We start from the raw sequence: 230,686 nt of genomic DNA, 5'->3' as shown, positions 1-230,686 counted from the left end.
ATGGAAACTGGACAAGCAACGGCAACCCAGAACATTTACGCGAAACAATTCGAGTTAGCTTTGAGGCGTTAGGTGGTGCTAAACCCATTGATGTTTGGCAATATCATTCGCCGGATACTAAGTACACAATCGAAGAATCCCTTGCACCTGTGAAAGAAGCAGTCGAGGCAGGTTTAATTCGATTTGTGGGAGTTTCTAACTTTTCCGTTGAACAGATTAAACGGGCGCGAGATGTCGTGGATATTGTTTCGGTGCAGAATCAATACAGCCCTTGGCAACGACAGCCAGAAAATGACGGCGTGTTGAAGTATTGCGAAGAACAAGGGTTGACGTTTTTGCCTTGGAGTCCCTTTGGTGGTAGGCGTCGTCATCAGGATTTACAAGATATCCCTGCGATCGCTAACTTAGCTAAAGAAAAAGGTGTTTCAGTATATAATATCGTCTTGGCGTGGTTGCGTTCCAAGTCGCCTGCTATTTTACCAATTCCTGGTGCTAGCAAGGTTTCTAGCATTGAAGACTCAGCACAAGCTATCAATGTGAAACTATCTGATGATGAAGTGCAAAAAATTGATCGGGCAACTTAATCATTGCAAGCGATTTTCACTTCGGTGTAATACAGTCTAAACCTCATCCCCAACCCTGATGTATCGAGATGTTTAGTCTCATCCAATACTTTGGGGTTGAATATTATAGTGAGGAAAAGCGATCGCTCTCTACATCGACTCCAACGGCGGAACCTCAAATTCATTAAACGAGCAAATATTGTAAGATGAACCTGCTAGAGCTTTCACCAGCTTGCCGTCGAAAGTCAGCAAACTAGCACATGCCTGATGTGAAAGTGCGACATACGAGCCATCGTAGGCGGAGATTCCATAATTTAATGCGATCATAACTGCATCCGCCATCAAATCAGCCGTTGAGACAACACCCAAGGGAAAAGCTTTGAGAGTAGCTAAATCTGCCTGAACCTCAGCACCAGTGTACATCCTTGCACGGACATACTTCCATAAGGCGTTAGCACACTCAATGTAAAAAAGGTCTGGAACAAACATTTCTGTCTGTGGATTGGCAAGGTGATCAAAAAGTTGGTTAACTTTGGGGGTTAGTGGATCAGAGATAAAATATTTGATGCACACACTGGTATCCACCACGCATTTAAGAGGAATGCTCATCTGTTGCGGTCTTCTCGAATCATTTCAGTACTATCAGGCAATGCGAAGTCTGCTGGATTCAGACGGCGACGCTGGCGACTTTCTTCTAGGACTTTAAGTACATTCTGTCGTTTCTGGTCTTCTGCTTGCTGTGCTTCAGTCTTCAAAGCTTGCTCTAACAGAGTGATAACTTGGGCGTTAATGGAACGGTGTTCAGATGCCGCTAACTCTTGCAGCTTTGCATACAAATCATCAGGTAAATTTCTCACATAAAGGGTAGCCATCGCTTTACCTCAAAGTAGGATTTATCCTGATGCTAGCACGATGCAAGCATGGAGAGGAGGAGCGATCGCTGGCTGCCAATTATCTACTTTTTTTTGATTTTCCTCTGGGTTGATAGTCAACGTCTCGCAGAAAGTTACCTAAATCTGAATTCCTGCTAATATCGTAGTTATTTTCGCCAAATTCCTGCTTTAATTCTTGTTTATATTTATCAATTTCTTGTGGGACAGAACTGTTAGATTTAATATATGCTTTTGCAATAAAACTTAATGATGGTTCAGACTGTTTCAATAATTTTTTAAAATATGTATGTGTGGATATAACTTGCTTTGTAGCGGTTTTCACATCACTACCTTTTAATTCTACAAAGCAGATTATTCTTTTACTCTCTTTTGCATAAAAGACAATTAAATCACAGATTTTCATACCTTCTTGCTCTAATCCTAATAGTTGACGAAATTTACAATTAGGATTTGACTGATTATCTATAAGAAAAAAAAGAATTGTTTCACCGCTAGATGGTTTTATATTTATCTCTACTCCGTTTTCTGTATAACTTGTTTTTCCTGGTAGCAAACAACTCGATAACAATAAATTATTTAAAGGCATTTTTAAATCACTCCTTAGCTTAAGAGTGACTATGGGAATATATGGGAAATATCATCAGATACATCACCAAATGTACCCCAATCTATACGCCCTTCTTCATTTAAAATATTTTTAGTTATACCATCTTCAAACAGATATACAGAGACTTTCTCTTGAGGAATAAAAGCTTCTATCCGTTCTAAATAAAATTTATTTTTTAGACTTTCTTTATCTTTATATTTAGCAGCTTTCATCAAATTCGATAGATGATCCAAAATATAAGGACTATGAGTTGTAATTAATACTTTTAGACCAGCTTGGACTAACATTGCTAAAAATTCAGTAATTGCTATTTGTGCTGATGGGTGTAAATTCATTTCTGGTTCATCAATAATCAGCAACTCATCCGGTTCAGCCAGATAGCGTAAGCAAAGAACTAAAGGTGCTAGCTCTTTAACCATAGATGAAACAATTGTCATTTCCAATTTGATTTTTTCTGAGGGCTGAAAAAGTATTTCATTTTCTAATCCAGGCTCATTAAAATCTATTTTACCTTGCAAAATTTGTTTTTCTAATAATTCTGCTAATTCAGCATAAATGGCAATTTCTGGTCTTTTCTGAATTTCTTCTTGTCTTTTATCTGTTGTATTTATATATGCATTTGCTAATATTTCTATTAAACTTTGTACTGGCTCACTTGGTTTTTTGCTTTTTGGTTGATCAAAACGTTCAGATATTATTGTTTTTATATCATCAACATTAGAGGTTTCATCAAAATTATCAAAATCTAAGTTTTCGAGTTTTATTATTTCTTTCTTAATAGAAAAAGGAAAAGTTATAAAAGTAGTTCTCTCTGTAGGAAATATATAAACATACGAATAAAAAGACCTATGAAGTATTTGAAAAACCTCTTGAAGTAGAAGTTCTTTAAATAACCTTATAGGAATTTCTTTCAAAATGCTACCTTCGGAAATTATGTTAAAATAAATATTATTTTCACCAACTTCCTTTAATATATTTAAATAGTTTTTACCTTGTGAGCCAAAAGAAATTTGCCTTTCTAAACTATATTTTTTAATATTTTCAAGTATTTCTTGTTTTACCGTAGCTAAATCAAAGCTTATCTTCATTGATTTAAAATCACTACGTTCAGTACTCAAAAATCTTTTCATCCAACTAGGAGATGACTTAGCAACATCATTAATATATGCCTCGGCATACTCTTCAGCAAACTTAATTAAGTCAATATGAACATTTCCTTCTTGCAAAAATTGCTCAATAGCATTATCTATAACCCGATATTTCTGCAGAGTTTTGCCATTTATGTAACTTTTCCAATACCTATCAAATCCATGTTTACCCAATATAGATGCTAAAGTATATGCGGCCCAAGTTTTTCCAGTGCCATTTCTTCCAATAAAAACAGTAAGAGGTTTTAAGTCAATTTCAAGTTCTTCGATAACACCTAAGTTATGAATTTCTACTTTCATGGCACCATTTTATTTTAATTACTTAAGGTTAATTTTTTCTATATATACTCAAATAAAGCTACCACGCTTTGTAAATTCAGCAAATCATAATTTGTTGCTGAATGACATATCTGAATCCTAATACCTTGAATGATAATAGCGCTATCTTTAGCTTTACTGTTATATGCAATATAAATTTGATTCACTCTCATAAACTGGAATCTCTTAGTCAGAGAGTTTATCTGTAATGCATCATACATAAATCTTTCAACGGAGAGGGGGAGATTCGAACTCCCGGAGGTTTTAGCCTCATCCGATTTCAAGTCGGACGCAATCGACCACTCTGCCACCTCTCCAGTAAATCTGTCAAACTTGTGCATATCCTACTTTCAGACGCTATTCAGGCGCTTTTGTTGGTTAGCACTAAACTTGACAGATAATACTATACCCTATTATCTACGCAGATTGCACTACTGGATGCGAATGTCTACGATACAATACGCGATCGCTCATACAAAATTTCCCCCTTAGCGACCTGAAAGTCATTCCCCACCCAAACTAGGGAAACTTGCGAAACCACACCTGCCTCTAGGGTGACAATGGAAAAGTTACGCAGCTTCTCGCCATCATTTTCCACAATCCTGGGGACACTAGCCGCATTTAAGTAAATTGTCCCCTCTGGACTTCTAAAGATGGGCTTGCGCTGCACCTTCTTGGTATGGCGTAAATCTCGGTGCATGTGACCAAATGTTACCAGAGGAATGGTTTTACCAGCAGTCAAGGCTTGAGAAATCGCCTCGCCCAAATCTGGATCGCCAAAGTCGCCGCCAATTGGGTGCCAGTCTTTGCCGCAGGGGTCTTCGGGGCGATCGCCTAACCCACTAGGGCCGTTGTGACCCAAAAATATAATCGTCTCGTAAGCGGCGCTTTTAACTGCTTTCACGATGCGATCGGCGGATTCTTCCAAACTCGTCACACCGTAACGTTCTTTACAGATTTCCGCGAATTTCCACTCCGGGCCACCCCAGGTAAAGGGACGACCCCCCACTACAGTTAAATTCCAAGCGGGAAAATCCAACTTACCGTAACCAACATGGGACGAACCTAATAAATCGAGTTGTTCCTGTACCCAGTCTTCCTTAGAGCGATCATAAGGAGCCTTTTTACGTCCCCATTCGGTGGCGGTGTACCAGGCATCGTGGTTGCCCATCACGGCTGCTTTGGGAATATCGAGAGATGCGATCGCTCTGACCACTTCCACCGATTCATTGCCAAAATCCCCGACAAACAGCACTAAGTCAACACCCAAATGCTTGAGTGCAACGCCATCTTCCACTTCCCATTGGTCGTGAATATCTCCAACTACAGCAATTTTGAGGTTTATCGATTGAGTTTCTTGACTGGTCATGCCACTTTCCTTGCCGTCTATCTCCAGGATATGAAACTCAGCCCGATTTGGACACAACCCCAAAATATCAACCGTCCACTATTTTTGGTAAAAACTACTATAATTGAATCCACAGGACATACATTTGCAACATAAAGCACCCCTAAACTGTGTTTACCACTGCACTAGCTCAACGAGAAAACACCCAACTGGGTGAACTACCACTAGATTTGTTTGCCGCGATTCAGAGTCTCAAAAAAGAACTCAACGCCGTTATCCTGGCGCATTATTATCAAGAGCCAGATATTCAGGATATTGCAGACTTTATTGGGGATTCATTACAACTAGCAAGAGCCGCCGAAAAAACCAATGCGGATGTGATTGTCTTTGCTGGTGTTCACTTCATGGCAGAAACAGCAAAGATACTTAATCCCGATAAATTAGTACTTTTACCAGATTTGGCTGCTGGTTGTTCTTTAGCAGACAGTTGTCCACCAGAGGAGTTTGCAGCTTTTAAAGCAGCACATCCAGATCATTTGGTGGTATCTTACATCAACTGCTCTGCTGATATCAAGGCGATGAGCGATATTATTTGTACTAGCTCCAACGCTGTGAAAATTGTCCAGCAGATACCAAAGGAACAGCCGATTATTTTTGCCCCAGATCGGAATTTGGGGCGGTATGTGATGGAACAGACGGGACGAGATTTGGTGCTATGGCAAGGTAGCTGTGTTGTCCATGAAACCTTCTCAGAAAAGAAAATTGTCCAGTTAAAAATTGCCTATCCCGAAGCAGAGGCGATCGCACATCCAGAATGTGAAAGTAGTGTATTACGCCACGCCAGTTTTATTGGCTCCACAGCCGCCTTACTCAAGTATTGTCAAAACAGCCCCACCAAAGAATTTATCGTTGCGACAGAGGCGGGAATCATTCACCAAATGCAAAAACTAGCTCCTGACAAGCATTTTATTCCTGCACCGCCGATGAATAACTGCGCTTGTAACGAATGTCCATTTATGCGGTTAAATACCCTAGAAAAGCTCTACTGGGCAATGAAAAATCGTACTCCCGAAATTACCATGTCAGAGGATATTCGCCTTGCTGCACTGCGACCAATGCAACGAATGCTGGAGATGAGCGTGTAACCAGTATTTTTTCTCAGATGGTAGAGACGCAGTTTTGTTGCGATCTCTACCCGCAAGTTGTTTTTTCTAATAACTTGCAATTTCTAAAATATGGTGCTAAGATTTTAAATCGTGAGACAAATCGGGTCGGTGTCCGAGTGGTTAATGGAGACGGACTGTAAATCCGTTGGCTAGCGCCTACGCTGGTTCAAATCCAGCCCGGCCCACCACTTACGAAGTTATAAGTTATAATGACTGGGTTAAGAGCAAAGCTCCCAGCATTGTAACTTACAACTAAAAAAACAAAGTTATATTTGCCCGTGTGGCTCAGTGGTAGAGCACACCCTTGGTAAGGGTGAGGTCACGAGTTCAATCCTCGTCACGGGCTTTTTAAATTTGCAAAAAAATAATCAACGTAAAACTAACGCTTTTAACCTTCTGAAGTAATTCAAATATTGAAAAGCTAAGTTTTTTACCTGTATTTGTAGCTATTCTGACTATGATTTGGCTATCATGACAGAATTGTTAGGTATCAGCTTGTTTTTTGGCTATCATCATGAATTGTTAACTGCCCTTCTACTTTTCCATAAGCCTTCTTCACCCAATACCCTCTAGGTGGCTTTTCTACCCCATAAACCTTACACCATTTTTCTACAGCCTTATCAGACACGCCAAAATCTCTGCCAATTTGTGCAGTTGGCTTTTCCCAAACTAGTTTTTCTAGTTCTTCTTTCAATGGTCTTTCTACTTTTCTAGTATGAATTCTAGAGTCTGGATTAACCTTTCTGGTTGTTAAATCAACGCCGAACTCCTTGTACGTTCGCTTAAATGCTACTTCAGTTAAATCTGTAAAATCTTCCCACCAGTAGAAAGGATTGGGTGATTTAGGCGGCGTTGTCCTGATACCGCAACCGCCAAACTTGATTGATGGATACACTACTTTGTTTATATCTGGCAAATAAAGACCATAGAAATCAAAGTCATCAGATTTGTACTTTTTCTCATGACAACCATTCTTGTCTGCCCAATTGCTTTTATTTTTCAGTGTGCCATCACAACTGTATTTAGCTTGAATTCTGTAACATTTGCCATCTTTGTAGGCAATCAAATCAAAGGGTGCATGTTCAGTTACTACTGGTACAAAAACCGAATATTCTTTCTCGACTAAATCTGCTATCACTTTAGCAGCTGCTAGATCGCCCTTATCTTTTGTATGGTGCATTTATATGAACTCTTAAGCCTATTTGATAAATTACCATAAAAAGACTTCTTTAAGGTTCGTATTAAGTTAAAACGAGCGCGGCAGGGTTCGAACCTGCGACCAACGGATTAGAAATCCGTGGCTCTATCCACTGAGCTACGCGCCCAAAACAAAATTATGGCTCCCAAAAGAGTCATCTAAACCATTATATCGTTTCGACGTAACAAGAAGCAATCGAAAATTGCAGATTTACCATTAGCAAGGCTAAGATGCTAGTCGCTAGTTAGTTAATCTACACCGAAAACGAAACAGATGGAGTATTGGTTTAGATATATTAAGTTGTCAAAGGGTTATTTGCCTGTTAACGCCACCGTCCTCTGGGCGGCTACCTTCGGGAAGGAAGTGGCGATCACTAGGCTCATTTCCACAGTATGCTAGGTAATTTCAGCCTTGGCGATGCTGCCAAATGCCATTATATATTCCATATTAAGAGTGCCCCTGTGAGGAGTTATTTGCTAGTGCCATGTTTATTCTCAAACGGCAGGATGTTGAAATATCAAGCATTCAGCACCCAAAAAAGGATCAGCAGGTGCCGATTCTCAGTTATCAAGGGCAGACTTTTCGCTTGATTAGCGTATTCAAAGCTAGTCAAGAGGAAGAAGCTAGAGCCTTATGGAGAGAATTAACGGATAACCGAGGTAAAGCCTGTGTTTTACTGGAAGAACCCGAACGCTTTAGTGTTTGGGGTAAAATCCGTTTAGAGCAACTGGATGGTGACACAGGTAGTCATGGCAAAACGGCGATTTTAATCCAAGCCAGTATTTTGCTGTTGCAGGGTGTTTCTATCGACATTGAAGAGTTTTTAGGTGCTAGGCAAGCTGCATTATTTGAAAAAGATATTGCCGAAGTGTTCAAGCAGAAACAATTTCCCCAAGTATCTTCTTTAGAAGCAGTTAAATATTTGGTATCTACTAATCCGTTACCGACAGCCAAAATACCTGATTGGCAAGAAAATCATGTAGTGATTTTGTTACAAGAACTGCATCGATTAGGAAAGGGCTATTTTGGCAACGCTAATTTTACCAAACAAGTCATTTATAAGCTAGAAGATATGCCGGAAGCCGAGCGATCGCTGTTTCTCAGTTGGCTAAATCAATCCCCACTGGGTAAACTATGGCAGTAACAAAATTCTTACCAATGGCACTTGCTTTTGGTGTCCGATTGTGCGTTGTTTAGCAGACACATTGCTAGATATACAGTCCTTTAACTCAAAATACTGCCAGAGTTCATCTACATAGTCAAGTTTTATGAATAACTCTTACGAGAATTCGTTCCTTTCTAAATCAATTTTCACCACTCAGAACATTGTCTTAGCTAATATTGGCTGGGCCGTACTGGCACTGCTATACTTTTTGTTGTTTAGTGCCAAAGTTCCGGGAGCAAATGGCATAGAAAGCCGAGCCGAGTGGTATGTGATTGGCACAAATATTTTTGAAGCTTTAGCTTATTTGGCTGCCGGTATCTTATGCTTGAGGAACTGGCTGAGTCCGCAAATCGTCAGTGGTCGAAATGTTTGGCTCTTGATTGGCTTAGGTATGCTTTCCTATTTCGTCGGGGGGATAATTTTCGGCTATACGGAAATAGTTTTAAAAGATGAACCGGATGTGTCTGTAGGCGATATATTTTTTGTACTGACTTATCTATTACTTGGCGCAGGCATGATTTTAGCTGTGGCTTCCAGGCGAATCAATCTGGAAAAATGGCAGTGGCTAATTGTGTTAGCAATTGCAGTTTTCGGTAGTTTGTTAGCATGGTGGATTTCTATGCAACAGGAAAAACCCTCAGAACTACTAGTCGCTATTTTGAATTGGTTTTACGTAGTTAGCGATGTGGTTCTGTTAATTATTGCTACCACTCTGTTACTAGCCTTTTGGGGGGGAAGAGTTTCCCAATCTTGGCGAATGATTGCAGCTGCGGCCTTTTCGCTTTACATTGCAGATATGTGGTTTAAATATGCCCAAGGCCCCAATTATCAAAGTGGAGAGATATTAGAAGTGTTTTGGGTTTTTAGTGGAGTGTTATTTGGTATGGGCGCTGTCTTAGAATATGACGCATCACTAAGACGAACGCGCCGTACCAGTGGACGAAAACGAGCTTAGTAAAGATTTTGGTATCTACCGTGAGAAAATTAACAGATTCTGACAAACAAGAAATTCTTAAGTTATATCGAGAGACTGCCGAAACAACCTCAACTTTGGCAGACCGCTATGGTGTGAGCAATTCGACAATTAGTCGCCTGCTCAAAAGCACTTTGCCAGAAGATGAGTATGAATACTTAGTCTCCCTAAAGCGGGCTGCGAGAACTCCTGAGGGTAGGGCGCAGGTAAACTACGAGCAGTTACCTCTGCTGACTCAACCAGAGCCGGAAATAGAAGTTCCACCCATCGAAACCCCACCTGTGGAAGTGCCAAAGGTTGAGCCGCAGCCACGTCGGGTAATTCATGTAGAGCAGGAACTTTACTCTGAGGAAACGGCTGAGTCACTCGCTGCTAGTAGACGGGTGCGGCGACGCCCCTCGGCGACGGAAAAACCAAAGCTCCGAGTTACAGAGAAATTAGAAACTCCAGAACCAAAGCCGCCGGAAATAGTCAGCATTCCCATCCCACCGCTAAAGAATGAGCATCCAGGAGCGGCTGTCATCGCGCAGATGCTGGGCGAAGATTTGCTAGACGAATCAGAGGATTTGGATGATTTAGATGATGATGATTTAGATGATGATGACTTTGAGGAAGAAGACTTTGATGATGATGACCTGGATGACCAAAGACCGTTAGTCACAAAACGAAGACCAGGTGAAGCATCAGTTCAAGTTTTACCTCTGTCGATAGCCAATTTGCCAAAAACTTGCTATTTAGTAATTGACCGTTCTTCGGAATTAATTACTCGACCTCTTAAAGACTTTGGTGATTTGGGGCAAATTCCCAGCCTGGAAACCCAGCAAAGAACTCTGCCAGTGTTTGATAACCATCGCGTCGCCAAGCGTTTTTCTACGAAACGCGATCGCGTGATTAAAGTTCCTGATAGTAAAATGCTCCATAAGACTCGGACTCATTTGCAAGCTAAGGGCATCACCCGACTACTGATTGATGGTCAGGTCTACTCGTTGTCTACGACGGTTTAGAGGTCATGGAGACACCTGCTGGCTATGGTGTGGTATTGGTGACAGCTGGCAACATGCAGGAGGCAGAAGCAATTGCAAATGCCCTTGTGGAGGCTAAACTTGCTGCTTGTGTAAGTCTGTTACCAATCCACTCAATTTACACCTGGCAAGGAGAACTGCATAAAGAGCAAGAATGGCAATTAGTAATTAAAACTGATTTGGCGCAATTTTCGGCAATAGAAGCCAAAATTAAGGAATTGCACTCTTATGAAGTCCCAGAAATTATTGCTTTACCAATTGTTGCCGGTTCTCAAGCCTACTTACAGTGGATTTTTCAGCAAGTTAAAAGTAAAGAGTGAGGAGTGAGGATTTTCATAACTCCTCACTCTTTGTATAATTTAAAATTACAAACTAGTGGTCTATCAAGCCAACAATGTTTGGTAAATCAAATTTTTATTTCTCTCTTTCCCGTCTTCCTTTGCGTCCTTTGTGGTTCGTTCCTTTACTCTTCAAACTTCGCTTGACAGAGTACTAACTGTAAACAGCCCTTGCAAAACGCTCTGCCAAGTAAATAATGTCTTGTCTACGAGCAATTTGATTTATCCATTGTTTAGGAATATTTTCCACACCGTAGTAAATTCCCGCTAATCCACCAGTGACGGCGGCAGTAGTATCGGTATCTCCGCCTAAGTTGACAGCTTTCAGTACCGCTTCAGAATAAGACGAGCTATTTAATAAACACCACAGGGATGATTCTAAGGTATCAATCACATAGCCACCAGAATTAATCTCTTCTACTGGTACCTTGGCAATCTCACCACTCAAAACTCTGCCAAAATGCGGCTTCTCTAATAAAAATTCTCGGACAGAATAAATTGGTTGGATATCTTGCAATCCTTGTAGATAAGCTGTCTGGAGGTCAGCCCCTTCCAAGAGTGCCACTGCAATACTAATATAAATGCCACAGGCCATTTGCGATCGCGCATGAGCATGGGTAATCGCCGAAACATCATGCACCCGCGCTAGCAATTCGCCTAAAGTAAAGTTTCTGTGACAATAAGCCATCGGCAAGATTCTCATCAGCGAACCATTGCCATTACTATTTTCAACCTTACCACCCGCCTGATGGGGAACAACTCCCTGCTTCAGGCGCATAATTGCTGTGTGAGTAGTTTGACCAATATCAAAGACATCGCCACGGGGAGTCCAGTAAGCCTCTTTGTACCAACGCCAAAAGGAATTGGCTATAGCATCCAACGAATACCCCCTACAAAGGCATTCTGCCAAGCAAAAGCTTAATGAACTATCATCTGACCAAGTTCCTAGTGGTTGATTCCATGTGCCATAGCCCTGCATCGTTGTCACTGGAGATTTTACTCGTTCAGCGCGGCTAGTAAACTCCACCGGCACACCCAACGCATCACCGACACATAAACCCATCAAACCAGACAACGTTTTTGTAGCGGTTAGCATTATTCAATCTCCACAATAATTGCTCAAAATTAACTTTATAGATTCCCTCTATTGCTTGTTGCAACGGATGCTACAGCCTATTTTCTATTATCTGTGAAAAGCTCGGCAAAAAATTGTTAATTAGGTATTTTATTTACCATTTCCCGACTTAGTTTTAGTTCCAAATATTGTGCCAGTTTTAAAAGCGTCTGTTTTTGGAACAAAGGAGCCAAATGAAAAGACATTGAATGTAATTATAACAGCTTATTTATAATTTTTAAGGATGGTTAACCTGGAAAATTTATAAATAAATGGCAACATTGATCTAATAAAAACTAGAAAACATTTGGAACATTTTTACACAGCTTTCGACTTGGAATATACAAGTAAAAAATACAAAATTTGGTAAAAATTATGAGGCGCTTACTAAAGTCTTTCATGACAATTTCTGCATTATCTTCTTTAATAATTTCTCCTCTTGTTCTCTCAGCTGGTCAAGCTTCTGCTGAAACCAAAAAAGGTACTGATGCTAGTTATATTGGTGCTGGTGTTGCAGCTGGTGTTACTAGTGGTGGACAAGGTATTAACGATGATGCGACATTTGGTGGTAATGTCACAGGTCGCGTGAAATTAGGAACTACGCCATTTTCTGCACGCGGTAATGTCCTTTGGAGTGATAAGACAAGTGCTATTATTCCAGAACTTTCTGTGGATGTGCCTATCGCTAATAGAACTAATGCCTATTTAACTGGTGGTTATTCTTTTGTAGAAAAAGATGGCTCACCAACTCCTATAGGTAACAAAGATTCCGTTGTGGTAGGTGCTGGTGTTGAATCGGAAGTTGCTAACAATTTCCTCGTCTACACTAACGCCAAAGTAGGAATTGGTGCTTATCAAAATAGTGATACTCCTGCTGTTAGCATTAATGGTGGTCTTGGTTATCGCTTCAAATAAAAGATTATTGAGTCCTCAGTCAGTTTATACTGTACTTAAGTACTCAGGACTCAGCACTTAAAACTCACTACTTCAAAAAGCTGGTTTTGTTAAGTGTTACATCACTGACAAAGCCTGCTTTTGCCGTGGTAAAATTAGAATATTCCTCATTATCCCGGCCGGATTACCGGGGATAAAATAGCCGAAGGGTGCTGATTCGGCGTCTACTAATGCTTTATTGAGAATACTATACAAGTCTAATGGTTAAATCTGCTCCTTCCCCTATCGCAACACGTAAACCTTCCAAAGTAGAAGGAATCAAGGAAAATAGTAATTTTTTGCGTGAACCTATAGCAACTGAGATTCTTCAAGACACTACCCATTTTACTGAAAATGCGGTGCAGCTTTTGAAGTTTCATGGTTCTTATCAACAGGATAACCGTGACAACCGCACCAAGGGACAGGAAAAAGATTACCAGTTTATGTTGCGGACAAAAAATCCGGGTGGTTTAGTACCGCCGCAGCTGTATCTGGCTTTAGATAAAATAGCTGATGAGTATGGCAACCATACGTTACGAGCAACTACCCGTCAAGGTTTCCAACTGCACGGAATTTTAAAGAAGAATCTTAAATCAGCGATCGCCACCATTGTCAAGAACCTGGGTTCTACTTTGGGAGCTTGCGGCGACATTAATCGAAATGTGATGGCACCACCAGCCCCATTTAAGAATCGCCCAGAGTATCAGTATGCTTGGGAGTATGCCCAGAATATTGCTGACTTGCTGACAGCGCAAACAGGCGCTTATTACGAAATTTGGTTAGATGGGGAAAAAGCAATTAGTGCTGAAGAAGCCCCAGAAGTGAAGGCAGCCCGACAGCGCAATGGAAATGGGACAATTATCCATGACAACGAAGAACCGATTTATGGCACGTACTATATGCCTCGCAAGTTTAAAATTTGCGTGACGGTGCCAGGGGATAATTCAATTGATTTATATTCTCAAGACCTGACGTTGGTAGTGATTACCAATAAGAAGAAGCAATTAGAAGGATTTAATATTTTTGCGGGTGGTGGTTTAGGTAGAACTCACGGTAAAGAAGAAACTTTTGCTAGGTTAGCAGATCCTATTGGTTATGTGGCGAAGGATGACGTTTACGACATAGTGAAAGCGATTGTTGCTACCCAGAGAGATTATGGCGATCGCACCGATCGTCGTCATGCCAGATTAAAATATTTAATCAATGAATGGGGCGTAGATAAATTCCGTGCCCAAGTTGAAGAATATTTCGGTAAACCAGTCGAAGCCTTCAAACCACTGCCAGATTTTAAATATTACGACTTCCTCGGCTGGAATGAACAAGGTGATGGCAAACTATTCTTAGGAATTTCCATTGACAATGGTCGAATCAAAGATGAAGGTTCGTTTCAACTGAAAACCGCTTTGCGGGAAATTGTCGAGCAGTTTAACTTACACATCCGTCTGAGTGCCAACCACAACCTGATTTTTTACGATATCGAACCAGATAGTAAGGAAGCGATTCAAGACATTCTCAGCCGTTACGGTGTCGGAGACGACCCTAGTAAAATCGAACCTTTAGTGCGGTATGCAATGGCTTGTCCTGCTTTGCCCACTTGCGGCTTGGCAATTACAGAATCGGAACGGGCAATACCGGGTATTTTGGAAAGAGTTCGCGCCCTTTTGGATAAAGTTGGTTTACAAAAAGAACATTTTGTGATAAGAATGACAGGATGCCCCAACGGTTGCGCTCGTCCCTACTTAGCAGAATTGGGATTTGTCGGTAGCGCTCCAGAATCTTACCAATTATGGTTAGGGGGTTCGCCAAATCAGACTCGACTGGCACAACCTTACACAGAGAAACTGCACCACAATGACTTAGAAATCTTCTTAGAGCCAATTTTTGTTTACTTTAAGAAATCTCGGAAATCGAAGGAAAAGTTTGGTGATTTTTGCGATCGCGTTGGTTTTGATGCCATCCGCGAGTTTGCTGCTAGCTACGATCCTAACAGTGCTAATGGTGCAAACAAATCACGTCACCGGGTGAATTTGAAAGAAGAGGTTTATAGCAAGTTGAAGGAAGTAGCCGAAAGCCAAGGTAAGCCGATGACTCAGTTGGTGACTGAAGCACTAGAGACTTACTTCCAGAATCTTTCGTAAGCCGAAAAATTGAAGATAATGAAATAAAAGAGAGACACAGATAAATCCATCTGTGTCTTTCTCGCGTAAATCCTAATACAGTTAGGTAATACCAATTCTCCAAAAGGAGGCAACAGATGTAAATCAGGAAAGTCTTGCTGCATCTAAGTTTCTTGATTGCGTTAGCGTAGCGGAGCGAGCCTGCGAGCGTCATTGCGAATTACGAATTGCGAATTGTTATAACACATCCACAGGAAGACTCAACTATGGTAACGACAGCAAAATTCGCAGAAACTAGGGATGTGCTGCAAAACATTAGCTGGCAGACATTCAAAGCTATGCTGGCAGATATGGGATCTGAGCGAAATAAAAGGCTAGCTTATGACAACGGAATAGTAGAAATTATGACTCCGCTAATGCCGCATGAGAACTCAAACCGTCTCATCGAAGGTTTTGTTCTTGTGCTGTGTGAAGAATTTGGTTTAGAAGTTAAAAGCGCTGGCTCGTTGACTATGACGCGGGATGATTTGGAGCAAGGAGGTGAGCCGGACAGTAGTTACTATATCCAAAATGAATTGTTAGTCCGCAACAAAGAAAATATTGACCTAAATACAGATCCACCACCAGACATAGTACTGGAAGTAGAATATTCCAGATCCAAGATAGACAAGTTAAGCCTTTATGCTTCAATGGGAGTCCCAGAGTTCTGGCGATATAACGGAAATGTCTTGAGAATCTACGCCCTTAATAATGGGCAATACTCACAGAGCGATCGCAGTCCAACTTTTACACCTGTGCTGCTAACAGAGATTCCCCGATTTATCCAAGAAAGCAAGAAACTTGGACAAATAGCAGCAACTCGTGCTTTCCGTACCTGGGTGAGACAACAGATATCTACAGCAGGGCAATAATTTATTAAGAAAAATGTCTCAACTGCAAAGAATTGCGATCGCACCCTTCCAATTCCAACAAAGGCAAATTTTGCTCACAAAAGAACAACAGCATTATTTGGGGCGTGTGTTGCGCTTGCGTGAAGGCGATCGCTTTATTGCAATGGATGGTAAAGGAAAATGGTGGTTGGCGCAGCTAGCAGGGGAACAAGCACGGGTTTTAGAAGCGCTTTTGGTAGAAACAGAATTACCTGTATCAATTACGCTGATAGTGGCGTTGCCTAAAGGCAATGGATTTGATGAAGTTGTGCGGTGTTGTACAGAGTTAGGAGTAACTTGTATTGCACCAGTATTAAGCGATCGCACTTTGCTTCATCCTAGTCCTCAAAAGCTCGAACGTTGGCGGCGCATCGCTGCGGAAGCCGCCGAACAATCAGAGCGATCGTTTGTACCAACAATTTTAGAGCCTGTTGTTTTTGACACTGCTATAACAGCTAATCAGACAAGTCACCGTTATATTTGTGAGGCTCGCGGTGAGTATCCCCATTTAAACAAGGTGCTGAGTGACATTTCTGACGAGATTGTCATTGCTACTGGCCCAGAGGGAGGATGGACAACACAAGAAATTGAAAATGCGATTACATTTGGATTTCAACCTGTTTCTCTTGGTCGTCGCATCCTCAGAGCAGTTACAGCCCCAGTAGTAGCATTATCCTTGATTACCGCAGCTTGTGAAGTATAAATGATTTATAGCTCATGCAAAAGTGATTTTGCGCGAGACATTGATCCAGTGGATTGAAACATGATTGAGCAAGTTGCGATCGCCTTTGAGCATAAAGATTATCAAACAGCTGCTAAATTACTCAAACAGCTGTTAGTAGAATCGCCAGAACATCCTTGGGTACAATTTTATCTCGGTCGGCTGCATGAAGTATCTGGAAAGCTCCAGGATGCGGAAAAAGTCTATCGGCAACTGCTGCGAGATACGAGGAATAGTAGAATAGTGACCCTCGCGCGTGAAGGTTTGCGGCGGCTACAAGAAATTGAACTAGAAGAAAGACAAAGAGCTATTTCCCAAGCAACAGCCGAAGGGAATAACAGCGAACTTGGGGTACTAGTTTTAGAGCCACTCAGTAACGAACTCAAAACAGAAGCTTCTCGAAAATTTGCCCAAATTATGCAGCTAGACCCTTACACTGCAAGGCTGTTACTGCCAAGTCGTGGCTGGAGGTTGTACCGCACTGGTCAAGTAGGAGAACTAAAATTTTACGGTAAACAGTTACAGCAGGCTGGCATTCCTTGCTTTTGGGCAACAATAGCTCAAATTCAACAAATTCAAGTTTATCAAGTCAAATATTTCCAAGAATCTACTCCACAAGCTACTGTTATTTGCCGTAATGATCAAAATCAACTTGGTTCTCTCACCTTTAATTGGTCAGAAATCACAGCAAGAGTAGTAGGACTGTTGCCCATTTTTGAGGAAGTAGTAGATCGTGATGTACGCGGTAAACTAGAACGGAAAACTCAAACACAAGACTATGCTCAGTTTTGTGATTTACACATACCTGGTAGACGTTCCATTCTCCGACTTTATGATAATGGCTATGAATTTCAACAAGGATTAAAAATTATTTCTCAAGCTAGCCAAAATACAATCAGAATTAATTGGAATAGTTTATCAAGTTGGATTGAACAGCAATTACCTCAAGTCAAAATCTGGTCAGATTTCACGTCTTTTGCAGATACAACATTAGATCAAACAGAAATATTAAGTCATATCAAGTCTCACATCGATCTGTTTCGTAGAGAACAGACTAATTGGGATTCAGCTTTTCATTTGTATAGTGGACTGGTATTTGTTAAATAATTCGTAATACTCGCCTCCGGCGAAAAGCAAGCTACGTAATTTGTATTATCTACCTGAAGAACTCAGTTCATAAATAAAATTGGAGTGTTATATCAAATTTATGAATACAGTAAGTGATAAAAATCAACAAATAGGGAGTTTGTATGTCCAGTCTCCTCAAGGGGAGCAACTAGTTTTTCCGCTCAAGCATACAGAAGTTTTAGCAAAAATTGCAGGTAACTTATCACGAGTTGAGGTGATTCAAAGCTTTGAAAATCCCTTTACACAGCCTTTAGAAGCAGTGTATATCTTTCCGTTACCTGATGAAGCGGCGGTGGATGATATGGAAATCAAAATAGGCGATGCCTTCGGCAACCCCTCCGGTGTACACAGCATCAAAGGTAATATTAAAAAACGAACGTGTAGAAGCAGTTACAGAAACGGCCTTAACTTATCAACTGCTTTCTCAATACACCACTTTTGTTGCTGTCAGCGATGATGTGCGAGTTGAACCAGGAAGCGAATATGTATCTATGCAAGTGCCAGTGGAAATGCCTGAAGGAGTTAGTTACGAAGGAGTGTTTGGCAGTCCTCCGGGTGGTGCTGTTCTAAAGCAAATAGCATATTCAGTAGAACGAACTCCAGCAGAAGCTCCAGATTTTCTCCTGCAAAGGCGGTCGTTAAAGCAAAAAAAATCAGCCCTGCCTTCGCCAAAATTAGCAGCGCCCATCTCTCAGCAGTTAGAAGTTATCAGCGTAACTGGCTTGGATAAAACAGGAATTGCTGACTTAACCCAACACCTTCAACAACTAAACTTTCCTTCAGGCTTCACTGGTGAAATCGTTTTTGAGTTCACTGTCAACAATAGTCGCATAGCAGCGATAATGTTAGACGAGGAAGCCTCAACCCAAAAAGATGCAGTTGTAGTGGAGAAAATTAAGCGATCGCTCCTACTTTGGAGAGTTCCCCCATCTACAACTGGTAAAATTGTCTTAATATTGCGTATTCACACTTAACTTATTAAGTATAGAGACGCGAAATTTCGCGTCTCTATAATTTAACCAGGGGTTTTAACCTGACGTGCCATGTCTAAGTAAGCGCTCATATTCGCCCCTGGACGCCGACGACCATTAGAGCTAGTTGCTGAAGGAGCGAGATATTTAGGCGCAAAGGTAGTTTCCTTTGGCTCCTCTTTGAGGACTTTGGCTGCTGCGGCTTTTTCCTTTTTGCCAGGTTCAACTTTAAGACCCTCAGCAGTCTGAACAAGCGTAACATCGGCTGGTTTAGGATTTTTAGCTGGTTTTTCCTTAGTTTTAGCTGCGGCAGCTTTTGTTCCGTTCAATGAAGCTGGCTTGGATGCTTCTGGTGCTTCTGGTGCTTTTGGTGCTTCTGATATAACTGTCTCTGTTACTTTTTTAGCACTCGATACAACTGTCTCTGCTACTTTCTTTACGTTCGATGCTACTTCTTGAGCAGCATCTTTAGCAGCATCTTTGGCTTCGTCCAATTCCAAGAAGTAGCCGTTGCTTTTCTTCTTTCCTCGTAACAGCCCAGTAAAGAAATCCAAAATACCTGAAATTAACTTTTTGATAAAATCCATTACAATTACTCCTGCCTTTTACCTTTTATATTTGAAACTTGACCGTAATTGTTAAAAATTACGACAAAATGTTACATTTTCTACTTTGGGCCACCCCATTGTGGTGATAACCCTTATAGGTTTGTGTTTAATCAGCATTGTAGTAAAACTATAGGGCAAATCTTCTTTTGCAAGCACTTGCAACCTGTATATACCAAGAACTAATTATTAAATTTTACTGTAACTAAGAGCAAGATTGTGAAAGCAGGCTTTACAAAAATTAACATTTATTTGTTTGAAATTACTGATTGGAGAAAACAGCCAGAGGGGGGAGTGTCATAGCCTGTTGCCAAATAGCGCTGGCTATAAGTTAAATTTTATACGAACTATCTTTGGAAGCATTTCAGTTTTGCAAAAATGTCTTTTAAAGCATCCGAAAAGTAACAGCTTCAGTTTTTAGAGCAGTATGTACCTACAAAAGTGAAATATACCCCTTAATTTAGCCAGATTTTGTCAATGAACATTGAAAATCAACAACGCAATCCCGTTTTGTTAATACATGGGATTGACGATACGAGGGCAGTTTTCCAGAAAATGGCGGTTCACTTAGTATTACAGGGTTGGTCTGTACATTCCCTGGATCTCGTACCTAATAATGGTGATGTCGGTCTTGATGAGTTGGCAAAGCAGGTAGCAGATTATGTTACAGCCACCTTTGCGCCAGAACAAAGCCTAGATTTAGTAGGCTTCAGCATGGGAGGAATTGTCAGCCGTTACTATGTCCAGCGACTGGGAGGAATTAACCGCGTTCAGCGATTTATCACAATCTCTTCGCCCCATAATGGAACCGTGGTTGCTTATGGTTCCCGGCGTCCTGGTTGCGTACAAATGCGCCCCGACAGCATTTTTCTTAAAGATTTAAATTCTGATGCTGTAATGTTGGGGCAGCTAGATTTTACATCTATCTGGACACCTTATGATTTGATGATTGTCCCAGCAAATAGTTCACAAATGTCCGTAGGAAGCGAAGTCATAGTACCAGTTCCTCTACACCCTTGGATGCTGACAGACCCCAGGAGTTTAGCAGTAGTTAAAGCAGCTTTAGCAGAAGATATTAAGCTGCCCTTACTTAAAAAAGCATCTAGTCAGTAGCTAGAATGCTTGCCACCCTGGATTCATCTTTAATTACGAATTTTTCAAGCCCTATCGCCAATTTGCGTATGTTCGTAACTTCCAAAAATCGCCTCTGGGTGACGATAATACTTGAACTCCATAAGATTATAAAAAGGATCTTCTAAAAAGAAAGTGCGATGCTCAAGAGGAGAGCCAACAAAGCGGTTTTTGGTTTCCTCACGAAAAAGTAGCTGTTTTTGTTGTGCCTTTGTTAGTAAATCTTGCCAGTCACGTTCTTGGGTAAAAATTAGCCCAAAGTGTCTAGGATATATACTGTGTTGCGGTGTCAAGGATTCTTTGGTAACGTGAGCCACTAATTGATGACCGTAGAGATTAAGAATCAGGGCGTGATGGTTTTCACGACCAGGAATGCAACCCAACCCATCCACGTAATATGCTTTTGTTTGGGCAATGTCGGTTACAGGGAAAGCAAGATGGAATACAGTTTGCCTCATAGCTTGTGTGGAAAAGACTAGTAGTTAATGCTATCTATAATTTATGCTGTTAATCTTGATTGTGGTCAACTTGAACACAGTTTTAATTGGCATTAACTTATATCCTTTATCCTTATGAATAAGATTGGGGACTGAGTACCATTTCAGCCTAGAAATTGCTTTGAGTGTGTTACGCACTCGAAGAGTCTACTCAACTAAACAGAAGTTTTGCATTTTGTTTAATGCATGTTCTTTAGTCAATATTCCAGTGTCTATCTAAGACATTGTTTATCTTTTTACACTCAGCTTTCAGGGTAATGCCTACGAAATTTAGTTAATAATACAAACATATTACTTTAGCTGCGGAGGTGTCAAAAATTAAGCACTAGTAAGTCACAGCGTAAATAGAGCAACCATTTAAAATCTCTAAAGAGCTTATTCCATAATACTTTTGACTTTTGACTTCCGACTAGCGGTACTAGGGGTAACAAATTAGTTATTCTGTTGATATTCAGACAAAATTACTCATTGATTAATTGCTGATGTCATCCTTAATTGATTCTGTTAATCCCTGGTTGGTGGCGATAGGATTAAACACAATTCTATTGGGTTTAGCTTGGATTGCTCCGAAAAAGCTGCTTACTCCTGCTGGATTATTCCACGCCTGGTTTCTGGCGATCCTAATTTGGGTAACTCTAGGCTGGCAAGGATATGCAGTAGTAATGTTCTATTTTCTTGTTGGTTCTGGCGTTACCCGCATCGGAATGGCGCAGAAGGAGGCTGAAGGAATTGCCGAAAAGCGTTCTGGGGCAAGAGGCCCAGAAAATGTTTGGGGTTCGGCTTTGACTGGGGCGCTGTGTGCTTTGGGAGTAGGGATAATAAATTCGGGATTTATTGTACCTAGTTCCCCTCTAGTCCCCAATCCCCAGTCCCTATTATTGTTAGCCTATGTAGCGAGTTTCAGTACCAAGCTGGCTGACACTACTGCTAGTGAAGTCGGTAAAGCCTATGGTAAAAGCACCTTTCTAATTACCACACTCCAACCAGTGCCTCGTGGTACAGAAGGAGCAGTAAGCTTGGAAGGGACTTTAGCTGGGATTGTGGCTTCTGTAGCGATCGCATTTGTTGGTTGGGGAGTTGGTTTAATTGATCTATTCGGAGTAGCTTGGTGTGTACTGGCAGCATTTATTGCCACTAACTTAGAAAGTGTGATTGGGGCAACATTGCAATCTAAGTATACCTGGCTGACCAATGAGGTGGTAAACATTTTTAATACATTAATCGGTGCGATCGCGGCTGTGATACTCGCCTGGACATGGATAAGCATAATTAAGTAGACAGGTAAGAATAAACGATTACTTGTTAATGTTCCGCATAGCAAAGGTTTTCCATGTTAGTTGCTACTTTAGTCATATCAGCAATGCAGTCACTCGACTTGTAGCAACTGGCATAGAAAACTGCAAGAAACTATTCTTGATATGTTTTGCTTTATTTTCGCCTATCTACTTACCTGATTATTTCTCTGAATTTATAAAGATTTGGTTACACAACTGATTTTGCCTTATAACTGATATTTTAAATCCTGTTTTGTCCGCACTAGACCGTAAAAGTAATCATGGGAAATTATTTTATTTACTAGTTATATAATTTTTTGACCATTTAGATGTAATTAATTCATAAAATCTTTATCATATTTAATCATTAATGACCAGATGATTTTTATATGATTTAATTTAAAATTCGTATAAATGCTTAACCATTTTCACATAGTTAGTTCATGGAATCTTCATCATTTTTGACAATCAATGACAAAATAATTTCTATTGAGGAGGCAGTAAAGTACCTGCAAGCCTCTGGAAAATTGGGACAGTTCATTGGAGATATTCTCCGCCAGTACGTAATTGAAGAAGAAATCCGAACCCGAGACGATATTGAGATTGGTACAGCAATAACTGAACAGGCAATTATTGACTTTAGACTGAAAAACCAACTGATTGACCCCCAAAGTTTTCAAGAATGGTTAAAAGCCAACAACACAGACTACACTACCTTTCATACATCAGTAGCTTTTGGTTACAAGTTAGAAAAGCTAAAAACTGTAGTGACCCAAGCAAAAATCCCAGAATATTTTATTGAACGCAAGATTTTTTTAGATCGAGTGGTACTTTCTCGGATCGTTGTTGATAATCGAGAATTGGCAGACGAACTACACACCCAAATTGAAGAAGGAGGTAGTTTTGAGCAACTAGCTAAAGAGTATTCCCTTTCAGATGACCGAATTGTGAACGGCATGATGGGAATAGTCAGCCGAGGAAGTATGCCAGATATATTACGGGCAGCTATTGATGTGGCCAGTCCTGGACAATTGATCGGCCCAATAGAAATCGTTGGCAAAGACTCTCCCCAAGGAGAAGGGCCTTATGGTTTGTTTCGAGTAGAACAATTTCTGCCAGCGTCTTTAGAAGATACTCAACTAAATCTTGCACTACAAAATGAGTTGTTTGAGAAATGGCTAGCAGAGAAAATTCAAAAACTGACAGTCAAATTACAAGTGAGTTAAATATTCTGGATAATGAATCTTTACGATTAAAAGTGCTAGCTTCTTTGCCTTGGAATCAGCCACCGTTATGTTGGCTGACTCCCGAACAACAATCCCGATTGGAAAAGGAGTCTCAAACTCGTCAGTATCGTCTTGGAGAGAAAATCTGGTCAAACGATGTTGGCGGTTATCAATTCTTAATTGTGGCTGGGAAAGTCCGCTTACGAGAAGAAGGCGTTGGTAAACCTTTAGCAGCCCTAGATGTGGGGGACTGGTTTGGTGACTTCCAAAAGCTATCTGGGGATTTTAAAGCTGTAGCTGCTAGTAAAGAAGTAGTAGTAGTGTGTTGGCATACAGCACTGTGGGCAGAATTTTCTAACCCACAAATTCAAGAATTCTGGCAAGTGTTACCAGTGAATGTGGAGAGAGAGAAAGACACATTTTCCTTTTCTTCTACTCCTTCACTAGCACCAGCCTCAGAGGGAACTTCTAGCCCCCATAGCCTCCAACCCCAAAGAGGACTTCCATCTGCAAATCTGATCGTCTCAAGTTATCCTTTCGTTGCTAGTTGGAATACTGCTGCTGCCTGTTTAACAATGGTGGCGCAACAGTTAGAAAATTCTGTGCAACTGGAATGGGTGCAGCGCCAACTCAGAGGACAACGCCCAAAACAGGTTGTGGAAGCAGGAGAAAAGTTAGGGTTAGTGTTGCGGCGGTTACAAGTGAGTTGGGGTGAGTTGCGACAGTTATCATTTCCAGCTTTACTGCTGTGGAATTCTGATTCACCCCAGAGTCCATCTTGGGTGGTGGCTTATGGAATTAAAGGCGATCGCTTAATTATCGCTAACCCTCTAAATCCCGATCGCATTTGTGAAAGCTTACCGCAGTCGATAGTTGAAGCGTCTTGGGATGGACGATTGTGGCAAGTAGAACTTATATCCCAGCAAGAAAAATTTAACCTTAGTTGGTTCACCCCAGCAGTTTGGAAGTATAAGGGATTGCTCACAGAAGTATTGTTAGCATCTTTTACCTTGCAGCTTTTGGGGTTAACAACACCACTAATTACGCAAGTCGTCATTGATAAAGTGATGGTGCAGGAGAGTTTGCCGACTCTCGATGTAATGGCGATCGCACTTTTGTTCGTAGCCATATTTGAGTCCGTACTTGGCATTCTGCGCTTATTCATCTTTACCCATACAGCTCGTCGTCTGGATTTGAGTTTATCTGCACAGCTATTTCGCCATCTGATGCGTCTACCATTAGCTTATTTTGAGTCGCGGCGCGTTGGAGACACAGTAGCACGAGTCCAGGAACTCGAACAAATTCGTCAGTTTCTCACAGGTACAGCATTAACTGTGATTCTGGATAGCATCTTTGCTGTGGTGTACCTAGCATTGATGTTTTACTATAATATCCCACTCACTTTTGTAGCTTTAGCAGTACTGCCACTATTTGCCACATTAACGATAGTTGCAACACCAATTCTGCGTAACTGGCTCAACGAAACTTTTAACCGGAGTGCCGATAGTCAATCCTTTCTAGTAGAGACAATCACCGGAATTCACTCCGTTAAAGCCCATGCAGCCGAACCAGTAGCCCGCGATCGCTGGGAAGGCTTATTTGCTCGCTTCATTCGCACAGGTTTTAAAGCTTCTACTACCTCCAATATCAGCAGCAATATTGGTGACTTCCTCACCAATTTTTCCACCCTGCTGATTCTCTGGTTTGGCGCGAAGTTAGTCATCGAACAAAAACTTACAGTTGGACAACTAGTTGCCTTTCAAATGCTCTCTGGTAGAGTCACAGGCCCACTTTTGCGCTTAGTACAGTTGTGGCAAACCCTCCAACAAGTGCTACTTTCTGTAGATCGCATTGGTGATATTCTCAACGTCTCTCCAGAAGCTGAACTGGGAACTGGTCTAGTTTTACCACCCCTAAAAGGTCAAGTCACCTTTGAGCAAGTATTTTTCCGCTACCGGCCAAACTTTGATGCCATTCTGCGGGGAATATCTTTCAATGCCGAACCAGGGCAATTTGTTGGTATTGTCGGACGTAGCGGTTCTGGTAAAAGTACTCTGTCTAAACTATTGCAACGCCTTTATCAAATTGAATCAGGACGTATCCTTATTGATGGTTTTGATATAAAAAGTGCCGATTTAGCATCACTGCGGCAACAAGTTAGTGTAGTTCTCCAAGAAGACTTTTTATTTAACGGTTCCATTTTGGAAAATATCACTCTCGGTAGTCCCGACATTACCGCAGAGCAAGTAGTAGAGGCGGCAAGACTAGCAGTAGCCCACGACTTCATCAGTCAATTACCCTACGGTTACGAAACTAATGTTGGCGAACGCGGTACCGCTTTATCTGGTGGACAGAGACAACGTATTGCCCTCGCAAGGCTATTTCTTTCTCAAGCGCCAATTTTAGTTTTGGATGAAGCTACCAGCGCTTTGGATAGTGAAACTGAACAACAAGTACTGCAAAACCTGCAAAAAATTTCTGCTAATCGTACCGTGTTTTTAATTGCTCACCGCTTTGCCCCTCTCAAACGTGCTGATTTGATTTTGGTGTTGGAGCAAGGCGTGATCGCCGAACGTGGTACACATTCACATTTATTGCAACAAAAGGGTTTGTATTGGTCACTATATCAACGGCAGCAAGCAAACATTTAACTAATTTAAAGCTTGTGGCTACATAAAAGATAAACGTTTGAAAAGCGTCTTAAAGATAGCCTTTGGCGAATGGAGCATAACTCCATTCGCCATTTTAATTTTGATGGTTTTGATAATTACCCTCGCTCCAGCCTGAGTGGTGTAAATAATTTTATAGGCAGCGATCGCAGTCGTTTTAAAAGTAGTAACAGTTATAACTTTTTCTTCTTATTGTACTAGTGTACATTAATACATTTCAAAAATTTAAGATTTACTTGAGCAATTAACTTTTAACAAAAGCCATAGTTTTAAGAACATTTTTTGGTAATAAAATTAGCATTTTCTTATAGAATTTCATAGTAATTATGACAATAGAGCTTATTCACATATTGAGTTTTTCTGAGCAAGATTTTAAAGCTTAAAACTGTCAAAAACCGATTGCTATCTTTGAGAAAAAATACTTATGCTCACTGATGATGTTAAGAACAATGTGTTGGCAACTCAACAGCTAAATGCCACTTCGATTTCCTCATTAGATAGCTTTAATACGAAAAATAGCCACAGCCTCAACTTCAGCAGTAGTAGCTATAACTCGACCGATGCTGATGTACACTTGCTAAATAATGGTGACTCCGAAAATAGCAGTAACGCTACTAATAATGGTTTTAGCGCTCAAAGTTATAACTCCACCAATGGCTATGGCTTGATTAATGGAGCAGCAGCAGTGGCTAGAGCTATTGGTCAGAATACCTTTGCTGATGTTCCTGATCTTGGTGGCAATAATTGGGGAGCAGACCTTGTGAAAGCACCAGAAGTCTGGGCGCATGGATACACAGGGCAAGGTGTTGTTGTTGCCGTTGTAGATACTGGAGTTGACTATAACCACGAAGATTTAAAAAATAATATCTGGACGAATACCAAGGAAATTGCGGGTAACGGTATAGATGATGATGGCAATGGCTATGTTGATGATAATTACGGTTGGAACTTTGCCGATAAAAACAACAACACCTTAGATAACAACGGTCATGGTACTCATGTTTCTGGCACGATCGCAGGAGAAAATAATAATTACGGTGTCACTGGTATTGCATACAATGCCAAAATTATGCCCGTCAAAGTTTTAGATAGCTCTGGCTCTGGTTCCTATAGTTCCATATCTAAAGGTATTCGCTACGCTGTGGATAATGGAGCTAATGTGATTAACCTCAGTTTAGGAGGTGCTTATTCCAATCCTACTTTAGAGTCAGCCATTGACTATGCCAGCAGCAAAGGAGTGATTGTTGTCATGGCAGCAGGTAATGATGGCGACTCATCACCTGACTATCCCGCCCGCTATGCATCCAAGTCCGGAATTGCTGTTGGGGCTGTGGATAAAAATAATAATCTAGCCGACTTCTCTAACCGTTCTGGAACAAATGAAATTGCTTACGTCACAGCCCCAGGAGTCAAGGTTTATTCATCAGTTCCGAATAATCAATATGCCACTTATAGCGGCACGTCTATGGCTGCTCCCCATGTTGCTGGTATAGTTGCCCTGATGCTTAGTGCTAACCACAACTTGACTGATGCTCAAGTCCGTCAGATTGTCACAGAAACCGCAGGAAATAGTACACAAAGTACAAGCTCTAATTTGAATATTTCTAATGTCAGTTCTCTGTCAAGTCAGCCAATTACAGAAACAGGAGAATATCTCACAGCAAAAAGTATGTTTGGTTTCAATAATTTCGATTTTGGTTCTGGGATCAATCAGGTAATTACACAAGGCGCAAAATATCTGACGCCAGAGACTATTTATAGTTTGAATAATTTCGATATTGCTTCTGTAATTGGTCAAACAATTACACAAAGTGCAATATATTTGACACCAGAGACTATTTATAGTTTGAATAATTCCGATGTTGTTTCTGTAACTAGTCAGGGAATTACAAAAACCACAAAATATCTAACCTCATCTGAAGGTAATGATACATTAGTTAATCCAGAATTATGGTCTCTATCTCTAGACTATAATAAAATATTCAGCGACATCAATATCAATAGTAATGAGAATAATGTTGATTATGGTAACCTAATTGAGCAAATGCAAAAACAATTAAAACAATTAGAACAGGTTAGAAAATACTTGGGTCTTGGTTGAAGATTATAGGGGTTTAGCATTGCTAAACCCTTAATACAAAACTAATACTATTTTAGATTTTGGATACTTCGACTTACCTCGGCTCCGGTTCCATCGAGCAAAGTCGAGATGCTCGGCACGAGTCGCGGTTCCTGAGCGTAGTCGAAGGGCAGTACAAGTTTTAGATTTTGGATTGGAAACCGCTTAGTATATCTGGGTTTTCTCTGTCCATCTGTCGCAATCATTTTTTAAATTGGTATAAGCTGATGCGCGAAAAGAATTGTATATTTTGACTAATTGACTTAGGACAGTCAATTAGTCATTTGTCCTTCCTTTGAAATACAAATAACTAATGACAAATGACAAATGACAATCCTCACCAGTAAATATACAACTTAAATACGTAACAGCTTACCTGACTGAAAATGCCTCACTGAAGCGTCGCGTCACAGGCTCAGTAATGAATGTCAAAATTGACTTTTTCCGAGTGACAATTTCACCTGAAGCAGACATACCTGGTGTAAATTCTACTTCTTGACCCCGGACGTTAACTGAGTGTTTATTTAGCCTAATTCTGGTGGGAAAAACTAAGCCTAATTCTTTATCAACAATTGCATTCGGACTGACTTGCACAACTTCTCCATTCACAGTGCCAAATTCCTGGAAAGGGAAAGTCGCCATTTTTACTTTTGCCTTCATTCCTTGACGAATAAAGCCAATATCGCGGTTGAGAACTTTCACCTCTAGGAGCATTTCTTCGCCTTCTGGCAAAATTGATAGCAATTCTTCACCTGATTGCACTGGCCCTTTGGTGGCTTTAACTCTGTAAATTGTACCGGCAACAGGAGCTTCAATGGTTTCTAAAGCTTGCTGCTTTCTCGCTTGTTCTAATTGACCTTGAACAGTTGTCAGTTCTTCTTTACGCTTGTTGTACTGGGTCAAAATTTCACTTTGGCGTTCTGATGCTACACGTTGGGCTTGACTGCGTGCAGCATTGTAAGCTTGTTCTGCTTGGCGAATTTCTTGGACTTGAGCAGCAATATCTTGTTCTAACGATGTGACTTTATCTTGAGCCTCTGTGATTTTATTCTGGGCGTTAGTCACTTCATCTTGCGATCTAGTAATTTCTGTCTTTGCACGAGTTAATCTTTCTTGAGCATCTAAGTAATCGACACGAGGTACAGCCCCAGGAGTCATTAAGCTACGTAGGCTTTTTTCTCTTTCTTCGGCAAGTGCCAAATTACTTTCAATTTTAATTCGGATGCTGTCTGCGTTGGCAAGGTTAGTTTTGGCATTGGCAACGCTGCTTTTAGCATTAACTAAGTTGTCTTGCAACCGAGTCAAACGGACTTTGGCTTGATCTATAAGTGATTTTTGGCGATTTGCTTCTGCTTCCGCCCCTGCTTGCCGCGCTTGGAAGTCTTGCAGGCGAGAACTTAAAAGTTCATTTTGCAGTTTTGTCCCAGTAGTTTTGCTTCCGGTGCGTTCTGCATCCAAACGTTGCAAATCTTCCTGAATCAATCTACTAGATTTTGCTAGGCGGGAAACATCAGTTATTTGCAAGTCTGGATCTTTTTGAATTAGAACTTGATTTTTAGTAACGCGATCGCCTTCTTTGACTTTAACAGCAACAATTGACCCCCCACCCAAGGATGTCACCGGTCTTACCTGCGTGGAAGCAATTAATTCCCCTGGTGCTGTTGCTACTTCATCTATTTGCGAGAAGTACGCCCAGGCGATCGTTCCAAATACGATGACGCTCATCGTTCCCGCTAATAATCTTGTGTACAGGGGTGGCAATTCTTGTACCGCCTTCCCCAACTCATAAGTAAGTTGTTCCTCTGGTTGGGCGAATCGCTCTTTTGTCTGACGTGCTTGAGCAGCATTTACAGTTAGGGAAGATTTCATAGAATTTTAGATTTTAAGAATGGGGAGTGGGGAATGGGGAATGGGGAATGGGGGAATGATTTATCATTTATAGTGTTTTTCTTCACCCTACTCGCTACTCCCTACTCCCCATTCCCCATTTAAACTGCTAGATAACGCCGCAAAAAACTTTCTAATGTCTCTAACTTGAAGTTATAAATCGCCTCCAAATTGGCAATTTCATCTTTTGTACAAAAAAATTCATTTGCTAGCAATGTGCGATAAGTTCCTAAAGTTTTTTGGATTTGGGGATTAATTAAACCCAATGCACTCTGTAACCCATCAATGGCAAATAGTGGTGAGTTAATTATTACTGGCTGTTTGTTGAAGATCCGACCAAAAATCCGGGGAATATCTTCTCGTAATAAAATCTCCGGCCCTCCCACTGGTAAAATCTGGTTGCGAGCGCCTTCAACTGTCACAGAATCCACCACTATCTTTGCTAAATCATCGGTACTAACAATTGAAGTACGGTTTTTGCGATCGCCAATTAGCAGATATAATCCCGTTTCCCGAAATTGTTCTACTAATGGCAGCAAGTTAGATGCTAATCCAGATGGGCGTAAAATAGTGTAATTTAAGCCACTAGCTGACAAATATCGCTCTACTGCTCGTTTGGCTTTAAATACAGGAGCGTCTTCATATCCGCGATCGGCTCCTAGTACAGAAATAAAGACAAAATGCTCTACACCATTGGCTTTTGCTTGGTCTATTAGTTCAATATTGGCGCGGTAATCTAAAGATAAGGCATCGCTATCAGAACCGTGGGCGCTGATAACATACTTGACACCCCGACTAGCTTTCTGGATATCTCTTTCTTCTAGCAAGTCACCGATAAAGATTTCTGCACCCCGGTGTTCTAACTCGCTATAGCGCGAGGTCAGGCGGACAAATCCCCTTACAGACTGTTCTCGTTGTCGGAGAAGTCGCACAACTCTGCGACCAATTCCTCCCGTTGCTCCAGTTATTAGAAACATATAAATACCTAAATTGAATAGTTACAAGGTTTATATAGGGGTTCGCTCGTTTGTATGCAATACACTTTGACCTCACTTTCATTCCTCTCTTTTTTTAGGACTACGGTGTACACACAAGTTATCGAATCACTACCAGTCCTTGAATTACCCCACCCTAACCCTCCCCTTATAAAGGGGAGGGAACAAGAATCTCTTTTTTCCCCCCTTTACAAGGGGGGATTAAGGGGGGTAATTCGGCTTGTGTATACACAGTAGCCTCGTAGGAGAGGGTTAGGAGTTAGGTCTTTATTAGCCAATAAGTCATACCTTATTTATCTTAATCTCAAAAAATTATCCCCCACATCTTTGTAGATGCAGAGGATGGGGTAATGGGATTAATTTTACTGGCTCAACAAGTCAACAGCTTGTTCAAGCGACATCTTAGCTTTGTGCAAATTCAGCAGGTTCTCCTGGTCGTATCGGTCAGGATAGCTCATTTTCCTGCCTTCTAAAGTTATCCGAATTAGTGCTGCTTGCTCATCTGTGGGTGAATTCATCTCTTCTATAGCAGAACTGATTATCTGGATAGCGTTAAAGTTAGGGAATTTTAACCCTTTACCTTGCTTCATTTGTTGCAGGGCTAAAAATGGAAATGCCATCAGAGTTACGATGTACGAAGTTTTGTATCCTGCATTGCCAGTTGGTTTGATGCCGTATCTACGACACAAGTCGCGTAATTCTTTAATAGTCTTGATTTCAAGTTCGGAACGCGTGAACATAAAATAGTAGTGTCCATTTTTGAAATTGGATATTGGTGGTTGTACTTCCGGCAAGTTGTAGCAACCACCAAAAAACAATCTATTGTTTTGGCACCAAGTAAATCAAGCCTTGTTCATATTTCTCAATAATGCCTAATCCTAAAGGGAATCCACAAAATTTACAACCAATTAAATCAAATAGAGAAGAATCATTAACAGAGAGAATTAACCTACGCATTACCAAAACTATGAAAGAAGAACTATCTACCAAGGATGATCCTCCAGAATTTTGTCGTCGTGCAATCCAGGAAGCATTGGATAAGGATAGAGAAAAGTAATCTCAAAGGGATAGTTGTTACAAGTGCGTGGATTACTGAAATGAGTCAGTAATTAAGCATGTTGAAAAAGCAATATGCTTGATTGCTTGCTGAAAATACTGAAATTAGTAAATAAAAGCTCCTTATGAGAAAGTCAAAGCTTCTTTTGAGTAAGTCAAAGCTGATTTTGCTTGCGGAAAACACCAAAATAAGAAAGTCAAAGCTTCTTTTGAGTAAGTCAAAGCTGATTTTGCTTGCGGAAAACACCGAAATGAGAAAGCAAACTGGGGTTTGAGAAAGTCAAAGCTCTTTTTGAGAAAGTAAAAGCTTCTTTTGAGTAAGTCAAATGTCATTTTGCTTATTAAATTCGACGTAACTTAAGTAATTACGTTAAGAAGATTTGTAGGTTGGGTTGAACGGAGTGAAACCCAAAAAAGCCATGAAAATGTTGGGTTTCGTTCCTCAACCAAACCTACATTAGAGTTATTTTTTAGGCAAAACCTCGCAGTATTTGGCTGAGTTAGAATCGTTTAAGAAGAATTTAAAGCAGTAAGTATAATGCATTGGCAATTAATGCCAGTATAAAGAAGTGGATGTAAGGAGACTTATAGATGAGTGACGAAGATCAGTTTGATGTCTTCCTTTGCCACAATAGCAAAGACAAACCTGAAGTTATAGAAATTGCTTATGAATTAACAAGACAAGGAATTAAACCTTGGCTAGATAAGTGGGAACTTCGTCCTGGTTTAGCATGGCAGGTTTTATTAGAAGAACAAATAGAAAATATTAAATCAGCAGCCGTTTTTGTAGGTAGCAGTGGACTTGGCCCCTGGCAAAGTCAAGAAATAAGAGCTTTTTTAAATGAATTTGTCGAGAGAAACTGTCCCGTGATTCCTGTTTTGCTTGGGAATACACCACAGCAGCCTAAACTCCCAATTTTTCTTAAGGGTCATACGTGGGTTGACTTTCGTACAGATACTGAGGCTATGGAGAATCTAATTTGGGGTATTACTGGAAAACCACCAGAGCAAAAACCAAAGCAACCAGTGATTCAACAGGAATTGGAGGAATGGAAAGAAGAATATGCAAAAGAGATGGAATTGGAGGAGGAATGGAAAGAAGAATATGCAAGAGAGATGAATAGAGAGATGGAATTGGAGAAATGGAAAGAAGAATATGCAAGAGAGATGGAAAATAGATAACATTTCAGAGATCCGATATCTGGCACTAGCGGTTGATAGCAATTAGCTTGAATAAAGTTTTCTGCTAGCTCCTACGCTTCAGTACTTTCTGGCACCCTCTTCTTGTGCCAAGGTAAACTCACTGTCCCGGTGACTTTAGCGAAAGTTATCTAAAGCTGACTGAAATTCTTGTTTTACCCGCATTTCCCGCCAGAGGCAAGAAAAGAGTCTGTGAAAAGTTTTTCCAATTTAAAATCCCCCCACATCTTTGTAGATACAGGGGGAATATTAACAATTCAAAATTGTTTCACATGGGTATTTAAACGCTTTGTGCAAACAGCCCACTTCAAAACTATTCAGCAGCTTTGTTATTAGCTCTATTAGCCCGCGCCTCAGCCGAAGCCATCACCTCATCCATATTCTCTAACACTTCACCAGGGAAGTTTTCCAAAACTCTGGTAGAAAGAGCAACCCGCCCTTTACCTTCATCCAAGTCAATAATTACAGCTTTAATTTGCTGACCAACTTGAAATACCTTTTCTAATGAGTCGATGAATTTTTGGCTTACCTGCTTGATATGAAGCAAAGCCCCCATACCATTTAAATCGACAAACACACCAAAAGGTTTGATGCCAGTAACTTTACCTTCCACCAGTTGACCTAGTTCTAATAAGCTGAAGTTGCTAGAACGAGTTGCTAATCGCTGAGAAAGGATGAGTTTGTTGGTGTTTTTATTGATTTCCAAAAAGCCCACAGTCAGATTTTGACCTTTGAGTGCTTCTAAATTATCACGCTCTGCCAAGTGCGATCGCGGAATAAATCCCCGCAAAGAGAGAATATCGACGGTGACACCACCTTTATTCACACCCATAACCTTTACTTGCACAGTCTGAGCATTTTCCTGCATTTCGGCCAATCGTTCCCAGATGTGCTGAATTTCCAACTGCTTTCGAGAAAGGGTGACTTGACCTTCTGCATCCTGATCTCGGATAATCAAAAACTGCATTTCCTCTTGCAATGGCAGCACTTCTGATAAATCGGTAACAGCTCTCAAAGAAGCCTCATCGCGCGGCAGAAAAGCTGACGACTTGCCACCAATATCGACATAAGCTCCATCATGGTCAAGTTGGAACACTTTGCCATGTACAATCTGTCCCTTTTGAAACTGGTAGTCGTGTTTTTCTAGTGCTTTGGCAAAATCGTCCATTGTAAACGACGAATTGGCTGTTTGAGAAAGTTTCGATTCGGAATTCATGACTTTTGAAGATTAATTGTTATTTGATATGGTGCAACTGGAGTTTAGATTGTCATTAGTCACTTGTCATTTGTCATTTGTCCTTTGCTAATGATTAATGACTAATGACTAATTCAGTTGACTAAAGAGTTGTTGGACTTGCTCCCAAGCATCAGTAGCAGCTTTAGGATTATAACTGCCACGACGGTCACAGAAAAATCCGTGATCAGCTCCATCGTAGCGAAACACACGATAAGGAATTTTATATTTTTCTAACTCTGCTTCAATCTGATCTACTTGTTCGGGTGGGATACTTGCATCTTCTTTACCAAAGAAACCGTAGAGAGTGCCAGGAATTTCTTTGGTGCGGGTGACAGTGGGAGCTACACCTCCTGGTGTGCGAGTCGTAATTCCAGCACCGTAGAAGGAAGCCGTAGCTTTAATATCTGGTAAGGTAGCTGCAAGATATGCGACATGACCGCCAAAGCAGAAGCCAATACAACCAAAACTATCTTTTTTGACTTGAGGCAGAGTTTTGAGGTAGTCAATTGCTACTTGAATATCGCTCAATAACTCTGAGGCTTTAGTTTGCATCGCGTAGCCTCTACCTGTTTGAATATCTTCGGGTGTGTATCCGGTTTCAAAACCAGGAGCAGTCCGTTGAAAAAGTGCAGGTGCGATCGCTACATACCCAAGTTTGGCAATTCGTTCTGTAACATCCCGAATGTGAACGTTGACACCAAAAATCTCTTGTAATACCACTACTCCTGGGTAAGATCCAGCTTCTTTTGGCTCTGCTAAATAAGCAGATATTTGAATATTATCTTGCAAAAGATTAACTGTTGTGGTAATTATTGCTTGCTCTGTCATAATAATTTTTACCAGTGCTGTATGATTAGCCGTGTGTTTATTTGATATAACTATGCCAGTATGCCCAGGTCATTTCTATTTAAATTATCAATTACCAGTAGGAGCGCATTAGAAATTTGTACCAGAAAAACTTCATGTGTAAATAAAATATTTGACATGTAGCAAATGCAGCTGGTCACTAAAGGAGGGCTGAGTTAAAAGTGCTGTGTGCTGAGTAGTAAATCAACACTCCCCACTCCCCATTCCCCACTCCCCACTCCCCACTCAGTATTCAGGAGGTTTGCTGATGATTCAATTCCGTATTCAGCCAGACAGCGAAATTCCCGCATCAACCCAGCTGTTTAATCAAATCCGGTTTGCGATCGCTTCTCGGCAATATCCCCCTGCTTACAAATTGCCAAGCACAAGGGCATTAGCAATGCAAACTGGGTTACACCGTAATACCATTAGCAAAGTTTACCGTCAACTAGAAGAAGACGGATTTGTTGAAAGTATGGCTGGTTCAGGGATTTATGTTCGTCCCCAAGGTCATGAGGGCGGTAGTAGACTGCAATCACCTATACTTAAACAAAATCCTGATGCATATCAAGTTGTCCAGAAAGCACTAGATGATTTGCTCACCCAAGGATGTTCACTCAATCAAGCCAGAGAGCTATTTTTGGCGGAAATTGACTGGCGCTTGCGTTGTAGTGCGCGAGTGCTGGTTGCAGTTCCATCTTATGATATGGGTGCTGGTGAGTTGATGGTGTATGAATTAGAGCGAGCTTTAAAAATCCCAGTCCAGTTGGTAGCAATGGAAGAATTAACAGCTGTGCTAGATAAAACTACCTCTGCGACAGTGGTTACAAGTCGGTATTTTATCAGTAATGTGGAAGCGATCGCAGCTCCTAAAGCTGCACGGGTAATTCCTCTGGATATCTACGACTACAGCAAAGAACTCAGCCTCTTGAAAACCTTACCAAAAGAAAACTGTGTTGGCATAGTTAGCCTCAGTTCCGGGATTGCACGAGCCGCAGAAGTCATCCTCCACGGTTTGCGGGGAGATGAACTATTAGTGATGACTGCACAACCAAAAGATGCCTATAAACTTCAGGCAATGGTTAAACGCGCTGAAGTAATCATAAGTGATCAAGCCAGTTTTGTGGCAGTCCAAGCAGCCGTGCAAGCATCTGATGAAGATATTATTCGTCCACCGAAGCTGATTAAGGTTGAAAATTATATCGGTACTAACTCAATTAACTTGCTAAAACGAGAACTAGGTTTGAGTTAATTAAAACTTACGCCTATCTCTCAAACTCTCATTTTCTATACCCTCTGCGCCTCTGTGGTTCTCTATTCCGTAATTAATATCAAGATAATTCAACCAACATCTTTGAGAGCAACTGATACAGGAGGGATAAAGTAGTGCAAATTGTGATTGTGGGCGCAGGCCCAACAGGCGTAACACTTGCCCTGCTCCTTGTAAAACGTGGCATTGCTGTAACGTTAATTGAAGCAGCAAAAGACTTTCATCGTGTTTTTCGTGGCGAAGGATTAATGCCCAGTGGGTTAGATGCCCTAGAGCAAATGGGTTTATCACCGTTGTTAGAGCATATTCCCCATCGACAACTCGACGCATGGGAATTTATTCTGGGTGAAAAGCAGTTGTTTCGAGTTGATGAACCAATGGGAGCAACCCAACCCTGTACACTGGTTTCACAACCACCGCTACTCAAAGCACTAATTTCAGAAGCTCAAACTAATGATGGGTTTGAATTTATCCAAGGTGTTCCAGTCAAAGATTTACGCTGGAGTAATCAACGTGTCGCAGGTGTAGTATTAAGCGATGGGAGAGAACTAACTGCTGACTTAGTGATTGGGGCAGATGGTCGAAATTCTCTTGTGCGACAACGTATAGGATTGGAATTGGTACGCCAGCCCAAAAATATTGATATTCTCTGGTTTAAGCTTGCCGCCAGCCCTGAGTTTGCAGCCGATAATGTATTTCGTACTATTGTAAATGGCGATCGCGTATTTACCATTTTTCATGGAGCAGAATCAGGTAAACTGCATCTGGCTTGGGTAATGTCCGCAACCGAAAACACTGACTCCAAGCAAGCCAACTGGGCAGAGATTTTTGCCTCACTATCACCCTCATGGCTAGCAGAGCATTTCCGTAATCATGCAGACACTATCGAATCCCCTATTCGGCTTTCTGTTGTGGTTGGTTATTGTCCAGAATGGCACGCATCAGGGGTACTGCTTCTGGGTGACGCTGCACACCCAATGTCTCCTGTGCGCGCTCAAGGAATTAATCTAGCATTCCGTGATGTGATTGTTGCTGCTAATCATCTTGTGCCACTATTGCACAGAGAAGCTGGACACCAGGATATTGATATGGCACTATCGTACATCCAAGCGGAACGTGAGCCAGAAATTATCCGCGCCCAGCAACTCCAGTTAGAGGAAGCGAAACAAGGGGAACTACTGCGAAAAAATGCACTGCTGCGATCGCTGTTGATTCAACTTGCTCCCTTACTCCGTAAAATAATTAAAAAGTCTTGGTTAAGGCGACAATATAAAATGCGTCAAGGTATCACACAGGTACACCTAACTGTCTAAAAAACCGTCAGCAGTTATCCGACTTGTGGTTGTGCAGTGTTAATTCGCAAAAACTTTTGTACCGTTTGCAAATAAGTTGGCGCATCTTCCAACATTGGGAAATGCGCTGTGTTACGAATCATCACAAATTCCACTTTGTCACTAAGTGCGGCTGCTTGACGCCCCATCTCGGCTGGAATAATCTTGTCGTATTCTCCCGCCACGAGTAGAGTCGGCACTGTCAGCTTGGCAAACTCTTGTGGCATCACTTCAGATTGAGCCTTACTGACTGAAGTAAAAATTGTTCCTAAAGCCGCATCGTAATCTGCTTCGAGAAAATCTTCCAAAAAAGCTTGCCGCTCAGAATGTGGAATGGAACTATGCAGAAATCTGGCCATAAACATCCGGTCAACAAATGGAATTTTGCTTAACCACTTGGGACGGAATTTCACTACATAGCCACCAAATTTATGAAAAGCACTAAAGGATTTTTCGTCGTACTCAAAAACGCCGCTACAAGTTAAAATTCCTCGTTCTACTCGTTCGGGGTAGCGGTTAAAAAATAAAGTAGCAACAGACGCGCCCATTGAATGAGCATTGATATAAACACCTTGAAGATGCAACCCATCTAACAAAGCTGCCAAATCATCAGCGTATTCTTCTAATTCATAAGTTAACTCTCTGATTGCCTGTGATTCTTCCTGCGGGGATTCCGATTCGGCAACAGCTTCACTTGCTTCGGCTATAGTTGGCTTCCCACCAGAACGGCCAAACCCCCGCATATCGTAGAGTAAACAATCAAATTGCTCCGATAGAGCATTCGCGGTATTTTGCCAATATCTAGCCGAACCAGCCCAACCGTGGATGAAAACCATCACTGGTTTTACCAAAGAACCAGATGGTTTTTTCACCCATTCATAGTAATGCTCAACGCCACGAACATTAATATAAGGCATTAGTCATTTGTCCTTTATCAGTTGTCATTAGTCATTTGTCCTTGGTACATAGTAATTATTCCTTAGTTTTTGCCCAATGACTAATGACCAATGATTATTAGGCTGATTCCGGTTTCGGCAGTGAAGATGGATGTATTATCAGTTCGGCAGTTGATCGCTTCTCAACCATCTCCCGTGTTACTGTACAACGTGTCACATCCTTACGGGATGGTAACTCGTACATTACATCCAACATTAATTCTTCCACAATGCCCCGTAGCGCTCTAGCACCAGTTTTACGACGGTAGGCTTCTTGAGCGATCGCTCGTAAAGCATCTGGTTTAAAATCTAACTGGACATTATCCATCTTCAGCAGTTTTTGGTACTGCTTCACTAAGGCGCTGCGTGGTTGGGTGAGAATCGCCATCAACGCTTCTTCATCTAGCGGATCTACTACTGCTACCATTGGCACACGCCCAATAAATTCGGGAATCATGCCAAATTTTACTAGATCGTCTGGTGCTAGATGGCGGAGAGTATCTGCTGCCCGTTTTTCTTTCGATTGGCCTTCTCCAGGTTGCACAAAGCCTATTGCTTTTTTACCAACTCTCTGATCCACAACCTTCTCTAAGCCTACGAAAGCACCACCACAGACGAACAAAATATTACTTGTATCAATCTGGATGCAGTCCTGATAGGGATGCTTACGCCCTCCTTGGGGTGGTACATTGGCGATCGTTCCCTCTAACATTTTCAGCAAGGCTTGCTGCACGCCTTCGCCAGAAACATCGCGGGTAATTGACGGGTTCTCACTCTTGCGAGCAATTTTGTCAATTTCATCAATGTAAATAATTCCTCGTTGCGCTTCTTCTATATCTAAATCTGCCACCTGCAACAGTCGCAGCAAGATATTTTCCACGTCTTCTCCCACATACCCGGCTTCTGTCAGCGTCGTAGCATCGGCGACGGCAAAGGGTACATCCAGGATTTTCGCTAGGGTTTGCGCTAAGAGAGTTTTGCCGCAACCAGTCGGGCCAATTAACAAAATGTTAGACTTTTGCAATTCTACAGCATCATCTACCGCAGCTTTGCCACTGGTTTTAGACTGAATCACTGCCAACCGCTTGTAGTGATTGTAAACAGCTACTGACAGGACTTTTTTGGCTTCGTCTTGACCAATAACGTGTTCGTCTAGATATTTTTTAATCTCTCTTGGCTTGGGTATTTGATTAAACGAAATACTAGAAGATTGAGTACGCCGTTTTTGAGGTGGTTCTGCTCTTGGTGCGGGTTGTGCAGCCGCCCCATTGGTATCGAGTAACTCCTCGTCTAGTATTTCATTACACAAGTCAACGCATTCATCGCAGATGTAGACTCCCGGCCCCGCGATTAATTTACGCACCTGCTCTTGAGACTTGCCGCAAAATGAACATTTTAAATGGGAGTCGTACTTAGACATACCAGCCTCTTATTTCAGAATGGTGACGTTTTCCCCTGCTGTGGGAAGATTTTGCCTGGAAATGACCTGATCAATCAAACCGTAGTTTTTGGCTTCTTCTGCCGACATGAAAAAGTCGCGCTCAGTATCTGCTTCAATTCTTTCTATGGGTTGACCAGTATGATGAGCCATTAACTGATTCAACTTAGCCTTAATGTAAAGAATTTCTCTGGCTTGAATTTCAATGTCAATGGCTTGACCTTGAGCGCCACCAAGTGGTTGGTGAATCATAATTCGGGAGTCGGGCAGAGACATTCGCTTACCGGCAGCCCCTGCTGTCAACAAAAATGCCCCCATGCTCGCGGCTAATCCAAAACAGATGGTAACAACATCAGGGCGAATTTGTTGTATTGTATCATAGATTGCCATCCCTGCGTAGACTGAGCCGCCGGGAGAATTAATATACAGTTGGATGTCTTTTTCTGAGTCTTCGGCGTCTAGAAATAACAACTGAGCCACGATTGAGTTGGCTACAGTATCATCTATTGGCGTTCCCAAAAAGATAATCCGCTCTCGCAGCAGGCGGGAGTAGATGTCGAAAGCCCTTTCTCCCATGCCAGATTGTTCCACCACCATCGGCACGATGTTGCTAGGGCTGTTTAACTGGGAGTTAATGTTGATTCGACTTTGGTTGCTGATGGGGTTATTTCCCGACTGCGATACAAGCATACAAGCTTTCTTTGACGATAATTTAGGACAGGTGTTTCAGCAGCAGATGCTGCCTTTTCAACGAATAGGATTTTTATAGGTACGTGTTAACCATTATGCCTCATATAATTTCCTCTCGTGTAACACAGTATCAAGCTCAGGCGATAACATGTGTCACAATTTGCTGAAAATTCATTCATTCTTTAATTATTCTGTCTTCATACTTCTGCTCCTTCATCTCCCCCATCTCTTTTAACTTACCCATTTCACCAGTACTTTAACTCAGGACTGGTGAACTCATGGCTGTGGGATTGTTAATTATCCTTCTGTGACTTCTGTTGAAGCAACGCTTGTTTCTTCCTCTGTCTGAGGTGCATCCGCATCCGTATCCGCATCTAATTCTGCGGCTTCTGTTTCTTCTGCGGGGCTTAAGGAACCTTCGGGTACAAGTTCAACTGAGGAATGTTCTAATAGCCAATCAATGGTTTTTTCAGTTAATAGCTCGTTTTCCACGATTGAGCGCAGTCTATCTTCATCAACGTCTTGTTCTTCTGGGTACTGTTCCAAAAGTTCGGTGACTCTGGCTGCGATTTCTTCAGGTGTTACCTCGATAGATTCACGTTTAGCAACTTCTCGCAACGACAAGGAGCGTTTGATGCGTTCAATGGCCTCAGTACGCGATCGCTCCCGCAATTGAGGAATAATATCTTGAGTAAACAACTTCCTCACATCCAATCCCTGCTGAGACAGGCGCATTGCTGTTTGCGTTAGCATGGCATCCACTTCTTGCTCAATCATGGTTGCTGGTAAGTCAACTTCTACGTGCTTGAGCAGTTCCGTTAACAAAGCTTCCTGTTTATTTGTTTTTGTTTTGTCGTCTGCTTCTTTTTGATATTGCTCGACCAAAGAAGCACGTAACTCCTCTAAGGTTTCAAAATCGCTGATTTCTTGGGCGAAATCGTCATTTACTTCTGGTAATTCCTTTTCCTTTAATTCTTTGAGCGTCACTGTGAAAGTTGCCGCTTTTCCAGCTAAATCTTCATTAGCATAAGGATCTGGGAACTGGGCCGCAATTTCTCTGGTTTCTTCCGGATTCATCCCCACTATTCCCGAAATAAAGCCTGGAATAAACTTATCTTCTTGCAACTCAACTTGAAAATCAGTTGCTTCGGCTCCGGGAATCGGTTCTAGTTCAGCTGTTTCGTCTTCGCCTTCACCTATGGCGAATGAACCTTTAAAATCGACTACGGCAATATCACCGATTTGGGCTGCACGTCCTTCCACAGGAATCAATGTCGCCAATTCTTGACGTTCTTTGTCAAGGTTTGCGTCCACTCGTTCTGGGTCGAACTTGACTTCTTCAGCTTTCGCCTGCAAATCAGTGTACTGAACTAGATTCACTTCTGGTTCTACATCGACAGCAGCCGAAATCGTCAGAGGTTTTCCAGGTTCATAATTCTTAATTAAATCCTCAAAGGAGGAGCGCAATTGCGGCTGACCTATTGCCGGGATAGCTTCTTGTTTAACCGCTTGCTCAATACCGTCTTGAATTAATTCTTCCAGCGCTGCTGCCTTGATCCGAGTTGTACCCAGCCGTTGTAGCAATATCGGCCGAGGTACCTTGCCTTTACGAAACCCAGGAATATTGGCAGTACTGGCTAAGTTTTTAATGACCTGTTCGTAAGTTTGCTTGGTAATTTCTGGCGTAATCTCTATTTCCAGGCCAATTTGGCTGGCGGGAAGTTTTTCCTGGGTAACTTTCATGCTTCGTCTCTAGTTTTCTGGTATTTTATACTCTAAGTACACACAAGATGCAATAATTGTTTGCGTTTATGGCTTGATGTGTCTTAAGGGAACGGAATGCCAAAAGGCTTTATGACATCCAAGGTTGGATGTTTGTCCTGGGGCAAACATCCAGTTTACTGCCAATCACCAAGGACTTGACATTTTCTCTTCATAACAATTTAGTTAATGGGGGCATTTGGCATTAGTTCTTCTTTCTCCCCCTGCTCCCTCGGCTCCCTCGAAAACTTAGGAATTAATTATCCAATGGGCTAACGCCGTGATATCCTGGTTCTCAGCGACTAGATTAGTACTCCCAAGCTGAAGTTATAGTATTGAGTCTAGCTATTATTTAAGTTGTGATACAAGATTGCATCTATTACCTAACCGTATAGCTCAGTTTTATGCTGTGCTGGTTTTATCCATTTAGATCAATAGTATATTCATCATTTTGGTCAGCAACTTTGAAGCTAAGACGTTCGTCGCATTACAAGTGGGCTGCTTATGAAACGCCTAAGTGCAGATATCTCTAGTTTTCTATTAAATGGCTGTTTATTGTATAATAATATATAGTTGAAATCGATGGATAAATCGGATAACCATTGTTGTAGAGTGCAACATAACTTAATGTTTTAAATAATAAAAAAAAATAAATGTATTCAATAATTATTTAGAAATCAAGAGATTATAGATTAAATCAGAGAAAAATTTAAATTTATTCAAAATGCATTTAGATAGTGCGATCGCCATTTTAATGTGAGTAAATATTCAACAGTTTCAAATTGCAAATAAACCTCTTAAAGGAGGAAGTGAGTTTGTCTAAATCCTATCGTTTAGCTATTTTGGGGGCGACTGGTGCCGTTGGTACAGAGTTGCTGGAATTATTAGAAATCCGTAATTTTCCGATTGCTGACTTGAAGCTATTGGCATCAGAGCGGAGTGTTGGGCGATCGCTGCGCTTTAAAGGGGAAAATATTCCAATAGAGGCAGTGAGCGATCGCGCTTTTGAAAATGTTGATATAGTACTAGCTAGTGCGGGTGGTTCTACATCTAAAGCTTGGGCAGCAGTTGCTGTGGAAAAGGGTGCAGTGGTAATTGACAACTCCAGTGCCTTTCGGATGAACCCGGAAGTTCCCTTAGTAGTGCCAGAGGTGAATCCAGAAGCCGCAGCTAATCACCAAGGCATTATTGCCAACCCCAACTGCACGACAATTTTAATGGCAGTGGCAGTATGGCCGTTGCATAAAATCAAACCAGTGCAACGCATTGTAGCGGCAACCTACCAATCTGCAAGTGGTGCTGGTGCTAGAGCAATGGCAGAAGTCAAAAGGCAAACAAGCGCTATACTACAAGGACAGCCGCCAGTCGCTGAGGTATTACCTTACCCACTAGCATTTAATTTATTCCCGCATAACTCACCATTAAACGATTTGGGTTATTGTGAGGAAGAAATGAAAATGGTCAACGAAACCCGGAAAATATTTGGTACGCAGCAAATCAGAATCACTGCAACCTGTATACGGGTTCCCGTACTCCGGGCCCATTCAGAAGCCATTAATTTAGAATTTGAGACTCCCTTTAGTGCAAAGGAAGCCAGAGAGATTTTAAATTCCTCCCCTGGAGTGAAGCTCGTAGAAAATTGGGAAACTAACTATTTTCCGATGCCAATTGAAGCAACAGGTAAAGACGAAGTTTTAGTGGGGAGAATTCGTCAGGATATTTCTCATCCCTGTGGTTTGGAATTATGGTTGTGTGGTGACCAAATCCGCAAAGGCGCAGCATTAAATGCAGTACAAATCGCCGAATTGCTCGTAGAAAAAAATCTACTCAAACCATCAGCTAAAGCTTATGTTTCAAGCTAGTCATTAGTAAAAACAAACAACTAATGAAAAAGGACAAATGTGCAAATTACTGTTGAAAGAAATTTGCACATAGGTTATTACAATAGAAAACCACCAAAATATAAAAACATGGGTAATCAGGAGTGAAAACAGGGTGGGAGATTTTGGCAATGTTTTAACCGCTATGATTACGCCGTTTAAAGCAGACGGTAGTGTAGATTATGATGTAGCGGCAGAACTGGCAGCACATCTAGCTAACAACGGTACAGATACATTGGTGGTGTGCGGCACAACCGGAGAATCCCCTACCCTAACTTGGGATGAGGAATACCAGCTGTTTGTCGAGGTATTGAAGTCCGTGGCAGGCAAAGCCAAGGTAATCGCAGGTTGTGGTTCAAATTCTACCAAAGAAGCGATCGCAGCCACCCAAAAAGCGTATAAAATAGGAGTACATGGTTCCTTACAAGTTGTCCCTTATTACAACAAACCGCCACAAGCGGGATTGGAAGCGCACTTTCAGGCCATAGCACAAGCCTGTCCCGACTTACCTTTGTTGTTATATAATGTCCCCGGTCGTACCGGACAAAATCTTCAGCCAGAAACAGTTGCCCGGTTAGCTGAGGTTAGCAATATTGTCGGAATTAAAGAATCCACTGGTAGCATAGATCAGGCAAGCGAATTTCGTCGCTTGACGCCAAAAGAATTTGACATCTACTCTGGTGATGATTACATGACTTTACCCTTGTTAGCGATCGGGGCAAAGGGCGTGGTAAGTGTAGCTTCTCATCTGGTAGGAAACCAACTACAGCAGATGATCCAAGCTTTTAGAGCGGGAAAAATTGAGGTAGCAAGCGACATTCATCTCCAACTCTTCCCGTTGTTTAAAGCTTTATTTCTCACTTCAAATCCCATTCCAGTGAAAAAAGCACTGAAACTTCAAGGTTGGGAGGTTGGTTCAACTCGTCCGCCCCTATGTGAAGCTGATTTAGAAGTAAGTCAAAAGTTAGAAAAGGTTCTGAAAGAACTTAGTTTAATCTAGCCACCATGCGGTTAAGCGCTGTTAATCTGCCGCTTTTTAAAAATACATATAAACAATGCTCATAATTGTTCATAAGTTGCAATTAAAAATCTGTGCTACGACTGATAGACATACTATAAATTCTTCAGTATAAAGTCGATTTTATTGAATAAAAAATTGAAATCTTCAATTAAAACTTGATCGCTTTGGGACTGAATTAAAAGACAAATAATGTTGTCTTAAATACAAGTTCGTTAACTATCAACTAAATTAACCACAAGTAACAATCTAAGGAGAAAATGGCTAAAAACGAAGCTGATAATTCCGCCTTGAAAATTATTCCTTTGGGCGGTTTGCATGAAATTGGGAAAAATACCTGTCTTTTTGAGTATGACGATGAAATTATTCTCTTAGATGCAGGATTGGCTTTTCCCACAGAAGCGATGCATGGAGTAAATATTGTTCTGCCAGATACGACCTATCTGCGAGAAAATCGCCACAAAATTAAAGGGATGATCGTTACTCACGGTCATGAAGACCATATTGGCGGGATTGCTTTCCATCTTAAGCAATTTGATATCCCCGTAATTTATGGGCCCAGACTAGCAATGGCAATGCTAGAGGGTAAATTAGAAGAAGCAGGAGTGCGCGATCGCACAGAAATTAGAACAGTTCTACCACGCGATGTGGTGCGGATTGGCAAAAACTTTTTAGTTGAATATATCCGTAATACCCACTCTATTGCTGATAGTTTCACTGTTGCCATTCATACTCCCCTTGGTGTAGTCATTCACACAGGGGATTTTAAAATTGACCATACCCCAGTGGATGGTGAAAAGTTTGATTTGCAACGGTTAGCAGAACATGGTGAAAAAGGTGTTCTTTGCCTACTAAGTGATTCTACTAACGCTGAGGTACCAGGGTTTACACCTTCGGAACGTTCAGTTTATCCCAATCTTGAGAGAGTATTTAGTCAAGCTACTGGACGATTATTTGTCACTACCTTTGCTTCTAGCGTCCATCGTATTAACATGATTTTGGATATCGCTAAAAAGCAAAATCGTGTAGTGACCATTGTCGGGCGTTCCATGCTGAACTTGATTGCTCATGCCCGCAATTTAGGTTACATCAAGTGTGAAGATAATCTGCTGCAACCATTGCACGCAGTCCGCAATCTACCTGATGAAAAAGTATTAATATTAACTACAGGTTCTCAGGGTGAATCGATGGCAGCAATGACCCGCATTGCCAACAAAGAACATCCTCACATTAAAATCCGCGAAGGAGATACAGTAGTATTCTCTGCTAACCCAATTCCCGGAAATACGATCGCAGTAGTCAACACCATTGATAAATTGATGATTCAAGGTGCAAAAGTGGTCTATGGGCGAGATAAAGGGATTCACGTCTCCGGTCACGGCTGTCAGGAAGAACAAAAGCTGATGATTGCCTTAACTCGACCCAAGTTCTTTGTGCCATTTCACGGCGAACATCGGATGCTAGTGAAGCACGCAGAAACGGCTCAGAGTATGGGCATTCCCGCAGAAAACATGATCATTATTCAAAATGGTGATATTGTCGAACTGACTGAAGATGCGATTCGCGTCGCTGGTAAAGTGCCATCTGGTATCGAATTGGTGGATACTACTAGCTCGGGTATGGTAAGTGCCAAAGTGCTGCAAGAACGGCAACGCATGGCTTCAGAAGGCATTATTACGATCGCAGCTGCCATTGATTGGAATGGTAAACTGTTGGCAAAACCAGAAATTCACCTACGGGGTGTAGTTACAAGTGTAGAGCGATCGCTCCTACAAACCTGGGTAAAACAACGCATTGAAGAAATCTTAACTGTGCGCTGGACAGAATTTGCTCCTGCCGAAGGTCAAGCAGCAGATATAGACTGGGGTGGATTGCAAGGAACTTTAGAACGAGAATTGCAACGTTCCATCCGCCGCGAATTGCAATGTCAGCCATCTGTAACTTTGTTGATGCAAATTCCTGATGAGCCACCCGTGAAAGTTGCCGATGGTAGAAGACGGCGGACTCGGACTGCTGCTCAGGTAGCATCATAGAGAATTAGAGAATTTAAGATAAAAATCTCATGCAGAAGCGCAGAGACGGAGAGTTTTTCTCACGTCTTTGCGCTTTTGCGTGAAATATAGCCTTTTATTATGAGTATAGAACTCACAGTTAATAGTAATTGCCTATAGTTCTTAGAAGCGGCCACCAATTTGTACACCTGCGTCTACAGATGAACGAAAAAATACATCTGACGTATAAACTTATGTAAATAGTTAGCAGGTTTTCGGTAGGAGCGCAGTCTTAAAGCTGAATAATATCAGGTATTAACTTAACCAACACTAATTCTATTTCATAAGAGGAGAAAAGATGTACAACCGGATGAATTTTTGGGGTTCTATGTTTTCTGCCTTTCTTTTTTATACCGGACTCACCCTCAATATTCCGATAGCAAATGCACAAGTAAAGCCAAATATATTGATAAATCAATCGAAAATCATATTTTTAGTTCCGGTGAGCGAAGTGCCGTGCTCAACATTTCTACAACCATACTTTGATTGGGAAAGGGGAAGTTTTCTCAATTTTGTAACCGCCTCTGTAGTTTTTAACAGCGCAGGAAACAATCCAGTTACTTACACCACTGGAACGCTCAATCTAAATGGAAACAATCTCACAGGTGATTTTACACAACTGTTGAGTAACCGATTTATTAGTTTGCCAGGAGAGGGATCTTTTACTTTCGCTTCTCAACCTTTCTCCATAAAAGAACCAGCTTCCATAGGTATAACGCTTGCAGCCGATGGTTCAGTAACCTGGGTTCAGCGAAGCAATAATAAGACTTTTAATTACAAGGCAGTTTGTTATTCAAATGATACTGCAATCTTATTACCTTTATTCAGTGCAGACAGTTCAGCCGGAGTCATAACGTTTGGAAAGGGGACTGGGCCAAGGTAAATTATAGGACTAATGTTTGATTTCTGAAAAAGCTCGGTACAGATCGAAAAGCCTAATTCCTTATTCCCTACTCCCTACTCCCCGCCCACGTAGATAATTTCAAAAATCAGATACGATTCCTATAGAGTTAGCAACATACACTGAGATAATTTAATTTGCGTGACTCACTTTAGTAATTAGAGCGATCGCCCTCAATTACCCAGAGGTATACTAGAACTAAAGTACACACTGTTAAAGGCGCTCCAAAGCGCAGGTGTTCCCAAAAAGTTAGCTTGTAACCTAAATTAGTAGCAGCTTCTACAACTATCAAGTTGGCAACTGAACCAAACAAAGTTAAATTACCAGCTAAAGTTGATCCGGCTGCCAACAATAGCCAATACTTACTGTCACCTGAAGGAACCAGGGGATGCAGCAGAAGTACAGCAGGCACATTAGAAATTAAGTTAGATAAAACAACAGTTACACCCAAAAAACTCGCAGCAGAATTGATTGCATGGGTAAATGGCTGGAGCAAATTCAACTTTTGCGTAACTCGGGTCAGGACAAACCCCCTTGTCTCCCCTGCCTCTTTTTCAACAGACTTCTACGCCATTCAGCCACCAATAACAAGAATGGTCTTACGTGGGGAAGTGGGAATACGGGGAGGAAAGACGCCTGCTAGGGTATTACCGATATTTATACTTAGCAAAAATACTCTCAAAAATATCTAATATTAAGTTCTGTAAATGTTACAATAAAACCTATCCAATGACGGATGCCTTTATTAAAATTTAAACTACATCAAGTTATGAACAAGATCGTAATATTACACTACCGATCCCCAGAAAATTGCGATTAACTTGACGTAGTAATCAAGTAGGTTCTGACTTAAGTGGCTAATCAGGTATTACATTATATCGCAGTCAGAACGCGATTTTTCCGGGAAATTTCGTTGCCACGTTGTATATATTCATCAAAAAGATGAATAGCCTCAATAACACAGAGGATTAACCATGAAGGTATTCGACAATACCACTAAAAAGATTTTTCTGGCAAGCTGGGTATCAATCAATCAAGCAGAAACTAGTGACCATAAATTAACCCAGCTAAACCGTTCTGTTTCTAAGCCTTACCGAGATATTCTCCACCCTCTACGGCAGCGTGTAGAAAACATTCAAATCCGCGATCGCCAACTAGCTCACCGTTTGTGCAAACTGATTCCATCTCAGTGTCCCTTTGAGCGAGATGTCAAATTATTTGGGAAAACCTTGTTTCACATACCGCCCATGTGCAAGCTTAACCCCTTATATGAAGAAGTGGTTGGTTTACGTTTCCGAGCGCTGTGCTATCTAGCCGATGAATGCGGCGAAGATGTATCACAGTACTGCTAAGTCGTGAGGGAAAAATTATGAGTAAAGAGTGAGGAATTAAAACTCCAAACTCCAAACTCCCCACTCCAAACTATTTTTTTTGCCATTTTTGAATAGCATCCTGAGCATCTTCGTAAGCGCCTGTTTCCTCTGGCACTAAAGCAGCAGTCGCAATTGCGGCATTAAGTTCTCCTTCTGTGGCGCGACGCTTGGCCAAGTCTAAAATTTTCTCACTCCAGCTATTGATCGATTTTTGGGCAGTATCGAAGCCTGGTTGACCCGATGGTACTTTCTTCGCAACTTCGATCGCACGATTGTAGGTAGATGCCTGTCCAGACTTAATTAAGGCATTAGCTGCATCTAAAAGAGTTTTGTTACTTACATACTGCTTGCCCTCTAACCGCCACAGGTTAATTACTGCTTGTGCTTTGGCATAGGGGGCTTCATCTTTGGTGATTAATCGAGCGGCTGCAATCGCGCTAGCATACTGTCTTTGTTTAGCACGTCCCTCTGCTAAATCTAAAATCATTTGGCTCCAAATCTTAATATTCTCCTGAGCTTGATCGTAGAGTGGTTCACCAGGTCGAATTTTCCGGGCTGTAGCGATCGCCATGCTCAAATCACTAGCCTGAGTTTGTCTGAGCGACATCTTGGCCAAATCTAATACTGCTTGATTCCGCTTTTCTGGCTCGGAACTAGTAGTTATTTGGGCGCTAGATTGATTTTTAAGTCTAATTGGTGGAGTGCGGCTTGGTAAATTCTCGATAACCTGGCGATCGCTTGTAGCAGCATTAGGTGATGTGCTTGATATTTGCTTAATTTTAAAAGTTTCTTGATTACGGAGAAAAACTACGGCGATTAAACCTGCTACTAGCAGGCTGCCTCCACCCCATAAAATAAACTGTTTCCAAAAAGGAATGTTTGGCTGATTCGATGGCAATCGAGAGACGTAACCTTTAGAGGAATTGGGAATAAATCTTCCGCTCGGCACTCCTAAAGAAGTTTCTGCCATTGGCTGGGAAACTAAGCCAGTAGCTGACTCCTTTTCCTTTCCTTGTTTACCTTTAGATTTTTCGACCTTGAGAGCCTTCAGCTGTTGGGAAGAGTTCACAGTAGCTTCTCCCCATCTGCCCCGTTCTGCTGAAGTTTTAGGGTAATCGTCGAGAGGAGGAGCCGCACGGGCAATAGCAAAGGATTCTTCAGGATAAATCACCGGTTCTGATTGCAAGTCGCTTTCCATTGCCAATTTTGGCAAGATTACCTGCTGCCTTGATGGGATAATAGTGGCAGGGTTTTGGACAGGACGCCAGTGGTGGTGACATACTTTTGGCACAATCAGGCTTAGGTAGCTTTCTAAATCTGCCAAGTTGTTGCCATTACCAGAACGTAAAGCTTCTAACAAAACTGCTGTAAAGAATCCGTGACCTAATTCGCTACTTTCATGGGAAAATTGCTCAGGTTGACAAGAAAGAATGGTCGCGAATTGTAGTTCTTGGGCTAATTCTATTGTTTCTTCACCAACGGGAGCATCCGCTTGAGTGCCAAAAGCGCGGTTGATATCGAGTAGTAGCAATACATTTAGATCAGCAAGTTGCAGACTTTGCATTAGCGATCGCAATTCTATACCAGTCTCTTGCACTAGTTCGGGGTTGCCCTCTGCTGGCATTAAGTAATCTTTGCCTTTGTAGTTGACTCCATAACCGCTAAAAAATAACCACAAATAATCTTCTGGTTGCCAACTTGTCGCTGCCAAATCCTCAAGCAGCAGCAAAATATTCTCTTTAGTAGGATAAGTTGATCTATCCCCAATCGGCGGCGAGGTATCCGTCATTAGCAAGCAGTGTTTGGGGAGAAAACCTGCCTCTGTCACCAAAAAATCCTCTAATGCTTCAGCATCTGCTTGGGCACAACTTAAAGGTTGAAATAACTGATATTGATTGATGCCAATTGCGATCGCCCAGTAATTTGCCATCCCGCTATTTGTCAGTTATTGTTTGCTGGTCTTAAAATTGCGGTTGGCTTTGCCCAAAAAACAAAGCTAACCTATGTTTTATAATCTAGGTGATTCTGATTGAATCTTAAGTTAAAATGTAATTTTTATTACTTAGATAGACCGGAAAATACCTTTTACCTAAATTCAATAAAAGATCATTACTAAGGAGATAGAAGGTTATGAGCAAAATTCCTGCTCACCTACCATCATCGATCACTCCCTTTTCAGTTATTAGCCAAATTGCCAGAAGAATCCGGATAATTCCTTTAGTAGTTTTGCTTATATCTACTGTTCCTGCGTGGTTTTTGATGGAAGCGATCGCACCTCAGGTTGTGCGAGCTTACACCGCTAGAGTTGATCTAGCTATTGACCGCCTGCCAGATGAAAACTATGAAACCATTCTCAGAAGGGCAGAAGCAGCCGCTAGAGCAGCTGCTCAACGGAGTTTCGACCAAGATATCTTGGTGACAGATGTTTCAATCATTGTGTCCGTACAAAATAATGGCTCGATCGCACCAGTTCTGGCATTAGATGTCAGTCGTCCCGAATGGCGATCGCGTCCCGATGCTCAAAATTGGGCAACTTACTTCAAAACTGCGCGATCGCTACTTTACTTGGAAAATAGCCAGGACTTACCCAAAAAATAGCCGAAACCCTAATTTCAGTAGAGGCAATTCATTAATTGCCTTTACTGTTGTCCTTCGCGTCAGTGGATGGCCTAGAATAGTAAGGTTGTCAAGAATCGCAATATCTGCTGACATGGCTGTTCCTAAGAAGAAAACTTCAAAATCAAAACGAGATAAACGTCGAGCTACCTGGAGGCATAAAGCCGTCGTCGAAGCTCAGAAAGCCCTGTCTTTGGGCAAATCAATTTTGACTGGACGTTCTACATTTGTATATCCAGCTGCTGAAGAAGAGGAAGAAGAGTCATAATTTCCCAGTCAGGAAAAGCGTGGACAGCACGGATAGATTTGATTACCAAAGTCATCAATCAAACTTTTTAATACTGGATCAATGCTTTTTTTAGCTTTCCTGATTGCATTATGAATCTTAGGTACTCTACACAAGCTCATTAGATCGAAAAAATTGGTAGTGAGTAATTGGGAATATCCATTACCCATTACCTATCATTTACGAGTAACGATCAAGTAATCATATAAAGAATCAAACATTTGGTGCCGTTGGCAACTAAGCAAAAAAGCTTGTACACATTTTGAGAAAACTTATTTTTCTCTAACTATGCTAGGAAAATTTTTTCAGAAACCAGGGAAGGAAGAGGGTGAACGCGTCCCTCCTGGTCAACACTTAGCTAAAGGTTTCCCCGTATTAACTTACGGTGCAACTCCCCAAGTCACCATTGAGGAATGGGAATTTCGAGTTTGGGGTTTGGCAAAACCTGCTACTTTTAAGTGGTCAGACTTTATGGCGCTGCCTCAACAGGAATTTACGGCAGACTTTCACTGTGTAACGCGCTGGTCTAAACTGGATGTCAAATGGACTGGCATAAAAGTAACAGATTTCATGGGTCTGATTGAACTAGACCCTAAAGTAGCCCATATTATGGAACACTGTTACGGCGGCTACACTACCAATATTTCTATAGAAGATTTTATGCGCGAAGAAAACTTCTTTGCTTTTAAAGTCTTTGGTGAACCCCTTCCATCTGAACACGGTGGGCCGATGCGGCTAGTTGTTCCCCACCTCTATGCTTGGAAAAGTGCTAAGTGGATTAATGGTTTGGAATTTTTAGCTGCTGAAGAACTTGGTTTTTGGGAGCGCAATGGCTACCATCGCCGTGGTGAACCCTGGGCTGAGGAGCGTTACAGTAACGCTTTTGGGTTTTAATAGTTAGGAGAGACGCGATTAATCGCGTCTGTCTGTACAAGTCATAACTTTTAACCCAAAAGTTTCTTGATTAAAGGCAATTTGCCCTGATATGGCGCGTATCGCCATTTTAAATCAAGCCAGAAAGAGTTTTGCAATACACTTTTGTTATGGGAAAAGGTGTCAAAACTTGCTTTGCCGTGATAATTGCCAATACCGCTATCTCCCACCCCACCAAATGGTAAAGACGAGACACCAACCTGCATCACTGTGTCATTAATACAAACTCCACCAGAGGAAGTTTCCTGCAAAACTCGATTTTGTAGATTTTTGTTTTGAGAAAATAAGTATAACGCCAAGGGTTTAGATTTAGAGTTAATCAAGGCGATCGCTTCTGCAATGTCGGTATATTCAATAATGGGTAGAATGGGGCCAAAAATTTCTTCCTGCATTATAGAATCTTCTAACGAGACATTATCAATTACTGTGGGGGCTATATAACACTCTGAAGGTTGAGTTTCTCCACCAACGATAATTTCACCATCTTTGAGAAAGTTAACCAATCTATCAAAGTGTTTTTGACTAATAATCCTGGCATAATCAGGACTGTTTACAGGATTATCACCATAAAATTCCCTTACACATTTTTCCAGCCCATCTATTAAATCTTTTTTGATTTTTTTATTAACTAAAAGATAGTCAGGGGCGACACAAGTTTGTCCAGCATTCATAAATTTGCCCCAAGTAATTCGTCTAACAGTGTGTTCAAGATTAATATCAGTATCTACTATACAAGGGCTTTTACCACCCAATTCTAAAGTAACTGGTGTGAGATATTTTGCTGCTGCTGCCATAACGATTTTGCCGATGGCTGTACCACCAGTAAAAAAGATATGGTCAAACTTTTCTGCCAGTAGTTTTTGACTTACTTCCACGTCTCCTTCAATTACTGCAATATAAGCAGGATCGAAATGTTTAGCAATAATCTTAGCAATGACATCAGACGTATGAGAAGCAATTTCTGAAGGTTTGATAATTGTACAATTTCCGGCTGCGATCGCACCTACTAATGGTGAGATAATTAACTGAAATGGATAGTTCCAAGGGCCAATAATTAAAACAATCCCTAACGGTTCTGGATAAATTCTCGCCGAGTAGGAAAAAAAATCAAAAGAAACGGGTGCTTTTTTGGGCTTAGTCCAGTTTTTGAGGTGTTTTATGGCATAATCGATTTCTTTTTTGATGACGCCAATTTCTGTAACGTAAGTCTCCAATTCTGGTTTATGTAAATCTGCTTTTAATGCCTCGACTATTAACTGTTCATCCTCAATAATTGCTTGCTTAAGATTTTTAAGCTGCTCAATGCGAAAAGTGACATTTTTAGTTTTACCACTATTAAAAAACTCACGCTGATTCTGGATAATATTGCCAACGTTATATAATTCAGTAGTAATCATTATTTTTTCTAGGATAGACAAAACTATTTATTTAAAATAATCGTTGCTATATTAATATATTTATTCGTCTATTTTTAGAATTTGAATTTATAGCTAAAACTTCTAGTTCAATGAAATAAATTTATAAATTATGAATTATTATATGAAATAATTCATAATTTATAATTGCTAATTTTCTCCTTTTTGAGTAGGTAAAAGGACAATAAAAACACTCCCTTTGCCCAACTCAGAATTTAGCAAAATCATGCCTTGGTGTGCCTCGACAATTCGGCGAGCAAGGTAGAGTCCTAGTCCACTACCAGAACTCTTGTGGCTACCTTGACGAAATCGTTCAAATATGGTGGCTTGTTCTTCAGCAGGAATACCCGGCCCTGTATCCGCTATCTTAATACTAATATATTCAACAGAATTGGATTTCTCTGATAACTGAGATTGACTATTTTTATCAAACTGGTGTTGAGAAGTTAAACGAATAGTAACAGACCCAGAGTCGGTAAATTTGATCGCATTGCCTATAAGATTGGTAAATAGACGATGCAGTTCTAAGCGATCGCCCATTACTGTTTTTGTGCTTAATTCCTCAGTAAGGTCTAAATTTAGAGACAGTGTTTTTTCTTGAGCTAAAGGTGCTAATTCTCCAATCACCTCCTCTAACAATTGGGCCAGATTAACTGGTTGAAACGCCAAAGTTTTGCGACCTGCTTCAAAGCGATAAACTTCTAATAAGGTATTAACCATAGAAAGCAGGTTTACATTGCTACGGGCCATGATAGCGATTACTTCCTGCATTTGCGGTGATAATGTTCCCAATGCGCCTTGTTGAAATAGCATTAACATGCGATCGGCGGCTACCAAGGGAGTGCGTAAATCGTGGGTGAGGCGGGAGACAAAATCTTCTCGCTGGCGGGCAATTTCATCACGTTCATCCATACTATGCTTTAAGCGCAGGAGCGATCGCACTCGTGCCAGCAATTCATCTACTGTTACAGGTTTGCGGATAAAATCATCAGCGCCCAAGTCTAATCCGTGGGCGACGTTGGGCGCATCGTGGGCAGTAATTAGCAGTATGGGGATGTATTGTGCCAATTTCATATCTCCACGAATGTGCTTGGTGACTTCGTACCCATCCATATCTGGCATCATCAGATCCAGCAGAACCAAGTCACAAGGAGAAGCTTTCAATTCTGCCAAGGCTGAAATCCCATTTTCTGCGGTGCTAATGGTGTAACCTTCTTCTTCCAAAATAGTTTTGATCAAAAACACGTTATCAGGAGAGTCATCAACAACTAGAATTTTGTCAGAGCGAGAAGATTGTGAAGTCATATAGATGCAAGATATGAGGTAAAAGTAAATTTTTGTAAGACTAGCTGTATTTGTAACAATTTGTCTGCCAAGTTTTTTGTAAACCTCCCTACCTAAGAAGTATTTTTTACTATTAAATTATGGCTGGTAAAATTTTAGCTTTGGATGCAGCAAATGATTGAATAACTTATGGAGACTTTGATGTATCGGTTTCGGTAAGGAACTAGAGATATAATTGCATGGGCGATCGCCCAAGAGTTAAGAGTGCCTTCTGAGTTTCTTAGGGCAACATACTTCTTATGGTAGAGTGAGCTTTCCCGTATGTAGGATAAAATCTGTCCAGCATTCTGCACAATTTGTTTTCAAAATTAAAGCATAGAGGAAACCGTTGCCTTCTTCACAACTAGCCACTTGTGTCTGAATCGTTCTCTTTTGCTGGCTCCGGCAGAAATTTTAGAGATTTTTTGAGTAAAATCCAATCTAGATAGAATGCAAGAATCTGCATTTTCAGAAAGTGGTTGAGGCGTTGGAAGCTTTCATCCCTCAGTAGCCATGCCCAGATTTTTTTCAGCAGTAGTACTAGGATTATTTCAACAGATTTCTTGAGAATCAGAGTAATTAATATTTCTAACATTGCGATCGCCTCAGTTGCTTGACTGAGTTCAATGTCGCAATTTTGTTTTGTAGTTATTTATTTGACTTGTAGTGACTTAGACTGACTTATCTTGACATCTCATGACTTGCCGTAATTCCCTTGAAACGCACGCTAAACTGAACTGAAAGCCGATTTTACAATAGGTGATATGTCGTTACCAAAAGACTTCTTTACACAACTAGAGCAATACAGCGAATTGTCAAATAGAGAAAAGGCAGTTTTTGTGGAAATCTTTGGTAATAGCAAGAGCCGAGTCGAAGTGACACAAACGCTTAACATCTCTGACAGCAATCTCAGCAGTTGCCTGACGGGGATTTACAAAAAGTTTAGTATCAGTGGCAGTGGGCCTGTGAAAGAAAGCCGCTTGCGGGAATATCTCCAAAAGCGATATTCACAACAGAAATCTTCTGATAACTCAAATGCTGATATTGCAGAGGATGATATTGATGTTGTAGTTCAAGAAATCCGGGAAAAGATCAAATCCAGCATTAAAGAGAAATGTGGAAAGATGCGCGTGCTGGATATGGATCAGCCTATTAAGTTAACCGGAGAGCGAGGCATCTATACTAACGTCAACATTCTGGAGAAAACCACAAAACGCAGGCGAGTGAAAATTGGGCAACTGCTGCAAAAGTTTGATCAGGAGGACTTTGATCATTTTGGACTTCACGAACCTAGTGAGAAGCGAGTGCCAGGGCTGCAAGCAGTGCAGCATCACAATAAACTAATGGTTTTAGGTAAACCGGGCGCGGGAAAGACTACATTTTTGAAGTATTTAGCGATGCACTGCATCGAAGGGCAGTTTTTGACAAACCGAGTTCCCGTGTTTATCATCCTCAAGGACTTCGCACAAGATCCTAAACAGTTAGATATTCTCCAGTACATTACTCAACAATTATTTATCTGTGGTATTCACAATAGCAACGTGAAAACTGAGCAACTGTTGAGACAGAGTAAAGTTTTGCTTTTATTGGATGGTCTGGATGAAGTTAGGGAAGAGGATACAAAGCGTGTTTTATGGCAAACTCGGAAGATTTACGAACAATTCCACACCAATCAATTTGTTATAACCTGTAGGATAGCTGCCAAAGAATGCACCTTTGAACAGTTTACGGAAGTGGAAGTGGCAGATTTTGACAAAGAACAGATTGCTATTTTTGCTCACAACTGGTTTCGTCTAAACTGCCAAGTCAAAGCTGAAAAATTTGTTGAAAAACTACAAGCTAACAAACGTATTTTTGAACTGGCAACTAATCCACTATTGCTAACCTTACTGTGTCTGGTATTTGAGGAAAACGAAGATTTTCCAGCAAACCGTTCAGAACTTTATAAAGAAGGGTTAGATATATTGCTTAAGAAATGGGATGCTAAACGTAACATTGAGCGCAATCAAGTTTATAAAAATTTATCGTTGTACTGTAAAGAAGATTTACTAAGCGAAATTGCTTTTACTACCTTTGAGCATAAAGACTATTTCTTTAAACAAAAAACTGTAGAGTCATATATCGCCGAGTTTCTCAGTAATTTAAAAATTGCTAATTTAAAACCAGAGGTTTTGAGACTTGATAGCGAAGCAATTTTGAAATCTATTGAAGCCCAGCATGGGTTACTGGTGGAAAGAGCAAAAGGAATTTATTCTTTTTCACATTTAACTTTTCAAGAGTATTTTTGTGCTAGAAAAATTGTCGCTATTTTAGCGTATGAAAATTTAGTAAAGCATATAAATGAAAAACGCTGGCAGGAAGTCTTTTTACTAACAGCTGGACTTATGCAAAATGCAGATACTTTAGTATTAGCAATGAAGCAAAACATTGATGGATTAGCTGCTTCAGATGAGGAAGTACAGCATTTCTTAGAATGGCTTGATTGTAAATCTAGTTCATTTGGATATTTTTACAAGCCGTCGGCTATCAGAGCATTGTATTTTAAAATGACTTTAGATGGTGAACAAAATAAATTAGATAATACTCTTGGATTGGATTCAGAAAATATATATGATTTAGATAATGCTCTTGGATGGGATTCAGAAGATACTTTAGATGATGTAGAGATAGATTGGTTACTCAATGAGGCTCTCACAAATACTCTTGTTCTTAGTGATGACTTAGATAACGCTTTTTTTCAAGGTCTTGATGCTAGTGATATTCTTGATGAAACTATTGATAAATCATCCCGTGGAAAAGCGTTAGTTGCTCGGGATGATGCTTGGTGTAATATATCTGATATTGACGATTATCTTGGTAATGCTATTAGTTTAGCTGCTTCTTTTCAATCAAAATTGAAAACGGAGTTGGAGTTACTAAGAGATAAACTCAATGAGGCAATACCAGAATGGGAAAACCTATTTGAAGAACTAGAAGTATTTGGAGAATGGTGGCACGAAAATAGTCAAGCCTGGACTGAGCAACTAACAGCTTTGATGATTGAACATCGCAATATTGGTCATAACTGGCAGTTCAATTATAGACAAGCGAAACTACTACAGCAGTATTATAATAGTAACAAGCTCCTGGTAAACTGCTTAAACAGCGATTGTAATATTAGTGAGAAAGTTAAACAGCAAATTGAGCATAACTTGCTATTACCAATAAGTAAATTAGAAACATAAAATAACACAAATATTTTCTAATTTCAAATTTTAAACTTTTATTTTAACAAACTCGATAATTGAGTTTGGCACTTCTGCAAATCACGTCTCTAGGAGTTTCGAGAATCTATTCTTGGTAACTTCTCAATTCCGGAGATTAGTTTGTGATGAATTAGAACAAAAAGTACCTCTGTGCCATTGGTAAAACTGTCGCCGGTTCGCAAATCAGCAACTCACCATCTGCCCTAACTTGGTATGTTTCTGGATCAACTTCAATGTGAGGTAATGCATCATTCAGCTTCATATCCCGCTTGCTTAATTGGCGTGTCCCAGAAACTGCAACTGCTGACTTTTGTAAACCTAGCTGGCTGGGAATTTCTTTCTCTAAAGCTGCTTGGGAAACAAAAGTTAATGATGTGGCATGACGCGCCCTTGCAAAACTACCAAACATCGGTCGCATATACACTGGTTGCGGTGTGGGAATACTGGCGTTAGCATCGCCCATTTGCGCCCATGCAATCATTCCGCCTTTAATCACTATCTCTGGTTTCACGCCAAAAAATGCCGGACGCCACAAACACAAATCTGCTAATTTTCCCTCTTCTACTGAACCCACATATTCAGCAATTCCGTGAGCGATCGCAGGGTTAATTGTATACTTAGCAACATACCTTCTTGCTCTAAAGTTGTCTGCTTTTTGCTCAGTTCCTTGTAGGTTAAGAGTTCCCCGTTGTACCTTCATTTTGTGAGATGTCTGCCAGGTGCGAATTATCACCTCGCCCACTCTTCCCATCGCCTGGGAGTCGGAAGAAATCATGCTAAATGCGCCTAAGTCGTGCAAAATATCTTCAGCAGCAATGGTTTCCCGACGGATGCGAGATTCGGCAAAAGCGACATCTTCAGCGATCGCTGGGTCAAGGTGATGGCATACCATCAACATATCCAGGTGTTCGTCTAAGGTGTTTATAGTATAAGGACGTGTGGGATTAGTGGAAGATGGCAGGACATTGGCTTGGCTACAAACTTTGATGATATCTGGTGCGTGTCCGCCGCCTGCGCCTTCGGTATGGTACGTGTGGATGACACGATTCTTGAAAGCGGCGATCGTATCTTCGACAAATCCGGCTTCGTTCAGAGTATCAGTATGAATCGCTACTTGCACATCATAAGCATCAGCAACGCTGAGACAAGTATCAATTGCTGCGGGTGTGGTTCCCCAGTCTTCATGAAGTTTTAACCCCATTACACCGGCGGCTACTTGTTCTACAAGTCCTTGGGGTTGACTGGCGTTACCTTTGCCCAAAAATCCTAAGTTGACGGGAAAAGCATCAGCAGCTTGCAGCATTCGGTAAATATTCCAAGGGCCGGGGGTGCAGGTAGTGGCATTTGTACCCGTAGCTGGGCCAGTACCACCGCCGATCATGGTGGTAATACCGGAAGCGATCGCTACTTCAATTTGTTGGGGACAAATAAAATGAATATGGGCATCAATACCGCCAGCAGTGAGAATCATTCCTTCACCAGCTAAGGCTTCGGTTCCAGGGCCGATAATAATATCTACATTATCTTGAATATAAGGATTTCCGGCTTTACCAATTTTGAAAATCTTGCCATCTTTAATGCCGATATCTGCTTTGACAATACCCCACCAATCGAGAATTAAGGCATTAGTAATTACTAAATCTACAGCACCATCGGCGTTAGAAATTGGGGATTGTCCCATTCCGTCTCTGATAACTTTTCCGCCGCCAAATTTCACTTCATCGCCGTAGGTGGTGAAATCTTGTTCAACTTCAATAAATAATTCTGTGTCTGCAAGTCGGATGCGATCGCCTACTGTTGGGCCGTAGGTTTCGGCGTAGGCGCGGCGATCCATTCTGTAAGGCATATAAAATCCTTTTTTTTAACGCAAAGGTACGCGGAGGGAAGCGCAGAGGTACGCAGAGGGTTTTTAGAGGTTTCCGTTAATTTTGGCGTTGAAGCCGTAGACTTGGCGAGTACCAACGAGGGGGATTAGAGTTATTTCTTTTTTGTCGCCTGGTTCAAAGCGGACTGCTGTTCCGGCGGGGATATCGAGGCGCATTCCTCGCGCTTGTTCTCTGTCAAAGTTTAAGGCGGTGTTGACTTCATAAAAGTGATAATGGGAACCGACTTGTATGGGGCGATCGCCTGTATTTGAAACTTGCAATTTTATAGTAGGACGACCAACATTTAGTTCTATTTCACCTGCTGGTGTGATAATTTCCCCAGGAATCATAATAAATTCAAAAATTAACGAATTGGATTATGTACTGTAACTAACTTTGTGCCATCAGGAAAAGTTGCTTCTACCTGTACGTCATGCACCATTTCAGGTATCCCTTCCATGACATCATTTCGCGTCAATAGAGTTGTACCATAACTCATTAATTCAGCCACAGTTTGCCCATCCCTTGCACCTTCTAAAATAGCAGCAGAAATATAAGCGATCGCTTCGGGATAATTCAGTTTTAAACCCCTTGCTTTACGTCTTTCTGCTAATAAAGCAGCAGTAAAAATTAATAGCTTATCTTTTTCCTGCGGCGTAAGTTGCATTCTTGCCTTTTCCTTCGCGTCCTTCGCGCCTTCGTGGTTCGTTTAAAGCTGCCACACTCTTGGTATACAATTACCACGATTCAAAAAAGAAACTCGTAGCAATTGCCAAACATTAATAAACCAGTTTCTCACCTCAGATGTAGAAGCACCGCGATATCGACACAATAATCCATGTTGTAACCGACTAACACCCGCTTCTCCTTCCCCATCCCATAAATTTCGCGTTTTTTCGACAATTTCTGATGAAACTGCACCACCAACCCAAACTAGACTACCTACAATTGGTTTTCCAGCCAAACCGTGGGGACTATGAAAAGTTTCTTCGCTACCCCCTAACCATTGCCGATCAATCCATAAAGGAATACCTTCTTGCCAAATTTCCGTGTGCGATCGCCATTCTCCTTGCAAGAATTTTTCTCCTCTAGCACTGCGACCAAATCGGGTAATTTCCCAACCTAACCAACTGCCCCCGGTTGCTAATTCTACCCGCAAATCTTGCCGATAAATCGCACCGTTAAATAAAATTGTCTCTTGCGGCAACCACTCTAAACAAGCGCCAGCGTCAACTTGCATTTGGATGGTTTGTCTAGCTTGCAAGCCATTACTGCGATATATCTTACTTGCAGCAGCTGTAGTAATTAAGGCTTGGGTTTGGGGTTGGAGGTGGATATTAGAGGATAAGCGATCGCCTCCCACCATTCCCCCAGCCGTGTGTAAAATGACGCTATGACAAATTTCCCCTTCTGGATAAAATGGGCGTTGTACCTTCAGGGGCGCTTGTTGGTGATTGTAAATTAATTGGGTTTTACCCTGGCGATCGGCATAAACTAAATTAAGTTTGCCATGCCAACCTTCTGCTATTTCTGAGTTGCAGATCATTTATAAATTTTTATTTTTAAATTACTTCACCAAGGTGTACGCTAGTACGATAGACCATATAGACAAAACCATTTTTATCACGAAAGCGCTGATATAACTCTTGAAAATTATCAATAAGCTGTTCGTATACCGACCCTTCACGCGGTAAATAAGAAACACTCATTGCTCGTCCAATAAATCCAGTTAAATCTAACTGTTGTCTATAAGTAAAATTATATTCACGGATGTTGATAAAATGAGGAGTTACTAATAGTGGCTCTACCGACTGCATTCGAGATTCTGCTGGATGATTATCAGATGCTTCGCGGACTATTCGGCTATATTCTGTAGTTAAGGCATCTTCTTGATCGCGATTATTCCACACCACAGCCAAGCGTGCTGATGGTTTTAAAATGCGGTGGAATTCCAATAAAGTTGGTTCGGGATTGAACCAGTGGAAAGCTTGAAAACAAGTAACTAAATCAACTGAATTATCAGGTAGTTGGGTAAGTTCTGCTGTTCCATCACGAAACTCTATCAAAGGATGTGCCTGGGCAGCTTCTCGCATCGCCGCGTTTGGTTCTATAGCTATGACATTAACTCCCCGTTCAGCTAACAGTCTTGAAGCAATTCCTGTACCTGCACCAATATCTGCTGCTACGAGTTGTGAATTTTCACCTAATCCTTCCAAGATAATATCAACTGCATTTGCGGGGTAACTTGGTCGATATTTTACATAATCCTCTGCTCTGTCAGAAAATCGGTTGAGTGGGTTTAAGGTATGTAAGGGCGTTGTTTCAGGATTAATTTGGCTCATAGGTCTTTATGGAAAAGTAGAAGTGCTTAGGCGTAGCCCATTGTAGAGATCGCTGTTGTTCAGAAAAGCGATATCATAAAAATTAAAGCGCTCTAAACAGTAACATCTACACACAATAATGGAAAGATTGCTAAACATCCACGTTGAGAAATTACCTGAAGGCGTTTATTTAGCAACATCTGATGAGCTTCAAGGTTTAGTAGCTCAAGGACGGACTGTTTCTGAAACTTTAGAAATTGCTCGTGATGTAGCGCGTAAGTTATTAGAAGCACAATCTCAGGATCAAGAACTAGATTATTTGCAACCAATAGCTGAACAATTTAACTATCCTTTAGTTGTAGGTCAGTAGTCAATTCATGGGACGGCTAGCTGGCTTTAGCTACAGACAGATTATCAAAATCTTAAAAACCTTTGGCTTTGTTTTTCATCGTCAAGCCGCAGGGAGTCATGAAATCTGGTTTAATCCTGAAACTAATCTTTACACTACTATTCCCAATCATTCTGGTGATATGCCAGAAGGAACATTACGTGCGATTTTAAAGCAAGCTGGTATTGAACCTGAAGATTTTATTAACTGCTCTTAATAATAAAGGGCGTTTGTATTCATTTTAATTAAGCTTGTTTTTACTATTCTAACCAAGCTACCAAATCAGCAACTTCCGAAAAATCAAGCAACTCTTCGCCCAACTCCTCTAACTGTTCGGCAGATAGATTCCGAACCTGCTCAACTAACAATCCATCAATCTCACCAAAGCGTCGTTTAAGCTGACGACTAATCAATTTAAACGCTTCTTTTTGAACGATATCTTGATAAATTACAGACTCTTTCATAATATCCTCCCGCAAAAATTGCCGAACTAAATCCTTTTCAAACCGCAAACCCGCCAGAATTTCTACACAACCCGCGATATTTTGTCGCTCCTCCCCATCTGGAAGCGGCTTGTTCAGGCACTTATGGCAGTAAAATTTGTGAAGAGTCACTTCGCGTCTGCTAAAGATAACAGCGTTGGATTAACTAAAAATAGTGTTGAATGTTGCTACCAGACACGAAGCACGCCAAGAAAATTATTTGAGTTTAGAAAAATTACAAAAAGTGGCTAGTTTTTGAGAAAAGTAGCTGCTTTTACGAAATAAAAAATATTAATAGATAAGCTATTTAAACGTATAAAAAATGATTGCACAAAAATAAGGTATTAATATCCAATAATCTTGCCCAATGTTGGATAGATATATCTAACAATCCTATTCTTTTTTCCACTTCGGAATGTATATAAGGACTTATTGACAATTGCTGTCTAAACTTACTTGTAATAGATGTTAATTCACAAGCATCAGCATATCTTAAAAAAACAAGCTGATCTTTTATATCTGGACTTAAGCTTTTATCATTATCAACTGCATCAATAAAATTTTCTAGTCTTTGCTCAATATTTTTCCTGGCATAACTTGCTTGTGTTTCTATATAATTCATGGTTAATGTCATTAAATATTCATATTATAACTGCTATTTTTATACTGTTCATTCATTAGCAGAATATTTGTACTACTATTTTTGCGCCCTTAGCCTCCGGCAACAGCTTCATCAAAGACAGTTCAAACAAAAAAACAGCCGCCTCCATAAAGGAAGCAGCTGTTTTACAAATTATCTAACTACGTATTAGTAATCGAAGTCGCCGCCGCCAGCACCAGCGCCAGCAGGAGCGGCATCTTTAGGCTCAGGCTTGTCAACGATAATACATTCGGTTGTCAACACCATACCAGCGATGGAAGCAGCGTTTTGCAGAGCAGAACGAGTCACTTTAGCAGGGTCAACAATACCAGCAGCTAACAAATCGACGAATTCATTGGTTGCAGCATTGTAGCCAATGTTGAAATCCTTCTCTTTAACGCGTTCAGCAATCACAGCACCATTCTGACCAGCGTTTTCAGCAATCCGCTTCAGAGGTGCGGGTAAGGCGCGAACCACGATCAAAGCACCAATCAACTCTTCATCCTTAAGGTTGCTCTTTGCCCAGTCTTCCAAGTCGGGAGCCAGGTGAGCCAGAGTTGTACCACCACCAGGAACGATACCTTCTTCTACAGCAGCTTTGGTGGCGTTGATAGCGTCTTCTAGGCGCAACTTCTTGTCTTTCATTTCGGTTTCGGTCGCTGCACCCACTTTCACCACAGCAACACCACCGGAGAGTTTAGCAAGACGCTCTTGCAGTTTTTCTTTGTCGTAAGAAGATTCGGTTTCATCGATTTGACGACGAATCTGTTCGACACGAGCTTTAACAGCAGCTTCGTTACCTTCGGCAACAATTGTGGTGTTGTCCTTAGTAATGGTGATCCGGCGAGCTTTACCCAGGCTATCCAGCTTGGTGTTATCTAGCTTCAAACCAGCATCTTCAGTGATTAGTTGACCACCGGTTAAAACGGCGATATCTTCTAGCATAGCTTTGCGGCGATCGCCAAAGCCAGGAGCCTTAACAGCAGCCACGTTGAGTACACCGCGCAAACGGTTTACTACCAAGGTTGCCAAAGCTTCTTTTTCAATATCTTCGGCGATAATCACCAAAGGACGACCAGCACGAGCTACTTGCTCTAATACTGGTACAAGGTCTTGTACCAAAGCGATTTTCTTATCAGTCAACAGTAGGAAAGGTTCATCAAAAACCGCTTCCATCCGTTCAGCATCGGTAGCGAAATAGGGAGAGATGTAGCCTTTATCAAAGCGCATCCCTTCAGTGATTTCCAACTCGGTGAACATAGATTTCCCTTCTTCTAGGGAAATTACGCCTTCCTTGCCCACCTTGTCCATTGCTTGGGCAATCATTTGACCAACTTCTTCGTCATTACCAGCCGAGATGGCACCAACTTGGGCAATGGCTTTGGAATCTTCCACTGGACGGGCGTGTTGAGCAATTTTTTCTACCAAGAAGCTGGCAGCTTTGTCAATACCGCGCTTCAGTGAAATTGCATTAGCACCAGCTGCAACGTTCCGCAATCCTTCTTTGACGATCGCATGAGCTAAAACGGTAGCAGTGGTGGTACCATCACCCGCAGCATCATTGGTCTTAGAAGCAGCTTGACGAATCAGAGCTACACCAGTGTTTTCAATATGGTCTTCTAATTCGATTTCTTTGGCGATCGTTACACCGTCATTAACAATTTGCGGTGCGCCAAATTTCTTTTCTAGGACTACGTTACGACCTTTGGGGCCAAGGGTAACAGCTACAGCCTCAGCCAGTATGTCAATGCCTCGTTCCAAGGCGCGACGGGCGTTTTCGTTGTAGATAATGCGCTTTGCCATAGGTGTCTAAATTCCAGGAGTAAGTCAATTTTTTTGTTGAATTAGGCATTGGGTATTGGGCATTGGGCATCAGGAAAACTCTTTCCTCTTCCCCATTCCCTACTCCCTATTAGATAACGACTGCTAAAATATCTTTTTCAGAAAGCAGTACATATTCTTCGGTACCGAGTTTGATGTCAGTGCCGGCGTACTTCGAGTACAGCACCTTATCGCCGACCTTGATTTCCAATTCCTGACGGTTTCCGTCGTCATTACGCTTGCCAGGGCCAAGAGCCACTACTTCCCCTACTTGGGGCTTTTCCTTGGCGGTATCGGGCAAATACAAACCACCTGCGGTCTTTTCCTCAGAGGCGTTCACTTTTACGAAAACGCGATCGCCTAAAGGTTTAACTGTAGAAACGCTTAGAGATAAAGCTGCCATATTATTTCTTTCCTTTAGAGATTAGCACTCTCAACTCCTGAGTGCTAATCTACCGAAAAGTAGCGTCCAATGGCAAGAATTCTTTGAGTACGGGTTCCCGAACTAAAGGCTCAGAGATGTACTTAAGTATAAATGCCTAATTGTTTCTACCTTTCGGGTTTTGTTCTGTAAGTTACGAAGAGAGTAGGGAGCGGAGAGTTAGGAATTAGCGCTGACCAGACAATTGTTAGCTGCTGCTCAAAACGAGCTAGTCTGGAATCATGGGAATACTTAAAAAAGCGACTTTAAAGAGTTAAAATTTGATGAGCCGCAACAGAGTCATACTATTTGCGTCTATAGAACTAAAACCCAACTGCTTGCGCGTTTTTTGTTCTGGACTCATAATGGTGGTTTACACTGATGGTGTCTGATATCGCCAAGCAAGCTTGGAAGTTATTGAGCGGATTATCCAAGAACACTTAAATAGGCAATAAGGTGGTAGAAGAATATGCATTTTTAACCCATCCTTTGCCAGAAACTTCCCTAGTTTCTTGTAAACACCTCATAGAGGCTTAACAATCAAAGGATATGGTACAGCAGTAAGCTTTAAGAAAGTGCGCGATGGTTTTGAGGTAGGGTCATCTTTAAGCCAATACTTACTTGTGAGTCAGAAGGATTATTATTTAATCAGTGTTTTTTCGCCTGCCACTTTCAATGCGATATATAATAGCGCATTATAGATACTACTGCTATACGTATCCTTGCTGGACTTTTGCTATCGAGCTACTAGTCTCTTGAAAGTGCTCGGCATTTTTGAGGTTTCGAGACAGCAAAGGCAACTTAAGTAGGAAAAAGGACAACATCTCGAAATAACCCACGATAGAGGATAAATATTCAAGACTTTGATGGACCGAAGCGCGACAAGTGCCACTGCTATGAAAGAGCCCAGCATGAAAGATCACAAACGACTTCTATTGATTGATGATGACCCTAACCTCATCTTGCTGGTGAAGGATTACTTAGAATTCCGGGGATACGAAGTCATCACCGCCGAAAATGGACGTGAAGCTCTGGAAATTTTAGAGCAAGATGTCCCAGACATGATTATCTGCGACGTGATGATGCCGGAAATGGACGGATATACTTTTGTAGAACAAGTCCGGCAAAACGAACGCACCAGTTGGATTCCGGTTCTTTTCCTTTCAGCTAAGGGACAAAGTGCAGACCGAGTTAAGGGTCTGAATAAAGGTGCTGATGTTTATATGGTCAAACCCTTTGAACCAGAAGAACTCGTAGCGCAAGTTGAATCCTCGCTGAAACAAACTATCCGTTGGAAAGAACACCAAGCTAAAGGAGGCGAAAACGGTTCCCGCATCCAGGTTCCCTTCGATGTGCAATTAACCCCAACTGAACTGAAAGTAGTCCAGTTTGTCGCTAGGGGTTTAGCTAACCGGGAAATTGCTGAAGAACTAAATGTTAGTCAGCGCACAGTTGAAAGTCATGTGTCCAATATGTTGGGCAAAACCAATCTCCACAACCGCACTGAACTAGCGCGGTGGGCGATTGAAAATCAAATGGCTTAAACAAAGTTAAGAGTTAAAAGTTAGGAGTTACGAATTATGAATTTTTTAACTTTTAACTCCTAACTCCTAACTAAGATTTACCACCCATCTTCTTCAGGGCTGGATTGGTGCAAAACTTCTAAATCTAGTTCATCCAGGTAAGTTAGGGCGTTTTCAATCTGAGAAACAGTACCTCGCAGTTCCAGATCAAAGCAGCTATATTGTGGCAAGTTTGCGCTTACCTGAGCATCAGCAATAATCACTGTGATGCCATAGTGAGAAACCAGTCGTGAAATGACTGGTTCCTCATGCAAGTCTTTAGGAATGCGAACTTGGATACGAGTTTGGGTGCGTCTATTATCTAAAATATCTGTATTAGATTTTACTTGTTTATTTGGAATTGCCATTCTAGCTTCCTACTCGACTTCTGGGATAAAGATTTTACTTTGCACAATTCTTTTAACACTAGGTCACTTATCCCACGCAGGCAAGAAAGAAAGTATTTGCCAAGGCAAACCATTAATCTAGATGTAATGAATGTGAATAATTGCTCATAATTTGGCAGTTATGAGTTTAATTGTCGTTTTATGACGGTTTTTCAGCAGATCGAATATAGCCAATCTGTAGGGTTACAACAATTGTTGTAACCCTAATTTATTGTGTATGAGATTTAATACTGAAGTGATAACTCTGTTACAAGCTCGGTATCGGGTACTCAAACAATTAGGACAAGATGTTGGTAATACTTTTGAAGTTGACGAGTGTGGCAAAACTAAAGTCTTAAAAGTGCTGACTGAGAATAACCTAAAGCTACTAGGTTATAAATTAATAAAATATTTTATTGTGGTAGATTGATTGTTTTTTGTATTTTCTAGGAAAAATCTGGAGACTACTTAGCTTGTAGTGTTTACGAGATGATTTCTGAAAAGCCCACAGATAACAGTAACGTGATGAGAGAACACGACCTATCCCGATTACCTTATGAATACTGTTCAAACCGCTCCCCATTGCTTGGCTGTTTAGAAAATTAATTTATTTTCTAGAAATCCCTAATAAGTCCAGTTTTGCTTGGTCTGCAAACTATAGGTTCCATCTTTCACATTCACCCGCTCAGGAATCAGATTTAAATCTCTAAATATATTTGCCTGATGCTGTAGAGCATCGAGCGATTGGTCATCAATCGGAATGATGGCGCGTTCGCCGCTATGTTTCTGTAAAATTTCTACGATGGATGGATCAATTTCATGGTGTTTAGCCAATCGTTGAACGGCTTCTAATTCCTGTTTCTTAGCCCAAGTTCCAGCTTCGTTTACCTCTTCTAAAATCACCTTAAGCAAGTCGGGATAGTCGCGTACCAGTTCTGGAATCGCGTAGTAATAAGTGGGAACTTCCACGGAGGTTTTGTCACCAAATATACTCTCTAGGTCTGTAATTGATCGCCCTGGGTAAGCGTTTCGGGCTTGAGTCGCTGTGTAGGGAACCCAAATCACCCAAGCATCGATTTCACCCCGGCAAAATTTGGGCAGCGCCTCCGGTTGTGTCAGATAAACTGGCTCGATGTCACTAAAATCTAGACCGACTTTTGCCAGCGCTCGTACAAGTATATAATGTGCGCTTGAGCCTTTGTCAAAAGCGATCTTTTTGCTCTTCAAGTCTGCTAGTGTCTGAATCGGCGAATCTTCTGGCACTAAAATCGCTTGACCTTTGGGAGCGGTATATTTTTCTTTCGCCACCCGCATAAATACATGATCCGCCGCTTGAGAGAAGATGCTGGCTGTGCCACCACCGCCGCAGAAGTCAATTGTCCCGTTGCTAAGTGCTTCTATCAGAGAAGAGGCTGATAAAAAGCTTGTCCAGGTGACAATCAGCCCATAAGGTCGCAAACGTGTTTCCAGCAAGCCTTGAGTCCGGAGAACTTCCAGATTTGTCATTCCCTCTGGATATCCAATTTTGAGTTGCTTCAGCCGTCGCGCTTGCTCTGCTAAAGGCGTGTTGCTAGATTGAGCAGAACGCTGAGAAAACCAGCGATCCAAAATTACACAGAAAATTATCCCCCCCATAAACAGTCCCACAGTTTCCAGTAACTGGATTGTGGATCTTTTGGATAGTTGGAACTGATTACCAGATTCAGAAGTAGCAACAGCATGACCGTCAAATACTAGAGGCAAGACCAAAACCAAGACAAGTCCGATGCAAAATCGAACTGCAAACCTGTAGGTAGCCGATCTACGAGTGGCTGATCTGAGCGACCGTAAGATATTTTGACCTGTGCATCTAGGCAGAAGGTCAATCAAACGGCTAATCATAATGACTCCTTTGATAAATTAGGTGATGCAAATTGCCGGATGAATTGGAGATGGGGGATAAAGTCAAAGCACCGCTTGACATGTATAAACTACCAAACTTGCTCCCTTGTTACACTCAATATGCGATACTCACATTATCATATCGATATTATGGTAATTCTCTACAAAGGTTGAGCGATCGCTAGTTTTGGTCATCAGATAGGTGTTGAGTGAGGAATGGTGATGGATTGGTTAATTGCAACAATTAAAATTGGGCTAGCTACGGCTGTGGCAACAACATTTGATGACAATATTTATCTGACTGCCTTCTTCAGTGAGGTTAATCGGACTTTTCGACCTCAACATGTTGTAGTTGGTGAGATTCTAGGGTTCACGACATTACTGACAGTAAGTTTGCTTGGGTTCTTAGTGGGTCTAGCAATTCCCTCAACTTGGACTGGTTTATTGGGGATTCTGCCGATACTCATTGGCTTGAACAATTTGCTCAACCTGAATAAGGATGACTCAGCCGAAGATAAGTCAGCCAATCTGAAAAGAAACTCTAAATTTCACGGATTTGATTCCAGAAAGCGATCGCTCTGGGACGTAATCCGCGATCCCCAGACCTATCGCGTCTCCTCGGTTACAATTGCTAACGGTGGCAACAATCTTGGCATCTATATCCCCCTGTTTGCCACTAGCTCAATCCAAAATCTCACTGTGATCGTACCAGTTTGCTATTTCATTGTTTTTTGCTGGCTGTTTATGTCCTATAATCTGACTCGTTTACCTGGTATAGCTTTGATACTCAGCCGTTATGCTAGTAAGATTTTCCCCTTCGTTCTGATGTGGCTGGGTTTCCGAATTCTGGTAGACAGCGAATCTTATCGTATTTTTCTCCCCAAAACTTGACGGATTTTAAGGTGGTAAATTTTCATGCAAGAAGCATGTAGCTCTACAAAAGTTAATGCAAGAGTTTAAAAGCCCAATCAGCCGATTCAAGTTTTACAAGAGGAGATTCAACATTCTTAATTTTAATTAATCGCTTTATAAAATACGCGCCTATACAAGCAAAACCCGCTAATGCGGGTTTCAAAGTTTTTATAAGTCCGTGCAGACGTGATTTCTAATCGCCTGATTGAAATTCTCCAACTAAAACTCAGCACTTTGTGGTGTACGCGGAAAGGGAATCACATCACGAATATTTCCCATACCAGTCATAAATTGCACGAGTCGTTCAAAACCTAGTCCAAAACCAGCGTGGGGGACAGTACCATAACGCCGCAAATCAAGATACCACCATAAGTCTTCTGGGTTTAATCCTTGCGCTAACACCCGGCGTTCTAATACTTCTAAACGTTCTTCGCGCTGAGAACCGCCAACAATTTCACCAATTTTGGGTGCGAGAATATCCATTGCACGAACGGTTTTTTCATCGTCGTTCAAGCGCATATAAAATGCTTTGATTTGTGCTGGATAATCTGTAACGATCGCAGGCTTTTTAAATAATTGTTCAGCCAAGTATCGTTCGTGTTCTGATTGTAAATCTAAACCCCAACTCACTGGATATTCAAATTTAACATCAGCTTTTTCTAAAAGTTTGATGGCTTCTGTATAAGTTAACCGTTCAAACTGATTATTAATAATGTTTTCGGCTGTCGCTAACACAGATTTATCAATGCGTTCATTGAAAAATTCCATATCTTCTGGGCAAGTTTCTAACACATATTTAAAAATGTGTTTGAGAAACGCCTCAGCTAAATCCATATCGCCTTCTAAGTCACAAAAAGCCATTTCTGGCTCAACCATCCAAAATTCTGCTAGGTGGCGGGAGGTGTTAGAATTTTCTGCACGGAAGGTAGGGCCAAAGGTGTAGACGTTGCTAAACGCCATCGCCATCACTTCCGCTTCCAACTGGCCGCTAACTGTTAAGTATGTGGGTTTAGCAAAAAAGTCTTGGCTGTAATCTACTGCTTGATTTTCTGTGCGGGGAATATTCTTTAAATCTAAACTGGTAACGCTAAACAGTTCACCCGCGCCTTCGCAATCGCTAGCGGTGATGATGGGTGTGTGTACCCACAAAAAGCCTCTTTGTTGGAAAAATTGGTGAATTGCTGTCGAACAAGCATTTCTAACGCGAAAAACTGCACCAAAGGAATTAGTACGCGATCGCAAATGTCCAATGGTTCGCAGAAACTCAAAGGAATGGCGTTTCTTTTGCAGGGGATATGTATCAGGATCAGCTTCTCCGTAAACTTTCACAGACTCGGCTTTCAACTCAATTCGCTGTCCTTTACCCAGAGAAGCCACTAGTACCCCTGTCGTTTCGACAGCAGCACCCGTATTCAGTTTTTTCAATATAGCTTCATAATCTGGCAAATCCTGATTAATGACGACTTGCAAATTAGCTAGTGATGAGCCGTCATTGACTTCAATAAAAGCAAACCCTTTGGACTCGCGTTTCGTCCGCACCCAGCCTTGAACTAGGAAAGACTCATCAGGTTGACCACTTCGCAATATTTCTGCAATCCGTCGATTTGCCATATCTTACAACTTATATTTCGTCAACTTATTAAGGAAAAATATTAAAAAATCTTAACTATTTAACCCAATCCAAAATCTAAAATCGGACTTATCCAGCATAAGACTTTAATATCCAGCCTATGATAACGCCCATTCCACCAAAGCGGACGACTTGCCAGAAAGGTTTTTTGAGGCTACGCCAAGAAAATAACTGGCTTTCTAAGTTTAGTTCTAGCCTTTCCAACTGCTGTTGAATGCGCCCTAACTCTGCTTTGATTTCTGGTGTCTGAGATTTATTGTGCTTTAGTTGATCCCGACGCTGTTGCCATTGTGCCTGTTGTTGGCGATCGCGTTGCACTTGATTGTAACGTTCTTTTAAGGATAGGAGCGATCGCTCTACTTCCTCTAGTTCTTGTTCAAAATCTGGTTCGGGATTTTCTGCTGACGGTTGTGATTGTTTAGGCGGCTTCATTTACAAGTAGTAAAGTAGAAGTAAATGCAAATGTGCCAATAGTTATGTCCCAATCTACCCAGCTGCCGAAAACCAGTCAACTGAATGAACTTAGTACTCTAGAACTTGCTCAAGCCCTCATGGAAAGACTGAGCATTTCTCCTAACGATTGGCATCGCCTCAAGTCTAACCGCAATTCCCGCGCTAATGAACAAGTGGCAGCAGCTATTGTGTATCTTTTAAAGAATCAGCCACAAGAAGCTCAAGCTAGATTAGAACAGGCAATTGGTTGGTTAGATCGCTCCATTTCTGCTCCTCCCTGTCCAACTCACGGGAAGTAGGGAGTAGGCAGTAGGGAGTAAAAAAATCAAAAAAATAAGAACTTTTCCCACTCTCCACTCACCATTTCCCACTCCCCCTTATCGCCGCAGAGATAATCCCCGGCGATTTTCCATTTGTTTACAAAGCCTCAATTCTGTGCCTTTGCGGTTCCACTCTACCTGATCAAAGATTTGATGCAGAAGACACAAACCACGACCATTTTCTGATTCATCTGGTGGCAGGTAGTCTGTTGGTTCTTCTTCATTTGTAGATGAAGGAGTAAAGCCGCTACCCTGGTCTGATATTATCCACCAATATTGATTATCTATTAAGGAAAAACGGACTACGACTGTTTTACTTGGATCGAGATTATTGCCATGTTTAGCTGCGTTTACTAGGGCTTCTTGAAGTCCTAGCCGTAGTTCAGCTTGTAATTTAGCTGGAATTTCTGCCAACAATAAATCTAAGATTGGACAAAGGTAGAGAGTTGAGGCAAAGCTAATAGTGCCCCAATAACGTGCAACTGGACGGAGTGAAATTGTAATCACAAGAGAAACCCCATAGCTTTCAGTTAGCTAGACATCAGTTTGCTATTACAGGCACCCTGATAAAACTTGAGGTGGTCATGCTGCCTTCAAACTTGCGTCTTTAAAACTAAATTTTGAAAATGCTAGGGAGCATTGGCTTTATAGTATGAGTTTGGATTGTTTAGATAGATAACGGCAGTAATAGTTTTGATAATGAATTCAGCAACTTAAAAAGATGCTAGTAATTTGACAGAGTATTGGCATACTCTAGTTAATTGCCGATTCGTCATTTATACAATCCAATTCATATTTCTAAGAACCTATGCAGCTTGAATTTATTTAAACAAAATGGATTTTTATTTTTGCCTTAATTCAATTTTAGCATCTTTAGTATGCACTAAACTAAAAATTTCAAATTTCAGTTTTTGCAAAGGAATTACTATCCTTGTCCAAATGTGATAGCACAAGAAAGGCGGCAGCTTCAACATGAGCAGTTTGAGGAAAAAAATCAGCAGGTTGTACCCGTGTGATAGTATATTGCCCATCTTGACAAAGCAATTTCAGGTCGCGGGCGAGGGTGGCTACTTTACAACTGACGTAAACGATCCGAGATGGTTTCAATTGCCGTAAAGTATCGATGACTGCCCGATCGCACCCCTTACGTGGCGGATCGAGTACTACGACTTCTGGTATTGTGCCCATTTTGGGAAGCAATTTCTCTACTGCCCCGACTTGGAATGTCACATTATCAATTCCGTTGCGGTGGGCATTCAAAATAGCTTGTTCCACTGCTGCTGTTTGCACTTCTAATCCTGTAGCCTGACGTACTTTTTTGGCGAGAGGTAAAGTTAAAGTCCCAATACCACAGTAGGCATCAACTAGCAACTCATGACCTTGAAGATTGAGTTCTGATTCAATCACCTGCAATAGTGCCTCTGCTGTTTCTGTATACACTTGGAAAAATGTATCTGGGCGCACTTGAAATTCCAGTCCAGCAAAATTTTCACGCAGGTGTGGGACTCCAGCGATGCAACGGGTTTCTGATCCAAAGATAGCATTTGTGCGATCGCTATTGCGGTTGAGTGACACTCCTACTAACTGCGGATAACGCTTTAACCATTCCTGCGCTTGGGTTTCAATTCCTGATAAATTCCAGTCCTTTACCACCAAAGTCAGCAACATCTCTCCAGTGTGTCGGCCAATGCGTAAACCAAGATGGCGAATTTGTCCTTGATGACGTTGTTCGTCATAGATTCGCCAACCTTGTTGTTGGATATCCTGCTTAACTTCGGCAAGTAAGGGATTTAATCGTGAATCTTGGACTGGACATTGATTTAAATTAATTAATTGGTGACTACCTTTTTGGTAGTAACCAGCTTGTACCTGTCCCGTTGCCGATATACCTAAAGGATATGTAGATTTATTACGGTAGCCTAAAGCAGAAGTGGCGGCGAGTACCGGATCTACCGGTGGCTGGATAAAACCGCCAATACGTTCTAAAGCTTGGATAACTTGGTTTTGCTTGGCTACTAGCTGGTAATCATAATTAATGTGCTGCCACTGGCAACCACCGCACTTATCCGCCACAATACAACTAGGTCTGATCCGGTGGAGAGATGGTTCTAATAGCTCTTGGAGCTTCCCGTGGCCGTATTTTGGTTTAACATGAACCAAGCGGACAATAGCGCGATCGCCTGGTACAGTATCTGGGACAAACACTACACGCTCATCAGCGCGTCCCACACCATCACCTGTATCACTCAGGTTAGCGATCTTTACTTCAATTAATTCACCCTGTTGCCAAATTATTTTAGTCATTAGTCATTAGTCATTTATTATTAATTCTTCTTTCTCCCCCTGCTCCCCCTACTTCCCCTACTCCCCATTCCCCACTCCCCATTCCCCACTCCCCACTCCCTAAATAGATGAATTCAATACATAACTAGCTCGTATCCCTTCACTTGTGTACCTCCAACTCGCTAAACTAACAGATAATATTTCAGGTGATTTCAATAATCATGACTGTAATTAGCCAAGTTATTCTCAAAGCCGACGACGAACTGCGTTATCCCAGCAGTGGCGAACTTAAAAACATCAAAGACTTTTTGGAAACCGGCGTACAACGGACGCGGATTGCGGCTACCTTAGCCGAAAACGAAAAAAAGATAGTTCAAGAAGCAACCAAACAACTTTGGCAGAAGCGTCCTGACTTTATCTCCCCCGGAGGTAATGCTTACGGTGAACGCCAACGCTCTCTTTGTATCCGCGATTTTGGCTGGTACTTACGTCTAATTACTTATGGTGTGCTTGCCGGTGATAAAGAGCCAATTGAAAAAATTGGTTTGATTGGTGTGCGGGAAATGTACAATTCATTGGGCGTTCCCGTGCCTGGAATGGTAGAAGCGATCAATTCCCTCAAAACAGCTTCCCTTGGCTTACTGAGTGCAGAAGACGCTGCTGAAGCAGGGCCCTACTTTGATTACATCATTCAAGCGATGTCTTAATACAAAGTGTGTGCTGGTTCTAGGAGTATACTTCCGGTCTACTAGAGTGAGTGCAATAAGCGCTCGATAGGCATAAGATACCCAATTTGATCATACCTTCCCCACATTTGGTAGTGGCTATGGCTAAATCTCTGTCAAGTTACTAACCAGTTGTGGGGAAATTTATTTAAGTATAACTATGGGGCATTTCTCAAAGGATGAAGGACATACGGACAGAAAAAACCGACAGTCCTTGATAAAGGCTGTCGGATATTAAGTGTGTTCCCTATTAATGACTCGGCTAGAGTTCAGTTGTCATTAATTATGCCTAGCTAGCGATCGCAAAGAGACGATCCTAATCATAGATATGTGTGATTCTCGTCACACGATTGTTACAACTAAACTGCATATACCCGAATAATTTCTGAATACCAGTAGATATCCGCAAGTTATAGTGTCAAAAATTGCACAAACCTTATTTAGTTAAGTTATCTTTAAATATCGTGCTTAAATTTACACATAAGTATAAATGCGTAGATTGCCGCCGTAGGCATCGCGTTTTGCAACATCAATTAATTAGCATCCCAAAATATTTTTAACGCCATTTACCAACACAGCTACTAATTCTAATGATGCGGTGGTTGCACCAATTGTATTAAACAATGCTCCTCCTGCTGCTGATATGGCCTCCATACTAGCTCCTGCTACAAGCATTGTTATTACTGTACTTGCAATAGAAACAATCCCAGTAGCAGCTATACCGAACCAACTGAGATTGCGCCGACTATAGCAATAATAATAGTCCATTCCAATGGATTAGGACTGTGACAAACCTGAATAAAGATTCTAGGAAAATTTATTTTACTACTTCAATAATGTTGCATTTAGTTAATCTTAATTTTACAAACAAGCCTTTATTTGTAAAAATAGTAAAATTACTCAAATTATCAATCTTCAGCTTAATTGGCTAAAAAATTAAGTATTTTTGAAGTTGCCTTCATTGAGTAAATCACAATAGCGCGATAAGCTAGAGTTAGCAGCAAAACCGATTCACCACTGGCAACGAACCTAGCTTGGGGTAACGATGGCAACAGAACAAAAGCACAGCACTTATTTATCAGAAGCCGAAAGCCGTTTGCGTCAACTTTCTATTGAAAAGTTGCGATTAGCAGTTGCGTTTCTGGCTTATTTGCAAAAAACAGAAGAAAACGAAGTTACTGAAAAAGCATTATTAAATATTCCTGATTTTGCCGAATTTTTCCACGATATTGAACAAAATAAAGACAAGTTAGAAAATACTGCCTCAAATCAGATTGCCTCAGATGAAGAAGTATGGCAAGCTTACTTAGCAGTTGAAAAAAAATGGGAAGAGGTTTTCCGCCGCCTTGCAGACTCCTAAATTTTTGACAATTTCTCAAGTCTTGGATATTCACCAACGGCAAATTCAAAGATTTGGTGGAACATCAGGTGTTAGAGACGAAGGTTTACTAAATTCAGCACTGGCACAACCTCAAGTTACTTTTGGCGGTGAACTTCTCCATCCAACAATTCACGAGCAAGCAGCAGCGTACCTGTACCATTTAACAATGAACCATCCGTTTATTGATGGCAACAAGCGCACTGCTTTCGCTGTTATGCTTACTTTTTTGAACTTAAATGGCTTCACTTTCAACCTATTTCAAGAGCAAGCTTACAATTTGGTAATTCAAGTAGTTCAAAAACAAATATCCAAAGAAGAATTATCTGCATTTTTAGAACTGCATCTACAAAGTAAGTAAATCGATAAAATAATTCTCTATCCCCCAAAATGCATTTTCATGATTGATTATTGCCCTTGAAGTTCAGTAAAATGATTAGCTTTATACTTCAACTTTCTCTAAAAGTTAAAACAGGAAATAGAGGACTTAACAAACCTATGCCCCGTTTGCTAAACTGCTGTAGTAGAAAGAGCTATCTGCAAAGATAAATTTCTCAAAGCCTGTCGTAGACAAGCTAATGGAGTTTCCATTGCTATTGAAAGTGATATTGGCATTAAAAATATTGCCTGAAGTAACCCCAGAGACAAAGAGTTCAGAGCGATTGAAAGCCGTGAGATCGAGGGTGTCAAAACCATCTCCGCCATCAACAGTTGCAGCACCAAATCCTTTTAAGTAGTCATTCCCAGCGCCTAGAGCAATGTTGATTCCGCCACCGATAGTGACTTTCTGTTGAACTCCATCTAGGGTACTGGTGGCGATAATTTGGTCATTGCCGTTGCCAGTCTTGATGATTCCTTCTCCGTAAATACCGTATGCAGTACCACCAATTGTTGCTGTCGCCTGTCCGGTAAGCTTGTCAGAACCATTGCCAGTATCAATTATTCCATCGTTGAAGATGCCATAGGCGGTGGAGTTTGTTCCAGAACTGTTGCCATAACCCGTAATCGTGTCGTTGCCCCACCCTGTAGTGATGGTGCCGTCTTTTGTGTTCTGGATGCCGGTTCCAGCACCGACATCGCCGATCCCAGCAACAGCGATGCCGCCTTTGCCGCCAATGCCAGTACCGATAATTGTGTCTCCTCCGTTTTCGGTATCCAGTTTGCCAGTATTGGCAATCCCAATTCCAGTACCGCCTTTGCCACCGACGTTATCAGTAGAGCCATCGATGCTAGCTCCGCCATTACCACCAGTACCAGTGCCAGTGATAGTGTCGTTTTCGTTACCTGCACTCAGACTACCACTATTAGCGATGCCTGTTCCAGTACCGCCCTTACCGAAAAAAAACTTTTCGCCGCCCATACCGCCAGTACCGATACCAGTAATAGTGTCTTTTCCGTTCCCTCCATTCAAACTACCAGTATTAACGATGCCGGTTGCAGTACCGCCGTCGCCAGCATTAGGAAAGCCCTCCGCCCCGATGCCGCCAGTACCTGTGCCAGTGATCGTGTCTTCTCCGTCTCCGCTATTTAGACTACCACTGTTAGCAATACCGATTCCAATACCGCCGTCGCCAGAGGAGGGACCGCCGGTGCCGCCGATGTCACCAGCACCTGTACCAACGATCATGTCGTTTCCGTTCCCTGTATTTAGACTGCCACTGTTAGCAATACCGGTTCCATTACTGCCATTAGTACTGCCTAAGCCTCTGCTGCCCTTGCTGCCAGTACTTGTACCGACGATCATGTCTTCTCCGTCCCCGGTGTGCAGTTCGCCGCTGTTGCTAATGCCAGTCCCATCCCCGCTAATGCCGGCTTCGCGGCCATTGCCGGCATTGCCGCCAGTTCCTGTACCTCTGATCGTATCTTTTCCGTTCCCTGTATTAATACTGCCACTGTTAGCGATACCTGTCCCCGTTCCGCCGTTGCCACCCCTCCCAGCTTTACTTACTCCATCTGCGCCGTTACCGCCAGTACTAGTGCCGATAATCGTGTCATTTCCATCTCCTGCATTAATATTGCTAATATTGCTGATACCAGTCCCAGTTCCGCCGTTGCCACCGGAGAAGTCTCCGAAGCCACCGTTGCCGCCAGTTCCTGTACCTTTGATCGTGTCATCTCCGTTCCCTGCATTAATCTTGCTAATATTGCTAATGCCAGTCCCAGTTCCGCCGTTGCCGTTACTGGTGCTAGTGTCGATGTTGCCGTTGCCGCCGTTACCGCCAGTAGCTGTACCTGCGATCGCATCTTCTTCACCGCCTGCATTTAGACTGCCACTATTGGCAATACCTGTCCCAGTACCGCCGTTGCTGCTACCTTCGAGGTCACTTGTGCCTGTAGCGATGCCAGTAATCGTGTCTTTTCCTGAGCGCGTACAAATAAAACCTCCAGTTAAAATATCAATGCCAATTGCCACGGATACATTTAACTGTTCTCCGATTAAAGTGTCGGAACCAGTGGTGCCAATAAAATTTGGTGGAAAGGTTAGTCTAGGCATAATCAAAATCCTCTGAATTAGGTTTAAATATTTATATTTATCTATGAGCGTAGGCGTAGTTTGCTACAGGCATCGCATCCTATGAATTGTTTCTGCATTCAGAATAATGTCTTATCTGACAGGCTGATAAGCTAATGAGCATTTAAGTTGCATAAATCCAGGGTTGAAGCCCTTACCACGAGCGAGTCAGTCTGGAAAAATGAATGACGATTAGCTTAGCCATTTCTATAGCCTGAAAATTACCTATGCATATAACAAAAAAATAAAATTTTATTACTTCATACTCAATATAATTACTACTATTTTAAGATGTAATACAATTTATCTTTAAACGTATTACGAATATTTTATTGAGTAAATCTATTTATTTAGTTAATCTTTGGCATTTAGCCATGAACCATCGTAGAACTGCACCTACAGGGCAAGTAAATCGATAGAATAATGCTCTGTACAATTGGTGCATTAATTTCCATGACCGCCACATCTCCTGCTTTCTCCCCTCAAGAAATCGCTGCTGAAGGTCTTAAACCAGAAGAATACGCAGAAATTGTCCGTCGGTTAGGGCGTCATCCTAACAAAGCTGAACTAGGAATGTTTGGCGTGATGTGGTCAGAGCATTGCTGTTACAAAAATTCTCGACCTCTACTCAAACAATTTCCCACTGAAGGCCCCCGCATCCTCGTGGGGCCTGGTGAAAATGCTGGTGTTGTAGATTTGGGCGACGGACTTCAACTAGCTTTTAAGATTGAATCCCACAACCACCCATCAGCTGTAGAACCATTTCAAGGTGCAGCAACGGGAGTAGGCGGTATTCTCAGAGATATTTTTACAATGGGTGCGCGTCCTATTGCTCTATTAAATTCCCTGCGCTTCGGTTCCTTAGAAGATGCCAAAACTCAAAGGCTGTTCCAAGGGGTAGTGGCGGGAATTTCACATTATGGTAATTGCGTTGGAGTACCCACCATTGGTGGTGAAGTGTACTTTGACCTGGCTTATTCTGGTAATCCCCTAGTGAACGTTATGGCACTAGGATTAATGGAAACATCAGAAATCGTCAAATCTGGAGCAGCTGGCTTAGGCAATCCCGTGCTTTATGTTGGTTCTACTACTGGGCGCGATGGGATGGGAGGCGCAAGTTTTGCCAGTGCAGAATTGAGCGATCAGTCAATAGACGATCGCCCTGCTGTGCAAGTGGGCGATCCATTTTTGGAAAAGTCGTTAATTGAAGCTTGTCTGGAAGCGTTTAAGACAGGCGCAGTTGTCGCCGCCCAGGATATGGGAGCAGCCGGTATCACCTGTTCTACTTCAGAGATGGCAGCAAAAGGCGGTGTGGGAATTGAACTCGATTTAGATAAAATTCCCGCAAGAGAAAGGGGAATGGTTCCTTATGAATATCTGCTTTCGGAATCTCAAGAACGAATGCTGTTCGTTGCCCACAAGGAGCGTGAGCAGGAATTAATCGACATTTTCCACCGTTGGGGACTTCAAGCCGTTGTAGCTGGTACTGTCATCGCTGAACCCATCGTGCGGATTCTCTTTGAAGGTAAAGTAGCAGCAGAAATTCCCGCCGAGGCTTTGGCGGAGAATACCCCACTATATAACCGGGAGTTGTTGACAGAACCGCCAGAATATGCGTGTCTAGCTTGGGAATGGACACCTGATTCCTTACCTCCTTGCACAATTGCTGGAATAGAACTCCAAGGAGGCGTGCAAAGTTGGAATGATATTCTGTTAACTTTGCTCGATACACCCACGATCGCATCTAAAAACTGGGTATATCGTCAATATGACCATCAAGTACAAAATAATACAGTAATACTGCCAGGTGGTGCAGATGCGGCTGTTATCCGTTTGCGCCCCCTAGAACAAATCCCCAATCTAAAATCCCAAATCCAAAATCTAAAATTAGGAGTGGCGGCAACAGTAGATTGCAATCCTCGTTATGTTTATCTTGACCCTTACGAGGGAGCTAAGGCAGTGGTGGCAGAAGCTGCACGCAATCTTAGTTGTGTGGGTGCAGAACCTCTGGCGGTAACGGATAACCTAAATTTTGGCTCTCCAGAAAAACCGATTGGTTACTGGCAATTAGCAGAAGCTTGTCGCGGTTTAGCAGAAGGTTGTCGAGAATTAGCAACACCCGTCACAGGCGGAAATGTCTCTTTGTACAATGAAACTCTTGATGCTCAAGGTATTCCACAACCCATTTATCCCACCCCAGTAGTGGGGATGGTGGGCTTGATTCCCGATATTACCAAAATTTGTGGTCAAGGTTGGCAAGCAGTCGGCGATGTGATTTATCTTCTCGGATTGCCTCTGGCATCCAAAATCAGTTTGGGAGCATCGGAGTATTTAGCCACTATCCACGGTACTGTTGCCGGAAAACCACCACAAGTAGATTTTGACTTAGAACGTCGTGTCCAGAAAGTTTGCCGTGGAGGAATTCGTAATGGTTGGGTACGTTCAGCCCATGATTCTGCTGAGGGGGGATTAGCGATCGCAATAGCAGAATGTTGTATTTCTGGCAATCTTGGTGCCGAAATCAATTTAGAAATAGCACCAACCCAGTTAAATCGTCTAGACGAGGTGTTGTTTGCCGAAGGTGGTGCCAGGATTTTTGTTTCTGTGGCATCAGAACAACAAGAAATTTGGGAATCATATTTACAAGAACATCTGGGTCAAGAGTGGCAAAAACTGGGTAAGGTTGTTAATTTCGAGACGGGTTTGGGGGTTTTCACCACTGATAACCAAGCCTTAATCAAAGTTAGGATCGAAGATATGAACGATCGCTATTTCCACGCGATCGCTAGGCGTCTTACCATCCATACCACTAACCCCAGTTAAATAAATGAGGAGTTAGGAATAAAAACTATAACAGACGCGATTAATCGCGTCTGTACTTCTAACTCCTAACTCTTTTAGTAGCGTCTCTGATCATAATTACGGTACTGTTTTAATAGATGGTTAAAGATTTATTAAGAAAGCTGCAACTATCTATATACATAATCCCAGTGACTTGACCCCCCCCACCAGGAGCAAAGCTAGCATGATTTCTATTCATTCTGTCACTTCGGATGAATACCCCGACCAGACCAACAACCCAATCAATAGTCATGAAAATCAGCCTGACAAGCCAGAAGAAGCTTGTGGTGTTTTTGGCATCTACGCACCAGGAGAAAACGTTGCTAAACTGACCTACTTTGGATTGTATGCCCTCCAGCATCGGGGTCAAGAATCAGCTGGTATTGCCACCTTTGAGGGGACACAAGTACATCTCCACAAAGATATGGGCTTGGTATCTCAAGTTTTCAATGAATCCATCTTGGATCAATTGCCCGGTAGCCTTGCTGTTGGTCACACTCGTTATTCCACCACAGGTTCTAGCCGCAAAGTTAATGCTCAACCCGCAGTCCTAGAAACTCGCTTAGGTTCAATCGCTCTAGCACATAATGGCAATTTAGTCAATACGGTGCAACTACGTCAAGAGTTGCTTGAGAAAAAATGTAACTTAGTCACGACAACAGACTCAGAAATGATCGTTTTTGCGATCGCAGAAGCGATCAACGCTGGTGCAGATTGGCTAGAAGGTTCAATTGAGGCATTTCATCGCTGCCAAGGAGCCTTTAGTTTAGTTATTGGCACTCCTAACGGCGTTATGGGTGTCCGGGACACCAATGGCATTCGTCCTCTAGTAATTGGCACTTTGCCTGGTAATCCAGTCCGTTACGTTTTGGCTTCAGAGACTTGTGGTTTAGACATCATTGGAGCTGAATACCTGCGAGATGTAGAACCAGGCGAATTAGTTTGGATTACTGAAGAAGGTTTGGCTTCCTATCATTGGAGCCAAAAGCCCCAGAGGAAATTGTGTATCTTTGAAATGATTTACTTTGCTCGTCCTGATAGCGTCATGCACAACGAGAGTTTGTACAGCTATCGGATGCGCTTAGGACATCAACTAGCTAAAGAATCTTTTGTAGATGCCGATATTGTCTTTGGTGTTCCTGATTCAGGTATCCCAGCTGCGATCGGGTTTTCTCAAGCTTCTGGTGTAGCTTATGCTGAAGGACTGATTAAAAATCGCTATGTTGGACGAACCTTTATTCAGCCAACACAAACCATGCGTGAGTCAGGTATTCGGATGAAACTCAATCCGCTCAAAGATGTGCTGGCGGGTAAACGAGTAATTATTGTTGATGACTCAATTGTACGGGGTACTACTAGCCGTAAATTGGTTAAGACTTTGCGTGAAGCGGGTGCAGTAGAAGTACACATGCGAATTTCTTCTCCACCAGTAACTCATCCCTGCTTCTATGGCATCGATACCGATTCTCAGGATCAGTTAATTGCTGCTACCAAGTCAGTAGCAGAAATTGCCAAACAACTGGAAGTAGACAGCCTCGCCTATCTCAGTTGGGAAGGAATGCTAGAAGCAACACGAGAAGACACCAATAGTTTCTGCTCTGCCTGTTTTACTGGAGATTATCCCGTAGCGATTCCTGAGCAAGTGAAGCGTTCTAAGCTCAGTTTAGAAAAAGTAGTGGTGTAGGAAGTAGGGAATAGCGAGTGGGGAGTGGGGAGATGAGAGGGAGAATCAAAAATTAACTCTTTCCCCTCTGCTCCCTGTTCCCTGCTCCTCTGCCTCTTCCCCAATCCGTCTAAAATAGGTAAATCCCCTAACAAAGATGGTTTATGAACCAGCCGATATCTGAGAGAGTGCGCTGGACTACCGCCGATTTAGAGTTGTTTCCAGATAACGGAAACCGCTATGAAATTATTGACGGAGAATTGTTTGTGACCAGAGCGCCCCACTGGAATCATCAAAAAAGTTGTGTCAGAATTAGCACTTCTTTGGATAACTGGTCACAGACTACTGGTTTGGGAGAAGCTGTGACTGCTCCAGGAATAATTTTTGGGGATAATGATAATGTGATTCCTGATGTCGTCTGGGCTAGCAATGAGAGATTACCCCTGCTTCTGGACGAGGCGGGGCATTTGACTGGTGCGCCAGAACTGGTAGTAGAGGTTCTGTCTGCTGGTATTGAAAATGAAAAGCGAGATAGAGAACTTAAACTAAAGCTTTACTCAGCAAGAGGTGTCAGAGAATATTGGATTGTGGATTGGCGTAAGCAACAGGTGGAAGTTTATCGACGCGAACAAGCGAGTTTAAAGTTAGTTGGTACGTTGTTCAATGGTGATGAGTTGAACTCACCCATATTGCCTGATTTCAGTTGTGCGATCGCATCCTTATTTACTTAACACAAATCCACATAATTAGCTTAACTGTGCTGTAAAAACTCGACTTTGGGCAATAATGGGTCAGTAACAATACCCACACCGCTAAAACCCCAACGTTTGAGCAAGTTTCCCAACTGTGTACGCGGAATAGATTCCACAGAAAAGCGATTGGCTACTTCTGCTGCGTGGGTGTTGAGATAGCTTAAGGCATCAAAGCTTTCCTGAAACAGCAATAAATAACCTGATGTTTCGGTGTCAGGACGAGCTATGAGATAATTACCGTCAGTTTTTGAGCGCACCAAGTAATAGACTTCGGACAGCATGGAGATGGGGATGGTGAGAGTGGGGTTAAACCAATGACAAATGACAAATGACCAATGACAAATGACTAATTGAGATTTTCTAGGCGAATGCGTGGATCGGCGGCTTTTAACATTAAGTCGGCGATTAAATTACCAGCAATCAGCAAGACTGCGCCCATTACCAAGCTTGCCATTAACAAATATAAATCTTGAGCTTGTAAAGCTTGTAAGGTCAACCTCCCTAAACCAGGCCAGTTGAAGAAAAACTCGGCAATGAAGGCACCGTTTAATAAACCAGCTAATTCAAAACCCAATAAGGTAATCAAGGGATTTATCGCATTGCGGAGTGCATGAACGTAAATGACGCGATTTTCTGGCAGACCTTTAGCACGAGCCGTTTGGATGTAATCTTGACGAAGCACATCCAATAATTCGCCGCGAGTGATGCGTTGTAAACCAGCAAAACTAGTAATTGAGAGGGCGATCGTGGGTAAAATCATGTGCCAGCCGATATCTAAGATTCTGCCAAACCACGTTAGTTCCGAGTGATCAATGCTAGTCATGCTACCCACTGGGAAGAAGGGTGAGGTGATTTGGGCGAAAACTAGCAGCGCTAAGGCAGTAATGAAACTGGGAAAGCCTTGTCCAGCGTAGCTAATTACCTGTAAAACCCGGTCTGATAACTTATTTTGGTTAACAGCAGCGAAGATACCAAGAGGGATAGCGATCGCCCATGTGACAATTAAAGATGCGATCGCTAATAGCAAAGTCGCTGGTACTCGTTCCCACAACAGCGATGCTACTGAACGTTGATAAATAAAACTCGTGCCAAAATCCCCTTTTGTTAAGATTCGCCATAGCCACAGCCCAAATTGTTCTGGCCAAGACTTATCCAAACCAAACTGCCGCTTGATTTCTTCAATTCTTTCAGGCGATATCTTCGGGTTTTGCCGCAGCGTATCTACGTAATCTCCTGGAGCAAGTTGAATAATGAAAAACGATAACGCTGACGCCAACAACAAAGTAAGTAGTGCCTGCAATACCCGCTTTCCCACATAAACAAAAGTTTCACTCGTGACTAGCGTTATTAGCCAATCCCGACCTGTCTCCAATGAAATTCTCGTAGATGTCATTTGTCCTTTGTCCTTTGTCCTTTGTCCTTTGTCATCTGTCTTTTGCTAATGACCAATGACAAATAACTAATATTCAATTAGAGAGATAATCGGTACGTCTGGCAGATATTTGCGCCCTTCTAAATCCCGTAGCTCGATAATAAACCCAAATCCTACTAGTTCGCAGCCGATCTTCTGCACTAACTTTGCTGTTGCACTTGCAGTTCCACCTGTGGCAATCAAATCGTCCACAATCAAGATTCGGCTACCTTGGTGTAAACCGTCTTGATGCACTTCTAGGCAGTCCATACCATACTCTAGTTCATATTCAATTGAATGAACGGCTGCTGGTAACTTACCTTTTTTGCGGACGGGAATAAAACCAGTTCCTAATTTATAAGCCAGAGGTGAACCAAAAATAAATCCCCTCGACTCTATACCAATGACGTAATCCGCCGTTATCCCAGCTTCATTGCATTTTTGTGCTAGAAAGTCAATAGTGTAGCGCAGTCCCTTTGGATCGCGCAGCAGGGTAGTAATATCCCGAAATAAAATTCCGGGTTTAGGGAAATCTGGGATGTCACGAACAAGAGACTTCAAATCCATAAAATGGGGAGTAGGGAGTGGGGAATGGGGAGCAGAGGAGGCAGGGGAAGCAGAGGAGACAAGGCTACTTAAATCAGAACTTGCAACAAGTGTTTCCCCTTGTCCCCAATTCTCCTTGTCCCCAAGTCCTCTTTCCGATGCCCAATGCATAATTTCAGATACCTGAAAAATCGTACACTATAATGTCATACGCTGGGGATCGAGGCTGAAGTTTCGCCCTTGATTGACGATAATTAGAATCTAAATCAAGCTATAAGAGGTATTGCACTAAATAAATGAGGTGAATTAAGTTATGTTTTAAAATTTTGATTTCAATATAGGGAAAACTTTGAATAGAAAGAGTTAAGTAATGTATATATCAGGTGGTCATGCTACTTCTACAAGTCTAATGTTCAAGTCTTGGCTACCGATCTTAAATTTGTTTTATCTAGTCTGTTGGAGCCGCATAAGGTATTTATAGGATGAATGTGTCAGCAAGTTTAACGCCGTTCAACAGTCCAACTCAAGATTCACTGCCGATGGTTCTGGACACTTTGCCAGATCCTGCGATCGCTTCTAAAACGTGTCCTCGCAGAACCCGGGTGCAAATTGACCTGATTTTACTGGCAATTGAAGCTTTAGAGCTTGGTGGTTCGGAAGCAATCCTGACTTTTGCTCAAGAGTTGGATCTAAAAGGAATTGTTAAAGACAGGGTGAATTTATGGCGGATGCGTAGCTCTAATCCGCTACGGAGAGCGCACATGCGCCGTCCCTTAAGTATCATGGAAGCAAAAGCTCTGGTGGTGATTGCTTGCTATATAGCACGGCGTTTAACTGTTGTGATTCGCCAGTTACTAATGATCTGTCAACAAATGGAAGAAAAGCAGATTCCATTAGAACAGAATTTGCGCCTATCTAATTACCTAGAGAGGTTTAGAGCGCATTTTAAGAGCCGGATGAATGCTCGACGTTCTGGTGTCCTGGCATTAACTTCTGATGCAAAATTAGATGAGCTAGCGATAAATTTGTTAGGACAATTACTATTTTGTACTGGTACAACTGGAATGCAGCGATTCTGGATTAGTCTTTTTGACGGTGAAGTGGAATGAACATTCAACGTAAGTACAGTTTGCCTAATTGTACACTGCTTTTAGAAGGGTTAAGTGATGTCAGTAGGGCTGCACACTTTCAGGAAATGCGCCCAGAATTATCAATATTGGTTAATGCAGAATGTTATTTATCTGGTTACAACCAACCCCTAACCGGAGGGCGGGAATTTTTTGAAAGTTTGGTGAGGGCTGTTAGTGGCTATGCCCAAGAATTTTTAAGTAGTGTCCCTAATCCGCAGGCACACAACCAAGAATCGGAGATAGTAGAGTTTCGGAAAATTGACAGCAACCGACATAGGTTAATTATATATTCAGAAGGCGCTCCAGAGGGGTTCGATCACTCTAACAATTCCAAACGCCCGCCTATCGAAATAGATTTGAATACGGTGCAGTTGTTTGATTTAGTGGAAGCAGTGGATCAGTTTTTTGCTGATACCCAAACTTTACCTGAACTTTCCTTACAACTACAACCTGTTACCAGACGCTATGGCGGTGCTAGTCAGGCTGTAATCAGACAGGCTGTTCCTGCTGCTGTGGGTGTGTCAAGTTTAGCAGTAGCAGCGATCGCCTTTAACTTGATTCCACCTCCCCAAATGCGTCCACCGCAGCCTAAACCAAATGAGCAAACTAGCTCTCCAACCAACAATATCGCTGCTCCAGCCTCAGCTGCTGCAACGCCTACACGAACACCCACAGCTAATACAAAGCCGCCAGTTAAAGATTTAGAAGCACTTTTAAATACAGTTCAAGAAATTACCGATCCATCCCAGTTGCGTGCATTAAATCGTCAAGTTTACAACCAAATTCATCCAGCTTGGACTAATCGCTCAGGATTGCAACAGAATTTGATCTATCGTCTGGGTGTAGCTGCGGATGGAGCGATCATTGGTTATAAAGCGGTGAATAAAGAGGCAAATATAGAAGTAGGACAAACTCCTTTGCCTAACGTACTTTACAATCCGGCTAGCCGCCCTTCCATTTCTAAAGAACCGATCGCCCAATTTCGAGTAGTATTTAATACAAATGGTGTGTTAGAAGTTAGCCCTTGGCGGGGGTATGCTAGGACACCAGGGGTAGTAGGCGCAAAAATTACTGACTCTAATATAGTCAAAGGTTTAAACCAAAAGCTTTATACTACAGTTCGCCAAAGCTGGAGTGGTACCCCCACCTTTACGCGAGATTTAAAATATCGGGTAGCAGTTAACAAAGATGGTGTAATTGCTGACTATGAACCACTCAACCAAGTAGCCTTTGACTATTCCCGCGAAACACCCCTTCCTAAGATGCTCAATGCGGTCTACGGCTCCAATGTAGCAGCTCCTAACAATAAAGAACCTCTTGCCCACTTCAAAGTAATATTTAAGCCTAGCGGCACACTGGAAGTTACTCCTTGGCAAGGATATTAATAATAAATTGGGGAGTGGTAAAATTCCCTACTCCCCATTCTTTACCTCGTAATCCGCCGCATATAATTCCCCCACAACTGAGCTGCTTGAGCGCTGCTACCAGATGTTGGGGAATTATTGTCGTTTCCCAACCAGACACCAGTTACAAGCCGCCGACTGGGGATAAAGCCGATGAACCATAAGTCAACGTTTTTATCCGTCGTGCCTGTTTTCCCAGCTTCTCCTAATCCAATTGCAGCACTACGACCAGTCCCTCTGGCGACTACACCACGCATCAAACTAGTCATCTCATCAGCTACACCTTTTGAGAGAACTCTTTTGTTGGCATCTGGATCTTGGTCGAAGGAGTAGATTACACGGCAGGTTTTGATATCATTGCGATCGCGGCAATCACCACTATCTAAAATTCGGTTAATCGCATGGGGAGGATTGCGTACACCACCATTACCAATAGCGCCAAAAGCACCAGTCATTTCCAAAACATTGACTACACTTTGACCTAGTACCAAGCCAGGAACTGGATCAAGGGTTGACTTGATTCCCAAATTCTGCGCCATTGCCACGACTTTATTTAGCCCGATTTCTCTGGCAACTCGTAGAGCGATAGGATTTTCTGAAAGAGCCAGCCCCGTGGCAATATCTAAAGTAGCACCAGCACCAGCACGACATGGCTTATAAGTAAAGCCTTGCCAAGTTAAAGGAGCGCAAGAATAACTTTTTGATTCTGAAAATCCCTGTTGAATAGCAGCTGTGTAAGCAAAGATTTTGAAGGTGGAACCTGGTTGTCTTTTGGCTTGAACAGCACGATTGAACTGACTTTTTCTGTAATCAGTTCCGCCCACCATTGCCAAGATACTGCCTGTACTAGAGTCAAGAGTGACTATTGCCCCTTGGGAAAAATTAAAATTCCTACCGCCGTTGTTCACTGAATTATTTAACGCCGCTTCTGCTTGGCTTTGTATCGCTGGATCGAGCTTGGTTTCAATGATATAATTACCTTCTCTTGCAGCTCCCTCCCCCAAGATTGATTCAAGTTCGGAGAAGACGTAATTGTAAAAGTAAGGAGCGATCGTCTTAGCTTGCTGTTCGCAGACTTTAGGACTAATTTGGACAGTGGAGCGTCTAGCTCGGTTCGCATCCTCAGGTTTAATTTTGCCCATCTCCAGCAACCGCTTAATCACGCGATTTCGGTATTCAGCTGCTTCTAGCTTATTTGGACTATCCCCACAAAAATCGAAAGCGTTGGGAGCAGGTAAAATTCCTACCAATGTTGCTGCTTCTGCCAAAGTTAATTCTTTAGCGGGCTTCTCAAAATAATACCGGGCTGCATCCTCAAAGCCAGAGGTATCTCCCCCCAAAAAAACCCGATTTAAATACATCAGCAAAATATCATCTTTGCTGTAAAAGGTTTCGAGCTTCAAGGCAACAACTGCTTCTCGCAATTTGCGTCCAAGGGTATCTTGTCTGCCTACATACTCGCGGAACAAACTGCGGGCAACTTGCTGGGTAACAGTGCTGGCTCCTTGTTGCACATCTCCACTACGGCTATTAATCAATACGGCTCGTAAAATTCCTACAGGATCAACCCCAAAGTGCCAGTAATAACGACTATCCTCTGAAGCCACCACCGCAGCAGGTAAATAAGGGCCAAATTCGTCTAATCGCTTCATGTCTACGTGGGAGGTAGTCCGAGGCTCTCTCAGGGGAGTGGCTCCATCACGAGCGTAAACAACTACTGGGGCGCGTGTAGCTGTGGGTAGGGGTTTAACTTGAAATTTTAGCCATTCGACGCCAATCACTAACGCTAACAGGGCACTAGCACCGCCGACACCACAAGCTGTCCAACTTGCAGCTTTCACATACCAGGCCGGAGGATCGACGTACTGCAACCGCACAGAAGCGGCAAGTTCTGGAGGCCCTAAAGTAAGAATATCGCCGTGACGCAGTTCTAGAGAATTGACACGACGTTTGCCACGATAAATGCCATTAGTGGAGTTTTCGTCTTTGATGACGAAAACTGGCGTGCGTTGGCTAGAATTCCGCGATAGCGACAAATGAATTTGGCTGACAACAGGGTTACGGATGACGATATCGCTGGATTTGGAGCTACGACCTAGAATATAACGATCGCCCAACAGTGGATATACCTCTGCTTTATCCGCCCCCGCATCCTGCACCCAGAGTTCCGGTACTTTGGCATTAGGCTTGAGCGCCAATTTAGAAAAATCGACCCTAGCTTGGATAGTATGTACCGCTTGAGTCAGTTGACCAAGTAAAGTTTGTGGCTTTTGAGGGGGTTGGGGAGAACTCATCGGCTATTTACATTACACTTTTTAGTGAAGAATCGGGCGAATTACAATCAATTTTAGATGTTAGTCTTTCATCATTTTACTCATAAGCCAAAGCATAAATTATCTATACGGTATTTTTTGACTTAATTTATACTCTATATTATATTTCTACTAAATTTTGTTTGTAGTTTTTGTTGCCTCTGTATGTAAGTACAAAAAAATATTCATTCTTAAAGGCTTACTTTATCAATGTGGTTTGTTATATAACTACGAACATGGTTTTAAGCTATGTATTTTTATACACAAACCATCAATAGACAACAGATTTAATTTTTACCAATTTTACATATCCACATATTCTGATACAAACTTAAATATATTCATTTAGGAAGATTTTCTAAATCCTATTGTCTGTTTTAATGGGCCGAGTGTTCCGTTGAGGTTAATTACAAGTAATGATGGGAAAATCTCTGACTCTGATTGGTGCAGCTTTATCTTTAGCATTCACAGCTAATATTGCTGTAGCCGAATCTAGTAAATCCTCTATAGCCCAGTCCAGTAGTGGCTCAACTAGTGCACCAGCAGAAATTAAGATGTCGCCAGAAGGAATGAAAATTCTGTGCGAGTATTTTCCGCTCAACTCCCGTTGTCCTGGCGGCACAGCACTCACCCCTACTAGCGCTCCTGGTAGCACTACGGCACCCGCAGAAACCACGCCTAGTGGCACCACCACACCTAGTGGCACCACCACACCAGATAGCACAACTGCACCAGGTAGTACAACTGAACCTGGAGCTGGATCTGCCACTCCCGAAAGTACTCCAGCACCAGGAGCCGTTACCCCATCTGATCCTAGCGCTCCTACCAAGTTAACTCCATCAGCACCAGGAAGCGTTACCCCGCCTGATTCTGGCACTCCTGGCAACTTAACTCCACCAGGAAGCGTTACCCCAGTTCAACCTGGCACTCCTGGCACTCCTGGCAGCAGTACCGAACCAAGTAGCCCAACTACACCTGAGTCTGGCGCTCCTGGCAGCATTACCGTACCAGGAAACCCAACTACACCTGAGTCTGGTACTACTGATAGCAATCCCGAACCAAGTACTGGTTCTCCCACCAATAATACTCCAGGCTCTAGTTCGCCAACTCCTAGTCGGTAATTAAATTAAAAGCTGAGGCATAATCTGAATAATAGTTTGCCATCAGCGATCGCCAGTGCATCTTGACCTCTTACACCAGTTATGCAAACTGGTGTAAAATAACAACTCGAAATCGCTCAATCTAATGAGCAAGTTTTCGCATACAAAAGTGAGCTTAATGGCCTGGGATGATTAATCACCCCAGGCTTAATAGTTTAATGCGACCTGTCAGTTGAAGTCGGTGTTTTTTGAAAGGAAGCAATTAATAGGCAAACAATACCGATACTAATAAATGAATCTGCCACATTAAATACAGCAAAGTTAATCAGCCGAAAATCAAGAAAATCAACGACATACCCTAAAACAAAGCGATCAATACCGTTGCCTATAGCTCCACCTAAAATCAAGCCATAGCCCAACTGATCCCATAAATTTAATGTCGGGCCAAACAAGGCCAAGGCTATCAATACTAAACTCACCCCAAAAGATAACCAGCGTAACCATTCTACTTTCCCACTTAACAGACTAAAAGCCGCACCAGTATTAGTGACATAGGTGAAGTGAAATATTCCAGGTAAGAGTGGTAGTGTTTGCCCCAAGCTAAAGGTTTGCACTACCCAGTATTTTGTTATTTGATCTAAGAAAAAAGCTATGAAGGCAGCTATCCAGAAAAGGCGATTTTTTAAACGCATGAAACTAGGGGCTAGGATTAGGGACTAGGGACTAAGGACTAAGGATTAGAAGAATTTGAATTTCTAGCCCCTAGTCTCTAGCCCCTTCATGACTAATAAAACATTAAGTGACGCAATATATATGCTATTACAGTAACGGCACAGACCACATTTAGTTGCCCTGGTAGTGCAAACCAGGAGTATCTAAGGATTGCTTGCATCAAGGGGAGATTTTCTGTGCCTTTCCATTGAAAAATATAGCTAATAATCAAATAAGTAATACCGCATAGGTGGATAGTTAACAAGCCACAAATGCAACTAAAGGCCAGAGTTTCTATTCTAGGTCTAGCTTTAAAAGCGAACAACCCACAAATCCAAGCTCCAGGAATAAAGCCTAATAAATAGCCAAATTGAGATAACTTAACATAACCAATACCGCCTCCATCCGCAAATACAGGTAATAAGGTCAACCCCATGACTAAATAGGCAATTTGTGAGAGCGCACCAGCATTTTTGCCTCCTAAACAACCTACCAACAATACTGCGCCAACTTGAAAAGTGACACCTAATGAAATTGTCTGAATTCCGTGCTTACTCCAATTCCAAGGTAAGGTGATGCCATAAACTTCTAGGAAAGTGCCACCCATTGTTAGGAGTAAGCCAATCATTGACCATAGTAATTGATTGGAAGCAGCAAACATTTATTCAGTCAACCAGGGAAAGGCAAAAGGGAAAACCAACTGCAACTAGTACAACAAGGCGGAAGTCAAAAGTCAAAAGGATTATATTGCAGGCTTTTGTGCAATTGAAATGGTATGTTTATTGTTGCGCCTGTCGCACTAGTATATTCATTACTGTTAAAACGAGATTTGTGTTGACACCTCTAAGAATTAGCATGTTTTTTTTGCCTTTTTGGTATGTAACTTTTCAGTTCTGCAAATTATAGCTTAGGTGTCTATAGCTGTAATTTTATTGGCTGAAGCGGAGTGTAATTATAGTATTTGACCTAATACATGTTAATAATAGTAGTAAATAAAATATAGGATTTATAAATTTTAGATTCAATACCAGCTTTTTCTACAAAGCGTTAAAGATAGTTTATTAATTTACTCTTTTTTAGCGATCGCACTACCTACTCTCATAAAATAGGCAATTTATCGCTTTTCTTCTGTTTTCTCTCAACAATAGTTTCACTTACTGAACTTAAATTGTTTAGTTATGCTTGAAGTCTGCTTAAACTGGTAAACTAAACAAAACAATTTTCATTTTAAACGCCCAAATTTATAAAGTTTATATCTTATCATAGGCTGCCATGTTTTTATACATTTTTATCACTTGACCAATAAATTTACACTAGTACTAAAATGTTTGTAAATATTCTTTAACTAAATTTCTGTAGTATATATTTGTAAGGTGTGACTAATATAGCAGTATAAATTTTATCAAATAAAAGTAGAAACGAGTGTTTGTTCTTCATCAAAAAAAAACAAGCATTTTTTGCTTTGTTAACCTATCCTTTACCTTAATCTTCATCCTTTAGGGGTATCCTGAGAAGCGCTCACCTGAAAAGTTACCCAAACATTGATAGCGATGCCCTCAAATTTTAGTGTAACAAAAATTCATCGCCTCACAGCTTCAGTTTCAGTGTTAGCACTGACAATCAGCCTAGCTGCATGTGGCGGACAGCAAAATTCAGATAACACAGCTACCAAGGATGCTCCTTCTAGTACTGCTACAGATACCACAGCTTCTAGCACAACCAAATTAGATTTGGGTGGAAATCTCAAGTTAAGCGGGGCCGGTGCGTCTTTCCCAGCACCACTATATGATACATGGTTTACGGATTTAAATAAAAAATATCCAAATCTGCAAGTTGACTATGCCTCAGTTGGTAGCGGTGCTGGAGTTGAGCAATTTATCAAAGGGACTGTAGACTTTGGTGCTAGCGATGTTGCCATGAAGGATGAAGAAATCAAGAAGGTACCAGCCGATAAGGGCGTTATTTTACTGCCTGTAACTGCTGGTAGCATCGTGCTAGCTTACAACTTGCCAGATGTTGCAGAACTAAAGCTACCACGAGCCGTTTACGCTGATATTCTACTAGGCAAAATCACGTCTTGGGATGATCCCCAAATTGCCAAGGCTAACCCAGGTGCAAAACTTCCTAAAGAAAAAATCACAGTCGTTTATCGTTCAGATGGTAGCGGAACAACAGGTGTGTTTACAAAACACCTCAGCGCTATTAGCCCAGAATGGAAGACTAAAGTTGGTGAAGGCAAAACTGTCAACTGGCCTACGGGAGTTGGTGCGAAAGGGAATGAAGGTGTTACCGCCCAAATTCAACAAACACAAGGCTCTATTGGTTATGTCGAGTACGGCTATGCCAAACAAAATAGTCTTAAGTTTGCTGCTTTAGAAAACAAAGGCGGTAAGTTTATTGTACCTAGTGAGGAGTCAGCCTCCAAAACTTTGGCATCAGCAACTTTACCACCCGATCTTCGTGTTTTCATTTCCGATCCAGAAGGCGCTGATTCTTATCCCATCGTCACTTACACCTGGATTTTGGCTTACAAAAAATATCCCAATGCGGCGAAAGCTAAGGCAGTTGAAGCTGCGATCGAATATGCTTTAAATGATGGTCAAAAGCAGGCTGTTGCACTAGGGTATGTTCCTTTACCCCAAAACGTTATTACAAAAGTGGCTGCTGCTGCCGATCAAATCAGTCCAGATTATAAAATCGCTGTTGGTAGTGGTACTAGTGCTAGCAAATAGCTACAGTCAAGACATGAAGCATTCCTAAACAATAATTTTTAGGCTGCTTACTAGACTATAGGCATTCGTAATTTGGAACTCTGTTTTACCAATGTCTCAGTTTCAAAAGACGATGAGGCAACAAATTTGTTGATATGGTTGCCTCCCATATCTTCCTCTGATTTAATTGTGAAAGTCGGTAGTCATGACTACAAATTCTCAAAACCTTTCATCAGCGACAAAAAATCGCTCTGATGTAGAAAAATCCCTAGATCGGGGTTTTATTTGGCTTACTAAAATTTTCGCCTTTGGGGTTGCTGCCACTTTATTATGGATCGGCTTCCAAGTTGCAGTTGCTTCTGGCCCAGCCATCCAAAAGTTTGGTGCTAGCTTTTTAGCTAACACCACTTGGAACCCAGTTAATGATAGCTATGGAGTGCTACCTCAAATTTATGGAACTCTCTTGAGTTCTTTTATCGGTTTACTGATAGCTGTACCGATTGGAGTTGGTACTGCTGTTGTACTGAGCGAGGATTTTTTACCCGCAAAAGTGAAGTTGGTACTGGTTTTTGCGGTAGAACTACTCGCAGCTATTCCCAGCGTTGTCTACGGCGTGTGGGGTATTTTTGTTTTAGTGCCTATTTTAACTAACTTGGGAAAATGGCTCAATAGTTACTTTGGCTGGATACCATTTTTTAGCACCTCCCCTACAGGGCCAGGAATGTTACCGGCGGGAGTCATATTAGCAATTATGACTTTGCCCATCATCACAGCTCTATCGCGTGATGCTTTGATTTCTATACCCTCCAGTTTGCGCCAAGCCTCCATAGGACTAGGAGCAACCAGATGGGAAACAATTTTACAAGTTCTAATTCCAGCAGCCTTTTCGGGGATAGTTAGTGCTGTGATGTTGGCACTGGGTCGAGCAATGGGAGAAACAATGGCTGTGACAATGTTGATTGGTAATTCCAACAACATTAGTATCTCACTGTTAGCACCAGGCAATACGATTTCTTCTCTACTAGCAAATCAATTTTCAGAAGCTAGTGGTTTGCAAGTTTCGGCTTTAATGTATGCTGCTTTAGTGCTATTCTTCTTGACCTTGGTAGTCAATATCATGGCCGAGTTTATCGTTCTGAGAGTCAAGCGACTGTAGCTTAGTTTTGGGTTAAATTATGACTTCTAGCTTTCCAGAGCGCAGTCTAACTCGCGCTCCTATGTCTCAAAGGACATTGTTTAATACAGTAATGACTGTAATCGCATTTATCTGTGGGGTATTGGCACTTGTGCCATTGCTAGCAGTACTTTCTTACGTCATTATTCAAGGCTTTAGCAGTTTGAGTCCCAACATATTTTTTGAACTGCCACCGAAAGCTTTACAAAAAGGAGGAGGTTTTGGTAATGCAATTTTGGGTACACTATTAATGGTAGGAATTGCTGCCCTAATTAGTATCCCATTTGGTGTTTTGGCGGCGATTTATATCACAGAATTTAGCTCGGCCCGAGTAGCGAGATGGGTACGTTTTGCGGCTAACGTCCTGAGTGGAGTCCCGTCAATTATTGCTGGAGTATTTGCCTATGGCATTGTAGTTTTGACACTCGTAAAGTTAAACTTAGGATCATACTCTGCTCTCGGTGGAGGGTTTGCACTGGCAATTTTGATGTTGCCAATTATTGTCCGAACCACTGATGAAGCCTTGCAGTTAGTATCGCAAGATTTGCGACAAGCATCTGTAGGGTTAGGAGCAACTAACTTTCAAACAGTAAGTCAAGTAGTCTTACCAGCAGCTTTACCTGCAATTGTAACTGGGGCAACGTTAGCGATCGCCAGAGCATCTGGAGAAACCGCACCTTTACTATTTACCGCGCTATTTTCTAATTTTTGGCCTGGTAGCTTATTTGAACCCACAGCTTCCCTTGCTGTTTTGGTTTATAAATACGCAATTTCTCCATTTAAAAATTGGCAATCACTAGCTTGGGCAGCATCTTTGATTTTGGTATTGATGGTTCTAATCACAAGTATTATTGCTCGCTGGGCAACTCGCAAGAAAGTTTAGTCAAATACTACATAGCGGATTTGTATCGCTAAAACTAATACTACATTTAATTTATGGCTAACAACATTAGCACAGTCAACGATACTCAAACCGTTTTACGCACCGAAAACCTCAACGTTTACTACGGCAAATTTTTAGCCTTGAAGGATATCTGGTTAGATATTCCAAAAAATCAGGTTACAGCTTTTATCGGGCCTTCTGGTTGTGGTAAAAGTACTTTGTTGCGATGCTATAACCGCCTCAATGATCTGATTGAATCATTTCGGGCAGATGGTAAAATACTTTTTTATGATAAAAACTTGTATGCATCCGACATTGATCCTGTAGAGGTGCGTCGTCGGATTGGGATGGTGTTTCAAAGACCAAACCCGTTTCCAAAATCGATTTATGACAATATTGCTTTTGGAGCCAAAATCAACGGCTACAAAGGTAATATGGATGAATTGGTAGAACGGAGTTTGCGACAAGCAGCTTTGTGGGATGAAGTCAAAGATAAACTCAGGCAAAGTGGTTCGTCTTTATCTGGTGGACAACAACAGAGATTATGTATTGCTCGTGCGATCGCAGTCCAACCTGAAATTATATTAATGGATGAACCTTGCTCTGCCCTTGACCCTATTTCTACGTTGCGGGTTGAAGAACTAATTCACCAACTTAAAGAGCAATATACCATCGTTATCGTTACCCATAATATGCAGCAAGCAGCACGGGTTTCTGATAAAACAGCCTTTTTTAATGTTAAAACTACAGAAAGCGGAGGTCGTAACGGCTACATGGTAGAGTACGACGCCACAGAACTAATTTTCAACAATCCTCAGCAGCAAGATACCAGAGATTACGTTAGCGGCAGATTTGGATAAATAGATAAATATTACACATTGTTGATGTTAAAACATTGAGGGATACTCGAAAACTAAAGCTGCACGATATTCCTCTAGTTTTTTATTTGTTTGCCAAGGTTAGCGTAGGCGTAGCCCGCCGTAGGCATTGCTTGAGCAATTATGGCTGTTTCTTAGTCAAAAAAAGCAATAATTAAGCTGTTTAATATTTAAGACTTAGATTTACTGCGCGGGTAAGATACTCACTCCAAAATAGTCCAACACATAGTGTAATGGAATTTTGCCCCTTATTTTGAAAACATAAGGTAGATTTCTACGATACTGCACTAGTGCATTTCATACTTTTCTAAGCGGGCGGCGGGAATCGAACCCGCATTAATAGCTTGGAAGGCTATAGTTTTACCACTAAACTACGCCCGCAAAATTCCAACCCTATAAATCTAACACAGGTCTTGGAAAAATTCAAGCATTTAGTTGGAATTAGCAGGTTGGATTTTGATCCTGACATACAGATTGCTTAATTCTGGTTTTGTGCCATCGTTATTGTGAGCAGCAATAAAGTTTTCTGTTTTGAAAACTTCGCTCAGGACTTGCTGGTATGTGCTTTTTTCACTTTGCAGTGTTGCTGGTTCTATTTCTAAAACTACAGCCTGTTGAAAATTACCATTGTTATCAATTATTAAGCTAGCCAAGAGTTGTGCTGGTTCAAGTCCAGAATTCTGAATAAGAAAACTTGAATCTAATTCTTTTGTGTTGCTTCCCTTATATAAAGCGATAACGTCAGGTAAAGCATCTTGTCGTAATCTTCCTGATTGTATCAAGCTACTGACTTCATCTCTAAGCAAAGGAGCTACTATTGCTACTGATGCTCCCTGAGTAGAGGTGCGTGGAGTTTCCCTAGTCGGAGTTGCTGGAGTTTCCTGAGTAGAGGTGCGTGGAGTTTCTCCAGTCGGAGTTGCTGGCGTTTCTTGAGTAGGGGCGCGTGGAGTTTCTCCAGTCGGTGTTACTGGCGTTTCCTGAGTAGGGGCGCGTGGAGTTTCCTTAGTCGGAGTTACTGGAGTTTTCTGAGTAGAGGTAGGTGGCGTTTTTCTGTTTTCAGCTTCCGAACCTGATGAATTTGATGGAACACCTGTTGGTAGTAGTGTTCCCTTTCCCAGTTTGATTTCTTGACGACGGTTCCAAGGTAAATTACCGACTGGAACTGTAGGTGTTGGTTTCGGTATAGATTTCGGTATCGGTATCGGTGTCGATGTAGATTTCGGCGTCGGTGTCGATGTAGATTTCGGCGTCGGTGTCGCCGTAGCAACTCTTTGTTGTCTAAAGGGTTGGCTATTAGGTTGAGAGGCGTAAGTTTGCTTCTTCTGCTGGGGATTATCAACAGGATTTATTGCGCCAAAATTTTGATCTCTGGGCGTAGTTCGTACTGTTTGTGGTGAACGTGTTGGTACAGACTTTTTAGTTGCGGATGTTGGCTTTGCCGAAACTATTTTGGCTGTTGATTTTGATTTGGGAGCAATGTCTATCAATTCAATAGGAACAGCAGATTGACTTTGTTGGGGAAACCAAAGACTAAATGCATTAGATGAGCGCATCAGCCAGAACGCTAGCAAGTGCAGAGAGACTGAACCTATAACGACAGAAATCCACAAAGCTGGTGGATCGCTGTGTCGCCTCCAGACTTTGCTTGAAATTGGAGATTTGTCTGCAACTGATGGTGGCATATTATATAAACTGGATATGATTAGGCACTCTTACTCATTGCTAATGCTTTAAAATACCAGTCTAAATTTTAGCGATTAACCATTACCTCTGGTGTAACAGCAAAAGTCAAAACTGTTTCATCTACTCCTTTAAGTTCTAGCGGACTACCTTTAGTAATTTCTTCTTCCTGCAAATAATCTGCTACGGCAGCAGAAACTAGGATCGTACCGGGAACAGCAGCAGCTTGCAACCTTGCAGCAATATTTACACTTGGGCCAATGGCAGTATAATCAGCCCGTTCAGCACTACCAAACATCCCCACAACGGCAGTACCTTGATGGATACCGCACCGAAACTGGACGCTAGTAAGTCTGTCACCATCGAATACACCTTGGTTTCGCCAGCGCTGATTCAACTCAGCCAGTGAGCGGTGCATTGCTCTTGCTGTATTAATAGCACGACGCACTTGTTCATTGGGGGTTAGCTCTTCCGGCGCTCCATATAAAGCTAAAATAGCATCTCCCATAAATTTATCTACAGTGCCGCCATTGCCAAATACAACTTTGGTCATGGCTTCTAAATATTCATTTAGTAACTCTGCGACTCGTCGGGATCTGAGAGTATTTGATAGCTGTGTAAAACCCACAATATCACTAAACAAAACTGTAATTAAGCGTGGTTCTGGGCGCAAATCTAACGTTAAATCTCCGGTTGCAGCTTTTTGTACCAATACAGCCGGTAAAAAGCGCTTTAGCACCGATTCTGTTAGATAAGTATTTAACTCCACAATTCGCCGTTCATTTTCCTTCAATGCCAAAAGATTCCGAACTTCCGCCAAAAGTTCCCGATCATTGAATGGTTTTGCTAAATAAGCATCTGCACCATGTTCTGTACCTTCGATGCGGGTTTCCTCATCAGCTTTTGCTGTCAGCAGAATGATTGGTATTCCTTTCAACTTCTCCTCTTTGCGGATCATTTGAATCATCTCAAGTCCGCTCACCAAGGGCATCATTAAGTCAGTCACAATCAAGCTGGGTATAATTTCCTGAGCTAGACGGTGCCCTTCAGAACCGTTACGAGCTGTCCGCACATGATAGCCATTACGGCGGAAAATCTCAGATACATAGGTTCGTAAATCCGGGTTATCATCTACAACTAAAATTGAGTGCTGAGTCTTAAGTGCTGAGTCTTGAGTATCAATACTAGGTGAGAGGTTTATTGTAATATTTTCAAAATTGTCTGTTGTTGATACAAGTTCTAAATCAGCCAATTCTACACTAGCGCGGCTTGTATTCAGTTCGGTAGGCGTTTCTAGTACTTGTTGTGTGGGTAAATGAGCATTTCCAGTCACAAGCCATAAACTAAAGGTAGTGCCTTGACCATAAACTGATTCCACAGTAACTTGACCACCGTGTAATTCGACCAATTCTTTAACTAAAGCTAAACCTAAACCACTACCTTCATAGGAGCGGTTTGCTGAACCTTCAGCTTGGCGGAAGCGCTCAAAGAGGTGGGGAATTTGTTCTTTAACAATACCAATTCCAGTATCTTGTACTTGCAATATGCAGCGATCGCGCTCAGATTTTAGTCTGACACTAATCGTCCCACCTTCGGGAGTAAACTTCATGGCATTTGACAGGAGGTTATAAACCACCTTGTCAAATTTTTCCATGTCCAAGTACACCGGCAAACATTCGTCTAACTGGGTGACGAGATGCAATCTCTTTTTCTCGCAGTAGGGACGAAAAGATTCCACAATTTGGGTGATAAACTCTGCTAAATCGCAGGGATGGAAACTAGGTTGCATTCTCCCTGCGTTCAGGCGTTGTAAATCTAGGAGTTGATTTACCAGTCGCAGCAGACGGCGAGAGTTACGCAGGGCGATCGCACTTTGAGAGTAAGATAATCCTTCACCAGCCGCCACCGCCGACTCTAAAGGCCCTTGAATCAGGGTGATGGGTGTACGAAACTCATGGGAAATATTTTGGAAAAATTCGGTTTTTTGTTTATCTAATTCCAGTAAGCGTTCAGCTTGTTGGCGAGTTTTTTGATATAAGTATGACTGCTGTACAGCGATCGCTGCTTGAGCTGCTACTGCTTTAGCTAAATCAATATCAGATGAAAGCCATCGGCGTACTTTTTTACCGTCATGTAACGTAATACTACCGATACATTTACCATCAGCCAATAATGGCACAAACATTAGCGATCGCGCTGGCATGTTTAACGGCAAATCAAAACCCTGCACATCTGAGAGAGAATGGCTCACATTACCAATTACCACAGGTTCATGTGTCTGTAGCATTTGTTGGAGGATTGGATTCTCCTGTATAGATGCTTGAGAATAAGGTAATTTCGGAGCAACTAGGTGATTTTGACTACCTTTATTATTGTCTGTAGCTAGCGATGCCTGGGTTGGGCTATCCCTACGCAAATTTTCCGAATGTTGAAAACTGTCATATAAGCCCACACACTGGACAAACTCATCTTCCTCTGTCCACAAAGACAGGACGCAGCCATCAACTTGTAAAGCTTGTCCCAATTGCTGGGTAATCGCCGCAAAAATATCTTGAGGATCTAAACTAGAACGAATCGCGCTAGTAATTGTATTAATTAGGGCTTCTCGCTTGGCAAGGGCACGTACTTGTTCGTAAGCATAAGCTTGAGACAAAGCTAAAGCTGCCTGATCCGCCACCATCAACACTAGCTGCACCTCATCCTCCTCCCACAAGCGAGGCACAGAACACTGATGCAGTGCCAGCACAGCCATCAGTTCTTGTTGGCAGATTAATGGCACAACTAAACTAGAGCAAATGTTAGCGGCAGAAAAAGCTTCCTCACGTTGGCGCAGTTCGGGAGTATTACCATGAATCCGCTCATCATCAGTTACATCGTGAATCACCTGGACTTCACGAGTTTCCCACACCGTTTGAGCCAAAAGAGCCAGAGGGGCAGAGGTTGACGGCACAGCAGAAGAATTATTTGCCTGCACCCCTGCTTCTTCAAAAAGAGGCTTCTGATAAATAAATCCTTTATCCGCTAACTGCTCATCTTGGAAGGGACGCAACAGACAAACATCCACCTCCAACATGTGACCCACTGTATCTACAATTGCCTGCAAAATTTGGCGATAGTCTAAAGCACTGCGAATCGTATTTGTGACAGTATTCAGCAGTGATTCTTGTCGGAGTGTACGGGTAAGCTCGCGCGTACGGGCTTTGAGAACATTGTGAGTATCCAAAGCTTGGCGCACCACTGCTTTGAGTTCCTCAGCTTCCCACGGTTTCGTAACGTATTTAAATACCTTACCAGCGTTAATTGCTTCCACCAGGTCTTCGACATCGGTGTAGCCAGTTAAAATAATCCGAATAATATCTGGATATTGAGTTGCTGTCAGGCTCAAAAATTCTGTACCGCTCATCATCGGCATCCGCTGATCGGAGATGATCACCGCGACCTCCCCTTCTTGAGCCAGCAGATCGAGTGCCGCAGGGCCAGAGTTTGCCCTTAGCACCTTATAGTCGCGATAGAAAGTGCGGTAAAGCAAGTCAAGGTTGTCTGGTTCATCATCGACAACCAAAATTTTAGGCTTACTATTTGCTTGGGATTTCATGCACCGCTTTCCTGCTGCAACGGCAGTCGGATAAAGAATAATCTGATCAGGTAAGGATTTTTCTGAGTCAGGTAAGAGCAGAGCATTTCGACCAATAAGGCTTTTTGGCTACATGACTGCTGAGTGTAGGTGTAGGAGTGTTTACGCACAGTAATTCGTCTCAATGGCTTATACCTATTACCGTTTGCGTTGGTGCAGTGTAATTGTTTTCATAATCAGTTTTAGGGTTACAGAGTCGCTGCTTGCTTGCCAAATCTCCCTTCACCTCCTGTGAGTAATGTCTGATACTACATACAGCGCTCATAGCTAGCTGACAAATCCAGATGAAGCTGCATATTAAGTTTGCCCTTTGCAGCAGTTGTACTAACACTTGCAGGTAAATTTTATTTATGGTAGTCATGGTAGAGTCAAAAATATTAAAACATGAACATTTAAAGCCAAAGTATACTATTAGACAAATACCTCCTTCTAATTTAGCAATCAGAACTATCATTAAGACAAGGTAGGGTTAAGAAGTTAGGGATCTTGGATCTTAGAGATTCTTCCCCTATACCTGCAAACCGTCGCTATGAGCTATTACTGCAAAGCAGAATTCAAAAGAAGCCAGTGCGCCCTTGTGGCTCTACCTACTTGTACCCCTCCGGGGAAGCAAGCTACGTGCAGCGTCTCGTTGGCGTAGCCTCTCGAAGAGAAGAGAAGAGAAGCAACTGGCTCTACAAGTGAAAAGTCTATAATTTTGAGCTTTTTGGCTGTAATGAAATGGTAGGTTTATTTACGCCGACCTATACTAGGAGTAAAGTCCTGTTAGTGTAGCGGCAATTGCCTAAGCGAGTTCAGTACTGTAACTAAAGGTGATTTGCAAGCAGAATTTGTTGGTAGTGTACTTACTTAACAATTTTGTAGGTAATGTTTACGGACAGGTTATGCTATTTATCTACCCATTCACCTAAACCTGTTCCACTTTACAAATGTTTTTGTGGTAAACAAACTGATATCCTCCCTACCTAAAGCAAGGGATACACTTGAACCTACTGGACTTAAAATTGTAGCTTGATGAAGCTGTAACTTCTAAGACTTTGACTTTTCCAAAAATACAGACTATAAAACCCCAAACTAAAGTGGAAAACTTTGTATGCTTCACAAGCAAAAGCGAATTAGCAATCTTAGGTTAGTTCAATATCCTGGGCAAATATAAAGTTTTTCTCCAGTTGAAATGGTATTTGAGGAGATTTGAGAAAATTTTCGTTGAATAAAATCAATACTAAACTAGCCTTGAATTATCGGTTTTTTCATCCATGCCAGGAACAGCCAATCAATCCAGCTTGCTGCCAATTTCAAATTCGTACAGCAGCACCTGCTGATTTGATCAGTGTTTCTCAAATTATTGCTGAAAGCTTTCACTCCCAACAGGGGATATGGGGATGGGCATTTCCATTGCTACGTCTCGGTATTTACGAAGACTTAAGGCATCGCATGGCATCACCTCCATCGCGTCATGTTTGTTTAGTCGCCTTTGAAGCTACTACAGGTGAGGTTAATAACTTAGTGGGAAGTGTAGAACTGGGTGTACGTTATAGTGATTCGTGGAGCCAGATTGGCATGGGTTTTCCTTACTTATCTAATTTAGCAGTTCACCCACAATACCGTAGACACGGTGTTGCTTCAGGGTTACTCACTAGTTGTGAGAAAGTTTCTCGTGATTGGGGATTTCAAGACTTATATCTCCACGTTTTGGAAAATAACCATCAAGCAAGGCAACTTTATTTCAAGTTGGGGTATCGGGTGCATAAAGTTGAATCGAATTGGAATAAATTTTTCCTAAGACGCTCAAGCCAAATGTTATTACACAAGCATTTGAGTCCTGATTCCACTATTTGAATTTTATTTTGGCAGATAATAATTTAGTTTTGATGTTCTAATTATTTTTGGGAAAATTTTCACTAATATAAATAATTAAAACACAAACTAACTTAATTAAAACTAAGTTACTATTAGCTATAGGATTGATATTTTATTTTTGAAATATATGCAAGGTGTGTCAGACGAGAGTACAGCACTGTCCAAAGACGTTGTTACAGACTCCGTTCTGATGCACCCTACATATACTGATATTTTTGAAAAACTTATGAACCACTACCTCTATGAGAGGCTTCCACCGATGCGTAGCGTGTCGTAAAGAAAGAAGAAAAAAAAGCAAAAAAGCTTACGAATCATTTAGGACTACTATATAGCTTTAAATAATTTTTTAAGTATATTCTGTTTATCGTTTTTATAAAGCTGTTTATTCGTAATATTAAGAAATATATAACTTTGGAAAAATTATCTTAAATGATTAACTTATTAAAGTTTGTCTTTTCTGTTTGCTATTAAACGACAATTATTTTAGAATATTTTATATAGATAAATAAATTAATTATAATGAAAATAGCTGTATAATTGCCCTGAGAAAACTAGCAATAGCTCATAATAACTTTTTAATTAAGATATTCATCTTTATAAAAACTTTAAGAAAACTCTCTCATAATTAGAAGACAAATGTAGTTATATCTCATAAAATATGATCACTCAATTACTAAACACTGCCTATTTATTAGTATCTTAGGAAAATTGGCACAAAGACTCTTGATAATATAAAGAATTCAAAAAGCTGATTTGACATAAAAGCTAATTTTGTTTTGAAGTGCATACTACTACCAAATTCATTGAAAGTTTAAAAAACATGGATAGCGAACAGCATCGACGCTATCAGACCTCTATGGTATCAACTTATTACCCTGAAGCTAGTTTCCTTGACTCTCTTGTCATGCCAGATGGAACTGAGCAATCGCAAGGCTCGGATATCCTTACACGTTTACACAGTGGGGAAGTTTTCATCGTCAATAGTCGTAGACGAAATGGATTAATCCTCTTTAAACGCTATCACGCAGAGTTTGCTGGGCCTGGGGCTGCTGTAGGTGGGGATTACGATTGTGATTGCCAAAGGGCATTGCCCATAGGGAATTTGTCTTTATTAACTCCCGAATCTAATGAAGAACGCCAGAAGGCTTACTTAATTAGACGACAATGGATTCGATTGATCAAACAAATTACAGAAAACCCGGTGCCTGGGCAACGAGTTCAGAAAATTCTCGATCAATTTGAACAATACTTTCCACCAGATATTGTGGCTCTTCTGCCGGATGTTGCTTTTGCTCTTTTAGTAGGTGTGCTGCCACAAACAGTGGGAATAGTACGCCGTTTGGGCAGTGAGGTAAATAGCCGATTTAATTACTGAGTGAATTGCTAAAATTCCAAATTTGCCAAAACAGCTTGGACTCGATTAATGGTACGGGCGTTTTCCTCAATTGTTCCTACAGTAATTCGCAATCCTCCGCTAATATGTCGCACAACAGTACCAAGTGTTCTAAGTTTCTGGTGAAAGGTTTTTAACGCAGCATCTGGTGACTTAAAGCTATTTGGTTTAAGACGTAGGTAAATAAAGTTAGCAGCGCTTGCAGTAATTTGTAGTTCTGGTTGCTGCGATAAAATTTCGATGAGTTTAGCTCGTTCACTCAGGATTTGGGAAATTGACTCTAATAAGAGTATGCGATTTTGTAAAGCAACTAATGCTGCTGCTATAGAAAAGCTAGGAAGATTGTAGGGTAGGCGAACTTTTTCTAAAATGGCGATCACTTCGGGATGAGCGACGCAATAGCCAACACGGAGAGCTGCCAACCGGAAAGCTTTAGAAAAAGTGCGTAATATTACCCAATTAGGACGCTGTGTTAATTCACCTACTAGGGTAGTTTGACTGAATTCAAAGTAAGCTTCATCAATTACTACCAAAATATGCTCACTCAAACTTCTTAACCATGCCAACTCTGCCGCAGTTAAGCTATTGGCTGTCGGTGAATTGGGATGCACTACAAAAACTACGCGAATCGGAGGATTTTGAGTATTTTTGATCGCAGCCTGTGCTGCTTTTAAGTCAATTTCAAAATTTGTTTCATTTCTACCCACTGCGACTACAGGAATACCCAAAGTTTGCGCCAAAATTCCGTACATGGAGAAAGTGGGATTGGCAACTAGAACTGAACCTTCTCCTCCTAAACAGGTGGCAATTAATAAAGAACGGATTAGTTCATCGGAACCATTTCCAACAGAAATATTGGCAGCAGTATTAGATAGCGAGATGGCGGCTGATTCATTGACATATTGGGCGATCGCATCCTTAAGTGTCTCATGTCCGCCATCAGGATAACGATTTGTTTCAATTACTTGCTGATATGTCCAAGCCAGCTTCTCTTTTAACTCAGGTGGTAAATCATAAGGGCTTTCATTTGTATCTAGCCGATCAAATTGCATGGGGACAGATTCGGCTGTATCGCTGCTGGGGTGAGGTTTGTACGCGGTAAATTTGGCTAAATCTGACCGGATAAAGGGAAGCATAATTTTAGTAATTAATCATTGGTCATTGGTCATTTGTCATTTGTCATTAGTAACTAAAGAAAGGACAAATGACTAAGGACATTATTTATGTAAGAGTTTAATATTTTACAGCTTCAAGGTAATTGGCAAAAGAGGCGAATTGCCTGCCAAATTTCTTCCATAACATTACCCAAGGCGTGATCGCTGTCGAGTTCGACTAACTCCACCCAAGGACGCGAACGCCCAAAGTTACGACTGGCTTCGATGGGGATGACTTCATCGTTTTTTCCATGCAAAATCAGGGTGGGAATAGGACGTTGCAAAAACTTCTCTTGGTATTGGGTAGCATCTGTAACAAAATCGTAACTTAAGGGAAGCTTTCGCTGCTCCCTATAGTGGTAGACCATGATATATTTTTCTTGCTGCCAACGCTGTACTTCTTCATTGCCTAGCTTGGGTAACCAATGGGATAAAAACTCAAAAGCTGGTGCTAGCAGCACGAGACGTTGTACTTGTAAATATTGCTGTCCCAAGTGGGCAGAGGTCAAGCCGCCTAAACTTGAGCCAATGAGCGTTACTGGCGTGGAATTATTAGTGAATTCTGCGCCAACTTGAGTAATTTGACGAGTGATTGTCAAGTGCGAAAAATCGCCAGCATTTAGATCGGGAATTTTTAGCTTTGTATGAATTTGAGCAAAGCGATCGCCTATATCCTGCGCTTTGGCAGAATTAGGACTGGAAGCGAAACCGTGAAGATATATATATTGCAAAGTTGTAGATAGTTGGGAGTGAGAAGTTAAGAGTTTTAAGTTTTAAGTTTCTTTCTTCAACTCATAACTCTTAACTCCTAACTTCTAAATCTTATTACCGCATTGTGACAAATTCTTCCGCTACTGAGGGATGAATACCAATGGTGGCGTCAAAGTCTTTTTTAGTTGCGCCCATCTTCACAGCAATTGCTACACCTTGAATGATCTCAGCAGCATGTTCACCCACCATGTGTGCGCCTAACACTTTGTCAGTGTTGCTGTCAACCACCAACTTCATCATTGTTTTCTCTTGCTTACCAGTCAAACTATAGTACATGGCGCGAAAGCGAGTGTGAAAAATTTTGACGGCATCACCGAGTTTTTCCCGTGCTGCGGCTTCTGTCCAGCCGACAGTAGCGGCTTCTGGGGTAGAAAATATGGCAGTGGGAACAGTTTCGTGACTGAATTCGCGGCGGTTATTTCCGAATTCACTATCTGCAAAGGCTCGTCCCTCGCCAATGGCGACGGGAGTTAAATTGATTCGGTCTGTAACATCGCCAACGGCAAAGATATTTGGTTGATTAGTTTGACTATATTCATTGACTGCGATCGCATTTGTGGTACTGTATCCAGGCCCTTCTATAGAACTATCAACAACATCAACTCCAGCGTTTTCTAAACCTAATCCATCTACATTGGGAGTTCGACCAGTTGCTACTAAAAACACGTCGGCAATAACTGGTTCTTGGTCTTTGTCTGATAAAGTCAGTTTAAAACCTTCCGACACACGTTCAACTGTTTTTACCACATTATTCTTAATCAACCGAATTCCGTGGTTTGTCATCCCCTCTTCAATTTCTGTACGGATGTCCTCATCAAACCCCTTCAAAATTTTTTCACCTCTGGTAATTTGTGTAACTTCAGAACCTAAACCACGCATGATACAGGCAAATTCTGTGCCAATATAACCAGCGCCAAGAATGACGATGTGTTTTGGTTGTTCTTTTAGATGAAAGATTTCGTTGGAGGTAATGCCATATTCCATGCCTGGTAAATCTGGTTTAATGGGACGCCCACCAACAGCAATTAAAATTTTATCTGCTGTAACTTTGCGTCCATCAACTTCTACTGTATGGAGGTCTAGCAATGTGGCGCGACCAGAAATTAGTTCTACTCCCGCTTTTTCTAAAAAGCTAATATGTAGTTGCGACAGTCGCCGAACTTCCTTATCTATAGATGTAATGAAATGTTCCCAGTCTAACTCGGCATTACCTACTTTCCAGCCATAGCCTGAAGCTTCACTGAATAGTGCGGGAAAGTGAGAGCCATAGACCATGAATTTTTTAGGAACACAACCGCGAATCACACAAGTGCCACCAACTAAATCATATTCAGCGATCGCCACTTTTGCCCCATAGCTAGCTGCCCGTTTGGAAGCCGCTAAACCTCCAGAACCCGCACCAATTACAAACAGGTCGTAATCAAAAGTCATAAATTTATGTTCTCTTTAGCAATAAATCAGTTCCTGGTAACTTACACAGAAAACGTCATTGAACTATATAAGGATATCCGGTGAACCCTGTGTAAGTCCTTTCCTTGATTTAATCTAGCGTTAGCAGATGTTCTCTCGTCGTAGGGAATATCACTTTTTGCCTTGGTTGCTGTAAAGGCAGTAACTAAAATTGTTTGTCATGGTTCTGTCTCTGGTTTTGGGCATAAGTTTGTGCTACTGCCTTGGAGCAGCTAAGTCCCACAGTAATTACGCAAAATTAAAATTATCACAAAACCAACCGCCTTCGGGATTTGCAGAACATTTTGTACCCCCATTAGCAGTTTTTATGTGCTTGGAAGCTGAGTTGGGGTTACAGGTGTTGGAGGAGTTGGGGTTACGGGTGTTGGAGGAGTTGGGGTTACGGGTGTTGGAGGAGTTGGGGTTACGGGTGTTGGAGGAGTTGGGGTTACGGGTGTTGGCTCAGTTGGGGTTACAGGTGTTGGCTCAGTTGGGGTTATGGGTGTTGGAGTAGTTGGGGTTACGGGTGTTGGCTCAGTTGGGGTTACGGGTGTTGGAAGAGTTGGGGTTACAGGTGTTGGAAGAGTTGGGGTTACAGGTGTTGGCTCAGTTGGGGTTACGGGCGTTGGAAGAGTTGGTGTTACGGGTGTTGGAGGAGTTGGGGTTACAGGTGTTGGCTCAGTCTGGGTTATGGGTGTTGGCTCAGTTGGGATTATGGGTGTTGGAGGTGTTGTAAGAGTTGGGGTTACGGGTGTTGTAGGAGTTGAGGTTACAGATGTTGTCTGAGTTGAAGTGTTGGGTGATTTTTCAGTTGAGGTTACAGATGTTGTCTGAGTTGAAGTGTTGGGTGATTTTTCAGTTGAGGTTACAGATGTTGTCTGAGTTGAAGTGTTGGGTGATTTTTCAGTTGAGGTTACAGATGTTGTCTGAGTTGAGTTGTCTGAGTTGAAGTGTTGGGTGATTTTTCAGTTGAGGTTACAGATGTTGTCTGAGTTGAAGTGTTGGGTGATTTCTCAATTGGGCTATTAGGACGAGTTAGCTGCATTTCAATTACTCCCTCGCCTTTTACCGATGGCTGTGCTTTCAAAGCCGCAGTAGTTTCAGCTTGAACACTAATGATTGCTGGATCATGATGTATAGGCACAGGACTTTGCCTGTTCAAATCAAGTTCTCGAACCAGCTGGCTCGTTTCATAAAAATTTCTCAGATCAAAATCATATAAGTTTTGAAATTCCCCTTTAATTAGAATTATCATCTGTCCTGCTTCTAGCACCTTAGTTTTAGAACCTTCCTTGTTAGAAACTTCAATGCCGCTATTTGTAAGCGCACCCACAATTGTGGTGTCTGTTCGTTGGTCGTAGCGTACAAATAATGCTGAACCACGAATTGCTGCTGCTGCACTTGGCGTTTGTATACGTGTTTGTCCCCTTCCTGGCGGGATGAGTAGCAACACAGTTCCATTTGAAAGTTTAAAGTCACGAGTCTTCGGCAAAAATTGAAATAATGCCTGTTCTCCAACTCGTGCCAAAGAGCCATCATTGAAACGCAAATCTGCTAGGGAAGCTCGACCAGTTGACAGCCCGTCTCCAGGAATCATTGCATCTAATTTGCGTGCAGGACGTTTCTTGAGTTTATCTTTGGGTATCAGTTGTACGATATTCTGGAGGTTTTGAATCTCTGCTCGTGTTAAAGGGGTTATAGCATTTACTTTATTTGGCAAAGGCAGTACCATAACTCCCCATAAACCAATCACTAACAATGGAAACGATTTATAAAACATAGTTTGATAACTTGTAATTTTCAACTATTACCAAAAAAATTAAAGTCCGAGCTTTTGATAATGTTTATAATAATTTTTTATTTAATAAATCTATCTGTACTTTAGTTTAAATTTAATAGATAAAAAATAGATAATAAATAAAATATGTGTTTAGTTGATTTAAGTTTTTTTCATGAAACTAGCATTAGATACAAGAAAGCCTGCGGCAAATTTAAAGGTTAGTACTTGCTTGATATTAACAATTAGATAGGAGTACAATCCATTTTAATCATACAGATCAGCTACAGGGACAAAAAGTTGTTAAAGATTTGTTGTAAATGACTCACTGTCTGTATTTCACTAAATTTGAGCATCAGTTGTAACTGTATCCGATCATCTCAGTTTTGCAAAAGAATCTGGGGAAAAATCCGAAAAGCAGCAATTCCAATTTGTAGTTTCAGTATATACCTACAAAGCTAAGATAGATGTACTCAATTGTATATTATGAGTTGGAACTTCTGATACAGCTTGTGGGTCTACATACATTTGCTTAATGCGATCAACGCAATCTAACAGATGCGACTCAAAAACTGGAATAATTTGTTTTTTTGTATTTTGTTAGTTTCCAGTGCTGGAAGCTGGCGTTGCATTAGAGTAGATGCGGCAGAATCTGCAAATACAGATATTTGGCATTCTAAAAATTTAGCAAGCACACAGGTAAATTATCAGCCATGTCAGAATTGGAAGCAAGAAGTAATTAACTCTTTGTGCAAGCAGTCCAGTGAGCCACATCCTTCAAACTCGCAGATGCCGTTGAACAAGAGGCAAGGGAGCAGAGAGCAGAAAGCAGGAGAGATAGTAAGTATTGGGATTCGACCCTACCTGTTGCGCCAGCTTCCCGTAGGGTACGATAACCAATTAAGAGAAGTGGGGGATTCAGACTCATGTTCCCTTGTCCCCTGCCCCCTTGCCCCTGCGTCTTTGTTAAAGCTAGCGCAGCAAAGACCCGAAACTACTCAACCCCCAGACACAACCAAAGAACCAGAAGATACTCAAAAGCAAAATGACCCGCCACAGTTAGAATCGCAGCCAGGTAATTTGCCTACATCTCCTCCAGACTCAAAAGAGGAACTTTTGAATGCACCTGAGATAAATCAGTCTCAAAGGCTAGAGAGGCTAATGCAGCTGCTACAGTTGTCAAAACAGCCACCTGAATCTGATAGCGATCGCGAATTGGGGTTGCGGGTGCGGTTACGACCCTTAGAACAGCCTACTTTTCCACCAATAGAACAACCCGTAATTAAGTTTAAACCTATAGGCTATCTACAAGGGCATATAGCCTACTTTCAAACGAGTAATATTTTTTCTTCAAAGGATATTCCCATAGAAGATGGCTTAATTTTTTCTGGACTGACGTTAGCCTCTGCATATTTCCCTTTAGGAGCTAAAACTTTTTTAAATGGCTCAATTGATGGAAATCTCATTCGTTATATCAATCAGTCACAATACGATTACAACCAGTTGAGATTTAATCTCGGTATTTACCAGCAGCTATCGCAGCGAATGTATGGAGAAGTTAGTTGGAGCAATCAACAGTTATTTTATGCCAACAACAGCGATCGCCTGGATAGCTTCAAAGCAGGCGATCGCTTTCTAAATGAGAATTCCTTTCAAGTATCTCTAGGACGGCGAGATCCCCTAACTTCAAAATTAGTACTAAATAGCTTTTACGAATTGAGTGTAAATTTTGCTGATCCCCAAAGTCGCGATCGGATAATCAATTCGTTTTGGGTGTCTTTGAACTACTACTTGCAAAATCCCCTCCAGGTTGGTATTGATTACCAGGTGAACTTTTCGGACTTTACACAGCGCGATCGAGAAGACCAATTTCATCGGCTATTCGGACACTTAAATTACCGAATATCTGATACCAGCAATATGAGTGTGCAGGCTGGAGTGAGTCTAGGTAGTTCAACCGCCGAAAACATTGATTTTGATGGCTGGTTTTTCACTATTAATTACAGTTTGCAATTAGGTCAGTTTTGAAATTTGTCATTTGTTATTTGTCCTTTGTCAAAAACCAATGACTAATAACTAATCCAATCACTCCAGCTGCCAGCATAAAGTTTACCCTTGCTAATACCAGCTAATTCTAAAGAAAGTAAATTTACGCAAGCAGTAACGCCAGAACCGCAATAAACTAAGATTTCTTCAGCTGTTTCTAGCTGTTCCCAGCGACGGCGTTGTTCTAATTGAGACAGTAGGTAGCCGGAAGAGTCTGTAACTTCTTGCCAAGGATAGTTGACTGCACCGGGAATATGTCCAGCAATTTTATCAATTGGCTCTCGTTCGCCTCGGTAGCGATCGCTTTCTCTTGAATCTACTAATACTACCTCATGGCTATCTTTCCGGCTTTTTACCTCTGTAATATCTACCACCTTTTCTGTTTGTACTTCAGCTATAAATGTACCCATTCGAGGTTGAGGAATAACATCTGTAACAGGATAGCCAGCTTTTTGCCATCCAGCAAAGCCTCCATCCAGTACTGCTACTTGTTCATGCCCTAGATAGCGCAAAAGCCACCATAGACGAGCTGCGAAGGCAAAGCGCGAATCATCATAAGCTATAACTAAACTTTTTTGGAAATTTACCCCAATCGCGGCTAATTTGTTAGCGATATCATTGGGGTTAGGCAAAGGATGTCTTCCACCATGTTTACCCACTGGACTGGAAAGATCCTGATTCAAATCTAGGTAATACGATCCGTTTATATGAATTGTTTGGTACTGTTGTTGCCCTAGTTGGGGATCGGCTAGAGAAAAGCGACAATCCACAATAACAACTTGCGGATCTTCTAGATGTTCAAACAGCCAAGCTGGAGAAACAACAAATTGAGGGTTGGGCATAGGGTATTGGGAATTGGGTAAAATAGTTCTTCTTTTGGCGGTTCTGAGTAAATAAGTTAGATTTCACACTCAGCACTGGCTCAACGCCCAGCTACCGCTAACAGCACTCATTACTCCTGAAAGGCATTGGTCATTATCTAGTTTTTTTATAAAATGTCAGACTTAGAAAATTTTACACCTAAGTTAACAGCAGATGGCTCTTTCACCTTTGTCTCTCAAGAGTTTGGTGAATCCTTTCACAGCCACTATGGTGCGAAGCAGGAGAGTTTTTTCAAGTTTGTAGAACCTACTAAACTGACTACAGCCGCCCAAAAACCAGTTTTGCGACTATTAGATATTTGTTATGGTCTAGGATATAACACAGCTGCTGCTTTACAGACAATTTGGGCAGTGAATCCTAGCTGTTTTGTGGAAGTAATCGGTTTAGAACTGAATCCAGCAGTGCCACAAGCTGCGATCGCTCATCACTTGTTCGACAATTGGAACTATAACTATATTGAAATTTTGTCCCAGCTAGCAAATGATCATCAAGTGCAAACACCTCGTCTAAAAGCAAAGCTATTGATTGGGGATGCTAGAACTACGATAACCCTACTACGTCAGTCGGGTTTTTGGGCAGATGCAATTTTCCTCGATCCCTTTTCACCACCTCAATGTCCTCAATTATGGACTGTTGAATTTATTAAACAACTGTCATTGTGTTTACATCAAGATGGTTTATTAGCCACCTATTCTTGTGCTGCTGCTGTACGCACAGCACTTTTGTCTGCTGGTTTGGCAATTAGTTCTACCCCACCAGTGGGAAGGCGATCGCCTGGTACTGTGGCAGCCCATTCTAAAAGTGCTGAGTTTAAAGACTACTTAGCATTCCCTATATCACAACCTGAAAAAGAACACTTGCTAACCCGTGCTGCTATTCCCTATCGCGATCCTGAATTAAGCGATTCAACGGAAGTCATAGTGATGCGGCGGCAACAAGAGCAACAAGCCTCTTCACTCGAACCTACCTCCCATTGGCGAAAAAGGTGGCTATTGGGAACACAAGGCAGAGATTTTATCGGAACTTAGTTTGTAGTTTGGTTGAGATGTCTAAGACGGGCGTAGCTACGGCAATTGAAATAGAGACAAGGAATCAGCAGGGAGGAAGAGGAATGATTCAGATGAGAATTTGACACTTCTCTTTTTTGCCAAAAATCCTGATTTATTTTCCAGATACTCAGGCATCGCCGTTTTTACAAGCCAATAGGCTTAATTATATGGTAGCATTCTATACTACACCCTATTGGACACTAATAAAAAACTGCTATAACTGAGTAAGTAAAAAGCTATACATTTAATGATTACTATAAAGACTCAACATTCAAAACCGGTTATCTCGATAAAAAACAAGGAATTACAAGGATTTTTAGCGCCGCTAAATGAAAAAATATCCGTAAAAAACCTGATTTAAAATTTCTGTTAATTAATCATACTGGAATTAGAAGCAAAAAAATTGACAGCAAGATCCCCCTTGTTTGTAATATAAAAGATACATGCTGCGAAAAACTTAGATACGTAGCTTGACATAATGCATAATCCCTATTAAAACTCTGGCTCAGATATAGTTGAATATTAAATTTTTTTGAAATTTAACACTGTTAACTTGTGCAAAAAACTGGAGTGCCTTTGTGATTCAATGGAAATCCAACCATACACGCTTTACAGAAGAAATTGTTAGTGGGCCAAACCCCATTAGCACAGTGAAGAGTATCGGTTCAAATCATGCCGTAGAATCACAAAATAATGTGGAGGCTTATTCTTTAGGCTTATCTCAAGAAGACCTAATGCTTAAAGAAGATAACCAAGCAGTGTCTTCTTGGATAAAAGTTGATGTTAATTGTGGCGATGATTCATTGGTTTCTAGAACACTACAAACTAAAGGTTCTAAAGTGAATGGGCTTGATTTAGATCCGGCAAAGGTTTTAGTAGTTGACGATCATGCCGCCAGTCGTATGACTGCTGTTGCCCTCTTGGGTATGGAAGGATACGAAGTGATTGAGGCGGATAGCGGTTCCACTGTTGTAGGGTTGGTAACTCAAAAACAACCAGATTTGATTTTGCTGGATGTGATGATGCCAGGCATGGATGGATTTGAAGTGTGCCATTTACTCAAACAGGATGAGCAAACTAGGCTAATCCCAGTGATTTTTATTACGGCCCTAAATGACAGGCAATCGCGTATTCGAGGAATTGAAGTTGGGGCAGACGATTTTCTCACCAAACCCTTTGATCGTGTGGAACTGGCGGCGCGTGTAAAGTCTTTAGTGCGGCAAAAGCGTCTGAACGAAGATTTAGAACATGCCGAACAAGTACTATTTTCGATTGCCATGTCGATTGAAAGCCGCGATCCCAATACAGGGAATCATTGTGAACGTTTGGTAGAGTTGGGACAAGCTTTTGGTGAATACCTCAATTTTTCACGCTATCAAATTCGAGATTTGAGGTGGGGTGGTTATCTCCATGATATTGGTAAGGTAGGTATTCCCGATGCTGTGCTGCTGAAAAAAGGCAAACTTACCCCCGAAGATTGGCAGGTCATGCAGCAGCATGTTTTGATTGGAGAAAAAATTTGCCAACCATTACGCAGTATGCGGGGTGTAATTCCGATTATTCGTCATCACCACGAACGCTGGGATGGCTCAGGCTACCCTGATGGACTTAAAGAGAATGATATTCCTTATCTGGCGCAAGTATTTCAGTTAATTGATATTTACGATGCCCTAACCAGCGAAAGACCTTACAAAAAAGCTTTTACTTCAACAGAAGCACTTTTAGTAATGCAACAAGAAACTGATTCCGGTTGGCGTAATCCCAAATTAATGCAGCAATTTACCAAGTTTATTCTCTCGTATTATGAAAACGAGTAGGCAGTAGAACATTTTGTAGCTGCCGTGATGAGCAAAAATTGGTATAATCCTGACTCATTGTATATTTTAGTCTTCTATGATTGGCTGGTATGATTTGAGCCGATATTTTAAAGTACCAACAGCATTAATCATAATTTCACTAATAGCTGATAGCTAATTATGGTAGTTGTAGCAATTTTAGCGGCGGGACGCGGCACACGGATGAAATCACGCTTACCCAAGGTTTTACATTCTTTGGGTGGGCGATCGCTAGTGGAGAGAGTTCTCGAAAGTGTGGAACCACTTTCGCCCTCACGGCGAATCGTAATTGTAGGGTATCAATCTGAGGAAGTGCAAGCCGCCATGCATTCAATTCCCAGCTTGGAGTTTGTTGAACAGACTGTGCAACTAGGAACAGGTCACGCCATCCAGCAATTACTTCCTCACTTGGAAGACTACACTGGTGATTTGTTGATACTTAACGGCGATTTACCGTTGATACGTAGCGAAACCCTCAAGCAGATGTTACAAACTCATGCCCAAAATCAAAATGCTGCCACCATTCTGACCTCCCATCTACCCGACCCTACAGGCTACGGGCGAGTTTTTTATAACGATGAAAATATTGTGCAGCAAATGGTCGAACACAAGGATTGTACGGCTGCTCAAAGACAAAATCACCGGATTAACGCTGGAGTTTACTGTTTCCGTTGGCCAGATTTGGCAAAGGTGCTTCCCAACCTACAAGCAAACAATGCTCAAAAAGAATACTATCTCACTGATGCCGTGACTCAAGTGGGAAAAGTTATGGCAGTGGATGTAGAAGATTACCAAGAAATTCTCGGCATTAACGATCGCTTGCAACTAGCAACAGCCTACGAGATTTTGCAAAAACGAGTCAAGGAAAAATGGATGCTAGCGGGTGTTACCCTCATCGATCCTACAAGCATTACCATTGATGAAACTGTAGAATTACAGCCGGATGTAATTATTGAACCCCAAACTCATCTGCGGGGAAATACAGTGATTCAAATAGGAAGTCACATCGGGCCAGGAAGTTTAATTGAAAATAGCCAATTGGGTGAAAATGTCACGGTGCAGTATTCAGTGGTGATAGATAGCACCGTACAGGCGGGAAGCCGAATTGGCCCTTATACTCATTTGCGCGGTCAGGTAGAAGTGGGTGCAGGTTGCCGTGTGGGGAATTTTGTGGAATTGAAAAATGCTCAATTAGGCGATCGCACAAATGCAGCACATTTGTCCTATATAGGTGATACCGTTGTCGGCAATCAGGTGAATATTGGTGCTGGTACAATTACTGCCAATTATGACGGCGTGAAAAAACATCGTACTAAAATAGGCGATCGGACAAAAACTGGAGCCAATAGCGTTTTAGTAGCTCCACTCACCTTAGGAGATAATGTCTACGTAGCTGCTGGTTCCACTGTAACAGAAGATGTGCCTAATGATTCTTTGGTAATTGCCCGTAGTCGTCAGGTGGTGAAACCAGCTTGGCGCAAGAAAAGCCAATAAAGCGATAATTAAATCATCAGATTAGCTGATTTAACTAAAGTAGGACTTACGCAAGAGTTACGGAATAAGGAACCCCAGAGGCGCAGAGTACACGGAGAAATCAGATGAGAGATATTTTGCGTAAGTCCTATAAAGGTACTAATGGTTTGTATGGTTTAGCTTGTCCCATTTGAGTCATCAGAGCAAGACAAATACAATTTAGTATGGAAGAACTGCTAGAACTTAGGCAATTTCTAGAACAAGGCAAAATCCATGAGGCGTTGCTGTTGGTGGATGAGTTAGAAGAAATGAGCCTCAGTGACAAAATCAATAAAATTGATAGTTATGGAGTAATTCTGCTCATCCATTTAATTAAACAGAAGGCCGAAAAACGTTCTACTCGCTCTTGGGATGTTTCGATAGAAAATACAGCCCGTGAAATCAACAAAATAAACAAGCGCCGCAAATCTGGTGGTTATTACTTGAATCAAACAGAATTAATGGATATTCTGCAACAAGGATATCAAGTGGCACTGAAAAGAGCGGCGCTAGAAGCTTTTGAAGGGCGTTATGAAGCCCAAGAATTAGCCGCAATGGTTGACCAGGAAGAAATTTTAACTCAGGCGCTAGAATTTATTCAACAATAGCCAATCAATTCACTATCATTCCATTCCAAAGTGTCACCAATTTTTTCGCCGTCGTGGTAGGCGGCGAGTAAGATTTCACTGGTTTTTCCCCAAGCGATCGCTCCACTGGCATCTAAGGCGATCGCTCCCAAATCCCGTTGGTTTTGGTGCGCTTCTGCAAAGGATCGCTGCATGGCCTCTTTCAGGGACATTCCATCAGTGACACGTACTACAATTCGCGGAGCTAAACACTCATCGATGATATCTTCACCAATGCCAGTACAGCTAACACCTGCATCACTAGTAGCATAATTACCTGCTGGCATCGCAGAATCACTTACCCTGCCAATCCGCTCAAAGCCCTTACCACCAGTAGAAGTGCCAGCAGCCAGTCTACCAGATGCATCTAGAGCTACCACACCGATAGTGCCGCGTCCAGCATTGCTAGTTTCTACTAGTTCGGGTTCTGCTACCACACCAGCCATTGCGCTTTTAAAATTATCCTGGCGCTCTTGTATCCACTCTTGTAACCGTAAATCAGTTAAAGCGTTATAGCTGGGAATTTGCATTTCCCGCGCCAACTCAGCCGAGCCGAAATCTGATAGCACTCGGTCTGGCGAGTTTTGTAAAAATTGTGCCAACTTAATGGGATTTTTCACCCGCGAAATATTAATTACACCACTAAACCGTCCTAATGCGCCATCCATCAAAGAAGCACTCATGCGGATTTGCCCATCAGATTGTAGTACTGAACCAGTACCAGCATTAAAGCGGGGATTATCTTCGAGCATGTGGCAACCATGCACCACTGCCTCTGAGGCAGTTGCTCCGCATAATAGTAGAGAATAGACTTCTTCTATTACTGTATGGAGCGATCGGCGCACCGCTTCCAATCCGCCTTTACCGTGGAGAGAACTACCAGCCCCCCCATGAATAATTAATTTAGGTTGCACCTGTAACTCCATTAATCTCTTGCGCTATTTGCGTCTGTGTTGCGGTTACTTTCATTTTGGGCTTCAGAACGGCGACGACGACAACGTTCTGAGCAGTATTTCACATCGTCCCAACAATCTTGCCACTTTTTACGCCATGTGAAAGGACGTTGACATACCGGACAGATTTTTGTAGGTAGGTCAGATTTAGAACGAACACGTCCCATATAAATGCTGTGTATATGAGTATTTGATTTCTAAGAGAGATGGAAAATAATTATAACCAGTTTGCTACGAAGGGAGGATACTTTCGGTGAACAAATATCTTGTCAATCTATCTTTAGAGTTGTTTTTTATCCCTCTCCTACAGAACTCACACACAAGCAACGGAAAAGTCGGCTTCCTATTCGCGTAGCGTCTCCGTCAGGAGAAGAATAAGAGTACTATTTTTATCACTCCATTCATAGCCAAGAAATTGTTTTTGTTCCTTATTATCCGCAGGACTTTTAACAATTAGAACCTTTTGGGGATTATTAAAAGCTAAGATGAAATAATAGAGCTTATTTTTTTCACTGGCTTGCAAATATTCTAAAAAACGCTTATTCAGTTCAGCGTCTTGTTCTAAATATGAAAAATCCTTAAAAGATTTTCTCTTTTTTAAATTAATAATTTCAGTGCTTTGTTGCCTACACTAAAAATCATGACCGACTAAGGTCAACAACAAGCGGCTAACTACCCGATTATCTGGTAATTGATAGAAATTCAACTCTCCTCCTAGTTTTTGCATAAGGTTTTGGCAGATGAGCAAATGTAAACCTGGTGGTTGGTCGAGTTTGGAGGGAGCAAGCACATCTTTGCGTGTATTATCATGTAGTTCTGTAAGTAACTGTGGTTCGATCGCACCGTTATATGTAATCGAGAGTTCTAGAGATGTCTGATGATCAGTCCCTCCACTTTCAGAAGAATATTTTGCATTTGAGGGTTTTGACGGATCTAAACGACGACACCAAATATCAATTCTGCCGCCGCTTTGAGAACAGTTGCAGGCATTAACTAATAATTCATGGATAACTAACTCAATTTTGACAATATCACCAGCGATCGCCATTGCAGATTGAGCGCTGGAGGTAGGAATAGCTCTAGCGAGTGAAGAATTATTTGGTGATTGTTCTTCAATTTGTTGTCCCAAGCCATGTACACCAATCCACAGCTTTTGGTGTTTAAGTAAATTTTCAATGCGTTCAAGCGATCGCTTTAATAAACTGGCTATGGGCATAGTTTCCCAACTTATATGTAGCTGCCATTGCTCGAGTTTTAGCATTCCACTCATGGAGGCAGCTGTATGATCTAATTGTCGCAGCAATAGTTCGTAACGCATCTGAGTCAATTCATTAGCAGGAATACCCAAAGCATGTATTTGTTTAAGAGATAGCGCCGTTATTCTTTGAATTTCCTCTAAGCGGCGATGTTTATACCAGTTAAGTTGTCGTAATTCTTCTGTTGTGGATTCTAAAAGTTGGGTAATTTGCTTTTCACGACGCCACCAGGCTAATTGAGTAATCAGAGTTGCAGTTGCACTGAGATTTTGTTCTGACCAGCGACGCTCTTGATAGTCTGCTAATAACACTACACCCGTGATTTCATAATCAGCATTAGTACGTAATGCCATCACCAAAATTTGACCTTTATTTGGAGTATTCAACCATTTTCTAGTTTTGGGGGGTAAATCATCTACCTTCAAAGTCAGGTAACTCTCTGTAGCAAGTGCCCATTGAATTAAGGTTTCAGCTTCAATAGAAATAGATGCATCAGAAAAAAGGCCGAATAGGCTATTACCTACCACTCCAGGGATAATTTCTGCCCAACTTTCACCAGGCGACCAGGATAGCAGTACCGCTAAGGGACAACCCAGAATCGATGCTATTTGTTCGAGTGCTGTACGTTCTAAATATTTTTTTCCTACCTCGATTTTGCTATTTTGGGATTGTGTCAGGATGCGTAGGCATTGCTCAAATGCCTGGGAAGTTTTTTGCTGCTGGGTTGTGCGGTTATGTAATTGCCACTGGCGAACAATTACACCAATTTGTTGACTAACGGCCCATAGTAATTCTTTTTCAAGAGTTGTCCAAGAACGATAGCTGTCGTGAGTGATGACTAGAAGCGCTGCTGGTATATGATCGTGAGTGCATTTACAAATAAGTAGCGATCGCACTCCACTTTCTAACAACAAGGGACGCCAATTAAAAAAGCGTAAATCTTCTTCTAAATTTTCAATTTCCACCGCTTGGTTTGAACGTTGCAAAAGCTGTCCATCTAAGTCTTTGAGAGTATTAAGGGCAAATGCTAACGGTCGGCGATTATGGGGCTGACTTTGGTAAATAATTTGATAATTATTTTGTTCAGGATCATACTGCAATAGCAAAAATCGCGTAGCAGCTAATCGAGCTAAAACTCTTTTAGCACAGCTGTCTAAAGTTTCCTGAAGGTCATGTTCGCTATAGATACCTTGAGCAACTTGGCCAGTCAGTTGGGCATCCTCCTGAATCTGTTTGATAGTGCTTTCCATGCTTTCGGTAGTTGCAACCAAAGAAATTAAGCCAGCAGCACCTTGGACAAAACTTTTGTCTGTCTCCGTCCAGATTCGAGGTTCATTGCTTTCTACCGCCAGAAAACCAAGTAAGTTTTTTTGCCAGATAATCGGAGCTGCTAAGAGCGATCGCACCTTCAGCCGTTGCAGCAATTTTGCCGTAAAATGACTCTTTAAAGAACTCCGTGCATCACCAATCGAGACAATTTGATTTACTGTCAAAGCATAATAAAAGTCGCTCAACTCCTGTACTGTCATTCCCGCAGCTTGCTGAGTGCTAGGATTGCGATCAATTGTCACAAGCTGATTGCTCATCCGACACCAAAAATAGCGCCCTTCCCGTTCAAACCAGTAAACATTTGTTCGGTTGGGAGAGACGAATTTATGAGTTGCTTGCACTGCTGCTTCTAACCTTTGATTAAGGTTAGCAACGGTGCGTAAATTTTCTAGCAATTCTAATAATGGCTCGTCGGTTCGCTTGATTTGCTTTTTTTGCAAATGCATCTCATTTTGATAAAGCACTGCCCCCAATTCGCCTAAAACCATCATTAAACGTGCTTTTGCTTCCCCTGGCAGTAGATAGCCCCAGCGTTCTGAACCCAATAACAGCACACCTAAGCAACGGTCTTTATAACGAATTGGTAGAATAATTGTTCCTTGGATGTGGGATTTTTCGGCAATTTTTCGCCATTCGGGGGCGCGGATTTCAGTTTGCAAATCAGCTATGCCCAAAGGATGCTGTTCAATCACCACTTGCTCTAATAAATCTCCAGGACTAAGAACAAGCCTTTGGCGTAAAAAGCTCGTGTCATGATCGGGTGTGATGCCACCTTTACCAAATAATATGTGATTCAGGCGATCGTAAAGAGCAATCCAAATCAGTTTGTAGTCAAACTGTTCTTTAAGATAAGAAATAGTAGTTTCAATCAGAACGTCAACATCATCTTCTTCTCTGAGACTCTGGAGGACGCGCCCCAATGAGAGGATCTGCTGTTCGGCGGCTATAGGTTTTTGCGGCTGCCCCATCTGATTTATTGGTTTACATAACTTGTAATATATAAGATGCCCAGAAAAGTACCCTGATTAATAAGCGATCACGCATTTTCCCTTGACAACACTCTTAAATCAGTAAATAGTAAATATTTGTAACTTTAGAAAAACTTTATTTTAAGTAAAGATACTGTAAAAAAAGCTATAAACCTCCTATGAAGCTTAAATGTATTTAATGTCATAAAAAAACAAATTATACATGATGTTGATATTATGTTGATTTGATAAAAAGCTCAATTAACGATTGATACTAAGTATTTTTAGCAGTAATATATCTGTGCTGTCCGACGATGTACGTTAGGACAGGCTAAATTTGAGCTTTTTTGGAGAGCAAATGAGTTTTACTTTCATTTCAAATCCTAACTCTCTCAAACTTGGGCTAACAGGGATGTTAGGATCAGTTGCTTTATTGTTAATTGGGGCAACTTCGGCGCACGCTGTCAATATTACAGCAACCCTGACAGCAGATAATCATTATGGCCTTTACTACGGTCAAGAGGATGGTAGCGGGTTGACATTTGTTGGTAGAAACGAGAAGGGTGAAGCTGGCGATCCTGGCCAATATAACTGGTCTTTGCCTGAAACCTTCAATTTCAACACTAATAACGGAGACTACTTGTACGTTATAGCTTGGGATGATGGCTTCCCACAAAGCTGGATAGGTGAGTTTACATTGCCTGGTGGCGGTTCACTCTTATCAAATACCAGCGATTGGGTATACACAATTGGTAGTGGTGCAAATCCAGGTGTTTTTGGTGATGTTCCTTTATTAACAACTGTCGCTAGCGAAATAGGTAACGCAGCTTGGAGTATTCCACAAGTGTCGGCTCCCCAAGGAACTTCTCCTTGGTTTACCATTCCAGATATATCTTCGCAAGCAGAGTTTATATGGCATGACACGTTGAGCGACGACTCTAGCAGCGATCGCAATTATGCCATTTTCAGAACGAAAGTAGCGATTACCTCTGTTCCTGAACCCAGTACTTTTAGTGCCATAGCAGTTGCTGGTGTCATGGGATGGATGATCAAGCGCAAGCAAAAAGCCTCGCAAGCAGAATAAATTTGTCGTTGTTACACAACTAAAGAACTGTTTTATCCCTGTTTTGTCACTCTCGGTAAAGAGTGGAAGCCCTAAGAAAATAAAGGTTTGAGGCTTTATTTTCTAACATCAACTAAAAATTCTAGACAGGAACTCGAAACTAAACCTCCGTAAACCTTTAGGCTATTACATTCTCCCAAAGTGACAAAACAAGGATATCTCACCCTTACCCGTAAGTGAGGGTATTTTTTATGCAACTATGCCTAAGTGGGTAATTTTTTGAAAAGCTAATGGATATTTATAAATTTGCCATTCGTCCGCTTTTGTTCAATGTGGTAAAAGCCGATTCAGAGTCGTTACACCAACAGACTATTCGCAGTTTTGGCTGGCTATCGCAAACCCCAGCTAGTTGGATAAACCTACGCTTACAAAAATCTTTATGTCTGTACGATTCACGCTTAGAACAAAATTTATTTGGGCTAAACTTCCCAAATCCGGTAGGGTTAGCAGCTGGTTTTGATAAGGATGGAGTAGCTGCTAACATTTGGTCTAACCTGGGTTTTGGCTTTGCGGAATTAGGAACTGTAACTTTTCACGCACAGCCAGGAAATCCGCGTCCCCGTTTGTTTCGCTTGCCGTTGGATAAAGCTGCTCTGAATCGGATGGGCTTTAATAATCGCGGTGCAGCAGCAATGGCGACACGTTTAGCACAGGAAAAACAAAAGTTAACCCAGTCAATACCCATAGGGATAAATTTGGGTAAATCTAAGGTAACTCCTCTAGAAGCAGCTGCACAAGATTATCTCGATAGTTTTCGCTTACTAAAAGATTTGGGAAACTATTTTGTCGTTAATGTCTCTTCTCCCAATACACCGGGGTTGCGATCGCTTCAAGATGCTTCTATGCTCAGTGCCATCTTGAATTTATTGCAACAAGAAAATACTACACAAAAACCAATTTTTGTCAAGATAGCGCCAGATTTATCATGGGAAGCGATCGCTGACATCATAACTCTTGCTAAAACCTACCAACTGGCGGGAATTATCGCCACTAATACCACCATCAGCCGTGATGGACTCAAGACCCAGGTGATTGACCAAACAGGCAAATCACCTCAGGAAGAAGCTGGCGGAATTAGCGGTGAACCATTGCGCGATCGCTCCACTGAGGTAATTCGTTTTATTTGGCAGCAAACTCAAGGAGAAATGCCAATTATTGGCGTTGGTGGTATTTTTTCCCCAGAAGATGCTTGGGAAAAAATTACTGCTGGTGCTAGCTTGATTCAGGTTTATACAGGCTGGATTTACGAAGGGCCAATGATGGTACGCCGAATTCTAGCTGGTTTACTTTCCAAGCTAGAACAAAGCGGATTAAATTCCATCAACGAAGCTGTGGGTTTACAAACAAAAATTCCAAAATTCTAATTACGAATTACGAATTGCGAATTGTTTTACCCTTCTTCCACTGGGAAAAACTCTTTAGTTTTTTCCGAGAATGACCAGGCAATACCATCAGGGTCTCTGCTGCGGCTCCATTCAGGAAACTCTGGATCGTTTCGCCGTTTATAAACCGTGCTGGAATAGACATTGAGCCGTTTGGCAAGTTCAGATTGAATCAGAGAGCCAAACATTAACTGTTTTTCCAGCGATTGTTTAGCTGACTCATGGGTTGGCTGTGGTGGTGATTCGGTTTCTGGTTCCTCCTCCTGTGGGGTTAGTGGGGTTGGTGGTACTAGGAGCGATCGCGCAGTTTTAGTAACTGGTTGAGTAGGAAGTTCTTTAACAGGCTCACTACTATCAAGAATATTACCGAGAATGCTGGCAGTTATAAAGTAATAAGACTGCCCCGCATCTTCGGAGTTCACTATACTAGCGCCAAATTCCGAGGCTTTACTATCCAAGTAGCGTTTTGCCGTCGTTCCAGGAAAATTGCCCCTCATTGCCAAGTCCATTGGCGTAAGTCTGCCTTGATTTTCCCGAACTAACTGATGAAAAATTGGGTTAACTCGATGAGTCCACTGTTGCCATTGATATTCCTGCCAAAGCTTGAAGCCAATTACCAGCACAATTAGCGCCAGTAAAAATCTCCAAGTGGTAACTAGGAAAATAATCAAGAACGAGATGGGCAAAAGTAGAACGAGAAAAGCCTTGCCGTTATCTTCTATGGGTTTCTCACTCATGCCGATTTTTGCCAAGTGAATTTTGGGAAATAATACTATCTATATTGGCAAAAATTGAGACACTTTTTTGTATCTTTTGGCAAAGTTGCAGCAAATTTGTCGGCAAAACTTTTCCATCGTGACTGTTATAACCTTTTGGATCTGCAACTTCTCTAAGATTGGTCTGCGATGCCTACGGCGGTAAACTACGCACAAAAGTTTTTACTAGCAAAAACAAGAGAGTTTTTCACTCAACCAAGAACTCTGTAAAATAACTTGCCAACCCCTTGACAATCTGTAATACGTATATTACATTAATAATACAAGTCAACTTTACTTGATATGTGGTGGGTAGCTCAGTGGTTAGAGCGCCTAAACATCCTTATTCAACCCTTGCCTGAAAAGGCCGACGAATTGAGGGTTATCGCCTGCCAAGCGGGAGGTCGCGGGTTCAACTCCCGCTCCACTACACCAATTAATTTTAGATTCTAAATTCAATCCAAAATCCAAAATCTAAAATCCAAAATTTTCATGTGGCGGGTAGCTCAGAGGTAGAGCGCTAAACATCCTTATTCACCCCTTGCCTGAAAAGGCCGACGAATTAGGGTTATCGAATTGGGTTCGAGAGGTCGCGGGTTCGATTCCCGCTTCGCCACCTTTCATTTTTGCCCGCAAGGGCCGGGAGATGAAACGATGAATTACAATTTTTTCACTAAAAAGAAAACTACAACACCACAAAATCAACCTATCCCCGGACGGGAAGCAGAGATGAGTCAGGGACGTTCCGGCGGCTGGATGTTTGATGCTGGCATTTGGAAGATGTTGCGGCGTTGTCTTTTGGTTGGCACAGCAAAAAGCACTTACTACGCTGGTAAACAAGAATTAACTGAGGATTTTGTGAAAGTTGTAAGACTTGCTGTTGCCGAAAATCCCAGCCGTGTAGCAGAAGAAATTTTGTATGCTAGCGATGGACGCGCCATCAATAACAGTGCGCCTATATTAGCTTTGGTGCTGCTGTCGATGGGTGAAGCACCAGAAGCAAAACAGACATTTGGTGAAATCTTTCCGCAAATTGTCCGCACTGGTAGCCACTTCTACGAATGGTTGAACTACACCAAATCTCTGCGGGGATTTGGCAAAGTAGTGCGGAAAGCTGGTAAAACTTGGCTCTCAAGGGAAGATGTCAAGGGTTTAGCTTATCAACTGTTGAAATATCAACAGCGTCAAGGCTTTTCCCACCGAGATGCGTTGCGGTTGTTCCATGTCAAACCGCCTACAGAAAATCACCGTCAACTATTTGAGTGGGTAGTTAGAGGGTGGGAAGAATTGCCAGCAGACATCCCCTCAGAGGCATTGGCGCAGATTTGGTGGTATGAGTGGCTCAAGCGGAATCCCACCCAAACTCATGAAGCTATTTCCCAAGGACGCTTAACCCACGAAATGGCTGCACCAGTGGGCAAAATGGATCGGCAAGCTTGGCAGCTGCTATTTCAGGAAATGCCGATAGGTGCAATGTTACGTAACTTGGGTTCTTTAACTGAACTGGGTGTGTTACGAACGGATGAAAACGCTAATTTGCTGCAAGTGGAAGCAGTTCTTAATCGCAGAGAACATCTGCGTAAAGGTCGCATCCATCCGATTGATGTTTTGAAAGCACTCAAAACTTATAAATCTGGTGGAACATTAGGACGCAGTAAGAAAACTTGGAATCCAGTTCCTCGGATTGTAGACATTTTAGAAAAGGCGGTTGAACTGTCTTTTGATGTTGTGCAACCCACAGGTAAAGTATTCATGCACGCCGTAGATGTTTCTGGTTCTATGGGTAGCTTGGTTGCAGATATGGGACTAACTTGTTGTGAAATTGCTACCACAATGGCACTGGTGACAGCTAAAGCAGAGAAAAACTACATGATTCGCGGCTTTGCTACCGAATTCAAGGAATTAGGTATCACTGCTAAAGATAGTTTTAGTTCTGCGGTTCGCAAAGCTAGCAACCAAAACTTCGGTGGAACGGATGCATCTGTAGCTTATGACTGGATGATTAAAAATAACTTTAAAGCAGATTTAGTCTGCTTTTGGACTGACTCGGAAAGCTGGGCTGGATATAAACATCCAAGTCAAGCACTGAAGAAGTACCGCAAAAAGGTCAATCCTAACGTCAAGGCGGTGTATGTCACCTTGACACCTTACCAAATTACTTTAGTAGATCCTGAAGATTCGCTGTCTTGGGATTTGGCAGGATTCGACCCGGGTACGCCTCGGATCATCCAGATGCTAGCTACGGATGAGTTGTAGATATTGCTGAAGGGTAAAGGATGACAAACTTTATCCTTCATACTTCATGGCGGGTTATCCTTGTTCGCAACTTGCCTTTCGGGGCCGAAGAATTTAAGGTTATCGGTTACGTCTCCACCATTGTGGGGATTAGCGGGTTCAATCCCCGCACCCGCCTTTGTTTGATTTTTACCTTACGTAAAGAAGAAAGCGATTTAATTTTTGAATGGTCGTTATTCTATTTCAACGATGGGTAAGAGTAGGGTGTCTTCAATGTGCGATCGCACACCCACCCGAACTAGGCGAGCGCAATTTATTAGAAGCACAACACAAAATAAAATAGCGATCGCTCATCAATTATTCGACTACTATTAGTTCACTTTTTGGCCTTAAATCAAAGGAAGTACTGAGCTGGCTTCCCTACAGCTATTTAGCCTATTATAACTAGTAACGGAAACAAGTTTGTTTTGCTCCTTTACAGCTAACCTATGCTTACTTATTGGAAACAAAAGTCATTGAATTCTTTATGTTTTTACAAAGCTTTACATAGCTTGAGCAAACAGCCTATCAAAGCTGAAAACTGGGGATCTACCGCAAAAAATCAAAGAGCGAACAGAGGTAATCAGGTTAAACGCACATGGCTATTACACCCTCCGAAATAAATGCTTTCTGCCGACTTACTTACCTTGAGTTGAAAAAATAAAAAAGGTTGGATTTTATATTATTTTAACAACTAAAAACATAAGTCATTGACTTATGTTATAAAAAGGCGTTGCAACCTCTTGAAAAAACAGATTCAATACCAGAATATTGAAGTGGAATTAGAAAACATACAGCTAATTCCATTTAAAATAAACTTAAGAGGAAAACAAAATGGCTACTATCAAAAGTGCTGATCTGCGTCCTATTGATTCAAAATCATTTTCTGATTTTGAAAACTATATAAGCGAAATCTCTGATGAAGCCCAAGCTTTGATCGTAGGAGGAGGACAGAACGTTAAAGTAAAACGTGGTGACTCATTATCGAAAATAGCTAGCAATTATTGTGGAGATAGTAGAAAGTGGCCCCAAATTTACAAAGCCAATAGAGACAAGATTGGATCAAATCCTAACCTGATAAAACCTGGTCAGGTACTATATGTCCCTTGCGCGCCGAGTAACAGCGTTTTCAAGTAAATGAGGTACACAGGTAGGGGCACAACATTGTTGTGCCTTTACAATAATCTGTACCTCACTAAGTTGCAATCTGCTGTATCCCTCTTCTGTCACTCTCCGAAAACTTTTGCCATTTCTGAATTCTAGAGCTTTTGTATATGAAGTGATCGCGCGATTATTTTCTAATAACAAATACAAGACCAATTTTTTTCTAATAGTATAGCTTGTATTGATTGCCTCATGAGGCTTCTAGCGATCGCCCTCCCGGAAAGTGACAGAAGAGGGGTATTTTATCTAAGTAGTTCACCTTCCTGGTTGTGTTGCAAAAATTTTCTTAAATGCCAGCTATGTTGTACGCATAGTTCAAGCATCCATGTTGCTTCTCAAATTTCTTACAACACAACCGGAATGGTGTTCTAGTAGTACATTTCCAATTTAATTATATGAATATTAAACTTGCTAAATCAGGTTTCTTGGTACTCTGCGTGGTCTGCGCGATCGCCATAACTTTACTATTCGGAAATATGCCTGGGAACACTCATGAATCTCGCCCACAACCGAGTAGCGCATCAACTCCTACTTCAACGATGAATTCCATACGAGAATGGAAGGGCTTAATTGAACCCTTTTCAGTAATAACACCTGAATCACCCTTACCAGGGATATACCCTGGCACAATACTACCAGGAATACGTTTCCCAGATTTGGGACAAGAACATGTGGAAGTAGGTACTTCAATCACTTATAACTCCAATCCACCAACCTCCGGGCCACACTACCCCTACCCAGCAGCGTGGGGTATATACAAAGATCCGCCTGCCGATGGATTTTTAGTACATAATTTGGAACATGGTGGAGTAATTATTAGCTACAACCCTAAGCAAATTAAAGATCAAGAGTTGACCGAGCTACGGCAACAGGCGCGATCTTTGAGCTACTTTAACGGACGTATTGTCTTAACACCACGGCAGAACCTCGACACAGCAATTGCACTTACCGCTTGGAATTACTTGCAGGAGCTTGACCGTTACAACTCTACAGCCGTAAAAGTTTTTTATGATACGCATATTGTTCGCGGCCCTGAGTGCCAAGAAGGGCTATGTCCAGGCTAAGGCAATAAAGGGAATTTATCTATTGAGGTATCCTGTGGAAACTAGAACTTCGATTCACTTATCCCAAAAATCCTTTTTCTAAGCTTGGGAAGACCGAAATTTTGTGACTCAAACCTCAATGAACTCGGTATTGGAGCCGTTAGCCTGTATTATAGGCGATGTGGCTCTTTTTGCTTTGAGCAATTAGTCCACAGGAAGCCTGCCAATTGTCAACTCAAGCTATTAATAGTTTTAAGCACTTGGGAATAAGGCGGGATATAGAGAAAATGCAAGTTTTTTTAATTCCCCATCATCTGCAAACAACGGATCTCCAATTTTTCTACGGATGGCTGTTGCTTCAAGTGCAATGTCTACGACGGGCTACGCCTACGCAAACATCTATCCCTTGTAGAATAGACAAAATGCTTCTTTGACAACATAATGTAATATAAATTAGTAAGAATTGAGCGATGCCTACGGCGGGCTACGCCTACGCTGTTCCTTTTGGATGTAATTGCTATTAATGTGGCAATCTGCTAGATATCAGCCTGGTTTCATCCCAAATTGTCCACCCAAAGACAGTAGATTAAGTTTTGTGTGAATCATTATAAGGTATGAAATAGCTCTGCTTTCCAAAAAGTCAAAAAGGAACAGATTTTTATGACATTTGATTACGATTTGTTTGTCATTGGTGCTGGGCCTGGGGGATTGGCAGCAGCTAAAAAAGCAGCTAGTTACGGTGTACGTGTCGCTGTTGCTGAACAAGAATCCGTCGGTGGGACTTGTGTAAATCGCGGCTGTGTTCCGAAAAAACTGATTGTCTACGCAGCTGACTTCGCCCTGCAAAATCAGATAGCACACAGTTATGGGTGGAGTGACTGTCAAACATACTTTGACTGGACATTATTTATTAAGTCAGTACATCAGCATATTGACAGGGTTAATCAGTCTTATTTTCAGCAATTGCAAAAAGCTGGAATTGAATTAATTTCTCAACATGTCACTTTCATCGATACCCACACGATCGATATTGATGGACGCAAAGTTACAGCCGACAAAATTTTAATTGCTGTGGGAGGGCAACCCCTCAAACCCAAAATCCCAGGTATCGAATACGCTATCACATCCCGTGAGATGTTTCAGCTACCCTATCTGCCGAAACGTCTAGCAATTATTGGCGGCGGCTACATTGGCGTAGAATTTTCTAGCATGATGCACGCTTTCGGCTGCGAAGTGACGATGATTGAAAGAGACGGGACGATTTTATCGGGGTTTGATGATGACATTTGCTCTGCTGTACAACAGGGTTTGACTAAACGCGGAATTAAGATATTCACCAATAAGACGGTTGCTAAAATCAAATACTCAGATGAGTGTTTGTTGTTAACTATTACTGGTGAAAAGCAAGAAATAATTACAGCAGATACCATCTTAGTTGCCACAGGTTACGCTCCAAATACCAAGAATCTTGGTTTAGAAAATGCCCATGTTGAACTTGGCAAAGATGGTGCAATCAAAGTAGATGAATACAGCCGCACCAACCAAGAAAACATTTTTGCTGTGGGTGACTGCACCAGCCGCGTCCAATTGACTCCAGTGGCTAAGGCAGAAGGTATTGCCTTTGCAGATACAGTTTTTGGCAACAAGGCGCAAAAACTAAATTATGATTATGTACCCACTGCTGTTTTTTGCCGTCCAGAAGCGGCTAGTGTGGGAATGACAGAGGCGAAAGCACGGGAAAAATTTGGTGAATCTGTACAATGCTACCGCACCCAGTTCCAACCACTGTTGTATCAGCTAATCGAACAGGATGAGCCAACCACTATCAAGTTAGTGTTAAATGGTGATTCTGGGCAAGTTTTGGGCGCTCACATGGTGGGTGAACATGCAGCAGATATCATTCAAAGTCTGGGTGTAGGAATTCGCAAGGGCATTACCAAGGAAGATTTGGATGAAACGATAGGCATTCATCCCACGACAGGAGAAGAATTTTTGTCGTTAAATTAAAATTAGATGCAGAACTGAGTGAAATCATGTCAGCTTAATTGCTTATTAAACTCGAAGAACCCCACCCCGTCCTTAAGAGCAGGCGAGGTGGGGTTCTTTACTCCTCGCCAAAGTCGAGGAGGAGTTTTTTAGCTGATCCTAAAAACAAGGTGCAGTGCTTGGATTCTGATCTCAGACTTTCTGTGCAGATACTTCTTCTGGCTTTTCTTGAGTGTGCAATGCAGAATACAGGCGATTGAGCGCATTTACATAAGCTTGCGCGGATGCCACGATGATATCTGTGTTCGCTGCATGACCAGAAAACACTTTAGATTCATAACGTAAACGAATCGTTACTTCTCCAATGGCATCAATCCCGGCTGTTACTGACTGCACAGAAAACTCAATCAACTCGTTGGGTACATTCACCACACGGTTGATGGCTTTGTAAACTGCATCCACTGGCCCAGTACCGATCGCAGCATCGGTTAATTCTTCACCTTCTGGGGTGCGGAGGGTGACTGTAGCAGTGGGGCGGGCGTTGCTACCACAGGAAACTTGCACTAACTCTACTCGGAACAAATCGGGTGCTTGTTGGATTTCATCGTTAACGATCGCTTCCAAATCCCAATCAGAAATATCTTTCTTTTTATCTGCTACTTCTTTGAATCTGACGAATGCTTTATTTAACTCAGTATCTGACAGTTCAAAGCCCAATTCTTTCAATCGGGTGCGGAAAGCATTTCTACCTGAATGTTTACCCAAAACTATTTGATTGTCTGTTAAGCCAATCAATTGGGCATCCATAATTTCGTAGGTGAGCTTATTTTTTAGCACTCCATCTTGGTGAATCCCAGACTCATGAGCAAAGGCATTCGCCCCCACGATCGCTTTATTTGGTTGTACCAACATTCCCGTCAAATTGGAAACTAAGCGTGAGGTTTTGTAAATTTGCCGAGTGTCGATATTTGTCAGAGATTCTTGAGATTCTTCTGGTCTTCCCAAAAAGGGATTAAAATATTGTCGCCGTACATGCAACGCCATCACTAATTCTTCTAGCGATGCATTTCCGGCACGTTCGCCAATACCATTGATGGTACATTCTAGTTGGCGTGCGCCATTTTTCACGGCTTCTAAGAAGTTAGCAACTGCTAAACCTAAATCATTATGACCGTGAACGGAAATAATTGCTTGGTCGATGTTGGGGACATTTTCAATAATCCCTTTAATGATTGCGCCAAACTCACTAGGGGTTGTGTAACCAACAGTATCGGGAATGTTAACTGTTGTTGCACCAGCTGCGATCGTTCGCTCTAACACTTGGTAAAGAAATTCTGGATCGGAACGAGCCGCATCCATCGGCGAAAATTCTACATCTGTTACAAAAGACTTGGCATAAGCTACCATTTCTTCGGCGATCGCTAGCACTTCTGCCCGTGACTTCCGCAACTGATATTCCAAATGTATATCAGAAGTGGAAATAAACGTGTGAATTCTGGCGTTAACTGCTGGTTTTAATGCTTCTGCGGCTGCTTCAATATCTGCTTTAATCGCTCTTGCCAAACTACAAATTACCGGGCCATTTTCTGTCCCAACAATTTTGGCAATCTTGCTAACTGCTTCAAAATCTCCAGGGCTAGCAAAGGCGAAGCCTGCCTCAATTATATCCACACCTAGACGTGCCAGTTGCTTGGCAATAACTAGCTTCTCGTCTATATTCAGAGTTGCTCCTGGACACTGCTCTCCATCTCGCAGTGTAGTATCAAAAATGATGATTCGGTCTGTTTTGTTTGTCATTTACGTTTTGTTGTTTAATTTTTACTTGTGTATCAAAATATCTTCAACCTTAGTTTTTCTTTTACTCTTATTTTTGTAAATAATTGCTAAGACTACTAACCTTCTGTTTTTTCTATTTGATCTCTGATATCATTTAAATCTATATATCTGTCAGTAGCATTTCGTAGTTCTCTAGCAATCATTCCCTCTGTCGATACTACTGTAATATGTGTATTTTTTGAACGTAATAGTTCGATTGCTCTTTCAAAATCTCCATCGCCACTGAATAATACTACTCGGTCATATTGGTCTACTGTATTAAACATATCTACAACAATTTCAATATCTAAATTCGCTTTTTGCGAGTAACGACCAGAGGTATCATCATAATATTCTTTAAGAATTTTAGTTCTAACTGTATATCCTAAACTAATTAGAGCATCTCTAAAACCTCGTTGATCTTGAGGGTCTTTTAAGCCAGTGTACCAGAATGCATTAATTAATGTTGTTTCTGATTGCTCATGTTTAAAGTATTCTAAAACTCGTCGAGGGTCAAAAAACCAACCATTTTTTTGTTGAGCATAGAACATATTGTTTCCATCTACAAAAATAGATAGACGATTCATTGGAGAACCCATACAAATTTACACCTAATAATATATATGAATTTAGATGGAACAATAGATTATAGCAATTTTCAAATGCCTTGTTTGCTAATATCTATAAACTAACTCTTCATCTGTAGCTTTTATCCTACCTCTTTCAAGGCATAAAAACGCCTGCAACATTGGAGTTGAGATCCTGGGTGCTAAACCTTATTCACCTCCGGCACTGCAAGAGCCACCCTGTGATCAAAATCTACCAATAAAATTGAAGTAGTAACAGCATTCATAACGGTATAACACTAAATTTTACTCCTAAAGAGGTATGGCATAGGCTTAGGGTAGAATATAAGTTGATCCCTATCTATAGGTTTAGCTTTCAGTATAAGGATACGCTTTGTGGGGAGTACCAATATTGCGCCAAAGACAGAAGACAAGCTTGGGACAGCTTCTGGTAAAACTCTAGTTAAGAGGATACTTGTTGGTTAGGTTAGGGTAAAATCTCGCCCTAACCAACTACAGAAACGAAGTATATCCGGCTATGATCTGTGAGACAATCACTAGTTGTAACTCATTCAACAGAAAAATAATAAGTCAGGTAGTACCTGAGTAGGAATCTTTTGGGGGCTACCTTTGCCAATAAAAGTTTGTTGATAAATAGAAGATACTTTACAAATGTATAAGATTGTCATTTAAGTATTATTTCAATGTGCTTGTACTAAAACGTGGTCTGAATAAATAAAAGTGTTGGACTTAAATCAATCAGTAACATGATATGGCAGAAGAACCTACATCTACCTTAACTAAAAACTATGTCTCTGCTGCCAATAGACTGTCAAGTAAACCGACAAAGGTAACATCAACAGCATCAGCTCGTCAGTCTAGGTGGATGGTTCTCTTAGGTCATCTCCTTGCTGGTGGTTTGGCAATGGGTGCAGCAGTGCTGAGTGCTTCTGGTGGAGAATTAGTTCAATTGATGGAAAATAAGGCGCTTTCTGCCTTTTTTCAAGTGCGCGGCCCGATTTTGCCTCCAGAAGACATCGTAATTTTAGCAATAGACGATCAGTCAATATCAGTTCCCGCACAGTACTATAAAACAAATCCGAAACAGTATGCCTACTTAGAAACACTGAAATCTTATCCTTATAAACGAGCTGCTTATGCTCAGATAATCACAAAGTTAATCAAAGCAGGTGTCCGTTCTGTAGCGGTAGATGTCGTTTTTGACACGCCAAGTAGTTATGGAGCTACTGACGATCGCCAACTCCAGGCAGTATTGCAAAAGTATGGCAGCAAAGTTACTTTAGCAGCCGTCTACGAAAATTCCCAGACGCACCAAGGGTCTTTTATGCAACTGATTGACCCACAAGAGATGTTTCATACAGGGTCAGTGTCCATTGGCTCAGTTAATTTTCCCTTGGAGGCGGATGGTAAAGTTCATCGATTGGCAAGTGAGTTTTCTAAATTGTTAGCTGAAGATAATTTGGTAGAAAAGCTACCTTCTTTTGATGAAGCAGCAATTAGAGCAGCACAAGTAAATTATCCCCGACCAAAGGGCGATCGCATTCATTTTTGGGGGCCTGCGGGTACATTTGAGCAAATACCCTTTTGGCATGTACTCGACCCAGAAAACTGGAACACCTATTTGCAGCAAGGAAAGGTCTTCAAAGACAAGATAGTGCTGATTGGTGCAACAGATAAGTTACACAATGATTATTATCCAGTCGCTGCTAGCAACAGCGCCAAACCCATGTCGGGCGTAGAAATTCACGCCAATGCGATCGCAACTTTAATGCAAGGTAAAGCGATCGCCTCAGCAATTAATAGTCCACCGTTACGAGGTTTGTTTGTGCTAATTATAGTTGGCAGTACAGCCTTAATGATTAGCAGACGCAAGCGTACTATCAATAGACTTCTCTATAGCTTCGCCCTGTCTGGTACTTGGGCAGGAATTAGTTATGGGTTATTTGTTCATAGTCAGTTAATTTTTCCCACTACTGTACCAATGATTGCGATCGCTATGATTGGATTTTCCTACTTAGGAACCTCATTAGTCAGAGAAAGCATCAAAAAACGCCAATTAGTAGATATTTTTCAAAAATATAAAACTTCCGCCGTTGTCCAAGAAATTATCAGCCAACAAGATGATTTACAAGACCTAATCCAGCAACGAGATTTAGCCTTATCAGGAAAAGTCCTGGCTAGACGCTACAGAATTGTCAAAGTTCTCGGTTCCGGTGGATTTAGTGAAACCTACATTGCCGAAGATACCCAACGTCCTGGAAATCCGCGATGTGTTGTCAAACAACTAAAACCAGCTAACACCAAACCAGAAGCTTTGCAACTTGCCAGACGCCTATTTAATTCAGAGGCGCAAACACTCGAAAAATTAGGAACACACCCCCAAATTCCGCAGCTTTTGGCGTATTTTGAAGAAGATGAAGAATTTTATTTAGTACAAGAACAGATCATTGGTCATCCTTTAAATCAGGAATTGCCACCAGGTAGAGCAATTGAAGAAATTGCAGTGATCAGAATTGTCAGGGACTTATTGCAAACATTAACATTTGTCCATAAAAACAATGTGATTCACCGGGATATTAAGCCCAGTAATATCATCCGCCGACATTCAGACGGTAAACTGATCTTGATTGATTTTGGGGCTGTCAAAGAAGTTAGTACAAAACAGCTCGATCATCAAGAGCAAAGCCCCTTTACCATTGGCATTGGTACTCAGGGTTATGCACCAAGCGAGCAATGTTTTGGGCGTCCCCATTACAGTAGTGATATCTATGCAGTCGGCATGGTTGGGATTAAAGCTTTGACTGGTATGGCACCTCGTGAGCTACCTAGAGATGCTGATGGAGAGATAAAATGGAGCAATGCCTACGACGATAAACTACGCACTCAGGTAAGTCACTCCTTCGCTAAGATCCTCAGTAAAATGGTGCTGGATGACTTCAAACAGCGATATCAGTCTGCATCAGAGGCTCTTGAGGAGCTTAAAGCTTTTGATGATATTTTAAACTTCCCAACCAGATACCCCATGCTACAGAATGACTCATTAATGAATACTTTAGATGACTTAGGCACTTCCACAAAATCTTGCTCAGAAGCATCCTCAGAAACTACTTGATATAATATTCGCCAAATTACCCATAATCCAAGTCTTCAAATTATTCAACGATCGCAAAATACGAGCGATGGTACCACAGACAACCCAAAAACTACGCCAAACATAAGCGATCGCTTACAATACACTCAGATAAGTTTGCTCAGAATTCATCGGCAAAATCCGCAACTTCCGATTTTTAAGGTCTGGCTCTAACCCTAAAACTTCCATTAGCGTTACACCCAAAAGGGCATAAGGTACTTCTGTGAGTTCCAAACAATCAAAGGTTCCTTGACGTTCTTCAATACTAAGTTCCACATCTCGGAAAATCCGCCCTTGCTGCACTCCAGCCGCAGTCTCTACCTGGGCTTCTCCACCTTGAACTAAACCTAGTTGGATAATAATGCTAGCAGGTAAATATAGTAAAGTTGCACCCGTATCAACTAAAACATTATCCAAAATACAAGAGCGAACTCCCTCTGGAGAAATAAAGCCTCGCTGTGCCAAAACTCGATCAATTCGATTCGTGACTGTGAGGGTAACTATTACTTGCCCCATTTGCTTACCCTGAAGATTTGGTAGTACCAGCTTACCCATTTCAGCAAACTCCTGAAAAGAAAATATTTTTGAGAGATGCCTTAAAATACAAAGACGCAAAAGCACTCTCTGTGCCTCTGCGTCTCTGCATGAGATATTGCCTACTTACACCATCTCAGACGAAGCCTGCACCATCTGTTGTGGCTGCGGCTGGAACATAAACAACGAGTACACCACATCTCGGCGGATGTTGACCATCATATCCAAGAAGAGTTCGTAGCCCTCGCTCTTATACTCAATTAGTGGATCTTTTTGCCCATAACCACGTAATCCTACCGATTCGCGTAAGGCATCCATTTGTTGCAGGTGTTCCCGCCACAGAGTATCAATGCGTTGCAAGATAAAGAAGCGTTCAGCTTGGCGCATCAGTCCGGGTTGAACTTGGTCAATCTGCGCTTCTTTGAGGTCGTAAGCAATTCGCACCTGTTCATGGAGGAATGCTTTAATCTCGCTGACTGTCATATCTTCTAATTGATTTGACTGCAAATCCGCTAGTAGATAGACGAATTCTTTAACTTTTTCAACCAGCTTTTCTAACTCCCACTCTTCCGAGGGTAAGTCTACGTTGATGTAGTAATCAACGATGTCATCCATCGTTTTTTCGGCGTACTTGATTACTTGTTCTTTTAAGTCTTGACCTTCTAACACCCGGCGACGTTCAGCGTAAATAGCACGACGTTGATTATTCATCACCTCGTCATACTCAAATACCTGCTTACGGATATCGTAGTAGTAGGTTTCTACTTTTTTCTGTGCGCCTTCCAAACTGCGGGTGAGCATCCCAGATTCGATGGGCATATCTTCTTCCACTTGGAAGGCATTCATTAACCCAGCGACGCGATCGCCTCCAAAAATCCGCAGTAGGTTATCCTCTAAACTGAGGAAGAATCTCGTGGTTCCAGGGTCGCCTTGTCTTCCTGCACGTCCGCGCAACTGGTTATCAATCCGCCGCGATTCGTGACGTTCTGTACCAATTACGTGCAAACCACCAATTTCTACCACCTCATTGTGTTCGCGGGTAGTAAATTGTTCATATTCCTGCTTAACCCGGTTGTATGCTTCCCGCAATTTCTGAATTACAGGGTCGTCGATGGGAGCTTTTTCTGCTGCCACAGCTACCTTGTCTTCAGCTTCTAATTCCGGTAAACTGCGATCGCCATATTCACGCACTGCAATTTCTACTGCATCTTTGAGGAGTTTTTCTGTTTCTTTTGTCAACTGGGTGGGGAAAATTTCTGGTGAAGCCCGCCAAGTTTTGACTTTTTTACCAGGGACAAAGCCTTGACCACCACCGTGTCCCGTAGGCAATCCGGCTGCCCTTTGAACGCCAAAGCTATCTTCATCTTCTGGCATGACGATTCGTGGCATGAAGTATTCCCGCAGCTTCAGACGTGCCATGTATTCGGAGTTACCACCCAAAATGATGTCTGTACCTCTACCAGCCATGTTAGTAGCAATGGTAACAGCACCTTTTCGTCCAGCTTGGGCGACAATTTCCGCCTCACGCTCAACGTTTTCGGGACGGGCATTGAGTAATTCGTGGGGAATCGACAATTCCTTCAGCAGCCGACTTAGAAGTTCGGATTTTTCTACACTAGTGGTTCCGACTAATACAGGTCTACCGAGTTCGTGCATTTCGGCACATTCTCTAGCGATCGCACCCCACTTGCCTGGTTCTGTCTTAAAGACCATATCAGACAAATCTTCGCGTCTGCGATCGCGGTTAGTAGGAATTACCGCAACTTCCAATTTGTAAATTTTCTCAAATTCCGGTTCTTCCGTTTTTGCCGTTCCGGTCATTCCACCCAGTTTTGGATACAGCAAGAACAGATTTTGATAAGTAATTGTCGCTAGAGTTTGAGTTTCTGGCTGAATTTCTACGTGTTCTTTGGCTTCAATAGCCTGGTGTAATCCATCACTCCAACGCCGACCGGGTAGCACTCGACCGGTAAATTCATCCACAATTACCACTTCGCCATTACGGACGATGTAATTTACATCCTTAAGAAAAAGTTCTTTGGCTTTAATTGCATTGAAAATGAAGTGTGCCCAAGGATCTTCTGGGTCAAATAAATCTGTGACTCCCAAAAGATTTTCAGATTCTGCAAATCCTTCATCTGTCAAAAGCACGTTACGAGCTTTTTCATCCACATCATAATGCTCGTCTTTTTTGAGTGTGAATGCGATTTCAGCTGCTTGCAGATACTTTTCTGTAGGTCTTTCCACCTGTCCAGAAATAATTAGCGGTGTCCGCGCCTCATCAATTAAAATCGAGTCTACCTCGTCAATCACGCAATAATTAAACGGGCGTTGCACCACATCTGCCATTGACGTCGCCATGTTATCCCGCAGGTAGTCAAATCCTACCTCGCTGTTGGTAACATAAGTAATATCGCAATCATAGTTTTTCTGGCGTTCACTGGGAGTCATGGTTGACTGGATTAACCCCACACTCAGCCCCAAGAACCGATGCACCTGTCCCATCCATTCAGCATCCCGACGAGCTAGGTAATCGTTCACAGTGACGACGTGTACACCTTTACCAGTAAGGCCATTTAAATAACTCGGTAAGGTTGCTACAAGCGTTTTACCCTCACCAGTTTTCATTTCGGCAATTTGCCCTACATGCAAAATGATACCGCCAAGGAGTTGAACATCAAAGTGCCGCAAGCCCAAGACTCGCCGTCCTGCTTCCCGAACAACGGCGTAAGCTTCGGGCAATAGGTCATCTAGAGTTTCGCCTTTGGCAAACCGTTGTTTAAATTCGACGGTTTTACCTTTTAACTCCTCATCAGAAAGAGCCTTAATTTCTTCCTCTAGAAGGTTAATTTCAGTAACAGAAGGCTGGTATTTTTTAAGCTTACGAGCGTTGGGGTCGCCCAACAAAAGTTTTAGCATGGCAGATTATAGAACTGAATCAAGGGGGATGGGAATTAAAGGTTTGGCATTGATTATAAACATTTAACCCAACCCAACCTTCTTGGTTGTGGATGGGTATCAAATGAGAATTAACTCAAAAACAGGAGAAAAACGAGACAATCAGTTTACTAAATGATTGGTTTTAACTCTTATCTGATTATTTAGTCTTTCTTCATAGTATCATTTTGCCCCCAGATGGGGCCAGAGAAGGGAGAGTAGGGGGAGATGAGGAAGAAAATACTTCTTTATTCCCCTCATGCCCCCACCTTAATTCGAGTTGTTCCATTCTGCTGTCAGGCTGCGGAAATTATAATCGCTAGCGTCTTGATGACAGCTAACACAGCTGCCAAGCTGGACGGGACGTGGTAATTTAACTCCTGGATGCAAAGCTTTGAAATAACGTGAGTCATTAAGGCGATATGGTATTTCTTCGTCGTCTCGCTTAACACGAGAAAAAGTCGAAAGATATTTCCATACCAAGATGCGTGGAGGATCGACTAAAGGCTTTAGTTGTGCGCCGTAGTGCTGCGAGTCTTGCAGGAGATTTTTCCAAGTTTGGGTGGGGAAAACTGCTGGTGGTAAGCCTATGTGGCATGTGGAGCAGTTTTCCAAATACAGTTCTTGCCCTAATTGATACTGTGCAGGCACTACGTCAACAGTGCCAATTTCGGCGCTGGGAGTAGCACTTTGGGCATTGGTTGCCAAGGCTAAAAGCCAACCCATAGCTAGGCTCCAGGTTACAATTACCAGAAGTAAACCGAAAAATTGACGTTTGAATTGGCGTTCGGCGCTTTGCTGTAGTACAAGGCGCTCGCGGATTTTGCGCTTAACAAAAATTGACATTCCTCACATTCCCAGATATTCAGAAGTGGCGCTTGTGCTAATCATAGGACTTCCCCAGCGTTGCCAGTAGTAATATAGCAATGACTATTGGCAAGCCCTTCTGTGTCTGTGCATCTCTCAACATTGCAAGGAAAAATCTCTTATACTAATTCACAATTCGCTTTTTCGCCCATTTTTTTCATTATTGTATTCCCAGTTAATCAAGTTGGGAAAAGCAGCTTTAGCTTGGTCTAGAACTTGTTAGATTTCAGGTTCTGTTAGTAACATTTTCAAGAGAAAGCAATTAGGTAAAGCTTTTTGGCAACAGTTATCTTTAAGGAATAGAAACCGATCGCAATAATCGCTCAACAACAGTTCTTGCATTCCGTCCGCCTCTAGGAATGAGGCGATGGCAAAGAACATGAGGGACGAGAAATTTTACATCATCAGGAATAGCATAATCACGCCCTAATACAAAAGCTAGCGCTTGGGTAGCCCGTTGTAATGCTAATGTGCCACGCGGACTAACACCAAGGGCTATTTCCTCATCTTGCCGTGTTACTCGCACCAATTCCAGAATGTACTGTTGCAAGGAGGGTGCCACTTTTACTTGAGAGCAGAGGTAACGCAATTCCTGTACTTCTGCCAAGGTAATACAAGGCTGCAAATCAGCAACCTTCACACCATTTTGGAGATTTTGCAGCATGAGGAGTTCTTCTGTCTCAGAAGGATAGCCCAAACTCAGCGACAACATGAACCGATCCATCTGCGCTTCCGGTAGTGGAAAAGTACCTTGATACTCAATCGGGTTTTGAGTGGCAATGACAAAAAAAGGCTGAGGAACTGCACGAGAGACACCATCGACTGTTACCTGATGTTCTTCCATGACTTCTAGTAAAGCTGACTGAGTGCGGGGTGTAGCGCGGTTAATTTCGTCAGCTAGGAGGATATTGGTAAAAATAGGCCCAGGAAGATAAGTAAATTCGCCGTTTTTTGGGTTCCAGATGTTAGTGCCAGTAATATCAGTTGGCAGTAAATCGGGGGTACATTGTAGCCGTTGAAACTTACCATCCAGTGAACGAGCTAGAGATTTAGCGAGTAGGGTTTTACCAACACCAGGGACATCTTCTAGCAGAGCATGACCACCACCTAGCAAGGCTACTAGCACTAAACGTATTGCCTCAGCTTTACCAACGATGGTAAAAGCCAGATTTTGTGTTAAAGCGTCAATTTTTTCTCTCATGCGGTGCGGGGAGTAGGGAGTGGGGAATTGGGCATTGGGAAGATGAATTAATAAACTATGCCCCATGCCCTATCTATTGTTCCCACTCAGCACTCAAAATTTCTTTAGCAACAACACAGTCAAGTTGAATTTGTGTTTTCAGGGCTTCTAGAGAAGCAAATTTTTGTTCAGGGCGCAAAAATTTCACTAGTTCTACAGCCAGTTTTTTGCCATATAAATCACCAGACCAATCGAACAGATGTACCTCCGCAGATGAATAAGTACCATTTACAGTTGGGCGGTTACCAATATTCATTACGCCCAAGCTTTCACTAGGAGCGACATCTGATGTTTCACTGAGAATGAAAACACGGACAGCATAGACTCCTTGGCGGGGCAAAAACTTTTCTTTTGGTAGTTGGAGATTGGCAGTGGGAAAGCCAATTGTTCTGCCCAATTGTTGACCTTGAACGACAACACCAAGAAGAGTGTAGGGGCGTCCTAGTAGTAAATTTGCATTTTCAATGTCGCCTTGCTCAAGGGTTTGGCGGATCAATGAAGTGCTAATGCGGGCATCTTGAGTCGGATTATTAGTGACGCAACTGCTTTCGGTGGGCGAGTTACCTGTATAAGTTTGTAAGGGAACGATGGTAACAGGGATATTATGCTTGGCGGCGATTAATTGCAAATCTTTAGCAGTGCCACTGCGCTTTTCGCCAAAACAAAAATCCTGCCCGATGCTAATTTGCTGGCATCGCAGTTGTTGCACAAGAATTTTTTGGACGAATTCTTCAGGGGTCAAAGCAGATAATTCTTTGTCAAAGGGTAGTAATACCAGTTGTTCTACCCCAAGCGATCGCAATTGTTGGACTTTTTCATCCAGTGGCGTTAACAAAGTCCGGGGCTGTCCCGTAAAAAATTCCTGTGGATGGGGGTCAAAGGTGACAACTGTTGAGTAAATATATTCTTGATTTGCTAGTTGTTGATTTTCCTTTGACTGCGGACTACTGGCTATTGATAAGTTAGCACCAGCCTGCAAGACTGGCTGAATTACCCTTTGATGACCAAGATGAACACCATCAAACTTGCCAAGGGCAACAGCAGTCGGCGTTAGCAGCCCTTCGTTTGAAGAAGCAACCCACACAGAACACCCATTTTTAGACAAATTTAGCACGTGGATTCTGAGATTTTAGGTTTATTTTAGCTATCAGCAGGAAGCTACCTTATGGTAAACCGCCTTGAGGAGGACATTCACTAACTGCCCATGAGGTCTTGTGCGATCAGCTAGGGTTTTGATGCTACCCCTTTTACATAGCAGCCAAAAGCTTAACCTAAGGGAAGTTGCCCAAGATGGTATCTTGTGCTATTAGCTTGACTACGAATTTTAGATTTTAGACTTTAGATTTTTTGGTTCATGCCCCGCCATGCTATGGCTGAACAAATCCAAAATCCAAAATTGATTGACAGCTAATTACTAAGTCCAGATTACCCAAATACCAGAGCTAAAAAGGCTCTAGTTCGTTGTTGAGACTGCAACAAAGGTTTTACCCTCCAAATTAGCCCCAATCTTAGGGTGTCTGTGAGGATCTGGACTGTGTTGGTGCTATAAGGTATGTCCTCCTGTTGTCGCCCTTATCCTGTGGTTGGCGTGACAACTTTGGGCAGTGCTGTCTCACCGTACAGCCAACAGGTTCGCTCTCACGCTGAAAGCTTCTGATCACCAATCTAATCTAAAATCTCCAATTCCTCCGATCGCAATCTTTAGGTAGAAAACTTACTAACAGGAAAAGATTCTGATAAGACAACTGAGGTGGGAATCTGAAGTACCAATCCTTCTCGTGCCATGATTGCCCCAGGAAATTTTGCAGCTGCTTGTTTGCCTACATTATCCAAAAAGTCGTCATCGTGTGCGGGGTCGTGGTGGTAAATTACCAAAGTTTTGACGTTAGCAGCTTGTGCCACTTTCACTGCTTCTTGCCAGGTAGAATGTCCCCAGCCAATTTTCGGGGATTTGGGCGAATAGTATTCCTCGTCTGTGTAAGTGGAATCGTAAACCAGAATGTCAGCATTCCGAGCTAGCCACAGCACATTATCATCGAGTCGGTCAGGAAAATGTTCGGTATCAGTGATATAAGTAGCAGCACCACCACGCCAGTTAACGCGGTATCCTATAGCTTCACCTGGATGGTTTAAAGGTGCTGTTTCTACAGTAACGTCATCGATGTGGATTGGTTGCCCCGGTCGAATGTCGTAGAAATTTAAATTGGCTTGCATAATTTGCAAGGGTACAGGAAAGTTCGGGTGCAACATCTGGTCATTGAGGCGCTGTTCTATGGTAGAACCATCAGGTGCGATCGCGCCGTAGATATGAAAGTCATTCCCCTTCACAAATCCTGGGGTAAAGAAGGGAAAACCCTGCATGTGATCCCAGTGAGAATGGGTAAAAAATATGTGAGCTTCTAACGGCATTTGGCGCAACAAAGATTGCCCCAAAACATGTAGTCCCGTGCCAGCATCGAAAACTAAGCGTTTATCGCCCGCTTGCATTGATATGCAAGGGGTATTACCGCCGTAACGAACGGTGTTTGGCCCTGGGCTGGGGATGCTGCCGCGAACGCCCCAAAATTGTACGGTAAATTGGTTCTCTATCCTAGACATGGGTATTGCTTGCTGGACTGAGCGGGCGATAAGTGGAAAAATTGTTACTGATTTTGTCTAAATTTATGCTGTCTTACCGATTTTGCCAGAGGAAGGATTTCTTGGTAAAACAGCATACCCTGTTTCTGGCTGATTGTGTAAATGTGAATGAAATACTCTCAGGTAAAATTTTCCAGTTTTTTGGGTGGATGTGTATCGGTTATTTCAAGAGTGTCCCTACGTTATAGCCTACATTTTTCTCTGATGCCTTTAAATAATTCTAGTTTTATCCTGATAAATCACATGATTCATGGAAAATTGAATTCCCACTCAGATAATTTATTTAGCCCATCTGCGTGAGTAAGATTGTATTGTAACGGCGTTATACTGATGTAGTTTTTACGTACAACATGCACATCTAACGGTACATTTTGCAGTACATTTAATCCGCTTGGGGGTTCTACATCCTCAATTACCTCTCCGGTTAACCAGTAGTACGTTTTTCCACGAGGATCAACTCGTTTATCAAACACATCAATGTAATGCCGCAGACCTTGACGGGTAAGAGTAACTCCGGCAATTTCTTCCCATTTGACCGCAGGAATATTGACATTGAGCAACATTAAATCTGGCAAAGGTTTTTGGGCTAACTGGTCTACGAGAATTTTGGCAAACTTAGCAGCAGGTTGAAAGTCTTTAGAGGTGTGACTAATAAGACTCAGTGCTACACTGGGAATGCCTTCAATTAAACCTTCCATTGCCGCCGAAACAGTACCGGAATACAATATTTCAGTTCCCAAATTCGCACCTTGATTAATGCCAGAGAGAACCAAATCGGGAGGAGTATCTAGCAAAGCCCAAAGCGCCAATTTGACGCAATCTGAAGGCGTACCATCGCAAGCCCAAGCTTTGACAGCAGGATGAAAAATCCCTTCAACAATTTCGGCGCGAATAGGTTGATGTAAAGTTAACCCGTGTCCAGTTGCCGATCGCTCTCGATCTGGGCAAACTACACTTACATCATGACCTGCCTCTGCCAAGTAGTTAGCTAGGGTACGAATCCCCAAGGCAGAAATGCCGTCATCGTTGCTAATTAGTAATTTCATAGTCATTGGTCATTAGTCATTAGTCATTAGTCATTAGTTATTTGTTATTTGTTATTCGTTATTTGTCAATGTCTAAGGTCACAAGTAGCAAAAAACATTTATACTCATTCATAAACTGTGTCTAAAGTTTGCCTACCTTTAAGACTAGTTGCTTAATCCTTAAATCTTGTAAGTAAGATGTTATGGGAATCCGATTTGATTTCTGAACTTTTTTGAGTAGGTAATGCGGAATTAGCCTTTTCGAGTTGAAGGCGAGTTTTTTCACTCAATCAAATAAGCGCCCTATAGCTGGATTTATGCCAAGCTGTGGTAGCCCAGTCGTCTCTAATTGATAAACAAAGGTTTGGTTTTGACTTTTGACTTCCCTGTTCGCGCAGCGTCCCCAAGGGTTGGGGCTGACTCTCGATGTTAATGGCATAGCTGTAAGTTGATTTATCGAGCAGCTTACAGCTTTTGAATATAGACTAATGACTAATGATCAATGACTAATAACTAATGACTAGCAATTTAGAAGCTCAACTTTTAGCACTGCGGCAAGAAGGAGAAAAAGCGATCGCAGCCGCCGACAGCCTAGAACGTCTGGAGGAACTCAGAGTTAACTATCTGGGTAAAAAAGGGGAACTAGGGGCACTGTTGCGAAGTATGGGGCAGATGAGTGCAGAGGAACGGCCAAAAATTGGAGCGATCGCCAATACAGTCAAAGAATCCTTGCAAACTAGTCTAGACCAGCAACGCCTCTCCCTGGAAGCCGCGCAAATTCAGCTACAGCTAGAGGCTGAAACTCTCGATGTTACTATGCCGGGAATTTACAGCCCTCAAGGTCGTATTCATCCCCTCAATGGTATTATCGACCGGGCGCTAGATATTTTTGTTGGTATGGGCTACACCGTGGCTCAAGGGCCAGAGATGGAAACAGATTACTATAATTTCGAGGCTCTTAATACCCCGCCTGACCACCCCGCCCGTGATATGCAGGATACCTTCTACCTGCCAGATGGTAATCTTTTACGCACTCATACCTCGTCAGTACAAATTCGTTACATGGAAAGAGAAGACCCACCGATTCGGGTTGTAGCTCCAGGGCGAGTTTATCGGCGAGATAATGTAGACGCGACTCACTCAGCAGTTTTCCATCAAATAGAACTTTTAGCCATTGACGAGGGACTAACTTTTACAGACCTCAAAGGCACAATTAAAGTATTTTTACAAACAATATTTGGTGATTTACCTATTCGCTTCCGCGCCAGTTATTTCCCGTTTACTGAACCTTCGGCTGAAGTAGATTTGCAGTGGAATGGTCGCTGGCTGGAGGTGATGGGCTGCGGTATGGTCGATCCAAATGTACTTAAGTCTGTGGGTTATGACCCAGAAATTTATACAGGGTTTGCTGCGGGTTTTGGTGTAGAACGCTTTGCAATGGTGTTACACCAAATCGATGATATTCGTCGGTTATATGCTAGTGATTTGCGATTTTTGCGGCAATTTTAGGGAAGCGATCGCTTTAAATAATCAAGCGTTTACTAAATTTGCAAAAGTCAATTTGATGAAAAGATAACCACAGATAAATACCCATGAATTATCTGTGGTTTTAAATAATAGATCAGGATTGATGAATTTGGTAAACTATTAGTACGTAACTTCTCTTGACCTGATATGACTGCGATCGCTGGCAAACATCTAACGCTTGAGGAATATTTGAAGTATGACGATCGCACGGATAGCCAGTATGAACTGGTAGCAGGTGAGTTAGTTTCCATGCCACCTGAAAGCCCAAAAAATGTCCAGATATCTCTATTTTTGCTAGTAAATTTCCTCAAGTTCGTTCCAGTTAATCGGTTAAGTAACAAAGTTGAAATTGTTGTTGCTGGTTCTCGTGCAACAACTCGCATTCCTGACTTAGTTGTGCTGACGGATGAACTTGCAACAGCCTTAGAAGGTGCAACGCGATCCACAATTACCCTGGATATGCCACCTCCAGCATTAGTTGTGGAAGTTGTTTCTCCTGGCAAAGTTAACGAAGATCGGGACTATCGCTACAAACGTTCCGAGTATGCCGCAAGGGGAATTGCTGAATATTGGATTGTTGATCCACAAAGAAATGCAGTTACCGTACTGATATTAGTTGACGGGTTTTATGAAGAAACCAAATTTATAGGAAACAGTGCGATCGCTTCTACTATTTTCCCAGAATTACAGCTAACCGCAGATCAATTACTCAACCCTGGAGAAAGCAATATCTCAAATACGCAGACAATCAGCGTCCCACAGTAAAATGTAGTCAATAAATCCTACCTAAAATTCATGCCATGAGCCGATGGTCTTTTTACCGCAGGATGCAATAATTGCAGAAGAAAAGCTAACCAAGTATCTGCTTGTGCCGTTGCCAAAAGACGATAAATCTAAATTTCTGGCTATGGCTGGGTACACATTAGACAACTGGCAATAACTGGAACAGGATCTACGCGCTCAAGTTTTAACGCAACCTGCCGAGGCGATCGAAACAACTCGTTATGGGCAGAAGTATGCCATTCGTGCGTGTCTGCAAGGGCTTAATGGCGTTGAACTAAATATCTTAACCATTTGGATGGTTGCAAACGATACAACCAAATTTGTCACCTTAGTGCCAGATCAAGGAGCGAATTAATGAAGCTACAGTACCCCTTATTCTCTCAAGTTGCCTTAGCGCAAGACTTACCAAAATACAACCTGAAGCGAGGGAATGTTGCAACAATTGTGGAACATTACCCTATGCCTGAAGGGGAAGAGGACGGGTATAGTCTAGAAGGGTTTGATTTGCCCCATGTGACAGTCGAAGTCGCAGCATCTCAAATTATTCCCATTGCCCAGTGGCAGCAAGAAGAAATGATTTTAGCTAAGTTACGTCAGCTATCTGGAGCGAGGCTATTACAATTACAAGATTATCTCGATTTTCTGTTGCAAAAAGAAGAGTCTGAGCATCAAAGTAGGTTGCAATCTCCTATCTAAGGATTTGGCGAGAAAGTTTTTTGCGTCGCTTCTACTATTTTCCCAGAATTACAGCTAAACGCAGAGCAAGTACTCAACCCTGGAGAAAGCAATATCTCAAATACGCAGATAATCAGCGTCCCACAGTAAAATGTAGTCAATTTTATCGCTATCTTTAACCTAATAATATGTGTGAAGCAAATCCGAGCGCTCCTCCTGCCAGTACTAACCAGGCAGAATTTATTTTAAATTTAAACACAGCGATCGCACTCACAATTGCTACGATAATTGTCAACCAATCCACTAGCGCGGTTCGTCCTAATGTGTAAGTTACTCCTGCCATTAATCCGAGAGAAGCCGCATTCACACCATCCAGAAATCCACTTGCCCAAGGAGATTGACGCAACTTATAAACCCAAGGATTAACCACCCAAACCAGCGCAAAAGCTGGCAAGAAAATGCCAATTGTAGCAGCGATCGCCCCAGTATTTCCTGCTAGCAAATACCCAATAAAGGTTGCGGTGGTAAAAACAGGCCCCGGTGTAAACTGCCCGATCGCTACGGCATCTAAAAGCTGTTGTGATGTCAGCCACTGGTTACGCTCGACCAAATCCCGTTGCAGAAATGCCAGCAATACATAACCACTGCCATAGAGAACACATCCAATTTTGAGAAAAAAGACAAAGACGCTAATCCAACTGACTGATGTAACTGCTGCTGTTGTACTACTAACCTGCGCCAGAATACCTGAAATAGGTAACAGGAATGCTCCACTTGTGTGTCCTCTAGCTTGCCAATTCTTCACTAGCATGACAGCGATACCTAGTAAAATCAGCACCAAAATTTCGTTTAATCCAGCTAAATACGCTGCGATTCCTACTATCCCTGCAATGATCGTCGGCACATCTTTAGCTGCCTTTTTCCCTAGATTCCACACAGCCTGAATCACGATCGCAATTATTACAGGTTTAATTCCATAGAGCAGCCATTCCACTTGCGGGACTGTTTGATAGCGAGCATAAATGGCGGCTAATGCCCAAACTATCAGCATCGCAGGTAGAATAAAACAGCTACCTGCAACCAGTAACCCACGCCATCCGGCTCGTTCGTAGCCAATGTGAATGGCTAATTCTGTCGAGTTGGGGCCTGGAATCAAATTTGTAATCCCTAACAAATCTAGCAGTTTCTGCCGGCTCATCCACTGACGGTGATTCACCACTTCATTGTCCATCATGGCGATATGGGCAGCAGGGCCACCAAAAGCGATCGCTCCCAGTCGTAAAAACACTGTTGCCAGTTCTGTTAATCGCTGTTTCTGTTGTCTGGGAGTCAAAGCTTTATAGGAAACTACTTCTTGCTTTTTCTGGATATCCTCAGCTTCTTGTGTCACTATAGTTTTCCTGATTAATGATCATGGCAGAATTAAGATATCGAAATTCGATAGCGGAAATCTATATACTTAGAAATTAATTTATGATACTATGCGTTCAACTAGTAAGTCCGGTAATACAATCGAGATTACGGGGTATATATGAGTGATGTCAAGAAGGTGAGCGATGAGTTTTCGGCAGATGGACAGCCAACGCCAGAGACACTAAAACAGCTTGCCGCTCAAGGATATAAGTCTGTAGTGAATCTGCGTTGGCTTGATGAAACTGGAGCGTTAGAAGACGAACAGCAACATGCCCAAGCCGTAGGTCTTGAATATGTCAATGTTCCACTTAAGCCAAATTCAGCCAACGACAACTTGACTGCAACAGTTCTATCAGAACTACAGGAATTGCCGACTCCTGTATATTTTCATTGTGGTGCAGGTGGACGAGCCAGTGCCTTAGCGCTCATTGCCTTTGCAACTCAACAAAAGCTGAACCGTGAACAGGTTTTAGCAAGAGCAAAAGAACTTGATATCAATCCAGATCAACCTCATCTGAAGCAGTATTTAGAAAGTCTCTCTTGAATAGTGCTGAGTTAGGAGTTAAAAGTTTTCCACTGCTCCCTCATATCCATACTCAGAACTCATCATTACTCCTCGAACAATTCCCCAAATAATTCCCGTACCTTTTCTTTAGCATCCTCTAGAGTGATTTTTCCTAAATCGGTAGCTCGGTAGAGTCGTCGGTTTTGCCGCCCCGATCTTTGCTCAATGGAATATAGATATCCCTTGCGCTCCATCTCATGCAGCATTGGGTAGAGTGTTCCGGCACTGAGTTTATAGCCGTGACGTGCCAGTTCTTCAATAATGCCTAGCCCAAAAATTGGCTCCTGAACTGCATGATGCAGAATGTGAAGCCGAATCAAGCTTGAGTAGAACTCTCGTCCATCCATTAGGCAAGGCTTTTGCGACACTTAGAATTTCATTTTCGCTTATATCGGGCTGGGCATTGTTTGGTTTTTGCATTGCATTGCTAAAGCAGCCTGCTGTTGAGCAGAACTATTAATAAACTAAAGACAACACCAGTTTTGCCAAATGATTTTACCCCAAATGAAAGAATCAGAAGACTTTCGCCAGAATCTTCTTAGATGCTTGGGAGGCGAGTGGCCCGAACCTTGTTCCCTTGATCCACGGCTGGAGGACTCAATAACTCGTGAGGGGTATCGTATTGACAAAGTAACATACCAGGTCGAACTTGGAGAGCGTGTACCTGCATATATTCTTGTACCGGATGGTGTGACTGCCAAATCACCTGCGCCAGCGATCGCACTCTGGCATCAGCATAATAATAATTGGGCGCTTGGAAAAAGCGAACCGACTGGTCTTATAGGCGATCCGACACAATTCACAGGTGTTGCTCTGGCACGCGAAGGATATGTTGTGCTTTGTCCAGATGCCCTGTGCTTTGAGGAACGACAGGACTCGATTCTTCGAGGAGGAGATTTTGAGCGTTTTGTCTTCTTGCGTTATCTGATGAACGGGAAGTGCCTTGCGTGGAAATACATACTCGATATGCATAGAGCTATCGATTATTTGTGCTCACGACCCGATGTAAATGCTGATGCGATCGGTTGCTATGGTCATTCCCTTGGCTCAATTTTTACATGGCTTATCGGGCCTTGGGAAACAAGGCTCAAGTGTCTTGTGGGAAACTGCGCTCTGCCAACCTACTCTGCCATTCATAACACTCGTCGTCTTGCTGGATTTGGTATCTTTATTCCTGGTTTGAACCAATACGGTGATACACCGGACATTGCGGCGCTGATTGCTCCTCGTCCTCTACACCTCAATTTTGGCAGCGAGGATAAACACAGTCGGGTTATTGAGGTCAGGAAGGCTATGGAGAAGATTGAGAAGGCTTATTATATGTGTGAGGCTGAAGATAGTTTTACCTACTTCATCGAGGAGAATCAGGGGCACGTATTGTCTGAGCAGATGTGGGAACGTGCGAAATCTAAGTTTCTTAAATATTTGCCGCCAAAAGGTGGTCAGTGAATGACACTAACCACCATGCGTGATAGTTTATTGAACAATTCCTGAATGACCAGGGATATCTGCCAAAGGTTCAAATCTGCCACCTAAGTATTTGGCGAGAAACTCTTCTGCGATCGCAAAAAAGTGCAACCGATTTTCTGGTCTGGCAAAACCGTGTCCTTCATCAGTGTAAAGTGCATATTGTACTGGCAAACCAGCCTGCTGCATTGCATTGACAATTTGATCGCTTTCTGATTGTTTGACTCGCGGATCATTTGCACCTTGACCGATAAGTAAAGGTTTTTGAATTCGATCAGCAAAAAATAAAGGCGATCGCGATTTCAAAAATTCCTCTTCTGTCTCTAAGTTACCGACACGATGATAAAGCATTGCCTTCAATGGTTCCCAATAAGGCGGTATAGTTTCTATCAAAGTAATTAGGTTACTTGGCCCCACAATATCCACACCAGCCGCAAAGATTTCTGGTGTAAAAGTTAACCCCACTAAGGTGGCGTAACCACCATAAGAACCGCCCATAATCGCAATCTTTTGCGGGTCGGAAATACCTTTTTCTACTAACCAGTTCACGCTGTCAATCAAGTCATCGTGCATTTTGCCAGCCCATTCTCGATTCCCAGCATTCAAAAATGCTTTACCGTAACCAGTAGAACCGCGAAAGTTCACTTGCAGAACAGCATAACCCCGGTTAGCTAACCATTGCGTTGTGGCAGAAAAACCCCAAGTATCCCGTGCCCAAGGGCCACCATGAACCAGGAGTACTGTTGGTAGATTCTGGCTAAATATTCCTACAGGGGTTGTCAGGTAACTGTGGATAGTTAAACCATCCCGTGCTTCGTAAGAAATCGGTTGCATTGAAGCTAACTGCAACGTTTCGAGTTTGGGTTGGTTGCTAAAGAGGAAAGTGCTAGTTTTGGACTCTCGGTTGTAGGCATAGTAATAAACTGGGCCATCGTCAGTTCTATAAGCTAAAGCCCAAGTTTTATCTTCCAAATCGCGGCTAATTATAGAGAATTCACCAGGACGTACCTTGGCAATTTCCTCAAAATCTGCGGCGATACTCTGGTCAATTACTTGCCATTCTTGTTTATCTTTGTAGAAAGAAACTGCTTGGATAACTCGCGTCAGTGGTTGAATGATTATCCCGACAACATCATACTGCTCATCTTCAGCAATGACAGTTTCTTGACGAGTGTCTAAGTCAACAGCTAGCAGACGTTTGGCGTTAGCATCGTGATTCCCTTGAATATAAAGGGTTTTACCATCAGCCGAGAAACTTACAGAATTCCCTTCTTCTTCTGGCCCCCAGTGGCGAAGAATTTCCCACTGTTTATCGGGTTTCTGCAATAAGAGGTCGTAACCACCACCGGCTGTGCTAGCTGTTGCTGCACGTATTTGGAAATCAGCGTCAGATGTCCAACTGATAATGTTACCGGGGTTGTCAGTGTCGAACTCCACAGCACCATTTTTTAGATTGATGCGGTAAACGTCAAACTTTTGGGGATTGTTCAAGTTCAAAGCTACCAGCATTTGATCTGGAAATTTGGGTTCAAGTTCCACAAGTTCGGCTTTTACACCCTGGAATGGCGTTAAGTCACGCACAATCTTGGAGTGAATATTAACCAAGTGGAGGTGAAAGTTCTCGTCGCCATCCGAGTCCTGCATATAAATCAACTGGTCGGCGTTATAAGTCCAGAAGAAAATGCGGATACCGCGCTTTTTATCGGCAGTTAGTATTTGGTCGTCTTCTTGTCCTACAGTTCGCAACCAAACCTGCAAGACATTTTTCTCATCAGGGGCAATATATGCCAAGTACTTGCCATCAGGCGAGAGTTGTGGGCTAGTCTTTTCGGGATTCCCAAACAGAATTTCGCGCGGAATCAGTGGTGGTAGGGAGAGTGCTTGAGCAGATGCCATATTTTCATCCTCTACTTAACTACCTTATTGTTACTTGGTTATCAAAATGACAATTCATCCTATTGGATGAACCTAGAATAAGTAGGGGAATGCCTGAAGGTAAAAGAGCGCCCCATGTAAAGACACAATTTATCGCGTCTAAAACACAGGCACATTAGAGAGCAATACGCTTGGGTTAAGGAAATTTATCTGTTAAGGCAGGCAGGGGGAGCAGGGGATGCAGAGGAGGCAGGGGGGGAGAAAAAAGCTTAACTCAACGGTATTGCATTAGAGAGACGCGATAAATCCCCGTCTTTATAGAGAATTTACTCATCAATTATTCTTAGTGATGAGTCTTTTATATTCGTGAATGAGTCTTTGATACTCGCTGACGAGTCTTTGATACTCGTGAATGAGTCTTTGATACTCGCTGACGAGTCTTTGATACTCGTGAATGAGTCTTTTATACTCGCTGACGAGTCTTTGATATTCGTGAATGAGTCTTTGATACTCATTGACGGCAATTATCGCAATGTCCGCAACGTAAGTTAGCAGCTTCTTTGTCAAAACCAAAGGCATTTAACAAAAATTGCCAACGACACTGCTTAGTTGTTAGATATTGATGCATCTGTTTAGCAGCGTATAATTGCGTCGCTGGCTGATTTCCGGCTTTTTGAGCAATGGTGTAATGAAAAGGATCAAGCCAGTTTAGCTGACCACTGCTATGGAGTAAAGCTAGCGCCGTAGCACCTTCGGGAAATTGTCGAGTTACTGCATTCACTTCTCCCTGTTTTGGTAATTTTTTCACAAGTTGCTGCGCTATTTGTTGTTGCGATCGCATTTTTTCTTGAAAAAATTCCTGTCTTTGCTTATCCTCTGGATCTAACCATCCCGTAGGTTCACTTACTAATGTCAGTGCTTCAGCCGGTTTCCCATCCCTTCCAGCGCGGCCAATTTCTTGCACATATTCAGATAACAAATGTGGCGCGTGAAAATGGGCAACCCACCTGACATTGCTTTTATTAATCCCCATACCAAACGCACAGGTACAAACAACAAACGGAATTTTGCCACCTAACCAGCTTGCTTCTACTTCCCGGCGTTCGCTTGCACCCAATCCTGCATGATAACTAGCTGTGGCATAACCCATCTCTGCTAACCATTGGGCTAAATCTTCGCTATCTTTCCTAGTGCGAACATAAACTAACCCAGATTGTTGCGGTCTATTTTGAATAAACTTTAATAATTGTTGTTTTCTACCTCGTGGTGTCCAAGCAATGCGAACGCTGGGATGCAAATTCGGACGGTAGGGATTCAACCGGAAAATCTCTGGTTGCTGTAATTGTAAAACTGTTTGAATAATTTTTTGCGCTAACGGATCAGCAGTCGCGGTAAAAGCGGCGATGCTGATTTTTGTTCCTGGTGGTTTTGATTTTAGTAATGCCGGACGTACAGCCCCCAATCTGCGATAAGCTGGGCGAAAAGTATCACCCCACTGCACTAAACAATGAGCTTCATCCAAAATTAAGCCATTAATTTGCAAGTGCGGCTGACATAATCTCTCCCACACTGGCGCACTTAGCAAAGTTTCTGGCGATAAATAAAGCAATCTTAGCTGTTGACGTTCTAAAGCTTGCAGAGTTGCACGGCGTTGAGATGAAGGTAATTCACTATGCAAAAGTGCAGCTTTTTGATTGCTTTGTAATAGTTCCTGAACTTGATTTTCCATCAACGCTACTAACGGCGAAACTACTAGAGTTAATCCTGTTTGTAGTAGCGCGGGAAGTTGAAAGCAAATCGACTTTCCGCCACCTGTGGGCATAATAATCAGCGCATCTTTTTGTGACAATAAACTGCTGACAATTTCTCCTTGTGGCGGACGAAAATCTTCATAACCCCAGATTTTTTTAAACGTAGCGAGAACTTCTTGCCAAGATTTTATTGTAGGCTGATTCATAATCAATAGTAGATACTACTTATATCTTTGAAAATTGAATATAGCCTCTGTTATCCAGCTAATGGTTCAGTAATTTCATCATCTCACCTTGCAAGCTATTGATTATAAGAATGGATTAAGAACTGATTTTTATAAAAACTAAAAATTAGAGATAGCTTAACTGATATCATGTCCGCTTAATTACTTATTAAACCCCAAGAACCCCACCCCGCCAAAGCTATGCTTTGTCTCCCCTCCCCGCTTGCGGGGAGGGGTTGGGGGTGGGGTCAAATGACTGTGGAAATCGTAACTAATTATGCGGACATGATATGAAGGCTTGACTCACCCGCCTGGAACTAAAGTTCAAGGCTAACAGCTAAATTCTACTGAAGTAGACTAAAGATTTTGGGTATATTTAGTCATCTTCAGATGAGTTTTGCTATTAACAAGGAACTTCAGTTCCTTGCAGGACATGACTTTTACGTTGATTATTTTGGAACTAACTTCAATGTCCCAGTAGTACTAGCTGTAACATTCTTTCGTTCCCACAGCATGGGGTGATATTCAATTTTGCGCCAGGGGTCAACCATATCGTTGTAATGGGTATGGAAAGCATGTCCTGATTGTCCAGGGGTATGAATCGCTATTGAGTTATCCAAATCTCCCAAATCTACAATCATCCGCAGTGAAGGAATATCAGTCACTTCAAAGGATTCATTTGCTCTCCATCGGTTAGCATTGACTGTTTCGCCATTACCAGCCGTGGCAAATGCACCACGATTAAATAAAGCTTCAATCGGTGCAACTCCAGATTTACCCAAAGTAGCGTTTTTAAAAGTAACAGTATGCAGCTTGCCCCAATTCCAGTTTTGCGGGTCTTTGCTTTGAATACGTTCTAGTTCATCCACAGCTTTTGTAAAGGACTGCCGTAGAATTTGGTCGCGGTTTTCAATCTTTGGGGTGTTGCGATTATCCCACCAAGAACTATTAGGCTGTTTGACTAAGTTTGCTACCACAGCATACCAGCGATCGCCTCCATCAGGAAAGTACTTTTCAGGCAACTGATCGTGAAATGTATCTACTAGCAGGTGTTTCCAAAATACTTCAAATAAGGCAGCCGCAGGCGATGTCATTCTCAACTGCAAATTCCAATCTAAGAGCAGTTTTTGGGCTGCTTGCAAGCGATGAGTATCAACTGTGATAGATTTTAGTAGTGGTACTAGTGTTTGTGCATTGAGATTGCGATCGTCACCCTGCATCTGTTGCACATCTTTTAAGGAAATCGCTTCGGTTTTTTGTGAAATCATCTCAACGATGCGCTGTGCCCGATAGCCATAAACCCAGTCTGTGGTAATCAGGTAAGGATATTCACGCTTAACTAAATTATTGGCAGTAGCAATATAACCAAGGGAAGGATTAAAACTTTTGGGTAATTGCTCAAAGTCAATATAGCTTTGCCATTCATATTCATCCGTCCAACCAGGAACAGGATAACGCCCATCTCCCTTGGCGCGGATAGGGAATTTACCAGGCATTTGGTAGCCAATATTGCCATCAATATCAGCGTAGACTAAGTTTTGAGCAGGGACATCATAGTTACTGGCAGCAATACGGAATTCCTGCCAATTTTGGGCGCGATTGATTTGGGGAATAGCATAGGCTAGTTTGGAAGGTGCTAAAGCTGTCCAACGCAGGGCTACGGCGTAGTTTTGCGGTAATTCTATAGGCTGACTGGGTTTGAATTCCTTCAAATTAGGCGAAACATCAGAGAGAATTGGCCCATGTCGGGTATAACGTACCGTTTGGACAATCGGCTGACTTCCCGCGACTTGAATCGTTTCTTTCACAAGTTGCATATCAACCCATTTGCCATTTACTTCATACTGGTTGGAGTTTTTCGGGTTGATTTTCTCGATGTATAAATCCATCACATCAGATTGTACATTGGTAACACCCCAGGCAATGCGATCGCTATGACCAATAATTACTCCAATCATTCCCGCAAAAGAAAACCCGGTAACGTTGTAAGGACATTCTGCACTCTTGGATGTACAGTGCAAACCAACCTCATACCAGATAGAAGGTATTTGCACACCTAAATGGGGGTCATTCGCCAAAATTGGCTTACCCGTAGCCGTCCGCTTACCAGATATCACCCAGTTATTCGAGCCAATACCTATACCCGTAGGCCCTATAAGTTTTTCCAAAGCCATCATCGGCTTAGTAATTGACTCTAAAGCCGGGAAAACATCTGGAGAATTAAAAAGTACTTCAACATTATTCTCTCCCCTTGCCTCCCCTGCTCCCCCTGCTCCCTCACCTTCCTGAAACTCAGGCAAAATCACTGGCAATTCTTTAGGGTATGGTGGAAAAAGTTCCTCTACTTGAGCAGGGGTAAGAGTTTTGAGCAGGATGGCACGTTCAATTTCGCTATCGAAATTTCTGCCCAAATCGTAAGCCATTACCTTCCCCCAAGTCAGGGAATGCACTACTTGCCAAGGTTCTGGCTTATACCCAGGATTGAGGAATTTTAGCACAGCGTACTCTAGACTCAGGGTGCTGCCTTGATGCTCTGCCAGATAAGCATTTACACCATCTGCATAAGCTTCCAAGTATGCTTTCATCTCTGCATTCATTTCTTGAATTTCTTGCTGCACCACCCTTGCCCAACCCATAGTTCGCAGATATCTGTCAGTGTCAACCTGAGAGGAACCAAACATTTCTGACAGTCGCCCAGAACCGATGTGTCGCCAAAAATCCATTTGCCAAAAGCGGTCTTGGGCGTGGATATAACCTTGCGCCATGAATAAATCGTGGGAGTTGGCAGCGTAAATATGGGGAATTCCCCATTTATCGCGCTGGATAGTTACTTCTGCTTTGAGTTTGGGTAGTTGAATTGTGCCACTCTCTTGAGCAAAGGATTGGCGCACAGTGTAAGTGGCGAATCCCACTAACAATAGCCCCATTATTAACAGTACAATCAGAGTTCTTTTGAGAATCTGAGGAAACCAACGTTTTCTGAAGCTTTTTATTTGGGCTTGCCGTGGCATTATTTAGTTAAATTATGCGATTTTACCAGAAAAATAGGTTTAGAGCTACGCACTTATAAAACGGCTTTCTTTTCAGCTTCAAGCATACCAAAAGTTAAGCACTTGGGCAAAACTCTTGAAAAAGCAAAAAAGGAAACCTACTGACTGCGGTAAGTAGGTCGGCGTAAATAATTATTGTTGCAATAAGGCAGTTCTTGCTGGGATCAGGGGAGAAAGAGTTTGAGCCTTATTTGCTTTTGTTTACATAGTTTGGTTTTATTGCACCGACTTACTTATGTTCTTGTGTGAAAACAACGTATTTATTAGAAGTTGACTATAAAATTCCAAAATCGCAAGGCGTTAATACAGATCATAATGCGTTTAAAAAAAGTTAAACATACATATTGATATATCAATGTATTTGCTATACATTTCTTATGTAAGTTTTAATTTTAGAGGTTTTACGAATGGTTATTAAAATTTTAGAATTAGGTATTTTGAGGAAGCTTACCGAAAAAGAAGAAGAAAGCTATCAAGGAGGTACTTCAACAGAAGGTGCAGATCCCCCTGTTAGTAGCGTTTCAAAAGTCAAAAATGCTACTGTTAAATCTGCTACAAATCACGTAAATATTGTGCCAAAACCACTTATTGTGCCAAAACTACCTGTTGTATCAAAACCACTTGTTGAGTTACAAAAAATTGAAACAACCTAAGTAAGTATAAGCTGCTACTAGCAATTTTATAAGATAAAAAACAGTTATTGTTCCTACATTTGACAAGGCTAGTTCTAATTTTTATTAAACTATTCAAGTACGTCCGGTAAGGTTGGCAATTACGGCTGCTAACTCGCCCGGATTGACTGGTTTGGGGACATGGAGTTGAAAGCCTGCTAACAAAGCTTGTGTCCGATCTTCTGCCCTAGCATAGGCTGTCAGCGCTACTGCTGGAATTCGCCCACCTTGGTCTGCTGGTAGCGCCCTGATTTGACGAATTAGTGTGTAGCCGTCTTCTTGTGGCATACCAATATCGCTTACCAGTATATGGGGGCGAAATTCTTGTAGGGCCAGCAGTGCATCACTTGCAGATGGAGCAGCCATGACTTGGGCCCCATACTGTCCTAGAATTGTGGTGAGCAAATGACGCGCGTCGGCCTCATCATCAACAATCAGCACCCGCAAATCATCTAGCTTTGGCAGGTAATTGTTAGTGTCTTGGGTATCTCCAACAGGTGAAAGCTGCTCTGCGGTATTAGCGTCTACATAAACGGCTTTCATTGGTAAATTGACAATGAATGTTGCACCCTGTCCAATTCCTGGACTTTCGGCAGAGACTGTGCCGCCGTGTAATTCTACCAAGTGGCGGACGATCGCTAACCCTAATCCTAATCCACCATGCGATCGCGTGATCGAACTGTCTTGTTGATAGAAGCGTTCAAATACATGGCACAGGAATTCGGCAGCAATTCCTACTCCTGTATCGCTCACCCGAATTTGCACGCTAGATTCAATCCGCTCCAATTGCACATCAATTCTTCCCCCTTTGGGTGTAAACTTAACGGCGTTAGAGAGCAAATTCCACACAACTTGTTGCAAGCGGTTGCCATCACCCACAACTACCCCTACTTCCGGGTCGAATTTACAGTTGATGCTAATCTCTTTGGCTTGGGCTGCTGGGTACACAGTATCGATTGCTGCTTCTACAAGTGGTACAAGTTTTACCCGATGAATATTTAGATGGAGTGTGCCTCTAATAATCCGTGAGACATCTAAAACATCTTCGATTAGTTGAGCTAGGGATTTAGTGTTACGCTCGATTGTCTCTAGTGCTCGCGCAGTAGTAGTTTCATCAAACTTGCGATTCCTAAGTAGCTGTGCCCAGCCCAATACGGCGTTTAAGGGTGTGCGGAGTTCGTGGGAGAGTGTGGCGAGAAATTCATCTTTCATCCGATTTGCAGCTTCGGCATCGGCGCGTGCTGTCTGTTCACGCTTCAGCAATTGTTCGCGTTCTTGCTCTGCTTGCTTGCGATCGGTAATATCAATCATGAATCCATGTAATAGTTGCGGCCCATTCTCATCCCGCACCACATTAACAATGTCATACAACCAGACGACTCTGCCATCAGCTGCCAACATTCTGTATTCAAATTCGTAATTATTCAATGATAAAGAAGATTCTTGGCAATACTGGATAGCCCACTTTCGATCTTCTGAATGCATGTATTTTTCCCAGAAATTATCGGTATACCAGTCTGACAAAGGATAACCAAGAATATCAACGGTTTGTGGCCCTACATAAGTAAAATTTCCGGTAGTAGCATTTACCTCCCAAGGAATCACACGAACTTTTTCTGTCAATATCCTTAAGCGTTTATCGCTCTGTTTGAGAGCTGCTTCTGCTAACTTATGAAGTGTAATATCTGTAATTAGGGCAACAAATCCTTCAACTTTTCCTTGCTGACTGAACTGGGGAACGTAACTGACATTCAGATAATGGTTTGTGCCATTTTTATCGGGTACTTGGGTTTCGTAAGTTACTTGTTCTCCTGAAAGTACCGTTTCTATATAAGGAAGAATTGACTGATAAACAGATTCTCCGACAATTTCTCTAATGTGTTTACCATAAATTTCTGAAGCAGGAATTTCATACCAGTCTTCATATCCTTTATTATTAAAGCGATAACACTGTTCGTTATCAACATAGGAAATTTGGACAGGTACAGCATTTGTAATCAGGCGAAGTTGATCTTCTTGTTGACGCAGTGCTGCTTCTACTTGCTTGCGTTCGCTTAAATTAACTACAAAACAGATAACTTCCTCTGGATTATTTTCTAACAAAGCGCAACCTAACAGGATGGGAACGCGGCTGGCATCTTTGCGGATGTATTCGTTCTCAAAAGGCTGACACACGCCTTTGGTTTTGAGTTCTGCAATCGCACTGTTGCTAGCTTCAATATATTCTGGTGGTATCATGTCGCGCCATCGAAGCCCTGCTAGCAAATCCTCTTGCGAATAACCTACCATTGCTAAAAAGGCATCGTTAGCTTCTGCGATCGCCCCGTCCATATTGGCTACAATTACCCCAATGATGTTGGAATCTACCAACCTTCTAAATTTTGCCTCGCTCACCTGTAGTTTCTGCAAACTTATTTGAAGATGTTGTTTAGCAGTGCGTAACTCTGAGGTGAGCAAGCTTATGAGTATTGTTACCAGCATAAACAAGCCTAACCGCACTATGCTCTCTAGATTCTTAACAAAGAGCGAAAACACTGGCTCTAAGAAAAAGAAGGTAACGACTAAAGTAGACAAAGCAGTACCTAGTAACCCTGCTTTCATACCGCCATACCAGGCACTAACCGCCACGGCAGGAAAAAATAGCAGAAAAATAGTTGGTTTCAGTAGTGGCTGTAGCAATAGTGTTAGTTGCAATGCGCTACCAACAGCTAATAATGTCACAGCATAGGGCGCTAGAAGGGAACGTGTTCCTTTCAATGTGGCTTCTCCTTTTATGCAGCTAGCTAAAGGATTATTCCCAAAATCAGCTTGATAATGCGTTAGCGTAACCTGCACTTCGGCATAGTTCAGATATTTCCTCACCAGGCACTCAGTGACCATTGTAGACATCGCTCAACATTTATTATGCATTGAAAAAATACACATCGAAACAGTTAATTGGTATGAATCTATCTAAGGTAGTAAAACTTAGTTTTAGCAAATATACAATAACCTAATAATGGTCGTTCTAATGATATATATTTATTTTTAATTCTCTATCAAAAAGCATAGATATATTAAATCTTTAGATTAATTCCTCTTAGGATATAAATCATCATTTCTCCTTTGCCTTTAACCTGAATTAAACTCAATACGCTTGGGTTAAATTTTTATGACTGTAGATGCAAACTGGCTTGACGCAGGCTACTGCCTTCTCTGCAAGAAGCTTCTCTTTCAGAGACGCTAATGCGAATGCCAACGTGTAGTGTCTCGTTAGAGAAGGAGGCAAAGAAATGCTTAACTCAACTGTATTGGAATTAAACTTCATTTTTCTAATAAGTATTTATCCTTTAAAAGCTAATAACGGCAAAGTTATTGTTGGTTTTTCGATGTGACATTCCGTGATTAATGAGCGCATCTAGTTGGGTTTTCTTAGAGTTAGTTGGATGAATCATGCACTTTTTGCGTTATTAGTAATCAATAGACTAGGAAATAGGGCATAGCGAAATGAATGCCCAATCCCCAATGCCCAATCTCCAATCCCCGAAATGGCTCGTACTCCTACATTAAGTTTTGATCGTGGTACATTAATTTTGCATCCACCACCACGCGGTAAAGGTTGGATGGATTATGCTACATGGGATGATAGAGTTGAAAAATTCCGCATTCTGGCAATTAGATATCGATCGCTAGTGGAAGCACTACAAGCGGAAGATGTGAATTTTATCGATGAGGCGAAGCAATTTTATCCTGTAGATTTAGTTCCTAGTCTGGAAATGGAACCTTATCCCCACCAAACTGAGGCGCTAGCAGCTTGGAAACTGGCGGGTAGACAAGGGGTTGTTGTGCTGCCCACGGCGGCGGGAAAGACTTATTTGGCGCAAATGGCGATGCAGTCAACGCCGCGCACGACGCTAATTGTCGTACCAACTTTGGATTTAATGCATCAGTGGTATGCACACTTAGTAGCGGCTTTCCCTGATGCTGATGTGGGATTGCTGGGTGGTGGTTCGCGGGATAGAACGGCAATTCTCGTTGCAACTTATGATAGTGCAGCAATTCACGCTGAGACGTTGGGAAATCAATATGGTTTGATTGTTTTTGATGAATGTCATCATTTACCCACAGATTTTAATCGAGTGATTGCTGAATATGCGATCGCACCTTATCGTCTTGGACTCTCCGCGACACCAGAACGCACCGATGGGAAACACGCTGATTTAAATATTCTCATTGGAGAAGAAGTATATCGCAAACGCGCCGAAGATTTGGCGGGGAAGGCGTTAGCAGAACATGAAATTGTTCAAATTAAGGTAAAGTTATCGCAACTTGAGCGGGAAAGATACAACCAGTTAATTCAAACCCGCAATGACTTTTTAAAGCAATCGAAGATTTCTTTGGGGAGTCTGCAAGGTTGGCAAATGTTCGTGCAAATGAGTGCTAGATCGCAATCTGGACGTAGGGCAATGTTAGCGCATCGAGAAGCGAAAGATATCGCCTTGGGTACTGATGGAAAGTTGCGAATTTTGATTGATTTATTGGCAGAACATTATCCGGCAAGAATTTTGATTTTTACTGCTGATAATACAACGGTTTATCGCATTTCTCAAGAGTTGCTAATTCCGGCAATTACTCATCAAACTCCTGTAAAAGAACGCCATGAGATATTAACAAAGTTTCGAGAGGGTAAATATAATACTTTGGTTGCTTCTCATGTGTTGAATGAAGGGGTTGATGTACCTGCGGCAACTGTTGCGATTATTTTATCGGGAACGGGTTCGGCTAGGGAGTATACTCAGCGATTGGGTAGGGTTTTGCGGAAGGGGAATATTGAGAATAAGCAGGCGATTTTGTATGAAGTGGTGGCGGAGGATACGAGTGAGGAGGGAACTTCGGCTAGGCGGAGAGGGGAGAGGATAAGGGGACAAGGGGAGAAGAAAGAAAATTTGCAGGTTGTGTATGGAAGTGGGAAGGAACGGAGTTTGAAGGCTGCGGAACAGTTAGAAATTAATTATTCAGTCCAAAATCCAAAATCTAAAATCCAAAATTCAGCAGATGTTACCGACAGATTTACTGATGCATCGCCAAAACGGAGAGGAGATCATTCCGAAGAGACTGAAGATTGATCAGAAAACTTCGGAGTTGGCGATTGAGTTAATTAATTATTTTCAATCAGCAGTGGGGAAGACTCAAGGTGTGCTTGAGCGACAATTGACTGATTTTGAAGGAGATTCTACAGATTATCGCGTGAAGCGAGGGTTAGCTTATATTCTCAAAAGTAGTTTTTGTACTTTTGAGGTGGTTAGTCCTTTGGAACCACAAATGTTAAGAGAACGGGTGTTTTCGTTGGCTGCAAAATCGGTTTCTAGTCGGGAATCTACACAAGTTACTTTGAGTAAAGTTGCTGATGAGTTAACTCAAGAACTTGAGCGCGAGGTTTTATTAGAACAGGTTCGGAATGGACTCTATGCTGATTTATCTGAAAATAAAATTTTGACAGTGTTTGATGCACCAACAGCGCCAGATGTATTAAATCGATATAATTTATCTCAGGTGCAGGGTGTATTTTATAAAGCTAGTCAATTGGTGTTAAATGCTCATCGGAATGTTCCTGGTGAATATAAGCTGTTATTTCGCTATTTAAAGTTGTTTCAATTGATGGCTTATATTGAGGGCGATGCTGACCACGGGTTTACAATTACTATTGATGGGCCGACGAGTTTGTTTAATCCTAGTACACGATATGGGTTAGCGATCGCTAAACTTATTCCGGCTTTACTTCACGTTACTAAATGGAGTCTCTCGTCGATTCTCCAAACCCGCGATGCTTATACAAACACTTGGAAAACTGGACGTTTTACTCTCAATTCCGAATGTGGTTTGGTATCCCACTATCCCCCAGGTAAGCCCTACGATAGTATGCTAGAGGCATCCTTTGCTGATAAATGGGATGCATTAAAAAGTGGTTGGGCGTTAGAGCGAGAAGTTGATTTAATACCAATTCCCGGTAGTGTGATGATTCCCGATTTTCGCTTAGTTCATGCTGATGGACGCACATTCTTATTAGAAATTGTTGGTTATTGGCGACCGGAATATTTACAAAAGAAGTTTTCTCAAGTGCGACGCGCTGGACGTGATGACTTAATTTTAGCAATTTCCGAGCGACTTAATTTAGAAAAAGCAGGAGTAAAATTAAACGATGTCCCCGCCAGAATTGTTTGGTTTAAAGATAAGTTATTGCCAAAAGCTGTTTTAGCTGTAATGGATTGATTAAGGATAAATGAGATGAAAAGTATAGAAACAATTGCCATAGTTACAAAAGATGGTAAGATTACAGCGCAGTTACCATTGGATATTCCAGAGGGTGAACATCAGGTGGTAATAGTAATTGATGAAAAGCCTTTGGCAGAGAAAGCAGAGAGCAAGGAAAAACGTCCTCCTCTAAACTTCCCTATAGATAATTATGGCCCTTGGCCTGAAAATCTTTCTCTAAGACGTGAGGATATGTATGGTGATTGGGGTCGCTAACTCTGTATTTCTGGACACGAACATCTTAGTATATGCAAATGTGTCCGAATCTTCCTTTCACCAAGCAGCACTACAAGCTATTGAAAATCTTTATGACGCAGGAATTGAATTATGGATTAGTCGCCAGGTGTTGCGGGAATTCTTAATGACTCTTAGCCGTCCACAAGCATTGATGAATCCCCGATCTGTTGCGATCATAATTGAGCGTACCCGATTTTTTCAAGCTCAATTTCGAGTAGCTGACGAAACCGCCCAAGTGACAGAAAGACTTTTATCTCTAATGGAGCAAATTGCTATTGGTGGTAAGCAAGTTCATGATGCAAATATTGTTGCCACAATGCTAGTTTATGGCATTCCTCAGTTACTCACTCACAACACAGGTGATTTTGCAAGATTTTCTGGGTTAATTACTGTCTTGCCATTACAAGGTTAACGCCCGGTAATTATGTAATCCTACTGATTAACCCCAAACGCTTCTGCGTTCCCAATATTCAGCAACTCTTTTTTTCCACTGCTCCCAGTAATCTTTAATGACTGCTGATTCAAACCAAAATACCTCTGCTGGCATTTCTGGGATCGCTACTACCAAGAGAGCGTGGTTTAGCTGAATACCATAATCTCGATAATACTCGTTAGCTGCTCCTATGTACGCGGTAAGTTGCAGTGGATGTTCATATAAATGCTCAATTGAACCTTTGGGTTTGTCTGCTGTTTTCCACTCGCAAATACAGGGTATACCTTGATAACTGGCAATACAATCAACTTTGCCAGAATAACCCAAATCATGATGAAAAACAGAGCCTTCCACCAGTCTAACTGTGTCGATTTGTTCTAAAACTGGCTTGATACTCTCCCAATAAGGGCGACTCGCTTCGGGACAAACAGGGTTTTGTCCAAGAAGGTAGCGCTCAATTTGTTTGTGTGTTTGGGTTCCCCGACGGCTAGCAGTGGTAGTAATGCGGCTAGCTTCTTCTGTACCAACACGCGTTTTCCAGTTTAATAATCTGTCTCTGTCTGCTTGTGATTTGGTGGCATTAAGTATTGTAGTCACGCTGGGAAAGCGGTTTCCCTTGGCATCTACATAATATTGTTTACCATTTTCTCTTTTGGCTGTGGCATTAATTCGAGGTAGCAGTTGGGTATCATGCATTAGTTGATGTTTTGACTTTAATCTCGATCGCCTCCCCTCAAATCCAGAATAGACTACATGAGGATACAAATTTACAGGTTTTATGCAAAGCCTACCATGCTAAAACTTGAAGGAGCGATCGCCTAGACTAAAATTCATATTCAATAAGTAAAAATGCCTGATTACTTCTTTAAAAGCAGCTTTTCCTTTCTCAAAAGCAGCTTTTAATGTCACATTTTAGTGTTTTCCACAAGCAAAAGCAGCTTTTACTTCTTCAAAAGCAGCTTTTAATGTCGCATTTTAGTGTTTTCCACAAATAAAAGCAGCTTTTGCTTCTTCAAAAGCAGGTTTTAATATCACATTTGAGTGTTTTCCACACCCAAAAGCAGCTTTTGCTTTCTCATTTTGGTGTTTTCCGCAAGCAAAAGCTGCTTTTACTTTCTTAAACCCCAGTTTGCTTACTTATTAGAGTAATTTACGCATTCATTTTGGTATATGATTGAGCCGAAATCTGGCGTAGGCGTAGCCCATCAGAGACATCGCTTTAGTTTAGAGTATAAAACGACAAGCGATCGCTGTTGTCGTCAGACATCGCTTCTGAGCAAATCTTAAAGGCTATTCCATTCTTCTAGCGTGATTTCCCGCTCTAGAATAACCTCAATTTCCCGAATCATCAGCCGCAATTGTGGTACAGAATACTCATCATTAGAGGGAATAGTTAGACGATGTTGCCCATAAACCATAAACTGATGTCTTGTTCCAGAATAAGGCCCCTCAAACCCAATACGTCGTAACTTCTTCACAAAATCCCGATGCCTACAAGGTATCCATCGGCTCAAGAGTCGGCTCCTTGTTGAGGTCAATATTATCAATTATTGGTAAAGAATGTCCCAGCTTTAACCCAAGCAAAATCCAGTCTTCCAGTGTTGAACGTAATTCATCCTCACACTCGCGCAAAGTCGATGCAAAGGCTATCAATCCTTTGCAAACAGGAATTCGACCTACAAATGTACCATCTTCTAACTTGTCATAAATTGCCTGGGCGATCGCTCGGTCAACATAGTCGCTCAGAATAAACTTTATGGTCATGAAATCTTGCGTTGTGCTACCAGTTTAATCTTACGTTAAAATAATCGTTCAACACAATTATTTTTATTTAAAATCTCACTTTTATTCAGATATTGTTGAAAATATAAACGATATAATTCACATGCAACAGTACTGCGTAGGCGTAGCTCGTCGTAGACATCGCCTTCTAAATTAATTAGCCCCATACTCTGCAATTTATATGCCAATGCTGGCTCTAATTGCACAGAATTTATAGCGTTAATTACTTCATAAAAAGCATTTTGCAATTCTGGCTCATCTTGTAGTACTAACACAAACTGCCTTAAATACTCGTGATAAATTCCTGCTTCTGTAGGTGCTTGTTGCAATAGCTGTTCTAAATCTCCTTCTAGTCCTCCTTTACCCACAAGGTGATAAAAAGCTAATCGCAGCAAATAAGGATATCCTCCCACCATTGTCATCAAACTCTCGACATTTTTACCATCTGTCCAATCCAAGCCGTGACGTAATGCTAAATCCAACACCTGCTCTTTTGTAAAGGGAGATAAGTTAATCGGGAAACCAATATTAAATAATGATTGAGTCAGTTTTATCGGGACAAGAATTTCCCTTGAATAAACCAGAACTAAACGCAGTTTTTGCCAAACTTCTACACCTTTGGCTTGTTCATACCACGATCGCAGCAATAATAACAATTCTTCAACAATTTCTGAATGCTCAAACACCCAGTCTACCTCATCCAATATTAAAACAAGAGGACTTTCCAGCGCAGACAGTAAACACTCTTGGAAATAGATAAAGCAACTGATGCTATCTATATTTTCATTCCAATAATCATTGAGTTTTGGTTCTAGCTGTAACTCCCGACTGACGTTTGTAAAGAACCAGCGCAAAAATGTATCCAAACTGGCAAATACTGCTTTCTCTGCTTGCTGAAAATCTAGCATCACGGTACGAAAGCCTTGATTGTTCGCGCGTGTAAGTAACCGCAAAATCAGAGAGCTTTTCCCCATCTTCTTGGGTGCTTTGATGCAGATGAGACTTCCAGGTTTAGTCATTTCTGCATAGGCGAGTTCCTCAATCGGCGGTCGAGGGATGTAAAATCTGGAATTAAGAGATACTGGGCCACTAGGAAATTCTAAGGATATAGCCGTGGCTGCTTTGTTGAATTCCTTAACTAATTGCTGATGTGCTTTGCTAAGACGATGATTTTCTATAGTCTGGCGAAAGTTTGATTTGTTTATAGGTTCTTTACAAAAAGCACTCAGTAATTGCCATAAATGAGCAGCAATTTTCCTGACATGTTCTTCATCGTAGTCAGCTTCACAGGCTATATTCGTGTAGGTTTTTCCTTCCCACGAAGAACGCAATATAATCTCTTGGAGTGTCGTTAAATCGGTTGCTTGACTGGCTTTTAGTAGCAAAACTACTTCATCTATAGTCATTACTGATTGGCTCTAAAGCATGAAATTTTCTCACACCATTCTTCTTTGCAACTCAATGTAGTCTGCTTTGTCTGGATAGCAGCCAGTCGTGTTCCAAAAAGCTACAAACAAGACTTGACAATTTTTTGTATCCTAAAACATTTGACATGACTCCAGCAGAGAATTTTTTTTACAAATTTCTTCAAGTTTTTAGGTAATTATATGTGATTTTAACTACTTCTTTTAGACATATCTTAGAATGTAGATGCACACAATAGAGCTATTTTTTTCTAAAAAATCGCAACTGCGATCGCATTACCTTTTCTAAATTCCATCCAAATTGATATGGGCAGTAACAGCCTAATCAATTAAATAGACGATTTTATCCATAACTGAATCGTCAGGGTGTTAAGACAGCGTAGAGAGAGCTACAGGATATCTTCCTCATCGTACCAGCAGCTATGCATATCGAAAAACCCGCTACCCATGAACCGGAAGCTCTATCAGTACAAGATTCCCAGAGTTTCCCAGAATCAAAAGACTTATCTCAAGAGAATTTAGATACTTGTCAATGCTCACAAGCGGCCTTACAAATGGCATTAATAGCCAGTGGCTTGGGGTTGTGGGATTGGAATTTAATAACGAACAAAACTTATTATGATCCTCACTGGAAAGGCATCCTGGGTTATAGAGTAGACGAAATCGACAATGAGCATAAATCCTTTGAGCAACTTGTACATCCACAGGATTTACCAAGAATTCGCCAGGTTTTGCATGATTATCTGGAAGGATACACACCTGTGTTTGAAGTCGAATTGCGAATGTTGACCAAATCCAGGGAGTGGAAGTGGATTTTGACTTGTGGCAAAGTATTCCAGTGGGATGAATCCGGAAAGCCAATACGAATGGCGGGGACGCACAAGGATATTACTCAAGATAAAGCGATGTCTACGACGGGCTGCGCCTACGCTACTCAACAATACCAACTATTTGAACAACTCCAATCTACCGAAGACCAAGTTAGGGAAAAATCACAGCAGTTAGAAACTACCCTCGAAGAACTCAAATATACCCAAAAGCAGTTATTGCAAAACCAGAAAATGGCTAATCTCGGTCAACTGGTGGCGGATATGACTAACGAAATTAACAACCCCGTTAGCTTCATCTACGGTAATCTCCATCCTGCGAGTCAATATGCTGAAGACTTAATCAGAATTATTGAACTTTACCAACATCACTATCCCACACCGATACCAGTTATAGCCTTACAGCTGCAACGCCTCGACCTTGGTTTCGTGAAGAAAGATTTTTTGAAATTGCTGTGGTCAATGCGAGCCGGATCTGAGCGCGTTAAAGAAATTGTTTTCGCCTTGCAGAATTTTTCAAGCTCTGACGAAGGTCAAACAAAAAAGGTTGACCTGCATAAAGGACTTGATAGTGTTCTGAGGATTTTGCAGCATCGTTTGAAAGAAAAACCTGATAGAGCCGGGATTGAAGTAATTAAAAACTTTGGGGAATTGCCTTTAATCGAGTGTTACCCTGGTGAACTAAATCAGGTATTTATGAACATCTTGACTAATGCCATTGATGCTTTAGAAGAAAGGATAAAACATGATTATTTCTTTACTCCGAAAATTTTTATTCATACAGAAATTGCTAGTAGCCATTTATCATTAATTAAGAGTAATGAAGTTTGGGGAAATGATAAACTACTAGGAAAAAAACACAAAATTATAATTCGCATTTCTGACAATGGTCAAGGCATACTTCCTCATATCAAACGACATATATTTGAACCATTTTTTACAACTAAACCAGTAGGTAGTCAAGGGCTAGGACTATCAATTAGTCGAGAAATTATAGTTGAAAAACATCAAGGTAAACTTAAGTGTAATTCTCAATTAGGTCAAGGCACAGAGTTGGTGATTGAGATGAATACAACAGCAAGACAGTACACGGCTATTAGAAAACATGCCAGTTTTTAAATAATTAACCTTAGGCACCAATACAGTTCAGTTAAGCATTTCTTTCTTCTCTCTGCGTCTTTGGCGTCCTTGGCGGTTCGTTAAAAAAATTGAGTTTGACAAAGAGTTTTAGCCTTAACTGAACCGTATTGCCTTAGGCACGAGGTGTTATTTTTTGCAAGCTTAACTGATCTGTATTGTCTTTTTTACACCTAAATTACAGCACAAGCCATGAGTACACTTCCTACAATAATTACTGCGTAGGCGTAGCCTGCCGTAGGCATCGCACTAATTATCGGCATATACTGCTGCAATGGTTGAACCCATGAAAAACCCTTCAGCCATTGGTGAGCATAGATGATGACTAAACCAATGGTTACTAGTACGACTGCTAATCCCACGCTGAATGCACATACCAAGATTAAACCGTATGCAGTTTGATGAAGTGCGATTGCGCTCAACAATAATACCAGTGCTGACGGGCAAGGAACTAGACCACCAGCGATTCCCAGAGTTAAAAGAGACTGTAACGTAACTTGAGAATTTCCAGAATGGTGGCGATCGTTGTGAGTATGATGATGATGGTTGTGTTCGGGGTTGAGATAGCGATCGCCGCTAGAGCTACACTGGATAGAATATCTTTGATCATAGGCACTAAAACAGGGTACAGCATCTTAGCAACGCTACCCAATAGCCCATCGTAGATATCGCCCAATTTTGAAAATTTAACTTAGAACAACCTTAGCCACACTTAAACTGACATTTAAAACAGCAGATGGTAAACCATTAATGTCAGAATACTGAGTCAGAGGATGGGAAAATAAAGGTGAGTAATGTCCACCCCCAAGTTTACTGGACTATATTACTCAAGACAGATAAACAACAAATTTTATCAGTCAAAATCTATGACTTCAACCCCCTCTCAAACTCGAAAGCCACCCACTCAAGCAATAGGAGCTAAAATTTTCCACTGGTGTAACATCATTAGTCTATTTATCATGCTCACCAGTGGACTACAAATTTACAACGCTAACCCGGTTTTTGGTGGACGCGCAGGTTTGCACATTCCGCCAATATTTACATTAGGAGGTTGGCTAGCAGGAGGTAGACACTGGCATTTTGCAGCAATGTGGCTATTTTCACTGAATCTCCTGTGGTATGGAATTTACATTTTAATTACTCGGCGCTGGCGACACCGATTTGTAGGTGCTAATGACCTCAGAGCATTACAAAAAAGTCAAAATTATAAACGTCTAATTTATGCTTGGCATCGGATTGCGTATACAGCAATTATTCCTATTTTGTTGTTGGCATTATTTACAGGAATAGGAATGTATAAACCTGCTCAATTTTACTGGATTGTGGATTTCTTTGGCAGTTGGCAAGCATTGCGGATTATTCACTTTGCTTCAGTGCCGATGGTTATCTTCTTTGTAATAATTCACTATCTATTAGGACGGAAAGCTGGTGGTACTGAATTAACAGAATCAATGTTTTCGTAAACGAACTTTTTTACTAAAAAAATGAACTTTTTTGATAAATTGAATCGTAATATCTTACAAAATCAAAGCTTACTATTTGTAGGACTTGATCCAAATCTAGAGATGATGCCTGTGCGTTATGAATCTGAAGAACTCATCACTGGTTTGGAGAAGTGGTTGCAATTCATTATTGCAGAAACTTCTGATTATGTTTGTGCTTATAAACCAACACTTGGCTTTTACGAAGCATTAGGTATCCCCGGTTTAGAATTGCTGTATAAAACTTTAGCAGCTATTCCACCCCATATTCCAGTCATTTTAGATGCAAAACATAGTGACTTAAATACTAGTACCATTTTTGCCCAAACTGTGTTTACAGAATGGCAGGTGGATGCAATCACTCTCAGTCCTTATACAGGACAAGATCATGTAGCACCTTTTTTGGTCTACCCTGATAAAGCCGTGTTTATTTTATGCTGTACCTCTAATTCAGGTGCAGAAGCTTTACAGCAATATCCGACAAACGAATCGCCCCTTTATTTACAGGTGGTAAAAGAATCAAAAACCTGGGGAACTCCAGAACAATTGGGTTTGGAAGTGGGAACTACAAATCCTGAGATTTTAGCACTTATTCGAGCGATCGCGCCTGAACGAATTATTATGGCGCGTAGCATCTGGGCAGAAGGCGCAAACTTGAAGCAGATTTTAGAAGCGGGTTTGAATACTAACGGTGATGGTTTATTGATTCCTGTTCCTCAAGATATGCTGGGAAACACCCAACTATCTGAGGAAATCCAGTCTCTACGCGCAGAAATTAATCAAATCAAAACTGAGATTATCTATGAAAATTCCACATGTTCTGTGTGGTTTCCTGATGTTTGTTTCCTAAATCAGCATCCCTACCAAGATTTGATTTTACAACTTTATGATATTGACTGCATTATGTTTGGTAGTTTTGTCCAAGCATCAGGAGCTATATTTCCTTATTACATCGACTTACGCAAAATTATTTCCAATCCCCAAGTTTTTAATCAAGTTCTCACTGCATATCAGGATATTTTGAAGGATCTCATTTTTGATAGATTAGCAGGTATTCCCTATGGTTCCTTACCTACTGCGACTGGTTTAGCTTTGCGCCTTAATTGCCCAATGATTTTCCCTCGAAAAGAGGTGAAGGCACATGGAACTCGGAGAGTAATTGAGGGTAACTTTCATCCTGGTGAAACAGTTGTAGTTGTTGACGATATTCTCATCAGTGGTAAAAGTGTTATGGAAGGGGCAGGAAAGTTAGAATCAGCAGGATTAAATGTTAATGATATTGTGGTATTTATCGACCATGAACAAGGAGTGAAAGATAGATTACAGCAAAATGGTTATCGCAGTCATGCGGTTTTAACTATTTCGGAAATTACTAATACTCTGTATCAAGCAGGCCGAATCAATGAGGAGCAATTTTTAGCTTTTGCTGAAAGTTCGTGATTGGAAGAATGGGGAGTGGGGAGTAGGGGGAGATTTTTCTTATGTACTTACCCTTGGTTGTATTTTGCACCTGCCTACTTTCTCACCAGAGAAGAAATTATCTGACTAATAGCACAAGTCCACGCTTAGTGGACTATAAATCAATACGCTTGGGTTAAGGCTAAAACTCTTTGTCAAACTCAATTTTTTTAACGTAGACGCTTCTCTACGAGACGCTACGCGAACGGCTTGCCGCAGGCTACCGCCAAGGACGCCAAGGACGCAGAGAGAAGAAAGAAATGCTTAACTCAACTGTATTGGACTATAAACCCTACACAGTCTTTTTTAGAAGACTTTAACAATCAGCCTCATAATTCATGCTGAGGCGGTTGTTGGGACTGGTGCAAGTTCTGAGTCTTGAACATATTTAATTACTCGGTTCAATCTAATAACTGAAATAATTGGGATTTTTAAATTAATTATGAATTTTCCACTGAATCAACTGCTTAGATGGTTAATTTTTACGCTGTTATTTCCTCTAGTGTTTCTCAATGGTTGGCTAGCATTTTTGCTGGTTAAAAATTTTCAACCTGTTGTAACAATTCTTGTTTTGGCTACTTTGCTTGCATTCATTTTGAACTATCCTGTTACCATTCTCCAAAAACGAGGAGTGAAACGTGGCTATGCAGTAGCATTAGTTTTTATCTCAGCATTGATAATTATCGTTGCTCTGGGTATAACTTTAATTCCCATTGTTTTAGAGCAATTTAATGAGATGGTGAAAGTTTTTCCCCAATGGATTGATTCTAGTAAAGAAAAACTTCATATTTTAAATGATTGGTTTTTTAGGCACAAAGTAAATGTGAATTTAAGTCAGTTATTGAGCCGATTAACTGAGCAATTACCCAATGAATTAGAGTTTCTTTCAGATAAACTTTTAAGTATTCTCATAGATACGATTGATAGTATTTCTGAGGCATTAATCACAATAGTATTGACTTTCTATCTGTTGTTAGATGGCCCAAGGATTTGGGAGATGATATTTAAAAAACTACCCGGAAGTTTTGCTCAGAAGGTAAGTCAATCTATTCAACAAAACTTTCAAAATTACTTGGTTGGTCAGGGAAGTTTGGCTTTGCTGATGGGAGTTTCATTAACATTATTATTTTTAGCTTTTCAAGTGCAGTTTGCTTTACTTTTTGGTTTGGGGGTTGGGCTTTTGAGTTTAATTCCCTTTGGCGATGTCGTGAGTCTTGTTGTAATAACTTTAATAATAGCTACACATGACTTTTGGCTAGCAGTGAAGATTTTTGCAGTAGCTGTTGTCATTGACCAGTTAATTGATCAGGCGATCGCACCACGACTTTTAGGCAAGTTTACTGGTATTAGACCAATATGGGTATTAATTGCTTTGCTTGTAGGAACCAATGTTGGTGGAGTCTTGGGTTTGCTAATCGCGGTACCTGTAGCTGGTTTTATCAAAGATATAGCAGATACTTTTTCTAAATCTGCTGATTCCAATAATGTAGTTAAAAGTGAAGCAGCATCAGAATTGTTAACAGAAGAATCAATATCGCCATGAGTTGTTGATTTGTGGAGAATATAAAGCGCACAGCTAGCTCTGTGCCTACTGCATTCAAAATAAAATTGCATAAAAAAAGCCCCCAGTATTTCTACTAGGGGTGAAAGATATAATACCATTTCACTTGATGTTTGTCGGAGATGCCCCTGCGATCGCCTCTACTTAGATGAGAGGCTAGCGTATTCCTCAAATATTACAGCAAAAAGCGACCAGGTATAAAATTAGCCAACATTTGCCAAGAGCAATTCTCGTTTTTCTGATTTTCGTACTCTTACTTGAGAGTCATCATCAACATCAACAATCGCTGTATCGCCATCTGTAATTTCACCAGACAGCATTGCTTCGGCGAGAGAATCTTCTAGGAGGCGCATAATTGCCCGGCGTAATGGTCTAGCACCATAACTAGGGTTGTAGCCTTCTTGTACTACACGGTCTTTGAAGCGATCGCTAACTTCTAAGATAATTCCCTTTTCTGTCAAGCGCTTAGAAACATCACGAAGCATAATCTCAGCGATTTGCTTCACTTCATCCTTGGAAAGCTGAGTGAAGACGATGATTTCATCGAGACGGTTCAGGAACTCAGGACGGAAGTAAGCTTTCAATTCCTCATTTACCAAGGTGCGGATGCGATTATAACTAGCGTCGGCTTGAGTGTCGAAGTCAAAGCCTAAACCACTACCGCCTTTTTCAATCACCTTAGAACCGATGTTAGAAGTCAAAATGATCAGCGTGTTCTTGAAGTCCACTTTCCGACCTTTTGAATCAGTAAGTTGACCGTCATCCAAGAGTTGCAGCAGCATATTGAATACATCAGGGTGTGCTTTTTCGATTTCGTCGAATAGCAGTACTGAGTAAGGTTTCCGCCGCACGGCTTCTGTAAGCTGTCCGCCTTCGTCGTATCCGACATAACCAGGAGGCGAACCAATTAGCTTGGCGACGGTGTGGCTTTCCATGTATTCGGACATATCTAGGCGAATCATGGAGTCTTCCGCACCGAAGAAGTAGGCAGCTAATGCCTTCGCCAATTCTGTTTTACCGACTCCGGTAGGCCCAGAGAAGATAAAGCTAGCAATGGGACGATTGGGATTCTTCAAGCCGACACGGGCGCGACGGATACCGCGAGATACAGCCGAGACTGCTTGCTCTTGACCAATAAGCCGTTGATGCAGAGTGTCTTCTAGGTGCAGAAGCAATTCTGACTCCGACTCAGTAAGCTTGTTGACTGGTACGCCAGTCCAAGAGGCAACGATTTGAGCGATATCTTCTTCGTCAACCACAGTTGAGTTGACAGGTTGATCGTTTTGTGCAAATGTTGCTTGCAGTTGTTCTGCGAGTTTTAACTCTTGATCGCGCAGTTGGGTAGCTTTGTCAAAATCTTGGACTCTGACTGCTGCTTCTTTCTCTTTGGTAACGCCAGCGAGTTCACGCTTGAGTTCTTTATTGGGAGAAATTTGAGAGTTCCGCAGACGAACGCGAGAACCAGCTTCATCAATTAAGTCTATTGCCTTATCTGGCAAGAAGCGATCGCTAATGTAGCGGTCTGATAATTCTGCTGCTGCTACAAGTGCCGAATCTAAAATTGTGACTTTGTGGTGCTGTTCGTAAGCACCGCGCAAGCCGTAAAGAATTTGTACGGTTTCCTCTACTGAGGGTTCGCCAACCATGATTGGTTGGAAACGACGCTCTAGGGCGGCATCGCGCTCGATATGCTTACGATACTCATCGAGGGTAGTTGCGCCAATACACTGGAGTTCACCCCGTGCTAAGGCAGGTTTGAGGATGTTTGCTGCATCCAAACCACCTTCTGTACCACCAGCGCCAACCAAGGTGTGAATTTCGTCAATCACCAAGATGATATTGCCCACAGTGCGGACTTCTTCCACGACTTTTTTGATCCGTTCTTCAAAGTCGCCACGGAAGCGAGTTCCAGCTACCAAAGACCCCATATCAAGGCTGATAACTTGCTTGTCTTGCAAACTTTCGGGAACATCCTGGTTGATAATCCGTTGAGCTAGACCTTCTGCGATCGCAGTTTTACCAACTCCTGGTTCTCCAATCAACACTGGGTTATTCTTAGTGCGGCGACCAAGGATCTGGATCGCTCGCTCAATTTCCTTCTGGCGACCAACTACGGGGTCGAGTCTGCCTTCTTGCGCTAATTTGGTCAAATTACGACCAAACTCTTCCATAGTTAGTGGTTGGGTGCGTTTTTGACTACTACTACCACCTGCTAAAGCCGGTGCATTTTCACCCAAACGGCGAATTATGGCACTACGGACAGTCTTGAAGTCAACTCCTAGATTTTGCAGTACTTTGGCGGCAACACCTTCACCAGCCTCGGTTAATCCTAAGAGTAAGTGTTCAGTATTAATGTAATTCTGTCCCAGACTATGAGCTTCTTTAAACGATTGCTCGAAGAGGCTTTTTACTTTAGGAGTAAAAGGAATTTCTGGTGGTACAAAGCCAGAACCCCTACCAATAATTTTTTCTACCTCGCGACGTGCATCTTTGAGGGTAACGCCTAATTCGGCCAGCACTTTAGCAGCAACCCCAGTTCCTTCTCCCATCAAACCCAGGAGAATTTGTTCTGTTCCTACAAAGTTGTGTCCCAGGCGACGGGCTTCCTCCTGAGCTAACATAATTACTCTAATGGCTTCGGAAGTGAAGTGTTCAAACATAATGGGTTCTTGCTCCCTCGCTGCTTGGACTTTGGGTGAGATAAAATTCACCCTCATCTAAAGTTTTTTGTATTTTCTTAAGAACAATGTAACTTTATTTAAACTTGAGTGGCAGTGGTGAGAGCCGTAAGACATCAGGTGTACTAGCCGTCTAAGAAGATTTAGGAGTTAGAAGTTAGGAGTTTTCAATTTGACAATTAGCTTGTCAGTGCAGAAGATGATTTTCTTTTGCCTTTTTTGTTCCTCAGCTGTTCTGCTAAACTAAAAACTCAGAATTTAACACTGGCTCAAGACTCCCCTACCGCTAAGACACTCAGGACTCACGATGACCAATGCACCCGCAGGTAAAGACCAACAACATCCTCTTTATAACCGCGATCGCCCCCTTATTGATATTTTACTCTCTCAAGAGGCGACAGACTATAACTTAGCAGAATTAGCTAGGCTGCGAATGCGTTATCAAGGGTTTCCAGGGGCAAGAGATATCCAAAAAGACCTAGATAAAGCTTTGCAGCAGTGGGGTTTGACCGAAGCCGAACTTTATGAGAAAACTCGCCAAATTCACAACCTGGGGGGTATTTACAAAAGTCGCGGTAAGAAAGAGGAACAGGATTGGAATTAGGAATTGGACATTGGGCATTGGGCATTGGGCATTAATTATTCCCTCCTAACTCCTAACTCACCTATTAGTCAGGATGCCTACAAAACCTTACACTGCCCGTGATACCTTAACAAATGGTCACACAGCACCAATGCCACCATTGCCTCAACCATTGGAACTGCACGCGGTAATACACAAGGATCGTGGCGTCCTTTGGCTGCTAAGAGCGTTTCTTCGCCTTCACGAGTTACAGTTTTCTGCTCTTTTCTAATTGTTGCTGTCGGCTTAAATGCAACTCGCAAAATAATATTTTCTCCATTGGAAATTCCCCCTTGAATACCACCAGAACGATTTGTTAGTGTGCGGATTTCACCATTTGGATCAATATAAAATTCGTCGTTATGCTCAATTCCCGTTAGCAGTGTTCCCCCAAAACCGGAACCAATTTCAAAGCCTTTGCTAGCAGGGAGAGACATGACACCTTTGGCGATATCAGCTTCTAATTTATCAAATACTGGTTCGCCCAAACCTTTCGGCACATTTCGCGCTACACATTCTACTACACCGCCTATAGAATCACCTTGTCTACCTATTTGCTCAATTAATTCAATCATGCGATCGCTGCATTCAGCATCGGGACAGCGAACGATATTGCTTTCCACTTGTTCTAAGGTGACAGTATTTGGATCAACTACACCTTCTAAATCTTTGATGCGCTTAACATAAGCGATAACTTCGACATTGGCCACTTGACGAAGAATTTTTTTAGCGATCGCACCTGCTGCTACTCTTCCGATTGTCTCACGCGCTGATGATCTACCACCACCTTGCCAATTACGAATGCCATATTTTGCATCATAAGTTGCATCGGCGTGAGAAGGCCGATATTTCTCAGACATCTCGTCGTAGTCTTGGGGGCGAGTGTCTTTGTTCCGCACCAAAATTGTTATAGGCGTTCCCAGAGTTTTGCCTTCAAATACCCCTGATAAAATCTCGCAGGTATCCGCTTCTTTGCGAGGCGTTGTAATTTTACTTTGCCCAGGACGCCTTCTATCTAATTCTACTTGAATTTCTTCTGCCGAAATTTCTAGTTGAGGAGGACAACCATCAATCACAACCCCTACACCGCCGCCGTGAGACTCGCCAAAAGTACTGATGCGAAATAGATGACCAAAAATATTGCCCATGATTTTGAGAAAAAAGGTGAGGCTTATGTATTCTACCTAGAGTTTTTACAAAGTTTGTCTTTGTTTTTTGTATAATTTTTCGCTATTTTTTAGTAATTATCAACAATGTTTCTGAGTTTTTATCTAACTTTACAACAGTATCTGTTACTAACTTAAATTAAAAGCGCCCTCCTTTTGGGAGAGCGCTTTTTAATTTAGCTAGAGCTTAGAATTAACCGTTGATAGCAGGAGCGCTCATTGCCACAGGAGCAACATCACCAGCAGCCAAATCTAAGGGGAAGTTGTGAGCGTTACGCTCGTGCATTACTTCCATACCCAGGTTAGCCCGGTTGATTACATCAGCCCAAGTGCTGATGACGCGACCGCTTGAATCAATGATTGATTGGTTGAAGTTGAAACCGTTCAAGTTGAACGCCATTGTGCTTACACCCAAGGCGGTGAACCAGATTCCAATTACAGGCCATGCTGCTAAGAAAAAGTGCAGTGAACGGCTGTTGTTGAATGAAGCGTATTGGAAGATTAGACGACCGAAGTAGCCGTGAGCCGCAACGATGTTGTAGGTTTCTTCTTCTTGACCGAATTTGTAACCGTAGTTTTGTGACTCGGTTTCGGTGGTTTCACGAACCAAGGAACTTGTTACTAGTGAACCGTGCATTGCACTGAACAAGCTTCCACCGAATACACCTGCTACACCTAGTTGGTGGAAGGGGTGCATCAAGATGTTGTGTTCTGCTTGGAACACGATCATGAAGTTGAAGGTTCCGGAGATACCCAAGGGCATACCGTCAGAGAATGAGCCTTGTCCGATGGGGTATACCAAGAATACTGCGGTTGCTGCTGCTACTGGAGCAGAATATGCAATAGCAATCCAAGGACGCATACCTAAGCGGTAGGATAGTTCCCATTCACGACCCAGGTAGCAGAATACGCCGATCAAGAAGTGGAATATTACCAGTTGGTAAGGACCACCGTTGTACAACCACTCATCTAAAGAAGCTGCTTCCCAAATTGGGTAGAAGTGCAAACCAATTGCGTTGGAGGAAGGTACTACTGCACCGGAGATGATGTTGTTTCCGTAAATTAATGAACCTGCTACTGGTTCACGGATGCCATCGATGTCTACTGGTGGTGCTGCGATGAAGGCGATTACGAAGCAAGCGGTGGCGGCTAGCAGGGTGGGGATCATTAATACGCCGAACCAACCGATGTAAATCCGGTTGTTGGTGCTGGTGATCCACTCACAGAATCTATCCCATACGTTGGCGCTTGAGCGCTGTTGTAAGGTTGCTGTCATGGTTTTATAAGTGCGATTAGTTGTTTATGAATCAGGCGGTTTTGTTTTCGCCTGTGAAACTACTTTACAATGCTTTACATTTTTTAATCAAGTTTTATTACTTCAGTAAACCTGATATACGTTATTAGCTTTACTTATATGATAGGTTTATGCTGGTGTCAGCACCTAAAAGATAAAATAGAAAGGAAGATTGTTGTTATCCACTCTAAATAGAGAGTTGAGATCAATTACTACCAAAATTAGGAGGGGAGGTGTGAGATGACAATTACTCTAAATCACACCATAGTGCCGGCACATGATAAAGAAGCATCGGCGAGGTTTTTTGCAAAGATTTTTGGTTTAAAGGTCGAGGTTCCCGTTGGTCACTTCGCTGCTGTACATATAAATGATTCACTGACGCTCGACTTCGCCGACGCTGAAGCGTTCGAGCAACATCATTATGCGTTCCATGTCAGTGATGAAGAATTTGATGCAATTTTTGCCCGCGTCAAAGAGGCAGGTATTGAATACAGTAGCGACCCCATGCATCAAAATAAAGGACAAATTAACCACTGGAACGAAGGCCGTGGCTTCTATTTCTATGACTTTGATGGTCACAACTTAGAATTGTTGACCCGTGCATAGATATTTTATATCAAGTCAACGTATTACTTTTTTACTAAAAAATATGCTGTGGCATAGTCCGGCAATTGGCTGATATTCTGCCCAAATTCTTTTTTATTCTTAAATATACCTGCCAAAAAGTCGAGTTGATAAAGATTGGGTAAAAATGCTCCGCCTGTATCTGCGAGGACTCCCATTTGCAGATGTTTGCGGCCACCTTTACTATGCTCAATCACAATCACTTTACCTAAACCGATATTTAAAACATCCCCAGCAAAAGTAACTCCGGGTTTAATAGATATTTTTGCATCTATCTTGTAGCCATAACCTTTAATAGCATCAACTTCTCTAAAATACCAATAACGCTTTTGTGCTGTTGCTTTTAATCCGCGAATATAAGGCATTGCATTATTTCTATCTACATTAAAAAATGCTTTATAACCATCTGTAAAATTAATTAGTATTGTTCCTTCCATAATTGCTTCTTCTAAGCCATTTCTGGTTAGATAAGCGAGACTTGTAACTTTTCCAAATTCTTTACCACCTGGTTCATAAATACCTGACAAAACATCCTGCTTTGTATATCTGGTGTAGAATTTATCGTTATTAGAGTTGTCTTTTAAACTATAAATTGGTGTATTAAAAGTAGATGTTTTCTTGCGAGAACCGGGGTGCGTAAACACAGCATATTTAGTAATTCGTAATTGCTTTTGTTGTTTATTCTTCGGATTATAAGCATTCCATTTAATAACTCGAAAATTGGAATTGATAAACTTGGGGTCTTGCAAACGAGTAGCTCGATTATTAGCAATATCCTCCTTTAAGACAACAATCATGAAATTCAAGGTATTGAGGACATCTGGAATAGTAACTCCTTGAGTAGCAAGCATCCCTGTACGCAAAATATCTGGGTCTTCTGAACTATAATCTTGAAAATATTTTCTAGTATTAACAAGAACGGTTAACAAATCTTTTTGATTGAAGTTGACCTTAGTACTTGGTAGTTTGACTGGAGTAACAACTTGACTGCCATTGATACTAAATTTATATTTTTTGAATTCATCGACAACTGGATAAGGTGCAGATGCGGCTAACAAATCCTGTTGAGATGAGAAATCATTTTGCTTGCCTATAATCTCATCAGATGTTTGTTTAGTAGTAAAAGGATTTTTAAATCTCAAATTAAGTTGATCAGAAACTTGATTTGAGGTGAAGGAAATCTGTGATTCAAGTAGGTTAAACTTTTCTTGCTGAGTAAAAAACTGATCTTGTTGAGCTAGCTGTTTAGTTTTTGACTGAGGATATAGATAACTACTGGCTAAACCGACAATCAATAAGGCAGCACAACCTATTGTGAAGCGAAATTTTTGGCTGGATAAGATATTCATAAAATGGAAAAATAAATTTTTAATGCTAAATAATCAAGGTTATGTTTCTATCACTTCACGCACTAACTGCGCCAACTTATCAGCACTATCGGGAACTGCGATCGCATGAGCTTTTTCTCCCATTTTTGCTAATTCATCTGGCGATCGCAACAAATTCAACACATTACTTTGCAATATTTGTGCCGTCAACTCTGACTGCTTCAGTGTTAACGCCGCACCAGATGAAGTAAATACGTCTGCATTGTAAGATTGATGATCTTCGGCAGCAAAGGGGTACGGAATCAAAATTGCTGGAGTTCCACACACTGCTAATTCTGTCAAGCTACCAGCGCCAGAACGACTAATGGCTAGAGTTGCTCGTTGTAACAATGCTGCCATATTGTTGTAAAAAGGTAAGGCTATGTACTGGGGATGTTTGAGACTATCTGCTTCCTCGTCGCGATCGCCAGTTAAATGTACTACATAAGCACCAGCATCAAACCAAGCCTTTGCAGATTCGCGCACTAACTTATTAACCGCAACTGCGCCCTGGCTACCACCAAATACAACAATTAAAGGAACACCTTCAGGAATAGCTAAATCTAGGGGTGTATGAATTGCCTTATCCAAGAATTGCGCCCTTACAGGAGTACCAACACAGACATTTTTAGCACGAGGCAAATACTTAGCAGCTACTTCAAATCCCAAGGCTACTGCGCTACACCAAGGGCCAAAAAAGCGAGTTACTTTACCAGGTAGTGCGTTAGATTCATGGAAAACCACGGGTAAACCAAGGGAACGCGCTGCAATGACGGCTGGCCCGGCAATGTAACCCCCTGTGGTAAACACCCCTTGAAAATTTCCCTGCTTTAAAATTCGCCTCACTCCTATAATCGAAAGGGCGAGTTTACCCAAAATGCGAATCGAGGAGAGTCCAAACCCTTGCTGAAACCCTTCAACTGCAATAGTATTCAAGGGATACTCTTTAGGGACAAGTTCAGTTTCTAGCCGATTGGGCACTCCCAGCCATTCGATTTGATAATCTGGCAATTTTTCTGCCAGTGCGATCGCTGGAAACAAATGTCCACCAGTGCCACTGGCAGCTATTAATAATCGTATCGGTGCGTTTGCCATCAAACCTCTACCGTTTAGCGTCTAGCTTAACTAAGATAAAACAATTTCCTTACTTTCTCTCATCAAATCAGTAAACTCTTAACCAATGACAAACATTATTACCGCCTTATTAAGATGGCAACTCAGATTTCCAGCTAGTATCTGGCTAGTTTCATTCCTGCTAACCCTTGGTTTAACAAGTGGTTGGCAACGCACTCAAGCGGCGACACCACAACAATTAGTCCAAGCTGGTACAGTTCAAAATGCACCAGCCGATGTAAAAAACCTGTTGACACAAGTTGATGCAGCCGCTAGTCGAGGTGATGTCAAAGGGGTGTTGCAATTCTACAGCCCTAACTTCACTCATGGGGATGGATTAAACCTGCAAACCCTGCAAAAGTCTTTGACTTCACTTTGGCAACGATATCCCAAATTGCAATACAGTACAAAACTGCTATCTTCAAAACCTGAAGGCAATGCAATTATTGCGGAAACTGAAACGAAGATAACTGGCTTACCTTCCGCTAACAGTAATAATTCGACTCTCAATGCCACGATTAAATCGCGTCAGCGCATTGCAGGCGGAAAAATAGTCCGCCAAGACATTTTGTCAGAACGCACTCAACTTACCTCTGGCAGCAAGCCGCCGCAAATTAATATTAAATTACCAGAGCAGGTGCGGGTTGGTCAAAAGTATAATTTTGATGCGATTGTTCAAGAGCCACTTGGTGATGATTTTCTACTAGGAACCGCGCTAGAGGAACCCATACAAGCAAATAAATTTCTCAACCCTACATCTGTAGATTTGGAATTACTAACATCTGGCGGACTGTTTAAAACCGCACAAGCACCATCTATCCCTGGTAGCCAGTGGATTTCTGCTGTCATCCTACGAGGTAATGGGATGACGATGGTAACTCAGCGTTTGCAAGTGGTGAAGAAATAGAAACGCGATTAATCGCGTCTGTACAAGAGTTAGGAGTAGAGACGCGATTAATCGCGTCTGTGATGATAAATTATGAACTGTGAAACTTTTGTTAATTCATAATTCATAACTATTAACTCCTCACTCTTAACTATCCTAATGACTTTGCTAGAAAATCAAATCATTTTAATCACTGGTGCAAGTAGTGGTATTGGTACTGCTTGCGCGAGAATCTTTGCTGGTGCGGGTGCAAAACTAATCTTAGCGGCACGACGGCTGGAACGTTTGCAGCAGCTAGCAGACACTCTCGTTAAAGAATTTGGTATTGAAATTCATTTGTTACAGCTAGATGTGCGCGATCGCAAGGCTGTAGAAGAAGCCATTTCGACTCTACCCTCTGCCTGGTCTGACATCGACATTCTCATCAACAATGCTGGTCTAAGTCGTGGTTTAGACAAGTTACACGAAGGTAGCTTTCAAGACTGGGAAGACATGATTGATACTAACGTTAAGGGTTTACTCTACGTGTCCCGCTATGTCGTTCCGGGAATGGTAAGCCGCGATCGCGGTCATGTGGTAAATTTAGGTTCCATTGCTGGACATCAAACTTATCCCGGTGGTAATGTCTACTGTGCTACCAAGGCTGCTGTGAGGGCAATTTCGGAAGGTTTAAAACAAGACCTCTTGGGAACGCGAGTACGTGTAACTTCTGTTGACCCTGGTATGGTAGAAACGGAATTTAGCAATGTGCGCTTTCATGGAGATGCTGAACGCGCCAACAAAGTCTACCAGGGAGTTAAGCCCCTGACAGCAGATGATGTGGCTGATGTGATATTTTTCTGTGTGACGCGATCGCCCCATGTGAATATTAATGAAGTTGTGCTGATGCCTGTTGACCAAGCTAGCGCTACTCTAGTTAATCGGCGAACATGAAACCAATTCGCAATAGGCTTCTCTGCGAGACGCTAAAAGCGAACGCCCCGCTACGCTAACGCAATTCGCAATTCGCAATTAAACCAAGCCCGACACTAGGGGTGGGGTTTCGACTTGCCTTGCGATGATACGGATTATTTCGGGCCACTTGCGATGTTTTTACCTTTTCCCTTCTTGATAAATAAAAATTAGGCGGTTTTAAAAAATCGAATAATTTCGCGGACATGATCGAGAAATTGCCCGTCGGTGGAAAGTTGCGCGATCGCATTTCTTGCTTCTCTGGCCAAACGTTCATGTTCAGTTTGATTTATCGCCCGTAATTCTTCTAAATTGGCAGCAATTCGAGCTAAGTCTCTGCGAGTTTCTTCAGCAAAGCGTTCTTGAGTTGCGGGTAATGAATAAGCTTGTTCTGGGTTAAGTTGTTCCTCGAATGACTGGATTTTTTGTTCCAATATCGAGAAGCGATCGCGCAGTTCAACAATATCTTCGCGGGGATACTTCCATTCTTGGCGAATCATCGTTAACCGCGCATATAAATACTCATAAGCTCGAATCGCTGGACGGAGAATTGTTAATAATAAAGCTGCACCAGAACTTATATATCCCACCGTACTAATACCAGTGGCAGCAAGAGCATAAAGACCAACGGCTGAGAATAAGTGTAAAGCAATGGCAACCCAGAGCGATCGCTTTGCCAACACTGTGACATAGTTTACTTGTTTCTCATCGACTGGAATTCCTTTCTCTTTAGATTGTGCTGCTTCTGCTAAGACTTCTTTCGCTTGAAAATGTACATTCCAGGGTACAGTAACAATTACCAATAGCCACCAAAAGCTTGCACCACCAATCACCCAGTCAAGAAAGTTACCAGCAGGGATGTGCAACCATTGCAGTAAACCAAAAGCCACCAGCACCGAAACTACAATTCCAATAATGGAACTGATGAAAAAGTTGATATACATCTTATCCTGTCTTTGGTGAAACTATTACTTCGATCATGAGTGTACCTAGCATTTATACGTAAATGTTTGTGATGGTTTTTCTAGTAGCACATATCTTACTGTGCGAAATTCCAACTTCAAAAACTTTTATGTTCAGAATACTTGTGATAGTTTTTCTAGTAGCACATATCTTATTGTACGTAATTCCCAATTCAAAAATTTTGGTGTTCAATAGGTCAGTCCCTTCGGGGAAGTCAAAAGTCAAAAGTCAAAAGTCAAAAATTTACTAAGCCCATAAATAAATTTAGGGGCTTGTACCTTTTTATTTCTGGTCAACCATAAATCAATTCTGAGGAACAATTTCTCTAATGACCTCAATAAATGTTTGCAATATAGGTGATGACTCATCTTGTCGCCAGACGGCTGCAAGCTCCACCTTTGCTATTGACATGTTGAGATTAGTATAAACAACCCCTGTCCTGTGGATATTACGAATTGATGCAGGAGCAAGGGAAACACCTATACCAGCAGAAACAAGACCGAGTATTGTTTGCTTATGGCTTGCTTTTTGGACAACTTTAGGACTGAAACCAGCTTGTTGGAATAAACTGATACATAAATCATAGTAGCCAGGTTCTAAATGACGCGACACCAAAATAAAAGATTCATTGCCTAAGGCAGACAAAGTTAATTCCGGCTTTTTAGCTAGAGGATGAGACTCTGGCAAAACCACTACAAATGGTTCTTGCAGAATCATAGACAAGCTTAGAGACGCATCATTTATAGGGGGAATCATCAGCCCAAGATGAATTTGACGGTTTTGTAAAGCCTGTACTTGAGCGCTGGTTGTCATTTCTTCTAAATCCAATTCCACGCTAGGGAAACGCTCTCGAAATACCTGAAGAACTTTCGGCAAAATGCTATAAGTTGCAAAACCAGAAAAACCTACAGCAAGTCGTCCAATTTCTCCCTGTGCAACAAGTCTTGCCACTTTTATTGCGTGAAATGCTTTATCCAAAACTTGACGCGCCTCCTGCAAAAAAGCTTTTCCTGCTTCTGTAAGCTGAACCTGACGCTTGGTGCGGTGGAATAGAGAAACACCCAATTCTGCCTCTAATTGGCGTATTTGTTGACTTAGAGGTTGCTGCGCCATGTGGAGTCTTTGGGCTGCTCGACCAAAATGTAATTCTTCTGCAACTGCGACAAAGTAGCGTAAATGCCTTAGCTCCATTGTTTGAACTTTTTAAGTGTTAATTAGCTATAAAAAATGTGTTGGACAGAGTGACAGCTAGCACCTAATGTAATAGCTAGTCGATGCGAAATATAGCACTGTAGTAATAAGTCTATGAGTAGTTTGCACTTCAACACCAAGACATTTAGCAAAGAAAAAATTTTTTTAGCAAATACAGAAGAATATATCATCCGGGGAGGGCATCATCTTTTTCCACTTTTACCCAAAGCATTTGCAGGTATTAGGCAAATCGGAGTTATTGGTTGGTCTTCTCAAGGTTCTGCCCAAGCACAGAATTTAAGAGATTCTCTTAGGGAAACTAATATTAAAGTCAAAATAGGTCTGCGAGAAAATTCGACTTCTATTCCATTAGCTCAAAAAGCTGGCTTTACCACAGATGATGGCACATTAGGAGAGATGTATGAAGTGCTTTCTTCTTCACAATTGTCCATTCTTCTAATTTCTGATGCTGCACAAGCTAACAATATAGAGCGAATTTTTGAGTCTCTTCGCCCAGGTTCTACACTCGGCTTATCTCATGGATTTTTGCTAGGATACCTCAAAAGTATTGGTAAAGATTTTCCGGAAAATATTAACGTGATTGCCGTATGTCCCAAAGGTATGGGTCTTTCAGTTAGGAGACTTTATGAGCAAGGCAAAGAAGTGAATGGGGCTGGCATTAATTCGAGCTTTGCCATTCATCAAGATATTAACGGCAAAGCAACAGATTATGCACTTGGATGGTCAATTGCTATAGGTTCACCTGTTACATTTAAAACTACACTTGAAGAAGAATATAAGTCTGATATCTTTGGAGAAAGAGGCGTGTTACTTGGAGCAGTTCACGGGATTGTAGAAAGTCTTTACCGTTGGTTTATTGGTCAAGGATTCTCTAAAGAAAGTGCGTTTACTAAGAGTGTGGAATCTCTCACTGGCCCAATTACTAAGCTGATTTCCCAAAAGGGAATTTTGTCTGTTTACGAGTTTTTGAATGAAACAGATCAGGAAGCTTTTAAGAAAGCCTACTCTGCTGCTTATCATCCTGCTTTTGAAATTTTGATGGAGATATATGACGATGTTGCTTCTGGAAGCGAAATCAAGAGTGTTATTGAAGCAGAACATCGGCATCAACGCTATCCTATGAAAAATATTGATGGAACCCAAATGTGGCAAGTTGGCGCTAGTGTCCGTGCGAAAAGACAACCAGAAAATATTGCCGTTAATCCCATCACCGCAGGCATTTATATTGCGACGATGATGGCTCAAGTAGACTTACTTCGAGAAAAAGGGCACTCCTACTCAGAAATCGCTAACGAATCCATTATTGAAAGCGTGGATTCTCTTAATCCCTATATGCACCACAAAGGCATCGCTTTTATGGTTGATAATTGCTCTATAACAGCGCGATTAGGAGCAAGAAAATGGGCATCAAGATTTGATTACATTTTATATCAACAAACTTTTACTACGTTGGACTCCAATCTGAGGATAGATCAGGAACTATTTGATCAGTTTTTGACACATGAAATTCATCAAGTTCTATCAGTTTGTGCAAAATTACGTCCGTCTGTTGATATTTCAATTGTTGGGTGAATAGCGAGCTTTTTACTTTTTAACTTTAAAAGTATCAAAAATGTTTATCACATTCGCTCGACTAAACAAATTTCGCAATTTTTTGAATTAATTGATGCAGGAAATTAACTTTGTTGCATCTTTACTGTTCCCCGCCTCTATTGGATGAGATAGCTACGCCAAATTGATTGAGTATCTTTACTACCTTTTTCTGGAAGTAGCAATCGCCAGGTTTTTCCTTCTTGCTGAATTTGCAGGTAAACATCAAAAGGTTTTTTTGGTTGCGTCAATCGCCGTTTTGGTAGCTTTAGAATTAAGTCGTAGGTTCCCCGAACGTGGAAAGCTGGTAAATTTTCAATGGTTAGGGGTTGTTCCTGGGTAATTGATAGCCGCTTGATTTCAAATCCTTGAAAATCTAGATCCAACTGCTGGCTAAGTTTTTGTTGAGTTTGTTCTAGCCCAAGTGCGATCGCTTTTTGTACTAACTCGCTAGTCGGTAACAGTCCAATACTGCCACAAGCTGTCACTAACACCAGCAATATTGCTGTCAAAACTAACCGCACTATGTTATTCACTGCCTGATCTGCTACTTTTATCCTTATTAAGTTTAATTTGTTTGTGGAGATTTATGAAAGCGATGCCTACAGTGGTCACTGAGCTTGCCTAAGTGCGGGCTACGCTACACACCTGTGTGCTTGATCGCGGTACAACAAAGTTTCAAGTACCTCAAAACGACTTTGGAGTACTTCAAAACAACTTTGGAGTACTTCAAAACAACTTTGGAGTACTTCAAAACGACTTCGGAGTACTTCAAAACAACTTCGGAGTACTTCAAAACGACTTCGGAGTACTTCAAAACGACTTTGGAGTACCTCAAAACGACTTTGGAGTACCTCAAAACGACTTTGGAGTACTTCAAAACGACTTTGGAGTACTTCTCCAAGGTAAAGTTGTACCAAAGAACCGCTATTATCTTCTAGATATTAGTAAAGGCACGGTATAACCGTGCCTTAAGTAGCAAAAAATATTATTTTGACAGGTTTTTGCTTTACAGGAACTTTAATACTGGCGTAAAATTGCAGACAATGAACTATCTTTACGAAGATCCATCAAATCTGCTAAAGATTCTGTGCGCGTATCCAAGTGATGCTTGTGTTCTGCTGGCAGAACTGTTACCAGATGTTTTGCTTTAGGTCGCACCTGCATAACAGGCATCAGTTGTGACTGTGGCAAAAAGACTGGCTGATTCTTGGGAAGGCGAGGTTCCAATCTTTGGGAATGGTTCTGTGCCAAGCGTACCTGATGACGGTTAACCAGTTTTTGGACTTTTTGCGGTTGCTTTGTCCGGTTGAGCATTCGGAAAATGAGCAAGCAACCACTACCACAGCTGAGGGCGATCGCAGCCACCATCCATAAAGGTGTAGGATTACTATTCTCAGAGGGCGCATTGATTGGTTCTTCAACTATAACCGGGATTTTTTCTGGTTCTTCTTGTGTTACCTGTCCAGCATTACCTAAGCTATACAGGGCAAAGGCACCACCTCCTATAAACATGGCTAAACACCCAGTTAACAATAGCCAAGGATGATGTGCAACCAGATATATCAGAACGTTCGAGCTTCGTTTCAATCTCGATTTTCTGTTTGTCAGCTCTGGAGTAGCCCTTCTAAGTTGGGTTGGCTCGCGCTGTACACTCTGACTTTTTTCCATGATTACTTTCAGATTTGTACCCCTCTAGTCCATAAATTGTACTGGAGGAGTTAAGCATCAGGTATCCGTAACAAAATTCCAGATTTAAGTAGCTTTTTTTGTAAAATACATGCTACTAAATCTGGCTAACTTTTGTCAAAGTTCTGTATTTATTGTGACTTTTCGCCGTAATAATCTGAAATCAGTTTGGTTACTTTCTCTGTCAGCTAGGAGAATGCCTTTCGATCGCAAGTTGAATTAACCGATCAACTAATTCTGGAAAGGAGACTCCACTATGGGCCCAAAGTTGGGGATACATACTAGTCGCAGTAAAGCCTGGCAACGTATTTATTTCGTTAATCAAAACTTCTTGTGTCGCTTCCACGTAGAAGAAATCTACCCTTGCTAACCCCGCAGCATCAACAGCTGCAAAAGCTTGCAAAGCCATGTCTTGAATCTGACGAGCGATCGCATCTGGAAGCTTCGCGGGTATCAGTAAATCTGCTAGTCCTTCAGTATATTTAGTTTCGTAGTCATAAAAATCGCTGTCATAAGTAATCTCTCCAATGACAGAGGCTTGGGGTTGATCATTACCTAAAACGGCACACTCAACTTCTCTGGCTACGACACCAGCCTCTACAACTAATCGGCGGTCATAACTAGCAGCATTATCTAAAGCGGCTTCTAATTCTTGGCGCGATCGCACTTTGGCAATACCTACCGATGAACCCAAATTAGCAGGCTTGACAAAAGCAGGATAACCTAATGCTGCCTCAATGTCATCACACAGTTTCGGAAACACGCAAGGATTAGACCAAACTTGCGTTCTAGTTATGGCCTTGTATTTTACCTGTGGTAGTCCCGCTTGCTCAAAAGCCATTTTCATGGCAATTTTATCCATCCCCATTGCCGAACCTAACACCCCAGAACCCACAAATGGGACTTGCATCAAGGTTAGTAACCCTTGAATTGTGCCGTCTTCACCGTTGGGGCCATGGAGAATGGGAAACCAAACATCCACTTGGGCAACTTGAGAGGGAGATTCCCACTTACTGAGGGTTTGGGCTTGAGGGTTGGATGTGAGATTTCCAGCAGATGTTGATTGTTCAGATTCTAATAGCGGACTACCGCTTGCTAAAACCTTTTCGGGTGCTTCTCCGGCTAGCCAGCGTCCATCTTTTTGGATGTAAAAAGGTAGGATTTCGTACTTATTAGCATTTTGCTCTGCACTTAAGGCTTTAGTGATCGCCCGTGCTGAGTTGATCGAAACTTCATGTTCTCCCGAACGACCGCCAAACAGTAACCCCACGCGCAGCTTTGCCATTTTCGGTTCCTCTACACTTCTCAAGCAGATAGCGTATCACAACCTACAAAAGTTGCCATGTTTTTCTTTTATTTCTTTTACCGTTAGGACTAGCCGTTTTAAAGTTTTTTCTCTGATATCTCTGTGCCTCTGCGGTTTAATTAATTACTTTTAAACCGCAGAGAACACAGAGTAAAGAGATTCAAGAGAGATTTTTGGTTAGAAAAACTTTACTATGTCAGGTGTGAAACTTACCATTGAGGAGTTAGTCAGCGATCGCCCACCTGACATAAGGTCGGGAAGTCACTATACTTTTGTAAGTAATTACGCTAGGGCGACCAGGTGCATTAATTTTCCGTAAATCCACACGAAAATAAGCTTTTTTATTCTTAAATTCTACATTGTAAAAAGTATATTCCTGCCCACGAGCTTGACCTACGCAAGAAGCATAATTACTGCGTAAAGGTGAAACAAATTCTACAAATTGCTTATTTTTAGATGCAACTAACTTAGTTTCATCTGCAAATTCTTTAGTATTTGCCACTACCGTATGTTCAGCACCGCCTTCATAAGGTAGAACAAACCACCATAGTCCAATTGTTTTAGGGCATGTACCACTGCTACCTTGTATATTCAGTGTTACATTAGGTGCAGAAATCGGCCCTGGCTCTTGCTGCGGCTGTACTTGCGCTGTAGCAGCTAGGGTTCCTACCACAAATAAGGGGCATAAAATAGTGCCAAAACTTGTTAATTTTACTAAATTTTTCATAACTTGAATCTTTTCAAATTTCAGGTATCTAAATATAGCCCTTCTCGAATGAAAGCAATACACTTTGACCTGGCTTCTATTCATCTCTCCTAAAAAGAGAGAGGCTTTGAATCTTATTCCCCGACAAGGGTTGCGGGTTAGGTCTGTATTGTACTCAACTCAGAAGTCGCTATAACAACATAGACTTTCATAAATTTGTAAAAGTGCCATCTTATTTGAAACAATCGTGTTGTCAGCTACAGTTATATTCGAGGAAAGCGGGCAACAATATTGATAAATAACTAGAAATGCAGCCCTACCTGTAAAAGATGCTGCCTTTTCATGAAACCTCGAATTATTGTTTGTGGCTTAGGACGTACCGGATATAAAACCTTTCGTTTGCTGAGACATCAGGGAGCCTTCGTTGTTGGCATTCATCACCAATCTATCCCCGGCGAAACAGCAGGAGATGTGATTGTTGGCGATTTACAAGCAGCTTCTACCCTAACAGCAGCAGGAATTCAACAGGCACACACTTTAGTAATTGCTGGTTCCAAAGATGCTCTGAATTTGTCTATTATGATGCAAGCGCGGGTACTGAATCCCCAGATTCGGATTATCAACCGTTTTTATAATACAAATTTAGGAGAACGCCTAGATCAAAGTTTGCCAGACCATTTGAGTATGAGTGTTGTGGGTTTAGCAGCACCCGTATTTACCTTTGCAGCAATGGGAAACCGAGCGATTGGACAAATCAAATTATTTCAGCAAACTTGGCCAATTCACGAAGAATACATTGATGAAAACCATTTCTGGAAAGGTCTAAAGCTGAGTGAATTGTGGGAAGACCGATCGCGGATGCTGATTTATTACTTGCCAGTAGAAGGTGAGATGGATTTGGTATCAGGTGTAATATCTGGACAAGAGATTAAAGTAGGCGATCGCATAATTATTGGTACAAAACCCCGCATCCGTACCCCCCAGAGATCATTGCTTAAAAAACTGCTGAAAGCCCTCACCAATTTTAAGCAGTTTCAGGAACACGGGCGATCGGTACTAATGGGTGGTGTTGTACTATTAGCGGTTATTGCGATCGCTACATTCACCTACATGTCGGCTGAGTTGAGTTTGTCTCCTGTCGATGCTCTATATTTTTCTGTCGGCATGATTACCGGAGCCGGTGGTAATGACAAAGTAGTAGAAAATGCTCCTAACAGTATTAAGTTATTTACTGTTGTGATGATGCTAGTTGGAGCAGTGGTGATTGGTATTTGGTATGCCATGCTCACCGATTTTGTCTTAGGAAGCCGCTTTAAGCAATTTTGGGATGCAGCCCGAATTCCCCAGCGATCGCACTACATTGTTTGTGGCTTGAGTGGTATTGGGGTGAGAATTGTCCAGCAACTCCACGCCAGTGGACATGAAGTTGTAGTAGTTGAACCAGACTCTAACAGCAAATATATCAACACCGCCCGCGAACTCGGTATCCCCGTTATTCAAGGTGATGCCAGCTTCCGCACAATACTTAAAGCCAGTAATATAGACTCTGCCGCCGCAGTGCTTGCTGTTACTAGCAATGATGCTACCAATCTAGAAATTGCCCTCAAAGCCAAGGGACTGACACCCAGCATTCCAGTGATTGTTCATTATGCCGATCCTGATTTTGCTGGCATAGCGCAACAGCTATTTGGCTTTGAGGCCGTACTGAGTCCGGCTGAACTAGCAGCCCCAGCTTTTGCTGCTGCTGCACTAGGGGGACGTATCCTCGGCAATGGCATTACAGCCGATAGTCTTTGGGTGGCTTTTGCAACTGTGATTACACCTTCACACGTCTTTTGTGGTCAGTGGGTGAAAGATGTAGCCATGTCTGCTGACTGTGTACCTTTATACGTAGAAACAAATCACCAAACGCTTCACGGCTGGGATTTGTTAGAAACTAACCTTAGCGCTGGTGATGTTTTATATATGACAATGCCTGCAACACGATTGTATCAATTGTGGCGGGGCGAGCAAGTTTGTGAAGCACATGCTTAAATTTGTCATTCGTCATTCGTCATTTGTCATTTGTAATTAATACACTACTCCCCACTTTCATTTATTTGTTAACTACTCGTTGTTGATATTCCTGCTCAGTAATCATATCGAGAGTGTTTTCTATGCGATCTACAAATACGATCCCGTCGAGATGATCATACTCGTGTTGAAAAATCCGAGCGATAAAATCGGTTAATTCTTGCTTTTGTAAGTTGCCTTGAGAGTCAGTATATTCGACTTCAATAGATTTATACCGAGGAACTAACCCTCTAATTCCTGGAACACTTAAACAACCTTCCCAATCTTTGACAACTTCAGTTGAATGAGAAATAATTTTGGGATTAATCATGGCAGTAGGTTCCATTTCCGGTGCGTTGGGATACCTAGCATTAGGGCGGGAAGCCACAATAAACAAACGATAGGATTGTGCTACTTGAGGCGCAGCAATCCCCACGCCGTTAGCTTTGGCAACAGTGGCGATTAAGTCTTCAATTAACTTTTGGATATACTCATCTTGAATATTCTCAACCCAAGCAGCTTTTTGGCGTAATGTTGGATTTCCTAATTGAATTATTGGCGCTAACTCAGTCATGATTAAACTCCTTTAAGTAATAGGGAATGGGGAATGGGGAGTGGGGAGTGGGGGATGAGGGAGATGAGGGAGCAGGGGAAGAAAACGAATGACAAATGACAAATGACTAACATTACCCTTCGCGTGTCACGGGTAAAGGAGCAGGTTGGACTCCTACTTGGACAGTTTGCCCGTTGCGTTCCACTTCTATTGGTAAATTAGTACCGATTTTGCTATTTTCTACTAGCTTTTGTACTTCTTCAATTTTAGTAACAGGCTGGTTATTAATGCTTTTAATCACATCACCGGCTCGGAGTCCAGCCGTAGATGCAGGCGATCGCGGGACGATATCAACCAGCAAAACGCCTTCATCAGCTGTAAAATTTAAGCGATCGCCTGTTGTATTTTTTATTCTTTCTTTAATTTCTGGCGTCAGTGTCACCATCTGAACACCCAAATAAGGGTGATCTACTTTCCCGTTAGCAATTAATTCTTGGGCAATTTTTTGCACAGTATTAATTGGGATAGCAAATCCCAAACCTTGAGCGCCTCGGATAATAGCTGTGTTCATCGCAATTACCTGGCCACGAGCATTTAGCAATGGCCCACCAGAATTACCAGGGTTAATTGCAGCATCCGTTTGGATGTAATCAACCCGCTTGTCGCTAGCACCAATATCGCTACTAGAACGACCTGTAGCACTAATAATCCCAGAAGTAACGGTATTATTCAAGCCTAAAGGGTTACCAATGGCGATTACTGCTTGTCCTGGTTGCAAGGCATCGGAGTTACCCACAGATAGAGTTGGCAGATTATTAGCATCAATTTTGATTGTAGCCACATCCGTAACCGGATCTTCACCTAACACTTTTCCGTCAAAAGTCCGGCCATCTTTGAGTGTGACAGTCACTCTATCAGCACCATCTACCACATGAGAATTGGTCACAATTTGACCTGAAGAATTAATGATAAATCCAGAGCCGCTACCCCGTTCTATCTGTTGTCTAGGCTGTGGCGCACCCTCTCCAAAAAAACGTCGGAAAAATGGATCGTTAAATTCGTCTGGTACACGAGAAGTGATTGTTCGGGAAGAATCAATGCGAACTACGGCAGGCCCCACCTGTTGCACTACTTTTACCACAAAATTAGGATCTCCAGATGAAGAGATAAGTGGCGGCGGGACAATTACCGGATTTATCGGATTGGGTTCTATTGGCTTTTGGGCTTGAGTCTGGCTTTGTCGAGTCTCAAAGGTTTTAGTAGGTAGAACAGAGCAGCTCCCCAGGAACACCACTGCTACCCCGTATGAGAGCATCCATAACCTGTGAGGTAAACCCCTGGTATCAATCTTTTTGGGTGCTAAATGATGGTTTGTTGTCTTCATGTGTCGTTGCTTCTTCATATCAATCGCTGGTGTTAGGATCTTGCCTACGGGGTATGTCCCAAAATGATTACAACTTAAAAGCTTATTCTAGGTCTAGCGTGTTTGGATGCTAAATTAGTGCTTTCTCTTCTATTGTGACCGTTAGCAGCAAAGGTGGTAGATGATGGAAATTCCCATAGAAAGTCTGTGGAGTCAGGTACTAGAGCGCCTACAGCTTGAACTATCCCGGCCCACCTTTGAAACTTGGATTAAAACTGCTAGTGCGGAGCGATTAGAAAATAATTGCCTGGTAATCCGTACTCCTAACCCATTTGCTCGTAATTGGTTACAAAAGTATTACATAAATACCATTGCTCATGTAGTACAAGATATTCTGGGCCATCCCGTAGGAATTTACATTACTGTTGCTGAAGGAGATGAATCTCATTTGAGCGAACGAGATGTTTCTTGGGAATCATCAGATACCAGCAATATTCCCGAAGCTATTCATAATCACAATCATAAAACTACTGAATTAAACTCTAAATATGTCTTTTCGCGGTTTGTAGTTGGTGCTAACAATCGGATGGCTCATGCTGCTTCTTTAGCAGTTGCAGAATCTCCAGGTAAAGAGTTTAATCCTTTATTTTTGTGTGGTGGCGTAGGTTTGGGTAAAACTCATCTCATGCAGGCAATTGGCCATTATCGCTGGGAAATTTCGCCTAATTGTAAAATATTTTATGTTTCGACTGAGCAGTTTACTAATGATTTAATTACAGCGATTCGTAAAGATAGTATGCAAAGTTTTCGAGAGCATTATCGAGCGGCTGATGTTTTATTAGTTGATGATATTCAGTTTCTTGAAGGCAAGGAATACACCCAAGAAGAATTCTTTTATACTTTTAATACTTTACATGAAGCTGGTAAACAAGTTGTTATTGCTTCTGATCGTCCTCCTAATCAGATTCCTAGCTTGCAAGAACGGCTTTGTTCTCGATTTTCTATGGGGTTAATCGCAGATATCCAAAAGCCGGATTTAGAAACTAGAATGGCAATTTTACAGAAAAAAGCTGAGGATGAAAATATTCGCCTTCCCCGCGATGTGATTTCGTATATTGCTTCTAACTATACTTCTAATATTCGAGAATTAGAAGGAGCTTTAATTCGGGCGGTGGCTTATATTTCTATTTGGAGCTTACCGATGACGGTAGAAAATATTACACCAGTTTTAGAACCGCCTAATGAAAAAATGGCAGCTACCCCAGAAGCAATTTTAAAGGTGGTGGCGGATAATTTTGATGTTTCAATAGACGATCTCAAAAGTAACTCACGACGAAGAGAGATTAGCTGGGCGCGTCAAATAGGAATGTATCTCATGCGCCAACACACGTCTCTGAGTTTGCCGAGAATTGGCGAGGAGTTTGGTGGTAAAGACCATACAACGGTAATCTATAGTTGCGATAAAATTACCCAACTCCACCAGAGCGATCGCACTTTAGCACAAACAATCCGCCAACTGAGCGATCGCATCAATATGACTAGCCGTTCTGAAAAATCATCCTGAAGATGTATTTAAAGTTTTCCACAACCATCACTTTTATAATTAGTATTGACGGCTGAATAAATAGTCAAAAATATTAAGTAACGTATAAAAATTGATTAAATTTGACTTAAGTTGTGGAAAAATCTTACTTTTTGTGGATAAATCTGTGGAAAACTTGAGATTTTACGAGTAAAATTTTATTAAGTATAATTACCTTGTGGAAAAGTATTTGAGTTTTTCCACAAGTTTTCCACAAGGTAAACTTGCTTAACTATGATTTCCACAGAAATTAGGAATTTTTTAGTAGTGTGTCAAGTTTGCTGAGTCTATAGTGAGCTATTTAACGCTTAAATCAAGGGCTAAAATCCTTAGTAGGAAGTATATTTACCCATCATAATGATAAACGGGATGAGTCGGACAACTGTTCGACCTCGCAGCCTACCAAGCTAATTCAAATTATTATTTGTAGTGAAGTTTTGGAATGATTTTGTGCTAGGAATTTCGTATCGTAGACCTGATTGAAAAACCTGCCAATCTTTTGAAAAGACTAGCAGGCATGGCTTATCATCAATCGGAGCGGCGGGATTCGAACCCACGACCTCCACTACCCCAAAGTGGCGCGCTACCAAGCTGCGCTACGCCCCGGTCAGAATTACTATGGTACAGCAAAACTTTAGGATAAGCAACAAGCATATTTAAAAAACCTTCAGCATCCCAGCCGCTTGCAGCAAATCGGGAACAGCAGAAGCATCCCATTTACCTTCTACACATCGCCCTGTATTTAAGATGAAGCGCAGGCTGTAGGCATGAGGATAGCCTTCTACCTCCATCCATAATAAATTGCTTTCGGCTTCACAAGCGATTTTTTCCTCTTCCATTAATTCAGTTGCGAGTTGTTTCATGGTGTCTGCTAGTTGTGCTAATAGACGGCAAAAATCATTCAACTCGGCTTCAGTTAACTCAATTGCCCAATCATCTGTACCGACTAAACCTTTAAATTCAAGTGCATCGGGGTTCTGGCCTATACGCCAACCATATCCGGTTTTTATAAGGCGTTCCATAGCTTAGTTTTTTAAACGCAGAGGAACGCTGAGGTTTAACGCAGAGGAACGCAAAGGAAGATTTTGGACTGTGGGTTTGGTCATTTTAGTAGTTCAGCCCCTCCTCGTTGCGGTGGCTGTGGGGTACTTGATGTATTTGGACTGGGTGTGGTGTTGGGGCTGGGGGGTGGGGTATTTTGGGAACTTGGATTAAATATATTGACTAAGACTTGCACTAGGGCATTTCGTTGGCTGCGGGTGAGACGAGTGATGGCTTTGCGATCGCCTTCTATTGGATTTTCCCGTAGTGTTTCATGGCCTGGATAGGTAGTATCATACATAATTTCGTTCGCACCCAGGTAATCAGCTAAAGTCAGCTTCCAATCTAAGCGATAAATTGGCGCCCGCCCTTTGGTATAAATGTGATATGTAATCAGGCGACTTACTAAGGTGTTGTTTTCGGCAACTTTCCCATTTTCTTTGCTGATATACTTGTTTTCTCGCGGTAAATCTGGCAATTGTTGATATACTAGCTGCCAAACATCGCTAGGTGTGATTCTCTGAGAGTATGCAGGTTGGATACTAAATAAATTTCTATATATTGATTTGTCCGCCCCTGAACCCAAAACAATTACACCCACCACCATTAAAGCAGTGAGTGTCTGCCAAGGTTTAAGTAGGGGTTGAATGAACGATAAATTTTTGCTCATCCTACCTTCTTATCAAGCCTTTTTTTATAGTTCGCCAATAATTTCTGGCTGAGTCAATTCATCGGACATTTCGATAATTGCCCTTAGCACAGGCTTCATCATCGCATCTTCGTTATTTTCAAAGTCTTCATAACGCCGACGTTTAGCACGATTGGCCACCTGAACCGTAATGCGGTAACGATTTGAGGCTGCACTAATCAGCTCCTCAGAACGGTGCATAATCTGAGACTGAGTGGTCTCGAACTTAGAACGCTTTAGCATAATCAGTGGTTCTTGGGGTCATTCTCCAGTGTAGCAGTACCGATAAATCTGCTGCTGTGTATTTTATCGCTAGCAACCTCTCTCTTGATAGAGGCTGAGAGTGTTTCAGTCAATATAAGTTACTTATAATATTATCTGACTAAAGTCACACATCCTTATGGCTGACCTTGTGGAAACTGCTATCAACGCGGGAAACTTCAATACCCTGGTGAAAGCTGCTGAAGCTGCAAATTTGATAGAAACTCTAAAAAATCCTGGTTCTTTTACATTATTTGCACCAACTGACGAAGCCTTTGCCAATCTGCCAGAGGGAACCTTAGAATCGCTACTACAAGATATCCCTAAGCTTCAGAAAATTGTGGCATATCATGTTGCGAGTGGGGATGTTCGGTCTGATGATTTGGTACAAATTAATGAGGCACAGACGCTTGAAGGGTCAATTGTCGCCATTGAATCTGCCGACGGTAAATTTAAGGTAAATAACGCCAATGTCATCAAAACAGACATTTTGACAGACAATGGCGTGATCCACATTATTGATGCAGTGTTGATGCCTGCAATGGTCGCCGGGAAATAAGGGCATTGGGCATTGGGCATGGGTTATTCTCCTTGTCCCCTTGTCCCCTTGTCTCCCTCATCCCCCCACTCCCTACTCCCCACTCCCTACTCCCAGAATACACCCACTACGTGCGGGAATAGTCAACGCCAATTGCTGAGTTTCTCCTTCACCATTCCACTCAACTTCAGCAGTACCATATAACAGCTTGTTGGGTTGAGTACGTAAACTGACAACATCTGCATTGGCTGTTGCTGAACTTGTGCCAGCGTTGACGGCAATTATCAATTCCTCTGTTCCTAAAGTTCGTGCAAAGATATAAATTTGTCCTTGAGCATGGAGGACTTGGTAATCACCTGTACGCAAGGCTGGGTATGTGTGGCGTAGGGCAATTAATTGACGATGAGTATTGAAAATTTCTTGATTCCAGTTACTCTCTAAAGGAAAGCCACGACGTGAGTCTGGATCTATTGCACCAGGTAAACCAACTTCATCACCATAGTAAATGCTGGGCGCACCAGGAAAGGTAAGTAGTAGTAAGGTTGACAATTCTATACTACCTATATCACCGCCTGCAATTGTCATCAATCGGGCTGTATCGTGACTTGCTAACAAATTGAGTTGAGTTAGCTGAATTTCCCAAGGGTAAAGTTGCAGTACTTCTTGGATTTTGGTAGCGTATTCGGTGGCAAATAAGGGTGGGTAGGGTTGATAGTCGCGGCTTTGGATTTGTTCTAAGACTACGCGATCGCCTGCTGTAAAGGCAATTGTTGGCCCAGTAAATAGATAATTCATCACGCCGTCAAATTGTGTTCCATCCAACCACTCGCGGGAATCTCCCCAGACTTCGCCCACAATGTAAGCTTCGGGATTGATTGCCTTGACGCGATCGCGGAATTCCTGCCAAAATCCAGGAGTTTTTATTTCAAATGGTACATCTAATCGCCAACCATCAATGCCGAATTTAATCCAATATTCGGCAATTTCCATAATATATTCCCGCACTTCTGGGTTGTCGTGGTTAAATTCTGGTAAAGCACGATTTCCTGCCCAACCTACATAATTAGCAGGGAATTCCCCATTGTATGCTGAAAGGGGCCAGCCTTCAATTTTGAACCAATTTACCCAAGGCGAATGGGGGCCATTCTCTAAAACATCATGGAAGAAGAAAAAACCACGGCTGGAATGGTTAAATACGCCATCCAGAACAACTTTGATATTCCGTTGATGGGCTGCATCAAGCAATTCCTTAAAAGCCTCGTTGCCCCCTAACATCGGGTCAACTTGATAATAATCGTGGGTATGATAGCGATGATTGCTAGCGGATTGAAAAATGGGTGTAAAGTAAATCGCGTTAATTCCTAAATCCTGGATGTAGTCTAAACCCTCCATGATGCCCCATAAGTCGCCACCTTTATAACCCTGGAGTGTTGGCATAGAGTCCCAATCTTCCCAACGGGCTTCACGCAGCAAACGTTTGTGCGGCTGTTTGCTTCTGGCAAAGCGATCTGGAAAGATTTGGTAGAAAACTGCGTGCTTTACCCAGTCTGGTGTTTGAATTTGCATGAATCAATTTTTGTAGCTTCAGAAGCGATCGTTGCAAATATTAGCTTCTTTATGGCTCTTACTTATGATAGAGAATCTGTCATTTGTTAGTAGTCATCAGCGATTTAGTCTGTATCTGGCTACTTTATACGCAAATGTTATCAGTCTTAACTATTTTGACTAGAAACTAGAGTTTATTTGAGTTTTTAACCGAAATCGGAGATGCGGCTGCTCAGAGATATCTCATGAGCCACAGAAAATAACTATGAGCGAGACAGAATTTCAAAAGATGAGTTATGAATTAGCAATTGTCTTAGGAATAGCTTACTGCCTCCTAAGCTTATTTGATGTTATCTATGAAATAAAAATAGATAACTATAGTCGCATCAAATAATTAAGGCTAAAAAACTACGTTATAGAGCGACTGATAATCCCTACTTAAAGCACTACTTTGTTGACAGTAAATAAATTTAATTTGAGGTAAAAATGAGGCACGAAAAACTTTCTCCCGGATTGCTTCTGGCATTTCAAGATTATCAAAATGAAGGAGATCAAGCCTTAGTTACACACAAGCGATCGCTTGGCATCATTGCCCACAAAAGCCCAGTCAAGCCCACTAAGAGCGTTGTTTTTATCTACTGCGACCATGATGCAGACTTAAGTTTCTTATCACAATATAATATTGAAGTCAATCAAAACTCTGGAAGTGTGCGGACAGCTTTCTTACCGATAGAGAGTTTAGATGTCTTATCTGAAGAAGATGTGATTCGGCGGATTAAGCCATCACGCAAACTTCATTTGAGGATGGATACTGCAATGGGAACAGTCAAAATACCGGAGTTCCAGAACAAAACCGGACTGACTGGTAAAGGAGTAATTATCGGCATTATAGACAGTGGCATTGATCCGAAACACCCTGCCTTTGCTGGACGAATTTTACACATTTGGGATCAAACACTGCCAGGGCCAGGAGTCACAGAGGGCGGCTATGGGGCTGAATTAACCGGAGCGCAACTGACAATTTCTCAGGATACTGGTGGTCATGGTACTCACGTTGCAGGAATTGCCGCCGGTGCCGATGCTAGCTATGGCGGTATAGCACCAGAAGCGGAATTAGTTGTTGTCAGGTCAGATTTACAGGATGCCCACATTGCTGATAGTGTGCGTTACATTTTCCGAGTTGCTAGAGAGTTGGGACGCCCAGCAGTGGTAAATCTCAGCTTGGGTGGACATGCTGACGCTCATGATGGTAGTGATTCTTTATCCAAAGTTATTGATGCCGAAACTGGCCCTGGAAGAATTATTTGCTGTGCTGCGGGTAACGAAGGAAACCATAACATTCATGGTCAAGCGACAATACCCTGTGGACGCACTTGTAGTATGCGCTTTAATGTTCCTTTGAATCAAATAGACATAGCTTGGTTAAACGGTTGGTATTCCAAAGACAGCGAATTGGAAGTATCTGTGCGGAGTCCTAACGGTTTTGTCACTCCCTTCCAAAAAATAATTACTCAGGGTAATGCCGCACAAGATTATCAGTTACCAGATGCACGGGTACAATTAGCGACACCAGCACCAGACCAAGCCAACGGCGACCATAATTTCTTTGTGCAAATACGCGGTATTGACCCCTCGCCAGTTATGGGAGGTATTTGGCAGTTGCGAGTCCGCAACACTTCTTCAACTGACACATGTTTGAATGTGTGGACTCTAGATGACAATTCATCAGTGTTTTTTACAGGTAAAAGTGTGAAGGATGCGGTAAAAATTGGTTCGCCAGGAGCCGCTAGCAGTGCAATTACAGTTGCCGCCTATACTACTAGAACCAAGTACACAGATATTGATAACAAAGAGCAAGAAATGGGGTTAGAATTGCATACCATTTCGGAATTCAGCAGTGAAGGGCCGCTACGGAATAATGGACAGAAACCGGATGTAGCAGCACCAGGAGCAATGATTATTTCCACCCTTTCCGCCGATGCAAATTTTGACCGCTCATCGATGATTAATTCCAAGTTTGTAGTACGGGCTGGTACGAGTATGGCAACACCGTTTGTAAGTGGATTAGTGGCACTGCTGTTACAGCGAGATCCTACACTTGATCCGGCTGCTGTGAAAGACTTGCTACGTAAAAATAGTGCAATTCCTGGAAAACCCCCAGGCACATTTGATGAGAAATGGGGTTATGGAGTGATTAACGCTTTGAATCTGTAATAGGACTTACGCAAAAATTGCTAAAAAGCTTAATTTATCGAACCGCCAAGACGCCATCGCGTAGCGTCTCGTTAGAGAAGAGCGCCGAGAATTCGTAGAGTGTGCGTAAGTCCTATGTAATTGGACTGAGAAAGGTAAATATTATTTCTATATAAGGATAGGCAACAAAAACCTATGAATTTGATAAGTTAGGGTAGGCAAAAATTGTCTACCCTTTTTACTAAGGAGTTGCTGATGAATTATCAAAAACTAGATGCGGCTCTTGCTACAGCAGTGAATGATGTTCAAAATTCAGAAAAACCGAGTTTGACGGTTTTTATTCATACTGAACCAATTTTAAACTCGGCTGCAACTGCTGTTTTAGAAAGTTTAGGCGTTAGTGGTGTTAGCAATGGCAAAGATATTTTCACGGCAACACTGTCAGCAAAGGCCATTTCCCAGTTGTCAGAGCAACCTTGGGTGAAGTATTTGAAGCGATCGCAGCAATTAGGTTTGGTTAATAAGAGAATACCTAAAGGTAAGTTGGGTGTTTAATGGGTATTGCCTAACCCTACACTAGGTGCAATACGGTTCAGTTAAGAATATTTTCACATCTGCTGCTATTATTTTTTTGACATCATTATTTTAGAGCGAACTTCTTCGCGTTTTTCCCCCATGACATCAATATAGTAACGTTCCGGTGATAATACTGCTTGGATTTGTTTTTTCTCAACGATCCATGAGAGATAATTGAGCGCAATCTGCCTTTTTTCAATACGTTGTTTCTCAGAAACTGCCTCTACTTGAAGGTTATTCGCCCAAGCTATTTTATCTTCAAGTTGCGGTGGTCGCAGTTCTTCGATTCCCACATCTTGCGGTGAGGTAACCAGCAGAAACTCGATAAACTCCTGGAAGCCAACAAACGCCAGTTGACAAATTAGCTGCTGACTAAATTTTCCCCAGAAATAGCCACCGTGGACATCTGGTGTATTGTTACGAAAATATGCCCAACCGAGTTGCACATACTCTAAAAACGTTAAGGGCGAGGTTTGTTTGTCCAGAATCATCATGTAGCGATCGCGATTAGGTGCATTAGCATAATTTGTGCGCTCTTTGTATTCTGTACAATCAAAGTAAGTAAATAAGCTAGCTAACGACTCCCGATCTTTAATTGCTGTGGTAACTGTGGACTGATATTCTTGATTAGCTGGATCTAATCCCTGGTTTTGCACTTTATTCAAGACATTAATTTCTAAATAATCAAGTAATGAATTAATCTCATCTAACGGCTTGCATAAGTTCCGATCCTTCCAGTTGACAATTCCATACTTACTCTCAGATTGCCCTCTCACCTTATTTAACTTACTGCTGTGATAGCTATTGGAACGAACAGTCACATTACCTAGCCGATACCCTTGTGTTCGGGTCTTTGCTGGAAAGGAAAAATAATTAGCAGCCGTAGAAGCAAGACGTAGAGCTAAATCTCCTTCGTTACTGAATAGATACGCCTCTTCAAATCTTCGTAACGATGACCGTAAGAAATTGGATCTTCCAGAAGTAATTGCTAGTGCGGGAATATCTGGTGCTATCAGAATTAAACGACCTAAACTAAAAACTTGCCCGATTCTTGAAGAGGGTCTTTTCCCGGCTTTTTTGTCATTGATGTTTCCTACAGAATTAGAGTCAAAGACATCAGAGAGAATTCGGACTGCTTGTGTAGTTACTTGACTACCCAAACTATGCCCAATGAAGGAGAGTTTTATCGGGTGTTCTTTCCAATAGGTTTGAGCCTTATCCTCTGATTGATCTTCCTGAAGGCAGCATTCCATCAAACCTTTATCTAGTTGGCGAATCAGTTCAACCAAATCGTGAACTCCGTAGTTGATTGCTCGATAAGAGTCACGAAAATATACAATTACGCGCAAAATAATCAGGCTGAAAACAATACCAAATCCGAATGTTCCTAAAATAATGGGAGCAACGAAAATTGGGGAAGATAACCAGAAGAACAGTAAAACAGATGCGATCGCCACAATTAAGCTTCCCCATAGCAGAACCTTCAGTAGAAAGGGTAAAGTGCTTAGGGAAGTAGTAATATTTTGGACTTTAATAGTTTCCGAAGGCCAGCGATAACCAAGAAACACTAAACTATCTGACTTTTGAGAAATTAAGGCATCACTGTTAATATACTTACAAAGTTTTTGATAATTTTTCCAAATTCCATCTGCGATCGCCTCATTGCTTACGGGTGATGTAGTTAAATCACTATCTGCACCTCCTGTGTTATATCCATGAATAGCAATTACTATCCCTAGTTCCTCAGAATTTTTGGGGAGTTTTTTACTTTTTGTATAAAGGAGATCGATTATCGTTTGAATGGTTGGGCGCGTATTATCTTCTTTGATATCTTGTAAATCTTCTACGTTGGCTCGTGCTGTACTGCGGATCAGGTATCCTGGAATTCCTTGGGGTGCTGGAGCATTGGTTGGCTCAATAAACAAGTTATCTACTAAAATATCCATACACTACTTCTTATCGCAATCCTAAATGCTTTGTTAAATTTGTGAGAGCATTATAATTAATTTGACTACTAAGTAAGTATTGACAAGAATTAAGTTTAGTAAATCTCATCGTTACACAACTTTTTTTATCCGCCATCTATTAATTTCTCATAAAATTTTACAGACAAATTTATACAATTGTTTACTATTACTAATTCAAGCAAGAGCCAATCATTGAAATTCCCTTTTGATAATACCTTTGTACTATGAAATAGCGTAGGCGTACCCCGCCGCAGGCATCGCACTTTCCTAGTTGCGTAATTTCTATGTAAAATTCATCCCTAAGAATCAGACGATCCCCCTTACGTGTGGTGGCAGACAGTCCTAAACTGAGAGTGAGAGTTGAAAGGCAGTCGGGAGACATTTTGTGAAAAACGTATTATCAATCATCCTTGGTGGTGGCGCGGGTACTCGGCTTTACCCGCTAACCAAACTCCGCGCTAAACCAGCAGTACCAGTAGCCGGGAAGTATCGCCTAATCGATATCCCTGTCAGTAACTGTATCAATTCCGAAATATTCAAAATCTACGTCCTGACACAATTCAACTCAGCTTCCCTGAATCGTCACATCGCCCGTACCTATAACTTTACTGGCTTCAATGAAGGCTTTGTGGAAGTACTAGCGGCACAACAAACACCAGAAAACCCTAACTGGTTCCAAGGTACAGCCGATGCTGTACGTCAGTATTTGTGGTTAATGGAAGAATGGGATGTAGAAGAATATCTCATCCTCTCAGGCGATCACCTCTACCGTATGGATTATCGCCACTTTATCCAGCGCCATAGGGAAACAGGCGCTGATATTACTCTCTCAGTCATCCCCATTGATGAGCGCCGCGCCTCAGATTTTGGCTTGATGAAAATTGACGATTCTGGTAGGGTAATCGATTTTAGCGAAAAACCCAAAGGTGAAGCGTTACTCCAAATGCAAGTTGATACAAGTGTACTGGGATTATCAAAAGAACAAGCCAAGCAACAGCCTTACATCGCCTCAATGGGGATTTATGTCTTTAAAAAAGATGTTTTGTTTAAGTTGTTGAGAGAAGGCATAGAAAGGACTGATTTCGGTAAAGAAATTATTCCTGATGCCTCTAAAGATTACAACGTTCAAGCTTATCTATTTGATGATTACTGGGAAGATATTGGAACAATTGAGGCATTTTATCATGCCAATCTAGCCCTGACTCAGCAGCCCCAGCCACCTTTTAGTTTCTACGATGAAAAAGCACCAATTTATACCCGCGCTCGTTACTTGCCTCCGAGTAAACTATTAGATTGCCAGATCACAGAATCAATTATCGGCGAAGGTTGTATTTTGAAAAATTGCCGCATTCAACACTCAGTATTGGGAGTGCGATCGCGGATTGAATCTGGCTGCCTCATTGAAGAATCTTTGCTCATGGGTGCAGATTTTTACCAAGCTTCTGTAGAACGCCAATCCAACGTAGAACAAGGTGACATTCCTGTAGGTATTGGTGCTGACTCGATTATTCGCGGTGCCATCATTGATAAAAACGCCAGCATCGGTCATGATGTCAAAATTATCAATAAAGATAACGTGCAAGAAGCTGACCGCGAAAATCAAGGTTTCTACATCCGCAGTGGCATCGTGGTTGTGCTGAAAAATGCTGTCATTCCCGATGGAACCATCATTTAGTCAGTAGAGACGCGATTAATCGCGTCTGTACAATAGTCATTAGTCATTAGTCATTGGTTAATAGTTACAAGGACAAAGGACAAAGGACTAATGACTAAACTAATTTTGTTAATTGGTCTTCCAGGTAGCGGTAAGTCAACTTTCGCTAAACAATTGCTAGCAGAATGCCCCCAGATGCCACTGATTTCTACAGATGGTATTCGGGGGCAACTGTTCGGTTCCCAAGCCATTCAAGGGCCGTGGCAGGTGATTTGGAAAGAAGTAAGAAGGCAATTTCAGCAAGCTATTTCTACAAAAAATACAGCTATTTTCGATGCCACCAATGCCCAGCGCCGTCATCGCCGTGAAGTTATTGCTTTAGCCCGTGACTTGGGTTTTACCCACATTACGGGAATTTGGGTGGATACGCCAGTGTGGCTGTGTTTAGCACGGAATAAAAGGCGATCGCGCCAAGTTCCTGAAGAAATTATCTTGCGGATGCACCGTCAACTCCGAGATGCCCCCCCAAGTCTGGAAGAAGGACTAGACAACCTGATCCGCTTATCAGAAAAATCGAAGTACGGAAATTGCGATCGCTTGTTGAGCGAGAACCACACTTGAATTTCTATATTCTTTGTTAATTTAAAGTCAGATTCTCTTTGCTTGGCACCATACCAGGCAAACTAACATCTTTTATCTTAAAAAAAACATAACAGGAATTTCTATAGGAGGCTGGTAGATAGATGGCTGCAACCAACTACAAAGACTATTACGCAATTTTGGGAGTTAGTAAGAATGCTACTCAAGAGGAGATTAAGCAAGCCTTTCGTAAACTAGCCCGCAAATATCACCCTGACGTCAACCCAAATAACAAACAGGCAGAAGCACGCTTTAAAGAAGTTAGCGAAGCCTACGAAGTTGTGTCAGACCCAGATAAACGCAAAAAATACGATCAATTCGGTCAATATTGGAAACAGGCTGGTCAAGGTTTCTCATCTGGCGGCGCTGGTGTTGATATGGGTGGCTTTGACTTCAGTCAATACGGCAATTTCGATGAGTTCATTAATGAGCTGCTAGGACGCTTTGGTGGTGCTACGCCTCGTGGTGGGCGACAAAGTTACGCACAACAGAATAATAATTACTCAAATTACTCACAAAGTTACTCTTACACCAATACCACAGGTGGGACGACGAGTGGTTTTAGCGGCAACTTTAACGATTATGGGTTTGGTGATGCAAGTACGGGTACTTCCCAAGATAGTGAAGCTGTAATTGCTCTAACTTTTTCTGAAGCATTTAACGGTGTGCAAAAGCGCTTCAGTTTAGGTAACGAAACAATTGATGTTCGTATCCCATCTGGGGCTAAACCTGGTACTCGTCTGCGCGTGCGAGGTAAAGGTCAAATTAACCCGATGACTCAACAACGAGGGGATTTATATTTAAAAGTTGAATTTCAGCCCCACTCGTTCTTCCAAATGGAAGGCGATAACTTGGTGTGCGAAGTGCCAATCACGCCAGATGAAGCTACTTTAGGAGCGTCTATTGATGTACCCACTCCCGATGGTTTAGTTAATGTCAAGTTACCAGCAGGAGTGCGTTCTGGTCAATCGCTGCGTTTACGTGGCAAAGGTTGGCCCCTCGCCAAGGGTGGACGCGGCGATCAGCTGGTGAAAGTGGCGATCGCACCACCAAAAGACCTCAGCCAGGAAGAGCGGGAATATTATGAAAAAATCCGGGCTATACGTACTTATAATCCCCGCAGTCATTTGCAGCAAGTCAAGCTGTAAAAATTTAGCTTTGTAGAGATGGGAAATTTACCGTCTCTACATTGACTAGCGATGAATTTGCTGCGTGTTTCTCGCTACTACGATGGACTTCAACGCTTCCATTGCTTCTGGTGTAGCCTCGGTAGCTTGCCAACTTGTCCGTGCAGCTAACCGATCGTGCCAAGCATTTACCTTTGGATAATTACTTAAGGAAATGCCTACTTCTGGCAGCCATATTACTACAGTTCCAGCTACAACCTCACCTAAAGTTAGGTTTTGACTACCAAAGTAAGGGCGATCATCAAGTAAATTCTCAAAAAGCTTCAGCACTGTTGAAATTTTTTGCTTTGCCTGCTCGATTTTTTCTGGATCTTCCCCAGGTAAGCCCAATACCTGAGGTAAAAACGTGGTGGTTGCTGGCAAAAGCTCATTTACAGTTACTAGTTGTACCATGCGTGCGATCGCTAAATCTTTGGCATCTTTAGGCAACATCGCAGGTGTGGGATATTTTGCCTCTAAATAGTCCAAAATTGCCAAAGATTCCACTACCTTAAAGCCATCATCCACCAAAGCTGGAATATGATGGAAAGGACTAATTGCCAAAAACTCTGGTTTAAACTGCTCCCCATCCAGTTTTATCTCTACTAATTCAAACTCAAGTTCTTTTTCCAGCAGAGTAATCCAGACACGGCGGGAGTTAGGAGAAATCGACGAATGATAAAGGGTTAGCACCATAAAACCTCACAATTTCATGAGTAGGGTGGGCATTACCATTTACACATTACACTCAATTGAATTGTTTTAATAAAGTCTCAACACTAGCATTGTGATCCAAAAAAGAAAATAAATGCCAGTATTGGAGTTTTCCTTCTTTATCTAATACGAACTGTGCTGGCAAAGGCGCTCCCAGTGCTTGTCCTACTTGATAGTTACGAAAAACTCGACAACTAGGATCGCTCAATAACGGCATTTTTAAACCTAAATCCCTCACAACAATTTGACTTTGCCGTTCATCGGTACTAGTAATCATTAAAACTTCTATACCACGATTTTTAAACTGCTCGTAGTTTTCTTTTAAAGCTTTGATGTGAGGAAAACAAAAGGGGCAATATTGTTTTTCGGTAAAGATGCGAGTAAAGGCAAGTAAGACTGGTTGCTTGCCTTTATAATCAGACAATTTTACTAAAGTTCCGTTAGTAATATCTGGCAGTTGAAAATCTGGCGTTCCTACCCCCAACCTGAGTTTATTTGTCGCTGGAACTGGTAAAAAATTACGGAAGAAGCGCTCATTTAATAAGCCACTAAAATCAGTTGAAGTAAGCATAATACTATTTTGGATTTTGGATTTTGGATTGTCAAAGAGTTATTGATAATTAATTTTTGGCATTTTATCTGTTATAACCATTGTTAAGATTGGTATATTTTCAATAATGATTATTTAAATACTATTTTATTAAAAAACCACAGATAGATACCGAGGTTGACACTGTTTAATGTGTATCTCTGTTATCTGTGGTTTTCGTTGATTTCAACTCCAACAGAATGGATTACGAAATTTAGACAGCAGAGAAGTAGACTTTAGACTTCACTGGGTCAGGATTCATTGTCTTGTCACCAGGTTGCCAACCAGCTGGGCAAACTTCGTCAGGGTGAGACTGAACATACTGAATTGCTTGCAGTGTCCGCAGGGTTTCATCAACGCTGCGACCAAAAGCTAGGTTGTTGATGGTGGCGTGCTGTATAATACCATCTTTATCGATGATGAACAGACCACGCAAGGCAATGCCTGCTGCTGGGTCAAGAACGTTGTAAGCGGCGCTAATCTCTTTTTTAATGTCAGAGACTAGAGGATAATTCAGGTCGCCGACACCACCAGACTTACGATCTGTTTGAATCCAAGCGAGGTGGGAGAATTCACTATCAACAGAAGCTCCAAGGACTTCAGTATTGATTTTCTTGAATTCTTCGTAGCGATCGCTAAATGCTGTAATTTCAGTGGGACAAACAAAGGTAAAGTCTAGTGGGTAGAAAAACAGGATGACATACTTACCGCGATAATCGGAAAGTTTGATTGTCTTAAATTCCTGGTCTACCACAGCCGTTGCTGTGAAATCGGGAGCTTGTTGACCAACGCGGAGGCTTCCTTCGGTTCCGTAAGTAAGGGACATTAACCTAATTCTCCTTTATCGGTTTAGTAGCGTTGTAATTTGGGTTAAGTAAAACTCACCCATCCACGCTCTCACAGTTTAATTACGATCTGTTACGACTATATCATACTCATAACGATTTTGAGTAGCAAATGCTTGATTTAGATACAAGAGAATGGTTGCTTACCAATGGCTTAGGAAGTTTTGCCAGTGGTACAGTTTCGGATGTCCGCACACGTACTTATCACGGTTGGCTGTTTGCCGCTACAAAGCCTCCTTCTGAGCGCACTCTGCTGTTTTCGCACCTAGAAGCTAGCTTGGAAATATTAGGGAACGTTGTAGCATTGGGAACAAATTTTTGGGGTAACGGTCAGATTGAGCCGACAGGCTACGAATTGCTACGCTGTTTTGATATTAACCCAGTTCCAAAATGGATTTGGGGTCAAGATAACTGGCAGTTAACTAGACAATTAGTGATGCCCTATGGTTGGGGAGGGAGTGGGGAATGGGGAGTAGGGAGTAGGGAAGAGAATCATAGTACAGACGCGATTAATCGCGTCTCTGACCACTTTCGATTTTGCCATCGAACTTTAATCCAATATCGCTACGAGGGAAGCGATACAGCGATTTTACGACTGCGACTGCTGATAGCAGAACGTAACTTTCATCACCAGCAAACTGCTAATCCAGGATTACAGTTCTCACAATTGCTTGGAGAACAGCAAATCTGTCTGCAAGCAAAAAATTCTAGAAATTTCGGTATACCTTGGCACTTGCGCTGGACACAAGGAAGGTATCAAACAGATGCAGTTTGGTATTGGAATTATGGATTGCCTGAGGAGACAAAACGGGGATTAGGTGACAAAGAAGACCTATACAGTCCTGGTTACTTGATAGTTACACTGCAACCAGGAGATACAGTCACTCTAGAAGCGCGAGTAGGTTTTCCTGATTCGACGGCAGGTGTTCTCACCGATGAAAGCTTTGCAGAAGCATTAGAAAGAGAGCAAAAACGGCTCTCCCAGATTTTTGGATGGAGTCAAGGAGGCAGAGGAGCAGGGAGCAGGAAGCAGGGAGAAAGAGAGAATTTTACCCTCTGCTCCCTACACCCCGTCCCTCTGCCTCTTTTCAATGCCCAATGCCCAATGCCTAATGCCCAATTTACAATTTGGCAACACCTACTTAAAGCAAGCGATCAGTTTATCGTCTATAGAGCTTCAATTCCAGGCCCTACGGTCATTGCTGGTTATCACTGGTTTAATGACTGGGGACGCAACACATTAATTGCTTTACCTGGGTTGGCACTAGTTCCCCGGCGCTTTGACTTGGCAAAAGGAGTATTGCGGACTTTTGGGCATTATTGCCGCCACGGTTTGATTCCTAATGCATTTCTTGATGTCAGTGGAGAACCAATTTATAACAGTATTGATGCGGCGTTGTGGTGGATTGAAACTTTAGGACTTTATTTAGAAGCTACCCAAGACTGGGAATTTTTAGCAGACCAATTCCCTCTAGTACAGCAAATCTACAAAGCATTTGTTGGTGGTACACATTTCAATATCCAGATCGATGCCACCGATGGGTTAGTTAGTTGGGATGCCCCTGGTTTAGCCCTTACCTGGATGGATGTAGTAATTGGCGCATACCCCGTCACTCCCCGTTACGGTAAGCCAGTTGAAATCAATGCACTATGGTATTCTGCTTTATGTTGGCTGAGTCAGTGGGCAGAACGATTGAGCCAGCTTGAGTATGGTTCGTCAGTGCGCCTCACGAAGCAAGCACAGCGTTATGCTCAACAAGCAGAACATGTAAAAACCTCACTGCAAAAATTCTGGAATCCTCAACTGGGTTATTTGTACGATACTATTGAGCCGGACGATCGCCGGAATTTTCAAATTCGTCCTAATGCCGTTTTGGCGCTGTCGCTGCACCATTGCGCCTTTTCCGAACAGCAAGGGTGTCAAGTATTAGATTTGGCAACTGTCAGCTTACTTACCCCCTATGGTCTTCGCAGTCTCGATCCAGGAGATCCCGAATACAAAGGGAGATATGAGGGTAATCAAGAACAACGCGATCGCGCTTATCACCAAGGCACTGTTTGGGCTTGGCTAATTGGGCCGTATATTCGGGCTTGGCAACGTTTTTATCCAGAGCAATCGCTGCCTTTTGATTGGCAACCTCTGCTAGATCACTTCTTATTTGACGCTTGTCTTGGTTCTATTTCTGAGATTTTTGATGGCGATGCACCTCATAAGCCCAGAGGTGCGATCGCTCAAGCTTGGTCAGTTGCCGAAGTCATCCGCCACATTAAATAATACTGAATATAATCTTCTTGACCAACGAACTTCTAACCTGCTGAAAATATTGGCTGCTCACATCTTAATTATCAAAAACATGAATCTACCAATCAACTCATGAGCGAGGAACGAGAAAGAGCCGATAATGATTCCCCCTGGAAAGAAATCCTAGAAGCTTACTTCCCACAAGCAATGCAATTTTTCTTTCCGCAAACAGCAGCACTAATTAATTGGGAACGTCCCCACGAGTTTCTTGATAAGGAATTTCAACAAATAGTTCGGGAAGCAGAACTTGGTAGAAGATATGCAGATAAATTGGTCAAAGTCTGGCAAATTCAAGGAGAGGAAATTTGGCTGTTGATTCATGTCGAAATTCAGGCAAAATCAGAAGATAATTTTGCTCAAAGGATGTTTTCTTACAACCTACGAATTTTTGACAAATTTGCTAAACCAGCCATTAGCCTAGCAATCTTGTGCGATGCTGACTCGACTTGGAGACCAAATCAATACAGTTATAATTATCCCGATTGTGGTCTGCATTTTAGATTTGGAACCGTCAAGCTGCTCGATTATCAAAATCGATGGACAGAGTTAGAAAATAGCGATAATCCCTTTGCGACGGTAGTAATGGCACATTTGAAAACCCAACAAACTACTAAACAGTTGGGAGAAAGGAAAACGTGGAAATTTAGTTTAATTCGGCGATTGTATGAACAAGGGCTGCAAGAAAGGGATATTCGTAATCTCTATCGTTTTATCGATTGGGTTATGATTTTACCAAAAGGATTAGAAGCAGAATTTTGGCAGGAGTTTAAACAATTCGAGCAGGAGCGTACCATGAGTTACATTACCACAGGCGAACGCATTGGCTACGAGCGAGGTAAGCAGGAAGGACAACAGGAACAAGCACAAACACTTGTGCTACGACAGCTACAAAAACGGTTAGGAGAGTTACCACAACAGGTTCGAGAACAGATTCAAGGTCTTTCTGTAAAACAATTGGAAGCACTGGGTGAGGCTTTGTTAGATTTTAGTGCGTTGGCATAGCCCGTCGTAGACATCGCTGATTTGCTCAACTGGCTACAAACTCATCAAACGAGTTAGTGCTGAGTCCTAACTATTAGAGGTTAAACCTGCCTCTTTACCGCTTAATTGCTAGTATTAACTATGAAAAGCAGGTCATCTATATAAAATATGTCTTAACTCATGCCGAATATGACAAAGATATGACCTATATGTAATACACCTTAATTAGAAAAGACTAAGATTTCATCGCCGGATACTGTTTTAAAACCTGCTTTAAATATTGCCCAGTATAAGACCTGGGATTTTTTGCAACTTCCTCTGGTGTACCCACAGCAATCAATTCTCCTCCTTTGTCGCCACCTTCTGGCCCCAAATCTATTACCCAATCAGAACAACGAATTACATCTAAGTTGTGTTCAATTACTAATATTGAATTACCTTTATCTACCAATCTTTGCAACACATCTAATAATTTGTGGACATCATAAAAAGATAACCCTGTTGTCGGTTCATCTATTAAATAAAGTGTTTTACCTGTGGCGCGTCGAGATAATTCTGTTGCCAATTTCACCCGTTGCGCTTCACCACCTGATAAGGTAGTCGCAGGTTGTCCTAGTTGGACATAACCCAAGCCAACATCAAATAAAGTTTGCAAACGCGCGATCGCTTTGGGTATATTCTGGAAAAAGTCTAAACTTTCCTCAACTGTCATTCTTAGAACATCAGATATAGACTTATCTTTATACTTCACCTGCAATGTTTCGCGGTTGTATCTTGCACCCTTACAAATTTCGCATTGTACGTAAACATCAGGGAGAAAGTTCATTTCAATCACATTCACACCCTGTCCGCTACAAGCTTCGCAACGTCCACCTTTAACGTTGAAGGAAAATTGTCCAGGTTTGTAACCTCTAGCTTTTGCTTCTACTGTTTGGGAAAATACATCCCGAATCGCATCGAAAATTCCTGTGTAAGTTGCAGGGTTGGAACGTGGTGTGCGTCCAATGGGAGATTGATCGATAACGATCGCTTTATCAATCGCATTCAATCCCTGGATTTTATCCAAATGTCTGGGTAAGGGAACTTTCTTAGTTAAATGATGTTGCAGAGATGGATATAGTAATTCGTTAATCAGTGTAGATTTTCCAGAACCAGACACACCAGTGATGGAGACGAGTTTACCTAGCGGAATGTCTACATCTATATTCTGTAAATTGTTGCGATGAGCATTTTTAATTCCCAAACTGCGCCCATTTCCTTCTCGGCGTTCTGCTGGTGTGGTAATTACTCGCCTCCCTGATAAATATGCACCCGTCAAAGAATCTTCTGCTGCTAATAACGCCTGAAAATCACCTTGGGCGATAATATTTCCGCCGTGAATTCCTGCACCGGGGCCAATATCAACAATGTGGTTAGCTGCGCGAATTGTTTCTTCATCGTGTTCAACAACAATTAATGTATTACCCAAATCGCGCAATTTCGTTAAGGTTTTGAGCAACCTACCATTATCTCGTTGATGCAAACCAATACTTGGTTCATCTAAAACGTAGAGAACTCCTGTTAAACCAGAACCAATTTGCGTTGCTAGACGAATTCGTTGGGCTTCGCCACCAGAAAGGGTCATGGCGGGACGGTCAAGGGTGAGATAATCTAAACCTACATCCAACAAAAATTGCAATCTAGCTTTGATTTCTCGGAGAACTAAATCAGCAATTTGTAACTGGCGATCGCTCAACTTAAATTGCTCAATTCTCTCCCGACAATCCCGAATTGATACGGTAGTTAATTCTAAAATTCCATATTGTCCCAACTTCACAGCCAAGGCTTCCGGTTTTAACCGTTTTCCCTTACAAACCTCACACGGTTGATCGATTAAATACTGCTCTAATTTTTGTTTAATTAATTCCGAACCACCTTCATATTGCCGTTGCAAAATTGGAATAGCACCTTTAAAACTCTGCTTTCTTTTTGCTTCTGCGGCTCGTTCATCTTTCTCTCCAAACAAAATAATTTGTTGTTGTTCTTCTGTCAGCTTGCTCCAATTTGTTTGTAACTCAAATCCATAAATCTGTCCCACACTATAAAGTAATTCCAAGTAATAAGAATTATCTTTTTCTGACCAAGGCGCGATCGCAGCATAAACTGGCGCTTCCCAGTCGGGTACTATCAAGTCTGGTGCAAATCTTCTTAAAGTCCCGATTCCGTGACAGTGCGGACAAGCACCATAAGGCGAGTTAAACGAAAACAATCGCGGCGATAATTCCTCCATTACCGCCCCATGTTCTGGACAAGCAAAATTTTCTGAAAATACTAATTCTTCTTCGGAGCTAGACCCCCCGCCTTCGGCACCCCCCCTTACTAAGGGGGGGCTAGGGGGGGTTTCCTTAGATGACTCATGACTAATGACAATACTGGCAATCCCACCCGATTGCTTGAGACACGTAGACAAAGAATCAACCAAACGCTCCTGGATATCAGCCTTTTTCACCAATCGGTCAATTACCACTTCGATGGTGTGGGTAAAGTTTTTATCCAATTCAATGGAATCTGACAGTTCGCGGATCTCGCCATTGATCCGCACGCGGACAAAACCTTGAGAAGCCAGACTTGACAAAAGCTTACGATGTGTGCCCTTTTTCCCCCTGACAACGGGTGCAAGAATTTGGAAGCGAGTACGATCTGGTAATTCCATGATGCGATCGCACATTTCATCGATTGTCTGGGGTGCAATACAGCGATCGCATATCGGACAATGGGGTTCGCCAGCCCGACCAAACAACAGCCGCAAATAGTCGTAAATCTCCGTCACCGTACCCACAGTGGAACGGGGGTTATGAGACGTTGACTTTTGGTCAATAGAAATTGCTGGACTTAAGCCTTCAATGGCTTCTACATCCGGCTTATCCAGTTGTCCTAAAAATTGTCGTGCGTAGGCGCTGAGGGATTCCACATAGCGACGCTGCCCTTCAGCAAAAATGGTATCAAAGGCTAGGGAAGACTTACCAGAACCAGAAACGCCAGTGAATACGATTAGGCGATCGCGTGGCAATTCCAAGTCAATATTTTTCAGATTATGCTGCCTAGCACCCCGAATCCGAATGGTATTCTGGCTGTTGTGGCTGGGGTACGGAAGATGTCCATTCAAGGATGCTGCTAGCTGTTGGTCTGACATATTGGGCGGCGAAGAGGGAGTTTCTTATGAAACAGTCCTTAATAATACTATCTTTAATTAGTTTATAGTAGAACAATCGTACTGTTTTAGTTAGTTCTCGTTCCAGATTCATGGCGCAGATATCCTTAAGAGTCTGCTAATTTGGAAGCATCCCGATTTAAATCCTTCTGAGGGCGAAGCTATGGTATCGCAAATCCAACCGCCGACCCAGCCAGAGGTCATCTACCCAGATAGTGACGGACAACCAGTGGCCAATAATACCATACAGTTTGGCTGGATTGTAGAAATCAAGCAGAATTTAGATTGGCTATTTGCCGACGATCCAAATGTATTTGTCGCCGGAGATTTATTTTGGTATCCCGTAGAGGGACGTAACAAAATTGTTAACGCCCCAGATGTGATGGTGGTATTGGGTAGACCAAAAGGCGATCGCCTGTGCTACCAACAATGGAAAGAGGAGGGAGTTGCACCGCAAGTGGTGTTTGAAATTCTTTCTCCCAGCAACACACAAACTGAAATGGACAAGAAATTACTTTTCTATGACCGCTATGGGGTGGAAGAGTACTACATTTACGATCCTGAGCGAAATAATTTGCATGGATGGTTGCGTAGCGAAGATGGGTTAGATGTCATCCCCCAAATGGAAGATTGGGTGAGTCCTTGGTTGAAAATTCGGTTTGCTCCATCACCAGAGGGTTTGCAGCTATATCGCCCTGATGGAGAACGGTTTTTAAATTATACAGAAATTTCTCGCAACGCCGAGCAAGAAAGGCAACGAGCAGAACAAGAACGACAACGAGCTGAACTTGCAGAACAAGCCAGAAGAGATGCCATACCCCGATTATTGCAAATGAATTTGAGCATTGAACAGATTGCCCAAGCTTTGGGATTGTCAGTGGAAGAAGTGCGAACCCTTGCTCAGGAGTAATGCGGTATGCAATTTTTTAATCGGGTCATTAGAAATTGAAGTTGTATTTGAGATATTCTGAATCATGCTAGCCAATGCAGCCACCCATGATGTCGCCTGGGAAAAGTTACCTGATGATTTTGTTTTAGACAACGAGCCAGTCGATAACATTAATCAGCCACTCTTGGCTGCTGCTTTAACAGAAAGCTTAGAACTTGCTGGCAGATTAACCACCGATGCTTTAACCCTCACTCACTACGGTATCTGCGCCAACTTGAATAATCGATTTGTGGTCAAAGTACCAGATTGGGGTTATGTACCATCAATTCGAGTCTCACGAGAAGAAGTGAAGCGCAGTTATACGCCACGACTCCAAGGTGATATTCCGGTAATTGTGATGGAATTTCTCTCAGATACCGAAGGTGGAGAGTATTCGAGTAAACCGACCTATCCCCCAGGTAAATGGTTTTATTATGAGCAGATTTTACAAGTGCCAAACTATGCCATTTTTGAACCAGATAGCGGAGTTTTAGAAGTTTATCGGCGAGATGATTTAGGACATTATGAATTACAAACACCAGATGCAAATAATCGTCACTGGATTGCCGAAATGAACTTGTTTTTAGGCGTATGGCAAGGAAGCCGAGAAAACCGCACAGGTTATTGGTTACGTTGGTGGGATGACAATGGCGAATTATTACTGTGGGGTTTGGAGTTAGCAGCAAAAGAACGCCAGCGTGCAGAGAGATTAGCTGTTCAGTTAAAAGCGCTGGGAGTGGAACCGGAGGTTTAACTCGGAACTTCGACCTTTTTACTCGGCCGTTCGTGTTCAGAACTCGGAACTTCCACCTTTTTGCTCGGCCATTCGTGTTCGGAACTCGGAACTTCCACCTTTTTGCTCGGCCGTTGGTGTTCGGAACTCGGAAGTTCAACCTTTTTGCTCGGCCGTTCGTGTTCGGAACTCGGAACTTCGACCTTTTTGCTCGGCCGTTTGTGTTCGGAACTCGAAACTTCGACCTTTTTACTCGGCCGTTCGTGTTCGGAACTCGAAACGCCAGATTCAGAACTTGAATTGCGTCTTTTCATTATCAAGCGATGTCTACGACGGGTTATGACGCTCGAATACTCGCTATCGGCGTCGCCCTGCCCCTATATTTAAACTCAGCAAGGTGCTTGAAGTACAATTACTTAAAACCGTGCTGCGCCATCTCCTCAGTTTTATTCGTGTCTAAACTTGTATCTCTCTGGAAAAATTCATCAAAAAGTTTAAAGAAATATTCAAATCCTGCTTTTTCATCATGGCAGGAGAGCATAATTAGCTTTGCCCAAGAGCTAACAGTCGTTACCCCAAACTTTTTTTGCAGCCAAGGTTGAAATTCATCGTAAAATTTTTCTTCTTCTTCGGTCATGTCAATTCCTAATTCGCTGCGAGAAAATTCATAACCGACTAAAAACATAAATAAGTCACTTACAGAAGGTCGTCCTAGATACATTCCAGGTCTGGCTCTAATTTTGTCTACAACTTCTAATAGTCCACTCATATTTATTTCATCATCTACTTTGATTATTTATAGAGATTCTAACTCTTCAACAATAAATTGTTCACTTGGACAATGGAAATCACGTAACCAATCTTCCCTTGTCATCCCCTCAGCAGATAGATTATCAAAAACTAGTCCTAATACTTCTACTCCATAGTGAGTTCCATTTTCGGTAATTGATTCATTGGGATTCCAGCGATCGCTAGTTATAAAAACTTCATTTCGTCTTTTGGTTCTAAGCTGAATAATCTTACCCTCAATGCTATTTTTTGCTAACCATTGCATGACTGCCTTGGCACATTTATCACATTCAAGTAAAGGAAAGTTTACTATTATTCTGCCAATTGCTTGATAAACTTCTTGTTGTGATAACTGACTCACCCAGCCTCCCCATGATTCAGCAATTTACCAAGCGACCGCCTTTAACTCTACATTTAAGCTGTTCAAAACTGCGATCGCATTTATTTTTTAGCGAGCGATCGCCTTTAGTTCTAACCATTTAAGCTTATAAATTGCGATCGCATCTTTAATTAATTTACCAAGTGATCGCCTTTAGCTCTATATTTAAGCTTAGAATTACTGCAAAAATTAGGTTCTCAACTGCGATCGCATTTCTAATTTACCAAGCGATCGCTCTTTTTGAATATTAACTCGCCATAACTCCCTCATTTCCCCGGTTGGTGAGCGAAGTCGAACCACATCCCCCTTATCTCTACTGCCTTGGACACACCTTAGCCGCATCAGGATGGCTAGCCAAATAATCCTTAAGCCAACTGCAACCCTGCGCTAATAAATCATCAAGATTCAGATTCCACAATTTGATGGTGTTGTCAGTACTGGCGGAAGCTAAAGTTTTGCCATCCGGGCTGAAGACGACGCTGTTGACATAATCGCTATGCCCTGTAAGAGTGGAAATTTCTTTGCCCGTGTGAAGATTCCATAATTTGATAGTGTTGTCACGACTGGCGGAAGCTAAAGTTTTGCCATCCG

201 protein-coding genes, 8 tRNA genes and 3 pseudogenes (1 of these 212 cut by a window edge) are annotated in these 230,686 nt (G+C 41.9%); 105 read left to right on the top strand and 107 right to left on the bottom strand.

What is annotated here, in order from left to right; all coding sequences use genetic code 11:
• A protein-coding gene (locus tag RMZ43_RS22125; RefSeq protein ID WP_322647005.1) for an aldo/keto reductase crosses the window boundary here: on the top strand, positions 1-584 show its 3' portion. Its footprint begins 283 nt before the window's first position; the window shows 584 of its 867 coding nt (coding positions 284-867); the start codon falls outside the window, past its left edge; the stop codon is at positions 582-584.
• A 129-nt stretch (positions 585-713) separates the two neighbouring features.
• Here RMZ43_RS22125 and RMZ43_RS22120 read toward each other — a convergent pair whose 3' ends face one another.
• The 6 genes from RMZ43_RS22120 to RMZ43_RS22095 all read right to left on the bottom strand — a co-directional run bounded on the left by RMZ43_RS22120 (position 714) and on the right by RMZ43_RS22095 (position 4,898).
• Entirely contained in the window at positions 714-1,172 is a 459-nt protein-coding gene (locus RMZ43_RS22120; protein ID WP_322647006.1) for a type II toxin-antitoxin system VapC family toxin, read from the bottom strand.
• Positions 1,169-1,435 carry a FitA-like ribbon-helix-helix domain-containing protein gene (locus tag RMZ43_RS22115; RefSeq protein WP_322647007.1) on the bottom strand — a complete coding sequence of 89 codons (267 nt, stop codon included), beginning with the start codon at positions 1,433-1,435 and terminating at the stop codon, positions 1,169-1,171. The genes RMZ43_RS22120 and RMZ43_RS22115 overlap by 4 nt, the downstream gene beginning before the upstream one ends.
• A 79-nt stretch (positions 1,436-1,514) precedes the next feature.
• The gene (locus tag RMZ43_RS22110; protein WP_322647008.1) at positions 1,515-2,042 is read right to left on the bottom strand and encodes a hypothetical protein; all 528 of its coding nucleotides are present in this window, start codon (positions 2,040-2,042) and stop codon (positions 1,515-1,517) included.
• 29 nt (positions 2,043-2,071) lie between these two features.
• Positions 2,072-3,511: an AAA family ATPase gene (locus tag RMZ43_RS22105; RefSeq protein ID WP_322655745.1), complete on the bottom strand. Its 1,440-nt coding sequence runs from the start codon at positions 3,509-3,511 to the stop codon at positions 2,072-2,074.
• Between the two features lie 250 nt (positions 3,512-3,761).
• A tRNA-Ser gene (locus RMZ43_RS22100) sits at positions 3,762-3,846 on the bottom strand.
• Positions 3,847-3,977: 131 nt separating this feature from the next.
• Positions 3,978-4,898, bottom strand: a complete 921-nt coding sequence (locus RMZ43_RS22095) for a TIGR04168 family protein (protein ID WP_322655744.1) — start codon at positions 4,896-4,898, stop codon at positions 3,978-3,980.
• A gap of 149 nt (positions 4,899-5,047) precedes the next feature.
• Here RMZ43_RS22095 and nadA point away from each other — a divergent pair, with 149 nt between their 5' ends.
• From nadA to RMZ43_RS22080, 3 genes are all read left to right on the top strand, one after another.
• Complete coding sequence (gene nadA / locus RMZ43_RS22090) at positions 5,048-6,022, top strand: quinolinate synthase NadA (protein WP_322655743.1); 975 nt, start codon at positions 5,048-5,050, stop codon at positions 6,020-6,022.
• Positions 6,023-6,145: 123 nt separating this feature from the next.
• A tRNA-Tyr gene (locus RMZ43_RS22085) sits at positions 6,146-6,231 on the top strand.
• Positions 6,232-6,317: 86 nt separating this feature from the next.
• Positions 6,318-6,389: transfer RNA gene (locus tag RMZ43_RS22080), tRNA-Thr, on the top strand.
• A 144-nt stretch (positions 6,390-6,533) separates the two neighbouring features.
• Here the strand turns inward: RMZ43_RS22080 and RMZ43_RS22075 are convergent.
• Together RMZ43_RS22075 and RMZ43_RS22070 are read right to left on the bottom strand one after the other, a co-directional pair.
• A complete protein-coding gene (locus RMZ43_RS22075) occupies positions 6,534-7,223 on the bottom strand; it encodes a group I intron-associated PD-(D/E)XK endonuclease (protein ID WP_322655742.1) in 690 nt (229 codons plus the stop codon).
• A gap of 72 nt (positions 7,224-7,295) precedes the next feature.
• Positions 7,296-7,368: transfer RNA gene (locus tag RMZ43_RS22070), tRNA-Arg, on the bottom strand.
• A gap of 357 nt (positions 7,369-7,725) precedes the next feature.
• Between RMZ43_RS22070 and RMZ43_RS22065 the strand changes: the two genes are divergently transcribed.
• The 4 genes from RMZ43_RS22065 to cutA all read left to right on the top strand — a co-directional run bounded on the left by RMZ43_RS22065 (position 7,726) and on the right by cutA (position 10,721).
• Entirely contained in the window at positions 7,726-8,385 is a 660-nt protein-coding gene (locus RMZ43_RS22065) for an Npun_F0813 family protein (protein ID WP_322655741.1), read from the top strand.
• 124 nt (positions 8,386-8,509) lie between these two features.
• A complete protein-coding gene (locus RMZ43_RS22060; RefSeq protein ID WP_322647014.1) occupies positions 8,510-9,361 on the top strand; it encodes a hypothetical protein in 852 nt (283 codons plus the stop codon).
• Between the two features lie 20 nt (positions 9,362-9,381).
• Entirely contained in the window at positions 9,382-10,383 is a 1,002-nt protein-coding gene (locus tag RMZ43_RS22055; RefSeq protein WP_322647015.1) for a transposase, read from the top strand.
• A gap of 5 nt (positions 10,384-10,388) precedes the next feature.
• Positions 10,389-10,721, top strand: coding sequence for a divalent-cation tolerance protein CutA (cutA, locus tag RMZ43_RS22050; protein ID WP_322655740.1), 333 nt, complete (start codon positions 10,389-10,391; stop codon positions 10,719-10,721).
• A gap of 172 nt (positions 10,722-10,893) precedes the next feature.
• On the opposite strand, the gene RMZ43_RS22045 is transcribed toward cutA, so the two are convergent.
• Positions 10,894-11,835 (bottom strand): ADP-ribosylglycohydrolase family protein, encoded by a 942-nt coding sequence (locus RMZ43_RS22045; RefSeq protein WP_322647017.1) that lies wholly within the window; start codon positions 11,833-11,835, stop codon positions 10,894-10,896.
• Positions 11,836-12,228: 393 nt separating this feature from the next.
• Between RMZ43_RS22045 and RMZ43_RS22040 the strand changes: the two genes are divergently transcribed.
• The 7 genes from RMZ43_RS22040 (at position 12,229) to RMZ43_RS22010 (ending at position 18,655) form a co-directional block, all read left to right on the top strand.
• Positions 12,229-12,768 (top strand): hypothetical protein, encoded by a 540-nt coding sequence (locus tag RMZ43_RS22040; RefSeq protein WP_322647018.1) that lies wholly within the window; start codon positions 12,229-12,231, stop codon positions 12,766-12,768.
• Between the two features lie 239 nt (positions 12,769-13,007).
• Positions 13,008-14,924 (top strand): sulfite reductase, ferredoxin dependent, encoded by a 1,917-nt coding sequence (gene sir / locus RMZ43_RS22035; protein WP_322655739.1) that lies wholly within the window; start codon positions 13,008-13,010, stop codon positions 14,922-14,924.
• Positions 14,925-15,169: 245 nt separating this feature from the next.
• Complete coding sequence (locus tag RMZ43_RS22030) at positions 15,170-15,814, top strand: Uma2 family endonuclease (RefSeq protein WP_322655738.1); 645 nt, start codon at positions 15,170-15,172, stop codon at positions 15,812-15,814.
• Positions 15,815-15,827: 13 nt separating this feature from the next.
• Complete coding sequence (locus RMZ43_RS22025) at positions 15,828-16,535, top strand: 16S rRNA (uracil(1498)-N(3))-methyltransferase (RefSeq protein ID WP_322655737.1); 708 nt, start codon at positions 15,828-15,830, stop codon at positions 16,533-16,535.
• 60 nt (positions 16,536-16,595) lie between these two features.
• Positions 16,596-17,660 (top strand): tetratricopeptide repeat protein, encoded by a 1,065-nt coding sequence (locus RMZ43_RS22020; protein ID WP_322655736.1) that lies wholly within the window; start codon positions 16,596-16,598, stop codon positions 17,658-17,660.
• Between the two features lie 100 nt (positions 17,661-17,760).
• Positions 17,761-18,138, top strand: coding sequence for a VIT domain-containing protein (locus RMZ43_RS22015; protein ID WP_428850916.1), 378 nt, complete (start codon positions 17,761-17,763; stop codon positions 18,136-18,138).
• Positions 18,023-18,655, top strand: coding sequence for an after-VIT domain-containing protein (locus tag RMZ43_RS22010; RefSeq protein ID WP_428850915.1), 633 nt, complete (start codon positions 18,023-18,025; stop codon positions 18,653-18,655). Before RMZ43_RS22015 ends, RMZ43_RS22010 begins: the two co-directional genes overlap by 116 nt.
• Positions 18,656-18,696: 41 nt before the next feature.
• Here RMZ43_RS22010 and RMZ43_RS22005 read toward each other — a convergent pair whose 3' ends face one another.
• Positions 18,697-19,239 carry a hypothetical protein gene (locus RMZ43_RS22005; protein WP_322647023.1) on the bottom strand — a complete coding sequence of 181 codons (543 nt, stop codon included), beginning with the start codon at positions 19,237-19,239 and terminating at the stop codon, positions 18,697-18,699.
• A 495-nt stretch (positions 19,240-19,734) separates the two neighbouring features.
• Here RMZ43_RS22005 and RMZ43_RS22000 point away from each other — a divergent pair, with 495 nt between their 5' ends.
• Entirely contained in the window at positions 19,735-20,370 is a 636-nt protein-coding gene (locus RMZ43_RS22000; RefSeq protein ID WP_322655734.1) for an esterase/lipase family protein, read from the top strand.
• A gap of 44 nt (positions 20,371-20,414) precedes the next feature.
• On the opposite strand, the gene RMZ43_RS21995 is transcribed toward RMZ43_RS22000, so the two are convergent.
• A complete protein-coding gene (locus RMZ43_RS21995; protein ID WP_322655733.1) occupies positions 20,415-20,846 on the bottom strand; it encodes a VOC family protein in 432 nt (143 codons plus the stop codon).
• A 521-nt stretch (positions 20,847-21,367) separates the two neighbouring features.
• On the opposite strand from RMZ43_RS21995, the gene RMZ43_RS21990 reads away from it, so the two are divergent.
• The 4 genes from RMZ43_RS21990 (at position 21,368) to RMZ43_RS21975 (ending at position 28,155) form a co-directional block, all read left to right on the top strand.
• Entirely contained in the window at positions 21,368-22,162 is a 795-nt protein-coding gene (locus tag RMZ43_RS21990) for a TIGR00297 family protein (RefSeq protein WP_322655732.1), read from the top strand.
• Positions 22,163-22,602: 440 nt separating this feature from the next.
• The gene (locus RMZ43_RS21985; protein ID WP_322655731.1) at positions 22,603-23,385 is read left to right on the top strand and encodes a peptidylprolyl isomerase; all 783 of its coding nucleotides are present in this window, start codon (positions 22,603-22,605) and stop codon (positions 23,383-23,385) included.
• Positions 23,334-26,036 (top strand): type I secretion system permease/ATPase, encoded by a 2,703-nt coding sequence (locus RMZ43_RS21980; RefSeq protein ID WP_322655730.1) that lies wholly within the window; start codon positions 23,334-23,336, stop codon positions 26,034-26,036. Before RMZ43_RS21985 ends, RMZ43_RS21980 begins: the two co-directional genes overlap by 52 nt.
• Before the next feature lie 442 nt (positions 26,037-26,478).
• Positions 26,479-28,155, top strand: coding sequence for a S8 family peptidase (locus RMZ43_RS21975; protein WP_322655729.1), 1,677 nt, complete (start codon positions 26,479-26,481; stop codon positions 28,153-28,155).
• Between the two features lie 390 nt (positions 28,156-28,545).
• Here the strand turns inward: RMZ43_RS21975 and RMZ43_RS21970 are convergent, their stop codons facing one another.
• The 3 genes from RMZ43_RS21970 to RMZ43_RS21960 all read right to left on the bottom strand — a co-directional run bounded on the left by RMZ43_RS21970 (position 28,546) and on the right by RMZ43_RS21960 (position 31,795).
• Positions 28,546-30,042, bottom strand: coding sequence for an HlyD family efflux transporter periplasmic adaptor subunit (locus RMZ43_RS21970; protein WP_322655728.1), 1,497 nt, complete (start codon positions 30,040-30,042; stop codon positions 28,546-28,548).
• A gap of 119 nt (positions 30,043-30,161) precedes the next feature.
• Complete coding sequence (locus tag RMZ43_RS21965; RefSeq protein WP_322655727.1) at positions 30,162-31,037, bottom strand: SDR family oxidoreductase; 876 nt, start codon at positions 31,035-31,037, stop codon at positions 30,162-30,164.
• A gap of 380 nt (positions 31,038-31,417) precedes the next feature.
• A complete protein-coding gene (locus RMZ43_RS21960) occupies positions 31,418-31,795 on the bottom strand; it encodes a hypothetical protein (protein WP_322655726.1) in 378 nt (125 codons plus the stop codon).
• A gap of 128 nt (positions 31,796-31,923) precedes the next feature.
• Here RMZ43_RS21960 and RMZ43_RS21955 point away from each other — a divergent pair, with 128 nt between their 5' ends.
• Positions 31,924-32,112: a hypothetical protein gene (locus RMZ43_RS21955; RefSeq protein WP_179071541.1), complete on the top strand. Its 189-nt coding sequence runs from the start codon at positions 31,924-31,926 to the stop codon at positions 32,110-32,112.
• A gap of 590 nt (positions 32,113-32,702) precedes the next feature.
• Positions 32,703-33,293, top strand: a complete 591-nt coding sequence (locus tag RMZ43_RS21950; protein ID WP_322655725.1) for a toll/interleukin-1 receptor domain-containing protein — start codon at positions 32,703-32,705, stop codon at positions 33,291-33,293.
• 331 nt (positions 33,294-33,624) lie between these two features.
• On the opposite strand, the gene RMZ43_RS21945 is transcribed toward RMZ43_RS21950, so the two are convergent.
• Both RMZ43_RS21945 and RMZ43_RS21940 read right to left on the bottom strand, forming a co-directional pair.
• On the bottom strand, positions 33,625-34,527 hold the full coding sequence (locus tag RMZ43_RS21945; RefSeq protein ID WP_322655724.1) for a S1 RNA-binding domain-containing protein: 903 nt from the start codon (positions 34,525-34,527) through the stop codon (positions 33,625-33,627).
• A 108-nt stretch (positions 34,528-34,635) separates the two neighbouring features.
• Entirely contained in the window at positions 34,636-35,376 is a 741-nt protein-coding gene (locus RMZ43_RS21940; RefSeq protein WP_322655723.1) for a dienelactone hydrolase family protein, read from the bottom strand.
• 286 nt (positions 35,377-35,662) lie between these two features.
• Here RMZ43_RS21940 and RMZ43_RS21935 point away from each other — a divergent pair, with 286 nt between their 5' ends.
• Both RMZ43_RS21935 and RMZ43_RS21930 read left to right on the top strand, forming a co-directional pair.
• Entirely contained in the window at positions 35,663-36,646 is a 984-nt protein-coding gene (locus tag RMZ43_RS21935; protein ID WP_322655722.1) for a GntR family transcriptional regulator, read from the top strand.
• A 134-nt stretch (positions 36,647-36,780) separates the two neighbouring features.
• Positions 36,781-37,977: an FAD-dependent monooxygenase gene (locus RMZ43_RS21930; protein WP_322655721.1), complete on the top strand. Its 1,197-nt coding sequence runs from the start codon at positions 36,781-36,783 to the stop codon at positions 37,975-37,977.
• A gap of 14 nt (positions 37,978-37,991) precedes the next feature.
• On the opposite strand, the gene RMZ43_RS21925 is transcribed toward RMZ43_RS21930, so the two are convergent.
• The 4 genes from RMZ43_RS21925 to tig all read right to left on the bottom strand — a co-directional run bounded on the left by RMZ43_RS21925 (position 37,992) and on the right by tig (position 42,801).
• A complete protein-coding gene (locus RMZ43_RS21925; RefSeq protein ID WP_322655720.1) occupies positions 37,992-38,912 on the bottom strand; it encodes an alpha/beta fold hydrolase in 921 nt (306 codons plus the stop codon).
• Positions 38,913-39,009: 97 nt separating this feature from the next.
• Positions 39,010-40,350 (bottom strand): ATP-dependent protease ATP-binding subunit ClpX, encoded by a 1,341-nt coding sequence (gene clpX, locus RMZ43_RS21920; RefSeq protein ID WP_322655719.1) that lies wholly within the window; start codon positions 40,348-40,350, stop codon positions 39,010-39,012.
• Positions 40,351-40,359: 9 nt separating this feature from the next.
• Positions 40,360-41,058 carry an ATP-dependent Clp endopeptidase proteolytic subunit ClpP gene (gene clpP, locus RMZ43_RS21915; protein WP_322647038.1) on the bottom strand — a complete coding sequence of 233 codons (699 nt, stop codon included), beginning with the start codon at positions 41,056-41,058 and terminating at the stop codon, positions 40,360-40,362.
• A 297-nt stretch (positions 41,059-41,355) separates the two neighbouring features.
• Positions 41,356-42,801 carry a trigger factor gene (gene tig, locus RMZ43_RS21910; protein ID WP_322655718.1) on the bottom strand — a complete coding sequence of 482 codons (1,446 nt, stop codon included), beginning with the start codon at positions 42,799-42,801 and terminating at the stop codon, positions 41,356-41,358.
• A gap of 833 nt (positions 42,802-43,634) precedes the next feature.
• On the opposite strand from tig, the gene RMZ43_RS21905 reads away from it, so the two are divergent.
• From RMZ43_RS21905 to RMZ43_RS21890, 4 genes are all read left to right on the top strand, one after another.
• A complete protein-coding gene (locus RMZ43_RS21905) occupies positions 43,635-44,681 on the top strand; it encodes an aspartate-semialdehyde dehydrogenase (RefSeq protein WP_322655717.1) in 1,047 nt (348 codons plus the stop codon).
• A 133-nt stretch (positions 44,682-44,814) separates the two neighbouring features.
• Positions 44,815-45,699: a 4-hydroxy-tetrahydrodipicolinate synthase gene (gene dapA, locus RMZ43_RS21900; protein WP_322655716.1), complete on the top strand. Its 885-nt coding sequence runs from the start codon at positions 44,815-44,817 to the stop codon at positions 45,697-45,699.
• A 278-nt stretch (positions 45,700-45,977) separates the two neighbouring features.
• The gene (locus tag RMZ43_RS21895; protein ID WP_322647042.1) at positions 45,978-47,750 is read left to right on the top strand and encodes a ribonuclease J; all 1,773 of its coding nucleotides are present in this window, start codon (positions 45,978-45,980) and stop codon (positions 47,748-47,750) included.
• 328 nt (positions 47,751-48,078) lie between these two features.
• On the top strand, positions 48,079-48,651 hold the full coding sequence (locus RMZ43_RS21890; protein WP_322655715.1) for a hypothetical protein: 573 nt from the start codon (positions 48,079-48,081) through the stop codon (positions 48,649-48,651).
• Positions 48,652-48,820: 169 nt separating this feature from the next.
• On the opposite strand, the pseudogene RMZ43_RS21885 reads toward RMZ43_RS21890, so the two are convergent.
• A pseudogene (locus tag RMZ43_RS21885) lies at positions 48,821-49,198 on the bottom strand (anion transporter); the annotation flags it as partial.
• Positions 49,199-49,643: 445 nt separating this feature from the next.
• Between RMZ43_RS21885 and RMZ43_RS21880 the strand changes: the two are divergent.
• Entirely contained in the window at positions 49,644-50,021 is a 378-nt protein-coding gene (locus RMZ43_RS21880; RefSeq protein WP_322647044.1) for a Mo-dependent nitrogenase C-terminal domain-containing protein, read from the top strand.
• 70 nt (positions 50,022-50,091) lie between these two features.
• On the opposite strand, the gene RMZ43_RS21875 is transcribed toward RMZ43_RS21880, so the two are convergent.
• Positions 50,092-51,972 carry a caspase family protein gene (locus tag RMZ43_RS21875; protein ID WP_322655714.1) on the bottom strand — a complete coding sequence of 627 codons (1,881 nt, stop codon included), beginning with the start codon at positions 51,970-51,972 and terminating at the stop codon, positions 50,092-50,094.
• A gap of 200 nt (positions 51,973-52,172) precedes the next feature.
• On the opposite strand from RMZ43_RS21875, the gene RMZ43_RS21870 reads away from it, so the two are divergent.
• The 3 genes from RMZ43_RS21870 to RMZ43_RS21860 all read left to right on the top strand — a co-directional run bounded on the left by RMZ43_RS21870 (position 52,173) and on the right by RMZ43_RS21860 (position 53,838).
• A complete protein-coding gene (locus tag RMZ43_RS21870) occupies positions 52,173-52,640 on the top strand; it encodes a hypothetical protein (RefSeq protein WP_322647046.1) in 468 nt (155 codons plus the stop codon).
• A 112-nt stretch (positions 52,641-52,752) separates the two neighbouring features.
• Positions 52,753-52,926, top strand: coding sequence for a 50S ribosomal protein L32 (gene rpmF, locus RMZ43_RS21865; protein ID WP_094328804.1), 174 nt, complete (start codon positions 52,753-52,755; stop codon positions 52,924-52,926).
• 306 nt (positions 52,927-53,232) lie between these two features.
• Positions 53,233-53,838 carry a sulfite oxidase-like oxidoreductase gene (locus tag RMZ43_RS21860; RefSeq protein ID WP_322647047.1) on the top strand — a complete coding sequence of 202 codons (606 nt, stop codon included), beginning with the start codon at positions 53,233-53,235 and terminating at the stop codon, positions 53,836-53,838.
• A 50-nt stretch (positions 53,839-53,888) separates the two neighbouring features.
• Here RMZ43_RS21860 and RMZ43_RS21855 read toward each other — a convergent pair whose 3' ends face one another.
• From RMZ43_RS21855 to RMZ43_RS21845, 3 genes are all read right to left on the bottom strand, one after another.
• Positions 53,889-55,274 (bottom strand): aldehyde dehydrogenase, encoded by a 1,386-nt coding sequence (locus tag RMZ43_RS21855; protein WP_322655713.1) that lies wholly within the window; start codon positions 55,272-55,274, stop codon positions 53,889-53,891.
• Between the two features lie 168 nt (positions 55,275-55,442).
• Positions 55,443-56,597, bottom strand: coding sequence for an ATP-binding response regulator (locus RMZ43_RS21850; RefSeq protein ID WP_322655712.1), 1,155 nt, complete (start codon positions 56,595-56,597; stop codon positions 55,443-55,445).
• Positions 56,598-56,979: 382 nt separating this feature from the next.
• Positions 56,980-57,210 carry a hypothetical protein gene (locus RMZ43_RS21845; RefSeq protein ID WP_322655711.1) on the bottom strand — a complete coding sequence of 77 codons (231 nt, stop codon included), beginning with the start codon at positions 57,208-57,210 and terminating at the stop codon, positions 56,980-56,982.
• Between the two features lie 169 nt (positions 57,211-57,379).
• Here RMZ43_RS21845 and RMZ43_RS21840 point away from each other — a divergent pair, with 169 nt between their 5' ends.
• Complete coding sequence (locus tag RMZ43_RS21840; protein ID WP_322655710.1) at positions 57,380-59,839, top strand: NACHT domain-containing protein; 2,460 nt, start codon at positions 57,380-57,382, stop codon at positions 59,837-59,839.
• A 151-nt stretch (positions 59,840-59,990) separates the two neighbouring features.
• Here RMZ43_RS21840 and ureC read toward each other — a convergent pair whose 3' ends face one another.
• From ureC to RMZ43_RS21815, 5 genes are all read right to left on the bottom strand, one after another.
• Positions 59,991-61,706 (bottom strand): urease subunit alpha, encoded by a 1,716-nt coding sequence (ureC, locus tag RMZ43_RS21835; RefSeq protein WP_322647051.1) that lies wholly within the window; start codon positions 61,704-61,706, stop codon positions 59,991-59,993.
• A gap of 63 nt (positions 61,707-61,769) precedes the next feature.
• On the bottom strand, positions 61,770-62,075 hold the full coding sequence (locus tag RMZ43_RS21830; RefSeq protein WP_322647052.1) for an urease subunit beta: 306 nt from the start codon (positions 62,073-62,075) through the stop codon (positions 61,770-61,772).
• Between the two features lie 14 nt (positions 62,076-62,089).
• Positions 62,090-62,392: an urease subunit gamma gene (ureA, locus tag RMZ43_RS21825; protein WP_322647053.1), complete on the bottom strand. Its 303-nt coding sequence runs from the start codon at positions 62,390-62,392 to the stop codon at positions 62,090-62,092.
• A gap of 42 nt (positions 62,393-62,434) precedes the next feature.
• On the bottom strand, positions 62,435-63,271 hold the full coding sequence (locus RMZ43_RS21820) for an urease accessory protein UreD (protein WP_322647054.1): 837 nt from the start codon (positions 63,269-63,271) through the stop codon (positions 62,435-62,437).
• Positions 63,272-63,287: 16 nt separating this feature from the next.
• A complete protein-coding gene (locus RMZ43_RS21815; RefSeq protein WP_322647055.1) occupies positions 63,288-64,067 on the bottom strand; it encodes a class I SAM-dependent methyltransferase in 780 nt (259 codons plus the stop codon).
• Positions 64,068-64,185: 118 nt separating this feature from the next.
• Here RMZ43_RS21815 and RMZ43_RS21810 point away from each other — a divergent pair, with 118 nt between their 5' ends.
• Together RMZ43_RS21810 and RMZ43_RS21805 are read left to right on the top strand one after the other, a co-directional pair.
• A complete protein-coding gene (locus RMZ43_RS21810) occupies positions 64,186-64,416 on the top strand; it encodes a type II toxin-antitoxin system HicB family antitoxin (protein ID WP_322647056.1) in 231 nt (76 codons plus the stop codon).
• 7 nt (positions 64,417-64,423) lie between these two features.
• On the top strand, positions 64,424-64,651 hold the full coding sequence (locus RMZ43_RS21805; RefSeq protein ID WP_322647057.1) for a type II toxin-antitoxin system HicA family toxin: 228 nt from the start codon (positions 64,424-64,426) through the stop codon (positions 64,649-64,651).
• A gap of 43 nt (positions 64,652-64,694) precedes the next feature.
• On the opposite strand, the pseudogene RMZ43_RS21800 reads toward RMZ43_RS21805, so the two are convergent.
• From RMZ43_RS21800 to groES, 4 genes and pseudogenes are all read right to left on the bottom strand, one after another.
• Positions 64,695-65,003 (bottom strand): annotated as a pseudogene (locus tag RMZ43_RS21800) (DUF4351 domain-containing protein); the annotation flags it as partial.
• A gap of 220 nt (positions 65,004-65,223) precedes the next feature.
• The gene (locus tag RMZ43_RS21795) at positions 65,224-65,538 is read right to left on the bottom strand and encodes a hypothetical protein (protein ID WP_322647059.1); all 315 of its coding nucleotides are present in this window, start codon (positions 65,536-65,538) and stop codon (positions 65,224-65,226) included.
• 186 nt (positions 65,539-65,724) lie between these two features.
• The gene (groL, locus tag RMZ43_RS21790) at positions 65,725-67,359 is read right to left on the bottom strand and encodes a chaperonin GroEL (protein WP_322655709.1); all 1,635 of its coding nucleotides are present in this window, start codon (positions 67,357-67,359) and stop codon (positions 65,725-65,727) included.
• A gap of 109 nt (positions 67,360-67,468) precedes the next feature.
• Entirely contained in the window at positions 67,469-67,780 is a 312-nt protein-coding gene (gene groES, locus RMZ43_RS21785; protein WP_100898362.1) for a co-chaperone GroES, read from the bottom strand.
• 884 nt (positions 67,781-68,664) lie between these two features.
• Here groES and RMZ43_RS21780 point away from each other — a divergent pair.
• Positions 68,665-69,342, top strand: a complete 678-nt coding sequence (locus RMZ43_RS21780) for a response regulator transcription factor (protein WP_012407592.1) — start codon at positions 68,665-68,667, stop codon at positions 69,340-69,342.
• Between the two features lie 77 nt (positions 69,343-69,419).
• On the opposite strand, the gene RMZ43_RS21775 is transcribed toward RMZ43_RS21780, so the two are convergent.
• Entirely contained in the window at positions 69,420-69,728 is a 309-nt protein-coding gene (locus tag RMZ43_RS21775; protein ID WP_322655708.1) for an NIL domain-containing protein, read from the bottom strand.
• A 256-nt stretch (positions 69,729-69,984) separates the two neighbouring features.
• Between RMZ43_RS21775 and RMZ43_RS21770 the strand changes: the two genes are divergently transcribed.
• The gene (locus RMZ43_RS21770; RefSeq protein WP_322655707.1) at positions 69,985-70,176 is read left to right on the top strand and encodes a hypothetical protein; all 192 of its coding nucleotides are present in this window, start codon (positions 69,985-69,987) and stop codon (positions 70,174-70,176) included.
• A gap of 194 nt (positions 70,177-70,370) precedes the next feature.
• Here RMZ43_RS21770 and RMZ43_RS21765 read toward each other — a convergent pair whose 3' ends face one another.
• Positions 70,371-71,489, bottom strand: coding sequence for an aliphatic sulfonate ABC transporter substrate-binding protein (locus RMZ43_RS21765; RefSeq protein WP_322655706.1), 1,119 nt, complete (start codon positions 71,487-71,489; stop codon positions 70,371-70,373).
• A gap of 360 nt (positions 71,490-71,849) precedes the next feature.
• On the opposite strand from RMZ43_RS21765, the gene RMZ43_RS21760 reads away from it, so the two are divergent.
• A complete protein-coding gene (locus RMZ43_RS21760; protein ID WP_322655705.1) occupies positions 71,850-72,518 on the top strand; it encodes a cadmium resistance transporter in 669 nt (222 codons plus the stop codon).
• 240 nt (positions 72,519-72,758) lie between these two features.
• On the opposite strand, the gene asnS is transcribed toward RMZ43_RS21760, so the two are convergent.
• Both asnS and RMZ43_RS21750 read right to left on the bottom strand, forming a co-directional pair.
• Entirely contained in the window at positions 72,759-74,150 is a 1,392-nt protein-coding gene (gene asnS, locus RMZ43_RS21755) for an asparagine--tRNA ligase (RefSeq protein WP_322655704.1), read from the bottom strand.
• Between the two features lie 88 nt (positions 74,151-74,238).
• Positions 74,239-74,601 carry a hypothetical protein gene (locus RMZ43_RS21750; protein ID WP_322655703.1) on the bottom strand — a complete coding sequence of 121 codons (363 nt, stop codon included), beginning with the start codon at positions 74,599-74,601 and terminating at the stop codon, positions 74,239-74,241.
• Positions 74,602-74,645: 44 nt separating this feature from the next.
• Between RMZ43_RS21750 and RMZ43_RS21745 the strand changes: the two genes are divergently transcribed.
• The gene (locus RMZ43_RS21745; protein ID WP_041565907.1) at positions 74,646-74,921 is read left to right on the top strand and encodes a DUF6439 family protein; all 276 of its coding nucleotides are present in this window, start codon (positions 74,646-74,648) and stop codon (positions 74,919-74,921) included.
• Between the two features lie 78 nt (positions 74,922-74,999).
• On the opposite strand, the gene RMZ43_RS21740 is transcribed toward RMZ43_RS21745, so the two are convergent.
• Together RMZ43_RS21740 and rlmD are read right to left on the bottom strand one after the other, a co-directional pair.
• Entirely contained in the window at positions 75,000-75,449 is a 450-nt protein-coding gene (locus tag RMZ43_RS21740; RefSeq protein WP_322647066.1) for an ATP-binding protein, read from the bottom strand.
• A 390-nt stretch (positions 75,450-75,839) separates the two neighbouring features.
• Positions 75,840-77,246, bottom strand: coding sequence for a 23S rRNA (uracil(1939)-C(5))-methyltransferase RlmD (rlmD, locus tag RMZ43_RS21735; protein ID WP_322655702.1), 1,407 nt, complete (start codon positions 77,244-77,246; stop codon positions 75,840-75,842).
• Positions 77,247-77,446: 200 nt separating this feature from the next.
• On the opposite strand from rlmD, the gene RMZ43_RS21730 reads away from it, so the two are divergent.
• On the top strand, positions 77,447-77,932 hold the full coding sequence (locus tag RMZ43_RS21730; protein ID WP_322647068.1) for an allophycocyanin subunit alpha-B: 486 nt from the start codon (positions 77,447-77,449) through the stop codon (positions 77,930-77,932).
• A 555-nt stretch (positions 77,933-78,487) separates the two neighbouring features.
• Here the strand turns inward: RMZ43_RS21730 and RMZ43_RS21725 are convergent.
• Positions 78,488-78,718, bottom strand: coding sequence for a hypothetical protein (locus RMZ43_RS21725; RefSeq protein ID WP_322655701.1), 231 nt, complete (start codon positions 78,716-78,718; stop codon positions 78,488-78,490).
• Positions 78,719-78,995: 277 nt separating this feature from the next.
• Between RMZ43_RS21725 and RMZ43_RS21720 the strand changes: the two genes are divergently transcribed.
• The gene (locus tag RMZ43_RS21720) at positions 78,996-79,310 is read left to right on the top strand and encodes a hypothetical protein (RefSeq protein ID WP_322655700.1); all 315 of its coding nucleotides are present in this window, start codon (positions 78,996-78,998) and stop codon (positions 79,308-79,310) included.
• 4 nt (positions 79,311-79,314) lie between these two features.
• A complete protein-coding gene (locus tag RMZ43_RS21715; RefSeq protein WP_428850914.1) occupies positions 79,315-79,689 on the top strand; it encodes a type II toxin-antitoxin system death-on-curing family toxin in 375 nt (124 codons plus the stop codon).
• 135 nt (positions 79,690-79,824) lie between these two features.
• Here RMZ43_RS21715 and RMZ43_RS21710 read toward each other — a convergent pair whose 3' ends face one another.
• On the bottom strand, positions 79,825-81,822 hold the full coding sequence (locus RMZ43_RS21710; protein WP_322655698.1) for a beta strand repeat-containing protein: 1,998 nt from the start codon (positions 81,820-81,822) through the stop codon (positions 79,825-79,827).
• A gap of 471 nt (positions 81,823-82,293) precedes the next feature.
• On the opposite strand from RMZ43_RS21710, the gene purL reads away from it, so the two are divergent.
• The 3 genes from purL to RMZ43_RS21695 all read left to right on the top strand — a co-directional run bounded on the left by purL (position 82,294) and on the right by RMZ43_RS21695 (position 87,075).
• Positions 82,294-84,663, top strand: a complete 2,370-nt coding sequence (gene purL, locus RMZ43_RS21705; protein ID WP_322655697.1) for a phosphoribosylformylglycinamidine synthase subunit PurL — start codon at positions 82,294-82,296, stop codon at positions 84,661-84,663.
• A gap of 202 nt (positions 84,664-84,865) precedes the next feature.
• Complete coding sequence (purF, locus tag RMZ43_RS21700) at positions 84,866-86,365, top strand: amidophosphoribosyltransferase (RefSeq protein WP_322655696.1); 1,500 nt, start codon at positions 84,866-84,868, stop codon at positions 86,363-86,365.
• A gap of 143 nt (positions 86,366-86,508) precedes the next feature.
• Entirely contained in the window at positions 86,509-87,075 is a 567-nt protein-coding gene (locus tag RMZ43_RS21695; RefSeq protein WP_322647075.1) for a Uma2 family endonuclease, read from the top strand.
• Between the two features lie 20 nt (positions 87,076-87,095).
• On the opposite strand, the gene RMZ43_RS21690 is transcribed toward RMZ43_RS21695, so the two are convergent.
• The 3 genes from RMZ43_RS21690 to RMZ43_RS21680 form a co-directional block, all read right to left on the bottom strand.
• The gene (locus tag RMZ43_RS21690) at positions 87,096-87,377 is read right to left on the bottom strand and encodes a hypothetical protein (RefSeq protein WP_322655695.1); all 282 of its coding nucleotides are present in this window, start codon (positions 87,375-87,377) and stop codon (positions 87,096-87,098) included.
• Positions 87,378-87,442: 65 nt separating this feature from the next.
• Positions 87,443-88,489: an ABC transporter permease gene (locus tag RMZ43_RS21685; RefSeq protein WP_322655694.1), complete on the bottom strand. Its 1,047-nt coding sequence runs from the start codon at positions 88,487-88,489 to the stop codon at positions 87,443-87,445.
• A 66-nt stretch (positions 88,490-88,555) separates the two neighbouring features.
• On the bottom strand, positions 88,556-89,074 hold the full coding sequence (locus tag RMZ43_RS21680) for an adenine phosphoribosyltransferase (protein ID WP_322647078.1): 519 nt from the start codon (positions 89,072-89,074) through the stop codon (positions 88,556-88,558).
• 461 nt (positions 89,075-89,535) lie between these two features.
• On the opposite strand from RMZ43_RS21680, the gene RMZ43_RS21675 reads away from it, so the two are divergent.
• Both RMZ43_RS21675 and RMZ43_RS21670 read left to right on the top strand, forming a co-directional pair.
• Positions 89,536-90,162, top strand: coding sequence for a DUF3038 domain-containing protein (locus RMZ43_RS21675; protein WP_322655693.1), 627 nt, complete (start codon positions 89,536-89,538; stop codon positions 90,160-90,162).
• Positions 90,159-91,568 (top strand): DUF4335 domain-containing protein, encoded by a 1,410-nt coding sequence (locus RMZ43_RS21670; RefSeq protein WP_322655692.1) that lies wholly within the window; start codon positions 90,159-90,161, stop codon positions 91,566-91,568. Before RMZ43_RS21675 ends, RMZ43_RS21670 begins: the two co-directional genes overlap by 4 nt.
• Positions 91,569-91,609: 41 nt before the next feature.
• Here the strand turns inward: RMZ43_RS21670 and RMZ43_RS21665 are convergent, their stop codons facing one another.
• Positions 91,610-93,880: a transglycosylase domain-containing protein gene (locus RMZ43_RS21665; RefSeq protein WP_322647081.1), complete on the bottom strand. Its 2,271-nt coding sequence runs from the start codon at positions 93,878-93,880 to the stop codon at positions 91,610-91,612.
• Positions 93,881-94,314: 434 nt separating this feature from the next.
• On the opposite strand from RMZ43_RS21665, the gene RMZ43_RS21660 reads away from it, so the two are divergent.
• A complete protein-coding gene (locus RMZ43_RS21660; RefSeq protein WP_322655691.1) occupies positions 94,315-95,019 on the top strand; it encodes a hypothetical protein in 705 nt (234 codons plus the stop codon).
• A 194-nt stretch (positions 95,020-95,213) separates the two neighbouring features.
• Here the strand turns inward: RMZ43_RS21660 and lspA are convergent, their stop codons facing one another.
• Both lspA and RMZ43_RS21650 read right to left on the bottom strand, forming a co-directional pair.
• Positions 95,214-95,690, bottom strand: a complete 477-nt coding sequence (gene lspA, locus RMZ43_RS21655) for a signal peptidase II (protein WP_322655690.1) — start codon at positions 95,688-95,690, stop codon at positions 95,214-95,216.
• Positions 95,691-95,782: 92 nt separating this feature from the next.
• Positions 95,783-96,370, bottom strand: coding sequence for a biotin transporter BioY (locus tag RMZ43_RS21650; protein ID WP_322647084.1), 588 nt, complete (start codon positions 96,368-96,370; stop codon positions 95,783-95,785).
• A gap of 889 nt (positions 96,371-97,259) precedes the next feature.
• Here RMZ43_RS21650 and pstS point away from each other — a divergent pair.
• The 4 genes from pstS to pstB all read left to right on the top strand — a co-directional run bounded on the left by pstS (position 97,260) and on the right by pstB (position 101,337).
• Positions 97,260-98,441 (top strand): phosphate ABC transporter substrate-binding protein PstS, encoded by a 1,182-nt coding sequence (gene pstS / locus RMZ43_RS21645; protein ID WP_428850913.1) that lies wholly within the window; start codon positions 97,260-97,262, stop codon positions 98,439-98,441.
• Between the two features lie 184 nt (positions 98,442-98,625).
• The gene (gene pstC, locus RMZ43_RS21640) at positions 98,626-99,576 is read left to right on the top strand and encodes a phosphate ABC transporter permease subunit PstC (protein WP_322647086.1); all 951 of its coding nucleotides are present in this window, start codon (positions 98,626-98,628) and stop codon (positions 99,574-99,576) included.
• Positions 99,577-99,595: 19 nt separating this feature from the next.
• Entirely contained in the window at positions 99,596-100,477 is an 882-nt protein-coding gene (pstA, locus tag RMZ43_RS21635) for a phosphate ABC transporter permease PstA (protein WP_322647087.1), read from the top strand.
• A 53-nt stretch (positions 100,478-100,530) separates the two neighbouring features.
• Positions 100,531-101,337 carry a phosphate ABC transporter ATP-binding protein PstB gene (gene pstB / locus RMZ43_RS21630; protein ID WP_322647088.1) on the top strand — a complete coding sequence of 269 codons (807 nt, stop codon included), beginning with the start codon at positions 100,531-100,533 and terminating at the stop codon, positions 101,335-101,337.
• A gap of 328 nt (positions 101,338-101,665) precedes the next feature.
• Here the strand turns inward: pstB and RMZ43_RS21625 are convergent.
• From RMZ43_RS21625 to RMZ43_RS21615, 3 genes are all read right to left on the bottom strand, one after another.
• Positions 101,666-101,736, bottom strand: a tRNA-Gly gene (locus RMZ43_RS21625).
• A 50-nt stretch (positions 101,737-101,786) separates the two neighbouring features.
• Positions 101,787-103,037: a hypothetical protein gene (locus tag RMZ43_RS21620; RefSeq protein ID WP_322655688.1), complete on the bottom strand. Its 1,251-nt coding sequence runs from the start codon at positions 103,035-103,037 to the stop codon at positions 101,787-101,789.
• A 68-nt stretch (positions 103,038-103,105) separates the two neighbouring features.
• The gene (locus RMZ43_RS21615; protein WP_322655687.1) at positions 103,106-106,630 is read right to left on the bottom strand and encodes a response regulator; all 3,525 of its coding nucleotides are present in this window, start codon (positions 106,628-106,630) and stop codon (positions 103,106-103,108) included.
• 1,245 nt (positions 106,631-107,875) lie between these two features.
• Here RMZ43_RS21615 and RMZ43_RS21610 point away from each other — a divergent pair.
• Together RMZ43_RS21610 and RMZ43_RS21605 are read left to right on the top strand one after the other, a co-directional pair.
• Positions 107,876-108,508: a GNAT family N-acetyltransferase gene (locus tag RMZ43_RS21610; protein WP_416212048.1), complete on the top strand. Its 633-nt coding sequence runs from the start codon at positions 107,876-107,878 to the stop codon at positions 108,506-108,508.
• An 841-nt stretch (positions 108,509-109,349) separates the two neighbouring features.
• Complete coding sequence (locus RMZ43_RS21605) at positions 109,350-109,904, top strand: hypothetical protein (protein ID WP_229492762.1); 555 nt, start codon at positions 109,350-109,352, stop codon at positions 109,902-109,904.
• Positions 109,905-109,912: 8 nt separating this feature from the next.
• On the opposite strand, the gene RMZ43_RS21600 is transcribed toward RMZ43_RS21605, so the two are convergent.
• The 3 genes from RMZ43_RS21600 to gor form a co-directional block, all read right to left on the bottom strand.
• Complete coding sequence (locus RMZ43_RS21600) at positions 109,913-111,058, bottom strand: histidinol-phosphate transaminase (protein ID WP_322647091.1); 1,146 nt, start codon at positions 111,056-111,058, stop codon at positions 109,913-109,915.
• 113 nt (positions 111,059-111,171) lie between these two features.
• Positions 111,172-111,807: a YqiA/YcfP family alpha/beta fold hydrolase gene (locus RMZ43_RS21595; RefSeq protein ID WP_322647092.1), complete on the bottom strand. Its 636-nt coding sequence runs from the start codon at positions 111,805-111,807 to the stop codon at positions 111,172-111,174.
• A 94-nt stretch (positions 111,808-111,901) separates the two neighbouring features.
• A complete protein-coding gene (gor, locus tag RMZ43_RS21590) occupies positions 111,902-113,278 on the bottom strand; it encodes a glutathione-disulfide reductase (protein ID WP_322647093.1) in 1,377 nt (458 codons plus the stop codon).
• A gap of 199 nt (positions 113,279-113,477) precedes the next feature.
• On the opposite strand from gor, the gene RMZ43_RS21585 reads away from it, so the two are divergent.
• Positions 113,478-113,810 (top strand): hypothetical protein, encoded by a 333-nt coding sequence (locus RMZ43_RS21585; RefSeq protein ID WP_428850912.1) that lies wholly within the window; start codon positions 113,478-113,480, stop codon positions 113,808-113,810.
• Between the two features lie 12 nt (positions 113,811-113,822).
• On the top strand, positions 113,823-114,032 hold the full coding sequence (locus tag RMZ43_RS21580) for a hypothetical protein (protein WP_428850911.1): 210 nt from the start codon (positions 113,823-113,825) through the stop codon (positions 114,030-114,032).
• 177 nt (positions 114,033-114,209) lie between these two features.
• Here RMZ43_RS21580 and RMZ43_RS21575 read toward each other — a convergent pair whose 3' ends face one another.
• Positions 114,210-115,076: a FecR domain-containing protein gene (locus RMZ43_RS21575; protein WP_428850910.1), complete on the bottom strand. Its 867-nt coding sequence runs from the start codon at positions 115,074-115,076 to the stop codon at positions 114,210-114,212.
• A 555-nt stretch (positions 115,077-115,631) separates the two neighbouring features.
• Between RMZ43_RS21575 and RMZ43_RS21570 the strand changes: the two genes are divergently transcribed.
• A complete protein-coding gene (locus RMZ43_RS21570) occupies positions 115,632-117,101 on the top strand; it encodes a hypothetical protein (RefSeq protein ID WP_322647097.1) in 1,470 nt (489 codons plus the stop codon).
• A 41-nt stretch (positions 117,102-117,142) separates the two neighbouring features.
• On the opposite strand, the gene RMZ43_RS21565 is transcribed toward RMZ43_RS21570, so the two are convergent.
• Positions 117,143-117,961 (bottom strand): sulfurtransferase, encoded by an 819-nt coding sequence (locus RMZ43_RS21565; protein WP_322655685.1) that lies wholly within the window; start codon positions 117,959-117,961, stop codon positions 117,143-117,145.
• A gap of 153 nt (positions 117,962-118,114) precedes the next feature.
• On the opposite strand from RMZ43_RS21565, the gene RMZ43_RS21560 reads away from it, so the two are divergent.
• The 4 genes from RMZ43_RS21560 to RMZ43_RS21545 all read left to right on the top strand — a co-directional run bounded on the left by RMZ43_RS21560 (position 118,115) and on the right by RMZ43_RS21545 (position 123,005).
• The gene (locus RMZ43_RS21560) at positions 118,115-119,029 is read left to right on the top strand and encodes a tRNA (5-methylaminomethyl-2-thiouridine)(34)-methyltransferase MnmD (RefSeq protein WP_322655684.1); all 915 of its coding nucleotides are present in this window, start codon (positions 118,115-118,117) and stop codon (positions 119,027-119,029) included.
• Between the two features lie 599 nt (positions 119,030-119,628).
• On the top strand, positions 119,629-120,867 hold the full coding sequence (locus RMZ43_RS21555) for a two-component system response regulator (RefSeq protein WP_322655683.1): 1,239 nt from the start codon (positions 119,629-119,631) through the stop codon (positions 120,865-120,867).
• A 159-nt stretch (positions 120,868-121,026) separates the two neighbouring features.
• Positions 121,027-122,379 carry a bifunctional UDP-N-acetylglucosamine diphosphorylase/glucosamine-1-phosphate N-acetyltransferase GlmU gene (glmU, locus tag RMZ43_RS21550; RefSeq protein WP_322655682.1) on the top strand — a complete coding sequence of 451 codons (1,353 nt, stop codon included), beginning with the start codon at positions 121,027-121,029 and terminating at the stop codon, positions 122,377-122,379.
• Positions 122,380-122,582: 203 nt separating this feature from the next.
• The gene (locus tag RMZ43_RS21545; protein WP_322647102.1) at positions 122,583-123,005 is read left to right on the top strand and encodes a DUF29 family protein; all 423 of its coding nucleotides are present in this window, start codon (positions 122,583-122,585) and stop codon (positions 123,003-123,005) included.
• Here the strand turns inward: RMZ43_RS21545 and RMZ43_RS21540 are convergent.
• From RMZ43_RS21540 to RMZ43_RS21530, 3 genes are all read right to left on the bottom strand, one after another.
• The gene (locus tag RMZ43_RS21540) at positions 122,996-123,949 is read right to left on the bottom strand and encodes an isoaspartyl peptidase/L-asparaginase (RefSeq protein WP_322655681.1); all 954 of its coding nucleotides are present in this window, start codon (positions 123,947-123,949) and stop codon (positions 122,996-122,998) included. The two genes, RMZ43_RS21545 and RMZ43_RS21540, sit on opposite strands and share 10 nt — an antisense overlap.
• Positions 123,949-124,143 carry a DUF2256 domain-containing protein gene (locus tag RMZ43_RS21535; protein ID WP_322647104.1) on the bottom strand — a complete coding sequence of 65 codons (195 nt, stop codon included), beginning with the start codon at positions 124,141-124,143 and terminating at the stop codon, positions 123,949-123,951. Before RMZ43_RS21535 ends, RMZ43_RS21540 begins: the two co-directional genes overlap by 1 nt.
• 464 nt (positions 124,144-124,607) lie before the next feature.
• Positions 124,608-127,529, bottom strand: coding sequence for a GAF domain-containing protein (locus RMZ43_RS21530; RefSeq protein ID WP_322647105.1), 2,922 nt, complete (start codon positions 127,527-127,529; stop codon positions 124,608-124,610).
• A gap of 358 nt (positions 127,530-127,887) precedes the next feature.
• Here RMZ43_RS21530 and RMZ43_RS21525 point away from each other — a divergent pair, with 358 nt between their 5' ends.
• Positions 127,888-128,613, top strand: coding sequence for a PEP-CTERM sorting domain-containing protein (locus RMZ43_RS21525; protein ID WP_322647106.1), 726 nt, complete (start codon positions 127,888-127,890; stop codon positions 128,611-128,613).
• Positions 128,614-128,882: 269 nt separating this feature from the next.
• Positions 128,883-130,016, top strand: a complete 1,134-nt coding sequence (locus RMZ43_RS21520) for a quinone-dependent dihydroorotate dehydrogenase (RefSeq protein ID WP_322647107.1) — start codon at positions 128,883-128,885, stop codon at positions 130,014-130,016.
• A 26-nt stretch (positions 130,017-130,042) separates the two neighbouring features.
• Here RMZ43_RS21520 and RMZ43_RS21515 read toward each other — a convergent pair whose 3' ends face one another.
• On the bottom strand, positions 130,043-130,771 hold the full coding sequence (locus tag RMZ43_RS21515) for a hypothetical protein (RefSeq protein ID WP_322647108.1): 729 nt from the start codon (positions 130,769-130,771) through the stop codon (positions 130,043-130,045).
• 323 nt (positions 130,772-131,094) lie between these two features.
• On the opposite strand from RMZ43_RS21515, the gene RMZ43_RS21510 reads away from it, so the two are divergent.
• From RMZ43_RS21510 to gorA, 7 genes are all read left to right on the top strand, one after another.
• Positions 131,095-131,224 (top strand) — tRNA-OTHER (locus RMZ43_RS21510).
• A 60-nt stretch (positions 131,225-131,284) separates the two neighbouring features.
• A tRNA-OTHER gene (locus RMZ43_RS21505) sits at positions 131,285-131,406 on the top strand.
• Between the two features lie 37 nt (positions 131,407-131,443).
• Positions 131,444-133,045: a TROVE domain-containing protein gene (locus RMZ43_RS21500; RefSeq protein WP_322647109.1), complete on the top strand. Its 1,602-nt coding sequence runs from the start codon at positions 131,444-131,446 to the stop codon at positions 133,043-133,045.
• Positions 133,046-133,065: 20 nt separating this feature from the next.
• Positions 133,066-133,281, top strand: coding sequence for a hypothetical protein (locus tag RMZ43_RS21495; RefSeq protein ID WP_322647110.1), 216 nt, complete (start codon positions 133,066-133,068; stop codon positions 133,279-133,281).
• Positions 133,282-133,897: 616 nt separating this feature from the next.
• Positions 133,898-134,200: a LysM peptidoglycan-binding domain-containing protein gene (locus RMZ43_RS21490; protein ID WP_322647112.1), complete on the top strand. Its 303-nt coding sequence runs from the start codon at positions 133,898-133,900 to the stop codon at positions 134,198-134,200.
• A gap of 422 nt (positions 134,201-134,622) precedes the next feature.
• Entirely contained in the window at positions 134,623-135,291 is a 669-nt protein-coding gene (locus RMZ43_RS21485; protein ID WP_322647113.1) for a DUF3105 domain-containing protein, read from the top strand.
• A gap of 639 nt (positions 135,292-135,930) precedes the next feature.
• Entirely contained in the window at positions 135,931-137,277 is a 1,347-nt protein-coding gene (gene gorA, locus RMZ43_RS21480; RefSeq protein ID WP_322647114.1) for a glutathione-disulfide reductase, read from the top strand.
• 171 nt (positions 137,278-137,448) lie between these two features.
• On the opposite strand, the gene RMZ43_RS21475 is transcribed toward gorA, so the two are convergent.
• Both RMZ43_RS21475 and RMZ43_RS21470 read right to left on the bottom strand, forming a co-directional pair.
• A complete protein-coding gene (locus RMZ43_RS21475; protein WP_322647115.1) occupies positions 137,449-139,053 on the bottom strand; it encodes a 2-isopropylmalate synthase in 1,605 nt (534 codons plus the stop codon).
• A 95-nt stretch (positions 139,054-139,148) separates the two neighbouring features.
• Positions 139,149-139,670 carry an NYN domain-containing protein gene (locus tag RMZ43_RS21470; RefSeq protein ID WP_041565194.1) on the bottom strand — a complete coding sequence of 174 codons (522 nt, stop codon included), beginning with the start codon at positions 139,668-139,670 and terminating at the stop codon, positions 139,149-139,151.
• 739 nt (positions 139,671-140,409) lie between these two features.
• Between RMZ43_RS21470 and RMZ43_RS21465 the strand changes: the two genes are divergently transcribed.
• Positions 140,410-142,770, top strand: a complete 2,361-nt coding sequence (locus RMZ43_RS21465) for a serine/threonine-protein kinase (protein WP_322655680.1) — start codon at positions 140,410-140,412, stop codon at positions 142,768-142,770.
• A 114-nt stretch (positions 142,771-142,884) separates the two neighbouring features.
• On the opposite strand, the gene RMZ43_RS21460 is transcribed toward RMZ43_RS21465, so the two are convergent.
• From RMZ43_RS21460 to surE, 7 genes are all read right to left on the bottom strand, one after another.
• On the bottom strand, positions 142,885-143,343 hold the full coding sequence (locus tag RMZ43_RS21460) for an aspartyl protease family protein (protein WP_322655679.1): 459 nt from the start codon (positions 143,341-143,343) through the stop codon (positions 142,885-142,887).
• Between the two features lie 105 nt (positions 143,344-143,448).
• Positions 143,449-146,241 carry a preprotein translocase subunit SecA gene (secA, locus tag RMZ43_RS21455; RefSeq protein ID WP_322655678.1) on the bottom strand — a complete coding sequence of 931 codons (2,793 nt, stop codon included), beginning with the start codon at positions 146,239-146,241 and terminating at the stop codon, positions 143,449-143,451.
• A gap of 288 nt (positions 146,242-146,529) precedes the next feature.
• A complete protein-coding gene (locus tag RMZ43_RS21450; protein ID WP_322655677.1) occupies positions 146,530-147,105 on the bottom strand; it encodes a cytochrome C in 576 nt (191 codons plus the stop codon).
• 313 nt (positions 147,106-147,418) lie between these two features.
• Entirely contained in the window at positions 147,419-148,327 is a 909-nt protein-coding gene (locus RMZ43_RS21445; protein ID WP_322647136.1) for an AAA family ATPase, read from the bottom strand.
• A 73-nt stretch (positions 148,328-148,400) separates the two neighbouring features.
• Complete coding sequence (locus tag RMZ43_RS21440) at positions 148,401-149,480, bottom strand: bifunctional riboflavin kinase/FAD synthetase (RefSeq protein ID WP_322655676.1); 1,080 nt, start codon at positions 149,478-149,480, stop codon at positions 148,401-148,403.
• Positions 149,481-150,067: 587 nt separating this feature from the next.
• Positions 150,068-150,964, bottom strand: coding sequence for an MBL fold metallo-hydrolase (locus tag RMZ43_RS21435; RefSeq protein ID WP_322655675.1), 897 nt, complete (start codon positions 150,962-150,964; stop codon positions 150,068-150,070).
• Between the two features lie 287 nt (positions 150,965-151,251).
• On the bottom strand, positions 151,252-152,049 hold the full coding sequence (gene surE / locus RMZ43_RS21430; RefSeq protein ID WP_322647137.1) for a 5'/3'-nucleotidase SurE: 798 nt from the start codon (positions 152,047-152,049) through the stop codon (positions 151,252-151,254).
• A gap of 495 nt (positions 152,050-152,544) precedes the next feature.
• Between surE and pheS the strand changes: the two genes are divergently transcribed.
• The 4 genes from pheS (at position 152,545) to RMZ43_RS21410 (ending at position 155,034) form a co-directional block, all read left to right on the top strand.
• Positions 152,545-153,537, top strand: coding sequence for a phenylalanine--tRNA ligase subunit alpha (gene pheS / locus RMZ43_RS21425; protein WP_322647123.1), 993 nt, complete (start codon positions 152,545-152,547; stop codon positions 153,535-153,537).
• A gap of 165 nt (positions 153,538-153,702) precedes the next feature.
• Positions 153,703-154,320: a Uma2 family endonuclease gene (locus RMZ43_RS21420; RefSeq protein ID WP_322655674.1), complete on the top strand. Its 618-nt coding sequence runs from the start codon at positions 153,703-153,705 to the stop codon at positions 154,318-154,320.
• A 175-nt stretch (positions 154,321-154,495) separates the two neighbouring features.
• On the top strand, positions 154,496-154,693 hold the full coding sequence (locus tag RMZ43_RS21415; protein ID WP_416212052.1) for a DUF6883 domain-containing protein: 198 nt from the start codon (positions 154,496-154,498) through the stop codon (positions 154,691-154,693).
• Positions 154,693-155,034: a DUF4926 domain-containing protein gene (locus tag RMZ43_RS21410; RefSeq protein ID WP_322647125.1), complete on the top strand. Its 342-nt coding sequence runs from the start codon at positions 154,693-154,695 to the stop codon at positions 155,032-155,034. The genes RMZ43_RS21415 and RMZ43_RS21410 overlap by 1 nt, the downstream gene beginning before the upstream one ends.
• Before the next feature lie 154 nt (positions 155,035-155,188).
• Here RMZ43_RS21410 and RMZ43_RS21405 read toward each other — a convergent pair whose 3' ends face one another.
• A complete protein-coding gene (locus RMZ43_RS21405) occupies positions 155,189-156,403 on the bottom strand; it encodes a chromate transporter (protein WP_322655673.1) in 1,215 nt (404 codons plus the stop codon).
• 141 nt (positions 156,404-156,544) lie between these two features.
• On the opposite strand from RMZ43_RS21405, the gene RMZ43_RS21400 reads away from it, so the two are divergent.
• Complete coding sequence (locus RMZ43_RS21400) at positions 156,545-156,970, top strand: beta-lactamase hydrolase domain-containing protein (protein WP_322655672.1); 426 nt, start codon at positions 156,545-156,547, stop codon at positions 156,968-156,970.
• Positions 156,971-157,035: 65 nt separating this feature from the next.
• Here RMZ43_RS21400 and RMZ43_RS21395 read toward each other — a convergent pair whose 3' ends face one another.
• Complete coding sequence (locus RMZ43_RS21395) at positions 157,036-157,359, bottom strand: PadR family transcriptional regulator (protein WP_322655671.1); 324 nt, start codon at positions 157,357-157,359, stop codon at positions 157,036-157,038.
• 121 nt (positions 157,360-157,480) lie between these two features.
• On the opposite strand from RMZ43_RS21395, the gene RMZ43_RS21390 reads away from it, so the two are divergent.
• Positions 157,481-158,440, top strand: a complete 960-nt coding sequence (locus RMZ43_RS21390; RefSeq protein WP_428850909.1) for a dienelactone hydrolase family protein — start codon at positions 157,481-157,483, stop codon at positions 158,438-158,440.
• A 27-nt stretch (positions 158,441-158,467) separates the two neighbouring features.
• Here RMZ43_RS21390 and RMZ43_RS21385 read toward each other — a convergent pair whose 3' ends face one another.
• The 3 genes from RMZ43_RS21385 to RMZ43_RS21375 all read right to left on the bottom strand — a co-directional run bounded on the left by RMZ43_RS21385 (position 158,468) and on the right by RMZ43_RS21375 (position 165,319).
• Positions 158,468-160,354, bottom strand: coding sequence for a S9 family peptidase (locus RMZ43_RS21385; RefSeq protein WP_322655669.1), 1,887 nt, complete (start codon positions 160,352-160,354; stop codon positions 158,468-158,470).
• A 490-nt stretch (positions 160,355-160,844) separates the two neighbouring features.
• On the bottom strand, positions 160,845-162,290 hold the full coding sequence (locus RMZ43_RS21380; protein WP_322655668.1) for a RecQ family ATP-dependent DNA helicase: 1,446 nt from the start codon (positions 162,288-162,290) through the stop codon (positions 160,845-160,847).
• 467 nt (positions 162,291-162,757) lie between these two features.
• Positions 162,758-165,319 (bottom strand): penicillin acylase family protein, encoded by a 2,562-nt coding sequence (locus RMZ43_RS21375; protein WP_322655667.1) that lies wholly within the window; start codon positions 165,317-165,319, stop codon positions 162,758-162,760.
• Positions 165,320-165,765: 446 nt separating this feature from the next.
• Between RMZ43_RS21375 and RMZ43_RS21370 the strand changes: the two genes are divergently transcribed.
• Positions 165,766-166,011 carry a hypothetical protein gene (locus RMZ43_RS21370; protein WP_322655666.1) on the top strand — a complete coding sequence of 82 codons (246 nt, stop codon included), beginning with the start codon at positions 165,766-165,768 and terminating at the stop codon, positions 166,009-166,011.
• A 93-nt stretch (positions 166,012-166,104) separates the two neighbouring features.
• On the opposite strand, the gene RMZ43_RS21365 is transcribed toward RMZ43_RS21370, so the two are convergent.
• The gene (locus RMZ43_RS21365) at positions 166,105-168,786 is read right to left on the bottom strand and encodes a hybrid sensor histidine kinase/response regulator (RefSeq protein WP_416212466.1); all 2,682 of its coding nucleotides are present in this window, start codon (positions 168,784-168,786) and stop codon (positions 166,105-166,107) included.
• Positions 168,787-169,556: 770 nt separating this feature from the next.
• On the opposite strand from RMZ43_RS21365, the gene RMZ43_RS21360 reads away from it, so the two are divergent.
• Genes RMZ43_RS21360 through RMZ43_RS21345 form a run of 4 tightly spaced genes read left to right on the top strand, consistent with a single transcriptional unit; the run spans position 169,557 to position 172,969 of the window.
• A complete protein-coding gene (locus tag RMZ43_RS21360) occupies positions 169,557-171,134 on the top strand; it encodes a DEAD/DEAH box helicase (RefSeq protein ID WP_322655664.1) in 1,578 nt (525 codons plus the stop codon).
• Entirely contained in the window at positions 171,064-172,278 is a 1,215-nt protein-coding gene (locus tag RMZ43_RS21355) for a DUF790 family protein (protein ID WP_322652003.1), read from the top strand. Before RMZ43_RS21360 ends, RMZ43_RS21355 begins: the two co-directional genes overlap by 71 nt.
• Positions 172,279-172,293: 15 nt before the next feature.
• A complete protein-coding gene (locus tag RMZ43_RS21350; RefSeq protein ID WP_428850908.1) occupies positions 172,294-172,536 on the top strand; it encodes a hypothetical protein in 243 nt (80 codons plus the stop codon).
• A complete protein-coding gene (locus RMZ43_RS21345) occupies positions 172,517-172,969 on the top strand; it encodes a type II toxin-antitoxin system VapC family toxin (protein WP_322655661.1) in 453 nt (150 codons plus the stop codon). Before RMZ43_RS21350 ends, RMZ43_RS21345 begins: the two co-directional genes overlap by 20 nt.
• Before the next feature lie 27 nt (positions 172,970-172,996).
• On the opposite strand, the gene RMZ43_RS21340 is transcribed toward RMZ43_RS21345, so the two are convergent.
• From RMZ43_RS21340 to RMZ43_RS21325, 4 genes are all read right to left on the bottom strand, one after another.
• Entirely contained in the window at positions 172,997-173,686 is a 690-nt protein-coding gene (locus RMZ43_RS21340) for a PD-(D/E)XK nuclease family protein (RefSeq protein WP_322655660.1), read from the bottom strand.
• A 587-nt stretch (positions 173,687-174,273) separates the two neighbouring features.
• Positions 174,274-174,468 carry a hypothetical protein gene (locus RMZ43_RS21335; protein WP_322652007.1) on the bottom strand — a complete coding sequence of 65 codons (195 nt, stop codon included), beginning with the start codon at positions 174,466-174,468 and terminating at the stop codon, positions 174,274-174,276.
• A gap of 13 nt (positions 174,469-174,481) precedes the next feature.
• Positions 174,482-174,754, bottom strand: a complete 273-nt coding sequence (locus RMZ43_RS21330; protein ID WP_322652008.1) for a type II toxin-antitoxin system HicB family antitoxin — start codon at positions 174,752-174,754, stop codon at positions 174,482-174,484.
• 35 nt (positions 174,755-174,789) lie between these two features.
• Entirely contained in the window at positions 174,790-176,178 is a 1,389-nt protein-coding gene (locus RMZ43_RS21325) for an AAA-like domain-containing protein (protein WP_322655659.1), read from the bottom strand.
• Positions 176,179-176,618: 440 nt separating this feature from the next.
• Between RMZ43_RS21325 and RMZ43_RS21320 the strand changes: the two genes are divergently transcribed.
• The gene (locus RMZ43_RS21320; RefSeq protein ID WP_322655658.1) at positions 176,619-178,142 is read left to right on the top strand and encodes a PAS domain-containing sensor histidine kinase; all 1,524 of its coding nucleotides are present in this window, start codon (positions 176,619-176,621) and stop codon (positions 178,140-178,142) included.
• 191 nt (positions 178,143-178,333) lie between these two features.
• Here RMZ43_RS21320 and RMZ43_RS21315 read toward each other — a convergent pair whose 3' ends face one another.
• Positions 178,334-178,633 (bottom strand): sulfite exporter TauE/SafE family protein, encoded by a 300-nt coding sequence (locus RMZ43_RS21315; protein ID WP_416212465.1) that lies wholly within the window; start codon positions 178,631-178,633, stop codon positions 178,334-178,336.
• A gap of 2 nt (positions 178,634-178,635) precedes the next feature.
• Positions 178,636-178,836 carry a hypothetical protein gene (locus RMZ43_RS21310; protein ID WP_322652011.1) on the bottom strand — a complete coding sequence of 67 codons (201 nt, stop codon included), beginning with the start codon at positions 178,834-178,836 and terminating at the stop codon, positions 178,636-178,638.
• 190 nt (positions 178,837-179,026) lie between these two features.
• Here RMZ43_RS21310 and RMZ43_RS21305 point away from each other — a divergent pair, with 190 nt between their 5' ends.
• The 3 genes from RMZ43_RS21305 (at position 179,027) to RMZ43_RS21295 (ending at position 182,642) form a co-directional block, all read left to right on the top strand.
• Positions 179,027-179,623, top strand: coding sequence for a cytochrome b/b6 domain-containing protein (locus tag RMZ43_RS21305; RefSeq protein WP_322655657.1), 597 nt, complete (start codon positions 179,027-179,029; stop codon positions 179,621-179,623).
• A 21-nt stretch (positions 179,624-179,644) separates the two neighbouring features.
• Positions 179,645-181,081, top strand: coding sequence for a bifunctional orotidine-5'-phosphate decarboxylase/orotate phosphoribosyltransferase (locus tag RMZ43_RS21300; RefSeq protein ID WP_322652013.1), 1,437 nt, complete (start codon positions 179,645-179,647; stop codon positions 181,079-181,081).
• 460 nt (positions 181,082-181,541) lie between these two features.
• Positions 181,542-182,642, top strand: coding sequence for an AI-2E family transporter (locus RMZ43_RS21295; protein ID WP_322652014.1), 1,101 nt, complete (start codon positions 181,542-181,544; stop codon positions 182,640-182,642).
• A 221-nt stretch (positions 182,643-182,863) separates the two neighbouring features.
• Here RMZ43_RS21295 and RMZ43_RS21290 read toward each other — a convergent pair whose 3' ends face one another.
• Positions 182,864-185,320: an ATP-dependent Clp protease ATP-binding subunit gene (locus tag RMZ43_RS21290; RefSeq protein WP_322653282.1), complete on the bottom strand. Its 2,457-nt coding sequence runs from the start codon at positions 185,318-185,320 to the stop codon at positions 182,864-182,866.
• Positions 185,321-185,645: 325 nt separating this feature from the next.
• Between RMZ43_RS21290 and RMZ43_RS21285 the strand changes: the two genes are divergently transcribed.
• Positions 185,646-185,942 (top strand): DUF3288 family protein, encoded by a 297-nt coding sequence (locus tag RMZ43_RS21285; protein WP_322652016.1) that lies wholly within the window; start codon positions 185,646-185,648, stop codon positions 185,940-185,942.
• A gap of 77 nt (positions 185,943-186,019) precedes the next feature.
• Here the strand turns inward: RMZ43_RS21285 and aroC are convergent, their stop codons facing one another.
• Positions 186,020-187,108 (bottom strand): chorismate synthase, encoded by a 1,089-nt coding sequence (gene aroC / locus RMZ43_RS21280; RefSeq protein ID WP_322653281.1) that lies wholly within the window; start codon positions 187,106-187,108, stop codon positions 186,020-186,022.
• A 211-nt stretch (positions 187,109-187,319) separates the two neighbouring features.
• Positions 187,320-188,402, bottom strand: a complete 1,083-nt coding sequence (gene psbA, locus RMZ43_RS21275; protein ID WP_428850907.1) for a photosystem II q(b) protein — start codon at positions 188,400-188,402, stop codon at positions 187,320-187,322.
• Between the two features lie 258 nt (positions 188,403-188,660).
• Between psbA and RMZ43_RS21270 the strand changes: the two genes are divergently transcribed.
• A complete protein-coding gene (locus RMZ43_RS21270) occupies positions 188,661-189,026 on the top strand; it encodes a VOC family protein (RefSeq protein WP_322651759.1) in 366 nt (121 codons plus the stop codon).
• A 23-nt stretch (positions 189,027-189,049) separates the two neighbouring features.
• Here RMZ43_RS21270 and RMZ43_RS21265 read toward each other — a convergent pair whose 3' ends face one another.
• Complete coding sequence (locus tag RMZ43_RS21265) at positions 189,050-190,393, bottom strand: hypothetical protein (RefSeq protein WP_322655004.1); 1,344 nt, start codon at positions 190,391-190,393, stop codon at positions 189,050-189,052.
• Between the two features lie 39 nt (positions 190,394-190,432).
• A complete protein-coding gene (gene murG, locus RMZ43_RS21260) occupies positions 190,433-191,506 on the bottom strand; it encodes an undecaprenyldiphospho-muramoylpentapeptide beta-N-acetylglucosaminyltransferase (RefSeq protein ID WP_322651761.1) in 1,074 nt (357 codons plus the stop codon).
• Positions 191,507-191,591: 85 nt separating this feature from the next.
• On the opposite strand from murG, the gene RMZ43_RS21255 reads away from it, so the two are divergent.
• Positions 191,592-192,431 carry a nuclear transport factor 2 family protein gene (locus RMZ43_RS21255; protein ID WP_322655005.1) on the top strand — a complete coding sequence of 280 codons (840 nt, stop codon included), beginning with the start codon at positions 191,592-191,594 and terminating at the stop codon, positions 192,429-192,431.
• Positions 192,432-192,569: 138 nt separating this feature from the next.
• Positions 192,570-193,343 (top strand): SDR family oxidoreductase, encoded by a 774-nt coding sequence (locus tag RMZ43_RS21250; RefSeq protein WP_322655006.1) that lies wholly within the window; start codon positions 192,570-192,572, stop codon positions 193,341-193,343.
• A gap of 188 nt (positions 193,344-193,531) precedes the next feature.
• Here the strand turns inward: RMZ43_RS21250 and RMZ43_RS21245 are convergent, their stop codons facing one another.
• Complete coding sequence (locus RMZ43_RS21245; protein WP_322655007.1) at positions 193,532-194,305, bottom strand: hypothetical protein; 774 nt, start codon at positions 194,303-194,305, stop codon at positions 193,532-193,534.
• A gap of 322 nt (positions 194,306-194,627) precedes the next feature.
• On the bottom strand, positions 194,628-195,515 hold the full coding sequence (locus RMZ43_RS21240; RefSeq protein WP_322655008.1) for a LysR family transcriptional regulator: 888 nt from the start codon (positions 195,513-195,515) through the stop codon (positions 194,628-194,630).
• A 114-nt stretch (positions 195,516-195,629) separates the two neighbouring features.
• On the opposite strand from RMZ43_RS21240, the gene RMZ43_RS21235 reads away from it, so the two are divergent.
• A complete protein-coding gene (locus tag RMZ43_RS21235) occupies positions 195,630-197,108 on the top strand; it encodes a ketol-acid reductoisomerase (RefSeq protein WP_322655009.1) in 1,479 nt (492 codons plus the stop codon).
• A gap of 137 nt (positions 197,109-197,245) precedes the next feature.
• Here the strand turns inward: RMZ43_RS21235 and RMZ43_RS21230 are convergent, their stop codons facing one another.
• Positions 197,246-197,653, bottom strand: coding sequence for a hypothetical protein (locus RMZ43_RS21230; protein ID WP_322655266.1), 408 nt, complete (start codon positions 197,651-197,653; stop codon positions 197,246-197,248).
• 101 nt (positions 197,654-197,754) lie between these two features.
• Between RMZ43_RS21230 and RMZ43_RS21225 the strand changes: the two genes are divergently transcribed.
• Positions 197,755-198,090, top strand: coding sequence for a hypothetical protein (locus RMZ43_RS21225; RefSeq protein WP_322655010.1), 336 nt, complete (start codon positions 197,755-197,757; stop codon positions 198,088-198,090).
• 56 nt (positions 198,091-198,146) lie between these two features.
• Here RMZ43_RS21225 and RMZ43_RS21220 read toward each other — a convergent pair whose 3' ends face one another.
• The 3 genes from RMZ43_RS21220 to RMZ43_RS21210 form a co-directional block, all read right to left on the bottom strand.
• Positions 198,147-198,716 carry a hypothetical protein gene (locus tag RMZ43_RS21220; protein WP_322655011.1) on the bottom strand — a complete coding sequence of 190 codons (570 nt, stop codon included), beginning with the start codon at positions 198,714-198,716 and terminating at the stop codon, positions 198,147-198,149.
• A 283-nt stretch (positions 198,717-198,999) separates the two neighbouring features.
• Positions 199,000-200,100 carry a D-alanine--D-alanine ligase family protein gene (locus RMZ43_RS21215; RefSeq protein WP_322655012.1) on the bottom strand — a complete coding sequence of 367 codons (1,101 nt, stop codon included), beginning with the start codon at positions 200,098-200,100 and terminating at the stop codon, positions 199,000-199,002.
• Between the two features lie 244 nt (positions 200,101-200,344).
• On the bottom strand, positions 200,345-200,848 hold the full coding sequence (locus tag RMZ43_RS21210) for a hypothetical protein (protein ID WP_322655013.1): 504 nt from the start codon (positions 200,846-200,848) through the stop codon (positions 200,345-200,347).
• Positions 200,849-201,169: 321 nt separating this feature from the next.
• On the opposite strand from RMZ43_RS21210, the gene RMZ43_RS21205 reads away from it, so the two are divergent.
• A complete protein-coding gene (locus RMZ43_RS21205; protein WP_322655014.1) occupies positions 201,170-202,861 on the top strand; it encodes an NAD-binding protein in 1,692 nt (563 codons plus the stop codon).
• Between the two features lie 61 nt (positions 202,862-202,922).
• Here RMZ43_RS21205 and def read toward each other — a convergent pair whose 3' ends face one another.
• Together def and RMZ43_RS21195 are read right to left on the bottom strand one after the other, a co-directional pair.
• Positions 202,923-203,453, bottom strand: a complete 531-nt coding sequence (gene def / locus RMZ43_RS21200) for a peptide deformylase (RefSeq protein WP_322655015.1) — start codon at positions 203,451-203,453, stop codon at positions 202,923-202,925.
• 112 nt (positions 203,454-203,565) lie between these two features.
• Entirely contained in the window at positions 203,566-204,816 is a 1,251-nt protein-coding gene (locus RMZ43_RS21195) for an HhoA/HhoB/HtrA family serine endopeptidase (RefSeq protein WP_322655267.1), read from the bottom strand.
• Positions 204,817-204,979: 163 nt separating this feature from the next.
• Here RMZ43_RS21195 and dnaA point away from each other — a divergent pair, with 163 nt between their 5' ends.
• A complete protein-coding gene (gene dnaA, locus RMZ43_RS21190) occupies positions 204,980-206,359 on the top strand; it encodes a chromosomal replication initiator protein DnaA (RefSeq protein ID WP_322655268.1) in 1,380 nt (459 codons plus the stop codon).
• Between the two features lie 550 nt (positions 206,360-206,909).
• Here dnaA and RMZ43_RS21185 read toward each other — a convergent pair.
• The 4 genes from RMZ43_RS21185 to RMZ43_RS21170 all read right to left on the bottom strand — a co-directional run bounded on the left by RMZ43_RS21185 (position 206,910) and on the right by RMZ43_RS21170 (position 208,349).
• Positions 206,910-206,983: transfer RNA gene (locus tag RMZ43_RS21185), tRNA-Pro, on the bottom strand.
• 50 nt (positions 206,984-207,033) lie between these two features.
• Positions 207,034-207,399: a DUF1818 family protein gene (locus RMZ43_RS21180; protein ID WP_322655016.1), complete on the bottom strand. Its 366-nt coding sequence runs from the start codon at positions 207,397-207,399 to the stop codon at positions 207,034-207,036.
• A gap of 80 nt (positions 207,400-207,479) precedes the next feature.
• Positions 207,480-208,088, bottom strand: a complete 609-nt coding sequence (locus RMZ43_RS21175; protein WP_322655017.1) for a hypothetical protein — start codon at positions 208,086-208,088, stop codon at positions 207,480-207,482.
• Positions 208,089-208,112: 24 nt separating this feature from the next.
• Positions 208,113-208,349 carry a DNA-directed RNA polymerase subunit omega gene (locus RMZ43_RS21170; protein WP_100900204.1) on the bottom strand — a complete coding sequence of 79 codons (237 nt, stop codon included), beginning with the start codon at positions 208,347-208,349 and terminating at the stop codon, positions 208,113-208,115.
• A 157-nt stretch (positions 208,350-208,506) separates the two neighbouring features.
• On the opposite strand from RMZ43_RS21170, the gene RMZ43_RS21165 reads away from it, so the two are divergent.
• A complete protein-coding gene (locus tag RMZ43_RS21165; RefSeq protein ID WP_322651775.1) occupies positions 208,507-208,926 on the top strand; it encodes a fasciclin domain-containing protein in 420 nt (139 codons plus the stop codon).
• A 72-nt stretch (positions 208,927-208,998) separates the two neighbouring features.
• Here the strand turns inward: RMZ43_RS21165 and RMZ43_RS21160 are convergent, their stop codons facing one another.
• The gene (locus RMZ43_RS21160; protein ID WP_322655018.1) at positions 208,999-210,471 is read right to left on the bottom strand and encodes a glycoside hydrolase family 13 protein; all 1,473 of its coding nucleotides are present in this window, start codon (positions 210,469-210,471) and stop codon (positions 208,999-209,001) included.
• Positions 210,472-210,936: 465 nt separating this feature from the next.
• Between RMZ43_RS21160 and RMZ43_RS21155 the strand changes: the two genes are divergently transcribed.
• On the top strand, positions 210,937-212,664 hold the full coding sequence (locus RMZ43_RS21155; RefSeq protein ID WP_322655019.1) for a S8 family serine peptidase: 1,728 nt from the start codon (positions 210,937-210,939) through the stop codon (positions 212,662-212,664).
• Between the two features lie 234 nt (positions 212,665-212,898).
• On the top strand, positions 212,899-213,198 hold the full coding sequence (locus RMZ43_RS21150) for a hypothetical protein (RefSeq protein ID WP_322651778.1): 300 nt from the start codon (positions 212,899-212,901) through the stop codon (positions 213,196-213,198).
• 68 nt (positions 213,199-213,266) lie between these two features.
• Here RMZ43_RS21150 and RMZ43_RS21145 read toward each other — a convergent pair whose 3' ends face one another.
• The gene (locus RMZ43_RS21145) at positions 213,267-215,165 is read right to left on the bottom strand and encodes an alpha/beta hydrolase (RefSeq protein WP_322655020.1); all 1,899 of its coding nucleotides are present in this window, start codon (positions 215,163-215,165) and stop codon (positions 213,267-213,269) included.
• 406 nt (positions 215,166-215,571) lie between these two features.
• On the opposite strand from RMZ43_RS21145, the gene RMZ43_RS21140 reads away from it, so the two are divergent.
• From RMZ43_RS21140 to RMZ43_RS21130, 3 genes are all read left to right on the top strand, one after another.
• Positions 215,572-216,861, top strand: coding sequence for a glucose-1-phosphate adenylyltransferase (locus RMZ43_RS21140; RefSeq protein WP_322655021.1), 1,290 nt, complete (start codon positions 215,572-215,574; stop codon positions 216,859-216,861).
• Positions 216,862-216,951: 90 nt separating this feature from the next.
• On the top strand, positions 216,952-217,461 hold the full coding sequence (locus tag RMZ43_RS21135; RefSeq protein WP_322655022.1) for an AAA family ATPase: 510 nt from the start codon (positions 216,952-216,954) through the stop codon (positions 217,459-217,461).
• A gap of 122 nt (positions 217,462-217,583) precedes the next feature.
• Complete coding sequence (locus RMZ43_RS21130) at positions 217,584-218,627, top strand: DnaJ C-terminal domain-containing protein (protein ID WP_322651782.1); 1,044 nt, start codon at positions 217,584-217,586, stop codon at positions 218,625-218,627.
• A 45-nt stretch (positions 218,628-218,672) separates the two neighbouring features.
• Here the strand turns inward: RMZ43_RS21130 and RMZ43_RS21125 are convergent, their stop codons facing one another.
• The 3 genes from RMZ43_RS21125 to RMZ43_RS21115 form a co-directional block, all read right to left on the bottom strand.
• On the bottom strand, positions 218,673-219,338 hold the full coding sequence (locus RMZ43_RS21125) for a glutathione S-transferase family protein (RefSeq protein WP_322655269.1): 666 nt from the start codon (positions 219,336-219,338) through the stop codon (positions 218,673-218,675).
• A 55-nt stretch (positions 219,339-219,393) separates the two neighbouring features.
• Complete coding sequence (locus RMZ43_RS21120) at positions 219,394-219,930, bottom strand: peroxiredoxin family protein (protein WP_322651783.1); 537 nt, start codon at positions 219,928-219,930, stop codon at positions 219,394-219,396.
• A gap of 232 nt (positions 219,931-220,162) precedes the next feature.
• On the bottom strand, positions 220,163-220,774 hold the full coding sequence (locus RMZ43_RS21115; RefSeq protein WP_322651784.1) for a peroxiredoxin: 612 nt from the start codon (positions 220,772-220,774) through the stop codon (positions 220,163-220,165).
• Positions 220,775-220,905: 131 nt separating this feature from the next.
• Between RMZ43_RS21115 and RMZ43_RS21110 the strand changes: the two genes are divergently transcribed.
• The 3 genes and pseudogenes from RMZ43_RS21110 to RMZ43_RS21100 all read left to right on the top strand — a co-directional run.
• The gene (locus tag RMZ43_RS21110; RefSeq protein WP_322655023.1) at positions 220,906-223,068 is read left to right on the top strand and encodes an amylo-alpha-1,6-glucosidase; all 2,163 of its coding nucleotides are present in this window, start codon (positions 220,906-220,908) and stop codon (positions 223,066-223,068) included.
• Between the two features lie 99 nt (positions 223,069-223,167).
• Positions 223,168-224,097 (top strand): DUF4351 domain-containing protein, encoded by a 930-nt coding sequence (locus tag RMZ43_RS21105; RefSeq protein ID WP_322655024.1) that lies wholly within the window; start codon positions 223,168-223,170, stop codon positions 224,095-224,097.
• A 95-nt stretch (positions 224,098-224,192) separates the two neighbouring features.
• Positions 224,193-224,291 (top strand): annotated as a pseudogene (locus RMZ43_RS21100) (type II toxin-antitoxin system HigB family toxin); the annotation flags it as partial.
• 20 nt (positions 224,292-224,311) lie between these two features.
• On the opposite strand, the gene uvrA reads toward RMZ43_RS21100, so the two are convergent.
• Positions 224,312-227,248, bottom strand: coding sequence for an excinuclease ABC subunit UvrA (gene uvrA / locus RMZ43_RS21095; protein ID WP_322655025.1), 2,937 nt, complete (start codon positions 227,246-227,248; stop codon positions 224,312-224,314).
• A 181-nt stretch (positions 227,249-227,429) separates the two neighbouring features.
• Here uvrA and RMZ43_RS21090 point away from each other — a divergent pair, with 181 nt between their 5' ends.
• Positions 227,430-228,176, top strand: a complete 747-nt coding sequence (locus RMZ43_RS21090; protein ID WP_322655026.1) for a Uma2 family endonuclease — start codon at positions 227,430-227,432, stop codon at positions 228,174-228,176.
• A gap of 64 nt (positions 228,177-228,240) precedes the next feature.
• Positions 228,241-228,948: a Uma2 family endonuclease gene (locus RMZ43_RS21085; protein WP_322655027.1), complete on the top strand. Its 708-nt coding sequence runs from the start codon at positions 228,241-228,243 to the stop codon at positions 228,946-228,948.
• A gap of 391 nt (positions 228,949-229,339) precedes the next feature.
• Here RMZ43_RS21085 and RMZ43_RS21080 read toward each other — a convergent pair whose 3' ends face one another.
• From RMZ43_RS21080 to RMZ43_RS21070, 3 genes are all read right to left on the bottom strand, one after another.
• On the bottom strand, positions 229,340-229,696 hold the full coding sequence (locus RMZ43_RS21080) for a hypothetical protein (RefSeq protein WP_322651792.1): 357 nt from the start codon (positions 229,694-229,696) through the stop codon (positions 229,340-229,342).
• Between the two features lie 27 nt (positions 229,697-229,723).
• Positions 229,724-230,077: a papain fold toxin domain-containing protein gene (locus RMZ43_RS21075; RefSeq protein WP_322651793.1), complete on the bottom strand. Its 354-nt coding sequence runs from the start codon at positions 230,075-230,077 to the stop codon at positions 229,724-229,726.
• 331 nt (positions 230,078-230,408) lie between these two features.
• Positions 230,409-230,686, bottom strand: a 278-nt coding sequence (locus RMZ43_RS21070; RefSeq protein ID WP_428850906.1) for a WD40 repeat domain-containing protein, incomplete at its 5' end; no start/stop codon positions are given.

The organism is Nostoc sp. CmiVER01 (assembly GCF_034531135.2).
In the GTDB taxonomy this organism is placed as follows: Bacteria; Cyanobacteriota; Cyanobacteriia; order Cyanobacteriales; family Nostocaceae; genus Nostoc.
The sequence above is the reverse complement of the archived record's forward strand: the minus strand, read 5'-3'. Positions and strand labels throughout refer to the sequence as shown.

Excerpts from the sequence above, each read along its gene's own strand:
- RMZ43_RS21215 (WP_322655012.1), bottom strand. The coding sequence starts at position 200,100 with ATGGCAAAGCTGCGCGTGGGGTTACTGTTTGGCGGTCGTTCGGGAGAA.
- RMZ43_RS21545 (WP_322647102.1), top strand. The coding sequence starts at position 122,583 with ATGGAAGAACTGCTAGAACTTAGGCAATTTCTAGAACAAGGCAAAATC.
- RMZ43_RS21320 (WP_322655658.1), top strand. The coding sequence starts at position 176,619 with ATGCATATCGAAAAACCCGCTACCCATGAACCGGAAGCTCTATCAGTA.
- RMZ43_RS21150 (WP_322651778.1), top strand. The coding sequence starts at position 212,899 with ATGAATTATCAAAAACTAGATGCGGCTCTTGCTACAGCAGTGAATGAT.
- RMZ43_RS21725 (WP_322655701.1), bottom strand. The coding sequence starts at position 78,718 with ATGGACTATTATTATTGCTATAGTCGGCGCAATCTCAGTTGGTTCGGT.
- RMZ43_RS21565 (WP_322655685.1), bottom strand. The coding sequence starts at position 117,961 with ATGCCCAACCCTCAATTTGTTGTTTCTCCAGCTTGGCTGTTTGAACAT.
- RMZ43_RS21450 (WP_322655677.1), bottom strand. The coding sequence starts at position 147,105 with ATGTCAATTTTTGTTAAGCGCAAAATCCGCGAGCGCCTTGTACTACAG.
- RMZ43_RS21080 (WP_322651792.1), bottom strand. The coding sequence starts at position 229,696 with ATGAGTGGACTATTAGAAGTTGTAGACAAAATTAGAGCCAGACCTGGA.
- secA (WP_322655678.1), bottom strand. The coding sequence starts at position 146,241 with ATGCTAAAACTTTTGTTGGGCGACCCCAACGCTCGTAAGCTTAAAAAA.
- RMZ43_RS21390 (WP_428850909.1), top strand. The coding sequence starts at position 157,481 with ATGATTTTACCCCAAATGAAAGAATCAGAAGACTTTCGCCAGAATCTT.
- RMZ43_RS22095 (WP_322655744.1), bottom strand. The coding sequence starts at position 4,898 with ATGACCAGTCAAGAAACTCAATCGATAAACCTCAAAATTGCTGTAGTT.
- RMZ43_RS21135 (WP_322655022.1), top strand. The coding sequence starts at position 216,952 with ATGACTAAACTAATTTTGTTAATTGGTCTTCCAGGTAGCGGTAAGTCA.
- RMZ43_RS21620 (WP_322655688.1), bottom strand. The coding sequence starts at position 103,037 with ATGCCACCATCAGTTGCAGACAAATCTCCAATTTCAAGCAAAGTCTGG.
- glmU (WP_322655682.1), top strand. The coding sequence starts at position 121,027 with ATGGTAGTTGTAGCAATTTTAGCGGCGGGACGCGGCACACGGATGAAA.
- RMZ43_RS21950 (WP_322655725.1), top strand. The coding sequence starts at position 32,703 with ATGAGTGACGAAGATCAGTTTGATGTCTTCCTTTGCCACAATAGCAAA.
- RMZ43_RS21605 (WP_229492762.1), top strand. The coding sequence starts at position 109,350 with ATGGATAGCGAACAGCATCGACGCTATCAGACCTCTATGGTATCAACT.
- pheS (WP_322647123.1), top strand. The coding sequence starts at position 152,545 with ATGACTAGCAATTTAGAAGCTCAACTTTTAGCACTGCGGCAAGAAGGA.
- RMZ43_RS21470 (WP_041565194.1), bottom strand. The coding sequence starts at position 139,670 with ATGGGTTCTCCAATGAATCGTCTATCTATTTTTGTAGATGGAAACAAT.
- RMZ43_RS21815 (WP_322647055.1), bottom strand. The coding sequence starts at position 64,067 with ATGAGCCAAATTAATCCTGAAACAACGCCCTTACATACCTTAAACCCA.
- RMZ43_RS21575 (WP_428850910.1), bottom strand. The coding sequence starts at position 115,076 with ATGTTTTATAAATCGTTTCCATTGTTAGTGATTGGTTTATGGGGAGTT.
- RMZ43_RS22020 (WP_322655736.1), top strand. The coding sequence starts at position 16,596 with ATGATTGAGCAAGTTGCGATCGCCTTTGAGCATAAAGATTATCAAACA.
- aroC (WP_322653281.1), bottom strand. The coding sequence starts at position 187,108 with ATGGGCAATATTTTTGGTCATCTATTTCGCATCAGTACTTTTGGCGAG.
- RMZ43_RS21830 (WP_322647052.1), bottom strand. The coding sequence starts at position 62,075 with ATGATTCCTGGGGAAATTATCACACCAGCAGGTGAAATAGAACTAAAT.
- RMZ43_RS21650 (WP_322647084.1), bottom strand. The coding sequence starts at position 96,370 with ATGTTTGCTGCTTCCAATCAATTACTATGGTCAATGATTGGCTTACTC.
- RMZ43_RS21535 (WP_322647104.1), bottom strand. The coding sequence starts at position 124,143 with ATGGGACGTGTTCGTTCTAAATCTGACCTACCTACAAAAATCTGTCCG.
- RMZ43_RS21180 (WP_322655016.1), bottom strand. The coding sequence starts at position 207,399 with ATGGAACGCCTTATAAAAACCGGATATGGTTGGCGTATAGGCCAGAAC.
- RMZ43_RS21795 (WP_322647059.1), bottom strand. The coding sequence starts at position 65,538 with ATGAATTATATAGAAACACAAGCAAGTTATGCCAGGAAAAATATTGAG.
- RMZ43_RS21775 (WP_322655708.1), bottom strand. The coding sequence starts at position 69,728 with ATGGCAATTCCAAATAAACAAGTAAAATCTAATACAGATATTTTAGAT.
- RMZ43_RS21235 (WP_322655009.1), top strand. The coding sequence starts at position 195,630 with ATGAGTAGTTTGCACTTCAACACCAAGACATTTAGCAAAGAAAAAATT.
- RMZ43_RS21855 (WP_322655713.1), bottom strand. The coding sequence starts at position 55,274 with ATGATTACTACTGAATTATATAACGTTGGCAATATTATCCAGAATCAG.
- groL (WP_322655709.1), bottom strand. The coding sequence starts at position 67,359 with ATGGCAAAGCGCATTATCTACAACGAAAACGCCCGTCGCGCCTTGGAA.
- sir (WP_322655739.1), top strand. The coding sequence starts at position 13,008 with ATGGTTAAATCTGCTCCTTCCCCTATCGCAACACGTAAACCTTCCAAA.
- RMZ43_RS22115 (WP_322647007.1), bottom strand. The coding sequence starts at position 1,435 with ATGGCTACCCTTTATGTGAGAAATTTACCTGATGATTTGTATGCAAAG.
- RMZ43_RS21115 (WP_322651784.1), bottom strand. The coding sequence starts at position 220,774 with ATGTCCCTTACTTACGGAACCGAAGGAAGCCTCCGCGTTGGTCAACAA.
- surE (WP_322647137.1), bottom strand. The coding sequence starts at position 152,049 with ATGAAATTACTAATTAGCAACGATGACGGCATTTCTGCCTTGGGGATT.
- RMZ43_RS21890 (WP_322655715.1), top strand. The coding sequence starts at position 48,079 with ATGAATTTTTGGGGTTCTATGTTTTCTGCCTTTCTTTTTTATACCGGA.
- pstS (WP_428850913.1), top strand. The coding sequence starts at position 97,260 with ATGCCCTCAAATTTTAGTGTAACAAAAATTCATCGCCTCACAGCTTCA.
- RMZ43_RS21685 (WP_322655694.1), bottom strand. The coding sequence starts at position 88,489 with ATGACATCTACGAGAATTTCATTGGAGACAGGTCGGGATTGGCTAATA.
- ureA (WP_322647053.1), bottom strand. The coding sequence starts at position 62,392 with ATGCAACTTACGCCGCAGGAAAAAGATAAGCTATTAATTTTTACTGCT.
- RMZ43_RS21940 (WP_322655723.1), bottom strand. The coding sequence starts at position 35,376 with ATGACAGAGCAAGCAATAATTACCACAACAGTTAATCTTTTGCAAGAT.
- RMZ43_RS21860 (WP_322647047.1), top strand. The coding sequence starts at position 53,233 with ATGCTAGGAAAATTTTTTCAGAAACCAGGGAAGGAAGAGGGTGAACGC.
- RMZ43_RS21460 (WP_322655679.1), bottom strand. The coding sequence starts at position 143,343 with ATGGGTAAGCTGGTACTACCAAATCTTCAGGGTAAGCAAATGGGGCAA.
- clpP (WP_322647038.1), bottom strand. The coding sequence starts at position 41,058 with ATGCTTGTATCGCAGTCGGGAAATAACCCCATCAGCAACCAAAGTCGA.
- RMZ43_RS22105 (WP_322655745.1), bottom strand. The coding sequence starts at position 3,511 with ATGAAAGTAGAAATTCATAACTTAGGTGTTATCGAAGAACTTGAAATT.
- RMZ43_RS21960 (WP_322655726.1), bottom strand. The coding sequence starts at position 31,795 with ATGTTCACGCGTTCCGAACTTGAAATCAAGACTATTAAAGAATTACGC.
- RMZ43_RS21175 (WP_322655017.1), bottom strand. The coding sequence starts at position 208,088 with ATGAGCAAAAATTTATCGTTCATTCAACCCCTACTTAAACCTTGGCAG.
- RMZ43_RS21165 (WP_322651775.1), top strand. The coding sequence starts at position 208,507 with ATGGCTGACCTTGTGGAAACTGCTATCAACGCGGGAAACTTCAATACC.
- RMZ43_RS21665 (WP_322647081.1), bottom strand. The coding sequence starts at position 93,880 with ATGAGTTCTCCCCAACCCCCTCAAAAGCCACAAACTTTACTTGGTCAA.
- RMZ43_RS21965 (WP_322655727.1), bottom strand. The coding sequence starts at position 31,037 with ATGTTTCTAATAACTGGAGCAACGGGAGGAATTGGTCGCAGAGTTGTG.
- def (WP_322655015.1), bottom strand. The coding sequence starts at position 203,453 with ATGACTGAGTTAGCGCCAATAATTCAATTAGGAAATCCAACATTACGC.
- RMZ43_RS22005 (WP_322647023.1), bottom strand. The coding sequence starts at position 19,239 with ATGGATTTTATCAAAAAGTTAATTTCAGGTATTTTGGATTTCTTTACT.
- gor (WP_322647093.1), bottom strand. The coding sequence starts at position 113,278 with ATGACTTTTGATTACGACCTGTTTGTAATTGGTGCGGGTTCTGGAGGT.
- RMZ43_RS21145 (WP_322655020.1), bottom strand. The coding sequence starts at position 215,165 with ATGGATATTTTAGTAGATAACTTGTTTATTGAGCCAACCAATGCTCCA.
- RMZ43_RS21210 (WP_322655013.1), bottom strand. The coding sequence starts at position 200,848 with ATGAAAAATTTAGTAAAATTAACAAGTTTTGGCACTATTTTATGCCCC.
- RMZ43_RS21945 (WP_322655724.1), bottom strand. The coding sequence starts at position 34,527 with ATGAATTCCGAATCGAAACTTTCTCAAACAGCCAATTCGTCGTTTACA.
- purF (WP_322655696.1), top strand. The coding sequence starts at position 84,866 with ATGATTTCTATTCATTCTGTCACTTCGGATGAATACCCCGACCAGACC.
- RMZ43_RS21980 (WP_322655730.1), top strand. The coding sequence starts at position 23,334 with ATGGCTAGCAGAGAAAATTCAAAAACTGACAGTCAAATTACAAGTGAG.
- RMZ43_RS21300 (WP_322652013.1), top strand. The coding sequence starts at position 179,645 with ATGAACTTTTTTGATAAATTGAATCGTAATATCTTACAAAATCAAAGC.
- RMZ43_RS21750 (WP_322655703.1), bottom strand. The coding sequence starts at position 74,601 with ATGAAGCCGCCTAAACAATCACAACCGTCAGCAGAAAATCCCGAACCA.
- RMZ43_RS21675 (WP_322655693.1), top strand. The coding sequence starts at position 89,536 with ATGAATGTGTCAGCAAGTTTAACGCCGTTCAACAGTCCAACTCAAGAT.
- RMZ43_RS21840 (WP_322655710.1), top strand. The coding sequence starts at position 57,380 with ATGTCGTTACCAAAAGACTTCTTTACACAACTAGAGCAATACAGCGAA.
- RMZ43_RS21245 (WP_322655007.1), bottom strand. The coding sequence starts at position 194,305 with ATGTATATCAACTTTTTCATCAGTTCCATTATTGGAATTGTAGTTTCG.
- RMZ43_RS21660 (WP_322655691.1), top strand. The coding sequence starts at position 94,315 with ATGATGGGAAAATCTCTGACTCTGATTGGTGCAGCTTTATCTTTAGCA.
- RMZ43_RS21380 (WP_322655668.1), bottom strand. The coding sequence starts at position 162,290 with ATGAATCAGCCTACAATAAAATCTTGGCAAGAAGTTCTCGCTACGTTT.
- RMZ43_RS21285 (WP_322652016.1), top strand. The coding sequence starts at position 185,646 with ATGACCAATGCACCCGCAGGTAAAGACCAACAACATCCTCTTTATAAC.
- RMZ43_RS21360 (WP_322655664.1), top strand. The coding sequence starts at position 169,557 with ATGGCTCGTACTCCTACATTAAGTTTTGATCGTGGTACATTAATTTTG.
- RMZ43_RS21270 (WP_322651759.1), top strand. The coding sequence starts at position 188,661 with ATGACAATTACTCTAAATCACACCATAGTGCCGGCACATGATAAAGAA.
- RMZ43_RS21695 (WP_322647075.1), top strand. The coding sequence starts at position 86,509 with ATGAACCAGCCGATATCTGAGAGAGTGCGCTGGACTACCGCCGATTTA.
- RMZ43_RS22075 (WP_322655742.1), bottom strand. The coding sequence starts at position 7,223 with ATGCACCATACAAAAGATAAGGGCGATCTAGCAGCTGCTAAAGTGATA.
- RMZ43_RS21155 (WP_322655019.1), top strand. The coding sequence starts at position 210,937 with ATGAGGCACGAAAAACTTTCTCCCGGATTGCTTCTGGCATTTCAAGAT.
- groES (WP_100898362.1), bottom strand. The coding sequence starts at position 67,780 with ATGGCAGCTTTATCTCTAAGCGTTTCTACAGTTAAACCTTTAGGCGAT.
- dnaA (WP_322655268.1), top strand. The coding sequence starts at position 204,980 with ATGGAAATTCCCATAGAAAGTCTGTGGAGTCAGGTACTAGAGCGCCTA.
- gorA (WP_322647114.1), top strand. The coding sequence starts at position 135,931 with ATGACATTTGATTACGATTTGTTTGTCATTGGTGCTGGGCCTGGGGGA.
- RMZ43_RS21845 (WP_322655711.1), bottom strand. The coding sequence starts at position 57,210 with ATGTTAGAAATATTAATTACTCTGATTCTCAAGAAATCTGTTGAAATA.
- RMZ43_RS21985 (WP_322655731.1), top strand. The coding sequence starts at position 22,603 with ATGGAATCTTCATCATTTTTGACAATCAATGACAAAATAATTTCTATT.
- RMZ43_RS22000 (WP_322655734.1), top strand. The coding sequence starts at position 19,735 with ATGAACATTGAAAATCAACAACGCAATCCCGTTTTGTTAATACATGGG.
- ureC (WP_322647051.1), bottom strand. The coding sequence starts at position 61,706 with ATGCCTTACAGAATGGATCGCCGCGCCTACGCCGAAACCTACGGCCCA.
- RMZ43_RS21445 (WP_322647136.1), bottom strand. The coding sequence starts at position 148,327 with ATGAGAGAAAAAATTGACGCTTTAACACAAAATCTGGCTTTTACCATC.
- RMZ43_RS21525 (WP_322647106.1), top strand. The coding sequence starts at position 127,888 with ATGAGTTTTACTTTCATTTCAAATCCTAACTCTCTCAAACTTGGGCTA.
- RMZ43_RS21500 (WP_322647109.1), top strand. The coding sequence starts at position 131,444 with ATGAATTACAATTTTTTCACTAAAAAGAAAACTACAACACCACAAAAT.
- RMZ43_RS22045 (WP_322647017.1), bottom strand. The coding sequence starts at position 11,835 with ATGCTAACCGCTACAAAAACGTTGTCTGGTTTGATGGGTTTATGTGTC.
- RMZ43_RS21385 (WP_322655669.1), bottom strand. The coding sequence starts at position 160,354 with ATGGCATCTGCTCAAGCACTCTCCCTACCACCACTGATTCCGCGCGAA.
- RMZ43_RS21400 (WP_322655672.1), top strand. The coding sequence starts at position 156,545 with ATGAGTGATGTCAAGAAGGTGAGCGATGAGTTTTCGGCAGATGGACAG.
- pstA (WP_322647087.1), top strand. The coding sequence starts at position 99,596 with ATGACTTCTAGCTTTCCAGAGCGCAGTCTAACTCGCGCTCCTATGTCT.
- uvrA (WP_322655025.1), bottom strand. The coding sequence starts at position 227,248 with ATGTCAGACCAACAGCTAGCAGCATCCTTGAATGGACATCTTCCGTAC.
- RMZ43_RS21850 (WP_322655712.1), bottom strand. The coding sequence starts at position 56,597 with ATGACTTCACAATCTTCTCGCTCTGACAAAATTCTAGTTGTTGATGAC.
- RMZ43_RS21975 (WP_322655729.1), top strand. The coding sequence starts at position 26,479 with ATGCTCACTGATGATGTTAAGAACAATGTGTTGGCAACTCAACAGCTA.
- RMZ43_RS21600 (WP_322647091.1), bottom strand. The coding sequence starts at position 111,058 with ATGCTTCCCTTTATCCGGTCAGATTTAGCCAAATTTACCGCGTACAAA.
- RMZ43_RS21085 (WP_322655027.1), top strand. The coding sequence starts at position 228,241 with ATGCTAGCCAATGCAGCCACCCATGATGTCGCCTGGGAAAAGTTACCT.
- RMZ43_RS21110 (WP_322655023.1), top strand. The coding sequence starts at position 220,906 with ATGCTTGATTTAGATACAAGAGAATGGTTGCTTACCAATGGCTTAGGA.
- RMZ43_RS21805 (WP_322647057.1), top strand. The coding sequence starts at position 64,424 with ATGGGACGGCTAGCTGGCTTTAGCTACAGACAGATTATCAAAATCTTA.
- RMZ43_RS21250 (WP_322655006.1), top strand. The coding sequence starts at position 192,570 with ATGACTTTGCTAGAAAATCAAATCATTTTAATCACTGGTGCAAGTAGT.
- RMZ43_RS21355 (WP_322652003.1), top strand. The coding sequence starts at position 171,064 with ATGTTACCGACAGATTTACTGATGCATCGCCAAAACGGAGAGGAGATC.
- RMZ43_RS21585 (WP_428850912.1), top strand. The coding sequence starts at position 113,478 with ATGGTTCTGTCTCTGGTTTTGGGCATAAGTTTGTGCTACTGCCTTGGA.
- RMZ43_RS22120 (WP_322647006.1), bottom strand. The coding sequence starts at position 1,172 with ATGAGCATTCCTCTTAAATGCGTGGTGGATACCAGTGTGTGCATCAAA.
- RMZ43_RS21970 (WP_322655728.1), bottom strand. The coding sequence starts at position 30,042 with ATGAAATCTTCCCTAACTGTAAATGCTGCTCAAGCACGTCAGACAAAA.
- RMZ43_RS22065 (WP_322655741.1), top strand. The coding sequence starts at position 7,726 with ATGTTTATTCTCAAACGGCAGGATGTTGAAATATCAAGCATTCAGCAC.
- RMZ43_RS21870 (WP_322647046.1), top strand. The coding sequence starts at position 52,173 with ATGAGCAAAATTCCTGCTCACCTACCATCATCGATCACTCCCTTTTCA.
- RMZ43_RS21130 (WP_322651782.1), top strand. The coding sequence starts at position 217,584 with ATGGCTGCAACCAACTACAAAGACTATTACGCAATTTTGGGAGTTAGT.
- RMZ43_RS21205 (WP_322655014.1), top strand. The coding sequence starts at position 201,170 with ATGAAACCTCGAATTATTGTTTGTGGCTTAGGACGTACCGGATATAAA.
- RMZ43_RS21515 (WP_322647108.1), bottom strand. The coding sequence starts at position 130,771 with ATGAGTGAGAAACCCATAGAAGATAACGGCAAGGCTTTTCTCGTTCTA.
- RMZ43_RS22110 (WP_322647008.1), bottom strand. The coding sequence starts at position 2,042 with ATGCCTTTAAATAATTTATTGTTATCGAGTTGTTTGCTACCAGGAAAA.
- RMZ43_RS22025 (WP_322655737.1), top strand. The coding sequence starts at position 15,828 with ATGTCTCAACTGCAAAGAATTGCGATCGCACCCTTCCAATTCCAACAA.
- RMZ43_RS21720 (WP_322655700.1), top strand. The coding sequence starts at position 78,996 with ATGGCAACAGAACAAAAGCACAGCACTTATTTATCAGAAGCCGAAAGC.
- rpmF (WP_094328804.1), top strand. The coding sequence starts at position 52,753 with ATGGCTGTTCCTAAGAAGAAAACTTCAAAATCAAAACGAGATAAACGT.
- RMZ43_RS22015 (WP_428850916.1), top strand. The coding sequence starts at position 17,761 with ATGAATACAGTAAGTGATAAAAATCAACAAATAGGGAGTTTGTATGTC.
- psbA (WP_428850907.1), bottom strand. The coding sequence starts at position 188,402 with ATGACAGCAACCTTACAACAGCGCTCAAGCGCCAACGTATGGGATAGA.
- RMZ43_RS21410 (WP_322647125.1), top strand. The coding sequence starts at position 154,693 with ATGAAGCTACAGTACCCCTTATTCTCTCAAGTTGCCTTAGCGCAAGAC.
- RMZ43_RS21420 (WP_322655674.1), top strand. The coding sequence starts at position 153,703 with ATGACTGCGATCGCTGGCAAACATCTAACGCTTGAGGAATATTTGAAG.
- RMZ43_RS21895 (WP_322647042.1), top strand. The coding sequence starts at position 45,978 with ATGGCTAAAAACGAAGCTGATAATTCCGCCTTGAAAATTATTCCTTTG.
- purL (WP_322655697.1), top strand. The coding sequence starts at position 82,294 with ATGACCGCCACATCTCCTGCTTTCTCCCCTCAAGAAATCGCTGCTGAA.
- RMZ43_RS21330 (WP_322652008.1), bottom strand. The coding sequence starts at position 174,754 with ATGACCATAAAGTTTATTCTGAGCGACTATGTTGACCGAGCGATCGCC.
- RMZ43_RS21810 (WP_322647056.1), top strand. The coding sequence starts at position 64,186 with ATGGAAAGATTGCTAAACATCCACGTTGAGAAATTACCTGAAGGCGTT.
- asnS (WP_322655704.1), bottom strand. The coding sequence starts at position 74,150 with ATGGCAAATCGACGGATTGCAGAAATATTGCGAAGTGGTCAACCTGAT.
- RMZ43_RS21935 (WP_322655722.1), top strand. The coding sequence starts at position 35,663 with ATGATTCAATTCCGTATTCAGCCAGACAGCGAAATTCCCGCATCAACC.
- RMZ43_RS21090 (WP_322655026.1), top strand. The coding sequence starts at position 227,430 with ATGGTATCGCAAATCCAACCGCCGACCCAGCCAGAGGTCATCTACCCA.
- RMZ43_RS21880 (WP_322647044.1), top strand. The coding sequence starts at position 49,644 with ATGAAGGTATTCGACAATACCACTAAAAAGATTTTTCTGGCAAGCTGG.
- RMZ43_RS21255 (WP_322655005.1), top strand. The coding sequence starts at position 191,592 with ATGACAAACATTATTACCGCCTTATTAAGATGGCAACTCAGATTTCCA.
- RMZ43_RS21780 (WP_012407592.1), top strand. The coding sequence starts at position 68,665 with ATGGACCGAAGCGCGACAAGTGCCACTGCTATGAAAGAGCCCAGCATG.
- RMZ43_RS21710 (WP_322655698.1), bottom strand. The coding sequence starts at position 81,822 with ATGCCTAGACTAACCTTTCCACCAAATTTTATTGGCACCACTGGTTCC.
- RMZ43_RS21345 (WP_322655661.1), top strand. The coding sequence starts at position 172,517 with ATGGTGATTGGGGTCGCTAACTCTGTATTTCTGGACACGAACATCTTA.
- RMZ43_RS21760 (WP_322655705.1), top strand. The coding sequence starts at position 71,850 with ATGGATTGGTTAATTGCAACAATTAAAATTGGGCTAGCTACGGCTGTG.
- RMZ43_RS21925 (WP_322655720.1), bottom strand. The coding sequence starts at position 38,912 with ATGCCTTATATTAATGTTCGTGGCGTTGAGCATTACTATGAATGGGTG.
- RMZ43_RS21730 (WP_322647068.1), top strand. The coding sequence starts at position 77,447 with ATGACTGTAATTAGCCAAGTTATTCTCAAAGCCGACGACGAACTGCGT.
- RMZ43_RS21485 (WP_322647113.1), top strand. The coding sequence starts at position 134,623 with ATGAATATTAAACTTGCTAAATCAGGTTTCTTGGTACTCTGCGTGGTC.
- RMZ43_RS21670 (WP_322655692.1), top strand. The coding sequence starts at position 90,159 with ATGAACATTCAACGTAAGTACAGTTTGCCTAATTGTACACTGCTTTTA.
- RMZ43_RS21295 (WP_322652014.1), top strand. The coding sequence starts at position 181,542 with ATGAATTTTCCACTGAATCAACTGCTTAGATGGTTAATTTTTACGCTG.
- RMZ43_RS21105 (WP_322655024.1), top strand. The coding sequence starts at position 223,168 with ATGAGCGAGGAACGAGAAAGAGCCGATAATGATTCCCCCTGGAAAGAA.
- RMZ43_RS21820 (WP_322647054.1), bottom strand. The coding sequence starts at position 63,271 with ATGATCTGCAACTCAGAAATAGCAGAAGGTTGGCATGGCAAACTTAAT.
- RMZ43_RS21770 (WP_322655707.1), top strand. The coding sequence starts at position 69,985 with ATGAGATTTAATACTGAAGTGATAACTCTGTTACAAGCTCGGTATCGG.
- RMZ43_RS21340 (WP_322655660.1), bottom strand. The coding sequence starts at position 173,686 with ATGCATGATACCCAACTGCTACCTCGAATTAATGCCACAGCCAAAAGA.
- RMZ43_RS21690 (WP_322655695.1), bottom strand. The coding sequence starts at position 87,377 with ATGCTGTCCGAAGTCTATTACTTGGTGCGCTCAAAAACTGACGGTAAT.
- pstB (WP_322647088.1), top strand. The coding sequence starts at position 100,531 with ATGGCTAACAACATTAGCACAGTCAACGATACTCAAACCGTTTTACGC.
- rlmD (WP_322655702.1), bottom strand. The coding sequence starts at position 77,246 with ATGACTAAAATAATTTGGCAACAGGGTGAATTAATTGAAGTAAAGATC.
- cutA (WP_322655740.1), top strand. The coding sequence starts at position 10,389 with ATGGAGACACCTGCTGGCTATGGTGTGGTATTGGTGACAGCTGGCAAC.
- RMZ43_RS21520 (WP_322647107.1), top strand. The coding sequence starts at position 128,883 with ATGGATATTTATAAATTTGCCATTCGTCCGCTTTTGTTCAATGTGGTA.
- RMZ43_RS21475 (WP_322647115.1), bottom strand. The coding sequence starts at position 139,053 with ATGACAAACAAAACAGACCGAATCATCATTTTTGATACTACACTGCGA.
- clpX (WP_322655719.1), bottom strand. The coding sequence starts at position 40,350 with ATGTCTAAGTACGACTCCCATTTAAAATGTTCATTTTGCGGCAAGTCT.
- tig (WP_322655718.1), bottom strand. The coding sequence starts at position 42,801 with ATGAAAGTTACCCAGGAAAAACTTCCCGCCAGCCAAATTGGCCTGGAA.
- RMZ43_RS22060 (WP_322647014.1), top strand. The coding sequence starts at position 8,510 with ATGAATAACTCTTACGAGAATTCGTTCCTTTCTAAATCAATTTTCACC.
- RMZ43_RS21290 (WP_322653282.1), bottom strand. The coding sequence starts at position 185,320 with ATGTTTGAACACTTCACTTCCGAAGCCATTAGAGTAATTATGTTAGCT.
- RMZ43_RS21240 (WP_322655008.1), bottom strand. The coding sequence starts at position 195,515 with ATGGAGCTAAGGCATTTACGCTACTTTGTCGCAGTTGCAGAAGAATTA.
- RMZ43_RS21560 (WP_322655684.1), top strand. The coding sequence starts at position 118,115 with ATGTCAGACTTAGAAAATTTTACACCTAAGTTAACAGCAGATGGCTCT.
- RMZ43_RS21170 (WP_100900204.1), bottom strand. The coding sequence starts at position 208,349 with ATGCTAAAGCGTTCTAAGTTCGAGACCACTCAGTCTCAGATTATGCAC.
- RMZ43_RS21265 (WP_322655004.1), bottom strand. The coding sequence starts at position 190,393 with ATGAATATCTTATCCAGCCAAAAATTTCGCTTCACAATAGGTTGTGCT.
- RMZ43_RS21465 (WP_322655680.1), top strand. The coding sequence starts at position 140,410 with ATGGCAGAAGAACCTACATCTACCTTAACTAAAAACTATGTCTCTGCT.
- murG (WP_322651761.1), bottom strand. The coding sequence starts at position 191,506 with ATGGCAAACGCACCGATACGATTATTAATAGCTGCCAGTGGCACTGGT.
- RMZ43_RS21615 (WP_322655687.1), bottom strand. The coding sequence starts at position 106,630 with ATGAAATCCCAAGCAAATAGTAAGCCTAAAATTTTGGTTGTCGATGAT.
- RMZ43_RS21370 (WP_322655666.1), top strand. The coding sequence starts at position 165,766 with ATGGTTATTAAAATTTTAGAATTAGGTATTTTGAGGAAGCTTACCGAA.
- RMZ43_RS21680 (WP_322647078.1), bottom strand. The coding sequence starts at position 89,074 with ATGGATTTGAAGTCTCTTGTTCGTGACATCCCAGATTTCCCTAAACCC.
- RMZ43_RS21530 (WP_322647105.1), bottom strand. The coding sequence starts at position 127,529 with ATGGGGCAGCCGCAAAAACCTATAGCCGCCGAACAGCAGATCCTCTCA.
- RMZ43_RS21325 (WP_322655659.1), bottom strand. The coding sequence starts at position 176,178 with ATGACTATAGATGAAGTAGTTTTGCTACTAAAAGCCAGTCAAGCAACC.
- RMZ43_RS21435 (WP_322655675.1), bottom strand. The coding sequence starts at position 150,964 with ATGTCTAGGATAGAGAACCAATTTACCGTACAATTTTGGGGCGTTCGC.
- RMZ43_RS21305 (WP_322655657.1), top strand. The coding sequence starts at position 179,027 with ATGACTTCAACCCCCTCTCAAACTCGAAAGCCACCCACTCAAGCAATA.
- RMZ43_RS21570 (WP_322647097.1), top strand. The coding sequence starts at position 115,632 with ATGCGACTCAAAAACTGGAATAATTTGTTTTTTTGTATTTTGTTAGTT.
- RMZ43_RS22030 (WP_322655738.1), top strand. The coding sequence starts at position 15,170 with ATGGTAACGACAGCAAAATTCGCAGAAACTAGGGATGTGCTGCAAAAC.
- RMZ43_RS21540 (WP_322655681.1), bottom strand. The coding sequence starts at position 123,949 with ATGGAGTTACAGGTGCAACCTAAATTAATTATTCATGGGGGGGCTGGT.
- RMZ43_RS21745 (WP_041565907.1), top strand. The coding sequence starts at position 74,646 with ATGTCCCAATCTACCCAGCTGCCGAAAACCAGTCAACTGAATGAACTT.
- pstC (WP_322647086.1), top strand. The coding sequence starts at position 98,626 with ATGACTACAAATTCTCAAAACCTTTCATCAGCGACAAAAAATCGCTCT.
- RMZ43_RS21875 (WP_322655714.1), bottom strand. The coding sequence starts at position 51,972 with ATGGCAAATTACTGGGCGATCGCAATTGGCATCAATCAATATCAGTTA.
- lspA (WP_322655690.1), bottom strand. The coding sequence starts at position 95,690 with ATGCGTTTAAAAAATCGCCTTTTCTGGATAGCTGCCTTCATAGCTTTT.
- RMZ43_RS21955 (WP_179071541.1), top strand. The coding sequence starts at position 31,924 with ATGCCTAATCCTAAAGGGAATCCACAAAATTTACAACCAATTAAATCA.
- RMZ43_RS21195 (WP_322655267.1), bottom strand. The coding sequence starts at position 204,816 with ATGAAGACAACAAACCATCATTTAGCACCCAAAAAGATTGATACCAGG.
- RMZ43_RS21160 (WP_322655018.1), bottom strand. The coding sequence starts at position 210,471 with ATGCAAATTCAAACACCAGACTGGGTAAAGCACGCAGTTTTCTACCAA.
- RMZ43_RS21120 (WP_322651783.1), bottom strand. The coding sequence starts at position 219,930 with ATGCTTACTTCAACTGATTTTAGTGGCTTATTAAATGAGCGCTTCTTC.
- RMZ43_RS21490 (WP_322647112.1), top strand. The coding sequence starts at position 133,898 with ATGGCTACTATCAAAAGTGCTGATCTGCGTCCTATTGATTCAAAATCA.
- RMZ43_RS21495 (WP_322647110.1), top strand. The coding sequence starts at position 133,066 with ATGACAAACTTTATCCTTCATACTTCATGGCGGGTTATCCTTGTTCGC.
- RMZ43_RS21995 (WP_322655733.1), bottom strand. The coding sequence starts at position 20,846 with ATGAGGCAAACTGTATTCCATCTTGCTTTCCCTGTAACCGACATTGCC.
- RMZ43_RS21375 (WP_322655667.1), bottom strand. The coding sequence starts at position 165,319 with ATGCCACGGCAAGCCCAAATAAAAAGCTTCAGAAAACGTTGGTTTCCT.
- RMZ43_RS21990 (WP_322655732.1), top strand. The coding sequence starts at position 21,368 with ATGTCATCCTTAATTGATTCTGTTAATCCCTGGTTGGTGGCGATAGGA.
- RMZ43_RS22040 (WP_322647018.1), top strand. The coding sequence starts at position 12,229 with ATGAGGCGCTTACTAAAGTCTTTCATGACAATTTCTGCATTATCTTCT.
- RMZ43_RS21350 (WP_428850908.1), top strand. The coding sequence starts at position 172,294 with ATGAAAAGTATAGAAACAATTGCCATAGTTACAAAAGATGGTAAGATT.